The sequence below is a fragment of the Streptococcus sp. SK140 genome (assembly GCF_000259525.1).
Taxonomy (GTDB): Bacteria; Bacillota; Bacilli; order Lactobacillales; family Streptococcaceae; genus Streptococcus.
Genome location: NZ_AJML01000021.1, coordinates 1 through 178,479, shown reverse-complemented (window position 1 = coordinate 178,479; position 178,479 = coordinate 1). Strand labels below are relative to the sequence as shown.

Annotated in this window: 163 protein-coding genes, 4 tRNA genes, 2 rRNA genes, 5 pseudogenes and 2 other annotated features; of the genes and pseudogenes, 150 read left to right on the top strand and 24 right to left on the bottom strand. The window is 40.9% G+C overall.

Annotated elements, in window-relative coordinates:
• The 13 genes and pseudogenes from HMPREF1116_RS0102150 to HMPREF1116_RS05810 all read left to right on the top strand — a co-directional run.
• Positions 1-591: ribosomal RNA gene (locus tag HMPREF1116_RS0102150) — 23S ribosomal RNA — on the top strand; the annotation flags it as partial.
• 77 nt (positions 592-668) lie between these two features.
• Positions 669-784 (top strand): 5S ribosomal RNA (gene rrf / locus HMPREF1116_RS05865).
• A 4-nt stretch (positions 785-788) separates the two neighbouring features.
• Positions 789-861 (top strand) — tRNA-Val (locus tag HMPREF1116_RS05860).
• A gap of 5 nt (positions 862-866) precedes the next feature.
• Positions 867-937 (top strand) — tRNA-Gly (locus HMPREF1116_RS05855).
• 36 nt (positions 938-973) lie between these two features.
• Positions 974-1,047: transfer RNA gene (locus HMPREF1116_RS05850), tRNA-Ile, on the top strand.
• Positions 1,048-1,053: 6 nt separating this feature from the next.
• Positions 1,054-1,141: transfer RNA gene (locus HMPREF1116_RS05845), tRNA-Ser, on the top strand.
• Positions 1,142-1,676: 535 nt separating this feature from the next.
• A complete protein-coding gene (locus HMPREF1116_RS05840; RefSeq protein ID WP_000509911.1) occupies positions 1,677-2,810 on the top strand; it encodes a DUF4767 domain-containing protein in 1,134 nt (377 codons plus the stop codon).
• A 148-nt stretch (positions 2,811-2,958) separates the two neighbouring features.
• The gene (locus HMPREF1116_RS05835) at positions 2,959-3,663 is read left to right on the top strand and encodes a hypothetical protein (protein WP_001124475.1); all 705 of its coding nucleotides are present in this window, start codon (positions 2,959-2,961) and stop codon (positions 3,661-3,663) included.
• A 131-nt stretch (positions 3,664-3,794) separates the two neighbouring features.
• Positions 3,795-4,243, top strand: a pseudogene (locus tag HMPREF1116_RS05830) (MarR family winged helix-turn-helix transcriptional regulator).
• 18 nt (positions 4,244-4,261) lie between these two features.
• Complete coding sequence (locus HMPREF1116_RS05825; protein ID WP_000579478.1) at positions 4,262-5,116, top strand: SDR family oxidoreductase; 855 nt, start codon at positions 4,262-4,264, stop codon at positions 5,114-5,116.
• The gene (locus HMPREF1116_RS05820; RefSeq protein WP_000575201.1) at positions 5,109-5,837 is read left to right on the top strand and encodes an ABC transporter ATP-binding protein; all 729 of its coding nucleotides are present in this window, start codon (positions 5,109-5,111) and stop codon (positions 5,835-5,837) included. Before HMPREF1116_RS05825 ends, HMPREF1116_RS05820 begins: the two co-directional genes overlap by 8 nt.
• Positions 5,830-7,350: an ABC transporter permease/substrate-binding protein gene (locus tag HMPREF1116_RS05815; protein ID WP_000067275.1), complete on the top strand. Its 1,521-nt coding sequence runs from the start codon at positions 5,830-5,832 to the stop codon at positions 7,348-7,350. The genes HMPREF1116_RS05820 and HMPREF1116_RS05815 overlap by 8 nt, the downstream gene beginning before the upstream one ends.
• The gene (locus tag HMPREF1116_RS05810) at positions 7,347-7,970 is read left to right on the top strand and encodes an endonuclease III domain-containing protein (protein WP_000591538.1); all 624 of its coding nucleotides are present in this window, start codon (positions 7,347-7,349) and stop codon (positions 7,968-7,970) included. The genes HMPREF1116_RS05815 and HMPREF1116_RS05810 overlap by 4 nt, the downstream gene beginning before the upstream one ends.
• 186 nt (positions 7,971-8,156) lie before the next feature.
• Here the strand turns inward: HMPREF1116_RS05810 and HMPREF1116_RS05805 are convergent, their stop codons facing one another.
• Positions 8,157-8,690 (bottom strand): TetR/AcrR family transcriptional regulator, encoded by a 534-nt coding sequence (locus tag HMPREF1116_RS05805; protein ID WP_000203762.1) that lies wholly within the window; start codon positions 8,688-8,690, stop codon positions 8,157-8,159.
• Positions 8,691-8,823: 133 nt separating this feature from the next.
• On the opposite strand from HMPREF1116_RS05805, the gene HMPREF1116_RS05800 reads away from it, so the two are divergent.
• Both HMPREF1116_RS05800 and HMPREF1116_RS05795 read left to right on the top strand, forming a co-directional pair.
• Positions 8,824-9,726, top strand: coding sequence for a cation diffusion facilitator family transporter (locus HMPREF1116_RS05800; RefSeq protein WP_000178033.1), 903 nt, complete (start codon positions 8,824-8,826; stop codon positions 9,724-9,726).
• 76 nt (positions 9,727-9,802) lie between these two features.
• Positions 9,803-10,840, top strand: coding sequence for a zinc-binding dehydrogenase (locus HMPREF1116_RS05795; protein ID WP_000833727.1), 1,038 nt, complete (start codon positions 9,803-9,805; stop codon positions 10,838-10,840).
• A gap of 62 nt (positions 10,841-10,902) precedes the next feature.
• Here HMPREF1116_RS05795 and HMPREF1116_RS05790 read toward each other — a convergent pair.
• Positions 10,903-11,904 (bottom strand): annotated as a pseudogene (locus HMPREF1116_RS05790) (LacI family DNA-binding transcriptional regulator).
• A gap of 168 nt (positions 11,905-12,072) precedes the next feature.
• Between HMPREF1116_RS05790 and HMPREF1116_RS05785 the strand changes: the two are divergent.
• The 4 genes from HMPREF1116_RS05785 to HMPREF1116_RS05770 all read left to right on the top strand — a co-directional run bounded on the left by HMPREF1116_RS05785 (position 12,073) and on the right by HMPREF1116_RS05770 (position 15,877).
• Positions 12,073-13,251 carry a galactokinase gene (locus tag HMPREF1116_RS05785; RefSeq protein ID WP_000191955.1) on the top strand — a complete coding sequence of 393 codons (1,179 nt, stop codon included), beginning with the start codon at positions 12,073-12,075 and terminating at the stop codon, positions 13,249-13,251.
• Positions 13,252-13,262: 11 nt separating this feature from the next.
• Positions 13,263-13,922, top strand: a complete 660-nt coding sequence (locus tag HMPREF1116_RS05780; protein WP_000340247.1) for an HAD family hydrolase — start codon at positions 13,263-13,265, stop codon at positions 13,920-13,922.
• Positions 13,922-15,403 carry a UDP-glucose--hexose-1-phosphate uridylyltransferase gene (locus HMPREF1116_RS05775; protein WP_000177031.1) on the top strand — a complete coding sequence of 494 codons (1,482 nt, stop codon included), beginning with the start codon at positions 13,922-13,924 and terminating at the stop codon, positions 15,401-15,403. The genes HMPREF1116_RS05780 and HMPREF1116_RS05775 overlap by 1 nt, the downstream gene beginning before the upstream one ends.
• A gap of 69 nt (positions 15,404-15,472) precedes the next feature.
• On the top strand, positions 15,473-15,877 hold the full coding sequence (locus HMPREF1116_RS05770) for a PaaI family thioesterase (RefSeq protein ID WP_000651200.1): 405 nt from the start codon (positions 15,473-15,475) through the stop codon (positions 15,875-15,877).
• Positions 15,878-15,983: 106 nt separating this feature from the next.
• Here HMPREF1116_RS05770 and HMPREF1116_RS05765 read toward each other — a convergent pair whose 3' ends face one another.
• The 3 genes from HMPREF1116_RS05765 to HMPREF1116_RS05755 form a co-directional block, all read right to left on the bottom strand.
• Positions 15,984-16,577, bottom strand: a complete 594-nt coding sequence (locus HMPREF1116_RS05765; protein WP_001195901.1) for a helix-turn-helix domain-containing protein — start codon at positions 16,575-16,577, stop codon at positions 15,984-15,986.
• Between the two features lie 170 nt (positions 16,578-16,747).
• On the bottom strand, positions 16,748-17,134 hold the full coding sequence (locus HMPREF1116_RS05760; protein WP_000386133.1) for a bleomycin resistance protein: 387 nt from the start codon (positions 17,132-17,134) through the stop codon (positions 16,748-16,750).
• Between the two features lie 11 nt (positions 17,135-17,145).
• Positions 17,146-17,973, bottom strand: a complete 828-nt coding sequence (locus HMPREF1116_RS05755) for an exodeoxyribonuclease III (protein ID WP_000767436.1) — start codon at positions 17,971-17,973, stop codon at positions 17,146-17,148.
• Positions 17,974-18,190: 217 nt separating this feature from the next.
• Between HMPREF1116_RS05755 and HMPREF1116_RS05750 the strand changes: the two genes are divergently transcribed.
• The 17 genes from HMPREF1116_RS05750 (at position 18,191) to trpA (ending at position 34,884) form a co-directional block, all read left to right on the top strand.
• Positions 18,191-19,090, top strand: coding sequence for a CPBP family intramembrane glutamic endopeptidase (locus HMPREF1116_RS05750; protein ID WP_000066799.1), 900 nt, complete (start codon positions 18,191-18,193; stop codon positions 19,088-19,090).
• The gene (locus HMPREF1116_RS05745; protein WP_000006514.1) at positions 19,074-19,340 is read left to right on the top strand and encodes an autorepressor SdpR family transcription factor; all 267 of its coding nucleotides are present in this window, start codon (positions 19,074-19,076) and stop codon (positions 19,338-19,340) included. The genes HMPREF1116_RS05750 and HMPREF1116_RS05745 overlap by 17 nt, the downstream gene beginning before the upstream one ends.
• A complete protein-coding gene (locus HMPREF1116_RS05740; RefSeq protein WP_000694126.1) occupies positions 19,341-19,982 on the top strand; it encodes an SdpI family protein in 642 nt (213 codons plus the stop codon).
• 125 nt (positions 19,983-20,107) lie between these two features.
• Entirely contained in the window at positions 20,108-20,563 is a 456-nt protein-coding gene (locus HMPREF1116_RS05735) for a DUF3290 family protein (protein WP_000675345.1), read from the top strand.
• A complete protein-coding gene (locus tag HMPREF1116_RS05730) occupies positions 20,560-21,195 on the top strand; it encodes a DUF421 domain-containing protein (protein ID WP_000143808.1) in 636 nt (211 codons plus the stop codon). The genes HMPREF1116_RS05735 and HMPREF1116_RS05730 overlap by 4 nt, the downstream gene beginning before the upstream one ends.
• A gap of 54 nt (positions 21,196-21,249) precedes the next feature.
• Positions 21,250-22,995, top strand: coding sequence for an ABC transporter ATP-binding protein (locus HMPREF1116_RS05725; RefSeq protein ID WP_000022632.1), 1,746 nt, complete (start codon positions 21,250-21,252; stop codon positions 22,993-22,995).
• Positions 22,985-24,727 (top strand): ABC transporter ATP-binding protein, encoded by a 1,743-nt coding sequence (locus tag HMPREF1116_RS05720; protein ID WP_001244861.1) that lies wholly within the window; start codon positions 22,985-22,987, stop codon positions 24,725-24,727. The genes HMPREF1116_RS05725 and HMPREF1116_RS05720 overlap by 11 nt, the downstream gene beginning before the upstream one ends.
• Before the next feature lie 105 nt (positions 24,728-24,832).
• Positions 24,833-25,525, top strand: coding sequence for a sugar transferase (locus tag HMPREF1116_RS05715; RefSeq protein ID WP_000922181.1), 693 nt, complete (start codon positions 24,833-24,835; stop codon positions 25,523-25,525).
• 40 nt (positions 25,526-25,565) lie between these two features.
• A complete protein-coding gene (locus HMPREF1116_RS05710) occupies positions 25,566-26,792 on the top strand; it encodes a DegT/DnrJ/EryC1/StrS family aminotransferase (RefSeq protein ID WP_001127355.1) in 1,227 nt (408 codons plus the stop codon).
• Between the two features lie 66 nt (positions 26,793-26,858).
• Positions 26,859-27,083, top strand: a binding site (T-box leader).
• A 63-nt stretch (positions 27,084-27,146) separates the two neighbouring features.
• Positions 27,147-28,325, top strand: coding sequence for a tryptophan synthase subunit beta (trpB, locus tag HMPREF1116_RS0102140; RefSeq protein WP_000208448.1), 1,179 nt, complete (start codon positions 27,147-27,149; stop codon positions 28,323-28,325).
• Positions 28,322-28,547 (top strand) — a binding site (T-box leader). It overlaps the preceding gene by 4 nt.
• A 71-nt stretch (positions 28,548-28,618) precedes the next feature.
• On the top strand, positions 28,619-29,980 hold the full coding sequence (trpE, locus tag HMPREF1116_RS05700) for an anthranilate synthase component I (protein ID WP_000439674.1): 1,362 nt from the start codon (positions 28,619-28,621) through the stop codon (positions 29,978-29,980).
• The gene (locus HMPREF1116_RS05695; RefSeq protein ID WP_000601917.1) at positions 29,977-30,543 is read left to right on the top strand and encodes an aminodeoxychorismate/anthranilate synthase component II; all 567 of its coding nucleotides are present in this window, start codon (positions 29,977-29,979) and stop codon (positions 30,541-30,543) included. Before trpE ends, HMPREF1116_RS05695 begins: the two co-directional genes overlap by 4 nt.
• A gap of 10 nt (positions 30,544-30,553) precedes the next feature.
• A complete protein-coding gene (gene trpD / locus HMPREF1116_RS05690) occupies positions 30,554-31,558 on the top strand; it encodes an anthranilate phosphoribosyltransferase (RefSeq protein WP_000658718.1) in 1,005 nt (334 codons plus the stop codon).
• Positions 31,555-32,322, top strand: a complete 768-nt coding sequence (gene trpC / locus HMPREF1116_RS05685) for an indole-3-glycerol phosphate synthase TrpC (protein WP_000076570.1) — start codon at positions 31,555-31,557, stop codon at positions 32,320-32,322. Before trpD ends, trpC begins: the two co-directional genes overlap by 4 nt.
• Entirely contained in the window at positions 32,309-32,908 is a 600-nt protein-coding gene (locus HMPREF1116_RS05680) for a phosphoribosylanthranilate isomerase (RefSeq protein ID WP_000169930.1), read from the top strand. Before trpC ends, HMPREF1116_RS05680 begins: the two co-directional genes overlap by 14 nt.
• Positions 32,886-34,109: a tryptophan synthase subunit beta gene (gene trpB, locus HMPREF1116_RS05675; RefSeq protein WP_000331308.1), complete on the top strand. Its 1,224-nt coding sequence runs from the start codon at positions 32,886-32,888 to the stop codon at positions 34,107-34,109. The genes HMPREF1116_RS05680 and trpB (HMPREF1116_RS05675) overlap by 23 nt, the downstream gene beginning before the upstream one ends.
• Complete coding sequence (gene trpA, locus HMPREF1116_RS05670; RefSeq protein ID WP_001127038.1) at positions 34,102-34,884, top strand: tryptophan synthase subunit alpha; 783 nt, start codon at positions 34,102-34,104, stop codon at positions 34,882-34,884. The genes trpB (HMPREF1116_RS05675) and trpA overlap by 8 nt, the downstream gene beginning before the upstream one ends.
• On the opposite strand, the gene HMPREF1116_RS05665 is transcribed toward trpA, so the two are convergent.
• Positions 34,853-35,515 (bottom strand): prepilin peptidase, encoded by a 663-nt coding sequence (locus HMPREF1116_RS05665; protein ID WP_000581618.1) that lies wholly within the window; start codon positions 35,513-35,515, stop codon positions 34,853-34,855. The two genes, trpA and HMPREF1116_RS05665, sit on opposite strands and share 32 nt — an antisense overlap.
• Positions 35,516-35,585: 70 nt before the next feature.
• On the opposite strand from HMPREF1116_RS05665, the gene HMPREF1116_RS05660 reads away from it, so the two are divergent.
• The 8 genes from HMPREF1116_RS05660 (at position 35,586) to HMPREF1116_RS05625 (ending at position 39,419) form a co-directional block, all read left to right on the top strand.
• Entirely contained in the window at positions 35,586-36,041 is a 456-nt protein-coding gene (locus tag HMPREF1116_RS05660; RefSeq protein ID WP_000690690.1) for a GNAT family N-acetyltransferase, read from the top strand.
• An 85-nt stretch (positions 36,042-36,126) separates the two neighbouring features.
• Complete coding sequence (gene truA, locus HMPREF1116_RS05655) at positions 36,127-36,876, top strand: tRNA pseudouridine(38-40) synthase TruA (protein ID WP_000199148.1); 750 nt, start codon at positions 36,127-36,129, stop codon at positions 36,874-36,876.
• Positions 36,866-37,639 carry a bifunctional hydroxymethylpyrimidine kinase/phosphomethylpyrimidine kinase gene (locus tag HMPREF1116_RS05650; protein ID WP_000794745.1) on the top strand — a complete coding sequence of 258 codons (774 nt, stop codon included), beginning with the start codon at positions 36,866-36,868 and terminating at the stop codon, positions 37,637-37,639. The genes truA and HMPREF1116_RS05650 overlap by 11 nt, the downstream gene beginning before the upstream one ends.
• A complete protein-coding gene (locus tag HMPREF1116_RS05645; protein WP_000814958.1) occupies positions 37,617-38,078 on the top strand; it encodes an ECF transporter S component in 462 nt (153 codons plus the stop codon). Before HMPREF1116_RS05650 ends, HMPREF1116_RS05645 begins: the two co-directional genes overlap by 23 nt.
• A gap of 68 nt (positions 38,079-38,146) precedes the next feature.
• Complete coding sequence (locus tag HMPREF1116_RS05640) at positions 38,147-38,371, top strand: YqgQ family protein (RefSeq protein ID WP_000646475.1); 225 nt, start codon at positions 38,147-38,149, stop codon at positions 38,369-38,371.
• Between the two features lie 5 nt (positions 38,372-38,376).
• Positions 38,377-38,757, top strand: coding sequence for a rhodanese-like domain-containing protein (locus tag HMPREF1116_RS05635; protein ID WP_000259322.1), 381 nt, complete (start codon positions 38,377-38,379; stop codon positions 38,755-38,757).
• A 91-nt stretch (positions 38,758-38,848) separates the two neighbouring features.
• Positions 38,849-39,076, top strand: a complete 228-nt coding sequence (locus tag HMPREF1116_RS05630; RefSeq protein ID WP_000660082.1) for a hypothetical protein — start codon at positions 38,849-38,851, stop codon at positions 39,074-39,076.
• Between the two features lie 115 nt (positions 39,077-39,191).
• Positions 39,192-39,419: a hypothetical protein gene (locus tag HMPREF1116_RS05625; RefSeq protein ID WP_001156564.1), complete on the top strand. Its 228-nt coding sequence runs from the start codon at positions 39,192-39,194 to the stop codon at positions 39,417-39,419.
• 43 nt (positions 39,420-39,462) lie between these two features.
• On the opposite strand, the gene HMPREF1116_RS05620 is transcribed toward HMPREF1116_RS05625, so the two are convergent.
• Positions 39,463-40,188 (bottom strand): pseudouridine synthase, encoded by a 726-nt coding sequence (locus tag HMPREF1116_RS05620; RefSeq protein WP_001234952.1) that lies wholly within the window; start codon positions 40,186-40,188, stop codon positions 39,463-39,465.
• 161 nt (positions 40,189-40,349) lie between these two features.
• On the opposite strand from HMPREF1116_RS05620, the gene typA reads away from it, so the two are divergent.
• Entirely contained in the window at positions 40,350-42,191 is a 1,842-nt protein-coding gene (gene typA / locus HMPREF1116_RS05615) for a translational GTPase TypA (RefSeq protein ID WP_000164118.1), read from the top strand.
• A 19-nt stretch (positions 42,192-42,210) separates the two neighbouring features.
• Positions 42,211-42,459 carry a DUF3165 family protein gene (locus tag HMPREF1116_RS05610; RefSeq protein ID WP_000262656.1) on the top strand — a complete coding sequence of 83 codons (249 nt, stop codon included), beginning with the start codon at positions 42,211-42,213 and terminating at the stop codon, positions 42,457-42,459.
• Positions 42,460-42,529: 70 nt separating this feature from the next.
• Here the strand turns inward: HMPREF1116_RS05610 and HMPREF1116_RS05605 are convergent, their stop codons facing one another.
• Positions 42,530-43,504 (bottom strand): aromatic acid exporter family protein, encoded by a 975-nt coding sequence (locus tag HMPREF1116_RS05605; RefSeq protein WP_000029009.1) that lies wholly within the window; start codon positions 43,502-43,504, stop codon positions 42,530-42,532.
• Between the two features lie 64 nt (positions 43,505-43,568).
• Complete coding sequence (gene sstT, locus HMPREF1116_RS05600) at positions 43,569-44,774, bottom strand: serine/threonine transporter SstT (protein ID WP_000821317.1); 1,206 nt, start codon at positions 44,772-44,774, stop codon at positions 43,569-43,571.
• Positions 44,775-44,925: 151 nt separating this feature from the next.
• Here sstT and HMPREF1116_RS05595 point away from each other — a divergent pair, with 151 nt between their 5' ends.
• The 23 genes from HMPREF1116_RS05595 (at position 44,926) to HMPREF1116_RS05485 (ending at position 67,071) form a co-directional block, all read left to right on the top strand.
• A complete protein-coding gene (locus HMPREF1116_RS05595) occupies positions 44,926-45,486 on the top strand; it encodes a mechanosensitive ion channel family protein (RefSeq protein ID WP_001154839.1) in 561 nt (186 codons plus the stop codon).
• Positions 45,487-45,543: 57 nt separating this feature from the next.
• Positions 45,544-46,449, top strand: a complete 906-nt coding sequence (locus HMPREF1116_RS05590) for a magnesium transporter CorA family protein (RefSeq protein ID WP_000242138.1) — start codon at positions 45,544-45,546, stop codon at positions 46,447-46,449.
• Between the two features lie 16 nt (positions 46,450-46,465).
• Positions 46,466-46,993 carry a YqeG family HAD IIIA-type phosphatase gene (locus tag HMPREF1116_RS05585; protein WP_000963483.1) on the top strand — a complete coding sequence of 176 codons (528 nt, stop codon included), beginning with the start codon at positions 46,466-46,468 and terminating at the stop codon, positions 46,991-46,993.
• Between the two features lie 2 nt (positions 46,994-46,995).
• Entirely contained in the window at positions 46,996-48,102 is a 1,107-nt protein-coding gene (gene yqeH / locus HMPREF1116_RS05580) for a ribosome biogenesis GTPase YqeH (RefSeq protein WP_000391170.1), read from the top strand.
• 211 nt (positions 48,103-48,313) lie between these two features.
• A complete protein-coding gene (gene yhbY, locus HMPREF1116_RS05575) occupies positions 48,314-48,625 on the top strand; it encodes a ribosome assembly RNA-binding protein YhbY (RefSeq protein ID WP_000060172.1) in 312 nt (103 codons plus the stop codon).
• A gap of 51 nt (positions 48,626-48,676) precedes the next feature.
• Positions 48,677-49,306 carry a nicotinate-nucleotide adenylyltransferase gene (locus HMPREF1116_RS05570; protein WP_000963691.1) on the top strand — a complete coding sequence of 210 codons (630 nt, stop codon included), beginning with the start codon at positions 48,677-48,679 and terminating at the stop codon, positions 49,304-49,306.
• A complete protein-coding gene (gene yqeK, locus HMPREF1116_RS05565; protein ID WP_000331238.1) occupies positions 49,306-49,899 on the top strand; it encodes a bis(5'-nucleosyl)-tetraphosphatase (symmetrical) YqeK in 594 nt (197 codons plus the stop codon). Before HMPREF1116_RS05570 ends, yqeK begins: the two co-directional genes overlap by 1 nt.
• Positions 49,900-50,400, top strand: a complete 501-nt coding sequence (locus HMPREF1116_RS05560; protein ID WP_000844693.1) for a cysteine hydrolase family protein — start codon at positions 49,900-49,902, stop codon at positions 50,398-50,400.
• Positions 50,401-50,412: 12 nt separating this feature from the next.
• Complete coding sequence (rsfS, locus tag HMPREF1116_RS05555; RefSeq protein WP_001003028.1) at positions 50,413-50,763, top strand: ribosome silencing factor; 351 nt, start codon at positions 50,413-50,415, stop codon at positions 50,761-50,763.
• 217 nt (positions 50,764-50,980) lie between these two features.
• Positions 50,981-51,721: a class I SAM-dependent DNA methyltransferase gene (locus HMPREF1116_RS05550; protein WP_025171257.1), complete on the top strand. Its 741-nt coding sequence runs from the start codon at positions 50,981-50,983 to the stop codon at positions 51,719-51,721.
• 9 nt (positions 51,722-51,730) lie between these two features.
• Complete coding sequence (locus HMPREF1116_RS05545; protein WP_000156369.1) at positions 51,731-52,828, top strand: nucleotidyltransferase; 1,098 nt, start codon at positions 51,731-51,733, stop codon at positions 52,826-52,828.
• Positions 52,829-53,045: 217 nt separating this feature from the next.
• Entirely contained in the window at positions 53,046-54,659 is a 1,614-nt protein-coding gene (locus HMPREF1116_RS05540; RefSeq protein ID WP_000404896.1) for a ribonuclease Y, read from the top strand.
• Between the two features lie 136 nt (positions 54,660-54,795).
• A complete protein-coding gene (gene gmk / locus HMPREF1116_RS05535) occupies positions 54,796-55,422 on the top strand; it encodes a guanylate kinase (protein ID WP_000775049.1) in 627 nt (208 codons plus the stop codon).
• A 24-nt stretch (positions 55,423-55,446) separates the two neighbouring features.
• Positions 55,447-55,761 (top strand): DNA-directed RNA polymerase subunit omega, encoded by a 315-nt coding sequence (gene rpoZ / locus HMPREF1116_RS05530; protein WP_007554975.1) that lies wholly within the window; start codon positions 55,447-55,449, stop codon positions 55,759-55,761.
• A gap of 84 nt (positions 55,762-55,845) precedes the next feature.
• Entirely contained in the window at positions 55,846-58,242 is a 2,397-nt protein-coding gene (locus tag HMPREF1116_RS05525; RefSeq protein WP_000951888.1) for a primosomal protein N', read from the top strand.
• Positions 58,243-58,254: 12 nt separating this feature from the next.
• Positions 58,255-59,190, top strand: a complete 936-nt coding sequence (gene fmt / locus HMPREF1116_RS05520) for a methionyl-tRNA formyltransferase (RefSeq protein WP_000163660.1) — start codon at positions 58,255-58,257, stop codon at positions 59,188-59,190.
• Positions 59,183-60,496: a 16S rRNA (cytosine(967)-C(5))-methyltransferase RsmB gene (gene rsmB, locus HMPREF1116_RS05515; RefSeq protein WP_000169681.1), complete on the top strand. Its 1,314-nt coding sequence runs from the start codon at positions 59,183-59,185 to the stop codon at positions 60,494-60,496. The genes fmt and rsmB overlap by 8 nt, the downstream gene beginning before the upstream one ends.
• A gap of 15 nt (positions 60,497-60,511) precedes the next feature.
• The gene (locus HMPREF1116_RS05510) at positions 60,512-61,252 is read left to right on the top strand and encodes a Stp1/IreP family PP2C-type Ser/Thr phosphatase (RefSeq protein WP_000406258.1); all 741 of its coding nucleotides are present in this window, start codon (positions 60,512-60,514) and stop codon (positions 61,250-61,252) included.
• Complete coding sequence (gene pknB, locus HMPREF1116_RS05505; protein WP_000614502.1) at positions 61,249-63,132, top strand: Stk1 family PASTA domain-containing Ser/Thr kinase; 1,884 nt, start codon at positions 61,249-61,251, stop codon at positions 63,130-63,132. The genes HMPREF1116_RS05510 and pknB overlap by 4 nt, the downstream gene beginning before the upstream one ends.
• Before the next feature lie 106 nt (positions 63,133-63,238).
• Positions 63,239-63,997, top strand: coding sequence for a threonine/serine exporter family protein (locus HMPREF1116_RS05500; protein WP_000273380.1), 759 nt, complete (start codon positions 63,239-63,241; stop codon positions 63,995-63,997).
• 1 nt (position 63,998) lies between these two features.
• A complete protein-coding gene (locus HMPREF1116_RS05495) occupies positions 63,999-64,448 on the top strand; it encodes a threonine/serine exporter family protein (RefSeq protein ID WP_000176923.1) in 450 nt (149 codons plus the stop codon).
• A gap of 176 nt (positions 64,449-64,624) precedes the next feature.
• The gene (locus HMPREF1116_RS05490) at positions 64,625-65,797 is read left to right on the top strand and encodes a hydroxymethylglutaryl-CoA synthase (RefSeq protein WP_000151973.1); all 1,173 of its coding nucleotides are present in this window, start codon (positions 64,625-64,627) and stop codon (positions 65,795-65,797) included.
• On the top strand, positions 65,797-67,071 hold the full coding sequence (locus tag HMPREF1116_RS05485) for a hydroxymethylglutaryl-CoA reductase, degradative (RefSeq protein WP_000742574.1): 1,275 nt from the start codon (positions 65,797-65,799) through the stop codon (positions 67,069-67,071). Before HMPREF1116_RS05490 ends, HMPREF1116_RS05485 begins: the two co-directional genes overlap by 1 nt.
• A 151-nt stretch (positions 67,072-67,222) precedes the next feature.
• Here HMPREF1116_RS05485 and HMPREF1116_RS05480 read toward each other — a convergent pair whose 3' ends face one another.
• Both HMPREF1116_RS05480 and HMPREF1116_RS05475 read right to left on the bottom strand, forming a co-directional pair.
• Positions 67,223-68,188 carry a LacI family DNA-binding transcriptional regulator gene (locus HMPREF1116_RS05480; protein WP_000225981.1) on the bottom strand — a complete coding sequence of 322 codons (966 nt, stop codon included), beginning with the start codon at positions 68,186-68,188 and terminating at the stop codon, positions 67,223-67,225.
• On the bottom strand, positions 68,169-69,623 hold the full coding sequence (locus HMPREF1116_RS05475; RefSeq protein ID WP_000455349.1) for a sucrose-6-phosphate hydrolase: 1,455 nt from the start codon (positions 69,621-69,623) through the stop codon (positions 68,169-68,171). The genes HMPREF1116_RS05480 and HMPREF1116_RS05475 overlap by 20 nt, the downstream gene beginning before the upstream one ends.
• A 363-nt stretch (positions 69,624-69,986) precedes the next feature.
• Here HMPREF1116_RS05475 and HMPREF1116_RS05470 point away from each other — a divergent pair, with 363 nt between their 5' ends.
• The 3 genes from HMPREF1116_RS05470 (at position 69,987) to scrK (ending at position 73,821) form a co-directional block, all read left to right on the top strand.
• Positions 69,987-71,870, top strand: a complete 1,884-nt coding sequence (locus HMPREF1116_RS05470; RefSeq protein ID WP_000185531.1) for a sucrose-specific PTS transporter subunit IIBC — start codon at positions 69,987-69,989, stop codon at positions 71,868-71,870.
• Positions 71,871-72,230: 360 nt separating this feature from the next.
• Positions 72,231-72,695, top strand: a complete 465-nt coding sequence (tnpA, locus tag HMPREF1116_RS05465) for an IS200/IS605 family transposase (RefSeq protein WP_000057639.1) — start codon at positions 72,231-72,233, stop codon at positions 72,693-72,695.
• Between the two features lie 238 nt (positions 72,696-72,933).
• Entirely contained in the window at positions 72,934-73,821 is an 888-nt protein-coding gene (gene scrK, locus HMPREF1116_RS05460) for a fructokinase ScrK (RefSeq protein ID WP_000164284.1), read from the top strand.
• Between the two features lie 40 nt (positions 73,822-73,861).
• Here the strand turns inward: scrK and HMPREF1116_RS05455 are convergent, their stop codons facing one another.
• The gene (locus tag HMPREF1116_RS05455; RefSeq protein WP_001076695.1) at positions 73,862-75,052 is read right to left on the bottom strand and encodes a cation diffusion facilitator family transporter; all 1,191 of its coding nucleotides are present in this window, start codon (positions 75,050-75,052) and stop codon (positions 73,862-73,864) included.
• Between the two features lie 269 nt (positions 75,053-75,321).
• Between HMPREF1116_RS05455 and HMPREF1116_RS05450 the strand changes: the two genes are divergently transcribed.
• From HMPREF1116_RS05450 to HMPREF1116_RS05410, 9 genes are all read left to right on the top strand, one after another.
• A complete protein-coding gene (locus HMPREF1116_RS05450; RefSeq protein WP_000032480.1) occupies positions 75,322-78,006 on the top strand; it encodes a cation-translocating P-type ATPase in 2,685 nt (894 codons plus the stop codon).
• 108 nt (positions 78,007-78,114) lie between these two features.
• Positions 78,115-78,525, top strand: coding sequence for a peptide deformylase (locus HMPREF1116_RS05445; protein ID WP_025171256.1), 411 nt, complete (start codon positions 78,115-78,117; stop codon positions 78,523-78,525).
• Positions 78,526-78,570: 45 nt separating this feature from the next.
• Positions 78,571-79,293, top strand: a complete 723-nt coding sequence (gene yaaA, locus HMPREF1116_RS05440; protein WP_000697805.1) for a peroxide stress protein YaaA — start codon at positions 78,571-78,573, stop codon at positions 79,291-79,293.
• A gap of 140 nt (positions 79,294-79,433) precedes the next feature.
• Positions 79,434-80,720 (top strand): homoserine dehydrogenase, encoded by a 1,287-nt coding sequence (locus HMPREF1116_RS05435; protein WP_000111623.1) that lies wholly within the window; start codon positions 79,434-79,436, stop codon positions 80,718-80,720.
• A 1-nt stretch (position 80,721) separates the two neighbouring features.
• On the top strand, positions 80,722-81,591 hold the full coding sequence (gene thrB / locus HMPREF1116_RS05430) for a homoserine kinase (RefSeq protein ID WP_000692446.1): 870 nt from the start codon (positions 80,722-80,724) through the stop codon (positions 81,589-81,591).
• A 123-nt stretch (positions 81,592-81,714) separates the two neighbouring features.
• Positions 81,715-82,653: a peptide-methionine (R)-S-oxide reductase MsrB gene (msrB, locus tag HMPREF1116_RS05425; protein WP_000818209.1), complete on the top strand. Its 939-nt coding sequence runs from the start codon at positions 81,715-81,717 to the stop codon at positions 82,651-82,653.
• Between the two features lie 49 nt (positions 82,654-82,702).
• Positions 82,703-84,427 (top strand): ABC transporter ATP-binding protein, encoded by a 1,725-nt coding sequence (locus HMPREF1116_RS05420; RefSeq protein ID WP_000681740.1) that lies wholly within the window; start codon positions 82,703-82,705, stop codon positions 84,425-84,427.
• Position 84,428: 1 nt separating this feature from the next.
• Entirely contained in the window at positions 84,429-86,177 is a 1,749-nt protein-coding gene (locus HMPREF1116_RS05415; RefSeq protein ID WP_000676588.1) for an ABC transporter ATP-binding protein, read from the top strand.
• Between the two features lie 117 nt (positions 86,178-86,294).
• Positions 86,295-87,554, top strand: a complete 1,260-nt coding sequence (locus HMPREF1116_RS05410) for a TRZ/ATZ family protein (RefSeq protein ID WP_000862483.1) — start codon at positions 86,295-86,297, stop codon at positions 87,552-87,554.
• Positions 87,555-87,725: 171 nt separating this feature from the next.
• Here HMPREF1116_RS05410 and HMPREF1116_RS05405 read toward each other — a convergent pair whose 3' ends face one another.
• Positions 87,726-89,204 carry an oligosaccharide flippase family protein gene (locus tag HMPREF1116_RS05405; protein WP_000789695.1) on the bottom strand — a complete coding sequence of 493 codons (1,479 nt, stop codon included), beginning with the start codon at positions 89,202-89,204 and terminating at the stop codon, positions 87,726-87,728.
• Between the two features lie 126 nt (positions 89,205-89,330).
• Here HMPREF1116_RS05405 and mecA point away from each other — a divergent pair, with 126 nt between their 5' ends.
• The 11 genes and pseudogenes from mecA (at position 89,331) to HMPREF1116_RS05350 (ending at position 109,909) form a co-directional block, all read left to right on the top strand.
• On the top strand, positions 89,331-90,068 hold the full coding sequence (gene mecA, locus HMPREF1116_RS05400) for an adaptor protein MecA (protein WP_000782671.1): 738 nt from the start codon (positions 89,331-89,333) through the stop codon (positions 90,066-90,068).
• A gap of 507 nt (positions 90,069-90,575) precedes the next feature.
• Positions 90,576-91,139: a TIGR01440 family protein gene (locus HMPREF1116_RS05395; RefSeq protein ID WP_000372788.1), complete on the top strand. Its 564-nt coding sequence runs from the start codon at positions 90,576-90,578 to the stop codon at positions 91,137-91,139.
• 1 nt (position 91,140) lies between these two features.
• Positions 91,141-97,019: pseudogene (locus HMPREF1116_RS05390) on the top strand (ZmpA/ZmpB/ZmpC family metallo-endopeptidase).
• Between the two features lie 156 nt (positions 97,020-97,175).
• Positions 97,176-97,736, top strand: coding sequence for a redoxin family protein (locus HMPREF1116_RS05385; RefSeq protein ID WP_000759224.1), 561 nt, complete (start codon positions 97,176-97,178; stop codon positions 97,734-97,736).
• Positions 97,737-97,745: 9 nt separating this feature from the next.
• Positions 97,746-98,861, top strand: a complete 1,116-nt coding sequence (gene msrB / locus HMPREF1116_RS05380; protein ID WP_000998319.1) for a peptide-methionine (R)-S-oxide reductase MsrB — start codon at positions 97,746-97,748, stop codon at positions 98,859-98,861.
• Positions 98,862-99,206: 345 nt separating this feature from the next.
• Entirely contained in the window at positions 99,207-104,522 is a 5,316-nt protein-coding gene (locus tag HMPREF1116_RS05375; RefSeq protein WP_000390142.1) for an SIALI-17 repeat-containing surface protein, read from the top strand.
• A gap of 132 nt (positions 104,523-104,654) precedes the next feature.
• On the top strand, positions 104,655-106,376 hold the full coding sequence (gene pabB, locus HMPREF1116_RS05370; protein WP_000554836.1) for an aminodeoxychorismate synthase component I: 1,722 nt from the start codon (positions 104,655-104,657) through the stop codon (positions 106,374-106,376).
• Complete coding sequence (locus HMPREF1116_RS05365) at positions 106,377-107,000, top strand: alpha/beta fold hydrolase (RefSeq protein WP_000766563.1); 624 nt, start codon at positions 106,377-106,379, stop codon at positions 106,998-107,000.
• 43 nt (positions 107,001-107,043) lie between these two features.
• Positions 107,044-107,904, top strand: a complete 861-nt coding sequence (locus tag HMPREF1116_RS05360; protein ID WP_001042202.1) for an excalibur calcium-binding domain-containing protein — start codon at positions 107,044-107,046, stop codon at positions 107,902-107,904.
• 104 nt (positions 107,905-108,008) lie between these two features.
• The gene (locus tag HMPREF1116_RS05355) at positions 108,009-108,968 is read left to right on the top strand and encodes an ROK family glucokinase (RefSeq protein ID WP_000078555.1); all 960 of its coding nucleotides are present in this window, start codon (positions 108,009-108,011) and stop codon (positions 108,966-108,968) included.
• Between the two features lie 101 nt (positions 108,969-109,069).
• Positions 109,070-109,909 (top strand): thymidylate synthase, encoded by an 840-nt coding sequence (locus HMPREF1116_RS05350; protein WP_000158643.1) that lies wholly within the window; start codon positions 109,070-109,072, stop codon positions 109,907-109,909.
• A gap of 117 nt (positions 109,910-110,026) precedes the next feature.
• Here the strand turns inward: HMPREF1116_RS05350 and HMPREF1116_RS05345 are convergent, their stop codons facing one another.
• The gene (locus HMPREF1116_RS05345) at positions 110,027-110,197 is read right to left on the bottom strand and encodes a DUF3042 family protein (RefSeq protein WP_001051776.1); all 171 of its coding nucleotides are present in this window, start codon (positions 110,195-110,197) and stop codon (positions 110,027-110,029) included.
• Between the two features lie 120 nt (positions 110,198-110,317).
• Between HMPREF1116_RS05345 and miaA the strand changes: the two genes are divergently transcribed.
• The 25 genes and pseudogenes from miaA (at position 110,318) to pyrE (ending at position 139,609) form a co-directional block, all read left to right on the top strand.
• Positions 110,318-111,202: a tRNA (adenosine(37)-N6)-dimethylallyltransferase MiaA gene (gene miaA, locus HMPREF1116_RS05340; RefSeq protein WP_000850162.1), complete on the top strand. Its 885-nt coding sequence runs from the start codon at positions 110,318-110,320 to the stop codon at positions 111,200-111,202.
• Positions 111,195-112,433, top strand: a complete 1,239-nt coding sequence (gene hflX, locus HMPREF1116_RS05335; protein ID WP_000573173.1) for a GTPase HflX — start codon at positions 111,195-111,197, stop codon at positions 112,431-112,433. The genes miaA and hflX overlap by 8 nt, the downstream gene beginning before the upstream one ends.
• A complete protein-coding gene (locus HMPREF1116_RS05330; protein ID WP_000129683.1) occupies positions 112,426-113,049 on the top strand; it encodes a cystathionine beta-lyase in 624 nt (207 codons plus the stop codon). Before hflX ends, HMPREF1116_RS05330 begins: the two co-directional genes overlap by 8 nt.
• A 14-nt stretch (positions 113,050-113,063) precedes the next feature.
• Complete coding sequence (gene rnz, locus HMPREF1116_RS05325) at positions 113,064-113,993, top strand: ribonuclease Z (protein ID WP_000354327.1); 930 nt, start codon at positions 113,064-113,066, stop codon at positions 113,991-113,993.
• 20 nt (positions 113,994-114,013) lie between these two features.
• Positions 114,014-114,769 (top strand): SDR family NAD(P)-dependent oxidoreductase, encoded by a 756-nt coding sequence (locus HMPREF1116_RS05320; protein WP_000104110.1) that lies wholly within the window; start codon positions 114,014-114,016, stop codon positions 114,767-114,769.
• Positions 114,770-114,988: 219 nt separating this feature from the next.
• On the top strand, positions 114,989-115,426 hold the full coding sequence (locus tag HMPREF1116_RS05315; protein ID WP_000394424.1) for a hypothetical protein: 438 nt from the start codon (positions 114,989-114,991) through the stop codon (positions 115,424-115,426).
• 2 nt (positions 115,427-115,428) lie between these two features.
• Positions 115,429-116,493, top strand: coding sequence for an ankyrin repeat domain-containing protein (locus HMPREF1116_RS05310; protein ID WP_001085621.1), 1,065 nt, complete (start codon positions 115,429-115,431; stop codon positions 116,491-116,493).
• 43 nt (positions 116,494-116,536) lie between these two features.
• On the top strand, positions 116,537-117,124 hold the full coding sequence (locus HMPREF1116_RS05305) for an SMI1/KNR4 family protein (protein ID WP_007554904.1): 588 nt from the start codon (positions 116,537-116,539) through the stop codon (positions 117,122-117,124).
• Positions 117,121-117,870: a hypothetical protein gene (locus HMPREF1116_RS05300; protein ID WP_001014339.1), complete on the top strand. Its 750-nt coding sequence runs from the start codon at positions 117,121-117,123 to the stop codon at positions 117,868-117,870. Before HMPREF1116_RS05305 ends, HMPREF1116_RS05300 begins: the two co-directional genes overlap by 4 nt.
• 18 nt (positions 117,871-117,888) lie before the next feature.
• Positions 117,889-118,692, top strand: coding sequence for a hypothetical protein (locus HMPREF1116_RS05295; protein ID WP_000517232.1), 804 nt, complete (start codon positions 117,889-117,891; stop codon positions 118,690-118,692).
• 306 nt (positions 118,693-118,998) lie between these two features.
• The gene (locus HMPREF1116_RS05290) at positions 118,999-119,328 is read left to right on the top strand and encodes a hypothetical protein (RefSeq protein WP_001230569.1); all 330 of its coding nucleotides are present in this window, start codon (positions 118,999-119,001) and stop codon (positions 119,326-119,328) included.
• Between the two features lie 6 nt (positions 119,329-119,334).
• A complete protein-coding gene (locus tag HMPREF1116_RS05285; protein ID WP_000794365.1) occupies positions 119,335-119,529 on the top strand; it encodes a helix-turn-helix transcriptional regulator in 195 nt (64 codons plus the stop codon).
• Between the two features lie 238 nt (positions 119,530-119,767).
• Positions 119,768-121,519 (top strand): glycoside hydrolase family 13 protein, encoded by a 1,752-nt coding sequence (locus HMPREF1116_RS05280; RefSeq protein WP_000423958.1) that lies wholly within the window; start codon positions 119,768-119,770, stop codon positions 121,517-121,519.
• Positions 121,520-121,571: 52 nt separating this feature from the next.
• Positions 121,572-122,294: a DUF4241 domain-containing protein gene (locus tag HMPREF1116_RS05275; protein ID WP_000413612.1), complete on the top strand. Its 723-nt coding sequence runs from the start codon at positions 121,572-121,574 to the stop codon at positions 122,292-122,294.
• A gap of 11 nt (positions 122,295-122,305) precedes the next feature.
• Positions 122,306-122,863: an SMI1/KNR4 family protein gene (locus tag HMPREF1116_RS05270; protein ID WP_001185400.1), complete on the top strand. Its 558-nt coding sequence runs from the start codon at positions 122,306-122,308 to the stop codon at positions 122,861-122,863.
• 514 nt (positions 122,864-123,377) lie between these two features.
• Positions 123,378-123,545, top strand: a pseudogene (locus tag HMPREF1116_RS12565) (YSIRK-type signal peptide-containing protein); the annotation flags it as partial.
• A gap of 210 nt (positions 123,546-123,755) precedes the next feature.
• Positions 123,756-129,870, top strand: a pseudogene (bgaA, locus tag HMPREF1116_RS05265) (LPXTG-anchored adhesin/beta-galactosidase BgaA); the annotation flags it as partial.
• Positions 129,846-130,415 carry an SIALI-17 repeat-containing surface protein gene (locus HMPREF1116_RS12560; protein WP_442852123.1) on the top strand — a complete coding sequence of 190 codons (570 nt, stop codon included), beginning with the start codon at positions 129,846-129,848 and terminating at the stop codon, positions 130,413-130,415. The pseudogene bgaA and the gene HMPREF1116_RS12560, both read left to right, overlap by 25 nt.
• A gap of 349 nt (positions 130,416-130,764) precedes the next feature.
• Complete coding sequence (locus HMPREF1116_RS05260) at positions 130,765-131,466, top strand: ABC transporter ATP-binding protein (protein WP_000323392.1); 702 nt, start codon at positions 130,765-130,767, stop codon at positions 131,464-131,466.
• 1 nt (position 131,467) lies between these two features.
• The gene (locus HMPREF1116_RS05255; RefSeq protein WP_000824283.1) at positions 131,468-134,173 is read left to right on the top strand and encodes an ABC transporter permease; all 2,706 of its coding nucleotides are present in this window, start codon (positions 131,468-131,470) and stop codon (positions 134,171-134,173) included.
• A 95-nt stretch (positions 134,174-134,268) separates the two neighbouring features.
• The gene (gene murD, locus HMPREF1116_RS05250) at positions 134,269-135,621 is read left to right on the top strand and encodes a UDP-N-acetylmuramoyl-L-alanine--D-glutamate ligase (RefSeq protein ID WP_000821007.1); all 1,353 of its coding nucleotides are present in this window, start codon (positions 134,269-134,271) and stop codon (positions 135,619-135,621) included.
• A gap of 1 nt (position 135,622) precedes the next feature.
• Complete coding sequence (locus HMPREF1116_RS05245; RefSeq protein ID WP_000724807.1) at positions 135,623-136,681, top strand: UDP-N-acetylglucosamine--N-acetylmuramyl-(pentapeptide) pyrophosphoryl-undecaprenol N-acetylglucosamine transferase; 1,059 nt, start codon at positions 135,623-135,625, stop codon at positions 136,679-136,681.
• 9 nt (positions 136,682-136,690) lie between these two features.
• Positions 136,691-138,001: a cell division protein FtsQ/DivIB gene (locus HMPREF1116_RS05240; protein ID WP_000031182.1), complete on the top strand. Its 1,311-nt coding sequence runs from the start codon at positions 136,691-136,693 to the stop codon at positions 137,999-138,001.
• A 240-nt stretch (positions 138,002-138,241) separates the two neighbouring features.
• Entirely contained in the window at positions 138,242-138,937 is a 696-nt protein-coding gene (pyrF, locus tag HMPREF1116_RS05235; RefSeq protein WP_001209285.1) for an orotidine-5'-phosphate decarboxylase, read from the top strand.
• Between the two features lie 39 nt (positions 138,938-138,976).
• The gene (gene pyrE, locus HMPREF1116_RS05230; protein ID WP_000170886.1) at positions 138,977-139,609 is read left to right on the top strand and encodes an orotate phosphoribosyltransferase; all 633 of its coding nucleotides are present in this window, start codon (positions 138,977-138,979) and stop codon (positions 139,607-139,609) included.
• 62 nt (positions 139,610-139,671) lie between these two features.
• On the opposite strand, the gene HMPREF1116_RS05225 is transcribed toward pyrE, so the two are convergent.
• From HMPREF1116_RS05225 to HMPREF1116_RS05210, 4 genes are read right to left on the bottom strand one after another with little or no spacing between them, the layout of a single operon-like run.
• Positions 139,672-140,538, bottom strand: coding sequence for a cysteine ABC transporter substrate-binding protein (locus tag HMPREF1116_RS05225; protein ID WP_000771284.1), 867 nt, complete (start codon positions 140,536-140,538; stop codon positions 139,672-139,674).
• Positions 140,539-140,556: 18 nt separating this feature from the next.
• Complete coding sequence (locus HMPREF1116_RS05220) at positions 140,557-141,315, bottom strand: amino acid ABC transporter ATP-binding protein (protein ID WP_000005002.1); 759 nt, start codon at positions 141,313-141,315, stop codon at positions 140,557-140,559.
• Entirely contained in the window at positions 141,316-141,993 is a 678-nt protein-coding gene (locus HMPREF1116_RS05215) for an amino acid ABC transporter permease (RefSeq protein WP_007554985.1), read from the bottom strand.
• A complete protein-coding gene (locus HMPREF1116_RS05210) occupies positions 141,953-142,633 on the bottom strand; it encodes an amino acid ABC transporter permease (protein WP_000384100.1) in 681 nt (226 codons plus the stop codon). The genes HMPREF1116_RS05215 and HMPREF1116_RS05210 overlap by 41 nt, the downstream gene beginning before the upstream one ends.
• Positions 142,634-142,839: 206 nt before the next feature.
• Here HMPREF1116_RS05210 and HMPREF1116_RS05205 point away from each other — a divergent pair, with 206 nt between their 5' ends.
• The 7 genes from HMPREF1116_RS05205 (at position 142,840) to manA (ending at position 150,268) form a co-directional block, all read left to right on the top strand.
• Positions 142,840-143,235, top strand: a complete 396-nt coding sequence (locus tag HMPREF1116_RS05205) for a CopY/TcrY family copper transport repressor (protein ID WP_001167189.1) — start codon at positions 142,840-142,842, stop codon at positions 143,233-143,235.
• A gap of 10 nt (positions 143,236-143,245) precedes the next feature.
• On the top strand, positions 143,246-143,617 hold the full coding sequence (locus tag HMPREF1116_RS05200) for a cupredoxin domain-containing protein (RefSeq protein ID WP_000933319.1): 372 nt from the start codon (positions 143,246-143,248) through the stop codon (positions 143,615-143,617).
• Positions 143,618-143,626: 9 nt separating this feature from the next.
• Positions 143,627-145,849, top strand: coding sequence for a heavy metal translocating P-type ATPase (locus tag HMPREF1116_RS05195; RefSeq protein WP_000136334.1), 2,223 nt, complete (start codon positions 143,627-143,629; stop codon positions 145,847-145,849).
• A 323-nt stretch (positions 145,850-146,172) separates the two neighbouring features.
• Positions 146,173-147,948: a pyruvate oxidase gene (spxB, locus tag HMPREF1116_RS05190; RefSeq protein ID WP_000191824.1), complete on the top strand. Its 1,776-nt coding sequence runs from the start codon at positions 146,173-146,175 to the stop codon at positions 147,946-147,948.
• 154 nt (positions 147,949-148,102) lie between these two features.
• On the top strand, positions 148,103-148,450 hold the full coding sequence (locus HMPREF1116_RS05185) for a VOC family protein (protein ID WP_001052659.1): 348 nt from the start codon (positions 148,103-148,105) through the stop codon (positions 148,448-148,450).
• 140 nt (positions 148,451-148,590) lie between these two features.
• Entirely contained in the window at positions 148,591-149,172 is a 582-nt protein-coding gene (locus tag HMPREF1116_RS05180; RefSeq protein ID WP_231161332.1) for a DUF3592 domain-containing protein, read from the top strand.
• 151 nt (positions 149,173-149,323) lie between these two features.
• A complete protein-coding gene (manA, locus tag HMPREF1116_RS05175) occupies positions 149,324-150,268 on the top strand; it encodes a mannose-6-phosphate isomerase, class I (RefSeq protein WP_001294271.1) in 945 nt (314 codons plus the stop codon).
• Between the two features lie 42 nt (positions 150,269-150,310).
• Here the strand turns inward: manA and HMPREF1116_RS05170 are convergent, their stop codons facing one another.
• The gene (locus tag HMPREF1116_RS05170) at positions 150,311-151,651 is read right to left on the bottom strand and encodes a sodium-dependent transporter (RefSeq protein ID WP_007554921.1); all 1,341 of its coding nucleotides are present in this window, start codon (positions 151,649-151,651) and stop codon (positions 150,311-150,313) included.
• A 228-nt stretch (positions 151,652-151,879) separates the two neighbouring features.
• On the opposite strand from HMPREF1116_RS05170, the gene HMPREF1116_RS05165 reads away from it, so the two are divergent.
• Positions 151,880-152,620, top strand: a complete 741-nt coding sequence (locus HMPREF1116_RS05165) for a MerR family transcriptional regulator (protein ID WP_000274759.1) — start codon at positions 151,880-151,882, stop codon at positions 152,618-152,620.
• Between the two features lie 225 nt (positions 152,621-152,845).
• Here the strand turns inward: HMPREF1116_RS05165 and HMPREF1116_RS05160 are convergent, their stop codons facing one another.
• Genes HMPREF1116_RS05160 through HMPREF1116_RS05145 form a run of 4 tightly spaced genes read right to left on the bottom strand, consistent with a single transcriptional unit; the run spans position 152,846 to position 155,952 of the window.
• Positions 152,846-153,301: an 8-oxo-dGTP diphosphatase gene (locus tag HMPREF1116_RS05160; RefSeq protein WP_001081772.1), complete on the bottom strand. Its 456-nt coding sequence runs from the start codon at positions 153,299-153,301 to the stop codon at positions 152,846-152,848.
• A gap of 10 nt (positions 153,302-153,311) precedes the next feature.
• Positions 153,312-153,833: a DUF1697 domain-containing protein gene (locus HMPREF1116_RS05155; RefSeq protein ID WP_000400057.1), complete on the bottom strand. Its 522-nt coding sequence runs from the start codon at positions 153,831-153,833 to the stop codon at positions 153,312-153,314.
• A 50-nt stretch (positions 153,834-153,883) separates the two neighbouring features.
• Positions 153,884-155,050: an NAD(P)/FAD-dependent oxidoreductase gene (locus HMPREF1116_RS05150; RefSeq protein ID WP_007554923.1), complete on the bottom strand. Its 1,167-nt coding sequence runs from the start codon at positions 155,048-155,050 to the stop codon at positions 153,884-153,886.
• A 56-nt stretch (positions 155,051-155,106) separates the two neighbouring features.
• Complete coding sequence (locus HMPREF1116_RS05145; protein ID WP_000219942.1) at positions 155,107-155,952, bottom strand: DegV family protein; 846 nt, start codon at positions 155,950-155,952, stop codon at positions 155,107-155,109.
• A gap of 124 nt (positions 155,953-156,076) precedes the next feature.
• Here HMPREF1116_RS05145 and HMPREF1116_RS05140 point away from each other — a divergent pair, with 124 nt between their 5' ends.
• From HMPREF1116_RS05140 to HMPREF1116_RS05035, 22 genes are all read left to right on the top strand, one after another.
• Positions 156,077-156,634: a TetR/AcrR family transcriptional regulator gene (locus HMPREF1116_RS05140; RefSeq protein ID WP_000840874.1), complete on the top strand. Its 558-nt coding sequence runs from the start codon at positions 156,077-156,079 to the stop codon at positions 156,632-156,634.
• A gap of 18 nt (positions 156,635-156,652) precedes the next feature.
• The gene (locus HMPREF1116_RS05135) at positions 156,653-157,120 is read left to right on the top strand and encodes a deoxycytidylate deaminase (RefSeq protein ID WP_000136981.1); all 468 of its coding nucleotides are present in this window, start codon (positions 156,653-156,655) and stop codon (positions 157,118-157,120) included.
• 87 nt (positions 157,121-157,207) lie between these two features.
• Positions 157,208-157,837 carry a uracil phosphoribosyltransferase gene (gene upp / locus HMPREF1116_RS05130; protein ID WP_000517029.1) on the top strand — a complete coding sequence of 210 codons (630 nt, stop codon included), beginning with the start codon at positions 157,208-157,210 and terminating at the stop codon, positions 157,835-157,837.
• 172 nt (positions 157,838-158,009) lie between these two features.
• Positions 158,010-158,600 carry an ATP-dependent Clp protease proteolytic subunit ClpP gene (clpP, locus tag HMPREF1116_RS05125; protein ID WP_000613459.1) on the top strand — a complete coding sequence of 197 codons (591 nt, stop codon included), beginning with the start codon at positions 158,010-158,012 and terminating at the stop codon, positions 158,598-158,600.
• 75 nt (positions 158,601-158,675) lie between these two features.
• Positions 158,676-158,945: a YlbG family protein gene (locus tag HMPREF1116_RS05120; RefSeq protein ID WP_000486587.1), complete on the top strand. Its 270-nt coding sequence runs from the start codon at positions 158,676-158,678 to the stop codon at positions 158,943-158,945.
• An 88-nt stretch (positions 158,946-159,033) separates the two neighbouring features.
• Entirely contained in the window at positions 159,034-160,194 is a 1,161-nt protein-coding gene (locus HMPREF1116_RS05115; RefSeq protein WP_000726157.1) for an ABC transporter substrate-binding protein, read from the top strand.
• Between the two features lie 113 nt (positions 160,195-160,307).
• Entirely contained in the window at positions 160,308-161,177 is an 870-nt protein-coding gene (locus HMPREF1116_RS05110; RefSeq protein ID WP_000941435.1) for a branched-chain amino acid ABC transporter permease, read from the top strand.
• Between the two features lie 3 nt (positions 161,178-161,180).
• Positions 161,181-162,137, top strand: a complete 957-nt coding sequence (locus tag HMPREF1116_RS05105) for a branched-chain amino acid ABC transporter permease (RefSeq protein ID WP_000662278.1) — start codon at positions 161,181-161,183, stop codon at positions 162,135-162,137.
• Positions 162,137-162,901 (top strand): ABC transporter ATP-binding protein, encoded by a 765-nt coding sequence (locus HMPREF1116_RS05100; RefSeq protein WP_001185990.1) that lies wholly within the window; start codon positions 162,137-162,139, stop codon positions 162,899-162,901. Before HMPREF1116_RS05105 ends, HMPREF1116_RS05100 begins: the two co-directional genes overlap by 1 nt.
• A complete protein-coding gene (locus HMPREF1116_RS05095; protein WP_000062222.1) occupies positions 162,901-163,611 on the top strand; it encodes an ABC transporter ATP-binding protein in 711 nt (236 codons plus the stop codon). The genes HMPREF1116_RS05100 and HMPREF1116_RS05095 overlap by 1 nt, the downstream gene beginning before the upstream one ends.
• Before the next feature lie 354 nt (positions 163,612-163,965).
• A complete protein-coding gene (locus tag HMPREF1116_RS05090) occupies positions 163,966-164,622 on the top strand; it encodes a CBS domain-containing protein (protein ID WP_000268637.1) in 657 nt (218 codons plus the stop codon).
• A gap of 128 nt (positions 164,623-164,750) precedes the next feature.
• Entirely contained in the window at positions 164,751-165,041 is a 291-nt protein-coding gene (gene rpsF / locus HMPREF1116_RS05085; protein ID WP_001151786.1) for a 30S ribosomal protein S6, read from the top strand.
• An 11-nt stretch (positions 165,042-165,052) separates the two neighbouring features.
• The gene (ssbA, locus tag HMPREF1116_RS05080) at positions 165,053-165,523 is read left to right on the top strand and encodes a single-stranded DNA-binding protein SsbA (RefSeq protein WP_000609604.1); all 471 of its coding nucleotides are present in this window, start codon (positions 165,053-165,055) and stop codon (positions 165,521-165,523) included.
• Between the two features lie 32 nt (positions 165,524-165,555).
• On the top strand, positions 165,556-165,795 hold the full coding sequence (rpsR, locus tag HMPREF1116_RS05075) for a 30S ribosomal protein S18 (protein ID WP_000068664.1): 240 nt from the start codon (positions 165,556-165,558) through the stop codon (positions 165,793-165,795).
• A 351-nt stretch (positions 165,796-166,146) separates the two neighbouring features.
• Positions 166,147-166,650, top strand: coding sequence for a GNAT family N-acetyltransferase (locus HMPREF1116_RS05070; RefSeq protein WP_007554925.1), 504 nt, complete (start codon positions 166,147-166,149; stop codon positions 166,648-166,650).
• An 81-nt stretch (positions 166,651-166,731) separates the two neighbouring features.
• Positions 166,732-168,132, top strand: a complete 1,401-nt coding sequence (locus tag HMPREF1116_RS05065; RefSeq protein ID WP_000339038.1) for a bifunctional Cof-type HAD-IIB family hydrolase/peptidylprolyl isomerase — start codon at positions 166,732-166,734, stop codon at positions 168,130-168,132.
• Position 168,133: 1 nt separating this feature from the next.
• Positions 168,134-168,496, top strand: a complete 363-nt coding sequence (locus HMPREF1116_RS05060) for a S1 RNA-binding domain-containing protein (RefSeq protein ID WP_000689622.1) — start codon at positions 168,134-168,136, stop codon at positions 168,494-168,496.
• A gap of 49 nt (positions 168,497-168,545) precedes the next feature.
• Entirely contained in the window at positions 168,546-169,292 is a 747-nt protein-coding gene (locus HMPREF1116_RS05055; protein ID WP_000229055.1) for a tRNA1(Val) (adenine(37)-N6)-methyltransferase, read from the top strand.
• Complete coding sequence (locus tag HMPREF1116_RS05050) at positions 169,282-169,566, top strand: GIY-YIG nuclease family protein (protein ID WP_000349621.1); 285 nt, start codon at positions 169,282-169,284, stop codon at positions 169,564-169,566. Before HMPREF1116_RS05055 ends, HMPREF1116_RS05050 begins: the two co-directional genes overlap by 11 nt.
• A gap of 84 nt (positions 169,567-169,650) precedes the next feature.
• The gene (locus HMPREF1116_RS05045; protein ID WP_000036024.1) at positions 169,651-170,586 is read left to right on the top strand and encodes a manganese-dependent inorganic pyrophosphatase; all 936 of its coding nucleotides are present in this window, start codon (positions 169,651-169,653) and stop codon (positions 170,584-170,586) included.
• 63 nt (positions 170,587-170,649) lie between these two features.
• Positions 170,650-171,162 (top strand): YiiX/YebB-like N1pC/P60 family cysteine hydrolase, encoded by a 513-nt coding sequence (locus HMPREF1116_RS05040; RefSeq protein WP_000892217.1) that lies wholly within the window; start codon positions 170,650-170,652, stop codon positions 171,160-171,162.
• Positions 171,146-171,796 carry a DUF1803 domain-containing protein gene (locus HMPREF1116_RS05035; RefSeq protein ID WP_000614496.1) on the top strand — a complete coding sequence of 217 codons (651 nt, stop codon included), beginning with the start codon at positions 171,146-171,148 and terminating at the stop codon, positions 171,794-171,796. The genes HMPREF1116_RS05040 and HMPREF1116_RS05035 overlap by 17 nt, the downstream gene beginning before the upstream one ends.
• Before the next feature lie 34 nt (positions 171,797-171,830).
• On the opposite strand, the gene HMPREF1116_RS05030 is transcribed toward HMPREF1116_RS05035, so the two are convergent.
• Positions 171,831-173,276: a UDP-N-acetylmuramoyl-L-alanyl-D-glutamate--L-lysine ligase gene (locus HMPREF1116_RS05030; protein WP_000590265.1), complete on the bottom strand. Its 1,446-nt coding sequence runs from the start codon at positions 173,274-173,276 to the stop codon at positions 171,831-171,833.
• 105 nt (positions 173,277-173,381) lie between these two features.
• Here HMPREF1116_RS05030 and HMPREF1116_RS05025 point away from each other — a divergent pair, with 105 nt between their 5' ends.
• The 3 genes from HMPREF1116_RS05025 (at position 173,382) to HMPREF1116_RS05015 (ending at position 178,401) form a co-directional block, all read left to right on the top strand.
• The gene (locus tag HMPREF1116_RS05025; protein ID WP_000064188.1) at positions 173,382-175,004 is read left to right on the top strand and encodes a putative polysaccharide biosynthesis protein; all 1,623 of its coding nucleotides are present in this window, start codon (positions 173,382-173,384) and stop codon (positions 175,002-175,004) included.
• Between the two features lie 201 nt (positions 175,005-175,205).
• Complete coding sequence (locus HMPREF1116_RS05020) at positions 175,206-177,164, top strand: peptide ABC transporter substrate-binding protein (RefSeq protein WP_000748529.1); 1,959 nt, start codon at positions 175,206-175,208, stop codon at positions 177,162-177,164.
• 142 nt (positions 177,165-177,306) lie between these two features.
• Complete coding sequence (locus tag HMPREF1116_RS05015; RefSeq protein WP_000045357.1) at positions 177,307-178,401, top strand: cystathionine gamma-synthase; 1,095 nt, start codon at positions 177,307-177,309, stop codon at positions 178,399-178,401.
• The last annotated feature ends 78 nt before the right edge of the window (positions 178,402-178,479 follow it).

Genomic DNA, 178,479 nt, shown 5'->3' with positions numbered 1-178,479 from the left:
AATCATTCGCAGAGTGTAAAGGTATAAGGGAGCTTGACTGCGAGAGCTACAACTCGAGCAGGGACGAAAGTCGGGCTTAGTGATCCGGTGGTTCCGTATGGAAGGGCCATCGCTCAACGGATAAAAGCTACCCTGGGGATAACAGGCTTATCTCCCCCAAGAGTTCACATCGACGGGGAGGTTTGGCACCTCGATGTCGGCTCGTCGCATCCTGGGGCTGTAGTCGGTCCCAAGGGTTGGGCTGTTCGCCCATTAAAGCGGCACGCGAGCTGGGTTCAGAACGTCGTGAGACAGTTCGGTCCCTATCCGTCGCGGGCGTAGGAAATTTGAGAGGATCTGCTCCTAGTACGAGAGGACCAGAGTGGACTTACCGCTGGTGTACCAGTTGTCTTGCCAAAGGCATCGCTGGGTAGCTATGTAGGGAAGGGATAAACGCTGAAAGCATCTAAGTGTGAAACCCACCTCAAGATGAGATTTCCCATGATTTTATATCAGTAAGAGCCCTGAGAGATGATCAGGTAGATAGGTTAGAAGTGGAAGTGTGGCGACACATGTAGCGGACTAATACTAATAGCTCGAGGACTTATCCAAAGTAACTGAGAATACGAAGCGTGAAGGTTTTCTTGGAATTTGATAGATATTCAATTTTGAGTAGGTATTACTCGAAGTTAAGTGACGATAGCCTAGGAGATACACCTGTACCCATGCCGAACACAGAAGTTAAGCCCTAGAACGCCGGAAGTAGTTGGGGGTTGCCCCCTGTGAGATAAGGAAGTCGCTTAGCTAAAGGGAGTTTAGCTCAGCTGGGAGAGCATCTGCCTTACAAGCAGAGGGTCAGCGGTTCGATCCCGTTAACTCCCATTTTAGCGGGTGTAGTTTAGTGGTAAAACTACAGCCTTCCAAGCTGTTGTCGCGAGTTCGATTCTCGTCACCCGCTTTGAACATTTAGTTCATTTACCAAGTTATATAACTTGGGCGCGTAGCTCAGGTGGTTAGAGCGCACGCCTGATAAGCGTGAGGTCGGTGGTTCGAGTCCACTCGTGCCCATTAATAGGAGAATTACTCAAGAGGCTGAAGAGGACGGTTTGCTAAATCGTTAGGTCGGGTAACTGGCGCAAGGGTTCGAATCCCTTATTCTCCGTAATTAGAGCTTGTTAGCTCTTTTTTTGTGCCCTTAATTATCAAATTTGCCCTCTTTGTCAACTGTGGTTGAGTGATAAATACTTACTATCTGGAGCGAAACAAAATGGTTCGCTCTTTTTGTTTTCAAATTTAGGGAGATTCTAGATTTCTGTATTGTTAAAGTCACTGAGTATAAAAGTATTTTTTAATGATTTCGTGGCTTTTTCTTAGCTTTTATCTTTCATTTATATTTTATTTTTTCAATGCGTTAATGCTCTTTTCTTTAATTTCCTGTAAGCTTGTATAATCATTTAACGGTATTATAGGTTAGCTTTAAATAATGGTTTAATCTCTTTTGTTATAGGGTCTTATACGATTTCTCTACAATATATTTAGCTATATAGTATTTATTAAAGGTGTATCGAATATAAGAATTATTGAACTTATTTACTTAGTATTTGTATATAAGATTTTTTTATTTTACCGAATCTCTCAAATATTTGATATAATGTAAGCAAAGCTATGGTCACCATTCATTTCAAGAGGAGATTTTTATGGGTCATAAAAGTATAGTAGGAAGTCTGTTTATTCTTATATTTAGTTTTTTTACAGTTGGTTGTAGTAATCAAAATTCTGAGCTTTCTAGTAAAGATGTTAGTTTATCTACTTCAACTACTAGTAACGAGATAAACTCTGGGGAGTCTAAGAAAGATTATAAAGATTTGTACAAGTCAGTTTTTGATGATTACCAAAAAATATTTTCTACTTCGAATGATTCAACTTCAATTTCAAATCTTTATCAAAGTTTAAAAGCTACTGAACGTCCTATCAATAGTTGGTCTATTGAAAATGCTATAAATCGTTCAGATGATATGCGTTACTCTTTTGTTGATTTAAATGATGATGGGGTTGAGGAGTTACTTGTTGCTGATCTTAATTTAAGTGGAAAATACTTTTTAACTGGAGTGTACTCTTTACAAGAAGGTAAACCTGTGCTTTTAGCAGAAGGATTTGCTGCAGGACATGGTGGAGCTAGGAATGCGGCAATTATTTATCAAGGTGGGGAGATTCTTGAATTAAGTTGGTCGTCAGGAACTGGTAAAGGTTATGGAACTCTTTATAAGTTAAATGAAAAGCAAGAGAGGGCTAGTAAACTTCAGGAAAAAGAATTTCAAATAGAATCTAATTATATTGGATCTAATTTTGGAAAAACTGAATCTGATCAAATCGATTTAAGAGGTTTAGATTGGCAAAAATTTGAAACTTCGACTAGCTCTTCTATCTCCGAGGATAGACAAAAAGCTCCTTGGAATGCAAGCAAATCTGCAAAATTAGAATCCTTCATTAAAGGATGGGGCGAAAGACTAGGTCAACCTAATTACAAAAAAGGTATTTCTGGTGGTGATGTTGGTGCGGATAATCTCTATACCTTTGGAGATGGACCAAGCGAGAAAATGAATGCGGAATACACTGATACAGGTTTAGGTAACGCTAAGTATCGAATTGTGGAACGTTATAGTAACTGGGATAAATACCCGGACGTGCATAGCTACTTTTTTGCGATAACTGATACAGGGGAAGCGATTGTTTTTCATTCTCCAACAACAAATGGTGGTGTCATGTACTTAAAACCGACAGAGAATACAGAGATCCAAGCAGAGTTTAAACGCTTAGTTGAGGAAGAGTAGAAAAATGAAGAGTTTGGTCTTGGCCAAGCTCTTTTTATAAAAATCTCTTTCTTCCATTTTTATGCTTTTTGAGTGTTTAATGGTATACTTGTGTTAAGTTAGATAGAAAAGTGTCATTCGATGATGACTTTATCAGTGAGGAGAATATATGCCAAAAATTGTGAAGTTTCATAGTATTTATTATAGATTTGTTCTATTTATAGTTTTTTTATATCTTTTTGTTGTCTATCAAATTGCTGGGCGAGAAATTCAAGAATTTACTATATTTAATTACGCCTTTAGCTTTCATCAAACACAGTTAGTGTATTGCCTTCTTTTATTAATTTTAGTTGGCATTGGCATAAATTTTCTTTGCCCTTGGAAATTTTCTATATCTCCAAAAGGGATTTATCTTAGAAGATTAGCTTTATTTGTTCCTTGGAGTGATATTAGTGGAGTTTCGCATGTTTGGATTAACAAGGCGAGTAATTTTAGTAGTGGGATTAATTTTTATAACAATAAATGTTTAGTTTTTTATCGTCATGATTACAAGCCAATTTGTGTATATAATATTTCTTTATTGGCTTTATTTGCTGTCAAACTCTTTAATCCTCATCTTAAGACGAATATTCTATCTGCCAGTTTTGCTACTGGGGTTAATATTCTATCAAATGCTTTAATTTTCTTTTATCTTTATTTTTTTGAATTAAGGAATCTTAGTTTTAGTCTTTTCTTACTCTTTTGTTTACTATATTTTATAAAAATTTTTATCATTCCTTTATGTTTGGTTTATAGTCAAAATTCTAAGTATGGTCCTTATCTGGTGCATAGTAGTTTCTTTAAGAGGAATGATTCAGATGTGATTCATGTTTGATTTTATCAAAAAATGACTTTCTGCTTTTGAGTAGAAAGTTTTTATTATTTCGATATCGAAACAGTTGAAAGATGTAATAAATAATGTTACAATGGTTAAAAAGGTTCGATATAGAACAAAAAGGAGTTAAAATGGATAAGATGTTAGGGGGCTACCAAGCTCTACAGATTCGTTTGTTGAATGGGCGTATCTTTCAAAAACTATTGAACAAGGAACCAGATGCTCAATACAGAAGTGAACAGGGAAAAATTTTAACGATTTTGTGGAAGCAAGAGTTGGGGTGCGCTACAGCGACCGATATCGCTCTTGCGACGGGTCTAGCCAATAATACATTGACCAGTATGGTTAAGAAATTGGAAGAACAAGGATTGGTCACGATTCAACCTTGCACGCAGGATAAAAGGAAAAAATATATCTCTTTGACAGACCTTGGTTGGGCGCAAAAAAAATTGGAGACCGTGTTAGTCGGGAACTTGGAGAGATTTTCTACCAAGGCTTTTCAGATCAAGAAATCCGAGAATTTGAGGCCTATCAAGAGAGAATTATCTCAAATCTAAAAGCTAAAGAGAATGACATCTAGGGAAAGGAAGTAACAGTTATGATCGGAATTACAGGTGTAACAGGGAACTTAGGCTCCTATGTGGCTGATCTTATCGATAAAAAAGGAATCGCTTCCGTCCATCTAGCACGAAGCCCAGAGCGTGCAAAAGTTTACGCGTCTGCGGAAATACGTAGAATGTCGTATACAAATACTCCAAAAGTGGTTGAGGCCTTAAAGGGGATCGATATCTTGTTGATGGTTTCTGCTCGGGAAAATCCTGAGCGTGTCAAGGAGCACAAGGAGTTTTTAGATGCTGCAAAGCTAGCAGGAGTAGAGCATATCGTTTATACCTCCTTTTATGGGGCAGATGAGGAGGCAACTTTCACCTTGTCTCGAGATCATGCCCAGACAGAAGCCTATATCAAGGAATTAGGGTTCACCTACACTTTTTTGAGAGATAATTTTTACTTGGACTTCCTGATTGATATGGCGCTTGAAAATGGAGAGATTCGTGGTCCGGCCGGCAGTGGTCTTGTGTCAGCTGTTGCCCGTAAGGACACATCTAGGGCTGCAGCAGAGATTCTTTTAAATCCTAAGGAGTGGGAAAATCAAACCTTGAACTTGACTGGGCCAGAGGATCTTTCCATGGAAGAAATCGTAGCGCTTCTCTCAAAGGAGACGGGTGACGCCATCACGTATGTGGATGAATCAGTAGAAGAAGCTTATGAGTCACGGAAAAAATGGCCAGCACAAACTTGGGAGTACGATGCCTGGGTCAGTACTTATACAGCTATTAAAGTTGGGGAACAGGCTGGGGTTTCAACAGATATCGAAAAAGTCCTAGGGCATCCAGCAAGTAGCCTATTGGATACTCTTAGAGATAGAAAACTTATTGAGGAAAAAAATGATTGAATACAAACATGTAGCCTTGCGCTACACGGATAAGGACATTTTAAAAGATGTCAATCTCCGCATTGAAAATGGAGAGTTCATGGTGCTAGTGGGTCCTTCAGGATCTGGAAAGACCACCATGATCAAGATGATTAACCGTCTTTTGGAACCGACAGATGGCAATATCTACATGGATGGAAAACGCATCAAGGACTATGATGAACGGGAATTACGTCTCAGTACCGGCTATGTCCTTCAAGCTATTGCCCTATTTCCTAATTTGACAGTTGCGGAAAATATAGCATTGATTCCTGAGATGAAGGGCTGGAGCAAGGAGAAAATTGCCTCTAAAACCGAAGAACTCTTGGACAAGGTTGGCCTACCTGCTGCAGATTATGCCCATCGTTTACCAAGCGAGTTATCTGGTGGCGAGCAACAGCGGATTGGTATTGTGCGGGCCATCATTGGGGAACCAAAAATCTTGCTGATGGATGAGCCCTTTTCAGCCTTGGATGCTATCTCTCGCAAGCAGTTGCAAGAATTGACCAAGGCATTACATAAAGAATTCGGCATGACGACCATCTTCGTAACACATGATACGGATGAGGCCTTGAAATTAGGTGACCGAATTGCAGTTTTGCAGGATGGAGAAATTCGTCAGGTCGCAGAACCTGAAACAATTTTACAAGCGCCTGCGACAGACTTTGTCGCAAACTTGTTTGGAGGTAGCCTTCATGTCTAATTTGATTTCAACATTTCAAGAACGTTTTGGGGAATGGTTAATGGCCCTTGGACAACACTTGCAATTGTCTCTTTTGACCTTATTGGTTGCTATTTTTCTGACGATTCCGCTGGCGGTTTATCTAAATAGCCACAAAAAAGTGGCGAATTGGGTGCTACAGGTTGCGGGTATCTTCCAGACCATACCCTCAATGGCTTTATTGGGTCTCTTTATTCCTTTCATGGGAATTGGAACCTTACCAGCCCTCACAGCCCTTGTTATTTACGCTATTTTCCCGATTTTAGAAAATACGATTACAGCCTTGAACGGCATTGATCCTAGTCTTGAGGAGGCAGGGATTGCTTTTGGAATGACCAAGTGGGAGCGACTCAAGAAGTTTGAAATTCCACTGGCCATGCCTGTTATTGTATCGGGAGTTCGAACAGCAACCGTTATGATCATTGGGACAGCAACTCTAGCCGCTCTTGTTGGAGCTGGAGGATTGGGCTCCTTTATCCTTTTGGGAATTGATCGTCGAAATGCCAGTCTGATTTTAATCGGTGCAATCTCATCAGCCATTTTGGCCATTCTCTTTAATGTTGTTCTCAAATGGTTGGAAAAGGCAAAGTTGCGTACAATTGTTGCAGCCTTTGCTGTTATGGTGCTTGGTTTGGGAGCTAGTTATGCTCCAAGCATGATTCCTCAGAAAGAAAAAGAAAATCTGGTTATAGCTGGGAAGTTGGGACCTGAACCTGAAATTCTCATGAATATGTACAAACTTCTCATTGAGGAAAATACGGATATGACGGTGACGGTCAAGCCTAACTTTGGGAAGACAGATTTCCTTTATCAAGCGCTGAAAAAAGGGGACATTGATATCTATCCAGAATTTACAGGGACTATTACAGGTTCTCTCTTGCAGCCAGCTCCTAAAGTGAGCAATGACTCTGAAGAAGTTTTCGAAGCTGCGCGTGATGGTATTAAGAAACAGGATAATCTAGTCTTGCTGAATCACATGGCTTATCAAAACACCTTTGCGATTGCAGTTCCTAAAAGTATTGCGAAAGAATATAATTTGAAGACTATTTCCGATCTTAAGGGAGTTCAAGATAAACTGAAGGCAGGATTCACTCTGGAGTTTAACGACCGTGAGGATGGAAACAAGGGGTTACAGTCTGTTTATGGATTGAATCTAAATGTGGCAACAATGGAGCCAGCTCTTCGCTATGATGCGATCAAATCTGGTGATATTCAGATTATGGAAGTTTACTCGACAGACCCAGAAATCGAACGTTACCAACTTCAAATTTTAGAAGATGATCAACACCTCTTCCCTCCTTATCAAGGCGCTCCACTCATGAAAGCTGAATTACTCGAAAAACATCCGGAGTTGGAAGCTGTTCTTAATAAACTAGCTGGTAAAATCACTGAGAGCCAGATGAGTCAGATAAACTACCAGGTTGGTATTGATGGCAAAGATGCTTATACTGTTGCACATGATTTCTTGGTGGAACAGGGATTATTGAAGAAATGATCAAGAAAGATGAAATACAAGAAACTCTTTTGCGACTCTGCAAGCACTATGGAGAGCAAAATTGGTGGCAATCGGATAACAAACTGGAAGATTTGGTATCGACTATTCTTATCCAGCGAACAACAGAGAAGAATGCCAAGTTAGCTTTAGCTGGTCTTATGGATATCATGACAGTGGAGGGTATCCTAGAGTTATCGCTAGAAGATTTACAGGAACGTATTCGACCTGCTGGATTTTTTAAGCAAAAATCTCAAACGATTAAGGGACTTCTGATCTGGTTAAGAGAAAATGGTGGTTTTGAGGTTCTTGCTAGGATTGGAACAGAAGATTTACGGAAGAAACTTTTAGAGTTAAAAGGGATTGGACCAGAGACTGCAGATGCACTTTTACTTTATCTTTTTGATCGTCCAGTTTTTATTTCGGATGAATATGCGAGAAGACTTTTTCGACGCTTAGGACTTGGAAACTTTAAAACCTATAGTGAAATGCATGCTGTTTATAGTGACGTCTTGGAAGGACTCACTCTCAAACAATGCCAAGAGATTCATGCTGTTATTGATGAGCATGGGAAAGCTTTTAGCAAAAGTAAAGGCCAGTTAGACGAAAGTTGGTTACGATAAAAAAATTCTAAGACAAGAAGTCTTAGAATTTTTTTAGTGAATTTATTGGCTTAAAAATCATAGTTTGATTAGATTATTAAGTGGAAAGTAGATGTAAGATACTCGTGATGAATTGGAATATTTGAATGATAAAATGTCGACTGGTATTTTTCTTTTGAGTGGTATGAAATCTACAGTTGGTGTTTGCTACTTCATCTCTAAAACATCTAAGTAAAAGCTCACTACTTGATCTTCCTTATAAGATTTCCCTTTTTTGAGCCACCAGGTTAGTGTTTCGATAAAATTAGTTACTACAAAATGTTTGAGATAGGAAGTAGGAATATTAGGATAAGAAACTTGCAAATCCTCTGCTACCATGGGATAAACATGGTGTTCCAATTCTTTCTGTAATTGACGGAGGAAGTAGTCATTTTTTGAGAAAAGGAGGCTGGTGACGTGGTCCTGGTTTTTTTTGAAATGTGAAAAGATATGTATCAAGTAAGCCTTTGTAGTTATATTTTCCTCGCGTTCAAAAAGATGATGAAAGAGATAACGGCAGAGCTCATCTAGGAGTAATTCCTTACTCTCATAGTGACTGTAAAAGGTGGAGCGCCCAACGTCTGCGAGGTCAATAATTTCTTGGACTGTGATGTATTCGTAATCTTCTTGATTCAATAATTGTAAAAAAGCAGTATAGATAGCTTTTCGTGTCTTGGTAATGCGGCGGTCTTGACTAGTCATATGGACACTTTGAACAAATTGTTCAGTAACTTACAAAGAGAACAGTTTGCCCCTATCCTTTCTTTTCGGAGTAAGAGATAATACTAGTAAAGGGAATATTTATACTACTATTATACCAAAGGAGGATGAAAAAATGACAATGAAAGGTGCGGTTTGGCTAGCTTTTTTCTTAAATTTGAGTTATGCCATTATCGAGTTTATCGCTGGTGGAGTGTTTAGTTCCAGTGCTGTTCTTGCTGACTCTGTCCATGATCTTGGAGATGCAATTGCAATTGGGGTATCAGCCGTTTTAGAAACAATTTCCAATCGTGAAGAAGATAGTCATTACACCCTAGGTTACAAACGGTTTAGCCTTCTAGGTGCCTTGGTAACGGCTGTGATTCTCATGACAGGGTCCGTTTTGGTTATTTTGGAAAATATAACAAAACTCTTTCATCCACAGCCGGTCAATGATGAGGGAATCCTTTGGTTAGGAATCATAGCGGTCAGTATCAATGTATTGGCGAGTCTAGTAGTTCGTAAGGGAAAAACAAAAAACGAATCCATTCTTAGCCTGCATTTTCTGGAAGATACTCTGGGTTGGCTGGCTGTTATCCTAATGGCCATTGTTCTGCGATTTACCGACTGGTATATTCTGGATCCGCTCTTATCTCTTATCATTTCCTTCTTCATTCTGTCAAAAGCCATTCCTCGTTTTTGGTCTACGCTCAAGATTTTCCTTGATGCAGTGCCAGAAGGAGTGGATATCAAGCAAGTAAAAAGCGACTTGGAGCAATTGGACCACGTTGCTAGTATTAATCAGCTAAACCTCTGGACCATGGATGGTTTGGAAAAAAATGCCATTGTCCATGTTTGTCTCAAAAAGGTGGAGCATATGGAAGTCTGTAAAGAATCAATTCGTGCCATGCTCAAAAATTATGGTTTTCAAAACATCACCATTGAAGTTGATGCTGACCTAGTAACTCACCAAGCCCATAAGCGGAAAATTGAGGAGTTGGAAGTAAGTCAAAGTCATGGACATGAACATCATCATTAATGAGATGTAGTATAAGTGAGCGAAAGCTAAATAAAAAGTGTATACTTAAAGTAGTTAGATACAGAGAGGAAATTTTATGAAATCAGCAGTTTATACTAAAGCTGGGCAAGTTGGTCTAGCAGAAATTGACCGTCCGAAAATTGAGGCGGCAGATGATGCCATTATTCGTATTGTTCGCACTTGTGTTTGTGGTTCAGACCTATGGAGTTACCGAAATCCAGATATTAAAGCGGGACATAAAAATAGTGGACACGAAGCGATTGGAATCGTTGAAGAAACTGGAGAAGCCATTACCACGGTCAAGCCCGGTGATTTTGTGATTGTGCCATTTACTCATGGTTGTGGGGAATGTGATGCCTGTCGGGCTGGATTTGATGGTTCCTGTGACAATCATATTGGAAATAACCTAGGTGGAAATTTCCAAGCTGAATATCTCCGCTTCCACTACGCTAATTGGGCCCTTGTAAAAATTCCTGGACAACCGTCTGACTACACAGAAGGACTGCTTAAATCCCTCTTGACTCTGGCTGATGTCATGCCGACAGGCTATCATGCAGCGCGTGTGGCAGATGTGAAACCAGGTGATAAAGTTGTCGTAATTGGCGATGGGGCTGTTGGGCAATGTGCTGTCATCGCAGCTAAAATTCGTGGCGCTTCACAAATTATCCTCATGAGTCGTCACGAAGATCGTCAAAAGATGGCCTTGGAATCAGGAGCGACAGCTGTTGTAGCTGAGCGAGGAGAAGAAGGCATTGCCAAGGTGCGAGAAATTCTCGGTGGTGGAGCAGACGCCGCTCTTGAGTGCGTCGGTACTGAAGCGGCTGTTGAGCAAGCACTAGGTGTCCTTCATAATGGAGGGCGCATGGGATTTGTAGGAGTTCCACATTATAAGAATCGTGCTCTTGGTTCAACCTTTATGCAAAATATCTCTGTTGCAGGTGGAGCAGCTTCTGCAACAACATACGATAAGCAATTCTTGCTCAAAGCTGTTCTTGATGGTGATATCAATCCAGGTCGTGTCTTTACTTCAAGTTACAAACTAGAAGATATTGACAAAGCATATAAGGCCATGGATGAACGCAAGACCATTAAATCTATGATTGTGATGGATTAAAAAGAAAAACCTAATAGGATTTGAGAAACTCTATTAGGTTTTTTTATGTTCAAGTGTTGTACTTAATACAAGGTACTTTCTCTTAAAGTCAGTTTGGTTCCTAGCATTGTGAGGCTTGGAATTTTACGGCCGTGAAGGACTTCTCTGTTCAAAATATCCATTCCTGTGCGTCCCATTTCTTCGGTGTAGACAGTAATACTAGAAAGTGGTGGGAACACTTGCTTGGTTAGAATAGTATCATTAAAGGAAATAATGCTGACGCGCTCTGGTATGTTGATGCTGGCTTCTTGAAGGGCACGAAGGGCTCCGATTGCCAAACTATCACTAGCTGCAAAAAAGGCCTGTGGAAGCTTATCTCCTAATTTTTCGATAGCCTCTTTCATCAAGTCGTATCCAGATTGGGCAGTAAATAGACCTTGGAAAATGAATTCTTCGTTATAAATTCCCTTTTCTTGTGTATAAGATTTAAAGTAATCTAAGCGTTTATCTGAGATAACTTCTTCTTGGTCAGTAGTAGTTTCAAGACCGGATAGGATACCAACCTTTTTAAGCCCATGATCTGTAAAGTAATCAACCACCTGTCTAACCGCATTATAGAAATCCGTAATGACACAGGTATGACCAAGGGCAATCGTATCACTGTCAAGGAAAACTAGAGGTTTGTGATATTCTTCAAACGAGGCAATCTGTGCTTGGCTAAATTTCCCAATGCAAAGAATCCCAATGACTTCTTCGCTAAGCGTAAAAGGCTGGTCATTAAAATAGCGCAAGATGTCGTAATCTAATTATTGGGCTCTATTTTCAATTCCTAGGCGAATCTGGTAGTAGTAGAGATCTTCTAACTCTCCCTGTTCACTGACCCACTGGATGATAGCGATTTTCTGTTTGAGTTTGTGTGATTCACCTGTTTTGAGATGTTTGGTGTAGCCTAGTTCTTCGGCAACGGTTAAAATACGATGTCTGGTTTCTTCTGTCACAGATAGACTCTGATCGCGATTTAGGACACGGGATACAGTTGCGATCGAGACAGAGGCTAGCTGAGCAATATCTTTGAGTGTAGCCATAATTCCCCTCCTTTTTAGGTTATTATAGCATATTTTTCTTCCTTTTTACTCATAGTTTAGTAAAATATCGGTAAAAATGTTGACCTAAGCAAAACCCTTGGGTACAATAGAAGAAAACGATTACAGGATAAACTTTTTTACCTAATATTTCGTAAAAGGAGAATTCATATGACACAACATCTTACTGCTGAAGCACTTCGCAAGGATTTCCTTGCTGTTTTTGGTCAAGAAGCAGACCAAACCTTCTTTTCGCCAGGGCGCATCAACTTGATTGGGGAACATACTGACTATAACGGTGGTCATGTTTTTCCAGCAGCTATCTCACTTGGAACTTATGGGGCTGCTCGTAAACGTGATGACCAAGTCTTGCGTTTCTACTCAGCAAACTTTGAGGACAAAGGAATTATCGAAGTTCCTCTAGCTGACCTTAAGTTTGAGAAAGAGCACAACTGGACCAACTATCCAAAAGGTGTCCTTCATTTCTTGCAAGAAGCTGGGCATGTGATTGACAAAGGTTTTGATTTCTATGTCTTTGGGAATATCCCAAATGGTGCGGGCTTGTCTTCTTCAGCATCCTTGGAGCTTTTGACTGGTGTCGTAGCAGAATACCTCTTTGACCTAAAATTGGACCGTCTAGACTTAGTTAAAATCGGAAAACTAACAGAAAATAACTTTATCGGTGTTAACTCTGGTATCATGGACCAATTTGCTATCGGTATGGGAGCAGATCAACGAGCTATTTACCTAGATACAAATACTCTAGAATACGACTTGGTTCCACTTGATTTGAAAGACAATGTTGTTGTGATCATGAATACCAATAAGCGTCGTGAACTAGCAGATTCTAAATATAATGAACGCCGTGCTGAATGTGAAAAGGCAGTGGAAGAACTTCAAGTGGCCTTGGATATCCAGACTTTAGGCGAATTGGATGAATGGGCTTTTGATGAATACAGCTACCTGATCAAAGACGCAAATCGTTTGAAACGTGCTCGCCACGCAGTTCTTGAAAATCAACGTACCCTTAAAGCGCAAGCAGCACTTCAAGCGGGAGATTTGGACAAGTTTGGTCGTTTGATGAATGCGTCTCACGTTTCTCTTGAGCATGACTATGAAGTGACTGGCTTGGAATTGGATACTCTTGTTCATACAGCTTGGGCTCAAGAAGGTGTTCTTGGTGCTCGTATGACAGGAGCAGGTTTTGGTGGTTGTGCCATTGCCTTGGTTCAAAAAGATGCGGTTGAAGCCTTCAAGGAAGCTGTTGGCAAACACTATGAGGAAATCGTTGGCTATGCTCCAAGCTTCTATATCGCTGAAGTTGCAGGTGGTACTCGCGTTTTAGACTAGGAGAGCAGTAAATGGACGCTGTAATATTTGATTTAGATGGCTTATTAGCTGATACTGAGATCATTTCTCTAAAAGTTTATCAAGAATTGCTTAGAGATTTTGGAATTCCTTTCACAGAAGAAACTTATTCTAGAGACTACAGTGGACATAGGGAAGAGGAGAATGTTCAACGATTTTTGGACACCTATGATTTACCTTGGAACTTTGACCAAACCTTGGCTAAAGTTTATGAACTGGAAGCTCAAATCTTAGCCAAAGGTGTAAATTTAAAAAAAGGTGCTAAAAATTTGCTTACTTATTTGCAAAGAGAAGGCATTCCAATCGCTTTAGCAACATCAAGTGTTGAATCTCGAGCTAAAATGATTTTGGATAGCAATGGTATATTATCCCTATTTGACCATCTAGTTTTTGCAAAAGATGTAAAGCGAAGCAAACCATACCCTGATATATTTTTAAAGGCTTGTAGTGATTTGAATGTTTTACCAGAGAATTGCTTGGTACTAGAGGATAGTGAAGCAGGGATTGAAGCGGCATCTAGAGCTGGGATTCCAGTTATTTGTATTCCAGATTTAAAAATACCAGCACAGTCTTTCTTAAATAAAACAGAACAAGTTTTTCAGGATTTGGATGCTGTTAGAGACTATTTAGAAAGTAAGAAGGAGGTTTTCTAGTGACCTTAGTAGAAACATTTGTTACCAAAGTCATTGCAGAAAGTACCTTTGAAGAGTTGGATCGTATCTATATGACCAATCGTGTCTTGGCTTTGGTTGGAGATGGTGCTCTGGAAGTTAAGACTGACCAAGATAATTTGATTGACCTTAAAGATCAGCTTGTTGAGGAAGCAGTTCGCTTGGAAACGATTGAAGATAGTCTGGCTGCGCGTGAGATTCTCGGTGCCGACCTCATGGACTTGGTAACCCCTTGTCCAAGTCAGGTCAATCGTGATTTTTGGTCTACCTATGCCCAGTCGCCAGAGCAGGCGATTGCGGATTTCTACCAACTCAGTCAGAAGAATGACTACATCAAACTAAAGGCCATCGCAAAGAATATTGCTTATCGTGTACCGTCTGACTATGGTGAACTGGAGATTACCATCAATCTGTCTAAGCCTGAAAAGGATCCAAAGGAGATCGCGGCTGCTAAGTTAGTCAAGTCTAGCAACTATCCTCAATGTCAGCTCTGTATGGAAAATGAAGGCTACCATGGTCGTGTCAATCATCCTGCTAGAAGCAATCATCGCATCATTCGTTTTGATATTTCTGGGCAGGAGTGGGGCTTCCAGTATTCGCCTTACGCTTACTTTAATGAGCACTGTATTTTCCTAGACAGCCAACATCGTCCCATGGCTATTAGTCGTCAAAGTTTTGAGCGTTTGTTAGCAATTGTGGAGCAGTTCCCAGGCTATTTTGCAGGCTCGAATGCGGACCTACCTATCGTAGGTGGTTCAATCTTGACCCATGATCATTACCAAGGTGGGCGCCATGTATTCCCAATGGAAGTGGCTCCTTTACAGAAAAGTTTTACCTTTGAAGGTTTTGAATCTGTCAAAGCAGGGATTGTTCAGTGGCCTATGTCCGTCATTCGATTGACCTCAGATTCAAAATACGATTTGACCAATCTTGCTGAGAAAATCTTACTTTCTTGGCGTCGGTACTCAGATCCAAGTATGCAGGTCTTAGCGGAAAGCAATGGAATACCGCATCACACCATCACACCGATAGCCCGTAAACGAGATGGGCAGTTTGAGTTGGATTTGGTCTTGCGGGACAATCAAACCTCTCCAGAGCATCCAGACGGCATCTATCATCCTCATAAGGATGTCCAACATATCAAGAAGGAAAATATCGGCTTGATAGAGGTCATGGGTTTGGCAATCTTGCCACCACGATTGAAGGAAGAAGTGGAGCAAGTAGCAACTTACCTAGTCGGAGAGGATGTTCCAGTTGCAGATTATCACAAAAAATGGGCAGATGAGTTGAAAGAAAGTCATCCTGGATTGACTGATAAAGACCAAGCTCTTGAAATCGTCCAAGAATCTGTAGGTAAAATCTTCGCTCGGGTATTGGAAGATGCAGGAGTTTATAAGCAAACAGAAGAAGGACAAGCAGCCTTTATGCGCTTTGTCGAGCAGGTTGGTATTTTGCCCGAATAAGTGCTTCTCCCTTGCGTAGAGTCTTGAAAAGTAGTATCATAGTGTCGTTTGAAACATCAGGAGGAAAGTATGAAAGATTTTCACTTTGACGCTATATCTGCCTTTGAAAACTACGAAATTGAAAAAATGAGAGATGGTCACGTTGTGGTGACGACAAAAGTAGTGGACTCCTCACTCAACTATTATGGGAATGCCCATGGAGGCTATCTATTTACCCTTTGTGACCAAATCAGTGGACTTGTGGTGATTTCGCTTGGCTTAGATGGAGTGACGCTCCAGTCTTCTATCAACTATCTGAAAGCTGGAAATCTAGGGGACCTTCTCACTATCAAAGGAGAATGTGTCCATCATGGACGTACCACTTGTGTCGTCGATGTTGATATCACTAACCAAGAAGGCCGAAATGTCTGCAAGGCAACCTTCACCATGTTTGTTACAGGCCAACGATCTGAAGATAGACAGGTGAGGATATAAATTAAAATGAGTAGATAGCTACGCCCTAAAAACCCAGAGTGTGTTTACTATCCACAACTCTATAAATTTTAATACATTTAAAAAGCGAGGTCTGATGACTTCGCTTTTATTTTATAGGGAAGAAAGTAAGTAAGAGCCAATAAAATAACAGAGCAATAGCGCCAATTCCAAGGCCAAAAAGAATGGGAAGCGTGATTCTTTGGTAGGGAGCTTTACCCCTTTCTTCAGCTTCTTCAATCTCGCTTAGGTTACGTCCTTGAACATAGGCAACAATCTGTCGGTAGGTGCGAAGATTATGCTGTTTCTTGAATTTTTCAATGCGTAGGGCGTAGAACATAGCGATAGCAAAAATCAAGCAACTAATAGCGATACCGTACCAATCCAAATAAAGAATTAAGGGTATGCTGATGATAGGAAAACCAAATAGCAGTATGCTAACGATTATTCCATCTTTTTGATAACGTATAAACTCTTGATCGTGAATAATTTGTTTCATAGTTTCCAAATCTCCTTTTACTAGTTTGTCCAATGACACTTCAAAGATCTTGCTCAGCAAGAGTAGGTTTTGAATATCAGGGTAAGTCGCGCCGCGTTCCCAGTTGGAAATGGATTGGCGACTGACAAAAATTATTTCAGCTAAATCATCTTGAGATAATTTTTTCTCTTTACGATAGCGCTGGATTTGTTTTCCGACTTGCATAAAATTTCCTCGCTTTCTGATTTCATTCTACTCAATTATACAAAAAACGGCTATCAAAGTTCTTTGACATACTGATTTCATAGGCTTTAGCAAAGATTTTGGTCAATGGATTTACAGGTCTGTCAATTCATGTTTACCTACTGAAAAAGAGGCTATCAGCCTCCTTTTTCTTATTCACTAAATCTTAAAAAATAGCCATCTGGGTCTAAAACTGCAAATTCATGAGGATAGATATATTGTTCACCAACACGAAATTCTCTTTTGGTCAAAGGACGATGAATAGGATAGTTAGACTCTATTACTTTCTGATAGAGTCGAGGGACATCCTCTATGCCAAAGGAGATGTTGACTCCACGACCAAAGGGGTAGTTTAGTTCAGCTAGTTCCTCCTTACTCCCCTCCTCTAGCATTAGTTGGCAATCTTCAAGAGATAGGAAGAGAAAGTTTTCTTCTGGTCGTTCGTATTCGATAGTAAAACCCAACAAATCACAGTAGAAGGAACGGGACTGTTCTATATTTGAGACCATAAACTCGGGAATAACTGCATTGTAGTCCATAAAGAAACTCCTTACAATTCAATCTCCAAGACAATCGGTGTATGGTCTTGGCGTGCGCCTGAGTCAATCATATCTGACTTGGTAACCTTGTCTGCCACACGGTTACTTGTGAGCCAGTAGTCGATTCTCCAGCCTGTGTTGTTGATTTTTGAAGTTTTGCTGCGTTGTGCCCACCAAGTATAGCGTTCTGGCACATCGCCATGGATATGGCGGAAGGTATCTGTAAATCCTTTGGCTAAAAGGTTTGTAAATCCTTCACGTTCTTCGTCTGTGAAACCTGGTGAACGACGGTTGCTGGCTGGGTTGGCAAGGTCAATTTCCTTGTGGGCAACGTTGTAGTCTCCAGTTGCTAGGACAGGCTTTTGCTTGTCTAGTTCAGCCAAGTATTCCGCATATTTGACGTCCCAGACTTGACGTTCTTCCAAGCGTTTGAGACCATCCCCAGCATTTGGTGTGTAGACCTGAGTCACGAAAAATGTATCAAATTCCAAAGTAATGATGCGGCCTTCCAAGTCCATAGTAGAAGGTGCGCCAATTTCTGGGAAGCTAACAGTTGGGGTCAGTTCTTTCTTATAGAGGAACATGGTTCCAGCATAGCCTTTACGGGCAGGCTCTTGAGAGGAACGCCAGGTGTTTTCGTAACCTGGGAAGAGTTCTTTCAGTACCTCAAGGTGTTTTTTTGTAGGGCCTTTTGCTGAAAGCTTGGTTTCTTGGATAGCGATAATATCAGCATCTTCGGCTACCAAGGTTTGGAGGACGTCTTGTGACAATTTCGCACGCGCAGAGTCACTCGTCAACGCTGCATTGAGGGAATCAATGTTCCATGAGATTAGTTTCATAGTGTGTACCTTTTCTAGATGTATTTCTTATATTTTATCAAAAAAAAGTAAAGCCAGCGAGTTTCTAGTTCGTAAACTCACTCTTTAAACTTTATCCTTAGAAAACAAAAATTCTCGCAACTATTTTGAAAAAAATCTAAATAGTTCTTGTATTTGGAGTGGAAAGGTATATAATATTATTTAGAAAAACATCTAAATAGAAAGTGAAGTTACAAATATGTCAAATAAGAGAACAATCCTTCTTTTTGTGGTCTTGTCTTATGGTCTTGCTTGGATAATATGGTTGGCACTATGGATAAGTGGTATTGGACTAAATTCTCCATGGAGTCAGCTTGCTAGTATTGTGGCCATGTGGATGCCTGCGCTTGCAGTCTTTCTCTTAGGGAAAATAACGAAAAAACCTAGTGGAATCAAGTCTAAATTAGTCGTGAATCTCAAGAGGAACTGGCGCTTTTACTTACTAGCTATCTGGTTGCCAGCAGTTATCAGTTTCTTAGGAGCAGGACTTTATTTTCTTGTATTTCCTAACAATTTCAGCCTTGGTTTTGAATTTATTCAAGCCATCTTACAAGAAAAAGGAGTACTTCAATCACCGATCCCCCTATCTTCCTTGGTCTTGATTCAAATGCTAGCTAGTTTAACCTACGCTCCTTTTCTTAATAGCTTATTTGCATTGGGAGAGGAAATTGGTTGGCGTGGTTATCTTTACCCAGCTCTAAGAGAACGCTTTTCACTAGTACAGACTCATGTCTTGCTTGGTCTCATTTGGAGTCTATGGCATTTACCAATCAATTTGCAAGGCTATAATTATGGACTAACTTATTTTTCATATCCCGTTTTGGGAATTGTTGCCATGTTTCTATTTTGTTTTAGCATAGGAATATTGTTGAGTTGGTTGATGGAAAAAACAGGATCTATCTGGGCTTCAGCACTATTTCATGGGGCAATCAATGCAACTGCAGGTTTTGGATTACTCTTTCAACTGCCTGGAGAAAAAGCTTCAAGCCTCTTGATTTTTGGTCCGTCACCAGCAGGATTGATAGCAGTGCTACCCTGCTTATTCCTTGCCTTACTGATATTGCGAATAGAAAGGAAGCACCATGAGTTTTGCAAATAGCTTTAAAGCTTTATCTCATCCAGTCAGGAGGGAGATTTTGAATTTGCTTAAAACAGGCAGATTATCTGCAGGAGAAATTGCCAGTCATTTTGAGTTAACTGGTGCAACAATTTCACACCACCTTACGATTTTGAAAGCAGCGGATTTGATTCGTGAAATGAAAGAGAAAAACTTTATTTATTATGAGTTAAATACATCAGTTTTAGAGGATATGATGGTGTGGTTAGCAGAACTGAAAGGAGATTTTTAGATGAAGATAAAAATCAATAAGAAATTGGTATTATATACTAGCCTTCTTATCTTACTGCCTACCCTTGTAGGTTGTGTTCTCTGGTTTCAACTACCAGAGAAGATGCCGACTCATTTTAATCTACTGGGACAAGCAGATGGCTACGATCATAAAATGTTTGCTATCTTTGGATTACCGGCTCTCATGCTTTTGATGCATTGGTTGATTCTATTCTTGATGATCAAGGATCCTAAGTCCAGCAATATTAGTTCAAAAATACAACTTTTGATTTACTGGATTATTCCTTTTGTATCTTGTCTATCGATGATTTCTATCTACGGAGTATCTTTGGGTTATTCTATGATGAGTGGAATTCTAGCTCAGATTTTTATGGGAGTCATCATGATTGTAATTGGAAATTATCTACCCAAAACACGCCGAAATTATATAATCGGTATTCGACTTCCGTGGACTTTGGAGAATGATGAGAACTGGAGCAAAACGCATCGCATAGCTGGAAAAATTTGGGTATTAGGAGGATTGTTATTGTTTCTAAATGCCTTTGTTCAGCTATATGTTTACTGGGTATTCTTCTTGACACTTTTCTTTGTAGTGATAATTCCTAGTGTCTATTCTTATCAATTATCAAAATCAGAATCTTGAAATAGGTATTTGAGTCGTTAGTTAGAGAAGTTGGTCTGATACGCGTAATTCCCCAACGTATAGTTTGAAAAATCAAGGTCATTCCTTTATAATAAAGAATGATTTATGTAAAGGATTGAAAACAAATGAAATTTTACTCATATGAATATGTCTTGAGCCAGATTGGCCAACAAAATAGTGTCATGATTGGTTTTGGAGTATTCTTGCTTGCCATCACTGGATTTTTTGCTTTTAAGGCTTACCGCGACCATCGAGGAACCAAGTTTCGCGAGTTGGTGATGATCTCGTCTTTGGCTTTACTGGCTGTCATTCTCGGTATTATATCTACATATCAGTCAAATCAAGCTTCCAACAACCAATTTCAAACTTCACTTCATTTTATAGAAGTTGTTTCTGAGGATTTAGGGGTGGATAAATCAGAGGTCTACGTCAATACTTCTGCAACGACAGATGGTGCCCTTCTCAAGGTAGGAGACAAATTCTACCGTGCCTTAAGCGGCAGTGAGCCGGATAAATATCTCTTGGAAAAACTTGACTTGTATCAAACAAGTGACATTGAATTAGTGGAGGCAAACAAATGACATTTAACTATATCGAAATTCTGATTAAACTGGCTTTAGGTCTTGTATCTCTTGTCTTTGTTATCAACGTGACAGGGAAGGGAAATCTAGCGCCCAACTCAGCAATTGACCAAATCCAAAACTATGTTCTTGGGGGAATCATCGGTGGAGTTATCTATAATAGCTCTATTACCATCCTTCAGTATGCAGTTATCTTGATTATGTGGACGATTTTAGTTTTGCTTCTCAAGTGGCTCACTAATAACGTTGACTTTGTAAAACAAATGATTGATGGAAAACCAACCCTACTCATCAAAAATGGGGAAATCGATCCAGAAGCCTGTCGATCTGTTGGCTTATCAGCTTCTGACGTAGCCCTTAAACTTCGTAGTCAAGGTATCTTCCAGCTTAAAGAAGTCAAGCGTGCTGTCCAAGAGCAAAACGGTCAGCTGATTGTAGTACAAAATGGAGATGAAAATCCTAAGTTTCCTGTCATCACAGATGGTGTCATTCAGTCGGATGTCCTCGATACTCTCAGCTTAACGGAAGAATGGCTCATAGATCATCTGAATAAGCAAGGGTATGATAATGTGGCCAATATCTTTATCGCTGAGTATGACAAGGGTCAACTAAGTGTCGTCACCTATGAATAAGAAAAACCTGGGGTTCATGCCTCAGGTTTCCATTTGTCATTAGAAAGGAATTTTATGTCTATTATCCAAAAACTCTGGTGGTTTTTTAAGTTAGAAAAACGTCGTTACCTCGTTGGAATTGTGGCTCTAGTCTTGGTTTCTGTGCTCAACCTCATCCCACCGATGGTTATGGGGCGCGTAATTGATGCCATTACTTCAGGACGATTAACACAGGATGAGCTCTTGCTTCATCTCTTTTATCTCCTGCTCGCTGCTTTCGGGATGTACTATCTGCGTTACGTTTGGCGCATGTATATCCTAGGAACCTCCTACCGACTGGGACAAATCATGCGTTCAAGACTATTTGAGCACTTTACAAAAATGTCGCCTGCTTTTTATCAGAATTATCGAACAGGGGATTTGATGGCTCACGCAACTAATGATATCAATGCTCTGACTCGTCTAGCCGGTGGAGGTGTCATGTCGGCGGTGGATGCCTCGATCACAGCCTTGGTGACTTTACTAACCATGCTCTTTAGCATCTCGTGGCAGATGACCTTGGTTGCTATTCTTCCCTTGCCATTTATGGCCTATGCGACTAGTCGTTTGGGGAGAAAGACCCATAAGGCTTTCGGAGAATCACAAGCAGCCTTTTCTGAACTCAACAATAAGGTTCAGGAGTCTGTATCAGGTATTAAGGTAACCAAGTCCTTTGGTTATCAGTCTGATGAATTGGCATCTTTCCAGGAAGTCAATGATTTGACCTTCCAAAAAAATCTGCAAACCATGAAATATGATAGCCTCTTTGACCCGATGGTTTTGCTCTTTGTTGGTTCTTCTTATGCCTTAACTCTCTTAGTCGGTGCCTTTATGGTGCAAGCGGGACAAGTAACCGTTGGGAATCTGGTTACCTTTATCTCTTACTTGGATATGTTGGTCTGGCCTTTGATGGCGATTGGTTTCCTCTTTAATATCACTCAGAGAGGAAAAGTTTCTTATCAACGGATTGAGAGTCTATTGTCCCAAGAATCACCTGTCAAAGACCCAGAATCTCCACTTGACGGGATTGAAAACGGGCGTTTGGACTATGCCATTGATAGTTTTGCCTTTGAAGACGAGGAGACACTGAAAGATATTCATTTTAGTCTCGAAAAAGGGCAAACTCTGGGCTTAGTTGGACAGACTGGTTCAGGAAAAACCGCTTTGATTAAGTTGCTCCTACGTGAGTATGACGTTGATCAAGGATCCATTTATCTAAATGGCCATGACATTCGTGACTATCGACTAGCTGACTTGCGTAGTTTGATGGGATATGTCCCACAGGATCAATTTCTCTTTGCCAGCTCTATCCTAGATAATATCCGTTTTGGAAATCCTGACCTGCCTTTCTCAGAAGTAGAGAAAGTAACCAAACTGGCTCAAGTCTATCAAGATATTCAAGACATGCCCCAGGGATTTTACACGGTTATCGGTGAAAAAGGTGTCAGTCTATCTGGTGGACAAAAGCAACGTCTTGCCATGAGTCGGGCTATGATTTTAAATCCTGATATCTTGATTTTAGACGATTCCTTATCGGCGGTAGATGCCAAGACAGAGTTCGCAATTATCGATAATCTCAAGGAAACTCGCAAGGACAAGACAACCATTATCACTGCCCATCGCCTCAGTGCAGTTGTCCATGCGGATTTGATTTTGGTCATGCAAAATGGTCGCATCATTGAACGAGGCACCCATGAAGACTTACTAGCCTTGGATGGTTGGTACGCACAAACCTACCAGTCACAACAATTAGAAATGAAAGGAGAAGAAGATGCGCAATAAACAAGAACAATTGGCTGTATTGAAACGCTTGTTGTCCTATCTCAAGCCTTACGGTCTCCTCACCTTTTTAGCACTCGCTTTTCTCCTTACGACGACTGTTATCAAGAGTATCATCCCCTTGGTAGCTTCGCACTTTATCGACCAGTATCTGCATAATCTCAACCAGCTCGCTGTTACAGTTTTGCTAGCCTACTATGGTCTCTACATTCTTCAAACCATTGTCCAGTATGTGGGGAACCTTCTCTTTGCGCGTGTGTCCTACAGCATTGTTAGAGACATTCGACGTGATGCCTTTGCCAATATGGAAAAGCTAGGCATGTCTTATTTTGATAAAACACCTGCAGGTTCTATCGTTTCGCGTTTGACCAATGACACTGAGACTATTAGTGATATGTTTTCAGGAATTTTATCCAGCTTTGTCTCAGCAGTCTTTATCTTTGTGACAACCCTTTATACCATGCTTGTTCTGGACTATCGTCTGACAGCTTTGGTTCTACTCTTTTTACCCTTGATTTTCCTCTTGGTCAATCTCTACCGTAAAAAATCCGTCAAGGTTATCGAAAAAACCAGAAGTCTCTTGTCAGATATTAACAGTAAGCTGGCTGAAAATATCGAAGGGATTCGCATTATTCAAGCCTTTAATCAAGAAAAGCGCCTGCAAGAAGAGTTTGATGGGATAAACCAGGAACATCTGGTCTACGCCAACCGTTCAGTAGCTTTGGACTCCCTCTTTTTACGTCCAGCTATGAGTTTGTTGAAGCTTTTGGGCTATGCGGTTTTGATGGCTTACTTTGGTTATCGTGGTCTTTATTTAGGCATAACAGCAGGAACCATGTATGCCTTTATCCAGTATATCAATCGTCTCTTTGACCCCCTCATCGAGGTAACACAAAACTTTTCTACACTTCAGACATCTATGGTGTCAGCAGGTCGTGTTTTTGCACTTATCGATGAGACCAACTATGAACCGGTCCAAGAAGATGGACAAGCGGAGATTCAAGAAGGAAATATCCGTTTTGAACATGTGTCTTTCTCTTATGACGGAAAACATCAGATTCTCGATGATATCTCCTTTACCGTCAATAAAGGTGAAACTATTGCCTTTGTCGGACATACAGGTTCTGGGAAATCTTCTATCATTAATGTTCTCATGCGCTTTTATGAATTCCAGTCTGGTCGAGTTCTCCTAGATGGTGTGGATATTCGTAAGTATAGCCAAGAGGAATTGAGAAAAAATATCGGTCTTGTCCTACAGGAACCCTTCCTCTATCATGGGACCATCAAGTCCAATATCGCTATGTACCAAGATATCAGCGATGATCAGGTTAAGGCTGCGGCAGAATTTGTCGATGCAGATTCTTTCATTCGGGATCTTCCATTAGGCTATGATGCCCCTGTGTCTGAGCGTGGTTCGAGTTTCTCAACTGGTCAACGTCAGCTTCTTGCTTTTGCTAGAACCGTTGCCAGTCAACCGAAAATTCTGATTTTGGATGAAGCAACAGCCAATATTGATTCTGAAACAGAAGCCTTGGTCCAAAATTCTCTAGCCAAGATGAGACAGGGCCGGACGACCATTGCCATTGCCCATCGTCTTTCTACCATTCAGGATGCTAACTGTATCTATGTCCTTGATAAGGGACGTATTATTGAGAGCGGCACACACGAGGAACTTTTAGCCTTGGGAGGAACCTATCACAAGATGTATAGTTTGCAGGCAGGGGCTCTTTCTTAGAGAAGAATTCCTTTAAAATACAGATTTCTTGCACTGCCTCTTTCATTTTGTGGTATAATGTAGAATGTTTAAAGATTACATATTAAAAAACAGAGGAGAATGTGCATGCTGAAATGGGATGAACTACCTCAAGAAATGCAATTAAGTGAGGTAAAACCATACTACCAGCTTGTTTCTAAAAGAAAAGGCTCTCTGATTCTCAAGCGCTGTCTAGATTTGTTTCTAGCATTGGTCTTGTTAATCTTGACCTCACCCGTATTTCTAATTCTAAGCATTTGGATCAAGCTAGATAGCAAGGGTCCAGTCATTTACAAGCAAGTGCGGGTAACCCAGTACAACCGACATTTCAAGATTTGGAAATTCCGGACCATGGTGACCGATGCGGACAAGAAAGGAAGTCTAGTAACTTCTGCCAATGACAGCCGTATCACCAAGGTTGGAAATTTCATTCGCCGTGTTCGTTTGGATGAACTTCCACAATTGGTCAATGTTCTCAAAGGAGAGATGTCCTTTGTGGGAACTCGTCCAGAAGTACCACGCTATACTGAGCAGTACAGCCCTGAAATGATGGCTACCTTGCTCTTACCAGCAGGGATTACATCGCTTGCCAGCATTAACTATAAGGACGAGGATGCCATTATCAGTCAAATGACTGCAAAAGGTATGTCGGTCGACCAAGCTTATGTCGAAAGAGTCCTTCCAGAAAAGATGCACTATAATCTAGCCTACCTACGTGATTTTAATTTCTTCGGAGATATCAAAATCATGTTCCAGACTGTATTTGAAGTTTTAAAATAAAGTAGTCCTAAGATTGAAAACCGATAAAAGGAGTAAAACAATGCCAAAGTATAATATTCCATTTTCACCACCCGATATTACCGAAGCAGAAATTGCTGAAGTAGCAGATACCCTCCGTTCTGGTTGGATTACAACAGGACCTAAGACAAAAGAATTGGAGCGTCGTCTGTCCGTCTATACTCAGACACCTAAGACAGTCTGCCTTAACTCTGCAACAGCAGCTCTTGAATTGATCTTGCGCGTGCTTGAAGTGGGGCCTGGCGATGAAGTTATCGTTCCAGCTATGACTTATACAGCATCATGTAGCGTTATCACTCACGTAGGTGCGACACCAGTAATGGTTGATATCCAAGGTGATACCTTTGAAATGGACTATGACAAACTTGAGCAAGCGATTACTGAGAAGACTAAGGTTATCATCCCAGTAGAACTTGCAGGGATTATCTGTGACTATGACCGTTTGTTCCAAGTTGTTGAGAAGAAACGTGACCTCTTTACAGCTACTAGCAAGTGGCAAAAAGTCTTTAACCGTATCGTTGTTGTATCAGATAGCGCCCATGCTTTGGGTTCAACCTACAAGGGACAACCAGCTGGTTCCATTGCAGACTTTACATCATTCTCTTTCCACGCAGTTAAGAATTTTACAACTGCTGAAGGAGGAAGTGCGACCTGGAAAGCTAATCCAGCTATTGACGATGAAGAAATGTACAAGGAATTCCAAATCCTATCTCTTCATGGTCAAACGAAGGATGCGCTAGCTAAGATGCAACTAGGTTCATGGGAATACGATATCGTAACTCCTGCCTACAAGTGCAACATGACGGATATCATGGCTTCAATTGGTTTGGTACAATTGGATCGTTATCCTAGCTTGCTTCAACGTCGAAAAGAAATCGTAACTCGCTATGACCGTGGATTTACAGGAACTCGTATTCACCCATTGGCGCATGAGACAGATACTGTTGAATCTTGTCGTCACCTTTATGTTACCCATGTAGAAGGTGCTAGTCTTGAGCAACGTAATCAAATCATCCAAGAATTGGCCAAAGCTGGAATCGCAAGTAACGTTCACTACAAACCGCTTCCACTTTTGACTGCCTATAAGAATCTTGGCTTTGACATGGCAAACTATCCTAAAGCTTATGCCTACTTTGTAAACGAGATTACACTACCGCTTCACACCAAATTAACGGATGAAGAAGTAGATTATATCATTGAGACTTTTGTCAAAGTTTCTGATGAAGTTCTAGGTGCTTCACAAAAATAATTAAAAAAATTAGTAAAAAATTAGTGAAAACGGTTGACAAAGAAAAAACAATAACATATAATTAACTCAACAAATCAGAAAAGTAATTATTTTTAATCTTCAGGGAGCCTGTGGTTACTGTGAACAGGTGGTTGGAACTAGTGAAATTGGGCTGATTTTAAAAGTGAATTTGAAACAATGAAAATTCGGTAGGCACACCTTACAGTGCAACTTGTTGTTAGACAAGGCAGAGATGTAAAGGGGATATTCTCTTTACAAATGAGGTGGTACCGCGTTACAAACGCCCTCACATGGAAGTAGATTCCGTGTGTGGGCTTTTTCATATTTTGGAACAATGGAAAAGAGGAAAAATTTATGACAACTAAAGGTTATTTTGGACAGTTTGGTGGTAGTTTTGTACCAGAACCAATTCAGGCTTTATTAGATGAGTTGGAAGTGACTTTTGATAAATACAAGGATGATCCAGAGTTTTTAGCTGAGTTTCGCCATTACTTGAAGGATTATTCAGGTCGTGAAACACCGCTCTATTTTGCAGAAAGTTTGACAGAGCACCTAGGTGGAGCTAAGATTTATCTCAAGCGTGAAGATCTTAACCATCTTGGGTCACACAAACTTAACAATGTCCTTGGACAAATCCTTCTTGCTAAACGCATGGGTAAAAAACGTGTGATTGCTGAGACAGGAGCTGGGCAGCACGGTGTTGCGACAGCTGCAGCTGCAGCCAAATTTGGTATGGCATGTGATGTCTACATGGGGGCAGAAGATGTGGAGCGTCAACGTCTCAATGTCTTCCGTATGGAGATGATGGGAGCAACTGTTCACGCAGTTGAAACTGGTACTCGTACCCTCAAAGATGCGGTTGATGCAGCCTTTGGAGCATGGATGAATGACCTTGAAGCCTTCTACGTTTTAGGATCTGCTGTAGGCCCTCATCCTTATCCAACGATTGTTCATGAATTCCAAAAGGTTATTAGTGAAGAATCACGTCGTCAAATCTTGGAAAAAGAAGGACGTCTACCAGACTACGTCATTGCCTGTGTGGGCGGTGGTTCCAATGCTATCGGAGCTTTTTCACAGTATGTAGCTGATGAAGAAGTAAAATTGGTTGGGGTAGAAGCTGCTGGTCACGGTTTAGATACCGACAAACACGCGGCAACAATGACCAAGGGTAGTGTAGGGATTGTCGATGGAATGAAAACCTATGCAGTCTTTGGCGAAGATGGAAATGTTGCACCTGTTTACTCTATCTCTGCTGGTTTAGACTATCCAGGGGTTGGACCAGAACACGCATTCTTTAAAGACTCTGGTCGTGTAGAGTATGTCGCAGCGACTGATGAAGAAGCTGTCCAAGCCTTGCTTTTACTTAGCAAGACTGAGGGAATTATCCCAGCTATTGAAAGCTCCCATGCTATTGCAGAAGCAGTCAAACGAGCACCAAAACTAAGTAAAGACGAGATTATCGTCATTAATGTCTCTGGTCGTGGAGACAAGGACGTAGCTGCTATTGCAGACTACCTTGAAGATAAAAAATAAAAGATGGAAAAGATACAGAGATTTCTCTCACAGAGAGCTTGTGGTTGCTGAAAACAAGCAGAGAAAGCTGTAAGGTTGGGTCCGTCTGAAATGAGAGAAGAAAACATGATTCTCAAGGGAGTGCCCTTTATCGCACAGCCTGTTACAAGAAGGTTCTGAGACAGGAATGAGAGATAGGAGAAATCCTATAATTGAGGTGGCACCGCGAATTTCGTCCTCACGCAAGTTATTTTGCGTGGGGATTTTTTGTAGAATAAACACGGAATTTAAGAAGAACTGAAAGGGAAATTACAATGGAACGAATCATTCATGGAGATGTTTTATCACCAATCTTGGCGTATATGCGTTTAAATGGACAACACAAGGTTATACTTGAAAGTATCCCAAGAGAAAAGGAAAATGCTCGATTTTCTATCTTAGCCTATAACCCAGTTTTTGAAATTAAGTTTGAAAATGGAGTTCTTTATCAAAATGGGCAAGTCATTGATCGTGACCCCTTGGATTTCCTCTATGAGGTGACTCATAAGAGCCAGCACCATTCAGACCTACCTTTTGGTGGTGGAGCCATCGGCTTTGTTGGATATGATATGATTTCTCTCTATGAAGAAATTGGTCAGCTTCCTGAGGATACGATTGGGACGCCAGATATGCATTTCTTCGTCTATGAGAGCTACATAGTTTTTGACCACAAGAAAGAAAAAATTCATATCATCGAGGATGCTCTCTACAGTGATCGAAGCAATGATGAGCTAGAAGTGGCTTTGGATCAAGTTTTAGAGGAGTTAAAAATCCCAGCATCAAATGAATTTGAAGATTTGGACGTTTCTCCACTTCAGTTTAGACCACATATCGCTCCTCAGAAATTTGAAGAAATGGTAGAAACAGCTCGCGACTTGATTCGCAATGGAGATATGTTCCAATGCGTGCTCAGTCAACGCTTCTCCGCAGAGGTAACTGGAAATCCTTTTGACTTTTACAGAAATCTCCGAGTGACAAATCCATCAAATTACCTCTACTTTTATGACTTCAGAGATTATCAAATCATCGGTGCCAGTCCTGAGAGCTTGGTTTCCGTAAAAAACGGTATTGTAACAACCAATCCGATTGCAGGTACGCGACCTAGAGGTGCCAATGACGAGGAAGATGCAGCACTTGCAAGTGATCTACTTTCTGATGAAAAGGAAACGGCAGAACACCGAATGCTAGTGGATCTAGGACGCAATGATATCGGTCGAATTGCTGAAACAGCAAGTGTCCAAGTAACCAAGTATATGGAAGTGGAACTTTTCCGCTATGTCATGCATTTGACCAGCGTGGTTAAAGGACGTTTGCTTCCAGAACTGACTGCCATGGATGCCTTGAAAGCGACTCTTCCTGCAGGAACAGTTTCTGGGGCCCCTAAGATTCGTGCTATGAAACGCATTTATGAATTAGAAACAGAGAAACGAGGCGTTTATGCCGGAGCTATCGGCTACCTTTCAGCAACTGGAGATATGGACTTTGCCATTGCTATTCGAACCATGATTCTTAAAAATAAAACAGCCTATGTACAGGCTGGTGCAGGAATTGTTTATGATTCCATCGCTCAGAATGAATACCAGGAAACCATTAACAAAGCTAAATCTATGACTAGAATGGGAGAACTAAGACCATGATTTTATTGATTGATAATTATGATTCATTTACCTATAACTTGGCTCAATACATTGGGAATTTCGCAGAAGTTCAGGTTTTGAGAAATGATGATCCAACTCTTTATGAAGAAGCTACAAAGGCAGATGGACTGGTCTTTTCTCCTGGCCCAGGTTGGCCAGCTGATGCTGGGAAGATGGAAGAAATGATTCGTGATTTTGCAGGTAAGAAACCGATTCTAGGGATTTGTTTAGGGCACCAAGCCATCGCAGAAGTCTTCGGTGGTAAGTTGGGTTTGGCTCCTAAAGTTATGCACGGTAAACAAAGCCAGATTCGATTTGAGACTCCTTCAGTTCTCTATCAAGGAATCGAGGATAATCGTCCAGTCATGCGTTACCACAGTATTTTAATTGAAGAGATGCCAGAAGAGTTTGAAGTGACAGCTCGTTCGACAGATGACCAAGCCATTATGGGGATCCAACACAAAACTCTTCCGATTTATGGCTTGCAGTATCATCCAGAAAGTATTGGAACGCCAGATGGCCTATCTTCTATTCAGAATTTTATCGAGAAAGTTGTAAAGTGAGGAACACAAAATGAAAGAAATTATTGAAAAATTAGCGAACTTTGAAGATTTATCAAGTGTTGAAATGACAGATGTGATTGAACGCATCGTAACAGGACGTGTGACGGAAGCACAAATCGCTTCACTACTGTTAGCCCTCAAGATGAAGGGAGAAACACCTGAAGAAAGAACAGCCCTCGCCCAAGTTATGAGAGGACATGCTCAACACATTCCAACCAACATTCAAGATGCTATGGATAATTGCGGTACGGGTGGAGATAAGTCATTTAGCTTCAACATTTCTACAACTGCAGCCTTTGTCTTGGCAGGTGGTGGCATCCACATGGCCAAACATGGCAATCGCTCCATCTCTTCTAAATCTGGTTCGGCAGATGTCTTGCAAGCTTTGGGAATCAATATTGACCTCAAACCAGCACAATTGGGTAAGGTATTTGATCAAACAGGTATTGTCTTTCTCTTCGCCAAAAACATGCACCCAGCTATGAAATATATCATGCCAGCACGCTTGGAGTTGGGAATTCCAACCATCATGAATTTGACAGGCCCACTGATTCACCCAATGGTCTTGGAAACACAGCTTCTAGGGATCAGTCGCCCAGAACTTCTGGAAAGTACTGCTCAGGTCTTGAAAAATATGGGCCGCAAACGTGCCATTGTAGTAGCTGGTCCAGAAGGATTGGATGAAGCTGGTTTGAATGGGACTACCAGCATTGCCCTTCTTGAAAATGGTGAAATCACTTTGTCAACCTTTACCCCAGAAGATTTGGGAATGGAACGCATTGCTATTGAGGACATTCGTGGGGGAAATGCTCATGAGAATGCAGCCATCCTTGTCAGTGTTCTTAATAACGAACCAAGTCCATTCTTGGAAACAACCGTTTTAAATGCTGGTCTAGGATTCTACGCCAATGGTAAAACAGACAGTATCAAGGACGGAGTTGAAATGGCACGTCAAGTGATTGCTAGTGGTAAGGCCCTTGAAAAACTCAGACTATTACAGGAGTACCAAAAATGAGTCAGGAATTTTTGTCACGTATCTTAGAGCAGAAGGCACGTGAAGTTGAAAAGATGGAGCGAGAGGAGCTTCAGCCCCTGCGAGCAAGCTATCGCTTAGCTGAATATTTGAAAAACCATCAAGAACGTCTGCAAATCATTGCGGAGGTCAAGAAGGCGAGTCCAAGTATGGGTGATATCAATCTGGATGTGGATATCGTTCAACAGGCCCAGACTTACGAGGCTAACGGCGCTGTTATGATTTCTGTATTGACAGATGAAGTTTTTTTCAAGGGTCATTTGGATTATCTTCGTGAGATTTCCAATCAAGTACAGATTCCGACACTGAACAAGGACTTTATCATCGATGAAAAGCAAATCATCCGTGCTCGCAATGCAGGTGCGACAGTTATCTTGCTTATCGTAGCGGCTTTATCAGAAGAACGCCTCAAGGAACTGTATGACTATGCGACAGAGATTGGTCTAGAAGTATTAGTGGAAACTCATAATCTAGCAGAGCTAGAAGTAGCCCACCGCCTTGGAGCTCAAATTATCGGTGTGAATAATCGTAATTTGACTACCTTTGAAGTTGACTTGCAGACTAGTGTAGACTTGGCCCAATACTTTAAGGACGATTGCTTGTACATTTCTGAATCTGCTATTTTTACAGAAGCAGATGCGAAACGAGTTGCCCCCTACTTTAACGGAATTTTGGTAGGAACAGCCCTCATGCAGGCAGAAGATGTAGCCCAGAGAATCAAGGAGTTGCAGATTGACAAAGGTTAAGATTTGTGGACTATCGACCAAAGGAGCGGTAGAAACAGCTGTGTCAGCAGGGGCCGACTACATCGGTTTTGTCTTTGCTCCTAGCAAAAGACAAGTGACCTTGGGACAAGCAGCAAAGCTGGCTGAGATTATTCCTACAAATGTAAAAAAGGTTGGCGTATTTGTTTCACCAAGTCGGGAGGAATTACTAGAAGCGATTGAAAAGGTCGATTTAGACTTAGTCCAAATTCATGGCCAGGTGGCGGATGATTTGTTTGAGAATTTACCTTGTACTAGCATTCAGGCAGTACAGGTGGGTGGAGATGGTCACGTGCCAAGTTCTCAGGCAGATTATCTACTCTTTGATGCACCTGTGGCAGGAAGTGGTCAGACCTTTGACTGGGGTCAACTGGATACGAAAGATCTATCTCAGCCTTTCTTCATCGCAGGTGGGCTAAATGAAGCCAATGTAGAAGAAGCAATTCAACACTTTACTCCCTTTGCAGTAGATGTATCAAGTGGGGTAGAGACAGACGGACAAAAAGATCATGAAAAGATAAGAAGATTTATAGAGAGGGTAAAACATGGCATATCAAGAACCAAATAAAGAAGGATTTTACGGAAAATTCGGTGGACGTTTTGTCCCAGAAACATTGATGACAGCAGTATTGGAGTTGGAAGAAGCTTATCGTGAAAGTCAGGCAGATCCAAGTTTCCAAGAAGAGTTAAACCAACTTTTGCGCCAGTATGTAGGACGTGAAACACCTCTTTACTACGCAAAAAACTTGACCCAGCATATTGGTGGAGCCAAGATTTACCTCAAACGTGAAGACCTCAACCATACAGGTGCACACAAGATTAACAATGCCTTGGGACAAGTTCTTCTCGCTAAACGCATGGGCAAAAAGAAAATTATCGCTGAAACTGGTGCCGGTCAGCACGGTGTGGCAACTGCAACAGCTGCAGCTCTTTTCAACATGGAATGTACTATCTATATGGGTGAGGAAGATGTTAAACGCCAAGCCCTCAATGTCTTCCGTATGGAACTTTTGGGAGCCAAGGTGAAAGCTGTAACAGATGGTTCGCGCGTGCTCAAGGATGCGGTCAATGCAGCCCTTCGTTCTTGGGTAGCAAATATCGATGATACCCACTATATCCTTGGTTCTGCCTTGGGACCTCATCCTTTCCCAGAAATTGTTCGTGATTTCCAAAGTGTCATTGGTCGAGAAGCTAAACAACAGTACCGTGAATTGACAGGTGAAAATCTACCAGATGCGCTAGTTGCCTGTGTTGGTGGTGGTTCGAATGCTATCGGTCTCTTCCATCCATTTGTGGAAGATGAATCTGTAGCTATGTATGGAGCTGAAGCGGCAGGACTTGGTGTGGATACAGAGCATCACGCAGCTACCTTGACCAAGGGTAGACCAGGTGTTCTCCACGGTTCGCTCATGGATGTGCTCCAAGATGCCCATGGACAAATCTTAGAAGCCTTCTCTATCTCAGCAGGTTTGGACTACCCAGGTATCGGTCCAGAACATTCTCATTACCACGATATCAAGCGTGCGACTTATGTGCCTGTGACAGATGAGGAAGCATTGGAAGGTTTCCAACTCTTGTCACGTGTGGAAGGGATTATCCCAGCTTTGGAATCTAGTCATGCTATCGCCTTTGCGGTGAAATTAGCCAAAGAACTTGGTCCAGACAAGTCTATGATTGTCTGTCTATCAGGTCGCGGAGACAAGGATGTAGTTCAAGTTAAAGACCGCTTGGAAGCAGACGCAGCAAAGAAGGGAGAAGCTCATGCCTAAGACACTGACAGAAAAACTGAACGCTATTAAAGCAACTGGAAAGGGAATTTTTGTCCCCTATATTATGGCTGGAGATCACGAAAAAGGATTAGATGGTCTCGGTGAAACAATTCACTTTTTAGAAAATTTGGGTGTGTCTGCCATTGAGGTAGGAGTTCCTTTCTCGGACCCGGTTGCAGATGGTCCTGTTATTGAAGAAGCAGGCTTGCGCAGTCTAGCTCGCGGAACCTCTACCCAGGCTTTGGTTGAAACTTTGAAAACCATTGAAACAGAAATTCCGCTTGTCATCATGACCTACTTTAACCCCCTCTTTCAGTACGGTGTGGAGAAATTGGTTAAAGACCTTGCTGATACAGCAGTCAAAGGTTTGATTATACCAGACCTCCCTCATGAGCACGCCAACTTTGTAGAGCCATATTTGGCGGAAACAGACATTGCTTTGATTCCTTTAGTCAGCTTGACGACAGGAATTGAGCGTCAAAAGGAACTCATTGAAGGGGCAGAAGGATTTGTCTATGCCGTTGCTATCAATGGGGTGACAGGGAAATCAGGAAATTACCGAGATGACTTGGACAAGCACTTGTCCCAACTTCATCAAGTGGCTGACATTCCAGTTTTAACAGGATTTGGTGTATCCACTCAGGCTGATGTGGAACGTTTCAATGCGGTCTCTGATGGTGTTATCGTCGGTTCCAAGATTGTTAAAGCTCTACATGAAGGACAAATAGCAGAAATCGCTGACTTTATCCGAGAAGCAGTAGCTTACCAAAAATAATCACACAAGCAGCCAGTAAGAGGAAAGGCACAAAAGGAAGTCTTTCCTTTTTCTTTAGCAGGAGAAAGGCTAGAATGCCGGTTGAAGAAGCAAATTGAATGAGAATCAGTATTTCTGTAAGTGTAAAAACTAGGGCACAAGAAGATAGAAAGAGAAAATCTCCTGCCCCTATGCGGATATCGATGAAATGAGCAATGATTCCAAGAATCAAGAAAAAAGCCATGATTAGATTCCAACTAGAGCAAGCCATTAGAAGTAGATGAAAGAAAATCCATACCAGTAAAGGATACTCCTGATGGCGAAAGTCGTAGATGCCCAAGGTCAGACCAGCGCTGATTAGGATGACTTGCCCCAAAGTTAGAAAATCCCAAGAGAAAGCTAGAAAGAGCAGTCCTAAGCACAACTCAAAGAGGGCATACCAAACAGGATAGCGAGCCTTGCAATAGCGACAGCGAAAGCGATAGACTACTTGAGAAACAATCGGAATCAAATCTAGTGGTCTCAAGCGAGTCTGACAAGAATCACAGTGACTTGCAGGAAAGACGATGGATTGTTCAGGGAAGCGATCGATGACTAAGCCTAGAAAGGAAGCAAGAATCGTTCCAACAAGAAAAAAATAAAGATGAATCATACTTATTTATTCGGAAAAAATAAGAGAAAGAGTATAATAGTTGGATATAGGAGAAGTTTTAGGAACAAATATGAAAATTCACTTTGAAAAAGGACTTCAGTCAGAAAATGCCCAACTCATTTGTCAGTGGTCTAATGCTTTGGGAGAAAGTTTTCAGAAGCAATGGATGGGACCAAAGATTTCTTATCCCTTGATTGCCCAATCCTTACAAAAACTAGAAGGGATTTTTTCCATTTTTGCTGGAGAAGAGTTTGTAGGCATCATCCAGAAAATCAAATTAGAAGATAAAAATCTTCATATCGGAAGATTTCTCATAGCTCCACAGAAGCAGGGAAAAGGAATAGGTAGGAAAACTTTCCAAGGTTTCGTTCAAGAAATGTTTGAAAATGAAGAAATTGAGAGTATTTCCCTAACGGTTTTTGAGTCAAATCAAATAGCTAGAGACCTCTACCAAAAAGAGGGATTTGAAATTGTTCAAACCATTGAAGTTCCAGAACGTAAATACATAATGAGAAAATCTAGGTAAGAACTAAATTACACTAGAAATTGTCCCCTTACAATTTTTAATTCTCAAACTTGTTGCAGAGAAATTTTCTTGATAAAATAGATACATGACGAGATATAAAGCTATAATTTCTTATGACGGCTACGCTTTTGCGGGTTTCCAGCGGCAACCTCACGCGCGTAGTGTCCAAGAGGAAATTGAAAAAACTTTAACAAAATTAAATAAGGGACAAGCCATTACCATTCATGGCGCTGGGCGAACGGACAGTGGCGTTCATGCTTTAGGTCAGGTCATCCATTTTGACCTTCCCTATCAGATGGATGAGGAAAAACTTCGTTTTGCTCTCGATACCCAAAGTCCTGAAGATATCGATGTGATTTCGATTGAGATAGTGGCTGACGATTTTCATTGCCGTTATGCTAAGCATAGCAAGACCTACGAGTTTATCGTGGATAGAGGACGTCCTAAAAATCCTATGCGTCGCCATTATGCAACTCATTATCCCTATCCACTTGATGTGGAGCGGATGCAGCTTGCTGTAAAAAAACTAGAGGGAACACATGACTTTACTGGTTTTACAGCCTCAGGAACTAGTGTGGAAGACAAGGTAAGAACGATCACGGAAGCTAGTCTTAGGGTTGATGAAACAGGGCAGTTCTTGACCTTTACCTTCTCAGGCAATGGTTTCCTCTATAAGCAGATTCGAAATATGGTTGGAACCCTGCTGAAAATTGGCAACAACCGTATGCCGATTGAACAGATTGACCTCATCTTAGAGAAAAAAGACAGACAGTTGGCAGGTCCAACTGCAGCGTCTAATGGTTTGTATTTGAAGGAGATTCGTTATGAAGAATAATCGTATTTTAGCACTTTCAGGAAATGATATTTTTAGTGGTGGTGGATTAGCTGCTGACCTTGCCACCTATACTTTGAATGGTTTGCATGGATTTGTAGCCATGACCTGCTTGACTGCTTTGACAGAAAATGGTTTTGAAGTCTTTCCGACGGATGAGACTATTTTCCAACAACAGTTGGATAGCCTGAAAAGTGTAGACTTTGGAGGGATTAAGATTGGTCTCTTGCCGACAGTCGGTGTTGCTGAGAGAGCTTTGAATTTCATCAAGGAAAGATCAGGAGTTCCTGTCGTCTTGGACCCTGTATTGGTTTGTAAGGAAACGCACGACGTTGCAGTCAGCGAGCTCTGTCAAGAGTTGATTCGCTTTTTCCCTTATGTATCAGTGATTACTCCGAATCTTCCTGAGGCAGAGTTACTTGCAGACCAAAAGATTGAAAGTCTGGAAGATATGAAGGCTGTAGCGCAGAAATTACATGACTTGGGTGCACCAGCAGTGATTATCAAGGGTGGAAATCGCCTCAGTCAGGATAAGGCTGTGGATGTCTTTTATGATGGGGAGAATTTCACAATCCTTGAAAATCCAGTCATCCAAGGACAAAATGCTGGTGCAGGATGTACCTTTGCATCTAGTATTGCCAGTCAGTTAGTCAAGGGAGAGGAACTATTACCAGCAATTGAAACTTCCAAAGCCTTTGTTTACCGTGCCATTGCACAAGCAGATCAATATGGAGTGAGACAATATGAAGCAAACCAAAACAACTAAAATTGCCCTAGTATCCATCTTGGCAGCTAGTTCTGTCGTATTGGGGTATTTTATAAAAATCCCGACACCAACTGGGTTTCTAACACTTTTGGACGTTGGAGTCTTCTTCACAGCCTTTTACTTTGGCAGTCGTGAAGGGGCCGTTGTTGGAGGTTTAGCAGGATTTCTTATTGATCTCATTTCAGGCTACCCTCAGTGGATGATTTTTAGCTTAATTAACCATGGTTTCCAAGGCTATTTCGCAGGTTTTAAAGGGAAATGGCAATGGCTAGGCTTAGTCTTAGCGACTTTATTCATGGTAGCTGGTTATGCCTTGGCATCAGCTTGGATGAATGGTTGGGGAGCAGCTATTCCAGAAATCATCCCAAATCTCATGCAAAATATCGTTGGAATGACTCTAGGATTTCTTCTTTGTCATAGTGTAAAGAAATTCAGATAATAGTGAAAAAAGGAAACCTACCCCGAACTATTAGGGAACTATTGAAAAAACTCTGATTATTTGCTAAAATGAAAGCTATGAAAACACTCTACGATGTGCAACAATTTCTCAAACAGTTTGGTATCATTGTCTATATGGGAAAACGTCTCTATGACATTGAACTGATGAAGATCGAGCTATCTCGAATCTATGATGCAGGCTTGATGGACAAGCTGGATTATCTTGAAGCGGAGGCTGTTCTTCGCAGAGAGCACAAACTAGAATTAGACTATTTAGAAAAAAATGGAGATTAAGTAATATGGTAACTTGGGTATTATGGGGACTTATTATAGCGATGTTGGCTTGGATGGGATATAACTATCTTCGCATTCGTCGTGCAGCGAAAATTGTAGACAATGCAGAGTTTGAGTCTTTAATTCGTACAGGTCAGTTGATTGATTTGCGTGATCCAGCTGATTTTCATAGAAAACATATCCTCGGAGCTCGTAATATCCCTTCAAATCAATTGAAGACAAGTCTTGCAGCTCTTCGCAAGGATAAACCTGTCCTTCTCTATGAAAACCAACGTGCGCAACGTGTCACAAACGCAGCACTTTTCTTGAAAAAACAAGGTTTCTCAGAAATCTATATCCTCTCTTACGGATTGGATTCTTGGACAGGGAAGGTGAAATCGAATTAACAATGTGAAAAATCTTGTCACATATGTTTAATATAAAGTCTTGGCTTTTTATGGTATAATTGTTAGTATAAAATTTAAGGAGTTTTTGAAGATGAAAGAAAAGAAAAAACCATCACTTGTTTTAGGTGTCCTATCTATCGTCCTTGGTTTGCTATCTCCAATCGTAGGTCTCGTTTTGGGGATCATTGGTCTAGTCTTGGCTAATTCACATCAAAAAGAATCTGAGCTTGATTACAAAACAGAACGAATTCTTAATATCGTAGGGATTGTAATTTCTGTAGTTAACTGGGTTGCAGGGCTCATCTTAATGATGCACTAATCAGGATTCTAACAAAAAAAGCTTTATCTTTAAAAGCTTTTTTTGTTTTATCCAATTGATAAAGCTAATTTTTATAGTATTATTCATTTGTATGAGTTTAAGGAGTTTTTAGAATATGCAAGAAAAGAAAAAAGCGTCACTTGTTTTAGGTATTTTGTCTATCATTCTTGGTTTGCTTTCGCCGGTGGTAAGTTTGATTTTGGGGATTATTGGTCTAGTCTTAGCTAACTCACATCAAAAAGAATCTGGCCTAGACTATAAGAGAGAGAAAAATCTGTCCATCCTAGGGATTGTAATTTCTGCACTTCACTTTATTTTAGGTGTCATGGTATTTATACGCTAAAGAAGATTTTAAAAAGCTTTATTTGTTTAAAGCTTTTTTTGTTTTATCCACTGTTTTCTAAGTAAGCTTTAATAACCTGTAATTCTTCTTTGTTTAGAAGTCGGCAATCACCTTCTGCTAGTTCAGGGTCTAATAGGAAATCCCCGAACTGAACTCGTTTGAGAGCAGTGACCTTGACACCAACTGAGAGGAACATTTTCTTGACCTGATGAAATTTCCCTTCAGAGATGGTGATGGTGGCTCGGCTGAGATCAGGGCTTGAAGATAGAATCTCAAGCTGAGCAGGTTTACAAACAGTTCCATCAAGAAAAACAATCCCATCTTTAAATTCTTGAATATGGTCGGAAGTTAGTGGCCCATTGACCTCTACTTGGTAAGTTTTATTGACATGATATTGAGGATGGAGGAGTTGAAAACCTAGAGGTCCATTATCCGTTAAGAGAAGGAGCCCCGTCGTATCTCGATCCAGACGACCGATGGCGTAGAGTTGCTCTGACTGGAGATGCTGAGGAAGGAGGTCCATGACCGTTGGGAGTTTCTTATCCTTGCTTGCAGTCACGACTCCATTTGGCTTATGGAGCATGAGGTAGGTGTGTTCATATCCTTGGATTTTTCTATCTTTGAAAATCAGCTCTTGCAACCCGGTATCAACATTCTGTGCAAAGGAACTTGCAGGGAGTCCATCTACAAAGATTTCTTTTTTCAGAAGAGCTTGTTTCATGGCTTTTCGACTGATTTTTTCTTGGGCTAATAATTTATCTAAACGCATACCAGCCTATCTTATCACAAGTCGGGATTTTTGAAAAGAAAAGAGAAGGAATGAATTTTCTTTTGAAAACATTTACACTTACTTGAATTAAGTCATTTGCTTAAAATTGTGGTATAATCGTTCAGTTAGAAAATAAATTTTTGAATACAATAGAGGAAATCATGACAAAATTAAGAGAAGATATCCGTAATATCGCGATTATCGCCCACGTCGACCACGGTAAAACGACCCTCGTTGACGAATTGTTGAAACAATCTGAAACTCTTGACGCGCGTACAGAGTTAGCTGAGCGTGCAATGGACTCAAACGATATTGAGAAAGAGCGTGGAATCACTATCCTTGCGAAAAATACAGCAGTTGCCTACAACGGAACTCGTATCAACATCATGGACACACCAGGACACGCGGACTTCGGTGGAGAAGTTGAACGTATCATGAAAATGGTTGACGGTGTTGTTTTGGTCGTAGATGCTTACGAAGGAACTATGCCACAGACTCGTTTCGTATTGAAAAAAGCCTTGGAACAAGACCTTGTGCCTATCGTTGTGGTTAACAAAATTGATAAGCCATCAGCTCGTCCAGCAGAAGTAGTAGATGAAGTCTTGGAACTTTTCATCGAGCTTGGTGCGGATGATGACCAGCTTGACTTCCCAGTCGTTTATGCGTCAGCGATCAACGGAACATCTTCATTGTCAGATGATCCAGCAGATCAAGAAAAGACTATGGCGCCAATATTTGATACGATTATCGATCACATTCCAGCTCCGGTTGATAACTCTGATGAGCCTCTTCAATTCCAAGTGTCACTTCTTGACTACAATGACTTCGTAGGACGTATCGGTATCGGACGTGTCTTCCGTGGTAGTGTAAAGGTTGGGGACCAAGTTACCCTTTCTAAACTTGATGGTACAACTAAGAACTTCCGTGTCACAAAACTCTTTGGTTTCTTTGGTTTGGAACGCCGTGAAATTCAAGAAGCCAAGGCAGGTGACTTGATTGCCGTATCAGGTATGGAAGATATCTTCGTTGGTGAAACTATTACTCCAACAGATGCAGTTGAAGCTCTTCCAGTTCTTCATATCGATGAACCAACACTCCAAATGACCTTCTTGGTCAACAACTCACCATTTGCTGGTAAAGAAGGTAAATGGGTAACTTCTCGTAAGGTAGAAGAGCGCCTTCAAGCAGAATTGCAAACAGACGTTTCCCTTCGTGTTGACCCAACTGATTCACCAGATAAATGGACGGTTTCAGGACGTGGGGAATTGCACTTGTCAATCCTTATCGAAACAATGCGTCGTGAAGGCTATGAGCTTCAAGTATCTCGTCCAGAAGTTATCGTAAAAGAAATCGATGGAGTTAAATGTGAGCCATTTGAACGTGTTCAAATCGACACACCAGAAGAATACCAAGGATCTGTTATCCAAAGCCTTTCTGAACGTAAAGGTGAAATGTTGGATATGATTTCAACTGGTAATGGTCAAACTCGTTTGGTCTTCCTTGTTCCAGCGCGTGGTTTGATTGGATACTCAACTGAATTCTTGTCAATGACTCGTGGTTACGGTATCATGAACCATACCTTTGACCAATACTTGCCATTGATTCCAGGTGAAATCGGTGGACGTCACCGTGGTGCCCTTGTTTCTATTGATACAGGTAAGGCAACAACATACTCTATCATGTCTATCGAAGAACGTGGAACAATCTTTGTTAACCCAGGTACTGAGGTTTACGAAGGAATGATCATCGGTGAAAACTCTCGTGAAAATGACTTGACTGTTAATATTACGAAAGCGAAACAAATGACCAACGTTCGTTCAGCAACTAAGGACCAAACAGCGGTTATCAAGACTCCTCGTATCTTGACTCTTGAAGAATCACTTGAGTTCTTGAACGACGATGAATACATGGAAGTAACGCCTGAATCTATCCGTTTGCGTAAACAAATCCTTAACAAGGCAGAGCGTGAGAAAGCAAACAAAAAGAAAAAATCAGCTGAATAAGAGCTAGAAAGAGCAGAAAATGGTCTATTTAATCATAGGGATTTTATTACTCTTACTCTATATATTTGCGACACCTCAAAGTATCAAGGGAACGGTTAATATTGTAATTCTTGTTTTTGGTCTCGTTTCCCTCGTGATTTTGCTTATGTTGTCCATCCTGCAAATCTTTCAGCTACCAACAGAATTCTTTATTACAGTAGCCATGCTGGTCCTTACTTACTTTAGTTTGCGAGATATCAGTCTCATGTCGATTCGAAAAAAACATTAGTCATCAATTCGAATCCTAAAATAACAAAAACTTCTATTAGCAACGAGTTGGCTAATAGAAGTTTTTTTGATTAAGAAGATAGATTGCTTTTTTCTTCAGAATAGCGTTGATAGAAGTCAACTTTCAGTTGGATAAAGTTTTCCAATTCGCGCAGGAGTTGAAGTAAGGTTGCGCGCGTTTCAAATTCTTCCCTTGTTTTAGGGAGGTTACGATTGCGAAATACCTGCAGGTAGCTTTCAATATCATTCAATAAATCGTTGGCAGGATTGGTTTGACTGAGTTGATCTGCAATTTTAGCGAATAGCTGGGCAAGGATTAGGCTTTCGCTTGCGGCTAGATTACAGGTGTTGATTTGCTGGGCCATATTACGAAGAATGCGACTCTGTCTCTGTCTCATTTCGAAATAGTGGATATGATAATCGGTCTGATGAAAGAGGTGGTCAGAGTGATCAAGATAGACCAGTTTGAGAGCTTCTTCAAGAAGCTGATCCAGTTCTTCAACGAGTTGGGCACGGTTACGACCATCGCCCTTCCCAAGATAATATTCAAAACGTTGTAGGATGTGTTTGAGTTTTTCTTCTACCTTTAGATGGTAGAGATGGATTTCTTCTTGCCGAGAAGGCATGTAAAGATTGACAGTCAAGGCGAATCCCGTACCGATCAGAAATAGGAGGAGTTCATTCACTAGCAGTTCTGGTGATGTAGACTTCTGAACCAAGAGATGACTGACCAGGACACTACTCGGGGTAATGCCAATCTCCCAGCCCAATTTATAGGCTAGAGGGACATAGAGGGCCAAATAGAGACCAAAACTCCAGATGTGATAGCCAGTCAGGTGAAAGGAAAGGACACCAATGAAAAGAGCAAGAAGGGTTGAAAATAAACGATTGCGAGCTAGCTTAATGGTGCTTCGACGGGTATCCGATAAGCTCAATAGGGCAATGATACCAGCGGACACTGCTGAAGATAAATCCAGAAAGTAGGCTAGAACACAGGCCAAACAGGTCGCCAGAACGAGTTTAAAAGTACGTTGAGTGATAGACATGAGACATTTCCTATAATAAATGATAGAAACCAGACAAAACAAGCCCTAAATAGGCTTGCCTTGATTATTTATTGCGAGCAGAGGAAAATTCGGCTACTGCTGTAAAGAGGACATCTGTTGAAGAGTTGAGGGCTGTTTCGCAAGAGTCTTGGATAACACCGATGACGAAACCTACACCTACAACCTGCATAGCGATATCATTGGTAATCCCAAAGAGACTGCAAGCAACCGGGATAAGTAGGAGAGAACCTCCAGCAATTCCTGAAGCACCGCAGGCAGAGATGGCTGCAACGATACTTAGTACAAAGGCTGTTGCAAAATCAACTGAGATTCCAAGGGTATTGACAGCTGCTAGGGTTAAGATGTTGATGGTAACAGCAGCACCAGCCATATTGATAGTTGAACCAAGTGGGATAGAGACAGAATAGGTATCTGGATTAAGCCCTAGATCCTCACAGAGTTTCATATTAACAGGGATATTAGCAGCTGAGCTTCGAGTGAAAAAGGCTGTGACTCCACTGATACGCAAACATTTCCAAACAAGTGGATAAGGATTTTTCTTGATAAAGAGAAAAGCAATCAGAGGATTGATCACTAGGGCAACGAAAACCATAGTGGCAATCAAAAGTCCGAGTAAGATTCCGTAATTTGCTAAACTCGCAATACCTTGGCCAGAGATGGTTTCGAAGACTAACCCGAGGATACCAAATGGCGCAAGGTTAATGATCCATTCGACGATTTTTGAAGTCACACTGGCCATTGTTTTGAGTAGCTCCTTGCTATTTTTGCTAGCTTCACGCATGGCAACTCCAAAGACGATAGCCCAAGATAAAATTCCGATATAGTTAGCTTCGATGATGGCGTTGACAGGATTGTCCACTATTTTCAGTAGGAGATTACTGAGGACTTGTCCGATGCCGTCTGGAGGAGTAACTTCTGTACTAGCACTACTCAAGACCATCTGAACAGGGAAGAGAAAGCTAGCCAAAACTGCTACAAGAGCCGCAGCAAAAGTCCCCAGCAAATAGAGGAAAATGACTTTTTTCATATTGCTATCTTGGCCTTTCTGGTGTTGGGAAAGGGCATTAGCGACTAAAGCAAAAACCAGGATAGGAGCGATGGCCTTTAGTCCTCCTACAAATAAATCTCCCAATAAACCGATGCCAGTAAGATTAGGAACGAGTAGACCTAGAATAGCTCCCAAGGTCATTCCAATCCCAATCCGTTTGATAAGATTTGTTTTGTTCCAAGCACGAATGATTCTTTTCATAGAGGTCTCCTTTTTTGTGTATTGTTTATGATTATAGTATAAATATGCTTGAAAAGCAAGTGAGTTATAAGTTTTGTTGGAATAAATGAATATTTATGAAAAGGATAGCGAGGGAGGATTTATGGTATAATGAATAGAAAAGGAGTTTTATATGCAAGAATTTTTTCAACGTTATCTGGATAAATTAGATGTAACAACTGTTTTAGAAAATCTCTTGACCAAGGTGATTTCTCTTCTACTTCTTATCCTTCTATTTTATATAGCTAAAAAGTTCCTCCATGTTGCTGTACGAAAGATTGTTAAACCTTCACTTAAGTTTTCAAATCGAGATGCAGGTAGACAGAAGACCATTTCTCGTTTGCTTGAGAATATTTTTAACTACACGCTTTATTTCTTCTTGATTTATTGTATTTTATCTATTCTAGGTTTGCCTGTCTCTAGCTTGCTTGCTGGGGCTGGGATTGCTGGGGTGGCTATCGGTATGGGAGCACAAGGTTTCCTTTCGGATGTCATCAATGGTTTCTTTATTCTCTTTGAACGTCAGTTGGATGTGGGAGATGAGGTCGTTTTGACAAATGGTCCCATTACTGTATCGGGGAAAGTAGTTAGTGTTGGAATTCGAACTACTCAACTAAGAGGCGAAGACCAAGCTCTCCATTTTGTTCCTAACCGTAATATCACTGTGGTTAGCAATTTTTCAAGAGAAGAGTAGAACTGAAATTTCCCTTGATTTATGGTATAATGGAGGGAGTTTGACAGAGGAGAAATGATGGTTTTAGATAAACAATTAGGAAATGGTTGTACCTGGATAAATCTTGATATCGAAAAAATTAAAAATCTTGAAGATTTATCAGAAATCTATGGATTGGATAAAGAAACTATCGAATATGCTCTGGATAGAAATGAACGAGCCCACATGGACTATAACCGTGAAAATGGGACTGTGACCTTTATCTATAATGTTCTTGACTTAGAAAGGGACAAGGAATACTATGAAGCCATTCCTATGACCTTTATCGTTGAACAACAACGAATGATTACGATCAGTAACCATAAGAATGCTTATGTCATTGATCAAATGTTATCTTATCTGAATAGCCATGAGTCCCTTTCTATTTACAAATTTCTCTTTGCCGGTTTAGAGATTATTAGTAACGCTTATTATCCTGTTATTGAAGAAATGGATAAAAGTAAGGACGAAATTAGTGCCTTGCTACGTCAAACCACAACAAAGAAAAATCTTTTCGCCCTCTCTGACTTGGAGACTGGTATGGTTTACTTGACAGCTGCAGCAAAACAAAATCGACTTCTATTGGAACATATCCAAGGTCATGCTCTTTATCGGAGATTTAACGAAGTTGAACGAGAGCAGTTTGATGATGCGATGATTGAAGCCCATCAGTTGGTGTCTATGACAGATTTGATTTCTCAAGTCTTGCAACAACTCTCCGCTTCTTACAACAACATCCTTAACAATAACCTGAATGACAGTTTGACAATTTTGACCATTATTTCAGTATTACTAGCAGTCCTTGCGGTTATTACAGGTTTCTTCGGAATGAATGTTCCTCTACCATTTACAGAAGAGCCAAATGCTTGGATTTATATCTTAATGGCTAGCTTGATTTTATGGGCAGCCTTATCTCAATGGCTGAAAAAAATTACTAGGAAATAAAAGAGAAGGAGCCAGAATGGCGATTGAACATTACATGCCAGATTTTGCTGTGGAAGCAGTTTATGATTTGACAGTAGAAAGCCTGCAAAAACAGGGAATAAAAGCTGTTTTGGTAGATTTAGATAACACTCTCATTGCTTGGAATAACCCTGACGGGACTCCAGAGATGAAACGATGGTTGCACGACCTTCGTGATGCAGGGATTCGCATTATCGTAGTCTCAAACAATTCTAAGAAACGTGTTCAACGAGCAGTTGAAAAATTTGGAATTGATTATGTTTACTGGGCTTTGAAGCCTTTCACTTTCGGGATTAATCGAGCGATGAAAGAGTTCCACTATGAGAAAAGCGAAGTGGTCATGGTTGGGGATCAGCTCATGACAGATATTCGAGCTGCCCACCGAGCAGGGATTCGTTCGATTTTGGTCAAACCCTTGGTCCAGCATGATTCTATCAAAACGCAAATCAACCGAGCTCGTGAGCGCCGTGTTATGAAGCAAATCACTGAGAAGTACGGACCTCTTACTTATAAAAAAGGAATTTAACTATGGAAGAAATTCTCTGTATTGGTTGTGGAGCAACCATTCAGACGGAAGATAAGACTGGTTTGGGTTTTACACCTCAGTCAGCATTGGAAAAAGGTTTGGAAACTGGAGAAGTTTATTGCCAGCGTTGTTTCCGTCTCCGTCACTATAATGAAATTACAGATGTGCAGTTGACAGATGATGATTTCCTCAAACTCTTGCACGAGGTAGGAGACAGTGATGCCTTGGTGGTCAATGTCATTGATATTTTTGACTTCAATGGCTCTGTTATCCCAGGTTTGCCACGCTTTGTGTCAGGTAATGATGTGCTTTTGGTTGGAAATAAAAAAGACATCCTACCTAAGTCAGTGAAACAAGGTAAGATTAGCCAGTGGCTGATGGAGCGTGCCCATGAAGAAGGACTTCGTCCAGTCGATGTCGTCTTGACTTCTGCCCAAAATAAGCATGCTATCAGAGAAGTAATCGATAAGATTGAGCACTACCGTAAGGGACGTGATGTTTACGTAGTTGGTGTGACCAATGTCGGGAAATCAACCCTTATCAATGCTATCATCCAGGAGATCACAGGTGACCAGAACGTCATCACAACTTCACGCTTCCCAGGAACAACCTTGGATAAGATTGAAATTCCACTCGATGATGGTTCTTATATCTATGATACGCCGGGGATTATTCACCGTCACCAGATGGCTCACTACTTGACGGCTAAAAATCTCAAGTATGTCAGCCCTAAAAAGGAAATCAAACCAAAAACCTATCAGCTAAACCCTGAACAAACCCTATTTTTAGGTGGATTGGGACGCTTTGACTTTATTGCAGGAGAAAAGCAAGGTTTTACAGCCTTCTTTGACAATGAACTCAAACTTCATCGTACCAAGCTAGAGGGAGCTAGTGCCTTTTACGACAAGCACCTTGGAACCCTTCTTACACCACCAAATAGCAAGGAAAAAGAAGATTTTCCAAAACTAGTCCAGCATGTATTTACCATTAAGGACAAGACTGACCTAGTCATCTCAGGCCTAGGCTGGATCCGTGTAACAGGCACCGCCAAAGTCGCAGTCTGGGCACCAGAAGGCGTCGCCGTCGTCACACGAAAAGCAATTATTTAAAATAAAATCACCGAGCGAACAAAGTGAGCTCATAAAAAGATAGTTATTGCCGTGGTGTGATTGCCAATCTTTAGATTGGCAAGGGGCACAATTGAGACCTAGGCTCAATTGTGAGGTCAGGAAATCCATTTTTCAAAGATGAAATCATTGAAAAATTAGTTCCGACCGTCCCTCACCACCTAAAATAACTATCAAAAAAGGAAGAAAGAATATGTCATTAACATCAAAACAACGTGCCTTCCTCAACAGCCAGGCACACACCCTCAAACCCATCATCCAAATCGGGAAAAATGGTCTCAACGACCAAATCAAAACCAGCGTTCGCCAAGCACTTGACGCGCGTGAATTGATCAAGGTTACTCTCTTGCAAAACACAGATGAAAATATCCACGAAGTAGCTGAAATCTTGGAAGAAGAAATCGGTGTGTATACAGTTCAAAAAATCGGACGCATCTTGATTTTGTATAAACAATCAAGCAAAAAAGAAAATCGCAAGATTTCTAAAAAAGTTAAAGAAATCTAAGAACGATACTCCCAAAAGCTGTTTTTACAGAAGACTAAAGGAGATTAACCTATGGCAATTGAATTATTAACTCCCTTTACAAAAGTGGAGTTAGAGCCAGAAATCAAGGATAAAAAACGCAAACAAGTCGGTATCTTGGGTGGAAATTTTAATCCCGTTCATAATGCCCATCTGATTGTTGCAGATCAAGTGCGCCAACAGTTGGGATTGGATCAGGTTCTGCTCATGCCCGAATACCAACCACCTCACGTAGATAAAAAGGAAACCATCCCTGAGCACCATCGCCTCAAGATGCTTGAATTAGCTATCGATGGAATCGAAGGTTTAGCTATTGAGACAATTGAGCTGGAGCGCAAGGGTATTTCTTACACCTACGACACTATGAAACTTCTAACAGAGAAGAATCCAGACACAGATTACTATTTCATTATCGGTGCCGATATGGTAGACTATTTGCCTAAGTGGTATAGAATTGATGAGTTGGTGGAACTAGTTCAGTTTGTGGGAGTTCAACGACCACGTTACAAAGCAGGGACTTCTTATCCAGTCATCTGGGTGGATGTGCCCCTCATGGATATTTCATCTAGTATGGTGCGTGACTTTATCGCTCAAGGACGAACACCCAACTTTCTCTTGCCTAAGCCAGTGCTAGACTATATCGAGAAAGAAGGACTTTACTGATGGCATACCAAGACTATATCAACTGTTCCCGTGAGGAATTATTGGAAAAAATGGCAGAGCTTCTACCCGAGAAGCGGTTGACCCATTGTTTGGGTGTGGAGCGCGCAGCCATTGAACTTGCAGAACGATTCGGAGTGGATGCCGAGAAAGCAGGTCTAGCAGGTCTTCTTCATGACTATGCTAAAAAGCTATCAGATCAAGAGTTTCTAGACTTGATTGATCGATATCAACTTGACTCTGACCTTAAAAACTGGGGCAATAATGTTTGGCATGGTATGGTCGGTATTTACAAAATTCAGGAAGATTTGAACTTGCAAGACTCTGAAATTCTGCGTGCAATAGAAATCCATACAGTTGGAGCGAGTCAGATGACGGATCTTGACAAAGTTATCTATGTTGCAGACTACATCGAGCACAATCGTGCCTTTCCAGGAGTAGATGAGGCGCGTGAAATTGCTGAACTATCGCTCAATAAGGCGGTGGCCTACGAGACAGCCCACACAGTGGAGCATTTAGCTCACCAGGGATTCCCCATCTATCCCCAAACCCTTGAAACCTATAACGCCTATGTGCACTATTTGAAAGAGGACTAAATGAAGACGGCTTTTATAATCATTGATGTTCAGAATATTTTAGTGGAAACTGGGTTTCAGACAAAAAGTCTATTGGAAAAAATTTCTTATTTACAAAACCAGGCTAGAAGCAAGAATATCGAAATTATCTATGTTCAACATATTGAGAACTCTGCAGCTCAAACATCAGAAGATTGGCAGTTATCTGAGCTTTTAAGTCGAAAACCTAATGAAAAGGTCTTTCAGAAGAAGTATAACAGCATTTTCAAAGAAACTGGTTTAAAAGAATACTTGGATAAACAGGGAATTGAAAAATTAGTTTTATGTGGTATGCAGACAGAATATTGTGTGGATACCTCTGTCAAGGTTGCCTTTGAATATGGCTATCAGCTTATTATTCCAGAAGGAACTTGTACAACGTTTGATGGCGATGACATTCCAGCAGAAACGATAAATGAATTTTATGAGGGCATTTGGGAGGAGCGCTTTGCAGATGTCCTAGATTACAAACATATTTTCTAGAAAGAGGACTAAATGAACGAAAAAGAATTACTAGAACTAGTCGTGAAAGCGGCTGATGAGAAACGTGCCGAGGATATCCTCGCACTTGACGTACAAGAATTGACCAGTGTGACAGACTACTTTGTTATCACTAGCTCAATGAATAGCCGTCAGTTGGATGCTATCGCTGACAATATTCGTGAAAAAGTAGCGGAAGCAGGCTTTAAAGGCAGCCATGTCGAAGGTGATGCAGCTGGAGGTTGGGTCTTGCTAGACCTCGGCAGTGTCGTTGTGCATATCTTTTCAGAAGAAATGCGTGTCCACTATAATCTAGAAAAACTTTGGCATGAGGCTAATTCTGTAGATCTCTCAGAAACTTTATAGTCTTTTCCTTTATCTTTTATTACGGCGTTAACTCATTTTGCCTAACTCTAGTTATGCCTGCAATTCGTTGCCTAGTACTAAAAGCAAACGAAAAGACTATAGCGTTACAATTGAACTCAGTTGCAGTCAACTGGGTTTTATTTGCTTATTTTAGAAAAATTGATTGAAAGGTAAAGGGCGAGTGGTGTTTGCCATGGACGCTCTTGGTATCATGATTATGGCGACTTATGAAATTTTTGCGGCTGTTTACGATGCAGTTATGGATGATAGTTTATACGACAAATGGACGGACTTTTCGCTACGCCATTTGCCTAAAACCAAGGACAGAAAGAAACTCTTGGAATTGGCTTGTGGGACAGGCATCCAGTCCGTTCGCTTTTCGCAAGCTGGTTTTGATGTGACTGGACTTGATTTGAGTGCGGATATGTTGAAGATTGCTGAAAAGAGAGCGGCTTCAGCCAAGCAAAAGATTGATTTTATTGAAGGCAATATGCTGGATTTATCTAAGGCTGGTAAATACGATTTTGTCACTTGTTATTCGGACTCTATCTGCTACATGCAAGATGAAGTGGAGGTTGGAGACGTCTTTAAGGAAGTGTACAATGCCCTCAATGAAGATGGCGTCTTTATCTTTGATGTGCATTCGACTTACCAGACAGATGAGGTCTTCCCAGGTTATTCTTATCATGAAAATGCGGAAGACTTCGCTATGCTTTGGGATACCTATGAGGACGAAGCTCCTCACTCAATCGTGCATGAACTGACCTTCTTTGTCAAGGAAGCAGACGGTTCCTTTAGTCGTCATGATGAAGTCCATGAAGAGCGTACTTATGAAGTCTTAACCTATGATATTCTGCTGGAGCAGGCTGGCTTTAAATCCTTTAAACTCTTTGCGGACTTTGAGGATAAGGATCCAACAGAAACCAGTACCCGTTGGTTTTTTGTGGCGCAGAAGTAGGAGATTACCATGACTATCACAGGTATTATCGCGGAGTTCAATCCCTTTCATAATGGACACAAATACCTGCTGGAACAGGCGGAGGGATTGAAAATTGTGGCCATGTCTGGGAATTTCATGCAGCGGGGCGAGCCGGCTATTGTTGATAAGTGGACACGGGCTCAGATGGCGCTGGAACATGGCGCGGATTTGGTAGTGGAATTGCCCTTTTTAGTCAGTGTCCAAGCGGCGGATTTTTTTGGCCAAGGTGCAGTGGCTATCTTGGCTCGTTTGGGAATTGATACCTTAGCCTTTGGGACAGAGGAAGTTCTGGATTATCAGAAAATTGCTGACCTATACTCAGAACGTGGTCAAGAGATGGAGAAATTTGTGGATAATTTACCTGATTCTCTTTCTTATCCCCAGAAAACCCAAGCTATGTGGAAGGAATTTGCAGGTCTTAATTTTTCTGGTGATACGCCCAATCATGTCCTTGCTCTAGCATATGCTAAGGCGGTAGTGGGGCGAAAGATCAAGCTTCATCCAATTCAACGTCAGGGAGCGGGTTACCATTCTGTGGACAAGGATGTGGACTTTGCCTCGGCGACAGCTCTTCGTCAGCACCAAAATGACCAAGATTTCATAGAACGCTTTATGCCTTCTGTTGCCCTTTTTGAAAATGCTAGCAAGGTAAACTGGGAAGATTATTATCCTTTGCTTCGCTATCAAATCTTGTCAAATCCTGACCTAACTAGCATTTATCAGGTCAATCAAGAAATGGCGGTGCGCATCAAGGATGCTATAAAGACAGTTCAGTCTATTGAAGAATTAGTCGACGCAGTTGCTACCAAACGCTACACCAAGGCGCGTGTGCGACGCCTCTTGACCTATATCTTGGTACAAGCCAGAGAAAGTGACCTTCCAGAAGGTATTCATGTCCTTGGTTTTACCGAAAAAGGCAGACAACACCTCAAGTCTCTGAAAGACCAGGTCCATCTAGTTAGTCGAATCGGCAAAGAGCCCTGGGATGCTATGACTCAAAAGGCAGACCAAATTTATCAACTGGGACACCCAAGTATCGCAGAACAAAATTTTGGTCGAGTGCCAATTAAAATCGAATCAAACTGAGTCTACTGAAAGGTAGGCTTTTTAACTTATTTTTTTCTAAAAAAATCTTTAAAAATTTACTTAGGGAGAATAGCCTATTTTATTAGGGAAAATAAGGATTTTTAGACTTGAAATGTCCAAAACAACCTCAATTTAAGGTTTGTTAAAAATGATTTTTTATGGTAGAATGTATAAGAATGCATATCATTCGGATAAACAAATAAATTGAGGTAAAAACATGGAAATTATGGCGATTGTTATAGTTGTTTTTGCCGTCATCATTGGTTTAGTCATTGGATATGTCAGCATCTCAGTCAAGATGAAATCATCACAAGAGGCTGCAGAGCTGATGCTTTTAAATGCTGAACAAGAAGCAACTAATTTACGAGGACAAGCTGAGCGCGAAGCGGATTTATTACTCAATGAAGCTAAGAGCGAAAGCAAGTCTCTTAAAAAAGAAGCACTATTGGAGGCCAAAGAAGAAGCCAGAAAATACCGTGAAGAAGTGGACGCTGAATTTAAATCAGAACGTCAAGAACTCAAGCAAATCGAAAGTCGTTTGACCGAACGTGCTAGCAGTCTTGATCGTAAAGATGACAATTTGACGAACAAAGAAAAAACACTTGAACAAAAAGAACAAAGTATTTCTGATAGAGCAAAAAACCTTGATGTACGTGAAGAGCAACTAGAAGAAATTGAGAAACAAAAGCAAGCTGAACTAGAGCGTATTGGAACTCTGACTCAGTCGGAAGCAAAAGACATTATCTTGGCCCAGACAGAGGAAAACTTGACTAAGGAAATTGCTAGTCGCATTCGTGAGGCTGAGCAAGAAGTTAAGGAACGTTCCGACAAATTGGCTAAGGACATCTTGTCTCAAGCCATGCAGAGAATTGCTGGTGAGTATGTGGCTGAGTCTACCAACTCTACGGTTCATCTGCCTGATGATACTATGAAAGGTCGTATCATTGGTCGTGAAGGACGTAATATTCGTACCTTTGAAAGTTTGACAGGGGTTGATGTTATCATTGACGACACTCCAGAAGTGGTAACCTTGTCAGGTTTTGACCCTATCCGTCGCGAGATTGCCCGTATGACGATGGAAACCTTGCTTAAGGATGGACGTATCCACCCAGCTCGTATCGAAGAGTTGGTTGAGAAAAATCGTCAAGAGATTGATAACAAGATTCGTGAATATGGTGAAGCCGCAGCCTATGAAATTGGTGCACCGAACCTTCACCCAGACTTGATGAAGATCATGGGTCGCTTGCAGTTCCGTACTTCATACGGACAAAATGTCTTGCGTCATTCGATTGAAGTTGCTAAGTTGGCTGGTATTATGGCCAGCGAACTTGGTGAAAATGCTACCCTTGCTCGTCGTGCGGGATTCCTTCACGATATTGGTAAAGCCATTGACCGTGAAGTAGAAGGTAGCCACGTTGAGATTGGTACCGAGTTAGCTCGCAAGTACAAAGAGCATCCAGTTGTAATCAACACCATTGCAAGTCACCACGGAGATGTAGAACCTGAAAGTGTGATCGCAGTTATCGTTGCTGCAGCGGATGCCTTAAGCGCAGCCCGTCCAGGAGCTCGTAGTGAGTCACTCGAAAGCTACATTAAACGTCTCCATGACCTTGAAGAAATTGCGAATAGCTTTGAAGGAGTTCAAAATAGCTTTGCCCTTCAAGCTGGTCGCGAAATCCGCATTATGGTAAATCCAGGTCAAATCAAGGATGACAAGGTCACAATCTTATCTCATAAAGTTCGTGAGAAAATCGAAAACAATCTCGATTACCCAGGAAATATCAAGGTAACCGTGATTCGTGAACTTCGTGCAGTTGATTATGCAAAATAAATAAGAAAGAGCAGTTGAAAAATTACTGCTTTTTTGTTACACTAGATAGAAAGATTGTAGCGAGCAGAAATGGCTTTAGATATATAATCTTACAGAAATTTTCAAGTCATTTCACAAACTATCCAAAGGAGATATAATGGCAGACCGAGGCTTACTAATCGTTTTTTCAGGTCCTTCAGGAGTTGGAAAAGGAACGGTTAGACGAGAAATTTTTGAGAGTTCTGAAAATCAATTTCAATATTCTGTATCTATGACAACGCGGGCACAACGTCCAGGTGAAGTAGATGGTGTTGATTATTTCTTCCGTACACGGGAAGAATTTGAAGAATTGATCCGTCAAGGGCAAATGTTAGAGTATGCAGAGTATGTGGGTAACTACTATGGAACTCCTCTGACTTATGTAAATGAAACGCTTGATAAGGGAATCGATGTCTTTCTTGAAATTGAAGTGCAGGGAGCTCTTCAGGTCAAGAAAAAAGTTCCAGATGCTGTCTTTATCTTTTTGACACCACCAGATTTGGAAGAATTGCAAGACCGTCTCGTAGGCCGTGGTACAGATAGTGCAGAAGTGATTGCTCAGCGTATCGAAAAAGCCAAGGAAGAAATTGCTTTGATGCGTGAGTATGACTATGCCATTGTCAATGACCATGTTCCTCTTGCCGCAGAACGTGTAAAACGTGTGATTGAAGCAGAACATTTCCGTGTGGACCGTGTGATTGGTCACTATCAGGATATGCTACCAAAGTCTCCGACTATTCGATAAAATTTAGAAAACAGGTACAAACAAATGATGCTTAAACCCTCTATCGATACCTTGCTTGATAAGGTACCATCAAAATATTCACTCGTAATCTTGGAAGCAAAACGTGCTCACGAATTAGAAGCTGGAGCACCTCCAACTCAAGAATTTAAATCTGTAAAATCTACACTTCGTGCCTTGGAAGAGATTGAATCTGGGAATGTAACCATCCACCCAGATCCAGAAGGAAAACGCGAAGCTGTTCGCCGTCGTATCGAAGAAGAAAGACGATTGAAAGAAGAAGAAGAAAAGAAAATCAAAGAGCAAATCGCGAAAGAAAAAGAAGAAGGTGAAAAAATTTAAGGTTGGGGGGACTCAATCTTATTTTTTCTATTGCAAGAATACTCACTCAATTGAAAAGATTTAAGAAGAGAAGGAGGTGAGGATATGGCTATTGCAAAAATCATTGTAGATGTTCCCTTGATGCAGACAGACCAGCCCTATAGCTACAAGATTCCAGAGGAATTTGAGGGGATGCTGGAAGTTGGCATGCGAGTTCATGTACCTTTTGGGAAGGCCAATCGCTTGATTCAGGGTATTGTTCTTGGAATGGAGTCTCAATCTGATGCAGATGTGGCAGACGAAGATTTGAAAGAGATTGCCGAGGTACTTGACTTTTCTCCAGTTTTAACAGAGGAACAACTCTGGCTAGCAGAGGAGTTACGTAAATCAGTCTTCTCCTACAAAATTTCCATTCTAAAAGCTATGCTCCCTGGATTTTTGAACTCTAGCTATGATAAGATCCTCTATCCTCTGGAAGGCTTAAGTCAAGAAGATAGAGAACGCTTATTCGGTTCACAGGAGTCTCTAGCATTTTCATCTCTAGACTTAGAAAAGCAGGCTGAGATGATGCGATTGACTCGAAAAGGGCTTTTAAAACTAGAGTACCAGGCTGTGGATCAGAAGAAGGTTAAGACGCAGTCTTGGGTTGAAGTTCATCTTGAACAGTTAGAAAAGCTAGAAATTTCAAATCGTGCCAAGAAGAAATTGGAACTGCGAGAATATTTATTAGCACATCCTGAAACAGTTCCTTTGGCTGATTTGTTAGAACATTACTCACGCGAACAAGTCAATTTCTTCGTGGATCACGGTGCTATCACCATCGTGCAAAAAGAAGTCCAACGTTCAGCGGCTTATTTTGAAGACATTGAGGCTAGCCAATCCTTAGAGTTAAATCCAGAACAAAAAGAAGCCTGTGAGGCGGTTGTTGGAGCGATTGGGAAGAAACACCCTCCCTTTCTTTTACAAGGAATCACTGGAAGTGGGAAAACGGAGGTTTACTTGCAGATTATCCAAGGGGCTTTGGATTTGGGAAAAACAGCGATTGTTCTAGTCCCGGAAATCTCTCTGACACCTCAAATGACCGAGCGATTTATTGCTCGTTTTGGTGAGAAAGTTGCCATTCTCCACTCTGGCTTGTCCAATGGTGAGAAGTATGATGAATGGCGCAAGGTGGAGCGAGGAGAAGCCCAGGTAGTTGTTGGTGCTAGGTCTGCCATTTTTGCACCTTTGAAAAATCTAGGGGTAATCATTATCGATGAGGAGCACGAGGCCAGCTACAAGCAAGACAGCAATCCACGTTACCATGCTAGAGATGTGGCTCTTTTACGAGCGCAGTACAATCAAGCAGCATTAGTCCTTGGTTCTGCAACACCGAGTCTAGAAAGTCGTGCGCGTGCTGGTAAGGGTGTTTATCAACATCTACGCCTAACTCAACGTGCCAATCCTTTAGCAAGTATCCCTGAAGTTCAACTCATTGACTTTCGTGATTATATCGGGCAAAATGAAACATCAAACTTTACACCACCACTGATTGAGGCCATTCAAGATCGACTGGATAAAAAAGAGCAGGTTGTTCTCATGCTCAATCGCCGTGGCTATTCTAGCTTTGTCATGTGTCGGGAATGTGGGACCGTGGACACCTGTCCAAACTGTGATATTTCTCTGACGCTCCACATGGACACTAAGACTATGAACTGTCATTATTGTGGTTTTTCGAAGGAAATTCCTCATGTCTGCCCAAACTGTCAGAGTCGCAGTATTCGTTACTATGGAACAGGAACTCAAAAGGCCTACGATGAGCTGGTTGAACTCTTTCCAGAGGCTCGCATTCTGCGAATGGATGTAGATACAACTCGTAAAAAAGGCAGTCACCAAGCTCTACTTGAACAATTTGGCAATGGTGAAGCGGACATATTGCTAGGAACCCAGATGATTGCCAAGGGCTTGGATTTTCCAAATGTGACCTTGGTTGGTGTTCTCAATGCGGATACAGCCTTGAATCTGCCTGATTTCCGTTCTTCTGAGAGAACCTTCCAACTCTTGACCCAGGTAGCTGGACGAGCAGGTCGAGCTGAGAAAGCAGGACAGGTCTTGATTCAGTCCTATAATCCTCAGCATTATGCCATTCGTTTTGCCAAGGATCAGGACTACGAAGGTTTCTATGCCTATGAGATGGGTATCAGACGTCAGTTGGGTTACCCGCCTTATTATTTCACTATTGGGATTACCTTGTCTCATAAAAAAGAGGAGGAGGTTCTTAGACGTGCTTATCAAGTCATGGGTATTTTGAGGTCTGGTTTGTCGGATGCTAGTAAAATCCTAGGACCGACCCCTAAACCGATTGCTCGTACGCATAACCTCTATCATTATCAGATTTTAATTAAATACCGTTTAGAAGATGAGCTTGGTCCAACCCTTAACCAGGTCTTGGCCTTGACACAAGAACGGGAAAATAGCGAACTTCGTCTCAGTATTGATCACGAACCGCAACAGTTTTTATAAGAAGGAGAAGATATGACAAAATTAATCTTTATGGGGACTCCCGATTTTTCAGCAACCGTTTTGAAGGGACTTTTGTCAGATGATCGCTATGAGATTCTAGCAGTTGTAACTCAGCCAGACCGTGCTGTCGGACGTAAAAAAGTTATCCAAGAAACCCCAGTTAAACAAGCTGCCAAAGAGGCAGGACTTCCTATTTACCAACCCGAAAAATTATCAGGTAGTCCAGAAATGGAAGCTATCATGAACTTGGGCGCTGATGGGATTGTAACAGCCGCCTTTGGGCAATTTCTCCCAAGTAAACTCCTTGATAGCATGGATTTTGCAGTCAATGTTCATGCTTCGCTCCTTCCTAAACACCGTGGTGGTGCTCCCATTCATTATGCCTTGATTCAGGGTGATGAGGAGGCAGGAGTAACCATTATGGAAATGGTCAAGGAAATGGATGCGGGAGACATGATTTCTCGTCGCAGTATTCCAATTACAGATGAGGACAATGTAGGAACTTTGTTTGAAAAATTGGCAATTGTTGGTCGTGATCTGCTTTTGGATACTTTGCCTGCATACATTGCTGGCGAGATTCAACCAGAACCACAGGACCCAAGTCAGGTTACATTTTCGCCAAATATCAAACCTGAGGAAGAAAAATTGGACTGGAACAAGACCAATCGTCAACTCTTTAACCAAATCCGTGGGATGAATCCATGGCCAGTTGCTCATACCTTCCTCAAGGGCGAACGCTTCAAAATCTATGAAGCTCTACCAGTAGATGGTCAAGGGACTCCAGGTGAGATACTCTCCATCGGCAAGAAAGAATTGATCGTCGCAACAGCAGAAGGAGCTTTATCATTCAAGCAAGTTCAACCAGCAGGAAAACCTAAGATGGACATTGCTTCCTTCCTCAACGGTGTGGGACGAACTTTGGCAGTAGGAGAACGATTTGGTGACTAAAGTAGAAACGGCAAGAAGTTTAGCCTTAGAGGTGCTAGAAGACGTCTTTGTCAATGAAGCATATTCCAATATCGCTCTAAATAAACACCTCAAGGGAAGTCAACTATCAGTTGCAGATAAGGGTTTAGTGACAGAGCTGGTCTATGGAACTGTAGCTCGAAAACTCACACTAGAGTGGTACATTTCTCACTTTATTGAGGATAGAGACAAGCTAGATAGCTGGCTCTATGTTCTGCTTCTCATGAGCGTCTATCAACTCCAATACTTGGATAAGATTCCTGACCATGCAGTGGTCAATGAGGCAGTGGAAATTGCAAAAGCTCGTAAGAAGGGTAGCGAAAAATTGGTCAATGCAGTTTTGCGCCGTATCTTGCGTGAGGGCTTGCCAGAGATTGCCAGTATCAAACGTAAAAATAAGCGCGATTCTATTGCATACTCTTTACCAGTTTGGTTGATTTCTAAGCTAAAGGAAGAGTACGGAGAAGAGCGAGCTCAAGCTATTTTTGAAAGTCTTTTGCAACGGAATAAAGCCAGTATCCGTGTGACCGATTTGAGTCGAAAAGAGCAGATCAAAACTCTGCTTGGTGCAAGTGATTCTCTTTTATCTCCTGCTGGTCTGGTTAAGGAACAGGGGCACTTTGCAGGCCATGATTTGTTTGCTGAAGGGGCTATTACTATCCAGGATGAGTCTAGTCAACTGGTTGCACCGACACTAGAGTTACAAGGCGACGAGCAGGTTTTAGATGCTTGTGCAGCTCCTGGTGGAAAGACCGCCCATATGGCATCCTATTTGACGACAGGTCAGGTAACGGCTCTAGATCTCTACGACCATAAACTCACTTTGATTCAAGAGAATGCAGAGCGACTAGGTGTAGCGAACCGTGTCCAAACGCAAAAACTGGATGCTCGAAAAGTGCATGAATTTTTTGGTAAGGATCAATTTGATAAGATTCTTGTTGATGCCCCTTGTTCAGGGATTGGTCTATTGCGTCGAAAACCAGATATCAAATATAATAAAGAGACAGCAGATTTCGCGTCATTACAGGAAATTCAGTTGGAAATATTAGGTAGTGTTTGTCAAACGCTACGTAAAGGTGGTATAATAACTTATAGTACCTGCACTATTGTCTCTGAAGAGAACTTTCAAGTTGTTCAAGCATTTTTAGAAAGTCATCCAGAGTTCGAGCAGGTTAAACTAGAACACGAATGTAAGGATATCGTGAAAAATGGTTGTATCCTCATTACTCCGGAATTATACGGAAGTGATGGATTCTTCATCAGCCAATTTCGCAAGATATCCAAGTAGGAAGGAACTGACACAATGGAGATTTCATTATTAACAGATGTGGGTCAGAAACGTACAAATAATCAAGACTATGTCAATCTTTTTGTCAACCGTGCCGGTCGTACAATGATCATCTTGGCTGACGGGATGGGAGGACACCGTGCAGGTAATATTGCTAGCGAAATGGCAGTAACTGATTTAGGTGTTGCCTGGGTTGATACGCAGATTGACACCGTTAATGAAGTTCGCGAATGGTTTGCCCACCATCTAGAAGTTGAAAATCAAAAGATTTATCAAATGGGGCGTGATGAAGCTTACAAGGGAATGGGGACAACTCTAGAAGCCCTTGCAATTATTGATCATCAAGCTATTTATGCTCATATTGGAGATTCACGTATCGGTCTGATTCGTGGTGAAGAATACCATCAATTGACCAGTGATCATTCTTTGGTCAATGAATTGCTTAAGGCAGGTCAATTGACACCTGAAGAAGCTGAAGCACATCCACAAAAGAATATCATCACCCAATCTATCGGACAAAAAGACGAAATTCAGCCTGACTTTGGAATTGTCAGCTTGGAAGCAGGTGACTATCTGGTCATGAATAGCGACGGTCTAACCAATATGATTTCAGGTAGTGAGATCTATGATATTGTGACAAGCGATATTTCGCTTGATGATAAGGCGGCCACTTTGGTACGCTTTGCCAACAATGCCGGAGGGCTTGATAATATTACAGTTGCCCTTGTTTCGATTAAGGAGGAGGCGGCAGAATGATCCAAATCGGCAAGATTTTTGCCGGGCGGTATCGGATTATCAAACAAATTGGTCGTGGAGGTATGGCAGATGTCTACCTGGCCAAGGATTTGATTTTAGACGGGGAAGAGGTAGCTGTGAAGGTCTTGAGGACTAACTACCAGACTGACCCGATTGCTGTTGCTCGTTTTCAGCGTGAAGCGCGTGCAATGGCTGACTTAGATCATCCCCATATCGTTCGGATAACGGATATCGGCGAAGAGGACGGTCAACAGTACCTAGCTATGGAATATGTAGCTGGTCTTGATCTTAAGCGCTATATCAAAGAACACTATCCCCTCTCAAATGAAGAAGCTGTCCGTATCATGGGACAGATTCTCTTAGCGATGCGCTTGGCGCACACTAAAGGTATTGTCCATCGTGACTTAAAGCCTCAAAATATTCTTTTAACTCCTGATGGAACGGCTAAGGTGACGGATTTTGGGATTGCCGTAGCCTTTGCAGAGACAAGTCTAACTCAGACCAACTCTATGCTGGGTTCTGTCCACTACTTGTCACCTGAGCAGGCTCGTGGCTCTAAGGCAACTGTGCAGAGTGACATCTATGCCATGGGGATTATTTTCTACGAGATGCTGACAGGGCATATCCCTTATGATGGCGATAGTGCAGTAACTATAGCCCTCCAGCATTTCCAAAAACCTCTCCCTTCGGTCATAGCTGAAAATCCATCTGTTCCCCAAGCTTTGGAGAATGTGGTCATCAAAGCAACTGCTAAAAAGCTTACGGATCGATACCAGTCGGTTTCAGAGATGTATGTTGATTTGTCTAGCAGTCTATCTTATAACCGCAGAAATGAACCGAAACTTGTTTTTGATGATGCTACTAAGGCGGACACAAAGACATTGCCAAAAGTTTCTCAGACAACCTTGACCTCTATTCCTAAGGTTCAACCACAGACAGAAAGCCATCAGGCAACTAAAACTAGCCCAGAAGTAAGTGCTAAAAAATCTGTGGAAAAACCAGTGAAAAAACGTCGTTTTAAAGCACGTTATCTAGTTCTACTAGCAAGTTTCGTACTGGTTGCGGCTTCTCTGGTGTGGATTTTATCCAGAACACCAGCTACTATTGAGATTCCAAAAGTTGCAGGTCAAACTGTTGCTGAAGCTAAGGAAAACTTGAAAAAAGCGAATTTTGAGATTGGTGAGGAGAAGACCGAAGCTAGTGATACCGTAGAGGAAGGTCGGGTCATCCGAACAGATCCAGATGCTGGCTCAGCTCGCAAAGAAGGAACTAAGGTTAATCTCATTATTTCTTCAGGTCAACAATCCTTTAAGCTTGGAAATTATGTTGGTCGTAAATCTACAGATGTCATTGCTGAGCTGAAAGGGAAAAAAGTTCCTGAAAATCTGATTAAGATTGAAGAAGAAGAGTCCAGTGAATCAGAACCCGGTGTGGTTTTGAAACAGAGCTTAGCAGAAGGTACGACTTATGATCTTAGCAAGGCAACTTCTATCGTTTTAACTGTTGCTAAGAAGAAAAAGGTGACGACGATAACTATGCCAAACTACATTGGCTCAAGTCTTGAATTTGCTAAAAATAATCTTAAAAGTATAGGTATTAGTGAAGATAGAATTGAAATTAAAGAAGTGGAGATAGCACAAGAAGGAATTAAAGAAGGTGAGATTGCGAAACAAAGTCCCGCACCGGATGAAAAACTTGATTTAAGCAATCCGATAGTTAAACTATATATTTATAAACCTAAAAAAACTTCACCATCAATTAGTCAACCTTCGTCAGAACATAATTCTGGTCAAACAGACACAACAAACCCTACAAACCCTACACAGGGTAACCATCCAACAACACCTACACAAGATGGAAATGGAAGTCAACGAAATTAATAGACTCCATATACATAATTCAATCTTTGTCACAGTTTTTGTGACAAAGATTTTTTTTCCTTCAAATTTATGATAAAATAAAAAGGAGTTTTAGAAGGAGGAAAACATGTACGAAGTCAAACAACTGAATGCAGTGATCGATGTCATTATGCTAGCAGGAACGATACTGCTTCGAAACGGATCTGAGATTTATCGTGTTGAAGATACCATGATTCGGATTGCTCATTCACAGGGTATTATGGATTGTAATGTTTTAGCCATGCCTGCCGCCATTTTTTTCTCCATTGAAAATACAAATATCTCTCGTATGAAGCGAGTGACCTCCTCTGCTTATAATATTGAGAAGGTATGTGATGTCAACCAGATTTCACGGCAGCTTGTAGCAGGACAGCTTGATTTGGAGACAGCCTTTATCCAACTAAAGGAATTGAATGCCAAGGCATCTCCCTACACCAATGTTCAACTAACTGCTGCAGCGACCCTCAGTGCTCCTTTCTTTTCAATTATGTTTGGTGGGAATGTCTACGATGCAATAGGAGCAGGAGTGGCGACCTTGTTTGCTTTTACTTTCTCTCTCTATGTAGAGAAGTTTATTCGTATTCCTTTTATGACAGCTTTTGCAGGTGCTCTTGTCTTCGGTTTGATTGCACAATTTTGGGCGCGCTATTCTGGTTTGCCGTCGACAGCTGATCTGGTGATTGCGGGTGCGGTTATGCCTTTTGTACCTGGAATTGCCCTGACTAATGCTGTTCGAGATATTATGACCAATCACATTAACTCTGGTATGAGCAAGATGTTTGAATCCTTGCTGATTACCCTTGCCTTAGGGGCTGGAACATCAGTTGCCCTCGTACTCATGAACTAATATGACACTAACAACATTTTTATTGCAAGCTCTGGCAAGTTTGCTTGCCATTATTACCTTTTTAATCGTTTTAAATGTCCAGCGTTCCATGCTCATCCCTGGTGGAGTTTTGGGAATGTCTATCTGGCTACTCTATCTGATACTCAAAGATCCGACTAACGTCATTTTGGCAACCTTTATTGCTGCTGTGATTGGTTCTTGTGTCAGCCAGATTATGAGTATCCTCTATAAGACACCAGCAGTTGTTTTTGCTCTGGCAATATTGGCGCCACTAGTGCCAGGTTATCTGTCCTATCGAACCACTTCCTTCTTCGTTACAGGTGACTACGGTCATGCCATTTCTAGTGCCATGTTAGTTATGATGTTGGCCCTCGTTATCTCCATTGGAATGGCCAGTGGGACAGTTTTGTTGAAATTGTATCATTATCTCAAAAAGAATCGAGCTAGCTAAGACTCGATTTTTTGTAGCCCTAAAGTTCTGTTTGTTGGACTAGTCTAAAAATTAGATAAGGTTTTTAAAATGAACTTGATTTGGTGAATCAAGTCTTTTTTCGCTCATTTGACCTCAATTGTGATAAAATAGAGGTGAACGATTTTTTACAATGAATGATAAAAATAGAGGTAAATATGACAATCGGTATTGATAAGATTGGTTTTGCAACCAGTCAATACGTTTTGAAATTACAAGATTTAGCAGAAACTCGAGGGACTGATCCTGAAAAATTGAGTAAAGGACTCCTTTTAAAAGAATTGAGTATTGCTCCTTTAACAGAGGATGTTGTTACCTTGGCTGCTAGTGCAGGAAATTCTATCCTTACTGAAGAAGATAAGCAAGAGATTGATATGGTTATCGTAGCGACAGAGTCTGGGATTGACCAGAGTAAAGCTGCAGCTGTCTTTGTACACGGTTTGCTTGGGATTCAACCATTTGCTCGTAGTTTTGAAATCAAGGAAGCTTGTTATGGTGCAACAGCGGCCCTTCACTATGCTAAGTTACACGTAGAAAACTCTCCAAAATCAAAAGTTTTGGTACTAGCCAGTGATATTGCAAGGTATGGTGTTGAAACTCCTGGAGAACCAACTCAAGGTGCAGGCTGTGTTGCTATGTTGATTAGCCAAAACCCACGTGTTATGGTATTCAACAACGATAACGTTGCGCAGACTCGTGATATTATGGACTTCTGGCGTCCAAATTACTCGACAACACCATTTGTAAATGGGGTTTACTCAACACAGCAATATCTTGATAGCTTAAAAACGACTTGGGAAGAGTACCAAAAGCGTTATGACTGTAACTTGGAGGATTTTGAAGCTGTATGTTTCCACTTGCCATATCCGAAGCTAGCTCTCAAAGGATTGAAAAAAATCCTAGACAAATCCTTGCCTCAAGAGAAGAAGGACTTGCTTCAAAAGCACTTTGATGAATCTATTATTTATAGCCAAAAAGTTGGAAATATCTATACAGGTTCACTCTTCTTAGGTCTCTTGTCTCTTCTTGAAAATTCTGACAGCCTAAAAGCTGGAGATAAGATTGCCCTCTATAGCTATGGAAGTGGTGCTGTATCTGAGTTCTTTAGTGTGGAATTGGTTGAAGGTTTTGAAAAGCAATTGCGGAAAAATCGCTTAGACTTGCTAGATCAACGTCAAGCTTTGAGTGTTGCTGACTATGAACGAATCTTCTTTGAGGAAGCCAACTTAGATGGGTCTGGATCTGCAACGATGTCAGGTTATGAAGGGCAAGACTATGCCCTTGTTGAGATTGTAGACCACCAACGTCGCTACAGCAAGGTTGAAAAATAATGAAAAAAAATTGGAATGGATTTGCTAAAAAATCAATTCAAGAGCGCCTAGAGCTAGTTAAGTCTCAGGCGCTTACTACTATTGAAGCCCAAGAAAGTCTTGCGCAAAATGAAAATCTCAGTCTAGCAGTTGCGGACCAATTGAGTGAAAATGTGGTTGGGACCTTCTCGCTTCCATACTCAATCGTTCCAGAAGTTCTGGTAAATGGTCAAGAATACACAGTTCCCTATGTGACAGAAGAACCATCTGTAGTTGCTGCAGCTAGTTTTGCCAGCAAAATTATCAAGCGTGCTGGAGGTTTTACAGCTCAAGTTCATCAGCGCCAAATGATCGGTCAGGTAGCCCTCTATCAGGTTTCAGATAGGGACTTAGCTTGCCAGGCCATTCTGAGTCAAAGAGAAGAACTACTCGAACAAGCAAATCAAGCCTATCCATCTATTGTCAAACGTGGTGGAGGAGCCAGAGAGCTAACAGTTGAAAAAATTTCTGGTGAGGCTGACTTTTTAGTGGTTTACCTCCATGTAGATACTCAGGAAGCCATGGGCGCCAATATGCTCAATACCATGCTTGAGGCCCTAAAACCTAGTCTAGAAACTCTCAGTCAAGGACAAAGTTTAATGGGAATCTTATCCAACTACGCCACAGATTCTCTAGTAACTGCAACTTGTCGCATCGCTTTTCGTTATTTGAGTCGCAAAAAAGATGAAGCACGTGAACTAGCAGAAAAAATGGTATTGGCTAGTCAGTTTGCCCAAGCAGACCCTTATCGAGCAGCGACTCACAACAAGGGAATCTTTAACGGAATCGATGCTCTCTTGATTGCTACTGGAAACGATTGGCGTGCCATTGAAGCGGGAGCGCATGCCTATGCGAGCCATGATGGTTCTTATCGAGGTCTTAGTCGTTGGACTATGGATTTGGAAACAGAAGAGCTAATTGGAGAGATGACCATGCCGATGCCGGTTGCTACCAAGGGTGGTTCGATTGGTCTCAACCCTCGAGTCGTACTCAGTCATGAGTTGCTAGGTTATCCATCTGCCAAAGAATTGGCTCAAATTATCGTTTCGATTGGTCTTGCTCAGAATTTTGCAGCCCTTAAGGCTTTGGTCAGTACAGGGATTCAGCATGGACACATGAAGCTTCAAGCAAAATCGTTAGCCCTTTTAGCAGGTGCTACAGAGAAAGAAGTACCTAAGCTAGTAGAAAACTTGATTGCTGAAAAAACCTTTAATTTAGAAAAAGCGCAAACGCTATTGAAACATTTAAGATCATAAGAAAAACTCAGACGAATCTAGTCTGAGTTTTTTTGTTTATACTCAATGAAAATCAAAGAACAAACTAGGAAGCTAGCCGCAGGCTGCTCAAAACACTGTTTTGAGGTTGCAGATGGAAGCTGACGTGGTTTGAAGAGATTTTCGAAGAGTATTAAATACTTTTACCTGGTAAGAGACTAACTGGTAAGAAATAACCAGTCGTGGCAACTTCTTTCCCCTCGATTTTTTGGAGTAGTAAATCAACTGTCAGGCGAGCAATTTCTTCCAAGGGTTGTTTAATGGTAGTGAGGTGAGGGTAGAAATTCTCAATAAAATAAGTTCCATCATAACCAATAACCTTAAGTTGTTCTGGAACAGAGATACCAAGTTCCTGAGCAATCTTCATTACCAAGATGGCAGTCAAATCATCCGATGCGAAAATAGCATCTGGTTTTTGTTTGGTCAGGATACTTTTGATTTCCATTTCCTTGCGGAGGGGTGAAAAGTCACTGGAAATATTGATAATGGGAGCTTTGGGGAAGATAGAAGCAAATCCTGCATGACGAAGTCCAGTTGGTGAATTAGAGTTGTCATTACCTGTAATCATAATGACAGACTTGGCTCCAGTTTTAGCCAAGGTTTGAGCTGCTAGGACTCCACCAGCATAGTTATCAGAAGAAACGACAGGAATGTCTGGCGATAGGTTTCGGTCAAAAGAGATGATTGGTGCTGTGACGCGATTGTAGTCTTCAATCCCTAAGTTATGGCTACCAGAGATAATGCCATCCACTTGATTAGCTTCTAGCATTTCAAGATACTCACGTTCTTTTTCCGAATCGTGCTCACTGTTACAGATGATCGTCTTGTAGCCTTTTTTGAAGAGTTCGTGTTCCAATTTGTCAATCAATTCAGCATAGAAAACGTGGCTGATTTTTGGGAAAATCAACCCGATTAACTTGGCTGATTTCCCTTGGAGGCTACGAGCAAGGTTGTTAGGTTTATAGCCCAACTCTCGCATGGCCTCATTGACCTTTTGAATGGTTTTTTCAGACAGATATCCCTTTTTATTGATGACACGTGAAACGGTAGTAGGGCTGACGCCAGCTAATTTTGCGACATCAGTTAGTTTTGCGACCATATTCTAATTCGTAGTAAGTTCCAGTTGGGTTTCCAGATTTAATGAAGATTCCATTTTGATCTTCATGAGGGAAGACGCGACCAGAAAATACTTTTTCTCCTTTATTGATGAAAATTTCAAAGACTGAATTATCGATGAAGATATTTACAGTAGTAGCTTGGTTGTCGATTGAACATGAGCGAGTAGTTCCAAATTCTTGAGCATATTGCTCACCTGCTTGACTGCGGTCAACAGTAACTTGACCATTGACAAGGTCAAAATTGATAGAGAGTCCTTTGCCATCTTTATCAGCAAGAAGAACGATTTCACTTTGACTATCAGCTTCTAAGTTAAGCTCAAGCTCGTAGGTGTTTTTAGTTTTAGAACGATTTGAAAATTCCTCTTCTGAAGCACGGAGTTCTTTGATAGCAGCTACAGGATACTGATAGAGTTTGCCATCTTTAATGGTAAGTTCCTTGACCAATGAGAAAGTTCCTTGGTGATCAAAACGGTCAGATGGATAAGACACATCTGGTAGACCAAGCCAACTAACAGCAAGTGCACGTCCATCAGGCGCATTGAAGGCTTGAGTAGCGTATGCTTCAAACCCATAATCGAGGTTGTGTAGTTCAGATACATCTACCATACGTGCATTTTCAGGATCGAAGGAAGCACCAATTTTATACATATTTGGATAGATATTGTCATAGTCAAGAACCTTTTTATCCAAGCCTTGTGGACAGTAGAGAAGGACAGGTTGTTCACTGACAAAGACGAGGTTCGGACACTCCATCATATAGGCAGTACGGTCATTGTTGAAGTCAAGATCACCAACTTCTTGCCAGTTTGTATAATCATTTTCGACAGCTTTGTAGAGACGGACAAAACCTTTTTTCTCCAAGTCTTGACCACCAACGATTGCGTAGTATTGTCCTTTAAAGTTAAAAATCTGTGGATCGCGAAAGTGGTCGGTAGCGTCAGCAGGTTGATCAATCAAGACCTTATCAATCTTTTCAATCTTACCGTCCTTATCCATTAAGGCACCAATCTGATAAGGGTGACGCACCCAGTTTTCATCACGGACATTTCCTGTATAGAATAGGAACAATTGATCATCAAACTGCATAGCAGATCCTGAGTAAGCGCCGTGGCTATCCAGTGGAGTATCAGGTAAGATTTTTACACCTGTTTCAGTAAAGTGCACCAAATCGTCACTCTCAAGTTGAACCCAAGATTTCAAGCCGTGGGCTGCTCCAAAGGGGAAGTTTTGGTAAAATACAATCCACTTACCATCAAAATAAGAAAACCCATTTGGATCGTTGAGAAGTCCTTCTTTTGGCTCAATGTGATAGCTGACATGCCATGGGGATTGCGCCATCTTTTCTTGGATTTCTTTTCTTTCTTCTTGTGTCCAATCTTCATAACGTCTGTAACGACGTTCAGTAGTCCATTCCATTTCTATTTCCTCCATAAAATTCTACTATCTTTATAGTAAACGTTTCCTTATAAAAAAGCAAGTCTTTTACACTAAATTAACGAAAAAAATGTCAAACGTTTGACAGAATGTAGAAGCACTATTTTATGAAAAATAATGAAAATATGAAAGTTTTTGAAAATTTAAAAGTAAAAACCTTGAGTTTATAGGGTATTTATTGCTGTATTGATGAAAAAAATAGCAAAAACAATCAAAAAATAAAAATTAGCAAAATTTTTTCTGCAAAACGCTTGACATATTTTTTAAACGTGATAGAATAATATTCGTAGGGCGGATAAAATCGCTTTCAAACAAGAAAAAATTTTTATAAGGAGATTTTTGCAAATGACGAATACAGAAATTGCAAAAAAAGTCATCGAAGCCTTGGGCGGACGTGAGAATGTTAACAGTGTAGCTCACTGTGCTACTCGCCTTCGTGTTATGGTTAAAGATGAAGCGAAAATTAACAAAGATGCTATCGAGAACTTGGAAAAAGTTCAAGGTGCTTTCTTTAACTCAGGTCAATACCAAATCATCTTTGGTACAGGTACAGTTAACAAGATGTACGATGAAGTCGTAGCTCTTGGTTTGCCAACGACATCTAAGGATGAGATGAAGGCAGAAGCTGCTAAACAAGGAAATTGGTTCCAACGTGCCATCCGTACTTTCGGTGACGTCTTCGTACCAATCATTCCAGTTATCGTAGCAACTGGTCTCTTCATGGGTGTTCGTGGTCTCTTGAATGCTCTTGGAATGACACTTCCAGAAGATGTTACAACTTACACTCAAATCTTGACTGACACAGCCTTCATTATCTTGCCAGGTTTGGTTGTTTGGTCAACCTTCCGTGTATTTGGTGGTAACCCAGCCGTTGGTATCGTTCTTGGTATGATGCTCGTTTCAGGTTCACTTCCAAATGCCTGGGCTGTTGCTTCTGGCGGTGAAGTAACTGCTATGAACTTCTTCGGATTTATCCCAGTTGTTGGTTTGCAAGGTTCAGTTCTTCCAGCCTTCATCATCGGGGTTGTCGGAGCTAAGTTTGAAAAAGCTGTTCGTAAAGTTGTTCCAGATGTTCTTGACCTCTTGGTAACACCATTCGTAACACTCCTCGTAATGTCAATTCTTGGTTTGTTTGTGATCGGACCAGTCTTCCACGTTGTTGAAAACTATATCCTTCTTGGAACAAAAGCTATCCTTAACTTGCCATTTGGTCTTGGTGGTTTCTTGATTGGTGGAGTTCACCAAGTTATCGTCGTATCAGGTGTTCACCACATCTTTAACTTGCTTGAAGTTCAATTGCTTGCTGCTGACCATGTTAACCCATTCAACGCTATCATCACAGCTGCCATGACTGCTCAAGGTGCTGCAACAGTAGCCGTTGGTGTGAAAACTAAAAATCCTAAACTTAAAACACTTGCTTTCCCAGCTGCTCTTTCTGCCTTCCTTGGTATTACAGAGCCTGCTATCTTCGGGGTTAACTTGCGTTTCCGTAAACCATTCTTCCTTTCATTGATCGCTGGTGCAGTCGGTGGTGGACTTGCTTCAATCCTTGGTCTTGCTGGTACTGGTAATGGTATCACAATCATCCCTGGTACAATGCTTTACATTGGTAACGGACAACTTCCACAATACCTTCTTATGGTAGCTGTATCATTCGCTCTTGGTTTTGCTCTTACTTACATGTTTGGTTATGAAGATGAAGCAGAAGTGGCTTCAGAAGCTACAACTGAACGTTTAGCTGACGAAGCAGTAACTGGTACTGTTGTTGCACCTAGCGAAGGTGTCATCCAAACACCAATCGTTGGTGACGTAGTTGCCCTTTCAGACGTTAATGACCCAGTTTTCTCAAGTGGAGCTATGGGACAAGGAATCGCTGTGAAACCTAGCCAAGATGTTGTCTATGCACCAGCTGATGCTGAAGTGACAATCGTCTTCCCAACAGGGCATGCTTATGGTTTGAAAACATCAAACGGAGCTGAAATCTTGATTCACGTTGGTATCGACACTGTTTCAATGAACGGTGAAGGCTTCAACCACAAAGTTGCCCAAGGTGACACGGTTAAAGCTGGAGATGTTCTTGGAACATTTGACTCAGCTAAGATTGCTGCTGCAGGACTTGATAACACTACTATGGTTATCGTGACAAACACTGCAGACTTTGCTTCAGTAAATCCAGTTGCTTCTGGATCAGTTGCTAAGGGGGATGCAATCATCGAAGTTAAAGCTTAATACTCTTCGAAAATCAAATTCAAACTGCGTCATACTCGCTTTGCCGTATGTATGTGTTACTGACTTCGTCAGTTCTATCTACAACCTCAAAGCCGTGCTTTGAGCAATCCGCAGCTCGATTCCTAGTTTGTTCTTTGATTTTCATTGAGTACACTACTTTCGATTTAATAGATCAAAAAACGAACAAATGTCATGTTTGTTCGTTTTTGATTATGTGACTTTCAGTCCGTCTCGCTCCGTGAGATGCGAGACAAATAAACCACCCGCTATGCGGGTGCGCATCGAAGGTTATACCAAAAAAACTCCAAACGCGATACAATAAAGGTGTTCAAGCCAATTGTAAAGCGAAAGGAGAAAACCATGGCACAAAAGACACATAGTTTATCACACACAAAGTGGCACTGTAAGTATCATATTGTGTTCACCCCTAAGTATAGACGAAAAGTCATTTATAATCAATATCGAAGTAGTTTGGGAGAAATATTCCGCCGATTATGTAGTTATAAAGGTGTTGAGATTATCGAGGGCCATTTAATGCATGATCATGTTCATATGTTAGTCAGTATTCCACCGAGGATAAGTGTTTCAAGTTTCATGGGTTATTTAAAAGGTAAAAGTGCACTCATGATGTTTGACAAACACGCCAATCTCAAGTACAAGTTTGGGAATCGGCATTTCTGGGCAGAAGGTTATTATGTGAGCACAGTAGGGCTCAATGAAGCCACAATTAGGAAATATATCCAAGAACAGGAAAAGCATGATATAGCACTAGATAAATTGAGTGTAAAAGAATATGAGGATCCCTTTAGGGATAGTGGTAAGTAATACTCACGCCTCTTTAAGAGGCAAGTGACGAGTCAAGAGCAATGAGGCTTGAACAACGTGAAAGCCAGCGTCTTTAGGCGCTGGCTGGTAATTTGGGCTTATAGCCCTGGTTCAAACCACCCGTTAGACGGGTGGTCATGATTGAATGGTAAAATTTACAGAGGAAAAACTAAAATATAGAACAACTTTCCTTCTGGAATTATGCTATAATAGAGAAAATAAAAACTAGAGGTTTATCATGACAAAATTATATGGAAGCTTGGAAGCGGGCGGTACAAAATTTGTCTGTGCTGTCGGTGATGAAAACTTTAATATTGTAGAAAAAACACAATTCCCAACAACAACACCTATCGAAACTATCGATAAAACCATCGAGTTCTTCTCAAAATTTGATAATCTTGTAGGACTTGCGATTGGTTCATTTGGTCCAATCGATATCGATAAAAACTCAAAAACTTACGGGTTTATCACAACAACTCCAAAACCTAACTGGGCAAATGTTGATTTGCTTGGTGCTCTTCGTCGCGCTCTAAACGTGCCAATGTACTTCACAACAGACGTAAACAGTTCTGCCTACGGTGAGGTAGTTGCTCGTAATAATGCTGGTGGCCGTATCGAAAACTTGGTTTACTATACAATCGGTACAGGTATCGGTGCAGGCGTTATCCAACGTGGCGAGTTTATTGGCGGTGTTGGTCACCCTGAGATGGGTCATTATTATGTGGCTAGACACCCAATGGATATTGAAAAAGAATTCAACGGTGTTTGTCCATTCCACAAGGGCTGTTTGGAAGGCTATGCAGCTGGTCCAAGTTTGGAAGCTCGTACAGGTGTTCGCGGGGAAAACATTGAACTCAACAACCCTGTTTGGGATGTTCAAGCCTACTATATCGCTCAAGCCGCGGTTAATGCTACCGTAACTTTCCGACCAGATGTCATCGTCTTTGGTGGTGGGGTTATGGCCCAACAACACATGCTTGACCGTGTACGTGAGAAATTCACATCCTTGCTCAATGGTTACCTACCAGTTCCAGATGTACGTGACTATATCGTAACACCAGCTGTAGCAGGTAATGGTTCGGCTACACTTGGAAACTTCGTTCTTGCTAAGAGCGTTGCAAAATAAACATGAAAAATGAGGTCGGAAATTATCCCGGCCTCATTTTTTAGTCTTTTTCTATCTTTGTTTCCTGATGGAAAATATTTTGCCAAGTTTCATGTCGGCGCCAGATGCTTGTGTGGATGGTATCACCAATCTGATAGCGAATGAGTTTTGTCTTCTGACTAATGGACGTCAAGTGAAGTTCCTTGATAGCAGAAGTCAGTTCTTTTTCGGACTTATATGCATCCTTGTCCAGTTCTTGTCCGTCCTGGCGGATATAAATGAAGTCTTCTGCAAGTAACTCTTCCAGTTGATTTCCTTGGTCAATCAGTTGCTCTCTCATGAGCAATTTTTTATAGACATTATCTAGGATTTCATCCTCAGGGATTGGTGCTGGTTCGATATGAATATCGGTATCAAAGACGCCAAAGCGTTCTGATAACATGGATTCAACCTGATCTGCAATTTCGTGACTTTCGAAAACGGAGAGGTCTGGATTCATCTCGAGAGTAATGTCTAGATAAATATTACTTCCATAAGTACGACCTCGTTGTGATTTGACCTTGCTAATCTTAGGGATTTCCATGATAGCCTTTTGGTAATCTTCCAACAAATGTTCGTCAAAACCGTCAGAAAGACTGAAGGATGACTCGATAAAGATATCATAGGCAGTTTTAAGAATAAAGAAGGTGATAACGATGGCAACCAACTTATCCACGATTGGATAGTTAAAGCTACTAGCTAGGATAGCAATAGAAGTTCCAATAGAAGTCACAGCATCTGAAAGATTATCCTTGGCAGCAGCCTTAAGTGCCTTAGATTTAGATTTTTTGCTCAGATGGTTATTGTAGAGATAAACTGCAAACATGATGATAGCAGAGATGACACCCAGAGTCGCCCCAAGTGGATCAATGACTGTTTGCTCTCGGCTGAGTATCTTTTGAATGGTGTCCCGTAGAACATCAAAACCAACGTAAAACATGATGATGGAAGTGATGAGACTTGCCAAGTCCTCTATTTTCCAGTGGCCGAAGCGATGATCTCTATCTGCCGGCTGGCGAGCTAAACGAATCCCAATGAGAAGGGCCACATTTCCGACGATATCTGAAACGTTGTTAAAACCATCTGCCACCAAACTGGATGAATGGAGCAGGTGGCCGGTTGCTAACTTAGCTGCAGACAAGAATAGATAGGTCAAAATACTGATAATTGCACCACGCTCAGCCAATTTTAAGTTTGAAACCGATTGATTCATTTAACTCCCTTTCTAAGATTTTCATATCCTACCATTATACTGGTTTTTCATGGAAAATTCAAATGGAGGAAGTAAGCTAATTCCACCTCAACGCTTGAAAACTTTTGAAATTCTGATATAATAGAACTACTCAAGGGAGTAGCTGGCGGAAAACCGCGATAGTGTCGTCATTACGAATTATTTCCGGCACTATATTAAACAGCGAGACTTGTTTTTTAAAAAAACAGGTCTCTTTTTTTGTAAAAGAGGCCAAAAAGGAGGAGACTGTTTTGTCAAAAGAACAAAATAAAGACTTGTTTTACACGCAATCTTCTGAGGAAGTCCTAAAGAATCTGGACTCATCTGTCGAAGGTTTGTCAACTGCTCAAGCTCAAGAACGCTTAGCGACTTATGGTCGTAATGAGTTGGAAGAGGGCGAAAAACGTAGCCTACTAGCTAAATTCCTTGATCAATTTAAGGATTTGATGATTATCATCTTGCTTGCGGCAGCGGCACTTTCTGTCATTACAGAAGGGATGGATGGTTTAACAGATGCCATGATCATCTTGGCCGTTGTTGTCTTGAATGCTGCCTTTGGGGTTTACCAAGAAGGTCAAGCAGAAGCAGCGATTGAAGCACTGAAAAATATGTCTAGCCCAATGGCCCGTGTTCGTCGTGACGGTCATGTCATTGAGATTGACTCAAAAGAATTGGTACCTGGGGACATCGTCTTGCTAGAAGCTGGTGATGTGGTGCCTGCCGATATGCGTTTGCTTGAAGCGGCATCTCTTAAAATTGAAGAAGCTGCTCTTACTGGTGAATCTGTACCAGTTGAAAAAGATATTACTCAAGTGGTAGAAGCAGATGCTGGTATTGGGGACCGCGTTAATATGGGTTACCAAAACTCAAACGTAACTTACGGTCGCGGTATTGGTGTCGTGACTAACACTGGTATGTATACTGAAGTTGGTAAGATTGCGGATATGTTGGCCAATGCCGATGAGACAGAAACACCATTGAAGCAAAGCTTGGAACAATTATCTAAAGCCTTGACTTACTTAATCGTTGTGATTGCGATTATCACTTTCTTGGTTGGTGTCTTCGTCCGTGGGGAACATCCATTAGAAGGTTTGATGGTTGCAGTAGCCCTTGCGGTTGCGGCGATTCCAGAAGGTCTTCCTGCCATTGTAACCATCGTTCTCTCTTTGGGAACAACAACCCTTGCCAAACGTAATTCAATCGTTCGTAAATTACCAGCGGTTGAAACACTTGGTTCAACAGAAATCATCGCATCTGATAAAACAGGTACCTTGACCATGAACCAAATGACGGTTGAAAAAGTCTATACTAATGGTCAATTGCAAAGCTCAGCAGCTGAGATTGCTGCTAGCAACAATACCCTTCGCATCATGAACTTTGCCAATGATACCAAAGTGGACCCATCTGGTAAATTGATTGGTGACCCAACTGAGACAGCCCTTGTACAGTTTGGTTTGGATCACAACTTTGACGTTCGTGAAGTTCTGAAAGATGAGCCACGTGTTGCAGAATTGCCATTTGACTCAGACCGTAAGCTTATGTCTACCATCCATAAAGAAGCAGATGGTTCATACTTTATCGCTGTCAAGGGTGCCCCTGACCAATTGCTCAAACGTGTGACACGTATTGAAGTCAATGGGGAAGTTCGCTCAATCACAGAAGAAGATAAACAAGCTATCCTTGCTAACAACAAAGATTTGGCTAAACAAGCCCTTCGTGTCTTGATGATGGCTTATAAAACTAGCGATGAAATTCCAACCTTGGAATCTGAAATTGTTGAGTCTGACCTCATCTTCTCTGGTTTAGTCGGCATGATTGACCCTGAGCGTCCAGAAGCAGCAGAAGCTGTCCGTGTCGCTAAGGAAGCAGGTATCCGTCCAATCATGATCACGGGTGACCACCAAGATACAGCAGAAGCCATTGCCAAACGTCTCGGTATCATTGATCCAAATGACACCGAAGACCATGTCTTCACGGGTGCTGAGTTGAATGAACTCACTGATGAAGAATTCCAAAAAGTCTTCAAGCAATACTCTGTTTACGCTCGTGTATCACCTGAACACAAGGTTCGTATCGTGAAAGCATGGCAAAAAGAAGGTAAAGTTGTTGCCATGACTGGTGACGGGGTCAACGATGCGCCGTCACTTAAGACTGCTGACATCGGTATCGGTATGGGGATTACAGGTACAGAGGTTTCTAAGGGAGCTTCTGATATGGTCCTTGCAGATGATAACTTTGCAACCATTATCGTAGCGGTAGAAGAAGGACGTAAGGTCTTCTCTAATATTCAAAAATCCATCCAATACCTCTTGTCTGCCAATATGGCTGAGGTCTTCACCATCTTCTTTGCAACCCTCTTTGGTTGGGATGTTCTTCAACCAGTGCATTTGCTCTGGATTAACTTGGTAACGGACACTCTCCCAGCTATCGCTCTTGGTGTGGAACCAGCTGAGCCAGGTGTCATGACCCACAAACCTCGTGGGCGTAAATCTAACTTCTTTGATGGTGGTGTCTTCGGAGCAATCATTTATCAAGGTATCTTCCAAACTATGCTCGTTCTAGGTGTTTATGGTTGGGCTCTTCTCTTCCCAGAGCACCAAAGTCATGCAGAAATCCATGCGGATGCTCTTACTATGGCCTTTGCAACTCTCGGTTTGATCCAATTGCTGCATGCCTTTAACGTTAAGTCAGTTTACCAATCTATCTTTAAAGTGGGACTCTTTACGAACAAGACCTTTAACTGGTCTATCCCAGTTGCCTTTGTCCTCTTTGTGGTGACAATTTTGGTTCCTGGATTTAACAGTCTCTTCCACGTTTCTCATTTGAGCTTGACTCAATGGATGGTGGTCGCTGTAGGAGCACTCATGATTGTGGTTCTTGTTGAGATTGTCAAAGCAGTTCAACGAGCGCTTGGAAAAGATAAAAACGCTATTTAAGCACTATGAAAAGTCATCTTCGGATGGCTTTTTGTTTATATATAAAGATAAACTGAAATAATTTTGTGCTATAATCAAGTAGAATGATATCGTATGGAGGAAAGAGTCTTGGAAAAGAAAATTGTAAAAGATATCTTGTTTTTGTCGCAGGTATCCCAGCCTGCAAGCCAGGAAGATTTACCCCTAGCAAAGGATTTACAAGATACTCTGCAGGTTAATCGAGAGGCCTGTGTTGGACTAGCAGCCAATATGATTGGGGTTCAAAAGCGCGTCATTATTTTTAATATCGGCATGATTCCCATGGTTATGTTTAATCCCGTCCTCAAATCTTTTGAAGGGCCATATGAGACCGAGGAAGGATGTTTGTCTTTGACAGGAGTAAGACCGACAACTCGGTATGAAAAAATTACAGTAAGCTACAGAGATATTCATTGGAAAGAACAGACCATTACCCTGACGGGTTTTCCGGCTCAGATTTGTCAGCATGAACTAGATCATTTAGAAGGTCGTATTATTTAGGCTCAAATCCTTGGTGCTCCTAGAAAAATATGCTACACTAAGACTATGAAAATTCTAATCCCAACTGCAAAAGAAATGAATACAAATGTTCCTAGTTTAGAGGCAAAACCTTTGTCTCCTGAAAGTCAGGCTGTACTAGACGAACTAACTATATATTCTGCTCAAGAACTGGAAAATTTTTATAAAATTTCTGCTGAAAAAGCACAAGAAGAGTATGAACGCATCCAAGCTTTAAAAAAAGGGACTGCAAACTCTTATCCTGCCTTGTACCTCTTTGATGGACTCATGTATCGCAACATCAAACGAGAAAATCTAACCAAGGCGGAGCAAGCCTATCTGGAGAAACACCTCATGATAACGTCAGCTCTTTACGGTGTGATTCCAGCTTTTGCACCGATTGCACCTCACAGACTGGACTTTTTGATGAAGCTTAAAATCGCTGGAAAAAGCCTGAAAAGTCACTGGCAGTCAGCTTATGAAGAGTCGGTGAAGGAGGAAGATTGCATCTTTTCACTCTTGTCTTCAGAGTTTGAAAATGTCTTTCCAAAAGAAATCCGTGAGAAAATGGTGACCTTCAAGTTCATGGAAGATAGAGATGGAAAACTAAAAATCCACTCAACCATTTCTAAAAAAGCCCGAGGGGCTTTCTTAACAGCCTTGATGGAAGGTCAGGTGACTTCGGTAGAAGAAATCAAAAAGCTCAGCTTTGCTGGTTTCCACTATCGAGAAGACCTGTCTACTGGCAAGGAATTGGCTTTTGTGAAATAGATTGAAAATAGCGTCTGTCCTAGGTTGTATCAGGGCAGGCTTTTTTATGATTTGACGCTTCTATTTTTAGTTCAGAATGGTAGGAATTTTCTCACAATTTTGGTATAATAGGGCTATTAGAAAATTTCGAGGAGACAAATATGTCAGTTAAGATTGCTTTACTTGGATTTGGTACAGTAGCCAGTGGTGTGCCATTCTTACTAAAGGAAAATGGAGAAAAAATTGTTCAAGCAGCACATTCAGAAATTGAAGTAGCCAAGGTTTTGGTCAAAGACGATGAAGAGAAAGCACGCTTGCTTGAGGCAGGAAATGATTTTAATTTTGTAACAAATATTGACGAAATTTTGTCAGATAAAGACATCGCGATTGTTGTTGAGTTGATGGGACGTATCGAACCGGCAAAAACATTTATCACTCGTGCCTTAGAAGCAGGGAAACATGTCGTGACAGCCAACAAGGACCTTTTGGCTGTTCATGGTACAGAATTGCTTGAGATTGCCAAAGCTCATAATGTTGCTCTTTATTATGAAGCAGCTGTTGCGGGAGGAATTCCAATCCTTCGTACCTTGGTTAACTCACTAGCATCAGACAAAATCACTCGTGTTCTTGGTGTTGTCAATGGAACATCTAACTTCATGATGACCAAAATGGTAGAAGAAGGCTGGTCTTATGAAAATGCTTTGGCAGAAGCTCAACGACTTGGCTTTGCTGAAAGCGATCCTACAAATGATGTTGATGGGATTGATGCAGCCTACAAGATGGTCATCCTTAGCCAGTTTGCATTTGGGATGAATGTCAAATTTGAAGATGTTGCCCATCAAGGAATCCGCAATATCACTCCAGAAGATGTGGCAGTTGCCCAAGATCTTGGGTACGTGGTTAAATTAGTAGGTTCTATCGAAGAAACACCTTCTGGAATCGCTGCCGAGGTTACTCCAACCTTCCTTCCTAAAGCTCATCCACTCGCAAGTGTTAACGGTGTTATGAATGCGGTCTTTGTGGAATCTATCGGTATCGGCGAGTCTATGTACTATGGACCAGGTGCCGGACAAAAACCAACTGCAACAAGCGTTGTAGCTGATATTGCCCGTATCGTTCGTCGTTTGAATGACGGCACCATTGGCAAAGCCTTTAACGAATACCATCGTGACCTTGTTTTGGCTCAGCCAGAAGATGTCAAAGCCAACTACTATTTCTCAATCCTGGCTCCAGATTCAAAAGGGCAAGTCTTGAAATTGGCAGAGCTCTTTAATGCGGAAGATATTTCCTTCAAGCAAATCCTTCAAGATGGTAAGCAAGAAGGCAAGGCTCGTATTGTCATCATTACCCATAAGATTAACAAGGCACAGCTTGAAAATATTACAGCAGCTTTGAAGGGTGTAGCTGAATTTGAACTTCTCAACACCTTCAAGGTTTTAGGAGACTAAGATGAAGATTATTGTACCTGCTACAAGTGCCAATGTGGGTCCTGGCTTTGACTCTGTTGGTGTAGCTGTAACTAAGTATCTAGAAATTCAGGTTTGTGAGGAACGTGAAGAATGGATGATCGAGCACCAATTAGGCAAATGGATTCCACGTGATGAACGTAATCTTTTGCTGAAGATTGCTTTACAAATTGTTCCAGACCTACAACCAAGACGTCTGAAAATGATTAGTGATATTCCACTTGCGCGTGGACTAGGCTCATCAAGCTCAGTCATCGTTGCAGGGATAGAACTGGCAAATCAATTAGGAAATATTAAATTAAGCGATCACGACAAATTGCAATTGGCGACTAAGATTGAAGGCCATCCTGATAATGTTGCGCCGGCTATCTATGGTAATCTGGTCATTGCCAGCTCAGTCGAAGATCAGGTTTCAGCTGTTGTGGCGCCTTTCCCAGAGTGTGCTTTCCTAGCTTATATTCCAAACTATGAATTGCGAACTCGCGATAGTCGTGGTGTCTTGCCTAAGAAATTATCATACAAGGAAGCTGTTGCAGCAAGTTCAATCGCCAATGTGGCTATCGCAGCTCTACTGACAGGAGATATGGTCAAAGCTGGCCAAGCTATCGAGAGTGACCTTTTCCACGAGCGTTATCGTCAAGATTTGGTGCGAGAATTTGCGACAATTAAAAAAGTTGCTAAGAGAAACGGTGCTTATGCGACCTACTTGTCTGGTGCTGGTCCTACGGTCATGGTTCTAGCTGATCCTGATAAGATGCCGAAGATTAAGGCAGAGCTTGAAAAACAACCGTTCAAAGGCAAGCTTCATGATTTGCAAGTAGACACACAAGGCGTGCGCGTCGAAGAAAAATAAATATAGCGATAGGATGGGGAAACTCTCTATTAGAGGGCTTCCTGTCCTTTTTTTGAAAATGAAACATGGCATATCTAATGTTTCTCGTGTATAGCGACCGATGGACGGTCAAGGAGGTATGAGATGGCAGAAATATATCTAGCAGGTGGTTGTTTTTGGGGCTTAGAGGAATACTTTTCCCGTATTTCTGGAGTGTTGCAAACCAGTGTTGGTTATGCTAATGGTCAGGTAGAAGCTACCAATTATCAATTAATCAAAGAAACAGATCATGCTGAGACTGTGCAAGTTATCTATGATGAAAAGGCAGTCTCACTCCGTGAGATTTTGCTTTATTATTTCCGAGTCATTGATCCATTATCTGTCAACCAACAAGGAAATGACCGTGGTCGTCAGTACCGCACAGGGATTTATTACCTAGATGAAAAGGATTTACCGACTATCTATGCTCTTGTCCAAGAGCAGGAGCGCATGCTCGGTCGCAAGATAGCGGTAGAAGTGGAGAAACTCCGTCACTATATCTTGGCTGAGGACTATCACCAAGACTACCTCAAGAAAAATCCTGGTGGCTATTGCCACATTGATGTGAGGGATGCTGAGAAACCACTGATAGATGCCGCCAACTATGAAAAACCTAGTCAGGCAGTTTTACGAGAGAATTTGTCAGAAGAGTCTTATAGAGTTACTCAAGAAGCTGCGACGGAAGCTCCCTTTAGCAATGCCTACGACCAAACTTTTGAGGAAGGAATTTATGTCGATATCACGACAGGTGAGCCCCTCTTCTTTGCCAAGGATAAGTTTGCCTCAGGATGCGGTTGGCCAAGTTTTAGCCGTCCTATTTCCAAGGAACTCATCCATTACTATCAGGACTTGAGTCACGGTATGGAGCGTATCGAAGTTCGGTCACGTTCGGGTAATGCCCACTTGGGACATGTCTTTACAGACGGACCTCAGGAACTAGGTGGTTTACGCTATTGTATCAATTCTGCCTCTCTACGATTCATTGCTAAGGATGAAATGGAAGAGGCTGGTTATGGCTACCTACTTCCATATTTGAACAAATAAAAAGATGGTGGTTTTTCCACCTTCTTCATTTTGAAAATAGAAGGGACTTATGAAACACTTACTTTCTTACTTAAACCCCTACATCAAGGAGTCTTTTCTAGCACCCTTGTTTAAGCTGCTAGAAGCTGTTTTTGAACTCTTGGTTCCCATGGTAATAGCTGGGATTGTCGACCAATCTATCCCTCACAAAAATCAGGGTCATCTGTGGATGCAAATAGGCCTCCTCTTTGTGTTTGCAGTTATTGGTGTTTTGGTAGCTTTAGTAGCCCAGTTTTACTCAGCCAAGGCAGCTGTCGGATTTACCAAGGAGTTGACCAATGACCTCTATCGTCATATTCTTTCCTTGTCCAAGGATAGTAGAGACCGTTTGACGACTTCGAGTTTGGTGACGCGTTTGACTTCGGATACCTATCAGATTCAAACGGGAATTAATCAATTCTTGCGCTTATTTTTAAGGGCGCCTATTATTGTTTTCGGTGCCATTTTTATGGCTTATCGACTATCGCCTGAATTGACCTTCTGGTTCTTGGTCATGGTTGCCATTTTGACCCTTGTCATTGTCGTTTTGTCACAGTTGGTCAATCCTCTCTACAGTAGTTTGAGAAAGAAAACAGACCAGCTGGTTCAGGAAACACGCCAACAGATACAAGGTATGCGTGTGATTCGTGCTTTTGGTCAAGAAAAACGAGAAATTGAACATTTCCAAGTACTAAACCAAGTCTATACGGCTATCCAAATGAAAACAGGATACTGGTCTAGTCTCTTGACCCCCTTGACCTATTTGATTGTCAACGGAACATTGCTGGTGATTATCTGGAATGGTTATATTTCTATCCAGGGAAGCTGGCTCAGTCAGGGTGCCTTGATTGCTCTGATCAACTATCTCTTACAGATCTTGGTTGAGTTAATTAAACTAGCCATGCTGATTAATTCACTTAACCAGTCATATATATCAGCTAAGCGCATTGAGGAAGTCCTCGCTGAAAAACCTGAAGATATTCATTCTGAACTTCAGGCAGGAAGGGTTTCTGGAAATCAAGTTTTACACATCCAAGACTTGACCTTTACTTATCCAGATGCTGCCCAACCTTCTCTGAGAGATATTTCTTTTGATATGCAACAAGGGCAGATTCTTGGTATTATCGGTGGGACTGGTTCTGGTAAGTCGACCTTGGTTCAGGTCTTACTTGGATTATACCAACCAGATAGTGGTAGGATTGCCCTTTACCAGGCTGGGAATAGTCCTCAAAATCTTGCCCAATGGCGGTCCTGGATAGCCTATGTCCCTCAAAAGGTTGAACTCTTTAAAGGGACTATCCGCTCAAACTTAACTTTGGGTATGGAAGAGACTGTTTCAGACCAAGAACTCTGGCAGGCCTTGGAAATTGCTCAGGCCAAGGACTTTGTCAGCGATAAGGAAGGTCAGCTGGACGCAGAAGTCCAAGCAGGCGGTCGAAATTTCTCAGGTGGGCAAAAGCAACGCTTGTCGATCGCCCGGGCAGTCTTGCATCGAGCACCATTTCTCATTTTGGATGATGCGACTTCAGCCCTTGATACCATTACTGAGTCCAATCTTCTAAAGGCCATTCAGGAGAACTTGCCAAACACCAGCTTGATTTTGATTTCCCAACGAACTTCGACCTTGAAGATTGCAGACCAGATTCTCCTTTTAGAAAAAGGTCAGCAATTAGCACTTGGAAATCATGAGGAATTGATGAAGACAAGTCAGGTCTATCGTGAAATCAATGCATCTCAACATGGAAAGGAGGACTAGAATGAAAGGTAAACATGCAAGTCAAACCCTCAAACGTTTGGCAAAAGATTTAGCAAGTCATCCCATCCTTCTTTTCCTAGCTTTCTTGGGAACCATCGCCCAGGTTGCCTTATCAATCTATCTACCAATCTTGATTGGACAGGTAATTGACCAAGTCCTAGTGACGGGCTCATCTCAGGTATTTTGGCAGATTTTTCTCCAGATGATATTGGTGGTCATAGGAAATACACTAGTTCAATGGGCTAATCCCCTCCTCTATAATCGACTGATTTTCTCCTACACTAAAGATTTGCGAGAGAAAATCATTGAAAAACTCCATCGTTTACCGATTGCCCTTGTAGATAGACAAGGTAGTGGGGAAATGGTCAGTCGAGTAACGACAGATATTGAACAGTTGGCAGCGGGGCTGAACATGATTTTTAACCAATTTTTCATCGGAGTTCTGATGATTTTGGTCAGCATCCTTGCTATGCTTCAAATTCATCTTTTGATGACTCTATTAGTTCTGCTCTTAACACCTCTGTCTATGGTCATTTCACGCTTTATCGCCAAGAGATCCTACCATCTCTTTCAAAAGCAGACAGAGTCTAGGGGTGCTCAAACCCAGCTAATCGAGGAATCACTCACTCAACAAACGATTATCCAGTCTTTCAATGCCCAGGAAGAATTCATCGATAGACTTCATGAGGCAAATGATACTTATGCAGGTTATTCTCAGTCGGCCATCTTTTATTCTTCGACAGTCAATCCTTCAACCCGTTTTGTCAATGCCCTCATTTATGCCCTCCTTGCTGGAGTAGGAGCCTTCCGTATCATGATGGGCTCCACTTTGACAGTTGGACGTTTAGTGACCTTTTTAAACTATGTGCAGCAGTACACTAAGCCTTTTAATGATATTTCATCGGTCTTAGCCGAGTTGCAGAGTGCATTGGCTTGTGCAGAACGTGTTTATACTGTTTTAGAAAGCCCTGAGATTACAGAAACTGGCCTTAAAGAATTGAACAGTGACCAAGTCAAGGGAGCTATCTCCTTTAAGCGTGTCTCCTTTGGTTACAATCCTGAAAAGATACTGATTAAGGACTTATCTATTGATATCCCAGCTGGTAGTAAGGTTGCTATCGTAGGACCAACGGGTGCTGGGAAATCCACCCTCATCAATCTCCTCATGCGTTTTTATCCGATTAACTCTGGAGATATTTTGCTAGATGGTCATTCGATTTATGACTATACCCGATCATCATTGAGACAGCAGTTTGGGATGGTTCTTCAAGAAACTTGGCTCAAGCAAGGAAGCATTCATGACAATATTGCTTTTGGAAATCCTGGAGCAAGTCGAGAGCAGGTCATTGTGGCAGCCAAGGCGGCTAATGCGGACTTCTTTATCCAGCAGTTGTCACAGGGTTATGATACCAAGCTTGAAAATGCAGGGGAATCTTTGTCTGTCGGTCAGGCTCAGCTCTTAACTATTGCCCGTGTCTTTCTAGCCATCCCTAAGATTCTTATCTTAGATGAGGCGACTTCATCCATCGATACCCGTACAGAGGTCTTGGTTCAGGATGCCTTTGCCAAACTCATGAAGGGGCGGACAAGCTTTATCATCGCCCATCGTTTGTCTACCATTCAAGATGCTGATTTGATTCTTGTCTTGGTGGATGGAGATATTGTCGAGTATGGCAATCATCAGGAACTCATGGCTAGAAAAGGCAAATACTATCAAATGCAAAAAGCAGCAGCTTTTAGCTCAGAATAGACTTTACCTAGTTTCTTAAGCAAATACAGAATAAAAGTTGCCTTCGGGTGACTTTTTTGTTACAATAGCTAGAAAAATTATCTAGTATGAAAGCTAATTTAGAAAAGGAGCCTATTGATGAAAGTCTTTCAGCATGTAAATATCGTGACTTGTGACCAAGATTTCCATGTCTACCTGGATGGTATCTTAGCTCTTGAAAATTCTCAAATCGTCTATGTCGGTCAGGAAAATCAAGAAATTCTCAAGCAAGCAGATCAAATCATAGACTATCAGGGTGCTTGGATTATGCCTGGTTTGGTTAACTGCCATACCCACTCTGCCATGACAGGCTTGAGGGGGATTCGTGATGATAGCAATCTCCACGAATGGCTAGAAGACTATATCTGGCCAGCAGAAGCAGAATTTACACCAGAGATGACTACAAAAGCCGTCAAAGAGGCGCTAACAGAGATGCTCCAGTCAGGAACGACAACATTCAATGATATGTACAATCCGAATGGAGTAGAGATAGAGAAGATTTATGAAGCAGTCAAGGCATCCAAGATGCGTTGCTATTTTTCTCCAACTCTCTTTTTTTCAGACATGGAGACCACAGATGAGACTATAGCAAAAACTCGTGCTGTCATCGGGACAATCAAAGGCTATCAGGATCCCAATTTCAAGGTTATGGTGGCTCCTCATTCGCCCTACAGTTGTAGTCGAGAATTGTTAGAGGCTAGTTTGAACCTAGCAAAAGAAGAAGATATTCCACTTCATATTCATGTGGCAGAAACAAAAGAAGAGTCAGGCATTATCCTGAAACGTTATGGCAAACGTCCAATAGCCTTTCTAGATGAACTTGGCTATTTAGATCATCAGGCTGTATTTGCCCACGGTGTGGAGTTAAATGAAGCAGAGATTGCCCGCTTAGCAGATTCGCAAGTCGCTATCGCCCACAATCCTATCAGTAACCTCAAACTAGCTTCTGGGATTGCACCTGTCGTTCAACTTCAACAGGCAGGTGTGCCAGTTGGTATCGCGACGGACTCAGTTGCTTCTAACAATAATCTCGATATGTTTGAGGAAGGACGCACGGCGGCCCTTTTACAGAAAATGAAGAGCGGTGATGCCAGTCAATTTCCTATTGAAACTGCTCTCAAGGCACTGACGATTGAAGGAGCTAAGGTGTTGGGAATGGAAGATGAGATTGGTAGCCTAGAAGTCGGCAAGCAAGCAGATTTTCTCGTTATCCAACCCCAAGGAAAAATCCATCTCCAACCTCAAGAAAACATGCTGTCTCACCTCGTTTATGCTGTTAAATCCAGTGATGTTGATGACGTCTACATTGCAGGTGAGCAAGTCGTGAGAGCTAGGAAGGTACTAACAGTAGATTTGTAAGTGATGCTCTTTCTAATTTTTTTAAAGCTAGGTCGATGTCGTCCTGACCTCATTTGCTCTAACAAGCTTATTGAGTGAGTATTTATTGTCCGTAATGCCGTTGGATGCATAGAAAAAGAAGACCTTGTGAGTCTTCTTTTTGTTTAATTTGAACATTTTTGAGAGGGACCTCTATCCTCTTTTAATCTTAGAACGAACTAAGTCAAGCGCATAATGAAGTGTTTTATCTTTGATAATAAAGAGGGTAATGGCGTAATAGATGCCACAAGCTGCGATTGTAGAAAGAACCATGCTAATCATCTTCATCGTAACTTCATAGCTATGAACTTGGAAGAGGGTTTTAAAAACATAATAAATTGGGATGAAACCAAGTGATACGATTGTGTAGCGAGCCAGAGTTGTAAAAATCTCTTTCAAATCCAATAGTTTGTGCTTCTGAATAAAGCGAATTTCTAGCAGAACTACGATTGATTCAGCTATAATGGTTGTCCCAATGTAGTATTCAGGACTAAAGATATTATTGAAAAGGAGTAGTGAATTTAGGACTACATTGACACCGCCACCGATAAAGTAAAAGGCAGTCAAACGATTTTCATGGTCATTAATAAAGATAATCTGTTTTCCAAGGATTAATTCGATAGCCCAGATAATGGTACGAAAGGCAAAGATACTCGTTACGATTCCTGCTTCTAGATATTTCTCAGAAGAGTAGATAACTGTAGCATAGGTTCCTAAAACCATAATACCAATACTGGTAGGGACCATGAGGAAGTAAAAGAGGGATGCGCCCTGATTGACCAAATTTTTATAAGAAGTAAAATCTTTTTTTCCTAGATAATAACCAAGTCGTGGGATGCTGACGTTGATAGCTCCACTGAGGACACTAGCAATCAGCATAACGATACTGGAGGCAATGGTGTAGTAGGAGATAAAATTCTCATCAGGTCCTTTAGTGATGAACATACGGTCTAGCAAGGTATAGAGCATATTAGCATTTGCTAGAAGAAGCATGGTTAAGAGAGGTTTAGATGACTTGAGAAGTTCGATGAACTCAATTTTGACAAAGGAGACCTCTCGTTTAATCCATAGGAAGCTAAGTAGATAGTTGATAATGGTTGTCGCACTCATGATTGTGGCATAAGGAACAATATCATCAGGTGTCTTAACGAAAGCGAAGATAGCGACCAACATTCCAATACGAATCACGAGTGTTTTATAAAGGATAAAAGAATAGTTCTCATAGGCTTCGTTCATCCACTCGATATTCAGAAATTGGAAGAGGGCTTGGATACCAAGGATATAGTAAAGGATTTTTAGATTGACAATACTGGTATCAAAGTGAATAAAGAGGAAATAGATAGCTGTTGTCAGAATTGAAGTAATCAGGGAAATATAGAATAACTTAGAAAAGACATAATTGATCTTATTCTTATCATCCTTAACCTTACTGATAGCTCGAATCCCATAATTGTAAATCCCAAAGGCAGCGAGTGGAATGACAAAGCTTGCCCAGGTGTTGGCAGTGTTGAAGTAACCGTAATTCGATTTGCTAAGAATCCGTGTTAGATAGGGATTAGTAATCAAAGGAAAAACGATATTCAAGATATTGACCAGCAAGCTGGCCAAAGCGTTAACTTTTATATTTTTCATGAAAACTTTCTTTCTTATATTCTAAAATAGATACTAGTATTATATCATATTCCAACGCCATTTTTTTTGATAAAATTTTTGAAATCTTGTATAATAGATAGAACTGAAAGTATGAGGTTACGAACTATGAAAATGAAACAAATCAGTGATACGACTTTAAAAATCACCATGTCTTTAGAAGATTTGATGGATCGTGGAATGGAAATCGCAGACTTTCTCGTTCCACAAGAGAAAACAGAAGAATTTTTCTACGCAATCTTGGATGAGCTAGAGATGCCAGATAGTTTCTTGGATACAGGCATGCTTAGCTTCCGAGTAACACCTAAGCCAGACAAGGTTGATGTTTTTGTGACCAAATCTAAGATCGACCAGAATTTGGACTTTGACGATTTGGCAGATCTTCCTGATATGGATGAGTTGGCTAAAATGTCTCCAGATGAGTTTTTAAAAACCTTGGAGAAAACCATGGCAGAAAAAACTAAAGATGATATTGAAGCCATTCAATCTTTAGAGCAGGTTGAAAAGGAAGAAGAAGCAGCGCTTGATGAAGCCCTCGAAGTAGAAGAAGGAAAAAGAGAGCCTTATATCTACTACATCTTACGTTTTGACGATTTATCTAGTTTGGTTTCTTTTGCCAAAACGGTTGACTACCAAATGGAAACTTCAGAACTCTATAAGATGAATGACCAGTACTATCTGACAGTCTTAGTTGATGTAGAAGATCAACCTAGCCTTTATCCAGCTTGGTTGTTGGCACGTATGCGCGAATTTGCGGATGATAGTGATATCAGTCGTTCTGTCCTACAAGAATATGGGCAACTACTCATCAATCATGATGCTGTTCAAGGACTCCAAAAAGTTTAATCTATAAAAAACAGAGAAGCTACCCTTCTCTGTTTTTGTAAAATCTAGTTTTTAAAATTTTGGATTCAGTTTGTATCCAAAAAACTGTCATATTATAATTTGAGGATAAAATTAAAGTTTTAGCATCATTTCATGAAAATTTTCTGAATCATCATCTAAAGCTACAAGGAAGAAAAAGTGCCTAAAAAATAAGCAAAGTAGTAGCTTTAATAAAAGAAATGGGGTAGAATGGTAGAAGTTGCTTTTCGGTCGTTTATAATCGAATTGACTGACAAATCTTTTAGGTGTAAATGTTGTTACATCAACGATTTTACTAAACTATTATATTTTTTTTGTTTTCAAAGTATAATTTTATCTTATATTTGAAACTAGATGAATTTGAATCAGTTTTTAAAAAGAGCCCTCATATAGTTTTTGAATCCTAGCAAATGGTATTCCTATGCCTTCTAATCTTGCTAAAATTGATGAAAAACGATATGATAGAATGAAAAAAAAGCGAGGTGAAATATGGACCAAAGACGGATTCAAACAGAAACACAGCAGATACTTGAAGATGTATTAGACAAGGCTTCTTTACAGGAGGGAGCACTATTTGTCTTGGGTTTGTCTTCGAGTGAAGTGCTGGGAGGACACATCGGAAAAGATTCGAGTCAGGAAATCGGTGAACTTATTGTCAAGACTATGTTGGAACTGTTGACGGCTAAGGGAATTCACCTGGCTGTTCAAGGTTGTGAACATGTCAATCGGGCTTTAGTTGTTGAACGAGAAGTAGCTATAAAACATCAGTTGGAGATTGTGAGTGTACTCCCGACCTTACATGCAGGAGGTTCTGGTCAATTGGCCGCCTTCCGCTATATGAAGGATCCCGTGGAGGTCGAATTTATCAGGGCAGATGCTGGTCTAGACATTGGTGATACAGCTATCGGTATGCATATCAAACATGTTCAGGTACCCATTCGACCAGTCTTAAGAGAGATTGGTCAGGCTCATGTAACGGCACTTGCTAGTCGACCAAAACTCATTGGAGGGGCGCGTGCTCAATATCCAATAGATCATCTTAGGAAGATATAAAATGAATACTAGAAAAATGCAGTTTGAGAGAGTCATTAAATACTCTATTCGGAAGTTCTCGGTTGGTGTCGGTTCTGCGGTTATCGGGACATTTCTTTTGGGGGCAAATAACTTTTTAGTTGAAACTGTTTCAGCTAACGAAGTGGCAACACCCAACCAAGTTCATTACCGTTATTTGGCTGAACAAGAATTGACAGAAGCAGAAAAAGCTTTGATCCATCACGAACTCCCTTCGGATTTAAAACAAGATGATGTTGTCTATCTTGTTTACAGAAAGAAGGAAGTGAATTCTCAACAATTACCGAACACTGGAAGCAAGGAGTTAGCACTGGCAACTCTTGGATTTGCAACAGCGTCTATGGTTGTTGTGGTGATGTCTAAAAAACACCGTAATAAAATGCTTGGCCTTCTCTTTATTGGAGCTCTAGGTGGTAGTTACTTTATCCCTCAGTCAGCTCAAGCCTTTGAGAATAAAATCTTAGTGTCCTACAATCAAACGATTGCAGCAAGTAGTCAAGAGGACTTGGCAAAAGGTGTCATTCAAATCGAAGGATACGAATATGTCGGTTACTTTAAAGCATCTGACTTCCAAGACCAACCGGAGCAAATGATGACTGCTAAGGGAACTCAAGAAGCAGGCCACGAAGGCGAATCTTTGGTTCAACCAGAGTTGCCAGCCTACACCGGCGAGCTTACAGCCAAAGGCACGCAAGAAGAAGGCCACGAAGGCGAATCCCTAGTTCAACCAGAATCTCCAGCTTATACAGGCGAGATTAGTGCCAAAGGCACCCAAGAAGCAGGCCACGAAGGTGAATCTTTGGTTCAACCAGAATCCCCAGCTTACACAGGTGAGATTACAGCCAAAGGCACCCAAGAAGAGGGTCACCAAGGTGAGTCTCTAGTTCAACCAGAATTGCCAGCCTACACCGGCGAGCTTACAGCCAAAGGTACTCAAGAAGAAGGCCACGAAGGCGAATCCCTGGTTCAACCAGAATTGCCAGCCTACACCGGTGATCTTACAGCTAAAGGCACCCAAGAAGAGGGTCACCAAGGTGAATCTCTAGTTCAACCAGAATCCCCAGCTTATACAGGCGAGATTAGTGCCAAAGGCACCCAAGAAGAAGGCCACGAAGGTGAATCTTGTTCAACCAGAGTTGCCAGCTACACGGGAGTTACAGCAAAGGCACGCAAGAAGAAGGCCACGAAGGCGAATCTTTGGTTCAACCAGAGTTGCCAGCTTACACCGGCGAGATTACAGCTAAAGGCACGCAAGAAGAAGGCCACGAGGGTGAATCCCTAGTTCAGCCAGAATTACCAGAGTATAAAGTAGCTGAAGCAACTATCACGGAAACTGAAACTGTAGAAGTTCCATATACAAAGGAGTATGTAGCTGATGATACTCGTTACACTGATGAAGAAACAGTGATTCAAAACGGTCAAGCAGGAAGTCAGCTAATTCACCGCGTTTATAAAACTGTTAATGGTCAAAAAGTTGGGGACCCAATCAGCACAAGTACAGAAACTGTTAAGGCTCCAGTAAACGAAAAAATTAGTCGTGGTACCAAGGCTATTGAAGGTCAAGTTGAAGAAGTTTCATTTGAAGAAATTCCTTTCGAGACAAGAACAGAAGTAGACAGCACTCTTCCGAAGGGAACAGAAGTTGTTGCTCAAGCTGGTCAAAACGGTAAGAAAAAGATTACCAAAGTCTATAAGACTCTTAAGGGCGTGAAAACCGCAGATGCTCCAACGATTTCAGAGGAAGTTGTTGAAGCAGTTCAAGATCGTATCATTAAGAAAGGTGATCAAATCCTGACTGAGCCAACGTTGACTCTCACTCATATAGACAAAGAAGAATTAGAGCGTAGTGCTAAGGTTCGTTACCAATTGGTCAAACCAACAGGTGTAACCATTAAATCTCTTGAAGTTGTCTTGAAAGACGGGGACACTAGCCTTCAAACAGTCAACATGTCTGAGGGAGATTTGACCGCTAATCTTACAAACTTGAAGTATTACAAGGACTACAAGATTGCGACCAAAATGGTTTACGATCGTGGAAATGGGAATGAAGAAGTAGTTCTCACGGAAGAACCACTAAGACTCGACCTCAAAAAAGTCGAAGTCAAAAACATTAAGGAAACAAGCCTTATCAGTGTTGATGACCAAGGTGTAGAAACTGATAATAGTCTCTTGTCAGCAAAACCATCAGATGTTAAACCTTATTACTTGAAAGTGACTACTCATGATAACAAGGTGACAAAACTTGCTGTTGATAAGATTGAAGAAGTCACAGTTGATGGTAAAGCATTGTTCAAAGTGACTGCTAAAGCACCAGACCTAGTCCAACGTAATGCAGATAATCAGTTTGCAGAGGAATATGTCCATTACTTTGCTAAACCAAAAGCCCATGAAGGTGATGTTTATTACGATTTCAATGACCTTGTAAAAGCAATGCAGGCCAATCCTACTGGTACCTTTAAGCTTGGTAGCAGTATGAATGCAAGTAACGTACAACCAGCTGGCAAGTCTTATGTAACCAATGCCTTCAAGGGAACATTGGAAAGTACAGAAGGTAATAAATTTGCCATCCATAACATTACGAGACCATTGTTTGGTAACATCGAAGGTGGTACTGTTAAGAATCTCTTGCTTGAAAATGTCAACATTGACATGCCTGGATTTGATCGAGTAGCACCAATCGCAAATGTTATCAAAAATAATGCGACTGTCGAAAATGTTAAAGTAACAGGTAATGTTATCGGGGGCAACGATGTAGCTGGTATTATCAATAAAATTGATGGTAGTGGTAAGGTAAGTAATGTTGCCTTTATCGGTAAGATTCACGCTGCTGGAAATAAAGGTTGGTACTTAGCAGGTGTTCTAGGTGAAAACTGGAAAGGTATCGTAGAAAAAGCCTACGTTGATGCTGAAATTACTGGGAATAAGGCAAAAGCTGCAGGATTAGTTTATTCTTCTCAAAATGGTGGAGATAACAATACACTAGGAAGAGAAGGTGTTCTCAGAAATTCAGTTGCTAAAGGTTCTATCGAGCTGAAAGAAGCTGTTCAATCTGGTGGCTTGCTGGGTACCAACTGGGCCTTGGGTGCTATTGAAGACAACATCACTATGATGAAAGTCAAAACAGGTGAGATGGTCTTTGGTCACTCTGATATTGACGCCGATGATTACTTCACGTATTCAAGAACAAAACGTAACTTTAGTGTTGAGGGAGTAAGTGAGGGTAATAAATCTTATAAGAATTCTCGCAAGATTCCTAGCATCTCACAAGAAGAAGCTGACAAGAAAATTGAAGCAATGGGAATCACTGCTGATAAATTTGAAAGCACCAAACCTGTTGAAGACAAACTCAATAACATTGTCAACAAAGCTGATCAATACAAAACAATCGATGGTTACGACGCTTCTCGTGAACTTGCCTACCGTAATATCGAAAAATTGCAACCATTCTACAATAAAGAGTGGATTGTTAACCAAGGAAACAAACTTGCTGCTGGTAGTCCTCTCTTGACCAAGGAAGTCTTGTCTGTTACTGCCATGAAGGGCAATGCCTTTGTGACAGAATTGGCTGATGCTGACCATATTATGGTTCATTATGGTGATAAGACTAAAGACATCTTTACTGTTTCACCGAAAGACTCTAAGGTCAAACAAGTCAAAGAGTACAGCATTGCTGAACTTGGAGAAGTTGTTTACACTCCGAACATGGTTGACAAAGATCGCAGCGATCTTATCAATGCTATTGTTGAAAAATTAAGCCCAGTAGAATTGCAATCAGATCCTATCTACACACACCTAGGTAGAACAGGACCAAATAAAGTTAACGCTATAAAAGATCTTTACCTAGAAGAAAGCTTCAAAGAAGTCAAGGATAATCTGGCTAAATTTGTGAAACAGTTGCTTGAAAATGAAGACCATCAATTAAACACAGATGAAGCTGCAAAACGTGCCTTGATCAAGAAGATTGATGACAATAAAGCTGCTGTTCTTCTTGGTTTGTCTTACCTCAATCGTTACTACGGAGTTAAGTTTGATAACTTCAATATCAAGCAACTCATGTTGTTCAAACCAGACTTCTATGGTAAAAATGTCAATGTGTTAGACTTCTTGATTAAGATTGGTTCTAAAGAAAATAACATTAAAGGTGATAGAACTTTAGAAGCTTATCGCGAAACTATCGGTGGAGTTATCGGTATAGGCGAGTTAAACAGTTTCTTAGACTATAATATGCGTCTATTCACAGAAGACAAAGATCTAAATGATTGGTTCATTAAAGCAACCAAAGACAATGTTTATATCGTTGAACCAGCAACAACAACTCCTGAGTTTGCGGATAAGAAACACAGAGCCTATGAAGGATTAAACAACGATATGCACGGTAAGATGATCTTGCCACTCTTGAACTTGAAAGATGCTCATATGTTCTTGATTTCAACTTACAATACAATGGCTTATAGTTCATTTGAGAAATATGGTAAGTATACTGAAGCAGAACGTAATGCTTTCAAAGCTGAAATTGATAAGGTTGCAAAAGGGCAACAGAATTATCTAGACTTCTGGTCACGACTAGCAACTGACAAGGTTCGTAATCAACTCTTGAAGAGCAACAACATGGTTCCAACACCTGTTTTAGACAACCAAAACTATAAAGATATTAGTACTGATAAATACGGTCACACTAATAGTGGTAAAGATGTTGCTCCTATTCGTGAATTATACGGACCTACAGGACGTTACCATGCAACAGACTGGCGTATGGGAGCGGTAGCTCGTGTTTATGCCAATCCATATAAAGATGACTCTGTCTTCTTTATGGTGACGGACATGATTAGTGATTTTGGAGTTTCTGCCTTTACTCACGAAACGACTCACGTCAATGACCGAATGGTTTATCTAGGTGGCTCAAGACACCGTGAAGGAACTGACCTTGAAGCATTTGCACAAGGAATGTTGCAAACTCCATCCGTATCAAATCCAAACGGTGAATACAAAGCCCTAGGTCTCAATATGGCTTATGAACGTCCAAATGATGGAAATCAATGGTATAACACCAATCCAAATGATCTGAAGTCTCGTGACGAAATTGATCGTTACATGAAGGGCTACAATGACACCCTCATGCTTCTGGATTATCTGGAAGGAGAGGCTGTTCTCGATAAGGCAAATCAAGATTTGAATAATGCTTGGTTCAAGAAGGTTGATAAGCAATACCGAGGAAATAACACCAAGAACCAATTCGATAAGGTTAGACCTTTAAGTGATGAGGAAAAAGCTATTCCTTTACGTACAGTAGATGACTTAGTAACCAATAACTTTATGACTAACCGTGGTCCAGGTAACAGAGTTTATAATCCTACTGACTTTGATTCTGCTTATGTGAACGTTCCAATGATGTCTGGTATCTATGGTGGTAACACAAGTGAAGGTGCTCCTGGAGCGATGTCATTTAAACACAATACTTTCAGAATCTGGGGTTACTATGGCTACGAAAAAGGATTCTTAAACTATGCATCTAATATTCTAAAAGCTGAATCTAAGAAAGCTGGTAAAGAGACTCTAGGTGATGACTTCATCATTAACAAGATTTCTGAAGGAAAATTCAACAATCTTGAAGATTGGAAGAAAGCTTATTTCAAAGAAGTTGTGACAAGTGCCAAAAATGGAATTCAATCTATTGAAATTGATGGTAAAACATACAATAGCTATGAAGACTTGAAACGCGCATTTGCTGAAGCAGTTGATAAAGATAAGGCTACTCTAAGTAACGGATCTGTTAAATTTGACAATACCGTATCACTTAAAGAAAAAGTCTTCAAGAAACTTCTTCAACAAACAGATAGCTTTAAAACTTCAATCTTTAAATAATCCAAAGCTCTCATCTGCTTAGCAGGTGGGAGTTTTTGTAATCAAGAAGATTATTGATTTTCCAAACAGATTCTAAGTATTTTTAGTAAGGTAGGTATATAATAGAACTATAAAGTGAATATCTATATTCATATAACAAAAAAGAAGGTGATGAAAATGAAAAAATGGCAAGCAACTGTATTGGTCTGCGCTAGTCTGGTTTGTCTATCGGCTTGTAATAATCAGATGGAGAGCCAAGCTGATAAACAAAATGGAGACAAACAAGCGCAAGTTAGCTCTCAGGTAGCAAAAAACGGAGAAGCAGTTACAGACTTTGAACTCACGGGAGTTGATGGGAAAACCTATCATCTATCTGATTATAAGGGTAAAAAGGTCTATCTCAAATTTTGGGCATCTTGGTGCTCTATTTGTCTAGCCAGCCTCCCTGATACCGATGAGCTGGCTAAAGAAGAAAGCGATGACTATGTTGTTTTGACAGTCGTTTCTCCTGGTCAAAAAGGCGAGCAAGCAGAAGAAGCCTTCAAAAAATGGTATCAAGGATTGGACTATAAAAATCTTCCTGTCCTTCTAGATCCTTCGGGACAACTTTTAGCGAGTTACGGAGTTCGTTCTTATCCGACTCAGGCTTTTATCGATAAAGAAGGCAAACTAGTCAAGACCCAGCCAGGTTTTATGGACAAGGAAACTATTTTACAGACGCTAAAAAGCATAGATTAGAGGCTCATCATGAATGATAAATTAAAAATAATTGTATTCATAGGAATCATCATTTGCATTATTATTGGATTTTTATTTCTTTTGGAAAAAAGGAGCGCAAGCTACACAGATACCACTCAAATCGAGAAGGCAGCAGTTAGTCAAGGACAAAAGGCCAAGAAAAAAACTGATTCAAGTAAAGATGCTGACTTACATGATATCTATCTAGCGGGAGGTTGTTTCTGGGGAGTAGAAGAGTATTTTTCACGAGTAGCGGGTGTGACAGATGCTGTTTCGGGCTATGCAAATGGTAGAGGAGAAACAACTCAGTATGAATTAATCGGCCAGACTGGACATGCTGAGACTGTTCATGTGATCTATGATGCCAATCAAATCTCTTTAAAAGAAATCCTGCTCCATTATTTCCGCATCATCAATCCAATCAGTAAGAATAAGCAGGGAAATGATGTGGGGGCTCAGTACAGAACAGGAGTCTACTATACAGATGAGAAAGATTTAGAAGTCATCAATCAAGTTTTTGACCAAGTTTCTAAGAAGTACGACCAGCCTCTAGCGGTTGAAAAGGAAGCCTTAAGCAATTTTATCGTGGCTGAAGATTACCACCAAGACTATCTCCAGAAAAACCCTAATGGATATTGCCATATCAATGTCAATCAAGCATCCTATCCTGTTATTGATGCAAGTAAATATCCAAAACCGAGTGACGATGAATTGAAAAAACTTCTGTCTCCTGAGGAGTATGCTGTGACTCAAAATGGTCAAACAGAACGTGCCTTTTCAAATCGTTACTGGGATCAATTTGAAGCAGGTCTTTATGTGGATGTTGCGACTGGCGAACCTCTCTTTTCTTCGAAAGATAAATTTGAATCGGGCTGTGGTTGGCCAAGTTTTACCCAGCCTATCAGTCCAGATGTTGCGACCTACAAGGAAGACAAGTCATACAATATGGTCAGAACAGAAGTCAGAAGTCGAACAGGGAATTCTCACCTAGGACATGTCTTTACAGATGGACCTCAGGACAAGGGAGGTCTACGCTATTGTATCAATAGTCTATCCATCCATTTTATCCCAAAGGATCAAATGGAAGAGAAGGGTTATGGCTATTTGTTGGATTATGTTGAGTGATTTTGAGATTATTAAAAAGTGTTTACTAGAAATATATTTTAATTCATAAGAAGTGTAGAATTTGGATTTTAGAAGCGGTTGGGCAATTTAATAGAACATGTTGGTAGTATTCTTGCAAATATTTCGATATTGAAAATAAGTAAGGCGAAAGTTATCCGTTTTTCAATGCTTGAAGCTATCTACTAATAACTAGGTCGCTAGCCAGATGATTTATTGAAATATCTACCAAATTAAAAATGTTCGATTTATCTCGAAAATATTTTGTAAAAAAATCAACAAAATATTATAATAAGATTATGAAAACGGAATAAAGGAGATGTCTTTAAGGACAAGAACAAAGCTGACATGGAAGATAGAAAAAAGCTACAAAAATTTGCCATTCGTAAACTGAGCATGGGAGTGGGCTCGGTATTGATTGGACTTGCCTTCATTGGAGGAACACTTGAACCGAAACTGGTTCAGGCTGATGAAACCAAGCAAGTTTCCTTTCATTACTTAGCAGAATCGGAGTTGACAGCTGCTGAACGTGAACTCATTCATCATGAATTGCCACAAGATTTGAGCCAAGATAACTATTATTTAGTTTATCGCAAGAAGGGACAAGCCGTCTTACCTCAAACTGGATCTATCAGCTTCCCCTTGGCTGGTGTTGGTCTTTTGACTGCTAGTTTGGTGGTTTTCCTATTTTCAAAGAAAAAACCTTCTAAGATAGTTGGAGTGTTATTGATTGCTTCTGTAGGTAAGAGTTTATTACTACCTTATCAAGTATTTGCTTTTGAACACAAGGACTTGCTAGCTTATGATCAGACTAAAACCCTTGTGTCTGCAGATGGTTTCTCTCAAGGGATTATTGACATTAAAGGCTATGATTATGTCGGCTATTTATTAGAGTCGGATTTAAGAGGAACAGGGCAAGATTTAACATCTAGTGAAAATTCAGAAATTCCTGCAAAACCAGTAAATCAAGCAGCCGTTCATGAAATTCCCGAATTCACAGGTGGAGTATCTGGCGAATCTTTAGTCGAGTCGACTAAACCAACATTTGAAGGTGGCGTCAATGGCCCAGGAGCGGTAGCTGAAGCCTTGCCAGAGTATACCCCAGAATTGAGTAGTCAAAGTGGCGTGCCAGAAGTTCACGACAAAGCAGACTTCACAGGTGGAGTATCTGGCGAATCTTTAGTCGAGCCGTCTAAACCAGCATTTGAGGGTGGCGTCAATGGCCCAGGAGCAGTAGCTGAAGCCTTGCCTGAGTATAAAGCAGAATTGAGTAGTCAAAGTGGTGTGCCAGAAGTCCACGCCAAACCAGACTTCACAGGCGGAGTATCCGGCGACTCCTTGGTTGAGCCAACAAAACCAACATTTGAAGGTGGCGTCAATGGCCCAGGTACAGTAGCCGAAACCTTACCAGATTATGAAGGTGGTGCAGTTCCAGTTGATACTCTGAAACAGGACCTCCCTGAGTTCACAGGTGGTGTATCAGGTGAATCTTTAGTTGAGCCAACTAAACCAACATTTGAAGTTGGAGTTAATGGCCCAGGTACAGTAGTCGAAGCCTTACCAGAGTATATCCCAAAATTTAGTAGTCAAAGTGGCATCCCAGAAGTCCATGACAAACCAGACTTTACAGGTGGCGTATCCGGCGAATCCTTAGTCGAGCCGTCAAAACCAACATTTGAAGGTGGAGTTAATGGCCCAGGTACAGTAGCCGAAGCCTTACCAGAGTATGAAGGTGGTGCAGTTCCAGTTGATACTCTGAAACAGGAGCACCCAGAGTTCACAGGCAGTGTATCCGGTGAATCCTTAGTTGAGCCAACAAAACCAACATTTGAAGGTGGAGTCAATGGCCCAGGTACAGTAGCTGAAGCTTTGCCTGAGTATACACCCGAATTGAGTAGTCAAAGTGGCGTCCCAGAAGTCCATGACAAACCAGAGTTTACAGGTGGCGTATCCGGCGAATCCTTAGTCGAGCTACCTAAACCAACATTTGAAGGTGGAGTCAATGGTCCAGGTACAGTAGTTGAAGTCTTACCAGAGTATGAAGGAGGCGCAGTTCCAGTTGATACTCTGAAACAGGAAATCCCAGAGTTTACAGGTGGCGTATCAGGTGCCTCCTTAGTCGAGCCAACAAAACCAACATTTGAGGGTGGTGTTAATGGCCAAGGAGCAGTAGCTGAAACCTTACAAGACTATGAAGGTGGTGCAGTTCCCGTTGATACTTTGAAACAGGAAATCCCTAGCTATAGTGGTGGTGTGAATGCTACTGAAGTGCTGATTCAGGATACAAACCCGACTTTACATATTGAAGTCCGAAAAGAGTTGATTCCTAAACAAACTAGGGAAAAGATTGATCCAGACATGCTTGTCGGTGAAACAAGAATTGAGCAAGTCGGTCAAGATGGTGAGAAAGAGATTGTTACCAGCTATGAGGAAAAAGATGGGAAACGTATTTCAGAGCCGAAAGAAACAACACGGATTTTAAAAGAAGCTAAAGATCAGGTTATCATCCGTGGAAGTAAGGAAAAGGAAGAAATTAAACCTGAACCTGTCCTAACTCTTTCAAATATTACTGGAAATTCGATGGGCCGTTCAGCTCGCTTAAGTTATAATCTGAACAAGGCAGATGGCGTTACCGTCTCAAAAATTAGTGCCACTATCAAAGCCAAGGGGTTAGAGGATCAGACCATTGACTTAACGAGTGATCAACTGGAAGCAACAGTTGACAATCTAAAACTCTATACGGATTACACCATATCTACAAAGATGGTCTTTAATCGTGGTAAGGGTGAGGAGAGCACTCTGCTTGAGGACAAGAAGCTTCGTTTAGAGCTTAAAAAACTAGAAATAAAAGACGTCAAGGAAACAAGCCTTATCAAGGTTGACAATGGCAGAGAGTCTGAGATTCAACACTTGACAGAAGCGCCAATGAACTTGGAAGACTACTACCTCAAGATTAGTTCAGAGGACCATAAGACTAGCCGTTTAGCCATCAAGTCTATTCAAACTGAGAGAATAAACGGAAAAGAGTATTACAAGGTGACTGCTGAGGCAACTGACTTGATTCAACGTAATGCTCAGAAAACCTTTGAAGAAGGCTACAGTTACTACTTGGCTAAGTCAAGTGCTGATTCTCCTACGATTTCTGCTGTAAAAGAATACACTTATCAGGATATTCAAGATTATGATAGTCGCCATGATCAAGCCTATCGAAACCTTGAAAAATTGCAACCTTTCTACAATAAAGAATGGATTGTAAATCAAGGAAACAAGCTGGATCTTGATCACAATCTAGCCAAGAAAGAGGTAGTCTCTGTTATTGCTATGAAGGGGCAAGAATTTGTGACGGACCTGTCAGTGGCAGACCATATCATGGTTCATTATGCAGACCAGACCAAGGATGTATTTGCAATCACCTCGCAAGATTCTGGCTTGACTGCCATCAAGGAATACAAGATTGCCGACTTGGATGTGCTGTATACTCCAGATATGCTGGTTAAGGACCGTTCAGCCCTTGTTAAGGAATTGACATCTATCCTGAAAACAGTGGACTTACAGTCGGAGGGAGTTTATCGAATCCTAGATGATCAAACCACTAGCCTTGATAAAAAGGTTGAGGCCGTGAAGAATTGGTACCTAGAAGAAAGCTTTGTAGAAGTCAAAGCTCAGCTGGGAACTCTGGTTGATAAGTTACTTACAAATCTAGACTACCAGTGGAATGATTCACCTGCTAGCATGGCTTCCTTGAAGCAAAAAGTTCAGGATCACCAGTCTGCTATCATGCTGGGACTTGCTTATCTCAATCGCTATTATGGTATCCGATTTGCCGATTACAATCTGAAAGAACTCATGCTCTTTAAACCAGATTTTTATGGCCAAAATGTGGATATCTTAGATCGGTTGATTGAACTCGGTTCAAGAGAAAGCAACCTAAAAGGCGACCAGACTCATGAAACTTTTGCCAGAGTCTTAGCCAAGGATACAAAATCTGAAGATTTACATGCCTTCTTAGACTACAACAGACAGCTGTTGACGACTGACAAGGATATGAATGACTGGTTTGTGAATGCCACCAAGGGCCATGTGTACATAGCAGAGCGAGCTTCGAAGAATCAAGAAATTGCAAATCGGAAGCATCGAGCTTATGACAATCTTAATAACTGGTTGCATCGCAATATGATTCTGCCTTTGTTGAATGTGAAGAAGGCACAGATGTTCCTGATTTCCAACTACAATACCATTACCTTCGGATCAGCTGATAAATCTGGCAAAACCATAGACCAGATGAAAGCTGACATTGACCTAGTCGCGGACCGTCAGTTGACTTACTTGGACTTTTGGTATCGACTTGCCGCTGATGATGTCAAAGACCGTATGGTTAAGAGTGACTTTAATGTAGCTACACCAGTTTGGGAAGGCTATCGCGTTGATGGACGTGGCTGGGTAGAGCGTTATGGACATACAAGTGGTATGGCAGACTACGCGCCAATTCGTGAAGTATTTGGGCCAGCAGGTCGCTACTATAAGGACAATAAGCTAGGAGCCTATGCCTCTATCTATCCTAATATCAATGTCAGAGATGCTGTTCACTTTGTAGAAATAGATATGATGAGTGAGTATGGTTTGTCTGTCTACACCCATGAGACAACTCACGTCAACGATCGTATTGTCTATCTGGGGGGATACAAACATCGTGAAGGAACCTATGTAGAAGCCTATGCTCAGGGTATGCTCCAGTCACCGGCTGAGGAAGGCCATCAGGGTGAATATGGCGCTCTCGGGCTCAACATGGCTTACATGCGACCAAATGATGGGGATCAATGGTACAATCCAGATCCAACCAAGTTGCAAACACGTCAGCAGATTGACCACTACATGAAAGGTTATAATGAGGCTTTGATGCTTCTAGATTATCTGGAAGGAGAACGAGTTCTCGCTAAGAATGATCTGGCTTTGAAGAAGGCTTGGTTCAGCAAGATGACCAAGCAGATGCGCTATCAGGACAAGGACAATAAACTCCTTGCTCCTAATCAGTGGGACTATGTCCGTCCATTGACAGATGAGGAAGCCAAGACTCAGCTAAATTCTGTAGATGATCTAATCAAAAATAACATCATCACCAATAGGCATTATCAGGGAACTTACCGACCAGAAGAACTCAAGACAGCTTATGTCAATGTTAAGATGGTGGATGCTATCTACGGTGGAAATACAAGTCAGGGAGCTCCTGGAGCCATCTCCTTCAAGCATAATGCCTTCCGTATGTGGGGTTATTATGGTTACGAAAATGGTTTCCTAGGATATGCTTCTAATAAATACAAGGATGAGGCGCTGAGCGAGGGACGTGACACCCTTGGCGATGATTTCATTATCCAGAAGGTTTCGAAAGGCAAGTTCCAGAACTTGGAAGAATGGAAGAAGGCCTGGTTTGACGCTATTATTACCAAGGCAAAACGAGGAATCCATAGTTTTGAAATTGATGGTCAGCAAATTGATTCTTATGAGAAATTGCAATATTTGTTTGACCAAGCAGTAGAAACGGATTACCGAAACTTCAAGTATGGAGGCTCAGTTGCCAATTATACAGTAGCTCTGAAGAAAAAAGTCTTCCAAAAACTATTGCAGGTGACAGATGCCTTTTCATCCGAACTTTTTCCTAAAGGATAGATAAAAGTTGAAGTGATAAAAGAGTCTACTATTTTTAGATTTTCTTAGAAAGTCACATCTACTTTATCATTCTCAAAGAATAAAATTGCCAGATATCCTGTTGGGGTCTGGCTTTTATGGTATACTTAGGATATGCATAGAAAAACAGTGATTGATTTTAGGGCTTTGGGTGAGCGATACACCTTTACCCAGCCTATCAAAGAGTTAAAAACCAGAGATTTAGCAGAAGTGACAGACTTGTTAGCTCAAGTGGAAAGCTACCAAGAACAGGGCTATTATGTGGTGGGTTATGTCAGCTATGAGGCTGCGCCAGCTTTTGAGGAGAAGTTGGTGGTTCACGAGGGTCCCTTGTTAGGAGAGTATCTCCTCTATTTCACTATTCATGACAGCGTTGAAAAATCTAGCATTCCTCTGACTTATGAGGAGGTGGATTTGCCTTCAAATTGGCAGGAAGTAACATCTGCAGAGGACTATGAAAAGGCCATTGCTCAGATTCACCATCATTTACGACAGGGCGATACTTATCAGGTCAATTATACGGTTCAACTCAAGCAGGAGTTGTCTGCTAATCCTTTTGCTATCTACAATCGTATGGTGGTAGAGCAGGAAGCAGGTTACAATGCCTATGTTGAACATGACGACATGGCAGTAATTTCCATGAGTCCAGAACTCTTTTTTGAACAAAATGATCGTGAATTGACAACTCGTCCTATGAAGGGGACGACTAAACGTGGTCTGACTGATGCAGAAGACTTGAAAGAGGCCGCTTGGTTGGAGCAAGATCCCAAAAATCGTTCAGAAAATATGATGATAGTGGACCTCTTGCGCAATGATATGAATCGTCTGTCTGAGGTGGGAAGTGAGCATGTGGAACGTTTATGTCAGGTGGAACAGTATTCTACAGTTTGGCAGATGACTTCGACCATCAAGAGTCAGTTACGACCAGATATTGACCTAGTAGAAATTTTCCGTTCACTCTTTCCATGTGGCTCCATTACAGGAGCTCCCAAGATAGCGACTATGGAAATTATCAAGGACTTGGAACCACAAGCTAGAGGAGTTTATTGTGGGACGATTGGTATCTTGCTTCCCAATGGACGACGGATTTTCAATGTGGCTATTCGAACCATTCAACTGCATCGAGAGCAAGCCATCTATGGAGTCGGTGGAGGTATCACTTGGGATAGCACTTGGGAGTCAGAATATCGTGAAGTCCAGCAAAAGGCAGCTGTTCTTTATCGCAAACAGCCTCGTTTTCAATTGATTACGACAGGAAAAATCAGCCAGAAAACCTTGCTCTTTGAAAAGCAACATCTAGAAAGATTACAAAAGGCTAGTCGTTACTTTACCTTTCCATTTGAAGAAGCTGGTTTGATAGAAGCAATAGAGAAGGAGTGTCAAGCTTGTGATTTTCATCAAGACTACCGTTTGCGAATCAGTCTCAATAAGTCTGGAAAAATAGAAATTGATCGACAAGTATTGACACCACTTAGTTATAGCTTCTGTCAGGCTAAACTTTGTCTGCAAGAAGCTGATTTGCAGCAGGCCTTTACCTACTTTAAGACGACACACCGACCACATTTGACAATGGGAGAGCAGGAAATCATCTATTACACTGTTGATGGAAAATTGCTTGAAACCTCTATTGGCAATCTGGTCTTAAAAATGGATGGTAAGCTCTATACACCTCCTAGTCAGCTAGGTCTTTTACCAGGGATTTATCGTCAACACTTGCTTGAAAGCGGAGAGGTAGAAGAGAAAATATTGACTATTTCTGATTTGGAACTGGCAGAAGCCATCTATGGCTGTAATGCAGTCAGGGGCTTGTATGAATTGTCAGTAAAGGAGAACTAATTGAAATTAATATTTTTACACGGTTTGGGACAGTCAGCAGATAGTTGGAAAGAAGTTCAGGATTTGCTGGCAGATTATCCCTCTGAAGCCCTGGACTTATTTCCTTCAGGAGTTGGGACCTACCAAGAAGCCAAGGAACGCATTTATCAGCACTTATCAAAGGAAACAGAACCTTTTGTCTTAGTTGGCTTATCTTTAGGGGCTGCACTTGCATTGGAGCTTTCAAGTTTTGAGATACCAAATCTTCAGGCCTTGGTTTTGTCAGGATGTCCACTGAAATTAGCAGGTAATATTCCTTTTTACATTCAGTTGCTGAGATTCAAATTGCTTCCTAAGAGGATATATGAGAAGCAGGGGGCAGATAAGGCTCTTATGGTTGGAGTTTCTGAGGAATTAAAAACACTTGATTTAAGAGAGATTGCAAAGAATTGTCCCTACCCAAGCTTGTTGATCTGTGGTAGTCAGGATAAGCCAAACCTCAGTTCAATGAAAAGTATTCATGAACTGATGCCAGATTCCCAGTTTGAGATCATCCCTGACGGCCCTCATGTCCTGAATAGGGCAAAACCAAAAGAGTTTGCAGAATTAACCAGAAGTTTTCTTGAATTGCTGAAACAAGTTTGATAAAATAATATTGAGATTGATATTATAATTTTAGGAGAAAATCATGAACAAACGTCATCTATTAAAACTAGGCCTAGTTTCTTTACCTGTCCTTGCTCTGTTTTTACATCCTGTTGTTGCAGATGAAAGTATCCATTTTTCAAGCTGTAAGGAAGCTTGGGAGAATGGTTATGCAGATATTCATAAGGGAGAACCAGGTTATTCTGCTACCCTGGATAAGGATCATGATGGGATTGCTTGTGAATCGAAGAATGCGCCTCAGGGAGTTTTAAAAGAGAAAAAGACGAGTGCATCTCAAGCTAACAACAATGTAGCACCAAATAGTGCAACACCAAATAGTGCAGTATCTGCTCCTAGTGTAGCAGCTGAAAGTGGCTGGGTTCGTCAGAATGGATCTTGGTACTATTTTTCTGAAAATGGGAAACCAGTAACAAATACTTGGCAGGGTGCTTACTATCTCAAGTCAGATGGAAGAATGGCTGAAAATGAGTGGGTATACGATAACTATTACCAAGCCTGGTATTACCTCAAATCAGATGGATCTTATGCACGCAATACTTGGCAAGGAAGTTACTACCTCAAATCAGATGGTAAAATGGCTCAGGGTGAATGGATTTATGATTCTTACTACAAAGCCTGGTATTACCTCAAATCAGATGGATCTTATGCGCATAATACTTGGCAAGGTGCTTACTACCTTAAGTCAAATGGTAAAATGGCTCAGAGTGAGTGGGTCTATGACTCTTCCTACCAAGCCTGGTATTACTTGAAATCAGATGGATCTTATGCTCGCAATGCATGGCAAGGAAACTACTATTTGAAATCGGATGGTAAAATGGCAAAAAATGAGCGAGTAGATGGTGGGCGCTACTATGTAGATGCCTCTGGTTTGTGGAAACCATAGAATAGAAAAAAATTCTGGAAAGTTAATGCAAACCTTTGCACTGATGGTCAGATTTTGTTATACTAGTACTGTAAGCATTTTCAATTAAGGATAAGGAGAAGACGATGAGTCAAAAGATTATTGGGATTGACCTTGGTGGAACTTCTATCAAGTTCGCTATTTTAACGCAAGAAGGAGAAATCCAAGAAAAATGGTCTATCAAGACTAACATTTTGGATGAAGGAAGTCATATCGTAGACGATATGATTGAATCGATTCAACATCGTTTGGGCTTGCTTGGATTGTCTGCTGAAGATTTCCGTGGAATTGGTATGGGATCACCTGGTGTGGTTGACCGTGAAAAAGGGACTGTTATCGGTGCCTATAACCTCAACTGGAAAACTCTTCAACCAATCAAAGAAAAAATGGAAAAAGCCTTGGGTATTCCATTCTTCATTGACAACGACGCCAACGTGGCAGCTCTTGGTGAGCGTTGGATGGGTGCTGGTGAAAACCAACCAGACGTTGTCTTTATGACACTTGGTACAGGTGTTGGTGGCGGTATCGTAGCAGAAGGTAAATTACTCCACGGTGTTGCTGGTGCTGCAGGTGAACTTGGACATATCACAGTTGACTTTGACCAACCAATCGCATGTACGTGTGGTAAAAAAGGCTGTCTTGAGACAGTAGCTTCAGCAACAGGGATTGTCAACTTGACTCGTCGTTATGCAGATGAATACGAAGGCGATGCAGAGTTGAAACGTTTGATTGATGACGGAGAAGAAGTAACAGCTAAAACTGTCTTTGATTTGGCAAAAGAAGGGGACGACCTTGCTTTGATCGTTTACCGTAACTTCTCACGTTACTTGGGTATTGCATGTGCCAACATCGGTTCAATCCTTAACCCATCAACAATTGTTATCGGTGGAGGGGTATCAGCTGCAGGAGACTTCCTTCTCCAAGGCGTGCAAAAGGTTTATGATGAAAATACCTTCCCACAAGTTCGTATAACCACTAAGCTGGCTCTTGCCACTCTAGGAAATGACGCTGGAGTTATCGGAGCAGCATCACTTGTATTGCAATAAATAAACATAAAAAGGAGAAAATTGCTTTCCGTAAGCGAGTGATTTTCCTCCTTTCTTTTTTTATGCTATACTAGTTAAGACAATAATTGAGGTGAGAGTAAATGACAAAAGCAGACACGATTTTTAAAGAAAATATCGAGCGAATTCTCAATGAAGGAGTCTTTTCAGAACAAGCTCGTCCCAAGTATAAGGATGGAACAGTAGCTAACTCCAAGTACATCACAGGTGCTTTTGCGGAGTACGATTTGTCTAAGGGGGAATTTCCCATCACGACCTTGCGCCCCATCGCAATCAAATCAGCCATCAAGGAAGTACTTTGGATCTACCAAGACCAGACCAATAGTTTGGAAGTACTCAATGACAAGTACAATGTTCACTACTGGAATGATTGGGAAGTGAGAGATACAGGGACAATCGGCGAACGTTATGGGGCTGTTGTTAAGAAGCATGACATCATTAACAAGATTCTCAAACAGTTAGAAGCCAATCCTTGGAACCGTCGCAATATCATCTCACTTTGGGATTATCAGGCCTTTGAGGAGACAGATGGTCTTCTTCCATGTGCCTTCCAGACCATGTTTGATGTCCGTCGAGTAGATGGGGACATCTATCTAGATGCGACCTTGACCCAGCGCTCTAATGACATGCTGGTGGCTCATCATATCAATGCTATGCAGTATGTGGCTCTTCAGATGATGATTGCTAAACACTTTGGTTGGAAAGTTGGGAAATTCTTCTACTTTATCAATAACCTTCACATTTATGACAATCAATTTGAACAAGCTCAGGAATTGCTTCGTCGTGAGCCTTCAAATTGCCAACCACGTTTGGTCTTAAATGTACCAGACAAGACCAACTTCTTTGATATTAAAGCAGAGGATTTTGAGCTGGTTGATTATGATCCAGTCAAGCCACAGTTGAAGTTTGACTTGGCAATTTAATACTCTCTGAAAATCTCTTCAAACCACGCTAGATTCCTAGTTTCCTATTTGGTTTTTATTGAGTATAAAAGAATAGAAAAAAAGAAGTTGAGAAAAAATCTCAACTTCTTTTGTTGCTTAGTGTGATACGCGACGACGCGCTGCTTTCTTACGATTTTCTTCGATGAAAGCTGCTTTTTGTTCTTCTGGTTCGATCACTTTCTTTTTAACTGCGTATACTGCACCTGCAACTGCAGCGACAGTTCCTGCAATACCTGTTACAAGACCTTTAGCGAATCCTTTAGCCATGAGTATTCCTCCTTTAACTTATAAATCAGCCAGCTACCTCAAGAGGTCGTATTTTTCTGACTGACCTTTTTATGATATAATAATAGTAACGAAAAAATGGGAATTTTTCAAGGAAAAAAGATGAAAACAAAAATAATTGTGATTGTTGGACCGACTGCAGTTGGAAAGACAGCTCTAGCCATTGAAGTTGCTAAGCATTTTAATGGTGAAGTAGTTAGTGGAGATAGCCAACAAGTCTATCGAGGACTAGATATTGGGACAGCCAAGGCTAGTCCAGAGGAGCAGGCAAGTGTTCCTCATCACTTGATTGATGTGAGAGAGGTAACCGAGTCTTACTCGGCTTTTGATTTTGTTTCAGAGGCCAAGACAGCTATTGAGGATATTCAAAGTCGAGGTAAGCTCGCTATTATTGCTGGTGGGACAGGACTTTATATCCAGAGTCTGCTAGAGGGCTATCATCTAGGTGGAGAGACACCTCATGAGGACATTTTAGCCTATCGGACTAGTTTGGAACATTATACAGATGAGGAATTAGCTCATCTGGTGGAGCAAGCAGGTCTTGAGATTCCCCAGTTTAATCGTCGTCGTGCTATGCGTGCCTTGGAAATTGCCCATTTTGGTCATGATTTGGAAAATCAAGAGACTTTATATGAGCCACTGATTATTTGCTTGGATGATGAGCGTAGTCAGCTTTATGAACGGATTAACCACCGTGTGGATTTGATGTTTGAAGCTGGACTTCTAGACGAAGCCAAGTGGCTGTTTGACCATTATCCAGATGTTCAAGCTGCTAAAGGGATTGGCTATAAGGAACTATTTCCCTATTTTCGAGGTGAGCAGAGCCTGGAAGAAGCTAGTGACAGCCTCAAACAGGCGACACGTCGTTTTGCCAAGCGCCAGCTAACCTGGTTCCGTAATCGCATGCAGGTGACCTTTTATCAGATAGGAGAATCTGGTGTAAAAGACCGTATTTTAAACCAGATTGAGGAGTTTTTAAATGATTGAAACGGAGAAAAAAGAGGAGCGAGTCCTGCTGATTGGTGTTGAACTCCAGGGCATGGATAATTTTGACCTCTCCATGGAAGAACTGGCTAGTCTGGCTAAGACGGCTGGTGCGGTTGTAGTCGATAGTTACAGACAAAAACGTGAAAAATACGACTCTAAGACTTTTGTCGGATCTGGTAAATTAGAAGAAATTGCTCAAATGGTGGATGCAGAAGAAGTCACGACTGTCATCGTCAACAACCGTTTGACACCACGTCAAAATGTCAATCTAGAGGAAGTGCTAGGAGTCAAGGTTATTGACCGAATGCAGTTGATTTTGGATATCTTTGCCATGCGGGCTCGAAGCCATGAAGGAAAACTTCAAGTCCACCTAGCCCAGCTTAAGTATCTCTTACCTCGCTTGGTTGGTCAGGGAATTATGCTCAGCCGTCAGGCTGGGGGCATTGGTTCTCGTGGACCTGGTGAAAGTCAGCTAGAACTGAATCGTCGTAGTGTTCGTAACCAAATCACAGATATCGAGCGTCAGCTCAAAGTCGTTGAGAAAAATCGAGCGACAGTTCGAGAAAAACGTTTGGAGTCAAGTACCTTTAAGATTGGTTTGATTGGCTACACCAATGCTGGAAAGTCAACTATCATGAACACTTTGACCAGCAAGACCCAGTATGAGGCAGATGAGCTCTTTGCGACTCTGGATGCGACAACTAAGAGCATCCATCTGGGGGGCAATCTTCAGGTTACCTTGACTGACACCGTTGGGTTTATTCAAGATTTGCCGACAGAGTTGGTGTCTAGTTTCAAGTCGACCTTGGAAGAAAGCAAGCATGTAGACCTTTTGGTTCATGTTATCGATGCCAGCAATCCTTACCATGAGGAACATGAAAAAACGGTCCTCTCTATCATGAAAGACTTGGACATGGAGGATATTCCTCGCCTAACCCTTTATAATAAAGCGGATTTGGTGGAAGATTTCACGCCTACTCAAACGCCTTATGCATTGATTTCTGCCAAGTCTAAAGATAGTCGAGAACAGTTGCAAGCTTTATTGCTAGATAAGATCAAGGAAATTTTTGAAGCCTTTACTTTGCGCGTGCCTTTTTCTAAGTCTTACAAGATTCATGATTTAGAGAGTGTTGCTATCCTAGAAGAACGTGACTACCAAGATGACGGCGAAGTCATTAAAGGCTACATTTCTGAGAAAAATAAATGGAGATTAGAAGAATTTTATGACTGATATCAAATCATTAGCTCTCAAATATGGTGGCTATACAAGTCTAGACAAGGTATATTTGGACCAGCTTCTAGCTGGTAGGTCTGAAGAGGAGCAACTAGCTCTCATTACCCCTCCCCCCAGCGTAGTGAATGCCTACTTTGCAGAACTCTACCAGAAAAAAAGTCCTCAAGCTGCGACAGATTATTTTGCGGAATTGACTCAGGAGCTAAACCTTTATAATACTGAACCAAGTTTCACGGAAGAAAGCAAACCCTTTATTCGTCTTAATCTGTCAGGCAAATCTTTTGGTTTTTGCTATGAGAAAGAAGGTCTGGGTCGGATTTTCTCAGAAACTGAGGAAACAATCACAGCTGACTTGCTTTTTGAAATTGCGCAAATTTTCCCCCATCAGCTAGTTTTTGAGGAGTCTGGGAAAATTTACATGAAGGCAATCGGAGAAGAGGAAGTTGTTAACGTGGAAAATCTTACAGCTTTGACAGATTTGGAAAGCTTGGCAGATGGTCGCAAGCGTCTCAAAGGCTATAGTCAAGAAGATTTATTACAAGAAGCTAAAGCCTATACTGGTAAGCTTTATTATCGCTCAGAAAACCGCACCGCTATGTTATATATTGATTAATTAGAAAGTATCGAATGGATATTCAATTTTTAGGAACGGGGGCTGGTCAGCCCTCCAAAGCCCGCAACGTTTCAAGCCTTGCCCTGAAACTCTTGGACGAGATTAACGAAGTTTGGCTCTTTGACTGTGGCGAAGGAACACAAAATCGCATTCTGGAAACTACGATTCGACCACGCAAGGTCAGCAAAATCTTTATCACCCACTTGCATGGAGACCACATCTTTGGCTTGCCAGGATTTCTCTCTAGTCGTGCCTTTCAAGCCAATGAAGAGCAGACGGATTTGGAAATCTATGGTCCCCAAGGTATTAAGTCATTTGTCTTAACTAGTTTGCGTGTCTCTGGTTCACGTCTGCCATATAAGATTCATTTCCATGAATTTGACCAAGATTCTCTTGGGAAAATCCTTGAAACAGATAAATTCACGGTGTATGCGGAAGAGTTGGATCACACTATTTTCTGTGTGGGTTATCGTGTCATGCAAAAGGATCTAGAAGGGACCTTGGATGCTGAAAAGCTCAAGGCTGCTGGTGTGCCATTTGGACCACTCTTTGGAAAAATCAAAAACGGTCAGGATGTTGTCCTAGAAGACGGCACCGAGATCAAGGCAGCAGACTATATCTCAGCACCACGCCCTGGTAAGATTATCACCATTTTGGGAGATACTCGAAAAACAGATGCTAGTGTGCGTCTTGGAGTCAATACAGATGTTCTTGTCCATGAGTCCACTTATGGCAAGGGTGATGAGAAGATTGCCCGCAACCACGGTCACTCAACCAATATGCAGGCTGCGCAGGTGGCAACAGAAGCGGGAGCCAAACGACTCTTGCTCAACCATATCAGTGCACGCTTCCTTTCAAAAGACATTAGCCAACTCAAGAAAGATGCTGCAACGATTTTTGAAAATGTCCATGTGGTTAAAGACCTAGAAGAAGTGGAAATCTAGGATCTCGAGAAAGGATAAATATGTCTACTATTCTCATTACGGGTGCTAGTGGTGGTCTAGCTCAAGAAATGGTCAAACTCTTGCCCAATGATCAATTGATTTTGCTGGGTAGAAACAAGGAAAAATTAGCTCAACTATACGGAAATCATCCACAGGCTGAATTTGTTGAGATTGACATTACCGATGGTACAGTCCTAGAAACTTTAGTAGCCGAACTCTATCAGCGTTATGGCAAGATTGATGTCTTGATTAACAACGCTGGCTACGGGATCTTTGAAGATTTTGACAAGATCTCTGATCAAGATATTCATCAGATGTTTGAGGTTAACACCTTTGCTTTAATGAATCTGTCTCGGTTAGTTGCAGCTCGTATGAAGGAGACACGAAAAGGTCATATCATCAATATCGTCAGCATGGCAGGTTTGATCGCTACTGCTAAGTCTAGTCTCTACTCGGCGACCAAGTTTGCGGCCATCGGTTTTTCAAATGCTTTACGGCTCGAACTCATGCCTTATGGTGTCTATGTGACAACGGTCAATCCGGGTCCGATTCGTACGCCCTTTTTTGACCAAGCTGACCCAGACGGCAGTTATCTAAAATTGGTTGATCGTTTCCTACTCGAGCCAGATGCAGTAGCTAGAAAGGTCGTCAAAACCGTAGGAAAAAATAAACGGGAACTAAATCTTCCAATCTTGCTCAATCTAGCCCATAGGTTTTACACCCTCTTTCCCAAGTTAGCAGATAAGTTAGCTGGGGAGACTTTTAATTATAAGTGAGAAAGCTGTTCCCTTGAGGAATGGCTTTTTTCTATATCTTTGGGCGACTATTCATCAAAAATAATCCCTGAAAATACTGGTAGTTCATCTCTATTTGATAGTTTTAGAGTATAATTGAGATAAGAAAGCAGATTAAAGACAGAATAAACTCCGAGTCTAACATAACTAAAAGTATATCTATAGTAGAAGATTATGAAGTCAAGATAGAAGGAGCAGGTCATGGAATTTATTGTAGCTGAGGAGGGAATTCCTCAAAATATCGGATGTCAGGGAGCCTTGATTGCCTATTATGGCAGTGAGATAGAATTTCATTATGAAACCGTGCCACCGCACGGTGATGAGATTTTTTCTGCCAAGTTGCCTTTGTTAGAACTTGAATTGCCCTTTTGGATCTATGGGAGAAATCTCATATTTTTAGACGCTTACTACCTTTTAGCTGAAACTGTTAAGAAAGGAACGTGGGATCCGATAACCAGTATACTCATCAACATTCATATGGGGAAATACGCCAGCCTAGATCATTGGTACAATAATATATCTATTGAGCAAGACGGTCTTGAGTTGAAAAATGATTATGATGGACAAGTCCTGACTTTGAAAACGGTTGACAATCTTCATTGGCTTGCCCTAGATGCTGTAGCAGAAGAAAGGAACTAAAGATGGCAAAGAAAAGAGTAACCTTACCCAAGGATTTTAATGAACTACTAACTGATGGCAATATTGACCAATTAAAGGCTGTGTATAACAAGTGTGAGCTAACTGCCCATAACGGGAGATATAGTTTAAGTACGGCTCTGCATTTTGGTGGGGTTCCTGATGAGCTGGTTATCTGGCTTGTCGAACAGGGCTTAGATATTAATATCCCTGATTATTATGGTGCAACTCCTTTGTACCGTCAGGCAACCATGGGAAGAGAGACTGTAAAACTCTTGCTTGAATTGGGGGCAGATATTGAAAAAAGCAATACTTACGGAAATACACCTCTGCACATGGCAGCTGAGTTTTTTCATCCTAAGACCGTTGCGCTTCTAATAGAAAAGGGAGCAAGTGTTAACTCTAAAAATGATAGGGGGCAAACTCCCCTAGACTCAGTTCTCACTGTCTGTCGGGGAATCTATATTGCCCAAACAGCTGAAATCGCCTCTATGCTACTGGATGCTGGTGCTAAGAAAACACCTGCTATGAAAGAAAAGGTCGAAAATATTGGTAAAGATTTTGAGTTTCATAGAGAAGGAATCAATCCTGACTATTTGGAAGCAGCAGATAAAGGTTTAGCCATACTTTATCGTTTGTTTGATGTCAAGCCAGTAGCCAAACGAATAACCCATGATGGCAGTGCACCAATCTTGGTCAAAGAAGGAACTTGGGAGGAGCAATATGAGGAACTTTGGTCCTTCTTAATCCCTTCAAGTGGCGCAGCAAAAACTGTTCAGGGAGAAGTTATCCGTATACCAGGTCGAGTTCGAGATGAACTGGATCGCAATGGTGGGGCCAACTGGGACAGGGACTATAGAAAAATGCTTCAAGCTCTCCCTCAATACTTGTCTCTGGGAAATCCCCTTTCAGACCAAGAATTGGAAGAAAGCAAGCAAGTCATTGCGCGAATTCATAGCAAAGAAAGTGATGATGAAGCCAGTCTAGACCGTCTGTGTCAGCTAGCTATTGCTTGGATTAAGCAAAATCCTGAACCCCTTCTCCTAGAAAAAACAAGTTATAAGCGTTAAAAAGCATTGGAAGACAGATAAAAAAAGAAATCATGGTGAAATGATGCAACTAATTGACCAAGTTAAGAAAATAGAAACTTATATTTGTGAGTATTTTGAAGACTGGGATTTGGATGATCCTGCGGAAGAGGAATACCTGGCTGATTATCAGAAAATTTCTGGTGCTTCCGAGAAAGAGCTTCAAGCCTTTGAGGAAAGACTTGGTATTCGTCTACCTAGTGACTTCAAAGAGCTTTATAGCTACAAAAATGGGAGTAAATACTTCTCTATTTTACCTTGTGTGATTGACCAGAGAGAGCTGCCTTTTTCTCTCATGAGTTTGCAGGAAATGGAAAGTTGTAAAAAATACTTTCAAAATAGGGATGCTCTATTGACGGATTTCCCAGATTATTTTTCTAATCAAGATCTGGAAAATATGCGTGATAGTAGAATAAAGCCCTATCTTTTTAATAAAAAATGGCTTCCTTTTGCTCAGTATTGTGACTCTTGTTATCTTATGCTGGATTTTGATCCAGACCGAGAGGGTCAGGAAGGGCAGATTATTTGCTACATCCATGATCCTGATGAAATTATCTATGTAGCAGAAAGTCTTACGGAGTTGATTGAAGGGATAGTGGATGAGATCATATGAACGGACAAATGTATCAGATAGCCTGTATCGTGGCAGCCGCGAGGAAGGCTTTAAAAAGTGGTAAAGAAATATGCTATAAGCCTGAAAAATATACAAATAAATTGAGCTTTCAAATTTTGCCGTCAGAAAATGGGGAAGCTACAGAACTTTCTGTATCTGATTGGTTTGAAAACCTTAAGGAAAAAGGTTTGAAGGATTTAAAATTATTTTGTCCTATTTCGGTTGAAGACAGAGGTATTTTAGGATTCTCTAATACAACACAGAGTGCAATTCTCTGTTTTTATAAAGATGGGAAGGCAAGTTATTTCCTACCAAATTGGGAATCTGCTTCCCCAGTCAGAGGCTGGGATGTCACCTACACCGAGTATGAATGGGAAAGGTCTTCTCAAGACATTCCCCACTATGAAAATAATCTGGAAGAATTTAAGGACGTATTGGCTCGTATAGAAGATCTAGCAAGTAAAATTGAATGTGAAAACTTTGCAAAAGTCTTTCACTCTGCTAGAAACCATATCCTTGACCTTGATGCTACTAAGGTGCTAGAGGAGCCTCAAATTCCGCCACAAAATCAAAATATATTTAGAGCCGCAAGTGCAGCGGATGTTTTTGGAGGAATGGGCTCATGGAATGATGAACCTGGATGGCTGGCACAAGATAAAGGACTGGGTCAAGTGTACGATGAACTTTCGGATCAGTTGCTAAGAAATATTCGATTAGCTATTCTATTTGCCATCAATGAATGGTGATCGTTTAAGGGGAAGAAAATGGGGAAGCTAAAGTTAAGACTATTGAACAAATGGGAGCTTGACAAGGATTACAATAGTGTTCTCAATTCTGTCATGTTACAGGATGGTAGAGCCTTTGTCTTGACCAGTGAGAAGGAAGATTTCAATCGCTACTGTCTGCTTGAAGTATCGCCTTTGGGTGTGAAGGAGATAGATGCTTGGGCTTGTGACCATGTTTGGGAGGAAGAGTCTCTACTCTTTACAGATGGACAAAATATTGGCATCATCAAGGCTGGTAAGGAAATAGTCTATTATACTGGTGATTTTTCTCATCCAGAAATCATTGCTATAAAGGATTCGCAAAGTATACTTCCTAAAGAGGCACAAGAGAGATATTTTCAAATAGTATCAGATAGCGACCAGATACCCGTGTGTTTTGAAGATCAAGTTTATACAAATCAGGCAAGAAACTTTGCCCTTTTAGAATTTGATAGAGAGAAAAAGCAGGCTAAGTGGACCACTTATTCGCATATTGATAAAAACGGTTTAAACCACCACGACAGGAGCTCGGACGCTAGTCCTAAAATCGATAGTCTGAAATGTTGGCAGCAAGAGCTTTATGCCTTTACTTCGGGAGAAAACCAAACCTCCGTCAATAAATGGGGCATGGACTATTATGCCCTAGTTAAAATCTCTAGTGATGGTCGTATTATCGAAAAGTTATTAGAATCTGAACATTTAAAGACTTTAGGTAAAAAAGCTGGTGTCAATGGACTCTTTACGGATTCGCCTTATCTTATCCTGAGCCCCCTATTTAAGAATGATGACTGGAAGGGCAAGTAAAAGCTATTTTCTCTGGTAACAAGAGAATTGTGCGATATAGCCTTGCCTAGAGGAATGAGTAAACACAAGCTTCAAAATATGACAGACAACTTTTGTTTAACCTTCCTTTACGACAGAGGATTAAAAGAACTTGCCCTTTGTCAGATTGACTAGGCTGTGAGGCTGAGTTTGGAATATTCTTAGAATAGATGAAGAAAATAAAAAACAAAAAAATGTTAAAATATCTTGACATTTTAGCGGTTTGGAGTATAATAAAAAATGTAAAGGACTCTTAACATTGTTTTGACAGATTGGAGGAACAGAACCATGAGAAAAATGGATGAAATGGACAGAGCGATTCAGCTACGTTCTGAGGAATGGGGTTATAAAACGGCTCTATTTGGCTTATGTGGATGGACAGTATTTAATATTTATCAATCTATTACAAAAGGCATTGAACTTGAAATGTTACCATGTTTGATTTTATGTTTATCTATTTCTGTTCAAGGATTTACACAACTTGCAATAAAACAGAAAATGATTGATGGTGATGAAGAGTTTAAAGAACCAAATAAACTTGTTCAAGGAGTAATTTTGATGGTTCTTATCCTTATCGTAGTTTTGGCGATTGGCATTTATTGTTTTCAGAAAGACTAATGCTGTATGAAAAATAATATCAAACAGTTAAGAAAGTCTGAAGGACTACGTCAGGAAGATATGGCAAAAATATTAGGCGTTAGTCGACAAACCATTATAGCTATCGAGAATGACAAGTACAATCCTACACTTGAACTAGCAATGAAAATTGCAAGATTGCTGCGACTACATGTTGAAGAAATTTTCGTTCTAGAGGATTAAAGATATCAGATAGCATTTATTTTAATCATCTGCCCCGTAATGATGAGAGAGTTTTCCGGTTCATGGAAACTCTCTTTTTAAAGCTCAAAAATAGTCTACTCAATTTTACCCTTGTCCATCTATATATCTATCGTAAAACTGGTATAAAAATTGCAAATAAACAGTTAAAATAGTATACTAGAAACATCGATTAAGAAAGCGTTTGCGTTTTTGATAGTGATTATTTAGGAGACAAACTATGGAATTAACAGCCATTTATCATAGACCAGAATCAGAGTATGCTTATCTGTACAAAGAAGGTCAGCTACATATCCGAATTAGAACCAAGAAAGATGATGTCCAGCAGGTCATTTTGCACTATGGAGATCCCTTTATTTTCATTGAAGATAAGTATGAAGCTAAGAAAGAAATGACTAAAGTAACCTCGGATGCTTTATTTGATTATTGGCAGGTTACAGTATCGGTTGATTTTGCACGAATTCAGTATCTCTTTGAACTCCTTGATAAGGAAGGTCAGGGTGTCTTCTATGGAGATAAGGGTTGTGTAGAACATACTCAAGAAAATTTGGATGCTGAAGGTAATGGTTTCAAGCTTCCTTACATTCACGAAATCGACGGTTGCCAAGTTCCTAGCTGGGTTTCAAATACCGTTTGGTATCAGATTTTCCCAGAACGATTTGCGAATGGAAATCATACACTGACTCCAGGTGGAGCTCGAGAGTGGAATGCAGCCATTGCACCTAATAGAGATGACTTTTTTGGTGGAGATTTACAAGGGATTATTGATCATTTAGACTATCTTAAAGATTTGGGAATCACTGGACTTTATCTATGTCCGATTTTTGAAGCAACAACCAATCATAAGTACGACACGACGGATTATTTTGAAATTGACCGTCACTTTGGAGACAAGGAAGTCTTTCGTAATCTAGTAGAGGAAGCCCATAAACGGGGCATCAAAATCATGTTAGATGCAGTGTTTAACCATATCGGAGATCAGTCAGCCCAATGGCAGGATGTTCTAAGGAATGGAGAAAATTCCCCTTATAAAGATTGGTTCCATATTCAAGAATTTCCAGTTACTGAGGATAAACTTAAGAACCCAAGAGAACTACCGTATCATACCTTTGCCTTTGCTAGCTATATGCCTAAGTTAAATACAGCAAATCCTGAGGTGAAAGCTTATCTTTTAAGTGTTGCGACCTACTGGATTGAAAATTTTGATATCGATGCTTGGCGCTTGGATGTTGCCAATGAAATTGACCACCAATTCTGGAGAGATTTTAGAAAGGCAGTTCTAGCCAAAAAGCCTGATTTGTACATCTTGGGTGAAATCTGGCATACGTCTCAGCCTTGGCTACAAGGGGATGAGTTCCATGCGGTTATGAACTACCCGCTTTCTGAAAGTATCAAGGATTATTTCTTGCGTCAGCGTAAAAAGACGGGGCAATTTATTTCAGAAATCAACAGCCAGTCTATGTACTACAAGCAACAAATTGCTGAAGTGATGTTTAACCTTTTAGATTCTCATGATACAGAGCGTATCCTTACAACTGCAAAAGGAAATGTGCAGCATGTCAAGGCAGCCCTTGCCTTCCTCTACCTTCAAAAAGGGACCCCTTGTATCTATTACGGAACAGAGCTGGCACTTAAAGGGGGACCAGACCCTGACTGCCGTCGTGTCATGCCTTGGGACCGTGTTTCTGAGGACAATGATATGCTGAATTTCATAAAGCAATTAATCAAGATCCGTAAGGAAATTTCAAGCATTATTCAATATGGAACCTATAAGCTAGAAGAAGTGAAACCAGATGTTCTAGCTTTGAAATGGAACTATGAAGGGAAAGAAGTTCAAGCCATCTTTAACCAGTCTTCTGAGAATTTTGTTTTAGATAGAGATTCAGTTGATTTAGCTAGTCATTGCCAGCTTGAAGATGGACATCAAGTCATCTTACCAGATGGATTTGTAGTTTATTTAGATTCGATTTAAACCGGTTTTTAACTCCAACACATGCTTGTTTTAAACTAGAAAGGAAAGACCGATGGAAAAACTTCAAGTTTCTGAAGAATGGTTGCAAAAATACCAAGAAATCAAACATATTTTGACCTCGTCTGTCAATTACGCAGCGTGTTTCGAGATGAAAGAAATAGACGGCAAGGAAGTCTTTGTCTTAGATATGGGGGAAGTGACCTTCCCAAGTGGAGAAATTTTAGTTAGGGATCCCTTGGTCTGGCTCCGTAGGAATGAAAAACCCTATTTAGAGACCGTTCCAAAAGGAACATTTCCTCTCAAAACCTTGGTAGTTAAAATCGAAGAAGATCATTATAGGTATGTTGCAACAAGAGTTCAATTTACAGATAAACTTCCAGTTGTTTACTATGAAGCTTTAACTGGTACTGAAAACCTGGATTCTGTTGAAGAAGATTCTTATTTTGGATTTTCAGTCGATGCAGGCTTGGCAACTATTGTGGATGTTGAGACAAAAAATGCCTACTGTGATTTTGAAGAAAAATGGTATCAAGAAAATCCTGAAAAAAACATCTATGATGATTTCTTTGAGGAAATTTTTGCTCAAAATGCCATAGAACATCCCCTATATCAACGAGAAGGCGGTGATTGGATTAACTTTAAAATACCACATACAGACCTGACTATTCCAATGATTCAATCTGGTTTTGGAGATGGAAATTATCCTGTTTACTTTGGCTATGACAAGGATCATCAACTATGTGATGTGGTTATTGAGTATATCTATGTAGGATAAGGAGTTGGATAATGGCACTCAAGGAAGTTTATGATTATTTTCGTCACTATGATAAGGAAACTTATCAAGTTGTCGCCTGCATGGGCAATGAACCATCGGAAGAAGATGTTCAGGATTTTGAAAATCAATACGGCATTCGTCTGCCAGAAGATTTCAGGGAATTCACCATGTCAGCTCTGGGAGGTCTCTTTATGGAAGTCAGGGAAGAGCTATGGCCAAGAGCCAAGGCTTACGATGTAGCCCCTTTTTGGACCTTCTGCCGAGGTATCAAGGTCTTGGGAATTGCAAATGGCATCCCAGACTTCCTAGACATTCGAATAAAAACTAAGGAATTACATGATTTAGGATTTGTTGACTATATTCCATTTCTATCTATCATCGGGGATGGAGATGTGATTTTCTGCTTTGATAAGGACAATCATATAGTAGCTCTAGATTGGTTTAATAGTGGCGAAACTGAAGAGCTTGAATGTGATTTTTCAGAGCTTTTGCTGCAGCAAATTGCAGAGTTAGAAGAACGTAAAGATGAGATGGTCAAGCTACTGGAAAAGGGGAAATCTAGTCAATAATCTAATAAGAAATATCAGTTTGATAGACCGTAAAAGAGGTTGGGACAAAAGATCCCGCCCTCACTTTTTATTAGCAATCAAACTTTGACGCGGTAGCTGATTGAACTTTCTGTTCGTCTTTTATACTCTTCGAAAATCTCTTCAAACCACGTCAGCGTCGCCTTGCCGTACTCAAGTACAGCCTGCGGCTAGCTTCCTAGTTTGCTCTTTGATTTTCATTGAGTATTAGACTCCAAAAAGCTCCTAATCATCCTCGCGGGGCTGGGACTACGAAATCGAGACTTTGTCTATCGATTTCCGTCCTACCGCCTTTTTTAGTAAAATCATTCACTAAATGTACATTCAGATTTTCAAAGTTTTCTACTAATTATAGAAAAAAGAATCAAAAGTATGATTTTTATGCTGCCAGTATTGAAGTTTCTTATATTATTTTATAAAATAGAAGCAAAATACTACTGAAAAAGTAGAGCGCTTACATAAAATTGGAAGCGGTTACGAATATAAGGAGGATCTTATGAGAAAAGATCATTGGAATCGAAAAAGAGTGTATAGTATCCGAAAATTTACCGTTGGAACTTGCTCTGTAGTCATCGGTACTTGCTCAGTCTTATTTGGTGCAAGTGTAGCTGGTGCAAACCCAGTTTCAGCTGATGAAACTCCAATTGCAGTTGCTGCAGAAAAAGTAGAGGATGATTCTCATAAAGAGGAACTTAGTGAAACAAGAAGTCCAGAACAGCCAGCATCAACTGAATCAGCTGCAAGTGAAGTTGCTACACCAGCTCATGAAGTTGAAAAAACACAGGACAACCAAACTGTACAGTCAGATTCTGACAAGAAAGAGGATTCCATCTTAGATAAGAAACCTCAAGCAATTACTCAAGATCAATCTGCTCAAACGGAAAAACCGGACCTAAAACCGGCTACCAGTGAGGAGGTAAATCAATTGGTTGAGGACCGTAAAGTAGAATTTAACCAAAACTGGCATTTTAAACTCAATGCTAATGCCAAAGACGCTATCAAACCAGATGCAGATGTATCAAGCTGGAAGAAATTAGACCTTCCTCATGACTGGAGTATTTACAATGACTTCGATCATGATTCTCCTGCCCAAAACGAAGGTGGACAACTCAATGGTGGTGATGCTTGGTATCGCAAGACCTTTAAACTAGATGAAAAAGACCTTAACAAGAATGTTCGCCTAGTCTTTGATGGAGTTTATATGGATTCGCAAGTCTATGTAAACGGTCAGCTAGTTGGTCACTATCCAAATGGTTACAACCAATTCTCTTATGACATCACTGATTATCTCAATAAAGATGGTCGTGAGAATGTCGTAGCTGTACATGCGGTCAACAAACAACCAAGTAGCCGTTGGTACTCAGGAAGTGGTATTTACCGCGATGTTACCCTTCAAGTCACAGATAAGGTTCATGCTGAGAAAAACGGAACAACGATCTTAACACCAGACCTTGAAAAACAACAAAATGGTAAGGTTGATACTCATGTAACAAGTAAGATTGTCAATACAGATGACAAAGATCATGAAATTGTTGCTGAATACCAAATTATTGAACGAAATGGCCAGGCTGTAACGGACGTAGTTCGTACAGATAGCCAAGTCTTGAAAGCTCATCAATCAACTAGCTTGAATGCTATTTTGCAAGTTGAGAAACCAAAACTCTGGACAGTTCTTAACGATAAACCAGCTCTTTATGAATTAGTGACTCGTGTTTATCGTGACGGCCAATTGGTCGATGCCAAGAAGGACTTGTTTGGTTACCGTTACTATAACTGGACACCAAATGAAGGCTTCTCTTTGAATGGTGAACGCATTAAATTCCATGGAGTTTCTCTTCACCACGACCACGGAGCTCTAGGGGCTGAAGAAAACTATAAGGCAGAATACCGTCGTCTGAAACAGATGAAGGATATGGGTGTGAACTCTATCCGTACAACCCACAACCCAGCTAGTGAGCAAACGTTGCAGATCGCTGCAGAACTAGGTTTGTTGGTGCAAGAAGAAGCCTTCGATACTTGGTACGGTGGTAAGAAACAGTATGACTACGGACGTTTCTTTGACAAAGACGCCACTCACCCAGATGCTAAAAAAGGTGAAAAATGGTCTGACTTTGACCTACGTACAATGGTCGAGAGAGGCAAAAACAACCCTGCTATCTTCATGTGGTCTATCGGTAATGAAATCGGTGAAGCAGACGGTAAGGCTCGTTCTCTAGCGACTGTAAAACGCTTGGTCCAAGTTATTAAAGCAGTTGATAAGACACGCTATGTCACTATGGGAGCAGACAAGTTCCGCTTTGGTGATGGTAGTGGTGATCATGAAAAGATTGCCAACGAACTTGATGCGGTTGGATTTAACTATTCAGAAGACAACTATAAGAAGCTTCGTGCGAAACATCCAAATTGGTTGATTTACGGTTCAGAAACTTCTTCAGCAACTCGTACTCGTGGTAGCTATTTCCGTCCAGAAAGTGAACTAGTCCACAGCAACCAAGCTTACCGTCACTATGAGCAATCAGACTATGGTAATGACCGTGTTGGTTGGGGTAAAACAGCCACTGCATCGTGGACTTTTGACCGTGACAATGCTGGTTATGCTGGTCAGTTTATCTGGACAGGTACCGACTATATCGGTGAGCCTACTCCATGGCACAACCAAAACAACACACCAGTTAAGAGTTCTTACTTTGGTATAGTAGATACAGCTGGAATTCCTAAGAATGACTATTACTTGTACCAAAGCCAATGGGTTTCTGCTCAGAAGAAACCAATGGTTCATCTCCTTCCTCACTGGAACTGGGAAGATTCTACCCTAAGAGAGAATGTAGCAGACGCAGATGGTAAGATTCCTGTTCGTGCATTTTCAAATGCTGCCAGTGTGGAACTGTTCTTGAATGGCGAGTCTCTAGGTAAGAAAACCTTTAACAAGAAACAAACTAGTGATGGCCGTACTTACCAAGAAGGTGCCAATGCCAAGGAACTTTACCTTGAGTGGAAGGTTGCTTATCAACCTGGAACCTTGGAAGCAGTAGCTCGCGATGAGGCTGGTAATGAAATTGCTCGTGATAAGGTTACGACTGCTGGTGAACCTGCAGGTGTTCGCCTAGTCAAAGAAGAAAATGCTATCGCAGCAGACGGAAAAGATCTCACTTATATTTACTACGAAATCGTTGATAGCGCTGGTAATGTAGTTCCAACTGCCAATAACCTTGTTCGCTTCCAGTTGCATGGACAAGGTCGGATTGTCGGTGTGGATAACGGTGAACAAGCAAGCCGTGAACGTTACAAAGAGCAAGCTGACGGTTCATGGGTTCGTAAGGCTTTCAATGGTAAGGGTGTTGTCATTGTCAAATCAACTGAGCAAGCTGGTAAATTTACCTTGACTGCTCATTCTGATCTCTTGAAATCTGATCAAACTACTATCTTCACAGGTAAGAAAGACCAAGCTGAAAAAACAGTTTTGGGTACAGAAGTTGCTAAAGTCCGTACTGTTATCGGGCAAGCGCCAAAAATGCCTAAGAAAGTGGCATTTATCTACAGTGATGGCAGTCGTGCAAAACTTCCAGTAGAATGGTCAGCAGTTGATGTCAATGAACCAGGAATTGTGACTGTGAAAGGCGTGGCAGATGGACGTGATGTAGAAGCGCGTGTTGAAGTCTTGGCTCTCGAAGCAGAATTGCCTGTAGTCAAGAGAATCGCTCCAAATACAGATCTAAGTTCAGTTGACAAATCTGTTTCTTACGTATTGTCAGATGGTACTGTAGCAAGCTATGATGTTAATAAGTGGGAAATTGCAGCTGAAGACCAAGCTAAACTAGCAATCCCAGGCTCTCGCATCCCAGCAAAAGGTATTTTAGAAGATGAAGAAATCGCTGCGACCTTGGTAGTTGCAGAAGGGGAAGCTGCTAATCCAGTAGTTCCAAGTGTAACTGTAGCAGATCAAGCGGTTGAAGGCCTTTCAACTGACCAACCTGTAAAATATCACAAGCTTGCTTATGGAGCAGCCTTGCCAGAGGTCAAAGCTACAGCTGAAAATGCTCAAGTGACAGTTATTCAAGCTAATGAAGCAAATGGTATGCGTGCAAGCATCCATGTTCAACCAAACGATGGTGGCCCACTACAAACTTATGCTATCCAATTCCTACAAGAAGCTCCACAAATTGAACGTTTGAGCCTAGAAGTTGAAAATGCAGCTACTTTGAAAGAAGACCAAACTGTCGGTATCAAGGTCTTGGCTCACTATCAAGACGGTACACAAGCAGTCTTGAAGGCTGATAAGGTTACCTTCTCAACTACAGGTGAAGGAGATGTAGCCGTTCGTAAAGGTATGCTTGAATTGCATAAACCTGGTCAAGTAACTCTGAAAGCTCAATTTGAAGGAGCAGAAGGCCAGATTGACTTGAACATTCAAGCAAATACTGAAAGCAAAGTTGTCCAAGCCATCCGTCCAGTTAGTGTCGTGACAGGTTTGAACCAAGAACCAAGTCTACCTGCTACTGTAACTGTAGAGTATGACAAAGGATTTCCAAAGGTTCACAAGGTGACTTGGCAAGCAGTTGCTAAGGAAGACCTTGCTAAATACCATAGTTTTGATGTCTTAGGTAAAGTTGAAGGAATTGAGAAAGAAGCACATGCTAAGGTATCTGTCGAAGGTATCATTGCTGTCGAAGAAGTGAGCGTAACTACTCCAGTTGCAGAAGCTCCTCAACTACCAGAGAGCGTTCGTACTTACCACTCAAATGGCCAAGTCTCTTCAGCTAAAGTAACTTGGGACGCTATTGAACCAAGCCAATACGCACAAGAAGGCAAGTTTACTGTGACAGGACATGTAGAAGGTACTCAACTACCAACTAAACTTCATGTTCGTGTATCTGCTCAGACAGAAACTGGTGCTAATATTTCTGACCAGTGGACTGGTTCAGAATTGCCACTTGCCTTTGCATCAGACTCAAATCCAAGTGACTCAGTAGCCAATGTCAATGACAAACTAATTTCATATAACAACCAACCAGCAAATCGCTGGACAAACTGGAACCGTACAAGTGAAGCATCCGTAGGAATTCTCTTTGGTGACTCTGGTATCATGTCTAAACGTTCAGTGGATAACCTCAATGTAGCCTTCCACGAAGACCACGGTGTTGGTGCACCTAAATCCTATGTCATCGAATACTATGTCGGTTCAGCAACTCCAACAGTTCCTAAGAATCCAAGCTTCGTAGCACGCGAAGACCATGTCTTTAATGACGATAAAAACTGGAAAGAAGTAACAAATCTCAAGGCTCCAGATCAAGTCAGAGCTGGAGAAATGACCCACTTTAGCTTTGATAAAGTCAACACTTACGCAGTTCGTATCCGCATGGTTAGACCAGATGGTAAATGGGGTACTTCTATTACAGAAATGCAAATCTTCTCTAAACAAGTAGCTGCAGCTAAGAATGCTCAAGCAAAAATCCAAGTAGATGGAAAAGATTTGCCAAACTTTAACCCAGGCTTGACTGACTACTATCTAGAAGCAAGCCAAGGAAAAGCTCCAGCTGTTACAGCAAGTGTCACTGAAAATGGTATTGCAACAGTTGTACCAAGCGTAGGTGAAGGAGATCCAGTTCGTGTTGTTGTCAAGGCTGAAAACGGAGATATCCTAGGTGAATACCGCCTACACTTCACAAATGATAAAGATTTGCTCGCAAGCAAACCTGTTGCTGTTGCCAAATCATCTCGCTTGGTTGCTAAAGGACAAACTCTTGAGCTACCAGCAAAAGTTCCTGTTTACTTCACAGGAAAATCTGACTATGAAGTGAAGGACTTGGCTGTTGACTGGGAAGCAGTTCCAGCAGAAAATCTAACAAAAGCAGGTGAATTTACAGTTCATGGTCGCGTTTTGGGTACTGATTTAACTGCTGAAGTAGCTGTTCGTGTAACAGACAAACTCGGAGAAAATCTTTCAGATAACCCAGACTTCGATGACGATAGCAACCGTTCATTTGCCTCAGCAACTAACGATATTGATCCAAACTCTCATGACCGTGTAGATTATGTTAACGATGGTTCAGATGATGAAAGCCGTCGTTGGACTAATTGGTCTGCAACTCCATCTGAAAATCCAGAAGTTTCAGTAGGGGTTATCTTCAGAGAAAATGGTAAGATTGTTGAACGTACAGTAGCTGAAGGAAGCATTCGCTTCTTTGCAGATGGTGGAACAGATGCACCTTCTAAACTTGTTCTAGAACGCTATGTGGGACCAGAATTTGATTCACCAGAATATTACTCTAACTACCAACCATACGATCCAGAACATCCATTCAACACTCCTTCTAACTGGGAGAAAGTTGAATATCGTGCGGATCAAGAAGTTCAAGCAGGAACTGACATCCATGTAACCTTTGCACCGGTCAAAGCTAAAGCTATGAGATGGCGCATGGACAGAAAAGCAGACAAGAAGGGTGTGGCTATCACTGAAATGGCCTTTATCGCACCAAGTGAAGCACCTAAAGACAATACAGCTTCTAAACTTCTAGTAGATGGTAGAGAGCTTGCAGACTTCTCTGAAGCTCGTGTGGATTACCAAGTAACCTATAGTGGAAACCGTCCTAAAGTGACCGTTGAAGCTGGTGAAAACGTAGCGGCAACAGTTGTTGATAGTGGTGACGATAAACTTCCAGTCTTGGTACGTCTCGTTTCAGAAAGTGGTAAACAGGTCAAGGAATACCGTATCCAATTGACCAAAGAAAAGGTTGAAACTGGGAAAGTTGCCCCAGCTGTTCAGGAAGAGCTTCCTAGCCTAGAAGTGGTAGAAGAAGCTCTCAGCTTCAAGACAGTGAAGAAAGAAGATCCAACTCTAGCAGAAGGTGAAACTCGTGTAACTCAAGCAGGTCGTGAAGGTAAAGAACGTATCCTGACTGAAGTAGCACTAGATGGAAGCCGTACTGAAAAACTTCGCGAAACTATTGAAGCACCGCAAGATGAGATTGTCTTAGTCGGAACTAAGAAAGAAGTATCTGGTAAAACAGATCCAGCTATCCATGAGGTTCCAGAATTTACAGGTGGTGTCAATGGAGCAGAAGCAGCTGTTCATGAAGTCCCAGAGTACCCAGGAGTCATTGGCACAGCAGGCGATGAAGCAGCACCAGTAGTAGAAGTACCAGAATTTACAGGCGGTGTCAATGGGGCAGAAGCTGCTGTTCATGAAGTACCAGAGTATACTGGTCATGTAAATGGTTCAGAAGGAACTACCCATCAAGTTCCACACTTTGAAGGTGGCGTTCCTGGTGGAGAAGGGACTAGTCACCAAGTTCCAGAATTTACTGGACGTGTGAATGGTTCAGCCCCAACTACAGGTGAAACACCAGCATACAGAGATGAGCAGTCACAAGTAGCTCTTGCTATGTCACAAGACAAGACCTACCAAGCGCCTGCAAGTCATCAAAATATCCTCCCTGAAACAGGTACAAAAGAAAATGCAACCCTTGCAACAGCAGGTGTTGTAGGAGCACTACTTGGTCTCTTTGCAATGGGAAAGAAAAAAGAAGACGAATAAGATGATGTTATAGCATCTAAGTCATAGAGATTGGACTAAGAGACTAATCTCGATCATAAAAAGCGGACAAAACTAGTTTTCTGATAAACAGAATCTGGTCTTGTTCGCTTTTTTTCTCATGAAGCAATTGCAAAAGAAGACCAGAGATGATATTCGACAAAAAACTAAAATAACAAACTAGAGGAATTGTCTCAGAAACATGGTGAGTAAGGCATGGCTATACTGACTTGAATTCAGCGCATCTGAGGACTTTGAAAATCTCTCTAAAGTCTACAGGGATAAGCTTTCTTTCTCTCCTCAAAAGAGTTATAATAAAGATGAAAATAGGGATAGAAGAGTAGGAGATAGGATGGCTTATATTGAAATGAAAAACAGCTATAAGAGGTATCATACTGGTGATACAGAAATTGTAGCCAATCGGGATGTCAACTTCGAGATTGAAAAGGGAGAACTAGTCATTATCCTTGGGTCATCTGGAGCAGGGAAGTCAACCGTTTTAAATATTCTTGGTGGTATGGATACAAATGATGAAGGGCAAGTCTGGATTGATGGGACCAATATCTCGAATTTCACTTCTCATCAGAGAACTAACTATCGTAGAGATGACGTTGGCTTTGTCTTTCAATTTTACAACTTGGTTTCTAACTTGACTGCCAAGGAAAATGTTGAGCTAGCTTCAGAAATTGTTGCCGATGCCTTGGATCCTGAGCAGGTTCTCAAGGATGTTGGATTAGGGCACCGTCTTAATAACTTTCCAGCTCAGCTGTCAGGCGGTGAGCAACAACGGGTATCCATTGCTCGAGCCGTGGCTAAAAATCCTAAAATTCTCCTTTGTGATGAACCAACGGGAGCTTTGGATTACCAGACTGGTAAGCAGGTTCTAAAGATTCTTCAAGATATGTCACGTAAGAAGGGGGCCACCGTTATCATCGTGACCCATAATGCCTCCCTAGCTCCAATAGCTGATCGGGTGATTCAGATGCATGATGCCAGTGTCAAGAGTGTTGTCCTCAATCCTCAACCACAGGATATTGATGATTTGGAGTACTAAGATGAAAAGAAAGACATATTGGAAAGACCTGCTCCAGTCTTTCACAGGTTCAAAGGGACGATTTTTATCCATCCTAACTCTAATGATGTTAGGTTCTTTAGCCGTGGTTGGTCTCAAGGTTGCTAGTCCTAATATGGAGCGAACAGCTTGGGCTTATCTGAAAGATACTAATGTGGCAGATATGACCGTCATAGCAGATTATGGTCTAGATCAGGCAGACCAGGAAGAATTGCAAACTCTATCGGGAGCAGATGTTGAATTTGGTTATATGACAGATTTTACTCTGGCAAATAGTGAAGATGCCATACGAATCTTTTCAAATACTGAAAAGATTTCAAAATTTCAAGTAACGGAAGGTCGTTTGCCTGAAAAAGAAGATGAATTGGCCTTGGCGGATTTTTGGAAAGATCGTTATCAGATTGGTCAAGTCATTCAGTTGAGCCAAAAGAAGGGCAGTAATTCTCAGTTGAAGCGGGATAGTTATACCATTACAGGCTTCGTCCACTCTCCAGATATTTTCTCAAAAACGGATATGGGGAGTTCAGCCAGTGGTAATGGGAATCTAGCAGCCTATGGTGTCGTAACAAAAGATAACTTTAAGAGCTTTGTTTACACGATTGCCCGCCTGCGTTTTGCTAGTCTAACAGATGTCAATCCTTTTTCAAGCGATTACGAAAAGAAGCAAGAGGAAGAAGAGGGAACTCTCAAAGACCTAGTTGCTGATAATGGTCAAGCGCGGCTAGAAAAAATGAAAAAGGACGCTCAAGAGTCCCTTGATGAGGGCAAGAAACAGCTAGACGAGGCTGAAAGCAACTTGACAGCTGGCAAGAAACGTCTACAGGAAATCGAAACGCGTCTACAAGCTCAAGAAAATCAAGTGAGCCAACTACCAGAACCACAAAAAAGTCAAGCATCTAGTCAGTTAGGAGAAACAAAAGAACAACTAAAGCAAGAAAGGGAAAAGCTGAGCCAAGCCGAAACAGATCTTACTAAGGAAAAGGCTAAGTGGCAGACCAGTCAGGATGAGGTCAAGGCTCTAACAGAGCCAACCTATCATGTCTACAATCGCAAGAGTTCTCCTACTGGTCAAGGTTATCTCATGTATAGTAACTCGGCTATGAGTATTCGTGCCGTAGGGAATATCTTTCCAGTTGTTCTCTATGCCGTTGCAGCCATGGTTACCTTTACCACCATGACACGATTTGTAGACGAGGAAAGAACCAATGCAGGGATTTTCAAAGCTCTAGGATACCATAGCAAGGATATCATTGCTAAGTTTGTGATTTACGGCCTGGTTGCTGGAACTCTTGGAACCCTTCTAGGAATCTTGCTTGGGCATTACGTCTTGGCACCTACAATCTCTCATATTATCACTGAGCGAATGATTGTTGGAGAGAGTCAGCAGTATTTCTACTGGACCTATAGTTGTTTAGCTCTGACTCTAAGCTTAGTGGCTAGTGTCCTACCTGCCTACCTTGTATCTCGCAGAGAATTGCATGAAGAAGCAGCGCAATTATTACTACCTAAGCCACCAGTCAAGGGTTCTAAAATTCTCTTGGAGCGCATAACCTTTATCTGGTCACGCTTGAGTTTTACTCAGAAAGTGACAGCCCGCAACATTTTCCGTTATAAACAGCGTATGCTGATGACCATTTTTGGAGTTGCTGGTTCAGTAGCCCTCCTCTTTGCAGGGCTTGGGATTCAATCCTCTGTGGTTGGCGTGGCAGACAGGCAGTTTAAGGATCTGCAACAATACCAGATGGTTCTCTCTGTCAATTCTCGAGCTTCTGATTCTGACAAGGCTAAGCTAGAGGAAAAACTGAAAAGTGATGAAGTTGAAAACTATCGTTTTATTTCTTCCAAACAGATTGAGGAAGACTATGCCGGTAAGGCTGGCGTTCAGACCGTGACCATGATGGTGACGGATCAAGATGACCTAGCTCCCTTTGTCCTCCTAGAAAAAAATGGGGAAAAACTGAGCTTATCTAATGGAGTTGTCTTGACAGAAAAATTGGCCCAGTTGGCAGGAGTTTCTGTTGGTGACAATTTTACAATAGATGGGAAAACCTTTAAAGTAGGTGCTATTACCGAGCACTATGTGGGCCATTTTGTCTATATGAATCAGGCAACCTATGAGGAGATATACGGTCAAGCACCCAAGATGAATACATATTTGGTCCAACTCAAGGATAAAAGTGAAGTCAATACCGAAAGAGTCGCAGGAGAATTTATGGAGCAAGCAGCTGTCAGTGGCCTCGTTCAAAACGCCTCCACCATTCAGCTCTTTGAAAGTTTTGCCAATTCTCTGAATCACACCATGGCGATTTTGGTGCTGGTATCGGTGCTACTAGCCATTGTGATTCTTTATAATTTGACCAATATCAATGTTGCTGAACGGATTCGGGAACTTTCAACCATCAAGGTTCTTGGTTTTCATAACAAAGAAGTGACCCTTTATATCTATCGGGAGACCATCATATTGTCACTAATTGGAATGATTGTAGGATTGGTATCAGGCTTTTATCTCCATCAATTTCTCATTCAGATGATTGCACCCGGTACCTTCCGTTTTCAACCAAAGGTCGGCTGGGAAGTTTATCTCATTCCAGTTCTAGCTGTCAGTGTCATTTTGACCATCCTAGGAGTTTTTGTCAATCATTATCTCCGAAAGGTAGATATGCTTGAAGCCCTCAAGTCTGTAGAATAGTTGATCGAGGACAAAAACAAATAAGAAAGCCCTTTGTGGCTTTTTTATTTTCATAAAAATGGTAAAATAGTAAGAGTAGAAATGGAGTTCTAGATATGAAACGAATTGATCAATTTGAAAATAAGAAAGTATTAGTCCTAGGTTTGGCTAAATCTGGTGAATCTGCAGCTCGTCTCTTGGATAAGCTAGGTGCCATTGTGACAGTGAATGATGGCAAGCCTTTTGAAGAAAACCCAGCTGCGCAAAGTCTCTTGGAAGAGGGCATCAAGGTTGTCACTGGTGGACATCCTTTGGAATTATTGGATGAAGATTTTGCACTTATGGTAAAAAATCCAGGAATTCCTTATAGCAATCCGATGATTGAAAAAGCTCTAGAAAAAGGCATTCCAGTCTTGACTGAGGTTGAGTTGGCTTATTTGGTTTCAGAGGCACCGATTGTTGGTATTACTGGTTCTAATGGTAAGACTACAACTACAACCATGATTGGAGAAGTTCTGACTGCTGCGGGGCAAAATGGTCTCTTATCAGGGAACATCGGTTATCCTGCTAGTCAGGTGGCTCAGACAGCGACAGATAAGGACACCCTTGTCATGGAGCTATCCTCTTTCCAATTAATGGGAATCCAGGAATTCCATCCTGAAATTGCTGTTATCACCAATCTTATGCCAACCCATATCGACTACCACGGTTCTTTTGAAGCCTACGTTGAAGCCAAGTGGAATATTCAAAGCAATATGACAGCGGCTGATTACCTAGTTTTGAACTTCAACCAGGAATTAGCTAAAGAGCTTGCGACAAAGACAAATGCGACTGTAGTACCATTTTCAACACTTGAAAAGGTTGACGGAGCTTATCTTGAAGATGGTCTTCTTTACTTCCGTGGTGAAAAAGTCATGGCAGCTGATGAAATCGGTGTTCCAGGTAGCCACAATGTGGAAAATGCTCTTGCAACCATTGCTGTGGCTAAACTTCGTGGTGTTGATAATGAGACCATTAAGGAAACCTTGTCAGCCTTTGGTGGCGTTAAACACCGTCTCCAATTTGTAGACCAAATCAAGGGTGTTAAATTCTACAACGATAGTAAGTCAACCAATATCTTGGCAACTCAAAAAGCCTTGTCTGGATTTGACAATAGCAAGGTTATCTTGATAGCTGGTGGGTTGGACCGTGGTAATGAGTTTGAAGAGTTGGTTCCAGATATCACTGGACTTAAGAAAATGGTCATTCTCGGTCAGTCTGCAGAACGTGTCAAACGTGCAGCGGACAAGGCTGGTGTGGCTTATGTGGATGCAACAGATATTGCTGACGCAACTCGCAAGGCTTATGAACTTGCTGAAGAAGGAGATGTGGTTCTCCTCAGTCCTGCTAATGCTAGCTGGGATATGTATGCTAACTTTGAAGTGCGTGGAGATCTTTTCATCGACACTGTAGCGGAGTTAAAGGGATAATATGAAAAAAATAGTATTTACAGGTGGGGGAACGGTTGGACACGTTACCCTCAACCTTTTGTTAATGCCTAAGTTCATCGAAGATGGCTGGGAAGTCCACTATATTGGTGATAAAAACGGAATTGAGCATCATGAAATCCTCAAGTCAGGTTTAGATGTCACCTTCCATTCTATTGCAACTGGGAAATTGCGCCGATATTTTTCATGGCAAAATATGGTTGACGTCTTTAAGGTTGCATTTGGAATCCTTCAATCGCTCTTTATCATGCTTCGCCTTCGTCCACAAGCCCTCTTTTCTAAGGGTGGATTTGTATCTGTTCCTCCTGTTATCGCAGCGCGAGTATGTAGAGTACCTGTCTTTATCCACGAGTCTGACCTCTCTATGGGCTTAGCCAATAAAATCGCTTATAAGTTTGCGACTAAGATGTACTCTACTTTTGAACAAGCATCTAGTCTCACTAAGGTAGAGCACGTTGGAGCTGTGACTAAGGTTTCTGGTCCAATCATGGAAGAACCTGAAGAAATGGTGGACATCCGAACTTATTTTGATAGCAAACTACCAACCCTTCTTTTCGTCGGCGGTTCTGCCGGTGCGCGTGTCTTTAACCAATTAGTTACAGACCACAAGGAAGAGCTGACTAGTCGCTATAATATCATCAACCTGACAGGGGATGCTAGTTTAAATGAACTAAGTTCAAACCTCTATCGTGTTGACTACGTGACTGACCTCTATCAACCGCTCATGAATCTGGCTGATGTGGTCATTACTCGTGGTGGTGCCAATACCATTTTTGAGCTCCTTGCTATGGCTAAATTGCATGTCATTGTGCCACTGGGGCGTGAAGCTAGTCGTGGAGACCAGATTGAAAATGCAGCTTATTTCGTGAAGAAAGGCTATGCTGAGGAGTTGCAAGAGAGCGATTTGACCTTGTCTACTTTAGAAGAAAAAGTAAGCAAGCTTTTGACTCACAAAGAAGACTACCAGAGCACGATGAAGAATTCTCATGAATTAAAATCTGTGGCGGATTTTTATGCGCTACTAAAAAAAGATCTATCATAAGGAAAATCGATGTCAAAGGATAAGAAACAAGAGCCAACTCAAAGCAAGGAATTGTCAGAGTGGCAAAAACGAAATCAAGAATATCTTCAAAAAAAAGCTGAAGAAGAGGCCCAACTAGCCAAAGAAAAGGCCCAAGCAGATACCAATAAAAAAGAAGTTGCAAAAACTTTGGAAGAAGAAACCACTTTATCAGAGTGGCAGAAGCAGAACCGTGAATATCTGCGCAAAAAGGCTGAAGAAGAGACCAAGGAAGAACAAGAGTCAGACTTATCTGAAGATACTGAGGCAGAAGAGACCTCAGATTCTAATCCTGAAGAGCAGAAGGAGAGTGCAGAAGACCAGTCCTCTCCTGAGAATGAGGAGGAAACTACTGAGACAGAACAAGTAGAAGAAGAGGATGAAAAATCTGAAGAAACATCTAATGAAACAAAAGTAGAAGAAAAGAGATCTAAGTCTAAGAAAAAGATGGCCAAGCCTTCTATTCCAAGTGTTCATATCTGGCGTGCTGTTACGATTCTAATCCCAAGTTTGCTTGTCTTGATCTTTTCCATCTATCTTTTGACGCCTTACTCAACTCTGAAAAACATAGAGATTACTGGTACGGTAGAGACCAATGCAGACCAAATCAAAGAGGCTTCAGGGATTCGTGATAGTGACTATACCTTTGATCTGCTTCTCAATAAAGATAAACATGCTGAGATGATTAAGTCCAATCACTGGATTGAATCTGCTAGCATTCGCTATCAATTTCCGACCAATTTTACCATCCAGGTCAAGGAATACGGGATTGTAGCCTATTATGTTTCTGGAGAGGACCATTATCCGATTCTTTCTAGTGGGACGGTGGAAACCAGTCCAGTTAGTCTAGTCAGTCTTCCTGAAACCTATATGTCCGTACTCTTTAACGATGAGCAGCAAGTCAAAACCTTGATTGAACAACTGGCTGAAGTCAGCCCAGAGATTAAGCAAGCTATCAAAACGATTGAATTGGCTCCAACTAGTGTAACCAGCGATCTTCTCAAGATTACCATGTATGATACGGATGAGGTTTTGGTTCCTTTATCAGAACTAGGTAAAAAATTGCCTTACTATAGCAAGATTAAACCTCAATTAACAGTGCCAAGCGGTATTGATATGGAAGTTGGGATCTATAGTTATAGCTTGACGGATAAGGCTTTAGAAGAAGCAAGAATCAAAGCTAAAGAAGAGGAAAAGAAGAAGCAGGAAGAAGAAAAGAAAAAACAAGAAGAGCAAGGGAATCAAACTCAGAATCACACACAAACTCAAAATCAAACAACCCAACAATCACAGAGTCGTTAAGTTTGAGATGCCTCTATTGACTTGATGATGAGTCCTGTTTTCTACAAGTTCAATCGCTGGTTTTTACTTGACAAGTATCGCTTTAAATAATAGAATAGTAAAAAACCTTTAAAGCAGTCCAGAGAGGCAGCTAAGGTTAGACGGTGAAAGGGTGGAGACTACCCATTTTTCGTGGAACCTTGCTGTAGGCAGGTTCCTTTTTTCATACTCTCTTGCGAACAAAGGTAAAAGGAGAAAAGTATGCGCGAATCTCGTCCAGTTATTGCTCTTGATTTTCCAAGTTTTGAGGCAGTCAAGAAATTTTTAGCTCTTTTTCCAGCTGAAGAGAGCCTCTATCTAAAGGTAGGTATGGAGCTCTATTACGCCACAGGTCCGGAGATTGTTTCTTATTTGAAAGACTTAGGTCACAGTGTCTTTCTGGATCTCAAACTTCATGATATTCCCAATACGGTTAAGTCAGCCATGAAGGTTTTGTCTCATCTGGGTGTTGACATGACCAATGTTCATGCCGCAGGTGGTGTGGAGATGATGAAGGCTGCGCGTGAAGGTCTTGGAAAAGAAGCAAAATTGATTGCTGTTACCCAGTTGACTTCAACTTCTGAAGAACAAATGAGAGACTTTCAAAATATTCAAACCAGTCTTCAAGAATCGGTCATTCATTATGCCAAGAAAACTGCTGAAGCTGGATTAGATGGTGTGGTTTGTTCAGCTCAGGAAGTCAAGCTTATCAAAGAAGCTACCAACCAAGACTTTATCTGCCTGACACCGGGTATTCGACCGGCAGGGGCTGCAGTTGGAGATCAAAAACGAGTCATGACGCCAGCAGATGCTTATCAAATTGGTAGTGACTACATCGTTGTCGGTCGCCCGATTACTCAAGCCACTGATCCAGTTGCAGCTTATCATGCTATCAAGGATGAGTGGAACCAAGACTGAAATTAAAGAAATAGATTATAAAAACAAAAGGAGTAGACCATGACACTTGCTAAAGACATTGCCAGCCATCTATTGAAAATTCAAGCCGTTTACCTCAAACCAGAAGAACCTTTCACTTGGGCATCTGGTATCAAATCACCGATTTATACGGACAACCGTGTGACGCTTGCTTATCCAGATACTCGTAGCTTGATTGAAAATGGTTTTGTGGAAGCTATTAAGGCAGAATTCCCAGAAGTAGAAGTGATTGCAGGAACAGCGACTGCAGGTATTCCTCATGGTGCCATCATCGCTGACAAGATGAACTTGCCATTTGCCTATATCCGTAGCAAACCAAAAGACCATGGTGCTGGAAATCAAATCGAAGGCCGTGTAGCTCAAGGACAAAAGATGGTCGTTGTCGAAGATTTGATTTCAACTGGCGGTTCAGTTCTTGAAGCCGTAGCAGCTGCTAAACGTGAAGGAGCTGATGTTCTTGGAGTTGTGGCTATCTTCAGCTATCAATTGCCAAAAGCAGATAAGAACTTTGCGGATGCTGGTGTCAAACTAGTAACCCTCTCAAACTACAGCGAGCTCATTCACATAGCTCAAGAAGAAGGCTATATCACACCAGAAGGACTCGACCTCCTAAAACGCTTTAAAGAAGACCAAGAAAATTGGCAAAATGCTTAAGGTATATAAAAATCAGGTAGTCGCTAGGATTACCTGATTTCTTTTTGTGATTTCATTGGATGTTAGTCAACTTTTCCACCTTCAACAACCAGGTCATCTGCTTTAGCAGCATCACCGTAGGTTGGGTGAAGTGTTTTTTCGTAAGCCTTATGGAAGAAGTTTTCTTTACCTAATTTTTCGATTTCTTGGTTAATGTAGTCAAGTAGTTCTTGGTTACCTTTTTGAACTGCTGGTGCAATAGTATCTGGGTTACCTAGAGAGGTAATTCCTACTTCAAATCCCTTGTTTTCAAGTGCCCAAGCTAGGACTTCAGTATTGTCAGTAGAGAAGGCATCTCCACGTCCGTCAAGAAGGGCTTGGTAGGCATCGCTATATTGGTCGTATTTTTGAAGTTTTACTTCTGGGTGATTTTTCTCAAAGTAAGTTTCAGCAGTGGTTCCTTTTGTAACGATCAAGGTTTTACCTTCAAGTTCTTTAACGTCCTTGATGACTTTATCTTTTGGTGACACAACACCGAGAGAAACTTTCATGTAAGGAAGGGCAAAGTCAACTTGTTTCTTACGTTCATCAGTAACTGTGAAGTTGGCAAGGGTGATATCAACTTTATTTGAAATCAAGTATTCAGCACGGTTAGCTGCATCCACTGATACATATTTCGGTTTGACACCAAGGTCTTGTGCTAATTGGTTACCAAGTTCGATATCGTAACCTTGGTAAGAACCGTCGTTGTCAACATAACCAAACGGTTTCTTATCTCCAAATACTGCGATTCGAAGTTCCCCACTTTTCTTAATTTCATCAATGGTGCGAGCTTTGGCAGTTGCCTTCGTAGATGAAGCATCAGAGCTTCCGCCTGAACTACAAGCTGTGACAAAGATAAGCGCAAATGCTAGAGCAAAAACAGTTAGAATTGGTTTAAGTAGTTTCATAATAATCTCCTTTATTGATTATAGATATGAGCCAAACTGGCTAAAGTCAAAGACGTTTAAAAATTCTTGTGCTCGTTTGGTTTGTGGATTTGTGAAGAATTCTTGAGCAGTTCCTTCTTCGGCAATCTTCCCTTGGTCGAGGAAGATGATGCGGTCCGCAATGGCTTGGGCAAACTGCATTTCATGGGTTACCAGAATCATGGTACGCCCTTCTTGAGCCAAGTCATTGATAAGTTCCAGAACCTCACGCACCATTTCTGGATCCAGTGAAGCCGTCACCTCGTCAAAAAGAATGATTTCTGGATGCATGAGAAGGGCACGAACGATAGCAACCCGTTGTTTTTGTCCGCCGGATAATTGGCGAGCAAAGCTATGTTGTTTATCCAACAATCCTACACGTTCTAGTAACTGTAAGGCTTCTTGTGTTACTTCTTTCTTGTCGCGTCCTTGAGCCTTGATAGGGCCTAAGATAAGGTTTTGAAGGACATCTAAGTGAGGAAAGAGTTCGTAACTTTGAAAGACCATACCAATCTTTTGACGAACTAGGTGAAAATCTTTTTTATTTTCAACGATGGATTGACCATCCAGCAGGATATCTCCGCCTTGGATAGTTTCTAATCCATTGAGACAGCGAAGTAGGGTACTTTTCCCACAACCAGATGGTCCTAGGATGACGACAACTTCTCCCTTTTTGATATCTAGAGAAAGTCCTTGGAGGATAGGATTGTCTCCGAAGGATTTTTTTAGTTCCTTGATTTCTAAAATAGTTTCAGACATTTAATTCCTCCAATGTTTTTCTAAGTGAGTAGATAGTTTGGAAATAGGGAAGCAAACCGCGAAATACAAGACTAGGATGGTTCCATAAATCCAAAAGGAAGCTGTTGGGATCGTCAAACGATTGCTATCGATAATTTGTTGTCCAACCTTGGTAACCTCAACAACTCCAATCAAAACAACCAAGGAAGTCGTTTTAATCATCCGAGTGACAAGGTTGATGGCTTGTGGAAGTAAACTTCTCAAGACTTGCGGGATGATGATATGGTAGTAGAGTTGCACTTTAGTTAAACCAAGCGCTTGTCCGCTCTCAAACTGATGCTTAGGGAGGGAAGTGATAGCTCCACGAACCAAGTCTCCCATCTCAGCTGTACCCCACAGGGTAAAAACGATAATAGCAGAAGTCTCACCTGAGATATTGATATTAAAGTTTCGAGCCAAACCAAAGTAAACGATGAAGAGAAGCACTAGCTGAGGCATAATCCGGATAAATTCTAGATATAAGCGTGTCAAGAAGCGAATCACTCTAGAATGAGAAGTCATGATAATTCCCATCACCGTTCCGAAAATCATGGATAAGAAGACAGACAGGATTGAAATCCCAATCGTGACGCCCAATCCCTGTAAAATTCTCAGGAGATTATTTCCCTGAAAGAGTACTTGCATTCCCGAATCCTGCATGACGGAGCCTCCTTTCTATCCAACTAAAGACTAGTGAAATAGGTAGAAGCATGATAAGGTAAGCAACCACCAACATAGCTAACGCAATATCTGTCTCATAGTAGAGTCCTATCAAATCCTTAGCAACATACATAAGGTCAGCAAGGGCAACTGCTGAGAAGACAGAAGTTTCCTTAATCAGGAAAATAACATTGGCACTAAAAGATGGTAGAGCCACAGCAGTCGCTTGTGGAAGAACCACGTAGCGAAAGACCTGAAAAGGTGTAAGACCAATGGCTAAACCAATCTCGTGCTGGGTTTGACTGACGGCTTCTAGCCCGCTTCGGAAGGATTCTGCCATATAGGAACCACCTAAGAAGATGAGCCCGACTGTTGCACAGACTTCTGAAGAAAGAACAATCCCTATTCGAGGTAGACCGAAGTAGAGAAAGAAAAGTTGTATCAAAAGGGGTGTATTTCGTGACAATTCTATATAGGCTGTTGCCAACTGTGAGAAAACAGGAAGGCGGTAATGCCGGATGACGCTGACGATGAGTCCCAGCAAAAAAGAACCTAGAATTCCCCAAACTGCAATATGCAAGGTCAGAAAGAATGCCTTTTGATAGAGTGGTAGATATTGTTCAACAATGGACCAATCCAAAAGTAGAACCTCCCATCTAGGAAAATGATACAGTTATTGTAGCATTAAAAGAAAGCTTTGGATAATATGTATTTTTTATTGTTGTGATAAAAAATATTTATAGCGGCGATAAATTTTAAAAATGTGATTTTTGGGTTGACAAATGTAGATTTTAAGAGTATACTGATAACTGTAATTGACAAATGTAGATTTTGGAGGAGATAACCATGCAGATTTCGGATGCAGAATGGCAGGTCATGAAGATTATCTGGATGCAGGGAGAACAGACTAGTACTGATCTCATAAAAGTATTAGAGAAAAGGTTCAGTTGGTCCAAATCCACGATCCAGACACTCTTGGCTCGTTTGGTGGAGAAAGAATGTTTGATTCGGGAAAAACAGGGCAAGTCCTTTGTCTATTCGGCCCTTTTAACGCTAGATGATAGTAGGGGCTTAATGGTTCAGGATATCAAAGACAAGCTTTGTTCTCGAAGGATTAAGCAGTTACTAGCTGATTTGATTGAAGAATGTGACTTTACCCTAGCCGACTTAGAAGGTTTGGAAGAAGTCATTTCTAAGAAAAAAGCGAGTGCTGTAACAGAAGTAAGATGTAATTGTATGTAAAGGAGACGCTATGTTAAATCTATTTGTATCTATTGTTGTTTTAGGAATGATTGCTTTTATCATCTTTTGGTTTTTCAAAAAACCGCAAGAAGATGCTAAGAGAGCCCAGCAAAAAAATGGCTATCAAGAAATTCGAGTGGAAGTCATGGGGGGATACACTCCAGGAACTATTATCCTCAAAAAATCGCAACCAGCTCGTATTATTTTTGATCGAAAAGATCCTTCACCTTGCTTGGACCAAATCGTTTTTCCAGACTTTGGAGTGCATGCAAATCTGCCTATGGGAGACCAATATGTGGTTGAAATCACTCCTGAAGAAGCAGGTGAGTATGGTTTCTCTTGTGGCATGAATATGATGCACGGTAAGATGATTGTAGAATAGGAGAATGATATGACTGAAATTGTAAAAGCAAGCCTTGAAAATGGCGTTCAAAAAATCCGTATCACGGCAGACAAAGGCTACCATCCAGCCCACATTCAACTGCAAAAAGGGATTCCTGCTGAGATTACCTTTCATCGTGTGACACCTTCAAACTGTTATAAAGAGATTCTCTTCGAAGAAGAAGGGATCCTAGAACCAATCGCTCAAGATGAGGAAAAAGTCATTCGTTTTACTCCTCAAGATCTGGGTGAGCATGAATTTTCATGCGGCATGAAGATGCAAAAGGGGACCTACACCGTTGTTGAAAAAACTAAAAAGTCTCTCAGTCTTTTACAGCGTTTTTGGATTACTAGTATTTTTACTGTGCCTCTTGTGATTCTCATGATTGGGATGTCTACAGGAGGAATTAGTCACCAAGTCATGCGTTGGGGCACCTTTTTAGCCACAACACCCATTATGCTGGTAGCTGGAGTTCCATATATCAGAAGCGCCTGGGCTAGTTTTAAAAAGCACAATTCCAACATGGATACATTGGTTGCTCTGGGAACCCTAGTGGCCTATTTCTATAGCTTAGTTGCCCTCTTCACTGGTCTGCCCGTTTACTTTGAAAGTGCTGCATTTATCCTCTTCTTCATTCTTTTGGGAGCAGTTTTTGAGGAAAAAATGCGAAAAAATACTTCGCAGGCAGTCGAAAAATTATTAGACCTACAAGCAAAAACAGCAGAGGTTTTGCGTGATGATGTTTATGTTCAAATACCTCTAGAACAAGTCAAAGTTGGAGATCTCATTCGCGTTCGACCAGGTGAAAAAATAGCTGTTGATGGGATTGTCTTAGAAGGTGAAACGAGTATTGATGAATCAATGGTGACTGGGGAAAGTATTCCAGTCGATAAATCAGTTGGAGATGCTGTCATTGGTTCAACCATCAATAATAGTGGTACGATCATTTTTAGAGCTGAAAAAGTAGGTTCTGAAACCATGTTGGCTCAGATTGTAGACTTTGTGAAGAAAGCTCAAACCAGTCGTGCTCCTATTCAAGATTTGACAGACAAGATTTCTGGAATTTTCGTACCAGCAGTTGTCATTTTAGGACTTCTTACTTTTTGGATCTGGTTTGTTTTTCTTGGTGAAAGTTTTGTAACGTCGCTTCTCTATGGTGTTGCAGTCTTGATTATTGCCTGCCCTTGTGCTCTTGGACTTGCGACACCGACAGCACTCATGGTAGGAACAGGCCGAAGTGCCAAGATGGGGATTCTTCTCAAAAATGGTACAGTTCTACAGGAAATCCAAAAAGTTCAAACGGTTGTTTTTGATAAGACAGGAACCTTGACCGAAGGGAAGCCAGTAGTGACAGATGTTATCGGAGATGAAGGAGAAGTGCTAAGTTTGGCTGCCTCATTAGAAGATGCCTCTCAACACCCTCTAGCTCAGGCAGTTGTCAATCGTGCGTCTGAATTAGGAATCAGTCTTTATCCCGTGGAAAACTTCCAAGCCTTGCATGGAAAAGGTGTGACTGGGATTATTAATGGTAAGCAAGTCTTGCTGGGGAATGCTAAGCTCTTAGCTGACCTTGCTATTCCACATGATTATCAAGAACGATTTGATTTGCTTGAGAAAGAAGCGAAAACAGTTGTCTTCCTATCCGTGGATGGTCAGTTAAAAGGCTTAATTGCCTTGCAGGATGTCCCTAAGGAAAATGCCAAAGAAGCTATTGCTAAATTGAAAAAACGAGGCCTCAGAACGGTCATGCTTACTGGAGATAATGCTGGAGTAGCCCATGCGATTGCAGAGCAAATTGGTATCGAAGAAGTAATCGCAAATGTCTTGCCAGAGGAAAAGGCACATGAAATTCACAAGCTTCAAAAGAATGGGAAATTGGCCTTTGTTGGAGATGGGATCAATGATGCGCCGGCCCTCAGTGTAGCAGATGTCGGAATTGCTATGGGGTCTGGAACAGATATTGCTATCGAATCAGCAGACCTTGTCCTTACAACCAACAATTTACTAGGATTGGCGCGTGCTTTTGATATGAGTAAGAAGACCTTTAATCGTATTCTACTCAATCTTTTCTGGGCTTCTATCTATAACCTCATTGGTATTCCGATTGCAGCAGGAGTCTTTTCAAGTCTTGGTTTGGTGCTCAATCCAGAACTTGCAGGATTAGCCATGGCCTTTAGTTCAGTCTCTGTTCTGATCAGCTCTCTTATGCTTAATTTTACTAAAGTCGATTAATACTCTTCGAAAATCAAATTCAAACCACGTCAGCTTCACCTTGCCGTACTCAAGTACAGCCTGTGGCTAGCTTCCTAGTTTGCTCTTTGATTTTCATTGAGTATAAAAAGGCGGTTTTAACCGCTTTTTTGCTATTCTAAAACAGATTTTCAAAACGTTTTCAATCTGTACTGTAATAGAGAATGAAGTTTTCTGAGCACATTCTTATGAAACTATAAGTAAATGTGATAAATTAGGAGTGTAAATTTACTGAATCGTTTTCAAAAAACATATAAAAGCGCTTTTATTATTCATCAAATTAACTTTTAAGGAGAGTTATCATTATGACTCAAGGGAAAATTACTGCATCTGCAGCAATGCTTAACGTATTGAAAACATGGGGCGTAGACACTATCTACGGTATCCCATCAGGAACACTTAGCTCACTTATGGACGCTTTGGCTGAAGACAAAGATATCCGTTTCTTGCAAGTTCGCCACGAAGAAACAGGTGCTCTTGCAGCGGTTATGCAGGCTAAATTTGGCGGATCTATTGGTGTTGCAGTTGGTTCAGGTGGTCCAGGTGCGACTCACTTGATTAACGGTGTTTACGATGCAGCTATGGATAACACTCCATTCCTCGCTATCCTTGGATCACGTCCAGTTAACGAATTAAACATGGATGCCTTCCAAGAATTAAACCAAAACCCAATGTACAACGGTATCGCTGTTTACAACAAACGTGTAGCTTACGCAGAGCAATTACCAAAAGTAATCGACGAAGCTTGCCGTGCTGCTGTTTCTAAAAAAGGTCCAGCCGTTGTTGAAATTCCAGTAAACTTTGGTTTCCAAGAAATCGACGAAAACTCATATTACGGTTCAGGTTCATACGAACGTTCATTCATCGCTCCTGCTTTGAACGAAGTTGAAATTAACAAAGCAGTTGAAATCTTGAACAATGCTGAACGTCCAGTTATCTATGCTGGTTACGGTGGTGTTAAAGCTGGTGAAGTGATTACTGAATTGTCACGTAAAATCAAAGCACCAATCATCACAACTGGTAAAAACTTCGAAGCTTTCGAATGGAACTACGAAGGTTTGACAGGTTCTGCTTACCGTGTTGGTTGGAAACCAGCCAACGAAGTTGTCTTCGAAGCAGACACAGTTCTTTTCCTTGGTTCAAACTTCCCATTCGCTGAAGTTTACGAAGCATTCAAGAATACTGAAAAATTCATCCAAGTCGATATCGACCCTTACAAACTTGGTAAACGTCATGCCCTAGACGCTTCAATCCTTGGTGATGCAGGTCAAGCAGCGAAAGCAATCCTTGACAAAGTGAATCCAGTTGAATCTACTCCATGGTGGCGTGCAAACGTTAAGAATAACCAAAACTGGCGTGATTACATGAACAAACTCGAAGGTAAAACTGAGGGTGAATTGCAATTGTATCAAGTTTACAATGCAATCAACAAACATGCCGATCAAGACGCTATCTATTCAATCGACGTAGGTGACACTACTCAAACATCTACTCGTCACCTTCACATGACACCTAAGAACATGTGGCGTACATCTCCACTCTTTGCGACAATGGGTATTGCCCTTCCTGGTGGTATCGCTGCTAAGAAAGACAATCCAGATCGCCAAGTATGGAACATCATGGGTGACGGAGCCTTCAACATGTGCTACCCAGACGTCATCACAAACGTTCAATACGACCTTCCAGTTATCAACGTTGTCTTCTCAAATGGTAAATATGCCTTCATCAAGGACAAATACGAAGACACAAACAAACACTTGTTTGGTTGTGACTTCCCTAATGCTGACTATGCGAAAATCGCTGAAGCTCAAGGAGCTATTGGATTTACAGTTGACCGTATCGAAGACATCGACGCAGTCGTTGCTGAAGCTGTTAAATTGAACAAAGAAGGTAAAACTGTTGTTATCGATGCTCACATCACTCCACATCGTCCACTTCCAGTAGAAGTACTTGAATTGGATCCAAAACTTCACTCAGAAGAAGCAATCAAAGCCTTCAAGGAAAAATACGAAGCAGAAGTGCTCGTACCATTCCGCCTCTTCTTGGAAGAAGAAGGGTTGCAATCACGCGCAATCAAATAATTCTGCTCGTCGAAAATCAAATGTAAACTGCGTTATCTTCACCTTGCCGTACTCCAGTACTGCCTGCGGTTCGATGCCTTGTTTATTCTTTGATTTTCTTAGAGCAGAACTTGAAAAGATCGGAGCAATCCGGTCTTTTTATGGAGGATAGTAAATGAATTTAAATCAATTGGATATTATTGTTTCAAATGTTCCCCAAGTCTGTGCTGACTTAGAGCATATTTTGGATAAGAAGGCAGACTATGTTGATGATGGTTTTGCTCAGTTCACGATTGGCAGTCACTGTCTCATGTTATCCCAAAACCATTTGATACCTTTGGAAAATTTTCAGTCAGGAATCATTCTACACATTGAAGTTGAAGATTTGGAACAGAATCAAAAACGTGTGAAAGAATTAGGGATTGAGATTTTACATGGGCCAGTTGTAACTGATTGGGGAACCGAATCCCTGCTAGTAAGTGGCCCTGCTGGTCTAGTGATTGATTTTTATCGTATGAAATAGGACGCTTAGTCATTTGAAGTTAACCATAATGATTCTTAAAAAAGAATGTGCGCATATGAACTATTGAAAGATCGGAGCAATCCGGTCTTTTTCTTTCATTTCTGTTAAAATAAATTCATTAGGATATTTTAAGGAGAAAAATGATGCCAACTACTTTCTTTCTATTATTTGGCTTGATGATGTTAGGCTTTGCTGCTTTTACCTATTTTATGTTTGATTTTTTTATCTTGAGTAATTATAGAAATGCCAAGAGATGTACGGAAAAAACCGAAGGAGTTATTATTAGATACTCTTATGCTCTTTATAACGGGATTAGCCTTCCTGTGGTTGAGTACACTGTTGACGGGAACCAGTACAATGTTGTAGGTCCAAAATTTATTATGGCTATATCAAATACAATCAGTACTCCCTTGGGCTCGGTTGTCTCTGATGTAAAAATGGATAATCTCGAAGATGGTGAAATTCCTCAGATTTTAAGATTCCAGATTTATAGGAACAGTTTTATTTCCTTAACCAAATCACCATTAATGGAACGATTTCCAATTGGAGGGAAAGTTGCCGTTTACTATGATCCTAATAAGCCAAAACATGCCTACGTAGAAAGACCGCTAAAACCAGGACGTTATGCATGGCTGACAGAATGTGCTGTCTATCTCCTTGTTTTTATGATGATTGTCATGGCATTCTTTACGGTGTTTATTCTTCCAAATCTTGTGAACTAATAGTTTCTTGTAGATTTTCTTAAAATTATGAAATCCATATCGTTACTATTTTTATAAAATCTTCTCCCTTCTTTATAAGATAGAAAAAAGAGTTCAATTAGGACTCTTTTTTTGCTATAATGAGGGTGAAAAATCAGACAGGAGATGAAACATGTCAGAACCATTATTTTTAAATTCCGTTATGCAAGAAAAAATCTGGGGAGGTACTAAACTTCGTGATGAGTTTGGCTATGACATCCCGAGCGAAAAGATTGGTGAATATTGGGCAATCTCAGCTCACCCAAATGGTGTTTCCAAGGTAGCCAATGGTCGCTTTGAGGGAATCGACCTAGCTACTTTGTATGCGGAACACCGTGAGTTATTTGGTAACCGTCCAGAGCCAGTATTTCCGCTTTTAACAAAAATCCTTGATGCCAATGACTGGCTCAGTGTTCAAGTCCACCCAGATGATGCTTATGGCCTAGAACATGAGGGCGAACTCGGAAAAACAGAATGTTGGTACATTATTGCTGCAGATGAGGGTTCAGAAATTATTTACGGCCATAACGCTAAGTCAAAAGAAGAACTCCGCCAGCAAATCGAAGATAAAAACTGGGATGCCTTGTTAACAAAAGTTCCTGTAAAAGCTGGAGATTTCTTCTATGTTCCAAGTGGAACCATGCATGCTATTGGAGCAGGTATCTTGATCCTTGAAACGCAACAGTCTAGTGATACAACCTACCGTGTCTATGACTTTGACCGCAAGGATGATAATGGTAACTTGCGCGAGCTTCATCTTGAAAAATCCATCGATGTTCTAAATATTGGTGAGCCTGCTAACAGCCGTCCTGTAACCGTTAAAGCAGACGATTTGCGTTCAACTCTCCTTGTATCCAATGAATTCTTCGCAGTCTACAAGTGGGAAATCACTGGAAAAGTTGACTTTGAAAAAACAGCTGACTATAGCTTGTTGAGTGTCTTAGCTGGTCAAGGGAAACTAATTGTAGACGGTAAGGAATATCCAATTCAAAAAGGTAGCCACTTTATCCTTCCAAGCGATGTTGAAGCTTGGACACTTGAAGGACAAGATTTGGAATTGATTGTTAGTCATCCATAAAAAGAAAGGACCTGAGTTCATTACTCAAGTCCTTTTTTATAGTTACATAAATTGGGCGATAAAGACCACGATGATAATGATTGGGATGATAAAACGAAGAAGGAAGAGCCAGACTTGGAAAAGTCCTTGTTTCCACGGTGTTTCATCAAGATGGAGTTCCTCCATAGCCAATGCTTTTTTGAAAATATATCCTGTAAAGAGAGACAAGCAGAGGGCACCAAAAGGCATGAGGAGATTAGAAACCAAGAAGTCCATGGCATCAAAGAAGGTCTTTCCAAAGATTTGAACGTCTGCCATGACTCCGTAGGATAGGGTTGAAGGGATACCAAATACAAAAGTTAAAACACCTAAAATCATACTCCACTTAGTACGTCTACGATTGTCTTGGTTGGTGATGTTGCCTACATTGATTTCCAGCATTACGACAGAAGAAGTGACTGTCGCAAAGAGGAAAAGCAATAGGAAAAGGATGTAGAAAATACTTCCAAAAGGCATCTTGTCAAAGAGTTGAGGCAAGACAATAAAGAGGAGACTTGGACCACCTTCAGACTGGATGTTAAAGGCTGACATAGCTGGGAAAATAGCTAATCCTGCCATGATGGATACAGAGATGTTCATGGCAACGATGGACATACCTGATTGGACCAGATTGGTTGTCTTATCCAAGTAAGAAGCATAGGTCAACATGGCAGTAACACCGAGCGATAGTGCAAAGAAAGATTGTCCCAGAGCATAGAGGAGTCCGGCGCTTGTCAGTTTTGAAAAGTCAGGTTTGAGGAAGTAAACCACACCTTCCATGGCCTTAGGCAAGCTGAGAGAGCGCCCAATGATAATGACAAAGATGATAAAGAGCAGGGGCATCATAACTTTCGATGCTCTTTCAATCCCTTTTTGAACTCCCTTAGATACGATAAAGATGTTGAGGAAGATGAAGAGGGCTTGGGAACCGAGAGCAATCCATGGATTTGAAATAATATCTGTGAAGAGCTGGGCATAATCACTGCTAATCCCAACTTGGAAGGCTTTAGCAATAGCGATACCTAGATAGACTAAAACCCATCCACCAATAACACTGTAAAAGGATAGGAGGATGAAAAGGGCAAAGGCACCGATCCAACCGATAAAATTGTAGTTCTTGTTATCGCCCAATTTTCCAAAGGTTTTGATTGCTGACACGCCAGCGCTCCGACCAAGGGCAAACTCCGCCAGCAAAAGCGGGAAACCAATTAAAATCGTTGAGATGAGAAAGACCAGTAAAAATCCTCCTCCACCATTGGCAGCGGTCATATAAGGGAATTTCCAAACGGCCCCAAGACCAATAGCAGAACCAGCAGACGCAAGGATGAAGCCCAGTTTCGAGCCCCATTGCGATTTTTCAGACATAGTAAAACTCCGATCTATTTTTTAAAATAAGAAAAGGCTACTTGAGTTGTCAAATAGCCTTCTCTCAATGACTCTTTATGAGCTTTTTATTTGATTGATAGACTTGATTATCCTATCATGATTTTTGAAGTCTGTCAAGAAAATCAATTTTACGTTTTCATAATTCTTAAAAAATACTTGACTCTCCCCAAAGGGGAGGGTATATACTAATTATGTGAGGAGGAAATCATGTACCATATCAAAGAAGCTGCGCAGCTTTCAGGCGTTTCTATCAAAACACTTTACCATTATGATAAGATAGGACTTTTGGTCCCATTAAAGTCAGAAAATGGTTATCGAATCTACAGCCAAGAGGATTTAGAACGACTTCAGGTTATCCTTTATTACAAGTATCTAGGCTTTTCTTTAGAAAAAATAGCAGAGCTATTGAAGGAAGAAAAGACGGACTTGTTACCACATTTGACGAGACAGTTGGATTACCTGACTCGAGAAAGACAACATCTGGATACCTTAATTTCAACCTTACAAAAAACCATTCAAGAACAAAAAGGAGAGAGAAAAATGACCATTGAGGAAAAATTCACTGGATTTAGCTATCAAGACAATCAAAAATACCACCAAGAGGCAGTAGAGAAATATGGCCAAGAAGTCATGGACCAGGCTCTCGAGCGTCAAAAAGGACGAGAGGATGAAGCTACAACAACCTTTAATCAAATCTTTCAAACCTTGGCTCAAAATCTAAAATCTGGTCTGCCGATAACAGCATCTGAAAACCAAGAGGAAGCAGTCAAGCTCTTGCAAGCCATTCGTACCTATGGATTTGACTGCTCTATGGAAGTCTTCGGTCATATCGGAAAAGGCTATGTCTATAATCCAGAGTTTAAGGAAAATATTGACAAATTTGGCCCAGGGACAGCTCAGTACACATCAGATGTTATTGCCCACTATGTAAGCACACAAACTCGATAAAAATCAAAGACCAAGCTAGGACTGACAAAGCCAGTAACAGAAATTTATACTCTTTGAAAATCTCTTCAAACTACGTCAGCTTCACCTTGCCATACTCAAGTAAAGCCTGCGGCTAGCTTTCTAGTTTGCTCTTTGATTTTCATTGAGTATTAGTAGGAGGACACAGACCTAGCTTGAAGATTAGACAAGCTAAAAATCGGCGGAGAGACCTCTGCCGATTTACTGTTATTTGAGTTGGTAAGACCAATCTTCCCCATCCTTATAGTAAAAGAACTCACTGAGGTCTTCTTCCAAAAAAACACGAAGCATATCAGACATATCCTCAGTAGCTAGTTTAAGATGAGATAGATTTTCAAAATCCTCCCACCAGACTTTTCCTTCGTCTGAAGATTGGAGCTCACCAGTAAAGTGTTCAGTTTTGTAAAAGAGGACAACATAGCGATAATCTGCATCATCATACCAGTCTTTGATCCCACAGAGTTGGGGTTTAGAAATGGTCAGACCAGTTTCTTCTTTCACTTCACGAATGACAGCATCGACAAAGGATTCGCCACGTTCAACATGGCCACCAGGAAAGGTAATGCCAGGCCAGTCAGGACTAACTCGGTCTTGAACTAGGACCTTGTCCCCATTTTTAATCAAGCACATGTTGACAAATTCGACTGATTCTCTTCTGTTCATCTTATTTTTCCTATTTTGTTAGTAATTTTTCTACCACGTTTAACTTTCGCATGGTCAGATCAACGCCGAACAGCTTTTCGAGATAGTTGGTATTAAGCTTTTTTCGTTTTGCAGTTCTAGGGAGATAGAGGTAAAGACAATGGTTGCCGATACAAATTTCTTCTTCCCCATAGTCAATATTCAATTTTTCTAATGGTAGACTTTGGATAGCATTCTGGAAAAGAATTATATGTATACGGTCATAAAGATAGTGTTCTCCAAACGGATTTTCTTGGACAATTTTTGTAAAATCACTCTTATTTTTAATGACCATTTTCAAGTCGGCTCCGATTTTTTCTTTTATTAGAGTATGGACTTGTTCTCGTATTTCTTCTATGGCTAAGTCGCTTTCAAGAATAATATTTCCACTTTGAATATAAGTTCGAACGTGTTGAAAACCAGCCTCTGTTAAGATATCTACCAGATAAGACATTTTAGGGATAGCATTTTGTCCATTCGGTGTAACACCTCTCAGTAAAATAATATGTTCCAAAATAGCTCCTTTCTTATCCAATATCTTTAGATACTATATCATTTATAGTTCTAGTTTGAGCCTGCCACCCAGCCGGTACAGAGGGCAGAAGTGATGTTAAATCCCCCCGTATGGGCATTGATATCTAGTACTTCGCCAGCAAAGTGGAGTCCAGGTACTAGCTTACTTTCCAGCGTTTTAGGATTGATTTCCTTGAGACTAACGCCACCTTTAGTTACAAAGGATTTAGCCAATGACATTTTGCCAGTTACAGGGATTTTAAGAGCCTTGATGGACTGGACAAGTTGGTCGCGTTCCTTTTCTGTTAGTTGTTTGACTTTTTCAGGATATCCTTGGACAAAAAATTCTGCCAAGCGTTCAGGGAGTAAAGTTTTTAAGGCATTTTTCAAGGACTTTTCACGGTTCTCTTCTAAAAAGTCAACTAAGTCACCTTCTGAAAGTTGTGGCAAGACATCTAGAGAGAGAATTTCCCCACCCTTGACAAAGCTAGACATGCGTAGCGCAGCAGGACCTGACAAACCAAAGTGGGTAAAGAGTAGGTCATGAGTGATGACATGCTTGCCATAGCTTAGGGTCACATCGTCTAGGGAAATTCCCTGCAAGGCCTTATGCGGGAAATCAGTCAACAATGGACTTTCAGCAGCCTCAAGCTCGGTAATGGTGTGTTTGAAATGTCGGGCGATTTCATGACCAAAACCAGTAGAGCCAGTAGAAGGATAGGATTTTCCACCAGTTGTGACGATGAGTTTATCACAAGTGAAGGTTTGGTCTGCTGACTTAAGGACAAACTGGTCGTCAATCTTTTTAACCGAAACAATCTCTGTTTGAGTGGCAACTTGCCCACCTAGCTCCATGATTTTCTTTTCCAAAGCTTCGATAATGGTTCGAGATTTGTCACTGGCTGGAAAGACGCGGCCATGGTCTTCGACCTTGAGTTTTACGCCATTTTCAGTAAAAAAGTTGATAATATCATGGTTATCAAACTGGGAGAAGACACTGTATAGAAAGCGGCCATTCCCAGGGATGCCAGCTAATAGGTCATCTAGAGTTCCATTATTGGTAACGTTACAGCGACCACCACCAGTACCAGCTAATTTTTTTCCAAGTTTTCGATTTTTTTCGATGAGAAGGGTTTTCTGTCCATAAAAGCTACTGGAAATCGTAGCCATCATACCAGCAGGTCCTCCCCCGATTACAATAGTGTCAAAATGTTTCATAAAAGTATTGTACCATAAAAAAACAAGAGATGATAAGTCATCTCCTGTTTGATTTATTAGTCAATTTCATATCCCATGAGGAGTCCACCTTCTTCTGCATAAAAACTGCAGAGCCCAGAGGTTGGGATAATCTTGATTTCAGCTTGTGGGAATTTTTCACGCAAGAGTTCTGAGAGTTGTTGGCAGAATTTATCATTACTACGGTGAGCCATGACGATACGCCCACCAGCGTAGCCAGCCTTGATTAACTCTTCATAAGCAGCTTGAAGGGACTTCTTAGCACCACGAGCCTTTTGGAGGAGTTCCAAGGTTCCAGTTTCACTTGCTTCCCCGACCATACGAATATTAAGGAGCCCAACAACTGTACCGATCAGCTTACTCAAGCGACCATTCTTAACAAGGTTATCAACCTTAGCGAGAACGAACAATAACTTAGTTTTTTCTTGGTAAGCAGTAATAGCATTAACCACTTCTTCAAAAGAAAGTCCTTGGTCAATCAAATCATTGATTTTCTCAACGATTAGATCAACTTCCCCACCAGCAGACAAACTATCAATGACATGAATCTGAGTATCAGGATGTTCTTCGAGATAGAGATTCTTAGCTAATTGAGCGCTGTTTTGACTACCAGAAAGAGTTCCGGTAATGGTCACTACAAAAATATGGTTTGCACCTTCGAATGCTCGCAAGTAATCATCAGGGCTAGGACAAGCTGATTTTGAAGCTTCAGAAGTTGCATACATGGTTTCCATCATTTTGTCAATATCAAGACTAGCATCGTCAATAAAGACTTGATCAGCCACTTGAATGGTTAAAGGAACACTGATGAATTCAGTATCAATTGCTGGATTTGCCAGTTGACGATAATCACAACCAGAGTCAGCTACAATCTTCCAAGTCATAGAAATTCTCCATCTTTATCACTTATACATTGACAAAGGTTCTGTCTTTTTTTACAATTATATCATGAAAAATCTTAAAACAAAAGTCTCGTCACTCTGTTGTCACAAGTAGAAAGGAAGTGTTATGGCCGAACGAAGAATTTCTGAAAATTCACTTGAAAATCTCAGAAAATCAAACAAAGAATCCAATTTACTGACCAGAGAAGCTATCGAAACAGCTCTTTTGCAACTTTTGGAGAAAAAGGAGTTGACAAAGATTAGCATTTCCGAATTAGTCAAACGTGCTGGTGTTTCTCGTGCAGCCTTTTATCGAAACTATGACTCCAAAGAAGAGATTTTAGAAAGCGTCTTTAAACGCAGTGTCCATAATATCATGGAGCAGCTGAGTCATTATGATGTCAAAACGGATCTCTATCTGGTTTGGGTTCATCTCTTTCGTGAAGCCAGAAAAGAAGCCAAGGTTATTCAGCTTGCCTTGGACTACCACTTGGAAAAAATCTTTGTGCAAGCCATGCAAGAGTTTTTAGAAAAATACTATGGAAAATCAAAAGGAGTCAGCTCTTACCTGCATTCTTTTTGGAGTTCTGCCATCGTATCCGTTTTGCTAAAATGGATCAAGGATGGAATGAAGGTTCCTGCTGAAAAAATCGCAGATTTACGCCTACCATTTTTCAAAAAATAGATCAGGAGGAGAGAAGTTATGACAGAAAAAAGACTGGCTTGGGATGAGTATTTTGCTGCTCAAGCCCTATTGATTGCCAATCGTTCAACCTGTAAACGCGCCAAGGTAGGAGCTGTTTTAGTCAAGGATAATAAGGTTATTTCAACAGGCTATAATGGCTCTGTATCAGGAACGGAGCATTGTATTGACCATGACTGTTTGGTGATTGAGGGCCACTGTGTCCGCACTCTTCATGCTGAGGTTAATGCTATTTTACAAGGAGCCGAACGTGGCGTTCCAAAAGGATTTACAGCTTACGTTACTCATTTTCCTTGTCTTAATTGTACCAAGCAATTACTTCAGGTAGGTTGTGAACGTGTCGTTTATATTAACCAGTACCGTATGGACGACTACGCCCAGTATCTCTATCGTGAAAAAGGGACCGAGTTGACCCATTTACCACTTGAGACAGTACAAGCAGCTCTTCAAGAAGCTAACTTGATTTAAAAATTTAAAAAAAAGATGGTTTAGAAGGATTTTTAGACCATTTTTTGATATAATAAGAAGAATAAATTGAAAGAAGGAATTCAGAAAATGGGAAAACTTGAAGTCATTAATCATCCACTCATTCAACACAAATTGTCAATCTTGCGTCGTACAGACACTTCTACAAAAGCTTTTCGTGAATTAGTAGATGAAATTGCTATGTTGATGGGATATGAAGTACTTCGTGATCTTCCGCTTGAAGATGTTGAAATCGAAACACCTATCACAAAAACAGTTCAAAAACAATTGGCTGGTAAAAAATTGGCAATTGTTCCAATCTTGCGTGCAGGTATCGGGATGGTCGATGGGCTATTGAGCTTGGTTCCAGCAGCCAAAGTTGGACATATTGGTATGTACCGTGACGAAGAAACCCTTCAACCAGTAGAATACTTGGTAAAATTACCTGAAGATATCGACCAACGTCAAATTTTTGTGGTTGACCCTATGCTTGCAACAGGTGGTTCTGCAATCTTGGCTGTTGATTCCCTCAAAAAACGTGGAGCATCAAACATCAAATTTGTCTGCCTTGTATCTGCTCCAGAAGGTGTAAAAGCTCTTCAAGAAGCTCACCCAGATGTAGAAATCTTTACAGCAGCTTTGGATGAACGCTTGAACGAACATGGCTATATCGTTCCAGGTCTTGGTGACGCTGGAGACCGTTTGTTCGGAACTAAGTAAAATTCTAAGCATAAACTAAAACTGTTCATTGGTTTTAGTCTCGAAAGGAGGTTGAATTTTTGTGTCTGTTTTTAGGATAGAGCAAAAATTTGACCTTTTTTGACCAAAAAGATATAATAGATTTGTATTGAGTCGATTGACTAAGAAATTTAGAAATCAGAAGGAGAATTGAATGATTCCTGTAGTTATTGAACAAACAAGTCGTGGAGAACGTTCATATGACATTTACTCACGTCTTTTAAAAGATCGTATCATCATGTTGACTGGACCAGTCGAAGACAATATGGCAAACTCAGTCATCGCCCAATTGCTTTTCTTGGATGCCCAAGATAGTACAAAAGATATTTACCTTTATGTGAACACTCCAGGTGGTTCTGTATCAGCTGGTTTGGCAATCGTTGATACTATGAACTTTATCAAGGCAGATGTCCAAACTATCGTTATGGGAATGGCAGCCTCAATGGGTACAATCATTGCCTCAAGTGGAGCAAAGGGCAAACGTTTCATGCTTCCGAATGCAGAATACATGATTCACCAACCGATGGGTGGTACAGGTGGTGGTACACAGCAAACAGATATGGCGATTGCTGCTGAACACTTGCTTAAAACTCGTAAGACTTTGGAGCAAATTCTTGCAGATAATTCTGGTAAATCAGTTGAGCAAATCCATGCAGATGCTGAACGTGATTACTGGATGAGCGCTCAAGAAACACTTGAATATGGTTTCATTGATGAAATCATGGCTAATAATTCTTTGAATTAATCTTTTGAAGCAAACTCGACTGAGTTTGCTTTTTTTGATATAATAGTAAGAAGATTGTTAGAAGGAAGTTGTAATATGTTTCAAAAAGAGAATCGGTCTGGTCTGATTATCTACCTATACTATAATCGTGATGCAAAAAAACTCGATCATTATGGTGATATTTGTTACCACTCTAAAAAACACCGTTATCTGCAACTGTATGTCCCAACAGAAGAAGTGGAAGAACTGGTTAGCCGTTTAGGAAAAGAGAGATTTATCAAAAAAGTGCGACGATGTCATATCCAAGAATTGGAAACTCCCTTTGTTGGTAGTCTCTATAGAAATAGCGAAAACGTTATCATGTAAAAATTAAGATAAATGTGTTGACAATTTTCAGATAATTCGGTATATTCTTAACATGTAATTTAAATTAAGAAATTAAAAGGAGATAAACATGAAGAAAAAATTTGCCTTATCACTTGTAGCTCTTGCAAGTGTAGCTGTTTTAGCAGCTTGTGGAGAAGTGAAGACAGGAGCTTCAAATTCAACTGGTAACCCAGTGGATGAGAAAGTCGTTAAAATTGGTTTCAACTTTGAAGAAACTGGTGCTGTAGCATCTTACGGTACATCTGAGCAAAAGGGTGCTCAACTTGCAGTTGATGAAATCAACGCAGCAGGTGGTATCGATGGAAAACAGATCGAAGTAGTAGACAAAGATAACAAATCTGAAACTGCTGAAGCTGCTTCAGTTTCAACAAACCTTGTTACTCAATCTAAAGTAGCAGCAATCGTAGGACCTGCAACTTCAGGTGCAACTGCAGCAGCAGTAGCAAATGCTACACAAGCTGGGGTTCCATTGATTTCTCCAAGTGCTACTCAAGATGGTTTGACAAAAGGTCAAGATTTCCTTTTCATCGGAACATTCCAAGATAGCTTCCAAGGGAAAATCATTTCTAACTATGTTACAAACAAGTTGAACGCTAAGAAAGTTGTCTTGTATACTGATAACTCAAGCGACTATGCTAAAGGAATTGCAAAATCATTCCGTGATTCATTCTCAGGCGAAATCGTAGCAGATGAAACGTTTGTATCAGGTGACACTGACTTCCAAGCAGCTTTGACAAAAATCAAAGATAAAGACTTTGATGCAATCGTATTGCCAGGTTACTATACAGAAGCTGGTAAGATTGTAAACCAAGCTCGTGGAATGGGAATTGATAAACCAATCATCGGTGGTGATGGATTCAACGGTGCGGAATTTGTTCAACAAGCAACTGCTGAAAGAGCAACAAACATTTACTTCATCTCAGGATTTTCAACTACTGTTGATGTTTCAGATAAAGCAAAAGCCTTCCTTGAAGCTTACCGTGCAAAATACAACGAAGATCCTTCAACATTTGCAGCTCTTGCTTATGACTCAGTTTACCTTGTAGCTAATGCAGCAAAAGGTGCAAAAACTTCAGTTGATATCAAGAACAATCTTGCTAAAACACAAAACTTTGAAGGTGTTACAGGTCAAACAAGCTTTGATGCAGATCACAACACTGTGAAAACAGCCTTCATGATGACCATGAATAATGGTAAAGTAGAAGCGGCAGAAGTCGTAAAACCATAATTATAGATACAGGAAATGGGGAATGAGCTTTTACTCACTCCCTGTTTCGGTGTTTATGAAAGGATTATTTTTTTATAAAAATCCTAAAAAAAAACTTAGAAAGAGTGAACCATATGCTTCAACAACTTGTCAATGGTCTAATCTTGGGGAGTGTCTATGCGCTGCTAGCCCTAGGTTATACTATGGTTTATGGAATTATCAAGCTCATTAACTTTGCCCACGGTGATATTTATATGATGGGTGCTTTCATGGGTTATTTCTTGATTAATTCCTTGCAATTAAATTTCTTTGTTGCCTTGATCTTATCGATGATTGGAACGGCAATTCTCGGTGTTATCATTGAGTTCCTAGCTTATCGTCCATTACGTCATTCAACTCGTATCTCTGTATTGATTACAGCCATCGGGGTTTCCTTCTTACTGGAGTATGGGATGGTCTATCTGGTAGGCGCCAACACACGTGCCTTCCCTCAAGCAATCCAAACAGTTCGTTATGACTTGGGACCAATCAGTCTAACAAATATTCAATTGTTGATTTTGACTGTCTCACTTGTTTTGATGGTTCTTCTACAACTCATCGTACAAAAAACCAAGATGGGGAAAGCCATGCGTGCCGTTTCTGTAGATAGTGATGCTGCTCAGCTGATGGGGATTAACGTGAACCGTACAATCAGTTTCACCTTTGCATTGGGTTCAGCTCTAGCTGGTGCAGCGGGTGTCTTGATTGCACTTTACTATAACTCTCTTGAACCATTGATGGGAATGACTCCAGGTATTAAATCATTTGTGGCTGCCGTTCTTGGTGGTATCGGAATTATCCCTGGTGCAGCTCTGGGTGGCTTTGTTATTGGTCTTTTGGAGACATTTGCTACCGCATTCGGAATGTCAGATTTCCGTGATGCCATCGTGTATGGAATCTTGCTCTTAATCTTGATTGTTCGCCCAGCTGGTATCCTCGGTAAGAATGTGAAAGAGAAGGTGTAAACAATGAAAGAAAATTTAAAAGTTAATATTCTATGGTTATTCCTTTTGTTGCTTGGATATGGTTTAATTAGCCTATTGGTTTCAGTAGGAGTCTTGAACCTTTTCCATATTCAGATTATTGAACAAATCGGTATCAATATTATTCTAGCAGTAGGTCTTAACCTAATCGTTGGGTTCTCTGGTCAGTTTTCACTTGGACATGCTGGATTTATGGCTATTGGTGCTTATGCAGCAGCCATTATCGGATCAAAATCTCCAACCTATGGTGCATTCTTTGGAGCTATGTTGCTCGGTGCTATCATTGCTGGTTTGGTTGCCTTGGTCGTTGGAATTCCAACCCTACGTTTGAAGGGTGACTACCTTGCAGTTGCGACACTTGGTGTTGCTGAAATTATTCGTATCTTCATTATTAATGGTGGAAGCCTTACAAACGGTGCTGCTGGTATTTTGGGGATTCCTAACTTTACAACTTGGCAAATGGTATATTTCTTTGCTGTGATTACAACGATTGCCACTCTTAATTTCCTTCGTAGTCCTATCGGACGTTTAACCTTATCAGTTCGTGAGGATGAGATTGCTGCTGAGTCAGTAGGGGTCAATACTACAAAAATTAAAATCATTGCTTTTGTTTTTGGTGCTGTTACTGCAAGTATCGCAGGTACTCTCCAGTCAGGATTTATTGGATCAGTCGTACCAAAAGATTATACGTTTATCAACTCTATCAATGTTTTGATTATCGTTGTATTCGGTGGTTTAGGTTCCATTACAGGGGCAATTGTTGCGGCGATCGTGCTTGGAATCTTGAACATGCTCCTTCAAGACGTGGCTAGCGTTCGTATGATTATCTATGCTTTGGCCTTGGTACTCGTTATGATCTTCAGACCAGGTGGTCTTCTTGGGACATGGGAATTGAGCCTATCACGTCTCTTTAAAAAAGGTAAGAAGGAGGGACAAAACTAATGGCATTACTTGAAGTAAAAAATTTAACCAAACATTTTGGTGGTCTGACAGCCGTTGGGGACGTCACTCTCGAATTGAACGAAGGTGAACTTGTTGGTTTGATTGGACCGAATGGTGCTGGAAAAACAACCCTCTTCAACTTGTTGACAGGTGTTTATGAACCAAGCGAAGGGACAGTAACCTTGGATGGTCACTTGTTAAATGGCAAGCAACCCTATAAAATCGCATCTCTTGGTTTAGGGCGTACCTTCCAAAATATCCGCCTTTTTAAGGACTTGACAGTTTTGGATAACGTTCTGATTGCATTTAGCAACCATCATAAACAACATGTTTTTGCGAGTTTCTTGCGCTTACCAGCTTTTTATAAGAATGAAAAAGAATTGAAAGCTAAAGCCTTAGAATTACTAAAAATCTTTGATTTGGATGGAGATGCTGAAACTCTAGCTAAAAATTTAGCCTATGGTCAACAACGTCGTTTGGAAATTGTTCGTGCTCTTGCTACAGAACCTAAAATCCTTTTCTTGGATGAGCCTGCAGCGGGTATGAATCCACAAGAAACTGCAGAATTGACTGAGTTGATTCGTCGCATCAAGGATGAATTCAAGATCACTATCATGCTGATTGAACATGATATGAACTTGGTTATGGAAGTTACTGAGCGTATCTATGTTCTTGAGTACGGTCGTTTGATTGCTCACGGAACACCAGATGAAATCAAGAGTAATAAACGTGTTATCGAAGCTTATCTAGGAGGTGAAGCCTAATGTCTATGTTAAAAGTTGAAAACCTCTCAGTACACTACGGTATGATTCAAGCTGTACGTGATGTGAGCTTTGAAGTAAACGAAGGAGAAGTTGTTTCCCTTATCGGTGCCAACGGGGCTGGTAAAACAACCATCCTTCGTACCTTGTCAGGACTTGTTCGTCCAAGTTCTGGTAAAATTGAATTTTTGGGACAAGAAATCCAAAAGATGCCTGCACAAAAAATTGTGGCATCAGGACTTTCTCAAGTACCAGAAGGACGTCACGTCTTCCCTGGTTTGACAGTTTTGGAAAACTTGGAGATGGGAGCTTTTCTTAAGAAAAATCGTGAAGAGAACCAAGCAAATCTGAAAAAAGTCTTTTCACGTTTCCCTCGTCTGGAAGAACGTAAAAACCAGGATGCAGCTACCCTATCAGGTGGTGAGCAACAGATGCTTGCTATGGGACGTGCGCTTATGTCAACGCCTAAACTTCTTCTCTTAGATGAACCATCAATGGGACTTGCACCAATTTTCATCCAAGAAATTTTTGATATCATCCAAGATATTCAAAAACAAGGTACGACCGTTCTTTTGATCGAGCAAAATGCCAATAAGGCACTTGCCATCGCAGATCGAGGCTACGTTCTTGAAACAGGTAAAATCGTTCTTTCAGGAACAGGTAAAGAACTCGCAGCATCAGACGAAGTCAGAAAAGCATATCTAGGTGGCTAAAAAGGTCCGGGGGACATTTTTAGTCGGCGGATAAGGATTACGTAGTAATCTTCGCATAGTCTGGGAGACTAGTTTAGGTTGCGAATAAGGATTGCGCCAGCAATCCACATTAGTCCGGGGGACCTTTTTAGTCGGCGGATAGAGATTGCTTGGCAATCATCAGAACCAGTGGATTGTTTTAGTTCGCGGGAAAGATTACCAAACAAATTACATAATCATAAGATTGAGGGCTCTAATCTAGGGCTCTTTTTATAGTATTTCAGAGTTTTCAGAATCTTGAAAAAGAAATGAAAGCGTTTGATTGATTTTCGTAAAAAGTGTATAATAAAGCTATAAACATAAAGGAGAGTTCCTATGGCAGTTAAAGATTTTATGACACGAAAGGTCGTATATATTAGCCCAGATACGACTGTAGCACATGCAGCAGACTTGATGCGCGAACAAGGTTTGCATCGTCTTCCTGTTATTGAAAATGATAAATTAGTTGGTCTAGTAACAGAAGGAACAATTGCTGAAGCCAGTCCGTCAAAAGCAACGAGTCTTTCAATCTTCGAGATGAATTACTTGCTCAATAAAACAAAAGTAAAAGACGTCATGATTCGTGATGTTGTAACTGTCTCAGGTTATGCAAGTTTGGAAGATGCAACCTACCTTATGCTAAAAAATAAGATTGGAATCTTGCCAGTTATTGATAATGGACAAGTCTATGGCGTCATTACTGACCGTGATGTATTCAGAGCATTTCTTGAAATTTCAGGTTATGGCGAAGAGGGAATCCGTGTTCGTTTTATCACAGAAAATGAAGTTGGGGTACTTGGTAAGATTGTTTCTTTAATCGTTGAGGAAAATCTAAATATTTCTCATACTGTTAATATTCCACGTAAAGATGGTAAGATTGTTATCGAAGTTCAAATTGAGGGAACGGTTGATCTAGCTACCTTTAAACAGAAATTTGAATCTGAGAATATTCAGGTTGAAGAAATTACACAAACTTTAGCAAAAAAACTGTAAAAAATAAAATAGAAGCAGTTTTTACTTGCTAAAAAAATTTTTTTCTAGTATAATAATTTATTGTGAGCAAACCTCACTTACCCCTTGCAAAGTCTTGGGGTCATTAGACCAAAAGGAGGAACATATCAATGGCTAAATACGAAATTCTTTATATCATTCGTCCAAACATTGAAGAAGAAGCGAAAAACGCTTTGGTAGCACGTTTTGACTCTATCTTGACTGACAACGGTGCAACTGTTGTTGAATCAAAAACATGGGAAAAACGTCGTCTTGCATACGAAATCCAAGATTTCCGCGAAGGACTTTACCACATCGTTAACGTTGAAGCAAATGATGATGCAGCTCTTAAAGAGTTTGACCGTCTTTCAAAAATCAACGCTGACATTCTTCGTCACATGATCGTCAAAACTGACGCGTAAGAAGGTAGATTATGATTAACAATGTTGTACTTGTAGGGCGTATGACTCGTGACGCTGAGTTGCGTTATACCCCATCAAATGTAGCAGTTGCGACTTTTACTCTTGCAGTAAACCGTACATTTAAGAGTCAAAATGGCGAACGTGAGGCTGATTTTATCAATGTCGTTATGTGGCGCCAACAGGCTGAGAATCTTGCTAATTGGGCTAAAAAAGGCTCGCTTATCGGGGTGACAGGTCGTATTCAGACTCGTAGTTACGATAACCAGCAAGGACAACGTGTCTACGTGACGGAAGTCGTGGCTGAGAATTTCCAAATGTTGGAAAGCCGTAGTGTGCGTGAAGGACATACTGGTGGAGCTTATTCTGCACCAAGTTCAAACTATTCAGCACCTACTCAATCAGTACCTGACTTTTCACGTGATGAAAATCCATTCGGAACAACGAATCCTTTGGATATTTCAGATGATGATTTACCATTCTAATGGACAATTAATACTATAAAGGAGAAAAAAACATGGCTCAACAACGTCGTGGCGGATTCAAACGCCGTAAAAAAGTTGATTACATCGCAGCAAACAAAATTGAATATGTTGATTACAAAGATACTGAGCTTCTTAGCCGTTTCGTTTCAGAACGTGGGAAAATCCTTCCTCGTCGTGTAACAGGAACTTCAGCTAAAAACCAACGTAAAGTAACAACAGCTATCAAACGCGCTCGCGTAATGGCTTTGATGCCTTTCGTAAACGAAGATTAAAAAAGGGGTCCGGGTGGACCTCTTTTTCATGAGCATGAAAACAAGAAAGCGAATTAAGACCCCGACGGGTCTTTTTTTCACGAGCATAGAAATGTGAAAGCGAGTTGAGGTCCGGTGGACCTCTTTTTCATGAGCATGAAAACAAGAAAGCGAATTAAAACCCGTTTGGGTCTTTTTTCACGAGCATAGAAATGTGAAAGCGAGTTGAGGTCCGGGTGGCCCTCTTTTTCATGAGCTTGAAAATAGGAAAGCGAATTAAAACCCGGGTGGGTCTTTTCTCACGAGATAGTTTTTTTCTGACCTTGGCGTGCTATAATGGTAATAGAAAGAGTAAAGGTGGGTAAGTCAAAGATGAATTGTACGATTAGAAATATGATTAAGTCTGATATTGAATCCTTATCTCATGGATTTATGAATCAAGGTTGGCCTGGTAGAGAGGAAATTTTGGCTAGATATTTTCTGGAACAGGAAAGTGGGGGGAGAGAAGTCTTAGTTGCAGAGATTGATGGTGCTGTAGCGGGCTACGTTACCATTTTGCCCTCTGCTAAACATGGTCCTTTTGCAGAAGTCTATCCAGAATTATCAGATTTTAATGTGTTTGAGCCTTTTCGAAATCAAGGGATTGGGAATCAACTGCTAGAAGAAGCAGAAAAACGAGTCAAGTTTGTTTCGAGTAAGGTCACTCTTGGTGTAGGTTTGCACTCAGGCTATGGACCTGCCCAGAGATTGTATATCAGAAGGGGCTACATTCCAGATGGTTCAGGTGTCTGGTATCGAAATCAACCCTTGGAAATGAATGCAACTAGCCAAAATAATGATGATTTGGTTTTGTATCTAGTAAAGGAATTCGAATAAGAGATAGTGAATTTCTTTGAAGATAGGGGATTTCTCTACTTTATGGTATAATGGAAAGAGTGAATTGAAGGAGGAAAGGTGATGGATGCGAAATTAAGATATAAGGCAAAAAAGATAAAGGTTATTTTTTTTGATATTGATGATACGTTGAGAAACTCAAAGACTGGTTTTATCCCCACCTCAATTTCAACTGTTTTTAAACAATTGCGTGAAAAAGGAATTTTAACAGGAATCGCCTCTGGACGTGGTATTTTTGGTGTTGTTCCAGAGATTCGCGAGCTAAAACCTGACTTTTTTGTTACCTTGAATGGTGCCTATATTGAGGATAAAAAAGGCAATGTGATTGAAAGTAACAAAATCGCTAAAGATAAGGTTGAAAGCTATATTGCTTGGACTAAGGAAGTGGGGATTGAATATGGTTTAGTTGGTAGTCATACTGCTAAACTCTCCACTAGAACTGAGTTGATTAGTGAGGCCATTGATCCAATTTATCCTGACTTGGATGTTGATCCTGATTTTTATGAAAAAGAAGACATCTATCAGATGTGGACTTTTGAGGATCAGGGAGATGACCTGACTTTACCTGAAAGTTTAGCATCGACTTTGCGTATGGTACGCTGGCATGAACATTCGTCAGATGTGGTACCAATTTCAGGTTCAAAAGCAGCTGGTGTAGCAAAAGTTGTAGAACATTTAGGTCTTAAACCTGAAAACGTTATGGTTTTTGGGGACGGACTTAACGATTTAGAACTCTTTGATTATGCAGGCATTAGTGTTGCTATGGGGATTTCTCATGACAAAATCAAAGAAAAAGCAGATTATATTACAAAAACATTAGAAGAAGATGGCATCTTTGATGCTTTAGAAGGATTTGGTATGGTAGAAAAAGAATTACATTTTCCGCAAGTAGACATTGAAGCAGTAGAAGGTCCGATTGCGACTATTAAAACAAATCATGGAGACTTGCGTATTAAGTTTTTCCCTGAACATGCACCAAAAACAGTAGCCAACTTTATCGCTCTGTCTAAAGACGGTTACTATGACGGTGTCATTTTCCACCGTATTATTAAAGACTTTATGATTCAAGGTGGAGACCCAACTGGTACTGGTATGGGTGGCGAATCAATCTATGGTGAGTCATTTGAAGACGAATTTTCAGAGGAACTTTACAATATCCGCGGAGCCCTTTCTATGGCTAATGCTGGACCAAATACAAACGGTAGCCAGTTCTTTATCGTGCAAAATCAACACTTGCCATACTCTAAGAAAGAAATTGCTCGTGGTGGTTGGCCAGAACCAATTGCAGAAATTTATGCTGAACAAGGTGGAACTCCTCACCTAGACCGCCGCCACACAGTATTTGGTCAACTTGCAGATGAAGCTTCTTATGAAGTTCTGGATGCAATTGCAGGTGTAGAAACAGGAGCAATGGACAAGCCAGTTGAAGATGTCGTTATCGAAACGATTGAAATCGAGGACTAGTATGAAAATAGGTGATAAGCTAACAGGGCGAATTACAGGGATTCAGTCTTATGGAGCCTTTGTGGAGCTAGAGACTGGTATCACAGGTTTGATTCATATTTCTGAAATTCGTACAGGATTTATTGAGAATATCTATGATGTACTGAAAATCGGTGAAGAAGTTCAAGTCCAAGTTGTCGATTTGGACGAATATACAGGGAAAGCAAGCCTTTCTATTCGGACTTTGGAAGAAGAGAAACATCAGTTACCGAGACGGAGACGTTTTTCAAGTGACCGTGTCAAATACGGCTTTGCTCCTTTGGCTCGTATGATGCCTATCTGGACCAAGGAAGCTATTTCTAATCTAAATAAGAAAAAGTCTTAATTGATTTTTTCTCTCTTGGAATGTTAATATAGTTTGTTATAATAGAAGTATGGTAGAAGAATTATTAAAATCAGGAGAGAGAATCAATCAGCTCTTTTCTACAGATATCAAGATTATTCAAAATAGAGAGGTTTTCAGCTATTCGGTGGATAGTGTACTTTTGTCACGCTTTCCTCGTTTTCCTAAAAATGGCTTGATAGTGGATTTTTGTGCGGGTAATGGAGCTGTTGGACTTTTTGCCAGTAGTCGTACTAAGGCGAAAATTCTGTCTGTTGAAATCCAAGAACGCCTGGCAGATATGGCTGAACGATCAGTCCGTTTAAATAGCTTGGAAGAACAGATGCAGGTCATTTGTGATGATTTGAAGAATATGCCTGCTTACATTCAGGGGAGTAAGGTTGATTTGATTTTGTGCAATCCTCCCTATTTTAAGGTGGACCCAAATTCTAATCTGAACGAGAGTGAGCACTACTTGTTGGCTCGGCATGAAATTACGACCAATCTAAAAGAAATTTGCCGTAGTGCCCAAAGTATACTCAAATCTAACGGGCGTCTAGCCATGGTTCACCGTCCTGATCGTTTGTTAGATATTTTAGAAACGCTTCAACAACACAATTTGGCTCCAAAACGTCTGCAATTTGTCTACCCTAAACGGGAGAAGGAAGCCAATATGCTTTTGATCGAGGCTATTAAGGACGGCTCCACTAGTGGTTTTAAGGTTCTGCCACCACTCATTGTTCATAATGATGATGGTTCCTATACTCCAGAAATTCAAGAAATCTATTATGGATCATAAAGCTTATATGTATGTAGTTGAGTGTCGGGATGGTTCCTACTATACTGGTTATACAACGGATGTCAAAAAAAGAATAGCTGTTCACAATAGTGGTAAGGGAGCCAAGTACACACGAGCTCGGTTGCCAGTAAAACTCATCTATGTTCAAGGTTTCGATAGTAAGGAAGAAGCCATGTCTGCTGAAGCCCTTCTCAAACGTAAGAAGAGAGTGCAAAAGGAAAGATTTTTATCTGAAAACCAAGAGGAAAATTTACTCGGTCATTTTGAAGAGTAGAGGGGAGTTCTTTGACTCCTCTTACTTTTGTCAAAAATTGAAAAAAATGCTACAATAAAGAGAATAAAGAAACGAGGTATTATCATGTCTAAGATTCTAGTATTTGGTCACCAAAATCCAGATTCGGATGCTATCGGTTCATCTGTAGCCTTTGCTTATCTTGCGAAAGAAGCTTATGGTTTGGATACAGAAGCAGTGGCTCTTGGTACTCCAAATGAAGAAACAGCTTTCGTATTAGATTATTTTGGTGTTGAAGCACCGCGTGTTATCACTTCAGCTAAGGCAGAAGGTGCAGAACAAGTCATTTTGACGGACCACAATGAATTCCAACAATCAGTGTCAGATATCGCTGAAGTAGAAGTTTATGGTGTGGTGGACCACCACCGTGTGGCTAACTTTGAAACTGCCAGCCCACTTTACATGCGTTTGGAGCCAGTAGGATCAGCATCTTCTATCGTATATCGTATGTTCAAAGAACACGGTGTAACTGTTCCAAAAGAAATTGCAGGTTTAATGCTTTCAGGTTTGATTTCAGATACCCTTCTTTTGAAATCTCCAACAACTCACCCATCAGATAAGGTGATTGCGCCTGAATTGGCTGAATTGGCTGGTGTGAACTTGGAAGAATACGGTCTTGCCATGCTCAAGGCTGGTACAAACTTGGCAAGCAAGTCAGCAGAAGAATTGATTGATATTGATGCTAAGACATTTGAACTCAACGGAAACAATGTCCGTGTGGCTCAAGTCAATACAGTTGATATCGCTGAAGTCTTGGAACGTCAAGCTGAAATTGAAGCAGCTATCCAAGCAGCAAATGCAGCTAACGGATACTCTGACTTTGTTTTGATGATTACAGATATCGTCAACTCAAACTCAGAAATTTTGGCTCTTGGTGCTAATATGGACAAGGTAGAAGCAGCTTTCAACTTCAAACTTGAAAACAACCATGCCTTCCTTCCAGGTGCTGTTTCACGTAAGAAACAAGTAGTACCACAATTGACTGAAAGCTTCAATGCTTAATGATTGATGGGGAAACCCATTGTTAAAAAGGAGTTTCGACTCCTTTTTTGCTAGGAGAGAAGTATGTTAGAAAATGGTGATTTAATCTTTGTGAAAGATGATTCGGATATAGGACAAGCCATCCAGGAATCTACTGGCAACTATAGCCATGTGGCCATTTTTTTGGACGGACAGGTCTATCATGCAACTACAGAAGGCGGTGTCCTTGCCCAGTCCCCTGAAGATTTCTTTGAAGCTGAGAAGGTCTATGACCTTTATCACTATGCGGAGATTGATTGTACAGAAGTCAAAAAGCGGGCAGAGAGCCACTTAGGTGCACCCTATAATGTTTCCTTTTACCCAGATGGTGATGGTTTCTACTGTTCCCAGTTCATTGCTGAACTACTCCCTATTTTTGAGACTATTCCTATGAAATTTGGAGATGGTGTAGAGGAAATCAGTGATTTCTGGAGTCAATATTATAGAGAACTAGGACTTCCTGTACCTTTGAATCAGCCTGGCACTAATCCGAGTCAATTAGCAACATCACCACTTTTAGTTTGTAAAGAAAGGAATCTTCATGATTCAGATTTTTAATTCCTCTCGCTTAACGCGACAGCCATTCTTTAGAGATTTAGTTGACTATCTTGATCAGCATGATGATGTTATCCTCCGTGAAATCAAGGCTCAGTTTCCAGAGATACCTGTTGATAAGTATTTGGAGGAATACATTAAAGCGGGTTTAATTTTGAGAGAAAACAAACGCTATTATCTCAATCTCCCCATTCTAGAATCTACAGAATCTCTTGAACTAGACCAAGAAGTCTTTGTGAGAGATGATAGTCCAATCTATCAAGAAATCCTGGAGAAAGAATTTCAGACTGAATTACGTAACCAAACCAATGCAGCTATCCTTGAAGAGTATACGGATTTTACTAGGGAAAAGATGACCTTGTCTAATTATTTTTATAAGGTTAAGCACCAGTATCCTTTGACAGAAAAACAGCAGGCTCTTTATGCTGTTTTGGGGGATGTCAATCCTGAGTATGCTTTCAAATATATGACAACCTTTTTGCTCAAATTTCTCAAAAAAGACCAGCTCATGCAGAAGCGTCGAGATATCTTTGTTGATAGTTTAGTCTTATTAGGTTACATCCTTCAAAAAGAAGATGGGAAATATGAGTTAGCTGTCGAATTTGATAAGGAAAGATTAATTTTTATAAAAAGATAAAGGCTAGGAAATTTCCTAGCCTTCTTTAAATTTACTATAGATAACGTTCTGCGACGGCTGCATCACCAGGATAGTCTTCCTTCTTACCTTGGATGATTTGGTAGCAGTCAGCTCCTTTACCAGCGATAATAACAGCGTCCAGTTCTTGACTTGTAACAGACATAGCAGTCTTGATAGCTTGCTCACGGTCAGCAATCTTTTCAACGGAATGACTGATATAGCTACTGATTTCATCTGCAATGGCCATCGGATCTTCGTAGTTTGGATCATCAGCTGTTAGAAAGACTTGAATTTCAGGATGTTGATTGAGGAGAAGTCCAAAGTCCTTGCGACGGCTTTCTCCCTTGTTTCCAGTTGAGCCAAGCACTAGAGCAATCTTTCCAGTTTGATGTGCTTCAACAACTGAGATTAGTTTTTTAAGACTGTCACCATTGTGGGCGTAGTCAATGAAAACTTTTGCGCCATTTTTCTGTGTGAGAACTTCCATGCGACCAGGGACGCGAGTAGACGCAATCCCTTTTTTGATATCTTCAAGACTAGCACCTAGACGAAGGCAGGCAAGTCCTGCAGCGACTGCATTTTCTTGGTTGAAGTGCCCAATCAACTGGATGTCATAATCTCCAGCTAATTTACCGGTTGCTGAGAAGCTAAAGGCTTTGGAGTTTTCAATTTGGTTACTTGACTGGCTACCATAGAAGTCATGTTCTTGATTTTCTACTTGTTCCTTCAAGACTGAAAAATGGTCCATATCACTATTAATGACAACTGATCGGCTATTTTTCATCAAGAGACGCTTGTGGTAGAAGTAGTCTTCAAAGGTTGGATGCTCAATAGGACCAATATGGTCTGGTGTGATGTTGAGAAAAACTCCCACGTCGAAAGTTAAACCATACACTCGATTTACCAGATAAGCTTGGCTGGAAACTTCCATTACCAAATGAGTTCTACCATTTTTAACCGCTTGAGCCATCATATCAAAGAGATCAATATTTTCAGGTGTTGAGAAGGAAGATTTGAAGAAAGTCTTGCCGTCTAAAGTTGTATTCATTGTCGATAAGAGGGCTGTTGGGTAGCGTTGGGACAAGATATGATAGGCAAAGTAAGCCGCTGTTGTTTTTCCTTTAGTGCCAGTGAAAGCAAGGATTTTCAGTTTCTCCTGAGGGTTGCCATAAAATTCCATGGCAATCAAACTCATGGCTTTTTTGATATTGTTAACAACAATAACAGGAATACCTACTTCATAGTCCTGCTCAGCCACGTACCAACCAAGCCCTTGTGCGATAGCTGAAAACAGATATTCTTTTTTAAAGGCAGCTCCTTTTGCAAAAAATAGAGTATTTTCTTTGGTTGTTCGGCTATCATAACTAATGCTATCAAAAATAACATCACTGTAGTTGTAGTGGTAATATCCTTGGTCGATAATCTCACGGAAGAGACCATCCTTCTTTAAAATATCTAATATAGTTTCTATCTTTATCATACTTTCTATTATAAACTTCAAGTCTGAATTTTACAAGTAACAAGGAAAAGTTTATAATGGAAGATAAGGAACATTTCCTAGTGATTAAAAATGAATGAGGAAGTTATGTCTAACGAAAATAATCATCAGCAGGCCCAGATGTTACGCGGGACTGCTTGGCTTACAGCTAGTAACTTTATCAGTCGCCTGCTCGGAGCCATTTACATCATCCCTTGGTATATCTGGATGGGGACTTATGCCGCTAAGGCCAATGGACTCTTCACTATGGGTTACAATATCTACGCATGGTTCTTGCTGATTTCGACAGCGGGTATCCCGGTGGCAGTCGCAAAGCAAGTTGCCAAGTATAACACCATGCATGAGGAAGAGCATAGTTTTGCCCTGATTCGAAGTTTTCTGGGCTTTATGACTGGACTCGGTCTTGTCTTTGCTTTGGTTTTATATCTCTTTGCGCCTTGGATGGCAGACCTTTCTGGTGTCGGTAAGGACTTAATTCCAATTATGCAGAGCTTGGCTTGGGCGGTATTGATTTTCCCATCTATGAGTGTTATCCGCGGATTTTTCCAAGGAATGAATAATCTCAAGCCTTATGCCATGAGTCAAATTGCGGAGCAGGTTATCCGTGTCATTTGGATGCTCTTAGCAACCTTTATCATCATGAAGTTAGGTTCAAAAGATTATCTAGCAGCAGTCACCCAGTCTACCTTTGCGGCCTTTGTGGGAATGGTAGCTAGCTTTGCTGTCTTACTTTATTTCCTTTTTAAAGAAGGGATGCTTCAAAAAGTTTTTGAAACGCGAGATAAGATTGATAGCAAACATCTGTTAATTGATACGATTAAGGAAGCTATTCCTTTTATCATAACAGGGTCAGCTATTCAGCTCTTCCAAATCTTGGACCAAAATACCTTTATCAATAGCATGAAGTGGTTTACCAACTATAGTAATGAAGACTTAATTGTCATGTTTTCTTATTTCTCTGCCAATCCTAATAAAATCACCATGATTTTAATTTCGGTAGGAGTTTCGATTGGTAGCGTTGGTCTACCTCTCTTGACAGAGAACTATGTAAAGGGAGATTTACCAGCAGCTTCTCGTCTCATTCAAGATAGTATCACCATGCTTTTCCTATTCCTCTTACCTGCAACGGTTGGAGTAGTCATGGTAGGAGAACCCCTCTATACAGTCTTTTACGGTAAGCCAGATAGTTTGGCTATGGGCTTGTTTGTCTTTGCAGTCTTGCAGTCAACAATCCTAGGTTTGTACATGGTCTTATCACCAATGCTTCAAGCAATGTTCCGTAACCGCAAGGCAATCCTTTTCTTTTTCTATGGTTTCATTGCCAAGCTCGTCTTACAAATACCATCAATAGCGATTTTCCATAGCTATGGTCCTCTCATTTCAACGACCATCGGTCTTATCATTCCAATTGTTTTAATGTATCGCGAGATCTGTCAGATTTCAGGAGTTCATCGAAAAATTATCCTTAAACGAACCATCCTAGTGACTATTTTAACTCTTGTCATGTTTATCCTGGTAGGCTTCTTACAATGGATTCTTGGATTTGTTTTCCATCCAACTGGACGTTTCTGGAGCTTTATCTATGTCGCCCTAATCGGAACAATCGGTGGTGGGCTCTACGGATTCATGAGTCTCTATACTCGTCTCTTAGATAAGGTTATTGGACAGGCGAAAGCTGACCAGTTACGAGCACGATTAAAATTATCATAATGCTTTATAAATAAAATGAATAATTTGAACTTTTCTATCCGAAAAAGTTTAAATTGTTCATTTTTTTATTTAAAAAATAGGATAAAATATAAAATTAGTAGAAAAAAATCTATAATTTGGTAAAAATTAGATAAAATTGCTTGACTAAAAAAAACAATAGCTGTATAATGATACAAATATTTAAATTTGGAGGTTCTGGAAATGAAAAAGTCTAAGGCAAAATATCTGACGCTGGCAGGCCTTGCCCTAAGTGCCGGTCTACTATTGGCGGCTTGTAGCAACTCAGCTAGTTCAACTAAAACATACAACTATGTCTATTCTAGCGATCCGTCTAGTTTGAACTATCTTGCAGAAAACCGTGCAACAACCAATGACATCGTTACCAATTTGGTAGATGGGTTGATGGAAAATGACCAATACGGTAACTACGTTCCATCCTTGGCAGAAGATTGGACTGTTTCTCAGGACGGTTTGACATACACTTATAAACTTCGTAAAGATGCTAAGTGGTATACCTCTGAAGGTGAAGAATATGCTCCAGTAACTGCCCAAGATTTTGTAACTGGTTTGAAATATGCTGCTGATAAAAAATCCGAAGCTTTGTACCTGGTTCAAGATTCTGTAGCAGGTTTGGATGACTATATCAACGGGAAAACAACTGACTTTTCAACTGTCGGTGTTAAGGCGATTGACGACCAAACAGTTCAGTACACTTTGACACGACCAGAATCTTATTGGAATTCTAAAACAACATCAACCATTCTCTTCCCTGTCAATGCAGACTTCCTGAAATCAAAAGGGGATGATTTTGGTAAGGTAGACCCTTCTAGTATTTTGTACAATGGACCTTTCTTAATGAAATCTTTTGTTTCAAAATCTGTTATCGAATTCAAGAAAAATCCCAACTACTGGGATGAAAAAAATGTCTTTGTGGATGATGTGAAATTGGCCTATTATGATGGTAGTGACCAAGATGCACTAGCACGTAACTTTGTAGAAGGAGTCTATAGCTACGCGCGTCTCTATCCAAATAGCTCAAGCTTTGAAGGAATTAAAGAGAAGAACAAGGATAACATCATCTATAGTATGCAAAATGCAACTTCTTATTACTTGAACTTCAACTTGGACAGAAAATCTTATAACTTCACGTCTAAGTCCTCAGATATCGAAAAGAAATCAACCCAAGAAGCAGTTCTGAATAAAAACTTCCGTCAAGCCTTCAACTATGCATACAACCGTACAGCCTATGGAGCACAATCTCAAGGGGAGGACGGAGCAACGAAGATTATTCGTAACCTAGTTGTACCTCCAACATTTGTAAGCATCAACGGAAAAGACTTTGGCGATGTTGTTTCAGAAAAGATGGTCAACTATGGCCAAGAATGGCAAGGAATCAACTTTGCAGATGCACAAGACCCATACTACAATCCTGATAAAGCTAAGGCTAAATTTGCGGAAGCCAAGAAAGAATTGGAAGCTAAGGGTGTGCAATTCCCAATCCACTTGGATGTATCAGTTGACCAATCAGCTAAAAAAGGTGTACTTGAAGCAAGCTCTTTGAAACAATCCATCGAATCTGTTCTAGGAGCTGAGAATGTGGTTATCGATATTCAACAATTATCAACAGACGACTTCGATAATTCTAGCTACCTAGCTCAAACTGCAGCTCAAAAAGACTTTGATATCTATAATGGCGGTTGGAGTGCGGACTACTTGGATCCATCAAGCTATCTAGATATCCTAAATGTCAATAACGGTGGTATGTTGCAAAACATTGGTCTAGAACCAGGTGAGGTCAATGACAAGGCTAAGGCAGTTGGTCTGGATACTTACACTCAAATGCTAGAAGAAGCGAACAAGGAGCAAGAACCAGCAAAACGTTATGAAAAATATGCTGAAGTTCAAGCTTGGCTCGTTGATAGCGCTCTTGCTATTCCAAACGTTTCTCAAGGTGGAACACCGACCTTGAGAAAGACAGTTCCATTCTCATCGCCATTCTCACAAGCAGGAAATAAGGGTGTCGAATCATACAAATATCTCAAGTTGCAAGATAAGACTGTAACGGCTGATGAGTATGAAAAAGCTAAAGAAAAATGGCTAAAAGAAAAAGAAGAATCTAACAAAAAAGCCCAAGAAGAATTAGCTAAACACGTTAAATAATGATTTTTAACAAAAAAACGATAACTCTAGAAAAGGTTATCGTTTTTTATATAGTTTGAAACTATAACTAGCTCTTGAAAACAAGAAAACGAAGGATACAAAATAAGTGGTACAATAGTTACTATAGATTTGGAGGTATTGTATGAGTAAATCATTTCACATCAACACAATTTTAGCACAAGCAGGGATCAAGTCTGATGAAGCAACAGGTGCTTTGGTTACACCTATTCACTTTTCAACGACATATCAGCACCCAGAATTTGGTCAATCAACTGGATTTGACTATACCCGCACTAAAAACCCAACTCGTAGCAAGGCAGAGGAAGTCTTAGCAGCTATTGAATCAGCCCACTATGCTCTAGCAACTAGTTCAGGTATGTCTGCGATTGTGTTGGCCTTTAGCATTTTTCCAGTAGGAAGCAAGGTTTTGGCTGTCCGTGACCTTTATGGTGGTTCTTTCCGTTGGTTCAATCAAGTTGAGCAGGAAGGACGTTTCCACTTTACTTATGCCAACACAGAAGAAGAGCTAATTGCCGAACTAGAAAAGGATGTGGATGTACTTTATATCGAAACACCAACCAACCCTTTGATGTTGGAATTTGATATTGAAAAATTGTCAACATTAGCTCATGCTAAGGGGGCTAAAGTTGTCGTGGACAATACCTTCTACAGTCCTATCTACCAACGTCCAATTGAAGACGGGGCAGATATCGTCCTTCATTCAGCGACAAAATACCTTGCAGGTCACAATGATGTTTTAGCTGGTGTAGTTGTGACAGATAGTGCTGAATTATATGAAAAACTCTTTTACAATCTCAACACGACAGGGGCTGTTTTGTCACCATTTGATAGTTATCAATTGATTCGTGGTCTTAAAACCTTGTCACTTCGTATGGAGCGCTCAACAGCTAATGCTCAAGAGATTGTAGCATTTCTAGAACAATCACCTGCTGTCAAAGAAGTTTTGTATACAGGTCGTGGAGGAATGATTTCATTTAAAGTGGCAGATGAGAAGCGTATCCCTCATATCTTAAATACTTTGAAAGTATTCTCTTTTGCTGAAAGTTTAGGTGGTGTAGAAAGTCTGATTACATACCCAACTACTCAAACCCATGCGGACATTCCTGCAGAGGTTCGCCATTCTTATGGATTGACAGATGATCTCTTGCGCTTGTCTATTGGTATTGAGGATGTTAGAGATTTGATTGAAGACTTGCGTCAAGCCTTGGAAGGATAAAACTATGGGAAAATATGATTTTACGACCTTGCCCAATCGTTTTGGACATCATACCTATAAATGGAAAGAAGCAGAGAC

Excerpts from the sequence above, each read along its gene's own strand:
- HMPREF1116_RS05840 (WP_000509911.1), top strand. The coding sequence starts at position 1,677 with ATGGGTCATAAAAGTATAGTAGGAAGTCTGTTTATTCTTATATTTAGT.
- HMPREF1116_RS05835 (WP_001124475.1), top strand. The coding sequence starts at position 2,959 with ATGCCAAAAATTGTGAAGTTTCATAGTATTTATTATAGATTTGTTCTA.
- HMPREF1116_RS05825 (WP_000579478.1), top strand. The coding sequence starts at position 4,262 with ATGATCGGAATTACAGGTGTAACAGGGAACTTAGGCTCCTATGTGGCT.
- HMPREF1116_RS05820 (WP_000575201.1), top strand. The coding sequence starts at position 5,109 with ATGATTGAATACAAACATGTAGCCTTGCGCTACACGGATAAGGACATT.
- HMPREF1116_RS05815 (WP_000067275.1), top strand. The coding sequence starts at position 5,830 with ATGTCTAATTTGATTTCAACATTTCAAGAACGTTTTGGGGAATGGTTA.
- HMPREF1116_RS05810 (WP_000591538.1), top strand. The coding sequence starts at position 7,347 with ATGATCAAGAAAGATGAAATACAAGAAACTCTTTTGCGACTCTGCAAG.
- HMPREF1116_RS05805 (WP_000203762.1), bottom strand. The coding sequence starts at position 8,690 with ATGACTAGTCAAGACCGCCGCATTACCAAGACACGAAAAGCTATCTAT.
- HMPREF1116_RS05800 (WP_000178033.1), top strand. The coding sequence starts at position 8,824 with ATGACAATGAAAGGTGCGGTTTGGCTAGCTTTTTTCTTAAATTTGAGT.
- HMPREF1116_RS05795 (WP_000833727.1), top strand. The coding sequence starts at position 9,803 with ATGAAATCAGCAGTTTATACTAAAGCTGGGCAAGTTGGTCTAGCAGAA.
- HMPREF1116_RS05785 (WP_000191955.1), top strand. The coding sequence starts at position 12,073 with ATGACACAACATCTTACTGCTGAAGCACTTCGCAAGGATTTCCTTGCT.
- HMPREF1116_RS05780 (WP_000340247.1), top strand. The coding sequence starts at position 13,263 with ATGGACGCTGTAATATTTGATTTAGATGGCTTATTAGCTGATACTGAG.
- HMPREF1116_RS05770 (WP_000651200.1), top strand. The coding sequence starts at position 15,473 with ATGAAAGATTTTCACTTTGACGCTATATCTGCCTTTGAAAACTACGAA.
- HMPREF1116_RS05765 (WP_001195901.1), bottom strand. The coding sequence starts at position 16,577 with ATGCAAGTCGGAAAACAAATCCAGCGCTATCGTAAAGAGAAAAAATTA.
- HMPREF1116_RS05760 (WP_000386133.1), bottom strand. The coding sequence starts at position 17,134 with ATGGACTACAATGCAGTTATTCCCGAGTTTATGGTCTCAAATATAGAA.
- HMPREF1116_RS05755 (WP_000767436.1), bottom strand. The coding sequence starts at position 17,973 with ATGAAACTAATCTCATGGAACATTGATTCCCTCAATGCAGCGTTGACG.
- HMPREF1116_RS05750 (WP_000066799.1), top strand. The coding sequence starts at position 18,191 with ATGTCAAATAAGAGAACAATCCTTCTTTTTGTGGTCTTGTCTTATGGT.
- HMPREF1116_RS05745 (WP_000006514.1), top strand. The coding sequence starts at position 19,074 with ATGAGTTTTGCAAATAGCTTTAAAGCTTTATCTCATCCAGTCAGGAGG.
- HMPREF1116_RS05740 (WP_000694126.1), top strand. The coding sequence starts at position 19,341 with ATGAAGATAAAAATCAATAAGAAATTGGTATTATATACTAGCCTTCTT.
- HMPREF1116_RS05735 (WP_000675345.1), top strand. The coding sequence starts at position 20,108 with ATGAAATTTTACTCATATGAATATGTCTTGAGCCAGATTGGCCAACAA.
- HMPREF1116_RS05730 (WP_000143808.1), top strand. The coding sequence starts at position 20,560 with ATGACATTTAACTATATCGAAATTCTGATTAAACTGGCTTTAGGTCTT.
- HMPREF1116_RS05725 (WP_000022632.1), top strand. The coding sequence starts at position 21,250 with ATGTCTATTATCCAAAAACTCTGGTGGTTTTTTAAGTTAGAAAAACGT.
- HMPREF1116_RS05720 (WP_001244861.1), top strand. The coding sequence starts at position 22,985 with ATGCGCAATAAACAAGAACAATTGGCTGTATTGAAACGCTTGTTGTCC.
- HMPREF1116_RS05715 (WP_000922181.1), top strand. The coding sequence starts at position 24,833 with ATGCTGAAATGGGATGAACTACCTCAAGAAATGCAATTAAGTGAGGTA.
- HMPREF1116_RS05710 (WP_001127355.1), top strand. The coding sequence starts at position 25,566 with ATGCCAAAGTATAATATTCCATTTTCACCACCCGATATTACCGAAGCA.
- trpB (WP_000208448.1), top strand. The coding sequence starts at position 27,147 with ATGACAACTAAAGGTTATTTTGGACAGTTTGGTGGTAGTTTTGTACCA.
- trpE (WP_000439674.1), top strand. The coding sequence starts at position 28,619 with ATGGAACGAATCATTCATGGAGATGTTTTATCACCAATCTTGGCGTAT.
- HMPREF1116_RS05695 (WP_000601917.1), top strand. The coding sequence starts at position 29,977 with ATGATTTTATTGATTGATAATTATGATTCATTTACCTATAACTTGGCT.
- trpD (WP_000658718.1), top strand. The coding sequence starts at position 30,554 with ATGAAAGAAATTATTGAAAAATTAGCGAACTTTGAAGATTTATCAAGT.
- trpC (WP_000076570.1), top strand. The coding sequence starts at position 31,555 with ATGAGTCAGGAATTTTTGTCACGTATCTTAGAGCAGAAGGCACGTGAA.
- trpB (WP_000331308.1), top strand. The coding sequence starts at position 32,886 with ATGGCATATCAAGAACCAAATAAAGAAGGATTTTACGGAAAATTCGGT.
- trpA (WP_001127038.1), top strand. The coding sequence starts at position 34,102 with ATGCCTAAGACACTGACAGAAAAACTGAACGCTATTAAAGCAACTGGA.
- HMPREF1116_RS05665 (WP_000581618.1), bottom strand. The coding sequence starts at position 35,515 with ATGATTCATCTTTATTTTTTTCTTGTTGGAACGATTCTTGCTTCCTTT.
- HMPREF1116_RS05660 (WP_000690690.1), top strand. The coding sequence starts at position 35,586 with ATGAAAATTCACTTTGAAAAAGGACTTCAGTCAGAAAATGCCCAACTC.
- truA (WP_000199148.1), top strand. The coding sequence starts at position 36,127 with ATGACGAGATATAAAGCTATAATTTCTTATGACGGCTACGCTTTTGCG.
- HMPREF1116_RS05650 (WP_000794745.1), top strand. The coding sequence starts at position 36,866 with ATGAAGAATAATCGTATTTTAGCACTTTCAGGAAATGATATTTTTAGT.
- HMPREF1116_RS05645 (WP_000814958.1), top strand. The coding sequence starts at position 37,617 with ATGAAGCAAACCAAAACAACTAAAATTGCCCTAGTATCCATCTTGGCA.
- HMPREF1116_RS05640 (WP_000646475.1), top strand. The coding sequence starts at position 38,147 with ATGAAAGCTATGAAAACACTCTACGATGTGCAACAATTTCTCAAACAG.
- HMPREF1116_RS05635 (WP_000259322.1), top strand. The coding sequence starts at position 38,377 with ATGGTAACTTGGGTATTATGGGGACTTATTATAGCGATGTTGGCTTGG.
- HMPREF1116_RS05630 (WP_000660082.1), top strand. The coding sequence starts at position 38,849 with ATGAAAGAAAAGAAAAAACCATCACTTGTTTTAGGTGTCCTATCTATC.
- HMPREF1116_RS05625 (WP_001156564.1), top strand. The coding sequence starts at position 39,192 with ATGCAAGAAAAGAAAAAAGCGTCACTTGTTTTAGGTATTTTGTCTATC.
- HMPREF1116_RS05620 (WP_001234952.1), bottom strand. The coding sequence starts at position 40,188 with ATGCGTTTAGATAAATTATTAGCCCAAGAAAAAATCAGTCGAAAAGCC.
- typA (WP_000164118.1), top strand. The coding sequence starts at position 40,350 with ATGACAAAATTAAGAGAAGATATCCGTAATATCGCGATTATCGCCCAC.
- HMPREF1116_RS05610 (WP_000262656.1), top strand. The coding sequence starts at position 42,211 with ATGGTCTATTTAATCATAGGGATTTTATTACTCTTACTCTATATATTT.
- HMPREF1116_RS05605 (WP_000029009.1), bottom strand. The coding sequence starts at position 43,504 with ATGTCTATCACTCAACGTACTTTTAAACTCGTTCTGGCGACCTGTTTG.
- sstT (WP_000821317.1), bottom strand. The coding sequence starts at position 44,774 with ATGAAAAGAATCATTCGTGCTTGGAACAAAACAAATCTTATCAAACGG.
- HMPREF1116_RS05595 (WP_001154839.1), top strand. The coding sequence starts at position 44,926 with ATGCAAGAATTTTTTCAACGTTATCTGGATAAATTAGATGTAACAACT.
- HMPREF1116_RS05590 (WP_000242138.1), top strand. The coding sequence starts at position 45,544 with ATGGTTTTAGATAAACAATTAGGAAATGGTTGTACCTGGATAAATCTT.
- HMPREF1116_RS05585 (WP_000963483.1), top strand. The coding sequence starts at position 46,466 with ATGGCGATTGAACATTACATGCCAGATTTTGCTGTGGAAGCAGTTTAT.
- yqeH (WP_000391170.1), top strand. The coding sequence starts at position 46,996 with ATGGAAGAAATTCTCTGTATTGGTTGTGGAGCAACCATTCAGACGGAA.
- yhbY (WP_000060172.1), top strand. The coding sequence starts at position 48,314 with ATGTCATTAACATCAAAACAACGTGCCTTCCTCAACAGCCAGGCACAC.
- HMPREF1116_RS05570 (WP_000963691.1), top strand. The coding sequence starts at position 48,677 with ATGGCAATTGAATTATTAACTCCCTTTACAAAAGTGGAGTTAGAGCCA.
- yqeK (WP_000331238.1), top strand. The coding sequence starts at position 49,306 with ATGGCATACCAAGACTATATCAACTGTTCCCGTGAGGAATTATTGGAA.
- HMPREF1116_RS05560 (WP_000844693.1), top strand. The coding sequence starts at position 49,900 with ATGAAGACGGCTTTTATAATCATTGATGTTCAGAATATTTTAGTGGAA.
- rsfS (WP_001003028.1), top strand. The coding sequence starts at position 50,413 with ATGAACGAAAAAGAATTACTAGAACTAGTCGTGAAAGCGGCTGATGAG.
- HMPREF1116_RS05550 (WP_025171257.1), top strand. The coding sequence starts at position 50,981 with ATGGCGACTTATGAAATTTTTGCGGCTGTTTACGATGCAGTTATGGAT.
- HMPREF1116_RS05545 (WP_000156369.1), top strand. The coding sequence starts at position 51,731 with ATGACTATCACAGGTATTATCGCGGAGTTCAATCCCTTTCATAATGGA.
- HMPREF1116_RS05540 (WP_000404896.1), top strand. The coding sequence starts at position 53,046 with ATGGAAATTATGGCGATTGTTATAGTTGTTTTTGCCGTCATCATTGGT.
- gmk (WP_000775049.1), top strand. The coding sequence starts at position 54,796 with ATGGCAGACCGAGGCTTACTAATCGTTTTTTCAGGTCCTTCAGGAGTT.
- rpoZ (WP_007554975.1), top strand. The coding sequence starts at position 55,447 with ATGATGCTTAAACCCTCTATCGATACCTTGCTTGATAAGGTACCATCA.
- HMPREF1116_RS05525 (WP_000951888.1), top strand. The coding sequence starts at position 55,846 with ATGGCTATTGCAAAAATCATTGTAGATGTTCCCTTGATGCAGACAGAC.
- fmt (WP_000163660.1), top strand. The coding sequence starts at position 58,255 with ATGACAAAATTAATCTTTATGGGGACTCCCGATTTTTCAGCAACCGTT.
- HMPREF1116_RS05510 (WP_000406258.1), top strand. The coding sequence starts at position 60,512 with ATGGAGATTTCATTATTAACAGATGTGGGTCAGAAACGTACAAATAAT.
- pknB (WP_000614502.1), top strand. The coding sequence starts at position 61,249 with ATGATCCAAATCGGCAAGATTTTTGCCGGGCGGTATCGGATTATCAAA.
- HMPREF1116_RS05500 (WP_000273380.1), top strand. The coding sequence starts at position 63,239 with ATGTACGAAGTCAAACAACTGAATGCAGTGATCGATGTCATTATGCTA.
- HMPREF1116_RS05495 (WP_000176923.1), top strand. The coding sequence starts at position 63,999 with ATGACACTAACAACATTTTTATTGCAAGCTCTGGCAAGTTTGCTTGCC.
- HMPREF1116_RS05490 (WP_000151973.1), top strand. The coding sequence starts at position 64,625 with ATGACAATCGGTATTGATAAGATTGGTTTTGCAACCAGTCAATACGTT.
- HMPREF1116_RS05485 (WP_000742574.1), top strand. The coding sequence starts at position 65,797 with ATGAAAAAAAATTGGAATGGATTTGCTAAAAAATCAATTCAAGAGCGC.
- HMPREF1116_RS05480 (WP_000225981.1), bottom strand. The coding sequence starts at position 68,188 with ATGGTCGCAAAACTAACTGATGTCGCAAAATTAGCTGGCGTCAGCCCT.
- HMPREF1116_RS05475 (WP_000455349.1), bottom strand. The coding sequence starts at position 69,623 with ATGGAATGGACTACTGAACGTCGTTACAGACGTTATGAAGATTGGACA.
- HMPREF1116_RS05470 (WP_000185531.1), top strand. The coding sequence starts at position 69,987 with ATGACGAATACAGAAATTGCAAAAAAAGTCATCGAAGCCTTGGGCGGA.
- tnpA (WP_000057639.1), top strand. The coding sequence starts at position 72,231 with ATGGCACAAAAGACACATAGTTTATCACACACAAAGTGGCACTGTAAG.
- scrK (WP_000164284.1), top strand. The coding sequence starts at position 72,934 with ATGACAAAATTATATGGAAGCTTGGAAGCGGGCGGTACAAAATTTGTC.
- HMPREF1116_RS05455 (WP_001076695.1), bottom strand. The coding sequence starts at position 75,052 with ATGAATCAATCGGTTTCAAACTTAAAATTGGCTGAGCGTGGTGCAATT.
- yaaA (WP_000697805.1), top strand. The coding sequence starts at position 78,571 with ATGAAAATTCTAATCCCAACTGCAAAAGAAATGAATACAAATGTTCCT.
- HMPREF1116_RS05435 (WP_000111623.1), top strand. The coding sequence starts at position 79,434 with ATGTCAGTTAAGATTGCTTTACTTGGATTTGGTACAGTAGCCAGTGGT.
- thrB (WP_000692446.1), top strand. The coding sequence starts at position 80,722 with ATGAAGATTATTGTACCTGCTACAAGTGCCAATGTGGGTCCTGGCTTT.
- msrB (WP_000818209.1), top strand. The coding sequence starts at position 81,715 with ATGGCAGAAATATATCTAGCAGGTGGTTGTTTTTGGGGCTTAGAGGAA.
- HMPREF1116_RS05420 (WP_000681740.1), top strand. The coding sequence starts at position 82,703 with ATGAAACACTTACTTTCTTACTTAAACCCCTACATCAAGGAGTCTTTT.
- HMPREF1116_RS05415 (WP_000676588.1), top strand. The coding sequence starts at position 84,429 with ATGAAAGGTAAACATGCAAGTCAAACCCTCAAACGTTTGGCAAAAGAT.
- HMPREF1116_RS05410 (WP_000862483.1), top strand. The coding sequence starts at position 86,295 with ATGAAAGTCTTTCAGCATGTAAATATCGTGACTTGTGACCAAGATTTC.
- HMPREF1116_RS05405 (WP_000789695.1), bottom strand. The coding sequence starts at position 89,204 with ATGAAAAATATAAAAGTTAACGCTTTGGCCAGCTTGCTGGTCAATATC.
- mecA (WP_000782671.1), top strand. The coding sequence starts at position 89,331 with ATGAAAATGAAACAAATCAGTGATACGACTTTAAAAATCACCATGTCT.
- HMPREF1116_RS05395 (WP_000372788.1), top strand. The coding sequence starts at position 90,576 with ATGGACCAAAGACGGATTCAAACAGAAACACAGCAGATACTTGAAGAT.
- HMPREF1116_RS05385 (WP_000759224.1), top strand. The coding sequence starts at position 97,176 with ATGAAAAAATGGCAAGCAACTGTATTGGTCTGCGCTAGTCTGGTTTGT.
- msrB (WP_000998319.1), top strand. The coding sequence starts at position 97,746 with ATGAATGATAAATTAAAAATAATTGTATTCATAGGAATCATCATTTGC.
- HMPREF1116_RS05375 (WP_000390142.1), top strand. The coding sequence starts at position 99,207 with ATGGAAGATAGAAAAAAGCTACAAAAATTTGCCATTCGTAAACTGAGC.
- pabB (WP_000554836.1), top strand. The coding sequence starts at position 104,655 with ATGCATAGAAAAACAGTGATTGATTTTAGGGCTTTGGGTGAGCGATAC.
- HMPREF1116_RS05360 (WP_001042202.1), top strand. The coding sequence starts at position 107,044 with ATGAACAAACGTCATCTATTAAAACTAGGCCTAGTTTCTTTACCTGTC.
- HMPREF1116_RS05355 (WP_000078555.1), top strand. The coding sequence starts at position 108,009 with ATGAGTCAAAAGATTATTGGGATTGACCTTGGTGGAACTTCTATCAAG.
- HMPREF1116_RS05350 (WP_000158643.1), top strand. The coding sequence starts at position 109,070 with ATGACAAAAGCAGACACGATTTTTAAAGAAAATATCGAGCGAATTCTC.
- HMPREF1116_RS05345 (WP_001051776.1), bottom strand. The coding sequence starts at position 110,197 with ATGGCTAAAGGATTCGCTAAAGGTCTTGTAACAGGTATTGCAGGAACT.
- miaA (WP_000850162.1), top strand. The coding sequence starts at position 110,318 with ATGAAAACAAAAATAATTGTGATTGTTGGACCGACTGCAGTTGGAAAG.
- hflX (WP_000573173.1), top strand. The coding sequence starts at position 111,195 with ATGATTGAAACGGAGAAAAAAGAGGAGCGAGTCCTGCTGATTGGTGTT.
- HMPREF1116_RS05330 (WP_000129683.1), top strand. The coding sequence starts at position 112,426 with ATGACTGATATCAAATCATTAGCTCTCAAATATGGTGGCTATACAAGT.
- rnz (WP_000354327.1), top strand. The coding sequence starts at position 113,064 with ATGGATATTCAATTTTTAGGAACGGGGGCTGGTCAGCCCTCCAAAGCC.
- HMPREF1116_RS05320 (WP_000104110.1), top strand. The coding sequence starts at position 114,014 with ATGTCTACTATTCTCATTACGGGTGCTAGTGGTGGTCTAGCTCAAGAA.
- HMPREF1116_RS05315 (WP_000394424.1), top strand. The coding sequence starts at position 114,989 with ATGGAATTTATTGTAGCTGAGGAGGGAATTCCTCAAAATATCGGATGT.
- HMPREF1116_RS05310 (WP_001085621.1), top strand. The coding sequence starts at position 115,429 with ATGGCAAAGAAAAGAGTAACCTTACCCAAGGATTTTAATGAACTACTA.
- HMPREF1116_RS05305 (WP_007554904.1), top strand. The coding sequence starts at position 116,537 with ATGCAACTAATTGACCAAGTTAAGAAAATAGAAACTTATATTTGTGAG.
- HMPREF1116_RS05300 (WP_001014339.1), top strand. The coding sequence starts at position 117,121 with ATGAACGGACAAATGTATCAGATAGCCTGTATCGTGGCAGCCGCGAGG.
- HMPREF1116_RS05295 (WP_000517232.1), top strand. The coding sequence starts at position 117,889 with ATGGGGAAGCTAAAGTTAAGACTATTGAACAAATGGGAGCTTGACAAG.
- HMPREF1116_RS05290 (WP_001230569.1), top strand. The coding sequence starts at position 118,999 with ATGAGAAAAATGGATGAAATGGACAGAGCGATTCAGCTACGTTCTGAG.
- HMPREF1116_RS05285 (WP_000794365.1), top strand. The coding sequence starts at position 119,335 with ATGAAAAATAATATCAAACAGTTAAGAAAGTCTGAAGGACTACGTCAG.
- HMPREF1116_RS05280 (WP_000423958.1), top strand. The coding sequence starts at position 119,768 with ATGGAATTAACAGCCATTTATCATAGACCAGAATCAGAGTATGCTTAT.
- HMPREF1116_RS05275 (WP_000413612.1), top strand. The coding sequence starts at position 121,572 with ATGGAAAAACTTCAAGTTTCTGAAGAATGGTTGCAAAAATACCAAGAA.
- HMPREF1116_RS05270 (WP_001185400.1), top strand. The coding sequence starts at position 122,306 with ATGGCACTCAAGGAAGTTTATGATTATTTTCGTCACTATGATAAGGAA.
- HMPREF1116_RS05260 (WP_000323392.1), top strand. The coding sequence starts at position 130,765 with ATGGCTTATATTGAAATGAAAAACAGCTATAAGAGGTATCATACTGGT.
- HMPREF1116_RS05255 (WP_000824283.1), top strand. The coding sequence starts at position 131,468 with ATGAAAAGAAAGACATATTGGAAAGACCTGCTCCAGTCTTTCACAGGT.
- murD (WP_000821007.1), top strand. The coding sequence starts at position 134,269 with ATGAAACGAATTGATCAATTTGAAAATAAGAAAGTATTAGTCCTAGGT.
- HMPREF1116_RS05245 (WP_000724807.1), top strand. The coding sequence starts at position 135,623 with ATGAAAAAAATAGTATTTACAGGTGGGGGAACGGTTGGACACGTTACC.
- HMPREF1116_RS05240 (WP_000031182.1), top strand. The coding sequence starts at position 136,691 with ATGTCAAAGGATAAGAAACAAGAGCCAACTCAAAGCAAGGAATTGTCA.
- pyrF (WP_001209285.1), top strand. The coding sequence starts at position 138,242 with ATGCGCGAATCTCGTCCAGTTATTGCTCTTGATTTTCCAAGTTTTGAG.
- pyrE (WP_000170886.1), top strand. The coding sequence starts at position 138,977 with ATGACACTTGCTAAAGACATTGCCAGCCATCTATTGAAAATTCAAGCC.
- HMPREF1116_RS05225 (WP_000771284.1), bottom strand. The coding sequence starts at position 140,538 with ATGAAACTACTTAAACCAATTCTAACTGTTTTTGCTCTAGCATTTGCG.
- HMPREF1116_RS05220 (WP_000005002.1), bottom strand. The coding sequence starts at position 141,315 with ATGTCTGAAACTATTTTAGAAATCAAGGAACTAAAAAAATCCTTCGGA.
- HMPREF1116_RS05215 (WP_007554985.1), bottom strand. The coding sequence starts at position 141,993 with ATGCAGGATTCGGGAATGCAAGTACTCTTTCAGGGAAATAATCTCCTG.
- HMPREF1116_RS05205 (WP_001167189.1), top strand. The coding sequence starts at position 142,840 with ATGCAGATTTCGGATGCAGAATGGCAGGTCATGAAGATTATCTGGATG.
- HMPREF1116_RS05200 (WP_000933319.1), top strand. The coding sequence starts at position 143,246 with ATGTTAAATCTATTTGTATCTATTGTTGTTTTAGGAATGATTGCTTTT.
- HMPREF1116_RS05195 (WP_000136334.1), top strand. The coding sequence starts at position 143,627 with ATGACTGAAATTGTAAAAGCAAGCCTTGAAAATGGCGTTCAAAAAATC.
- spxB (WP_000191824.1), top strand. The coding sequence starts at position 146,173 with ATGACTCAAGGGAAAATTACTGCATCTGCAGCAATGCTTAACGTATTG.
- HMPREF1116_RS05185 (WP_001052659.1), top strand. The coding sequence starts at position 148,103 with ATGAATTTAAATCAATTGGATATTATTGTTTCAAATGTTCCCCAAGTC.
- HMPREF1116_RS05180 (WP_231161332.1), top strand. The coding sequence starts at position 148,591 with ATGATGCCAACTACTTTCTTTCTATTATTTGGCTTGATGATGTTAGGC.
- manA (WP_001294271.1), top strand. The coding sequence starts at position 149,324 with ATGTCAGAACCATTATTTTTAAATTCCGTTATGCAAGAAAAAATCTGG.
- HMPREF1116_RS05170 (WP_007554921.1), bottom strand. The coding sequence starts at position 151,651 with ATGTCTGAAAAATCGCAATGGGGCTCGAAACTGGGCTTCATCCTTGCG.
- HMPREF1116_RS05165 (WP_000274759.1), top strand. The coding sequence starts at position 151,880 with ATGTACCATATCAAAGAAGCTGCGCAGCTTTCAGGCGTTTCTATCAAA.
- HMPREF1116_RS05160 (WP_001081772.1), bottom strand. The coding sequence starts at position 153,301 with ATGAACAGAAGAGAATCAGTCGAATTTGTCAACATGTGCTTGATTAAA.
- HMPREF1116_RS05150 (WP_007554923.1), bottom strand. The coding sequence starts at position 155,050 with ATGAAACATTTTGACACTATTGTAATCGGGGGAGGACCTGCTGGTATG.
- HMPREF1116_RS05145 (WP_000219942.1), bottom strand. The coding sequence starts at position 155,952 with ATGACTTGGAAGATTGTAGCTGACTCTGGTTGTGATTATCGTCAACTG.
- HMPREF1116_RS05140 (WP_000840874.1), top strand. The coding sequence starts at position 156,077 with ATGGCCGAACGAAGAATTTCTGAAAATTCACTTGAAAATCTCAGAAAA.
- HMPREF1116_RS05135 (WP_000136981.1), top strand. The coding sequence starts at position 156,653 with ATGACAGAAAAAAGACTGGCTTGGGATGAGTATTTTGCTGCTCAAGCC.
- upp (WP_000517029.1), top strand. The coding sequence starts at position 157,208 with ATGGGAAAACTTGAAGTCATTAATCATCCACTCATTCAACACAAATTG.
- clpP (WP_000613459.1), top strand. The coding sequence starts at position 158,010 with ATGATTCCTGTAGTTATTGAACAAACAAGTCGTGGAGAACGTTCATAT.
- HMPREF1116_RS05120 (WP_000486587.1), top strand. The coding sequence starts at position 158,676 with ATGTTTCAAAAAGAGAATCGGTCTGGTCTGATTATCTACCTATACTAT.
- HMPREF1116_RS05115 (WP_000726157.1), top strand. The coding sequence starts at position 159,034 with ATGAAGAAAAAATTTGCCTTATCACTTGTAGCTCTTGCAAGTGTAGCT.
- HMPREF1116_RS05110 (WP_000941435.1), top strand. The coding sequence starts at position 160,308 with ATGCTTCAACAACTTGTCAATGGTCTAATCTTGGGGAGTGTCTATGCG.
- HMPREF1116_RS05105 (WP_000662278.1), top strand. The coding sequence starts at position 161,181 with ATGAAAGAAAATTTAAAAGTTAATATTCTATGGTTATTCCTTTTGTTG.
- HMPREF1116_RS05100 (WP_001185990.1), top strand. The coding sequence starts at position 162,137 with ATGGCATTACTTGAAGTAAAAAATTTAACCAAACATTTTGGTGGTCTG.
- HMPREF1116_RS05095 (WP_000062222.1), top strand. The coding sequence starts at position 162,901 with ATGTCTATGTTAAAAGTTGAAAACCTCTCAGTACACTACGGTATGATT.
- HMPREF1116_RS05090 (WP_000268637.1), top strand. The coding sequence starts at position 163,966 with ATGGCAGTTAAAGATTTTATGACACGAAAGGTCGTATATATTAGCCCA.
- rpsF (WP_001151786.1), top strand. The coding sequence starts at position 164,751 with ATGGCTAAATACGAAATTCTTTATATCATTCGTCCAAACATTGAAGAA.
- ssbA (WP_000609604.1), top strand. The coding sequence starts at position 165,053 with ATGATTAACAATGTTGTACTTGTAGGGCGTATGACTCGTGACGCTGAG.
- rpsR (WP_000068664.1), top strand. The coding sequence starts at position 165,556 with ATGGCTCAACAACGTCGTGGCGGATTCAAACGCCGTAAAAAAGTTGAT.
- HMPREF1116_RS05070 (WP_007554925.1), top strand. The coding sequence starts at position 166,147 with ATGAATTGTACGATTAGAAATATGATTAAGTCTGATATTGAATCCTTA.
- HMPREF1116_RS05065 (WP_000339038.1), top strand. The coding sequence starts at position 166,732 with ATGGATGCGAAATTAAGATATAAGGCAAAAAAGATAAAGGTTATTTTT.
- HMPREF1116_RS05060 (WP_000689622.1), top strand. The coding sequence starts at position 168,134 with ATGAAAATAGGTGATAAGCTAACAGGGCGAATTACAGGGATTCAGTCT.
- HMPREF1116_RS05055 (WP_000229055.1), top strand. The coding sequence starts at position 168,546 with ATGGTAGAAGAATTATTAAAATCAGGAGAGAGAATCAATCAGCTCTTT.
- HMPREF1116_RS05050 (WP_000349621.1), top strand. The coding sequence starts at position 169,282 with ATGGATCATAAAGCTTATATGTATGTAGTTGAGTGTCGGGATGGTTCC.
- HMPREF1116_RS05045 (WP_000036024.1), top strand. The coding sequence starts at position 169,651 with ATGTCTAAGATTCTAGTATTTGGTCACCAAAATCCAGATTCGGATGCT.
- HMPREF1116_RS05040 (WP_000892217.1), top strand. The coding sequence starts at position 170,650 with ATGTTAGAAAATGGTGATTTAATCTTTGTGAAAGATGATTCGGATATA.
- HMPREF1116_RS05035 (WP_000614496.1), top strand. The coding sequence starts at position 171,146 with ATGATTCAGATTTTTAATTCCTCTCGCTTAACGCGACAGCCATTCTTT.
- HMPREF1116_RS05030 (WP_000590265.1), bottom strand. The coding sequence starts at position 173,276 with ATGATAAAGATAGAAACTATATTAGATATTTTAAAGAAGGATGGTCTC.
- HMPREF1116_RS05025 (WP_000064188.1), top strand. The coding sequence starts at position 173,382 with ATGTCTAACGAAAATAATCATCAGCAGGCCCAGATGTTACGCGGGACT.
- HMPREF1116_RS05020 (WP_000748529.1), top strand. The coding sequence starts at position 175,206 with ATGAAAAAGTCTAAGGCAAAATATCTGACGCTGGCAGGCCTTGCCCTA.
- HMPREF1116_RS05015 (WP_000045357.1), top strand. The coding sequence starts at position 177,307 with ATGAGTAAATCATTTCACATCAACACAATTTTAGCACAAGCAGGGATC.